Origin of the sequence: Paralcaligenes sp. KSB-10 (genome assembly GCF_021266465.1) — a bacterium.
Lineage (GTDB): Bacteria > Pseudomonadota > Gammaproteobacteria > Burkholderiales > Burkholderiaceae_B.
In genome coordinates this window covers 3,424,823-3,655,508 of record NZ_CP089848.1, presented here as the reverse complement: position 1 = coordinate 3,655,508, position 230,686 = coordinate 3,424,823, and the positions used below count along the sequence as shown (strand labels likewise).

General features: G+C 58.4%; 199 protein-coding genes, 4 tRNA genes and 2 pseudogenes (2 of these 205 cut by a window edge). 63 read left to right on the top strand and 142 right to left on the bottom strand.

Annotated features, from left to right (window positions below):
• Positions 1-170 carry the 3' end of an MFS transporter gene (locus LSG25_RS16760; RefSeq protein WP_232742024.1) on the top strand. It extends 1,201 nt beyond the left edge of the window, so only the last 170 of its 1,371 coding nucleotides appear in the window; its start codon lies off the left edge, out of view; it ends in the stop codon at positions 168-170.
• A gap of 39 nt (positions 171-209) precedes the next feature.
• On the opposite strand, the gene LSG25_RS16755 is transcribed toward LSG25_RS16760, so the two are convergent.
• Genes LSG25_RS16755 through LSG25_RS16745 form a run of 3 tightly spaced genes read right to left on the bottom strand, consistent with a single transcriptional unit; the run spans position 210 to position 3,037 of the window.
• The gene (locus LSG25_RS16755) at positions 210-1,334 is read right to left on the bottom strand and encodes a deoxyguanosinetriphosphate triphosphohydrolase (protein ID WP_232742023.1); all 1,125 of its coding nucleotides are present in this window, start codon (positions 1,332-1,334) and stop codon (positions 210-212) included.
• A gap of 9 nt (positions 1,335-1,343) precedes the next feature.
• A complete protein-coding gene (gene aroB / locus LSG25_RS16750; protein WP_232742022.1) occupies positions 1,344-2,429 on the bottom strand; it encodes a 3-dehydroquinate synthase in 1,086 nt (361 codons plus the stop codon).
• Positions 2,426-3,037 (bottom strand): shikimate kinase, encoded by a 612-nt coding sequence (locus tag LSG25_RS16745; RefSeq protein ID WP_255696595.1) that lies wholly within the window; start codon positions 3,035-3,037, stop codon positions 2,426-2,428. Before LSG25_RS16745 ends, aroB begins: the two co-directional genes overlap by 4 nt.
• Before the next feature lie 115 nt (positions 3,038-3,152).
• On the opposite strand from LSG25_RS16745, the gene LSG25_RS16740 reads away from it, so the two are divergent.
• On the top strand, positions 3,153-5,600 hold the full coding sequence (locus tag LSG25_RS16740; protein WP_232742021.1) for a penicillin-binding protein 1A: 2,448 nt from the start codon (positions 3,153-3,155) through the stop codon (positions 5,598-5,600).
• Positions 5,601-5,639: 39 nt separating this feature from the next.
• Here LSG25_RS16740 and cyaY read toward each other — a convergent pair whose 3' ends face one another.
• Positions 5,640-5,969, bottom strand: a complete 330-nt coding sequence (gene cyaY / locus LSG25_RS16735; RefSeq protein ID WP_232742020.1) for an iron donor protein CyaY — start codon at positions 5,967-5,969, stop codon at positions 5,640-5,642.
• A 31-nt stretch (positions 5,970-6,000) separates the two neighbouring features.
• On the opposite strand from cyaY, the gene LSG25_RS16730 reads away from it, so the two are divergent.
• The 3 genes from LSG25_RS16730 (at position 6,001) to LSG25_RS16720 (ending at position 10,792) form a co-directional block, all read left to right on the top strand.
• Entirely contained in the window at positions 6,001-6,222 is a 222-nt protein-coding gene (locus LSG25_RS16730) for a lipoprotein (protein ID WP_232742019.1), read from the top strand.
• An 84-nt stretch (positions 6,223-6,306) separates the two neighbouring features.
• Complete coding sequence (gene lysA / locus LSG25_RS16725) at positions 6,307-7,578, top strand: diaminopimelate decarboxylase (RefSeq protein WP_232742018.1); 1,272 nt, start codon at positions 6,307-6,309, stop codon at positions 7,576-7,578.
• Positions 7,579-7,810: 232 nt separating this feature from the next.
• Positions 7,811-10,792 carry a bifunctional diguanylate cyclase/phosphodiesterase gene (locus LSG25_RS16720; protein WP_232742017.1) on the top strand — a complete coding sequence of 994 codons (2,982 nt, stop codon included), beginning with the start codon at positions 7,811-7,813 and terminating at the stop codon, positions 10,790-10,792.
• 48 nt (positions 10,793-10,840) lie between these two features.
• Here LSG25_RS16720 and galE read toward each other — a convergent pair whose 3' ends face one another.
• From galE to LSG25_RS16655, 13 genes are all read right to left on the bottom strand, one after another.
• Positions 10,841-11,851, bottom strand: coding sequence for a UDP-glucose 4-epimerase GalE (gene galE / locus LSG25_RS16715; RefSeq protein ID WP_232742016.1), 1,011 nt, complete (start codon positions 11,849-11,851; stop codon positions 10,841-10,843).
• Positions 11,852-11,890: 39 nt separating this feature from the next.
• Positions 11,891-12,892, bottom strand: coding sequence for a GGDEF domain-containing protein (locus LSG25_RS16710; RefSeq protein ID WP_232742015.1), 1,002 nt, complete (start codon positions 12,890-12,892; stop codon positions 11,891-11,893).
• Between the two features lie 68 nt (positions 12,893-12,960).
• On the bottom strand, positions 12,961-13,839 hold the full coding sequence (locus tag LSG25_RS16705; protein ID WP_232742014.1) for an endo alpha-1,4 polygalactosaminidase: 879 nt from the start codon (positions 13,837-13,839) through the stop codon (positions 12,961-12,963).
• Positions 13,840-13,843: 4 nt separating this feature from the next.
• The gene (pelG, locus tag LSG25_RS16700) at positions 13,844-15,220 is read right to left on the bottom strand and encodes an exopolysaccharide Pel transporter PelG (protein ID WP_232742013.1); all 1,377 of its coding nucleotides are present in this window, start codon (positions 15,218-15,220) and stop codon (positions 13,844-13,846) included.
• Positions 15,220-16,773, bottom strand: coding sequence for a GT4 family glycosyltransferase PelF (pelF, locus tag LSG25_RS16695; protein ID WP_232742012.1), 1,554 nt, complete (start codon positions 16,771-16,773; stop codon positions 15,220-15,222). The genes pelG and pelF overlap by 1 nt, the downstream gene beginning before the upstream one ends.
• Positions 16,770-17,774 carry a hypothetical protein gene (locus LSG25_RS16690; protein WP_232742011.1) on the bottom strand — a complete coding sequence of 335 codons (1,005 nt, stop codon included), beginning with the start codon at positions 17,772-17,774 and terminating at the stop codon, positions 16,770-16,772. Before LSG25_RS16690 ends, pelF begins: the two co-directional genes overlap by 4 nt.
• Positions 17,767-19,137 (bottom strand): PelD GGDEF domain-containing protein, encoded by a 1,371-nt coding sequence (locus tag LSG25_RS16685; RefSeq protein WP_232742010.1) that lies wholly within the window; start codon positions 19,135-19,137, stop codon positions 17,767-17,769. Before LSG25_RS16685 ends, LSG25_RS16690 begins: the two co-directional genes overlap by 8 nt.
• A 12-nt stretch (positions 19,138-19,149) precedes the next feature.
• Positions 19,150-19,689, bottom strand: coding sequence for a penicillin-binding protein activator LpoB (locus LSG25_RS16680; protein ID WP_232742009.1), 540 nt, complete (start codon positions 19,687-19,689; stop codon positions 19,150-19,152).
• Positions 19,690-19,755: 66 nt separating this feature from the next.
• Positions 19,756-24,918 carry a tetratricopeptide repeat protein gene (locus tag LSG25_RS16675; RefSeq protein ID WP_232742008.1) on the bottom strand — a complete coding sequence of 1,721 codons (5,163 nt, stop codon included), beginning with the start codon at positions 24,916-24,918 and terminating at the stop codon, positions 19,756-19,758.
• Positions 24,911-27,622 (bottom strand): sugar ABC transporter, encoded by a 2,712-nt coding sequence (locus tag LSG25_RS16670; protein ID WP_232742007.1) that lies wholly within the window; start codon positions 27,620-27,622, stop codon positions 24,911-24,913. Before LSG25_RS16670 ends, LSG25_RS16675 begins: the two co-directional genes overlap by 8 nt.
• A gap of 669 nt (positions 27,623-28,291) precedes the next feature.
• Positions 28,292-29,650 carry a c-type cytochrome biogenesis protein CcsB gene (gene ccsB, locus LSG25_RS16665; RefSeq protein WP_232742006.1) on the bottom strand — a complete coding sequence of 453 codons (1,359 nt, stop codon included), beginning with the start codon at positions 29,648-29,650 and terminating at the stop codon, positions 28,292-28,294.
• 11 nt (positions 29,651-29,661) lie between these two features.
• On the bottom strand, positions 29,662-31,704 hold the full coding sequence (locus LSG25_RS16660; RefSeq protein ID WP_232742005.1) for a cytochrome c biogenesis protein ResB: 2,043 nt from the start codon (positions 31,702-31,704) through the stop codon (positions 29,662-29,664).
• 89 nt (positions 31,705-31,793) lie between these two features.
• On the bottom strand, positions 31,794-32,498 hold the full coding sequence (locus LSG25_RS16655) for a c-type cytochrome (protein ID WP_232742004.1): 705 nt from the start codon (positions 32,496-32,498) through the stop codon (positions 31,794-31,796).
• 153 nt (positions 32,499-32,651) lie between these two features.
• Here LSG25_RS16655 and yihA point away from each other — a divergent pair, with 153 nt between their 5' ends.
• The 3 genes from yihA (at position 32,652) to LSG25_RS16640 (ending at position 35,749) form a co-directional block, all read left to right on the top strand.
• Positions 32,652-33,275 (top strand): ribosome biogenesis GTP-binding protein YihA/YsxC, encoded by a 624-nt coding sequence (gene yihA, locus LSG25_RS16650; protein WP_232742003.1) that lies wholly within the window; start codon positions 32,652-32,654, stop codon positions 33,273-33,275.
• Complete coding sequence (gene hemB / locus LSG25_RS16645) at positions 33,272-34,288, top strand: porphobilinogen synthase (protein ID WP_232742002.1); 1,017 nt, start codon at positions 33,272-33,274, stop codon at positions 34,286-34,288. The genes yihA and hemB overlap by 4 nt, the downstream gene beginning before the upstream one ends.
• A 66-nt stretch (positions 34,289-34,354) precedes the next feature.
• Positions 34,355-35,749, top strand: a complete 1,395-nt coding sequence (locus LSG25_RS16640; RefSeq protein ID WP_232742001.1) for an HdeD family acid-resistance protein — start codon at positions 34,355-34,357, stop codon at positions 35,747-35,749.
• A gap of 75 nt (positions 35,750-35,824) precedes the next feature.
• Here the strand turns inward: LSG25_RS16640 and dsbD are convergent, their stop codons facing one another.
• From dsbD to rplN, 20 genes are all read right to left on the bottom strand, one after another.
• The gene (gene dsbD, locus LSG25_RS16635; protein ID WP_232742000.1) at positions 35,825-37,855 is read right to left on the bottom strand and encodes a protein-disulfide reductase DsbD; all 2,031 of its coding nucleotides are present in this window, start codon (positions 37,853-37,855) and stop codon (positions 35,825-35,827) included.
• A 120-nt stretch (positions 37,856-37,975) separates the two neighbouring features.
• Complete coding sequence (gene cutA / locus LSG25_RS16630) at positions 37,976-38,347, bottom strand: divalent-cation tolerance protein CutA (protein WP_232744737.1); 372 nt, start codon at positions 38,345-38,347, stop codon at positions 37,976-37,978.
• A gap of 238 nt (positions 38,348-38,585) precedes the next feature.
• Complete coding sequence (rplQ, locus tag LSG25_RS16625) at positions 38,586-38,972, bottom strand: 50S ribosomal protein L17 (protein WP_232741999.1); 387 nt, start codon at positions 38,970-38,972, stop codon at positions 38,586-38,588.
• 186 nt (positions 38,973-39,158) lie between these two features.
• Positions 39,159-40,145 carry a DNA-directed RNA polymerase subunit alpha gene (gene rpoA, locus LSG25_RS16620; RefSeq protein ID WP_232741998.1) on the bottom strand — a complete coding sequence of 329 codons (987 nt, stop codon included), beginning with the start codon at positions 40,143-40,145 and terminating at the stop codon, positions 39,159-39,161.
• Positions 40,146-40,300: 155 nt separating this feature from the next.
• Positions 40,301-40,924 (bottom strand): 30S ribosomal protein S4, encoded by a 624-nt coding sequence (gene rpsD / locus LSG25_RS16615; RefSeq protein ID WP_232741997.1) that lies wholly within the window; start codon positions 40,922-40,924, stop codon positions 40,301-40,303.
• Between the two features lie 11 nt (positions 40,925-40,935).
• Complete coding sequence (gene rpsK, locus LSG25_RS16610) at positions 40,936-41,337, bottom strand: 30S ribosomal protein S11 (protein ID WP_232741996.1); 402 nt, start codon at positions 41,335-41,337, stop codon at positions 40,936-40,938.
• A gap of 14 nt (positions 41,338-41,351) precedes the next feature.
• Positions 41,352-41,717, bottom strand: a complete 366-nt coding sequence (gene rpsM / locus LSG25_RS16605; RefSeq protein ID WP_073104496.1) for a 30S ribosomal protein S13 — start codon at positions 41,715-41,717, stop codon at positions 41,352-41,354.
• Positions 41,718-41,751: 34 nt separating this feature from the next.
• A complete protein-coding gene (gene rpmJ, locus LSG25_RS16600) occupies positions 41,752-41,865 on the bottom strand; it encodes a 50S ribosomal protein L36 (protein ID WP_003805360.1) in 114 nt (37 codons plus the stop codon).
• Positions 41,866-41,896: 31 nt separating this feature from the next.
• Positions 41,897-42,115, bottom strand: coding sequence for a translation initiation factor IF-1 (infA, locus tag LSG25_RS16595; protein WP_068375372.1), 219 nt, complete (start codon positions 42,113-42,115; stop codon positions 41,897-41,899).
• A 9-nt stretch (positions 42,116-42,124) separates the two neighbouring features.
• Complete coding sequence (gene secY, locus LSG25_RS16590) at positions 42,125-43,450, bottom strand: preprotein translocase subunit SecY (RefSeq protein ID WP_232741995.1); 1,326 nt, start codon at positions 43,448-43,450, stop codon at positions 42,125-42,127.
• Between the two features lie 11 nt (positions 43,451-43,461).
• Positions 43,462-43,902: a 50S ribosomal protein L15 gene (rplO, locus tag LSG25_RS16585; RefSeq protein WP_232741994.1), complete on the bottom strand. Its 441-nt coding sequence runs from the start codon at positions 43,900-43,902 to the stop codon at positions 43,462-43,464.
• An 11-nt stretch (positions 43,903-43,913) separates the two neighbouring features.
• Entirely contained in the window at positions 43,914-44,099 is a 186-nt protein-coding gene (gene rpmD / locus LSG25_RS16580) for a 50S ribosomal protein L30 (protein WP_232741993.1), read from the bottom strand.
• 3 nt (positions 44,100-44,102) lie between these two features.
• Positions 44,103-44,624, bottom strand: a complete 522-nt coding sequence (rpsE, locus tag LSG25_RS16575; RefSeq protein ID WP_232741992.1) for a 30S ribosomal protein S5 — start codon at positions 44,622-44,624, stop codon at positions 44,103-44,105.
• A 9-nt stretch (positions 44,625-44,633) separates the two neighbouring features.
• The gene (rplR, locus tag LSG25_RS16570) at positions 44,634-44,999 is read right to left on the bottom strand and encodes a 50S ribosomal protein L18 (RefSeq protein WP_232741991.1); all 366 of its coding nucleotides are present in this window, start codon (positions 44,997-44,999) and stop codon (positions 44,634-44,636) included.
• Positions 45,000-45,020: 21 nt separating this feature from the next.
• Positions 45,021-45,554 carry a 50S ribosomal protein L6 gene (gene rplF / locus LSG25_RS16565; RefSeq protein ID WP_232741990.1) on the bottom strand — a complete coding sequence of 178 codons (534 nt, stop codon included), beginning with the start codon at positions 45,552-45,554 and terminating at the stop codon, positions 45,021-45,023.
• Positions 45,555-45,564: 10 nt separating this feature from the next.
• Positions 45,565-45,960 (bottom strand): 30S ribosomal protein S8, encoded by a 396-nt coding sequence (rpsH, locus tag LSG25_RS16560; protein WP_232741989.1) that lies wholly within the window; start codon positions 45,958-45,960, stop codon positions 45,565-45,567.
• A gap of 11 nt (positions 45,961-45,971) precedes the next feature.
• Positions 45,972-46,277: a 30S ribosomal protein S14 gene (gene rpsN, locus LSG25_RS16555; protein ID WP_232741988.1), complete on the bottom strand. Its 306-nt coding sequence runs from the start codon at positions 46,275-46,277 to the stop codon at positions 45,972-45,974.
• Between the two features lie 11 nt (positions 46,278-46,288).
• Positions 46,289-46,828 carry a 50S ribosomal protein L5 gene (gene rplE / locus LSG25_RS16550; RefSeq protein ID WP_232741987.1) on the bottom strand — a complete coding sequence of 180 codons (540 nt, stop codon included), beginning with the start codon at positions 46,826-46,828 and terminating at the stop codon, positions 46,289-46,291.
• A gap of 12 nt (positions 46,829-46,840) precedes the next feature.
• Entirely contained in the window at positions 46,841-47,161 is a 321-nt protein-coding gene (gene rplX, locus LSG25_RS16545) for a 50S ribosomal protein L24 (RefSeq protein WP_232741986.1), read from the bottom strand.
• A 10-nt stretch (positions 47,162-47,171) separates the two neighbouring features.
• The gene (gene rplN, locus LSG25_RS16540) at positions 47,172-47,540 is read right to left on the bottom strand and encodes a 50S ribosomal protein L14 (RefSeq protein ID WP_232741985.1); all 369 of its coding nucleotides are present in this window, start codon (positions 47,538-47,540) and stop codon (positions 47,172-47,174) included.
• A gap of 409 nt (positions 47,541-47,949) precedes the next feature.
• Here rplN and LSG25_RS16535 point away from each other — a divergent pair, with 409 nt between their 5' ends.
• On the top strand, positions 47,950-49,377 hold the full coding sequence (locus tag LSG25_RS16535; RefSeq protein ID WP_232741984.1) for an NAD-dependent succinate-semialdehyde dehydrogenase: 1,428 nt from the start codon (positions 47,950-47,952) through the stop codon (positions 49,375-49,377).
• Between the two features lie 586 nt (positions 49,378-49,963).
• Positions 49,964-50,830, top strand: a complete 867-nt coding sequence (locus LSG25_RS16530; protein WP_232741983.1) for a crotonase/enoyl-CoA hydratase family protein — start codon at positions 49,964-49,966, stop codon at positions 50,828-50,830.
• A 69-nt stretch (positions 50,831-50,899) separates the two neighbouring features.
• On the opposite strand, the gene pdeR is transcribed toward LSG25_RS16530, so the two are convergent.
• Positions 50,900-52,891, bottom strand: a complete 1,992-nt coding sequence (pdeR, locus tag LSG25_RS16525) for a cyclic di-GMP phosphodiesterase (protein ID WP_232744736.1) — start codon at positions 52,889-52,891, stop codon at positions 50,900-50,902.
• A 617-nt stretch (positions 52,892-53,508) separates the two neighbouring features.
• Between pdeR and LSG25_RS16520 the strand changes: the two genes are divergently transcribed.
• From LSG25_RS16520 to LSG25_RS16490, 7 genes are all read left to right on the top strand, one after another.
• Positions 53,509-54,720: an ABC transporter substrate-binding protein gene (locus LSG25_RS16520; protein ID WP_232741982.1), complete on the top strand. Its 1,212-nt coding sequence runs from the start codon at positions 53,509-53,511 to the stop codon at positions 54,718-54,720.
• 135 nt (positions 54,721-54,855) lie between these two features.
• Positions 54,856-55,713: a branched-chain amino acid ABC transporter permease gene (locus LSG25_RS16515; RefSeq protein ID WP_232741981.1), complete on the top strand. Its 858-nt coding sequence runs from the start codon at positions 54,856-54,858 to the stop codon at positions 55,711-55,713.
• Positions 55,714-56,697, top strand: coding sequence for a branched-chain amino acid ABC transporter permease (locus LSG25_RS16510; protein WP_232741980.1), 984 nt, complete (start codon positions 55,714-55,716; stop codon positions 56,695-56,697).
• Complete coding sequence (locus tag LSG25_RS16505) at positions 56,694-57,458, top strand: ABC transporter ATP-binding protein (RefSeq protein WP_232741979.1); 765 nt, start codon at positions 56,694-56,696, stop codon at positions 57,456-57,458. Before LSG25_RS16510 ends, LSG25_RS16505 begins: the two co-directional genes overlap by 4 nt.
• Entirely contained in the window at positions 57,455-58,159 is a 705-nt protein-coding gene (locus LSG25_RS16500) for an ABC transporter ATP-binding protein (RefSeq protein ID WP_232744735.1), read from the top strand. The genes LSG25_RS16505 and LSG25_RS16500 overlap by 4 nt, the downstream gene beginning before the upstream one ends.
• 32 nt (positions 58,160-58,191) lie before the next feature.
• Complete coding sequence (locus LSG25_RS16495) at positions 58,192-59,460, top strand: Zn-dependent hydrolase (RefSeq protein ID WP_232741978.1); 1,269 nt, start codon at positions 58,192-58,194, stop codon at positions 59,458-59,460.
• Positions 59,461-59,557: 97 nt separating this feature from the next.
• Entirely contained in the window at positions 59,558-61,072 is a 1,515-nt protein-coding gene (locus LSG25_RS16490; RefSeq protein WP_232741977.1) for a M81 family metallopeptidase, read from the top strand.
• A 415-nt stretch (positions 61,073-61,487) separates the two neighbouring features.
• Here LSG25_RS16490 and LSG25_RS16485 read toward each other — a convergent pair whose 3' ends face one another.
• Entirely contained in the window at positions 61,488-62,960 is a 1,473-nt protein-coding gene (locus tag LSG25_RS16485) for a M81 family metallopeptidase (RefSeq protein WP_232741976.1), read from the bottom strand.
• Positions 62,961-63,089: 129 nt separating this feature from the next.
• Here LSG25_RS16485 and LSG25_RS16480 point away from each other — a divergent pair, with 129 nt between their 5' ends.
• Positions 63,090-64,232 (top strand): serine hydrolase, encoded by a 1,143-nt coding sequence (locus LSG25_RS16480; protein WP_232741975.1) that lies wholly within the window; start codon positions 63,090-63,092, stop codon positions 64,230-64,232.
• Between the two features lie 7 nt (positions 64,233-64,239).
• Here LSG25_RS16480 and LSG25_RS16475 read toward each other — a convergent pair whose 3' ends face one another.
• Positions 64,240-65,157, bottom strand: coding sequence for a LysR substrate-binding domain-containing protein (locus LSG25_RS16475; protein ID WP_232741974.1), 918 nt, complete (start codon positions 65,155-65,157; stop codon positions 64,240-64,242).
• A gap of 139 nt (positions 65,158-65,296) precedes the next feature.
• Here LSG25_RS16475 and LSG25_RS16470 point away from each other — a divergent pair, with 139 nt between their 5' ends.
• Together LSG25_RS16470 and LSG25_RS16465 are read left to right on the top strand one after the other, a co-directional pair.
• Positions 65,297-66,880 (top strand): sulfatase, encoded by a 1,584-nt coding sequence (locus LSG25_RS16470; protein WP_232741973.1) that lies wholly within the window; start codon positions 65,297-65,299, stop codon positions 66,878-66,880.
• Positions 66,881-66,935: 55 nt separating this feature from the next.
• A complete protein-coding gene (locus tag LSG25_RS16465) occupies positions 66,936-67,919 on the top strand; it encodes a tripartite tricarboxylate transporter substrate binding protein (RefSeq protein WP_232741972.1) in 984 nt (327 codons plus the stop codon).
• A 27-nt stretch (positions 67,920-67,946) separates the two neighbouring features.
• On the opposite strand, the gene LSG25_RS16460 is transcribed toward LSG25_RS16465, so the two are convergent.
• Positions 67,947-68,846, bottom strand: coding sequence for a LysR family transcriptional regulator (locus LSG25_RS16460; protein WP_232741971.1), 900 nt, complete (start codon positions 68,844-68,846; stop codon positions 67,947-67,949).
• 154 nt (positions 68,847-69,000) lie between these two features.
• Between LSG25_RS16460 and LSG25_RS16455 the strand changes: the two genes are divergently transcribed.
• Genes LSG25_RS16455 through LSG25_RS16440 form a run of 4 tightly spaced genes read left to right on the top strand, consistent with a single transcriptional unit; the run spans position 69,001 to position 73,235 of the window.
• A complete protein-coding gene (locus tag LSG25_RS16455; RefSeq protein ID WP_232741970.1) occupies positions 69,001-69,201 on the top strand; it encodes a DUF3311 domain-containing protein in 201 nt (66 codons plus the stop codon).
• Positions 69,202-69,234: 33 nt separating this feature from the next.
• On the top strand, positions 69,235-70,638 hold the full coding sequence (locus LSG25_RS16450) for a sodium:solute symporter (RefSeq protein ID WP_232741969.1): 1,404 nt from the start codon (positions 69,235-69,237) through the stop codon (positions 70,636-70,638).
• 9 nt (positions 70,639-70,647) lie between these two features.
• The gene (locus LSG25_RS16445; RefSeq protein WP_232741968.1) at positions 70,648-72,300 is read left to right on the top strand and encodes an amidohydrolase; all 1,653 of its coding nucleotides are present in this window, start codon (positions 70,648-70,650) and stop codon (positions 72,298-72,300) included.
• Positions 72,297-73,235 (top strand): GTP-binding protein, encoded by a 939-nt coding sequence (locus LSG25_RS16440; RefSeq protein WP_232741967.1) that lies wholly within the window; start codon positions 72,297-72,299, stop codon positions 73,233-73,235. Before LSG25_RS16445 ends, LSG25_RS16440 begins: the two co-directional genes overlap by 4 nt.
• 26 nt (positions 73,236-73,261) lie before the next feature.
• Here LSG25_RS16440 and LSG25_RS16435 read toward each other — a convergent pair whose 3' ends face one another.
• The 10 genes from LSG25_RS16435 to gtdA form a co-directional block, all read right to left on the bottom strand.
• The gene (locus tag LSG25_RS16435) at positions 73,262-74,185 is read right to left on the bottom strand and encodes a LysR substrate-binding domain-containing protein (protein WP_232741966.1); all 924 of its coding nucleotides are present in this window, start codon (positions 74,183-74,185) and stop codon (positions 73,262-73,264) included.
• A gap of 155 nt (positions 74,186-74,340) precedes the next feature.
• The gene (locus LSG25_RS16430) at positions 74,341-75,537 is read right to left on the bottom strand and encodes a 3-hydroxybenzoate 6-monooxygenase (protein WP_232741965.1); all 1,197 of its coding nucleotides are present in this window, start codon (positions 75,535-75,537) and stop codon (positions 74,341-74,343) included.
• Between the two features lie 45 nt (positions 75,538-75,582).
• Positions 75,583-76,926: an FAD-dependent oxidoreductase gene (locus tag LSG25_RS16425; RefSeq protein ID WP_232741964.1), complete on the bottom strand. Its 1,344-nt coding sequence runs from the start codon at positions 76,924-76,926 to the stop codon at positions 75,583-75,585.
• 68 nt (positions 76,927-76,994) lie between these two features.
• Positions 76,995-77,990, bottom strand: coding sequence for a tripartite tricarboxylate transporter substrate binding protein (locus LSG25_RS16420; RefSeq protein WP_232741963.1), 996 nt, complete (start codon positions 77,988-77,990; stop codon positions 76,995-76,997).
• Positions 77,971-78,366, bottom strand: a complete 396-nt coding sequence (locus LSG25_RS16415; protein WP_232741962.1) for a chorismate mutase — start codon at positions 78,364-78,366, stop codon at positions 77,971-77,973. The genes LSG25_RS16420 and LSG25_RS16415 overlap by 20 nt, the downstream gene beginning before the upstream one ends.
• Positions 78,367-78,397: 31 nt before the next feature.
• Positions 78,398-79,036 carry a maleylacetoacetate isomerase gene (gene maiA / locus LSG25_RS16410; protein ID WP_232741961.1) on the bottom strand — a complete coding sequence of 213 codons (639 nt, stop codon included), beginning with the start codon at positions 79,034-79,036 and terminating at the stop codon, positions 78,398-78,400.
• Between the two features lie 23 nt (positions 79,037-79,059).
• Complete coding sequence (locus LSG25_RS16405; protein ID WP_232741960.1) at positions 79,060-80,022, bottom strand: tripartite tricarboxylate transporter substrate binding protein; 963 nt, start codon at positions 80,020-80,022, stop codon at positions 79,060-79,062.
• A 39-nt stretch (positions 80,023-80,061) separates the two neighbouring features.
• Complete coding sequence (locus LSG25_RS16400) at positions 80,062-81,324, bottom strand: flavin-dependent oxidoreductase (RefSeq protein WP_232741959.1); 1,263 nt, start codon at positions 81,322-81,324, stop codon at positions 80,062-80,064.
• Positions 81,325-82,023, bottom strand: a complete 699-nt coding sequence (locus LSG25_RS16395; RefSeq protein WP_232741958.1) for a fumarylacetoacetate hydrolase family protein — start codon at positions 82,021-82,023, stop codon at positions 81,325-81,327.
• A gap of 59 nt (positions 82,024-82,082) precedes the next feature.
• Positions 82,083-83,135: a gentisate 1,2-dioxygenase gene (gene gtdA, locus LSG25_RS16390; RefSeq protein ID WP_232741957.1), complete on the bottom strand. Its 1,053-nt coding sequence runs from the start codon at positions 83,133-83,135 to the stop codon at positions 82,083-82,085.
• A gap of 353 nt (positions 83,136-83,488) precedes the next feature.
• On the opposite strand from gtdA, the gene LSG25_RS16385 reads away from it, so the two are divergent.
• A complete protein-coding gene (locus tag LSG25_RS16385; protein ID WP_232741956.1) occupies positions 83,489-84,823 on the top strand; it encodes an OmpP1/FadL family transporter in 1,335 nt (444 codons plus the stop codon).
• 781 nt (positions 84,824-85,604) lie between these two features.
• Here LSG25_RS16385 and rpsQ read toward each other — a convergent pair.
• From rpsQ to LSG25_RS16275, 23 genes and pseudogenes are all read right to left on the bottom strand, one after another.
• A complete protein-coding gene (rpsQ, locus tag LSG25_RS16380) occupies positions 85,605-85,886 on the bottom strand; it encodes a 30S ribosomal protein S17 (protein WP_232741955.1) in 282 nt (93 codons plus the stop codon).
• A gap of 1 nt (position 85,887) precedes the next feature.
• Positions 85,888-86,079 (bottom strand): 50S ribosomal protein L29, encoded by a 192-nt coding sequence (gene rpmC, locus LSG25_RS16375; protein ID WP_232741954.1) that lies wholly within the window; start codon positions 86,077-86,079, stop codon positions 85,888-85,890.
• A gap of 9 nt (positions 86,080-86,088) precedes the next feature.
• Positions 86,089-86,505 carry a 50S ribosomal protein L16 gene (gene rplP / locus LSG25_RS16370; protein ID WP_232741953.1) on the bottom strand — a complete coding sequence of 139 codons (417 nt, stop codon included), beginning with the start codon at positions 86,503-86,505 and terminating at the stop codon, positions 86,089-86,091.
• A gap of 2 nt (positions 86,506-86,507) precedes the next feature.
• Complete coding sequence (gene rpsC / locus LSG25_RS16365) at positions 86,508-87,311, bottom strand: 30S ribosomal protein S3 (protein WP_232741952.1); 804 nt, start codon at positions 87,309-87,311, stop codon at positions 86,508-86,510.
• Positions 87,312-87,320: 9 nt separating this feature from the next.
• Positions 87,321-87,650 carry a 50S ribosomal protein L22 gene (gene rplV / locus LSG25_RS16360; RefSeq protein WP_232741951.1) on the bottom strand — a complete coding sequence of 110 codons (330 nt, stop codon included), beginning with the start codon at positions 87,648-87,650 and terminating at the stop codon, positions 87,321-87,323.
• A 3-nt stretch (positions 87,651-87,653) separates the two neighbouring features.
• Positions 87,654-87,929 carry a 30S ribosomal protein S19 gene (gene rpsS, locus LSG25_RS16355; protein ID WP_232741950.1) on the bottom strand — a complete coding sequence of 92 codons (276 nt, stop codon included), beginning with the start codon at positions 87,927-87,929 and terminating at the stop codon, positions 87,654-87,656.
• Positions 87,930-87,941: 12 nt separating this feature from the next.
• A complete protein-coding gene (gene rplB, locus LSG25_RS16350) occupies positions 87,942-88,769 on the bottom strand; it encodes a 50S ribosomal protein L2 (RefSeq protein ID WP_232741949.1) in 828 nt (275 codons plus the stop codon).
• Positions 88,770-89,066, bottom strand: coding sequence for a 50S ribosomal protein L23 (gene rplW / locus LSG25_RS16345; RefSeq protein WP_232741948.1), 297 nt, complete (start codon positions 89,064-89,066; stop codon positions 88,770-88,772).
• Complete coding sequence (gene rplD, locus LSG25_RS16340) at positions 89,063-89,683, bottom strand: 50S ribosomal protein L4 (protein ID WP_232741947.1); 621 nt, start codon at positions 89,681-89,683, stop codon at positions 89,063-89,065. The genes rplW and rplD overlap by 4 nt, the downstream gene beginning before the upstream one ends.
• A gap of 2 nt (positions 89,684-89,685) precedes the next feature.
• Positions 89,686-90,375 carry a 50S ribosomal protein L3 gene (rplC, locus tag LSG25_RS16335; protein ID WP_232741946.1) on the bottom strand — a complete coding sequence of 230 codons (690 nt, stop codon included), beginning with the start codon at positions 90,373-90,375 and terminating at the stop codon, positions 89,686-89,688.
• A 227-nt stretch (positions 90,376-90,602) separates the two neighbouring features.
• On the bottom strand, positions 90,603-91,574 hold the full coding sequence (locus tag LSG25_RS16330) for a tripartite tricarboxylate transporter substrate binding protein (protein WP_232741945.1): 972 nt from the start codon (positions 91,572-91,574) through the stop codon (positions 90,603-90,605).
• A 100-nt stretch (positions 91,575-91,674) separates the two neighbouring features.
• Positions 91,675-92,568, bottom strand: a complete 894-nt coding sequence (locus LSG25_RS16325; protein ID WP_232741944.1) for an MBL fold metallo-hydrolase — start codon at positions 92,566-92,568, stop codon at positions 91,675-91,677.
• 166 nt (positions 92,569-92,734) lie between these two features.
• Entirely contained in the window at positions 92,735-93,490 is a 756-nt protein-coding gene (locus LSG25_RS16320; protein WP_232741943.1) for a GntR family transcriptional regulator, read from the bottom strand.
• Between the two features lie 128 nt (positions 93,491-93,618).
• On the bottom strand, positions 93,619-94,434 hold the full coding sequence (locus tag LSG25_RS16315; protein ID WP_232741942.1) for an ATP-binding cassette domain-containing protein: 816 nt from the start codon (positions 94,432-94,434) through the stop codon (positions 93,619-93,621).
• A complete protein-coding gene (locus LSG25_RS20530) occupies positions 94,431-95,300 on the bottom strand; it encodes an ABC transporter permease (protein WP_370636014.1) in 870 nt (289 codons plus the stop codon). The genes LSG25_RS16315 and LSG25_RS20530 overlap by 4 nt, the downstream gene beginning before the upstream one ends.
• Before the next feature lie 111 nt (positions 95,301-95,411).
• Positions 95,412-96,293 (bottom strand): annotated as a pseudogene (locus LSG25_RS20525) (glycine betaine ABC transporter substrate-binding protein); the annotation flags it as partial.
• Positions 96,294-96,451: 158 nt separating this feature from the next.
• Entirely contained in the window at positions 96,452-96,763 is a 312-nt protein-coding gene (gene rpsJ / locus LSG25_RS16305; protein WP_013743964.1) for a 30S ribosomal protein S10, read from the bottom strand.
• A gap of 59 nt (positions 96,764-96,822) precedes the next feature.
• Positions 96,823-98,013: an elongation factor Tu gene (gene tuf / locus LSG25_RS16300; protein ID WP_232741924.1), complete on the bottom strand. Its 1,191-nt coding sequence runs from the start codon at positions 98,011-98,013 to the stop codon at positions 96,823-96,825.
• Between the two features lie 69 nt (positions 98,014-98,082).
• Entirely contained in the window at positions 98,083-100,185 is a 2,103-nt protein-coding gene (gene fusA / locus LSG25_RS16295) for an elongation factor G (protein ID WP_232741940.1), read from the bottom strand.
• Positions 100,186-100,202: 17 nt separating this feature from the next.
• Complete coding sequence (rpsG, locus tag LSG25_RS16290; RefSeq protein WP_232741939.1) at positions 100,203-100,673, bottom strand: 30S ribosomal protein S7; 471 nt, start codon at positions 100,671-100,673, stop codon at positions 100,203-100,205.
• 131 nt (positions 100,674-100,804) lie between these two features.
• A complete protein-coding gene (gene rpsL / locus LSG25_RS16285) occupies positions 100,805-101,182 on the bottom strand; it encodes a 30S ribosomal protein S12 (RefSeq protein ID WP_113932179.1) in 378 nt (125 codons plus the stop codon).
• Between the two features lie 353 nt (positions 101,183-101,535).
• On the bottom strand, positions 101,536-101,910 hold the full coding sequence (locus LSG25_RS16280; RefSeq protein ID WP_232741938.1) for a cytochrome c: 375 nt from the start codon (positions 101,908-101,910) through the stop codon (positions 101,536-101,538).
• A 9-nt stretch (positions 101,911-101,919) separates the two neighbouring features.
• Positions 101,920-103,197, bottom strand: coding sequence for a molybdopterin-dependent oxidoreductase (locus tag LSG25_RS16275; protein WP_232741937.1), 1,278 nt, complete (start codon positions 103,195-103,197; stop codon positions 101,920-101,922).
• Between the two features lie 341 nt (positions 103,198-103,538).
• Between LSG25_RS16275 and LSG25_RS16270 the strand changes: the two genes are divergently transcribed.
• From LSG25_RS16270 to LSG25_RS16255, 4 genes are all read left to right on the top strand, one after another.
• Positions 103,539-104,240 (top strand): response regulator transcription factor, encoded by a 702-nt coding sequence (locus LSG25_RS16270; RefSeq protein ID WP_232741936.1) that lies wholly within the window; start codon positions 103,539-103,541, stop codon positions 104,238-104,240.
• A 12-nt stretch (positions 104,241-104,252) separates the two neighbouring features.
• A complete protein-coding gene (locus LSG25_RS16265) occupies positions 104,253-105,350 on the top strand; it encodes a FecR domain-containing protein (protein WP_232741935.1) in 1,098 nt (365 codons plus the stop codon).
• A gap of 1 nt (position 105,351) precedes the next feature.
• Complete coding sequence (locus LSG25_RS16260) at positions 105,352-107,733, top strand: CHASE2 domain-containing protein (protein WP_232741934.1); 2,382 nt, start codon at positions 105,352-105,354, stop codon at positions 107,731-107,733.
• 251 nt (positions 107,734-107,984) lie between these two features.
• Positions 107,985-109,177, top strand: a protein-coding gene (locus LSG25_RS16255; RefSeq protein ID WP_232741933.1) for an IS3 family transposase whose coding sequence is annotated in 2 segments (ribosomal slippage) — positions 107,985-108,264 and positions 108,264-109,177 — 1,194 coding nt in all. Because the reading frame shifts where the segments join, the coding sequence is not laid out codon by codon here.
• A 208-nt stretch (positions 109,178-109,385) separates the two neighbouring features.
• On the opposite strand, the gene rpoC is transcribed toward LSG25_RS16255, so the two are convergent.
• From rpoC to LSG25_RS16165, 18 genes are all read right to left on the bottom strand, one after another.
• Positions 109,386-113,630, bottom strand: coding sequence for a DNA-directed RNA polymerase subunit beta' (gene rpoC, locus LSG25_RS16250; protein ID WP_232741932.1), 4,245 nt, complete (start codon positions 113,628-113,630; stop codon positions 109,386-109,388).
• Entirely contained in the window at positions 113,630-117,742 is a 4,113-nt protein-coding gene (rpoB, locus tag LSG25_RS16245; protein ID WP_232741931.1) for a DNA-directed RNA polymerase subunit beta, read from the bottom strand. Before rpoB ends, rpoC begins: the two co-directional genes overlap by 1 nt.
• A gap of 156 nt (positions 117,743-117,898) precedes the next feature.
• Complete coding sequence (gene rplL / locus LSG25_RS16240) at positions 117,899-118,276, bottom strand: 50S ribosomal protein L7/L12 (protein WP_232741930.1); 378 nt, start codon at positions 118,274-118,276, stop codon at positions 117,899-117,901.
• A 76-nt stretch (positions 118,277-118,352) separates the two neighbouring features.
• Positions 118,353-118,877 carry a 50S ribosomal protein L10 gene (rplJ, locus tag LSG25_RS16235; protein ID WP_232741929.1) on the bottom strand — a complete coding sequence of 175 codons (525 nt, stop codon included), beginning with the start codon at positions 118,875-118,877 and terminating at the stop codon, positions 118,353-118,355.
• 253 nt (positions 118,878-119,130) lie between these two features.
• The gene (rplA, locus tag LSG25_RS16230) at positions 119,131-119,826 is read right to left on the bottom strand and encodes a 50S ribosomal protein L1 (RefSeq protein ID WP_232741928.1); all 696 of its coding nucleotides are present in this window, start codon (positions 119,824-119,826) and stop codon (positions 119,131-119,133) included.
• A 2-nt stretch (positions 119,827-119,828) separates the two neighbouring features.
• Positions 119,829-120,260: a 50S ribosomal protein L11 gene (rplK, locus tag LSG25_RS16225; protein ID WP_232741927.1), complete on the bottom strand. Its 432-nt coding sequence runs from the start codon at positions 120,258-120,260 to the stop codon at positions 119,829-119,831.
• A gap of 64 nt (positions 120,261-120,324) precedes the next feature.
• A complete protein-coding gene (gene nusG / locus LSG25_RS16220) occupies positions 120,325-120,858 on the bottom strand; it encodes a transcription termination/antitermination protein NusG (protein ID WP_232741926.1) in 534 nt (177 codons plus the stop codon).
• Between the two features lie 9 nt (positions 120,859-120,867).
• On the bottom strand, positions 120,868-121,248 hold the full coding sequence (gene secE / locus LSG25_RS16215; protein WP_232741925.1) for a preprotein translocase subunit SecE: 381 nt from the start codon (positions 121,246-121,248) through the stop codon (positions 120,868-120,870).
• A gap of 54 nt (positions 121,249-121,302) precedes the next feature.
• Positions 121,303-121,378 (bottom strand) — tRNA-Trp (locus LSG25_RS16210).
• Between the two features lie 126 nt (positions 121,379-121,504).
• Positions 121,505-122,695, bottom strand: a complete 1,191-nt coding sequence (gene tuf / locus LSG25_RS16205) for an elongation factor Tu (RefSeq protein ID WP_232741924.1) — start codon at positions 122,693-122,695, stop codon at positions 121,505-121,507.
• Positions 122,696-122,744: 49 nt separating this feature from the next.
• Positions 122,745-122,819, bottom strand: a tRNA-Thr gene (locus tag LSG25_RS16200).
• Between the two features lie 46 nt (positions 122,820-122,865).
• Positions 122,866-122,939: transfer RNA gene (locus tag LSG25_RS16195), tRNA-Gly, on the bottom strand.
• Positions 122,940-123,117: 178 nt separating this feature from the next.
• Positions 123,118-123,204: transfer RNA gene (locus LSG25_RS16190), tRNA-Tyr, on the bottom strand.
• A gap of 96 nt (positions 123,205-123,300) precedes the next feature.
• Positions 123,301-124,224, bottom strand: coding sequence for a ParB/RepB/Spo0J family partition protein (locus LSG25_RS16185; RefSeq protein ID WP_232741923.1), 924 nt, complete (start codon positions 124,222-124,224; stop codon positions 123,301-123,303).
• 11 nt (positions 124,225-124,235) lie between these two features.
• The gene (locus LSG25_RS16180; protein ID WP_232741922.1) at positions 124,236-125,069 is read right to left on the bottom strand and encodes a ParA family protein; all 834 of its coding nucleotides are present in this window, start codon (positions 125,067-125,069) and stop codon (positions 124,236-124,238) included.
• On the bottom strand, positions 125,066-125,737 hold the full coding sequence (rsmG, locus tag LSG25_RS16175) for a 16S rRNA (guanine(527)-N(7))-methyltransferase RsmG (protein WP_232741921.1): 672 nt from the start codon (positions 125,735-125,737) through the stop codon (positions 125,066-125,068). The genes LSG25_RS16180 and rsmG overlap by 4 nt, the downstream gene beginning before the upstream one ends.
• On the bottom strand, positions 125,737-127,647 hold the full coding sequence (mnmG, locus tag LSG25_RS16170; RefSeq protein WP_232741920.1) for a tRNA uridine-5-carboxymethylaminomethyl(34) synthesis enzyme MnmG: 1,911 nt from the start codon (positions 127,645-127,647) through the stop codon (positions 125,737-125,739). The genes rsmG and mnmG overlap by 1 nt, the downstream gene beginning before the upstream one ends.
• 1,612 nt (positions 127,648-129,259) lie before the next feature.
• Positions 129,260-129,466, bottom strand: coding sequence for a cold-shock protein (locus LSG25_RS16165; RefSeq protein ID WP_232744734.1), 207 nt, complete (start codon positions 129,464-129,466; stop codon positions 129,260-129,262).
• A gap of 322 nt (positions 129,467-129,788) precedes the next feature.
• On the opposite strand from LSG25_RS16165, the gene LSG25_RS16160 reads away from it, so the two are divergent.
• Positions 129,789-130,958, top strand: coding sequence for a methionine aminotransferase (locus tag LSG25_RS16160; protein ID WP_232741919.1), 1,170 nt, complete (start codon positions 129,789-129,791; stop codon positions 130,956-130,958).
• Positions 130,959-131,094: 136 nt separating this feature from the next.
• On the opposite strand, the gene LSG25_RS16155 is transcribed toward LSG25_RS16160, so the two are convergent.
• From LSG25_RS16155 to LSG25_RS16045, 23 genes are all read right to left on the bottom strand, one after another.
• Positions 131,095-132,621: a tripartite tricarboxylate transporter permease gene (locus LSG25_RS16155; RefSeq protein ID WP_232741918.1), complete on the bottom strand. Its 1,527-nt coding sequence runs from the start codon at positions 132,619-132,621 to the stop codon at positions 131,095-131,097.
• Positions 132,618-133,055, bottom strand: coding sequence for a tripartite tricarboxylate transporter TctB family protein (locus tag LSG25_RS16150; RefSeq protein ID WP_232741917.1), 438 nt, complete (start codon positions 133,053-133,055; stop codon positions 132,618-132,620). Before LSG25_RS16150 ends, LSG25_RS16155 begins: the two co-directional genes overlap by 4 nt.
• Positions 133,056-133,198: 143 nt before the next feature.
• Positions 133,199-134,176, bottom strand: a complete 978-nt coding sequence (locus LSG25_RS16145) for a tripartite tricarboxylate transporter substrate binding protein (RefSeq protein ID WP_232744733.1) — start codon at positions 134,174-134,176, stop codon at positions 133,199-133,201.
• Between the two features lie 123 nt (positions 134,177-134,299).
• Positions 134,300-135,679, bottom strand: coding sequence for a sensor histidine kinase (locus LSG25_RS16140; protein ID WP_232744732.1), 1,380 nt, complete (start codon positions 135,677-135,679; stop codon positions 134,300-134,302).
• Positions 135,680-135,752: 73 nt separating this feature from the next.
• Positions 135,753-136,430 carry a response regulator gene (locus LSG25_RS16135; protein WP_232741916.1) on the bottom strand — a complete coding sequence of 226 codons (678 nt, stop codon included), beginning with the start codon at positions 136,428-136,430 and terminating at the stop codon, positions 135,753-135,755.
• Between the two features lie 314 nt (positions 136,431-136,744).
• Entirely contained in the window at positions 136,745-137,806 is a 1,062-nt protein-coding gene (locus tag LSG25_RS16130; protein WP_232741915.1) for a metallophosphoesterase, read from the bottom strand.
• Positions 137,807-137,811: 5 nt separating this feature from the next.
• Entirely contained in the window at positions 137,812-138,474 is a 663-nt protein-coding gene (gene ureG, locus LSG25_RS16125) for an urease accessory protein UreG (RefSeq protein ID WP_232741914.1), read from the bottom strand.
• Positions 138,475-138,483: 9 nt separating this feature from the next.
• Positions 138,484-139,173: an urease accessory protein UreF gene (locus LSG25_RS16120; RefSeq protein WP_232741913.1), complete on the bottom strand. Its 690-nt coding sequence runs from the start codon at positions 139,171-139,173 to the stop codon at positions 138,484-138,486.
• A 9-nt stretch (positions 139,174-139,182) separates the two neighbouring features.
• Complete coding sequence (gene ureE, locus LSG25_RS16115) at positions 139,183-139,758, bottom strand: urease accessory protein UreE (protein WP_232741912.1); 576 nt, start codon at positions 139,756-139,758, stop codon at positions 139,183-139,185.
• A 2-nt stretch (positions 139,759-139,760) separates the two neighbouring features.
• Positions 139,761-141,476, bottom strand: a complete 1,716-nt coding sequence (gene ureC, locus LSG25_RS16110) for an urease subunit alpha (RefSeq protein ID WP_232741911.1) — start codon at positions 141,474-141,476, stop codon at positions 139,761-139,763.
• Positions 141,476-141,781 carry an urease subunit beta gene (locus tag LSG25_RS16105; protein ID WP_232741910.1) on the bottom strand — a complete coding sequence of 102 codons (306 nt, stop codon included), beginning with the start codon at positions 141,779-141,781 and terminating at the stop codon, positions 141,476-141,478. The genes ureC and LSG25_RS16105 overlap by 1 nt, the downstream gene beginning before the upstream one ends.
• Before the next feature lie 27 nt (positions 141,782-141,808).
• A complete protein-coding gene (locus tag LSG25_RS16100) occupies positions 141,809-142,423 on the bottom strand; it encodes a HupE/UreJ family protein (RefSeq protein ID WP_232741909.1) in 615 nt (204 codons plus the stop codon).
• A 35-nt stretch (positions 142,424-142,458) separates the two neighbouring features.
• On the bottom strand, positions 142,459-142,761 hold the full coding sequence (locus tag LSG25_RS16095) for an urease subunit gamma (protein ID WP_232741908.1): 303 nt from the start codon (positions 142,759-142,761) through the stop codon (positions 142,459-142,461).
• Between the two features lie 83 nt (positions 142,762-142,844).
• On the bottom strand, positions 142,845-143,591 hold the full coding sequence (locus LSG25_RS16090; protein ID WP_232744731.1) for an urease accessory protein UreD: 747 nt from the start codon (positions 143,589-143,591) through the stop codon (positions 142,845-142,847).
• A gap of 135 nt (positions 143,592-143,726) precedes the next feature.
• Positions 143,727-144,491 carry an IclR family transcriptional regulator gene (locus tag LSG25_RS16085; protein ID WP_232741907.1) on the bottom strand — a complete coding sequence of 255 codons (765 nt, stop codon included), beginning with the start codon at positions 144,489-144,491 and terminating at the stop codon, positions 143,727-143,729.
• 73 nt (positions 144,492-144,564) lie between these two features.
• A complete protein-coding gene (locus LSG25_RS16080; protein ID WP_305072049.1) occupies positions 144,565-145,173 on the bottom strand; it encodes a cysteine dioxygenase in 609 nt (202 codons plus the stop codon).
• A gap of 12 nt (positions 145,174-145,185) precedes the next feature.
• Positions 145,186-146,178: an MDR family oxidoreductase gene (locus LSG25_RS16075; RefSeq protein ID WP_232741906.1), complete on the bottom strand. Its 993-nt coding sequence runs from the start codon at positions 146,176-146,178 to the stop codon at positions 145,186-145,188.
• A gap of 32 nt (positions 146,179-146,210) precedes the next feature.
• Positions 146,211-146,957, bottom strand: coding sequence for an enoyl-CoA hydratase/isomerase family protein (locus tag LSG25_RS16070; protein ID WP_232741905.1), 747 nt, complete (start codon positions 146,955-146,957; stop codon positions 146,211-146,213).
• Positions 146,954-148,453: a class I adenylate-forming enzyme family protein gene (locus LSG25_RS16065; protein ID WP_232741904.1), complete on the bottom strand. Its 1,500-nt coding sequence runs from the start codon at positions 148,451-148,453 to the stop codon at positions 146,954-146,956. Before LSG25_RS16065 ends, LSG25_RS16070 begins: the two co-directional genes overlap by 4 nt.
• 18 nt (positions 148,454-148,471) lie before the next feature.
• Positions 148,472-149,452 carry a tripartite tricarboxylate transporter substrate binding protein gene (locus LSG25_RS16060; protein ID WP_232741903.1) on the bottom strand — a complete coding sequence of 327 codons (981 nt, stop codon included), beginning with the start codon at positions 149,450-149,452 and terminating at the stop codon, positions 148,472-148,474.
• A gap of 73 nt (positions 149,453-149,525) precedes the next feature.
• On the bottom strand, positions 149,526-149,867 hold the full coding sequence (locus tag LSG25_RS16055) for a carboxymuconolactone decarboxylase family protein (protein WP_232741902.1): 342 nt from the start codon (positions 149,865-149,867) through the stop codon (positions 149,526-149,528).
• A gap of 57 nt (positions 149,868-149,924) precedes the next feature.
• Positions 149,925-151,127 (bottom strand): mandelate racemase/muconate lactonizing enzyme family protein, encoded by a 1,203-nt coding sequence (locus tag LSG25_RS16050; RefSeq protein WP_232741901.1) that lies wholly within the window; start codon positions 151,125-151,127, stop codon positions 149,925-149,927.
• Positions 151,128-151,186: 59 nt separating this feature from the next.
• On the bottom strand, positions 151,187-152,143 hold the full coding sequence (locus tag LSG25_RS16045; protein WP_232741900.1) for a D-2-hydroxyacid dehydrogenase: 957 nt from the start codon (positions 152,141-152,143) through the stop codon (positions 151,187-151,189).
• 204 nt (positions 152,144-152,347) lie between these two features.
• On the opposite strand from LSG25_RS16045, the gene LSG25_RS16040 reads away from it, so the two are divergent.
• Positions 152,348-152,518, top strand: coding sequence for a hypothetical protein (locus LSG25_RS16040; protein WP_232741899.1), 171 nt, complete (start codon positions 152,348-152,350; stop codon positions 152,516-152,518).
• 972 nt (positions 152,519-153,490) lie between these two features.
• Positions 153,491-157,072: pseudogene (locus LSG25_RS16035) on the top strand (ATP-binding cassette domain-containing protein).
• A gap of 19 nt (positions 157,073-157,091) precedes the next feature.
• On the opposite strand, the gene LSG25_RS16030 reads toward LSG25_RS16035, so the two are convergent.
• The gene (locus LSG25_RS16030) at positions 157,092-157,952 is read right to left on the bottom strand and encodes a LysR family transcriptional regulator (RefSeq protein WP_232741898.1); all 861 of its coding nucleotides are present in this window, start codon (positions 157,950-157,952) and stop codon (positions 157,092-157,094) included.
• Positions 157,953-158,065: 113 nt separating this feature from the next.
• Between LSG25_RS16030 and LSG25_RS16025 the strand changes: the two genes are divergently transcribed.
• On the top strand, positions 158,066-159,433 hold the full coding sequence (locus LSG25_RS16025) for an MFS transporter (protein ID WP_232741897.1): 1,368 nt from the start codon (positions 158,066-158,068) through the stop codon (positions 159,431-159,433).
• A gap of 64 nt (positions 159,434-159,497) precedes the next feature.
• A complete protein-coding gene (locus LSG25_RS16020; protein WP_232741896.1) occupies positions 159,498-160,478 on the top strand; it encodes a zinc-binding dehydrogenase in 981 nt (326 codons plus the stop codon).
• A 393-nt stretch (positions 160,479-160,871) separates the two neighbouring features.
• Here the strand turns inward: LSG25_RS16020 and mnmE are convergent, their stop codons facing one another.
• Positions 160,872-162,314 (bottom strand): tRNA uridine-5-carboxymethylaminomethyl(34) synthesis GTPase MnmE, encoded by a 1,443-nt coding sequence (gene mnmE / locus LSG25_RS16015; RefSeq protein WP_232741895.1) that lies wholly within the window; start codon positions 162,312-162,314, stop codon positions 160,872-160,874.
• Between the two features lie 125 nt (positions 162,315-162,439).
• Between mnmE and LSG25_RS16010 the strand changes: the two genes are divergently transcribed.
• On the top strand, positions 162,440-162,736 hold the full coding sequence (locus LSG25_RS16010) for a YciI family protein (protein ID WP_232741894.1): 297 nt from the start codon (positions 162,440-162,442) through the stop codon (positions 162,734-162,736).
• 167 nt (positions 162,737-162,903) lie between these two features.
• On the opposite strand, the gene LSG25_RS16005 is transcribed toward LSG25_RS16010, so the two are convergent.
• The 4 genes from LSG25_RS16005 to LSG25_RS15990 all read right to left on the bottom strand — a co-directional run bounded on the left by LSG25_RS16005 (position 162,904) and on the right by LSG25_RS15990 (position 167,225).
• Complete coding sequence (locus LSG25_RS16005; protein ID WP_232741893.1) at positions 162,904-164,331, bottom strand: catalase; 1,428 nt, start codon at positions 164,329-164,331, stop codon at positions 162,904-162,906.
• Positions 164,332-164,600: 269 nt separating this feature from the next.
• Positions 164,601-165,359: an SDR family oxidoreductase gene (locus tag LSG25_RS16000; protein WP_232741892.1), complete on the bottom strand. Its 759-nt coding sequence runs from the start codon at positions 165,357-165,359 to the stop codon at positions 164,601-164,603.
• Entirely contained in the window at positions 165,356-166,102 is a 747-nt protein-coding gene (locus LSG25_RS15995) for a FadR/GntR family transcriptional regulator (RefSeq protein WP_232741891.1), read from the bottom strand. Before LSG25_RS15995 ends, LSG25_RS16000 begins: the two co-directional genes overlap by 4 nt.
• A 46-nt stretch (positions 166,103-166,148) precedes the next feature.
• Positions 166,149-167,225: an Ldh family oxidoreductase gene (locus LSG25_RS15990; protein ID WP_370635893.1), complete on the bottom strand. Its 1,077-nt coding sequence runs from the start codon at positions 167,223-167,225 to the stop codon at positions 166,149-166,151.
• Positions 167,226-167,640: 415 nt separating this feature from the next.
• Here LSG25_RS15990 and LSG25_RS15985 point away from each other — a divergent pair, with 415 nt between their 5' ends.
• The 7 genes from LSG25_RS15985 (at position 167,641) to LSG25_RS15955 (ending at position 176,353) form a co-directional block, all read left to right on the top strand.
• Positions 167,641-169,206, top strand: a complete 1,566-nt coding sequence (locus LSG25_RS15985) for a UxaA family hydrolase (protein WP_232741890.1) — start codon at positions 167,641-167,643, stop codon at positions 169,204-169,206.
• Between the two features lie 63 nt (positions 169,207-169,269).
• Positions 169,270-170,997 carry an IlvD/Edd family dehydratase gene (locus LSG25_RS15980; RefSeq protein WP_232741889.1) on the top strand — a complete coding sequence of 576 codons (1,728 nt, stop codon included), beginning with the start codon at positions 169,270-169,272 and terminating at the stop codon, positions 170,995-170,997.
• Positions 170,998-171,009: 12 nt separating this feature from the next.
• Positions 171,010-171,966: a C-terminal binding protein gene (locus tag LSG25_RS15975; protein ID WP_232741888.1), complete on the top strand. Its 957-nt coding sequence runs from the start codon at positions 171,010-171,012 to the stop codon at positions 171,964-171,966.
• Between the two features lie 40 nt (positions 171,967-172,006).
• Positions 172,007-173,095, top strand: coding sequence for an ABC transporter ATP-binding protein (locus LSG25_RS15970; protein WP_232741887.1), 1,089 nt, complete (start codon positions 172,007-172,009; stop codon positions 173,093-173,095).
• Between the two features lie 74 nt (positions 173,096-173,169).
• Complete coding sequence (locus tag LSG25_RS15965; protein WP_232741886.1) at positions 173,170-174,489, top strand: ABC transporter substrate-binding protein; 1,320 nt, start codon at positions 173,170-173,172, stop codon at positions 174,487-174,489.
• A gap of 89 nt (positions 174,490-174,578) precedes the next feature.
• A complete protein-coding gene (locus tag LSG25_RS15960) occupies positions 174,579-175,478 on the top strand; it encodes a carbohydrate ABC transporter permease (RefSeq protein ID WP_232741885.1) in 900 nt (299 codons plus the stop codon).
• Positions 175,475-176,353: a carbohydrate ABC transporter permease gene (locus tag LSG25_RS15955; RefSeq protein WP_232741884.1), complete on the top strand. Its 879-nt coding sequence runs from the start codon at positions 175,475-175,477 to the stop codon at positions 176,351-176,353. The genes LSG25_RS15960 and LSG25_RS15955 overlap by 4 nt, the downstream gene beginning before the upstream one ends.
• Positions 176,354-176,718: 365 nt before the next feature.
• Here the strand turns inward: LSG25_RS15955 and denD are convergent, their stop codons facing one another.
• On the bottom strand, positions 176,719-177,702 hold the full coding sequence (denD, locus tag LSG25_RS15950; RefSeq protein ID WP_232741883.1) for a D-erythronate dehydrogenase: 984 nt from the start codon (positions 177,700-177,702) through the stop codon (positions 176,719-176,721).
• Positions 177,703-177,886: 184 nt separating this feature from the next.
• On the opposite strand from denD, the gene ltnD reads away from it, so the two are divergent.
• Positions 177,887-178,771, top strand: coding sequence for an L-threonate dehydrogenase (ltnD, locus tag LSG25_RS15945; RefSeq protein WP_232744728.1), 885 nt, complete (start codon positions 177,887-177,889; stop codon positions 178,769-178,771).
• Positions 178,772-178,773: 2 nt separating this feature from the next.
• Here ltnD and LSG25_RS15940 read toward each other — a convergent pair whose 3' ends face one another.
• The 9 genes from LSG25_RS15940 to rpmH form a co-directional block, all read right to left on the bottom strand.
• Positions 178,774-179,487, bottom strand: a complete 714-nt coding sequence (locus LSG25_RS15940) for an ABC transporter ATP-binding protein (protein ID WP_232741882.1) — start codon at positions 179,485-179,487, stop codon at positions 178,774-178,776.
• Complete coding sequence (locus LSG25_RS15935) at positions 179,484-180,233, bottom strand: ABC transporter ATP-binding protein (RefSeq protein WP_232741881.1); 750 nt, start codon at positions 180,231-180,233, stop codon at positions 179,484-179,486. The genes LSG25_RS15940 and LSG25_RS15935 overlap by 4 nt, the downstream gene beginning before the upstream one ends.
• Entirely contained in the window at positions 180,230-181,243 is a 1,014-nt protein-coding gene (locus LSG25_RS15930; RefSeq protein ID WP_232741880.1) for a branched-chain amino acid ABC transporter permease, read from the bottom strand. Before LSG25_RS15930 ends, LSG25_RS15935 begins: the two co-directional genes overlap by 4 nt.
• A 59-nt stretch (positions 181,244-181,302) precedes the next feature.
• Positions 181,303-182,223 (bottom strand): branched-chain amino acid ABC transporter permease, encoded by a 921-nt coding sequence (locus LSG25_RS15925; RefSeq protein WP_232741879.1) that lies wholly within the window; start codon positions 182,221-182,223, stop codon positions 181,303-181,305.
• A gap of 153 nt (positions 182,224-182,376) precedes the next feature.
• On the bottom strand, positions 182,377-183,579 hold the full coding sequence (locus tag LSG25_RS15920) for an ABC transporter substrate-binding protein (protein WP_232741878.1): 1,203 nt from the start codon (positions 183,577-183,579) through the stop codon (positions 182,377-182,379).
• Between the two features lie 266 nt (positions 183,580-183,845).
• Positions 183,846-185,543, bottom strand: a complete 1,698-nt coding sequence (gene yidC / locus LSG25_RS15915; RefSeq protein ID WP_232741877.1) for a membrane protein insertase YidC — start codon at positions 185,541-185,543, stop codon at positions 183,846-183,848.
• Between the two features lie 123 nt (positions 185,544-185,666).
• Positions 185,667-185,900, bottom strand: a complete 234-nt coding sequence (gene yidD, locus LSG25_RS15910) for a membrane protein insertion efficiency factor YidD (protein WP_232741876.1) — start codon at positions 185,898-185,900, stop codon at positions 185,667-185,669.
• A complete protein-coding gene (gene rnpA, locus LSG25_RS15905; RefSeq protein WP_232741875.1) occupies positions 185,897-186,259 on the bottom strand; it encodes a ribonuclease P protein component in 363 nt (120 codons plus the stop codon). Before rnpA ends, yidD begins: the two co-directional genes overlap by 4 nt.
• A 45-nt stretch (positions 186,260-186,304) precedes the next feature.
• A complete protein-coding gene (gene rpmH, locus LSG25_RS15900; protein ID WP_232741874.1) occupies positions 186,305-186,439 on the bottom strand; it encodes a 50S ribosomal protein L34 in 135 nt (44 codons plus the stop codon).
• Positions 186,440-186,840: 401 nt separating this feature from the next.
• Here rpmH and dnaA point away from each other — a divergent pair, with 401 nt between their 5' ends.
• The 5 genes from dnaA to LSG25_RS15875 all read left to right on the top strand — a co-directional run bounded on the left by dnaA (position 186,841) and on the right by LSG25_RS15875 (position 194,386).
• On the top strand, positions 186,841-188,268 hold the full coding sequence (dnaA, locus tag LSG25_RS15895; RefSeq protein WP_232741873.1) for a chromosomal replication initiator protein DnaA: 1,428 nt from the start codon (positions 186,841-186,843) through the stop codon (positions 188,266-188,268).
• 2 nt (positions 188,269-188,270) lie between these two features.
• The gene (gene dnaN / locus LSG25_RS15890) at positions 188,271-189,380 is read left to right on the top strand and encodes a DNA polymerase III subunit beta (RefSeq protein ID WP_232741872.1); all 1,110 of its coding nucleotides are present in this window, start codon (positions 188,271-188,273) and stop codon (positions 189,378-189,380) included.
• Between the two features lie 92 nt (positions 189,381-189,472).
• Positions 189,473-191,923, top strand: a complete 2,451-nt coding sequence (gene gyrB, locus LSG25_RS15885) for a DNA topoisomerase (ATP-hydrolyzing) subunit B (protein WP_232741871.1) — start codon at positions 189,473-189,475, stop codon at positions 191,921-191,923.
• A 186-nt stretch (positions 191,924-192,109) separates the two neighbouring features.
• Complete coding sequence (locus LSG25_RS15880) at positions 192,110-193,930, top strand: ATP-dependent endonuclease (RefSeq protein ID WP_232741870.1); 1,821 nt, start codon at positions 192,110-192,112, stop codon at positions 193,928-193,930.
• A gap of 84 nt (positions 193,931-194,014) precedes the next feature.
• Positions 194,015-194,386: a helix-turn-helix domain-containing protein gene (locus LSG25_RS15875; protein ID WP_370635892.1), complete on the top strand. Its 372-nt coding sequence runs from the start codon at positions 194,015-194,017 to the stop codon at positions 194,384-194,386.
• Between the two features lie 507 nt (positions 194,387-194,893).
• On the opposite strand, the gene LSG25_RS15870 is transcribed toward LSG25_RS15875, so the two are convergent.
• The gene (locus LSG25_RS15870) at positions 194,894-195,337 is read right to left on the bottom strand and encodes an antitoxin Xre/MbcA/ParS toxin-binding domain-containing protein (RefSeq protein WP_232741868.1); all 444 of its coding nucleotides are present in this window, start codon (positions 195,335-195,337) and stop codon (positions 194,894-194,896) included.
• 774 nt (positions 195,338-196,111) lie between these two features.
• Here LSG25_RS15870 and LSG25_RS15865 point away from each other — a divergent pair.
• Positions 196,112-196,966 carry an MT-A70 family methyltransferase gene (locus LSG25_RS15865; protein ID WP_370635891.1) on the top strand — a complete coding sequence of 285 codons (855 nt, stop codon included), beginning with the start codon at positions 196,112-196,114 and terminating at the stop codon, positions 196,964-196,966.
• On the opposite strand, the gene LSG25_RS15860 is transcribed toward LSG25_RS15865, so the two are convergent.
• Entirely contained in the window at positions 196,951-197,658 is a 708-nt protein-coding gene (locus LSG25_RS15860; RefSeq protein ID WP_232741867.1) for a BglII/BstYI family type II restriction endonuclease, read from the bottom strand. The two genes, LSG25_RS15865 and LSG25_RS15860, sit on opposite strands and share 16 nt — an antisense overlap.
• Positions 197,659-198,131: 473 nt before the next feature.
• Complete coding sequence (locus LSG25_RS15855; protein WP_232741866.1) at positions 198,132-198,407, bottom strand: DUF6471 domain-containing protein; 276 nt, start codon at positions 198,405-198,407, stop codon at positions 198,132-198,134.
• Positions 198,408-198,639: 232 nt separating this feature from the next.
• Between LSG25_RS15855 and LSG25_RS15850 the strand changes: the two genes are divergently transcribed.
• From LSG25_RS15850 to LSG25_RS15810, 9 genes are all read left to right on the top strand, one after another.
• Positions 198,640-199,494: a hypothetical protein gene (locus LSG25_RS15850; RefSeq protein WP_232741865.1), complete on the top strand. Its 855-nt coding sequence runs from the start codon at positions 198,640-198,642 to the stop codon at positions 199,492-199,494.
• Positions 199,487-201,511, top strand: coding sequence for a Mu transposase C-terminal domain-containing protein (locus LSG25_RS15845; protein ID WP_232741864.1), 2,025 nt, complete (start codon positions 199,487-199,489; stop codon positions 201,509-201,511). Before LSG25_RS15850 ends, LSG25_RS15845 begins: the two co-directional genes overlap by 8 nt.
• The gene (locus tag LSG25_RS15840; RefSeq protein WP_232741863.1) at positions 201,508-202,527 is read left to right on the top strand and encodes a TniB family NTP-binding protein; all 1,020 of its coding nucleotides are present in this window, start codon (positions 201,508-201,510) and stop codon (positions 202,525-202,527) included. The genes LSG25_RS15845 and LSG25_RS15840 overlap by 4 nt, the downstream gene beginning before the upstream one ends.
• On the top strand, positions 202,524-204,401 hold the full coding sequence (locus LSG25_RS15835; RefSeq protein ID WP_232741862.1) for a TniQ family protein: 1,878 nt from the start codon (positions 202,524-202,526) through the stop codon (positions 204,399-204,401). The genes LSG25_RS15840 and LSG25_RS15835 overlap by 4 nt, the downstream gene beginning before the upstream one ends.
• A gap of 31 nt (positions 204,402-204,432) precedes the next feature.
• The gene (locus tag LSG25_RS15830; protein WP_232741861.1) at positions 204,433-205,323 is read left to right on the top strand and encodes a hypothetical protein; all 891 of its coding nucleotides are present in this window, start codon (positions 204,433-204,435) and stop codon (positions 205,321-205,323) included.
• Between the two features lie 21 nt (positions 205,324-205,344).
• Positions 205,345-206,124 (top strand): abortive infection family protein, encoded by a 780-nt coding sequence (locus LSG25_RS15825; RefSeq protein WP_232741860.1) that lies wholly within the window; start codon positions 205,345-205,347, stop codon positions 206,122-206,124.
• Between the two features lie 580 nt (positions 206,125-206,704).
• The gene (locus tag LSG25_RS15820; RefSeq protein ID WP_232744726.1) at positions 206,705-207,319 is read left to right on the top strand and encodes an ATP-binding cassette domain-containing protein; all 615 of its coding nucleotides are present in this window, start codon (positions 206,705-206,707) and stop codon (positions 207,317-207,319) included.
• A 58-nt stretch (positions 207,320-207,377) separates the two neighbouring features.
• Positions 207,378-208,787: a DUF2130 domain-containing protein gene (locus LSG25_RS15815; protein ID WP_232741859.1), complete on the top strand. Its 1,410-nt coding sequence runs from the start codon at positions 207,378-207,380 to the stop codon at positions 208,785-208,787.
• Positions 208,784-210,199 (top strand): diguanylate cyclase, encoded by a 1,416-nt coding sequence (locus LSG25_RS15810; protein WP_232741858.1) that lies wholly within the window; start codon positions 208,784-208,786, stop codon positions 210,197-210,199. The genes LSG25_RS15815 and LSG25_RS15810 overlap by 4 nt, the downstream gene beginning before the upstream one ends.
• Positions 210,200-210,396: 197 nt before the next feature.
• Here LSG25_RS15810 and LSG25_RS15805 read toward each other — a convergent pair whose 3' ends face one another.
• Both LSG25_RS15805 and LSG25_RS15800 read right to left on the bottom strand, forming a co-directional pair.
• Positions 210,397-211,032 (bottom strand): carbonic anhydrase, encoded by a 636-nt coding sequence (locus LSG25_RS15805; protein WP_232741857.1) that lies wholly within the window; start codon positions 211,030-211,032, stop codon positions 210,397-210,399.
• 37 nt (positions 211,033-211,069) lie between these two features.
• Positions 211,070-211,612: a DUF2799 domain-containing protein gene (locus tag LSG25_RS15800; RefSeq protein ID WP_232741856.1), complete on the bottom strand. Its 543-nt coding sequence runs from the start codon at positions 211,610-211,612 to the stop codon at positions 211,070-211,072.
• 203 nt (positions 211,613-211,815) lie between these two features.
• Between LSG25_RS15800 and LSG25_RS15795 the strand changes: the two genes are divergently transcribed.
• The gene (locus LSG25_RS15795) at positions 211,816-213,279 is read left to right on the top strand and encodes an NAD(P)/FAD-dependent oxidoreductase (RefSeq protein WP_232741855.1); all 1,464 of its coding nucleotides are present in this window, start codon (positions 211,816-211,818) and stop codon (positions 213,277-213,279) included.
• Between the two features lie 18 nt (positions 213,280-213,297).
• On the opposite strand, the gene LSG25_RS15790 is transcribed toward LSG25_RS15795, so the two are convergent.
• Together LSG25_RS15790 and LSG25_RS15785 are read right to left on the bottom strand one after the other, a co-directional pair.
• Positions 213,298-213,786 carry a GNAT family N-acetyltransferase gene (locus tag LSG25_RS15790; protein ID WP_232741854.1) on the bottom strand — a complete coding sequence of 163 codons (489 nt, stop codon included), beginning with the start codon at positions 213,784-213,786 and terminating at the stop codon, positions 213,298-213,300.
• Between the two features lie 42 nt (positions 213,787-213,828).
• On the bottom strand, positions 213,829-214,407 hold the full coding sequence (locus tag LSG25_RS15785) for a GNAT family N-acetyltransferase (RefSeq protein WP_232741853.1): 579 nt from the start codon (positions 214,405-214,407) through the stop codon (positions 213,829-213,831).
• 161 nt (positions 214,408-214,568) lie between these two features.
• Here LSG25_RS15785 and LSG25_RS15780 point away from each other — a divergent pair, with 161 nt between their 5' ends.
• The gene (locus LSG25_RS15780; RefSeq protein ID WP_232741852.1) at positions 214,569-214,940 is read left to right on the top strand and encodes a hypothetical protein; all 372 of its coding nucleotides are present in this window, start codon (positions 214,569-214,571) and stop codon (positions 214,938-214,940) included.
• A gap of 9 nt (positions 214,941-214,949) precedes the next feature.
• On the opposite strand, the gene LSG25_RS15775 is transcribed toward LSG25_RS15780, so the two are convergent.
• The gene (locus LSG25_RS15775; protein WP_232741851.1) at positions 214,950-215,675 is read right to left on the bottom strand and encodes a hypothetical protein; all 726 of its coding nucleotides are present in this window, start codon (positions 215,673-215,675) and stop codon (positions 214,950-214,952) included.
• A 165-nt stretch (positions 215,676-215,840) separates the two neighbouring features.
• Positions 215,841-216,374, bottom strand: coding sequence for a hypothetical protein (locus LSG25_RS15770; protein ID WP_232741850.1), 534 nt, complete (start codon positions 216,372-216,374; stop codon positions 215,841-215,843).
• Between the two features lie 83 nt (positions 216,375-216,457).
• Here LSG25_RS15770 and LSG25_RS15765 point away from each other — a divergent pair, with 83 nt between their 5' ends.
• The 3 genes from LSG25_RS15765 (at position 216,458) to LSG25_RS15755 (ending at position 221,418) form a co-directional block, all read left to right on the top strand.
• Positions 216,458-217,438 carry an aldo/keto reductase gene (locus LSG25_RS15765; RefSeq protein WP_232741849.1) on the top strand — a complete coding sequence of 327 codons (981 nt, stop codon included), beginning with the start codon at positions 216,458-216,460 and terminating at the stop codon, positions 217,436-217,438.
• 275 nt (positions 217,439-217,713) lie between these two features.
• Positions 217,714-219,576 carry a diguanylate cyclase gene (locus LSG25_RS15760; RefSeq protein WP_232741848.1) on the top strand — a complete coding sequence of 621 codons (1,863 nt, stop codon included), beginning with the start codon at positions 217,714-217,716 and terminating at the stop codon, positions 219,574-219,576.
• 102 nt (positions 219,577-219,678) lie between these two features.
• Complete coding sequence (locus LSG25_RS15755) at positions 219,679-221,418, top strand: diguanylate cyclase (protein WP_232741847.1); 1,740 nt, start codon at positions 219,679-219,681, stop codon at positions 221,416-221,418.
• A gap of 12 nt (positions 221,419-221,430) precedes the next feature.
• Here LSG25_RS15755 and LSG25_RS15750 read toward each other — a convergent pair whose 3' ends face one another.
• Positions 221,431-222,600 (bottom strand): YbfB/YjiJ family MFS transporter, encoded by a 1,170-nt coding sequence (locus LSG25_RS15750; protein WP_232741846.1) that lies wholly within the window; start codon positions 222,598-222,600, stop codon positions 221,431-221,433.
• A 237-nt stretch (positions 222,601-222,837) separates the two neighbouring features.
• On the bottom strand, positions 222,838-230,686 hold the 3' portion of the coding sequence (locus tag LSG25_RS15745) for a GH36-type glycosyl hydrolase domain-containing protein (RefSeq protein WP_232741845.1). It continues 665 nt past the right edge of the window; 7,849 of the gene's 8,514 nt are visible here — the last part of the coding sequence; the start codon falls outside the window, past its right edge; it ends in the stop codon at positions 222,838-222,840.

The window sequence follows — 230,686 nt, the reverse complement described above, 5'->3', positions numbered from 1 at the left end:
GGCATATCGTGCTGTATGTAATCTTTTCCGGAGTTGTATCGGCCTACAGCGCATGGCTGATCGGCAGATCGGCAAATCGCGCAGGTGATGTATCGGCCCATAGGACAATCGATGCGTCTATCCAGCGAGCAGGTACAAGGCCTGCCTCCACGGATGCGGTATCCCGATGATTACCCCAAGGGGCGGCCGCCTGGGCCGCCCCTTGGCATTCACATATTGAACAGCTGCTCGTGTTCACGGATCGCAAAGCGATCGGTCATGCCGGCGATGTAGTCGGCAATGGCGCGGGCCTGCGAAAGCGGATCGGAACGCTGGTGGTCGGGGGGCAGCAGGCGCGGCTCGTTCAAAAAAGCCACGAACAGATCGCGCACGATGGTGCGCGCTTTGTTCGTCATGCGCATGACGCGATAATGACGGTACAGATTTTCAAGCAGGAAACTTTTCAGGGCATCGGCCTGGCGCCGCATCGACACCGAAAACGCGGCCAACGCGGGTGCGCGGCGCACTGCGTCGACGCCATCGGGCTGATGCTGACGTATATTGGCCAGGGTCGTGTCGGTCAGGTCGAGCACCAGGGTATTGATCATTGCGCGTATCGTTTCCGCAATCGCGCGGCGCCGTTCCAGGTTCGGATACTGCCGCATCACCTGGGCATAATGCGTGGCAAAAATCTCCAGCATTTGCAGTTGCTCTATAGAGATCAGCCCTGAACGCAGCCCATCGTCGATATCGTGATTGTTATAGGCGATTTCGTCGGCCAGATTGGCGATCTGGGCTTCGAGCGAAGGCCTGGTCTTGTTCACGAAGCGTTCGCCGACCTCGCCCAGCAGACGCGCATGGCGCAAGGAACAATGCTTGAGTATGCCTTCGCGTGTTTCAAAGCACAGATTCAAACCATTGAAGGCGGCATAGCGCTCTTCCAGTTCATCGACCACACGCAGGCTCTGCAAATTATGCTCAAACCCGCCCACCCCGGGAGCCAGCTCGCGCAGGCAGGCATTGAGCTCGTCCTGGCCGGCATGACCGAACGGCGTATGCCCCAGATCGTGCGCCAGGGAGATCGCTTCGGTCAGGTCTTCGTGCAAGCCCAGATTGCGGGCCAGGGAGCGGGCAATCTGGGCCACTTCGATGCTATGGGTCAGGCGTGTGCGGAACAGGTCGCCTTCGTGATTGATGAAAACCTGCGTCTTGTATTCAAGCAGGCGAAAGGCCGTGCAATGAATGATGCGATCGCGATCACGCTGGAATTGGCTGCGATTGCTGGGCGCAGCCTCGGGATGAATGCGGCCGTGCGACTGCTCGGGGCGACAGGCGTACAGTGCGAGTTCCGGCATGGCCGCCACTCAGAGGCTGGCAACGGCGGTTCTTTCAAGAACCGTCCGCAATGCATCGACGGGCGCCGGCTGGAATACCGCCTGGCCTATTTGCGGCAACAGGATGAATCGCAGTTGGCCCGCTTCGGTTTTCTTGTCGACCTGCATCAGGTCGATCCAGCGCTCGGCGCCCAGATCGGGTGCCTGCACCGGACATCCTGTAGCCTGGACCAATGCCCGCACGCGTTCGACACTCGCCGTCGGCAAGCCCAGAGCAAGCGCCGAAAGCTCAGCCGCTTGGACCATGCCGCAACCTACCGCCTCACCGTGCAGCCATGTGCCGAAACCCAGGCCCGATTCGATGGCGTGGCCAAATGTATGGCCAAAATTCAGTATGGCCCGCAGACCCGATTCGCGCTCGTCCTGCGAAACGACCAAGGCCTTGAGCTCACACGAGCGCTGAATGGCATAGGTAAGCGCGGCGGGATCCAGCGCCCTCAAGGCGGCTACATTCTGTTCACACCAGGAAAAAAAATCGGCGTCGATAATCATCCCGTATTTGATGACTTCGGCCAGACCCGCCGTTACTTCGCGCGGGGGTAGAGTATTGAGGACATCGGTATCGACCTCGACCGCAATCGGCTGGTAGAACGCGCCGATCATATTCTTGCCCATCGGATGATTGACGGCGGTCTTGCCGCCCACCGAAGAATCGACCTGGGCCAGCAAGGTGGTAGGCACCTGGACAAAACGTATGCCGCGCATATACGTGGCCGCCGCAAAACCGCAGATATCGCCGATGACGCCGCCGCCCAAAGCCACCAGCACGGCACGGCGATCCAGACGATTTTGTAACAAAGCGTCGAAAATCAGGTTCAGGGTTTGCCAGTCTTTATAGGCTTCGCCGTCGGGCAGTTCGATGCGCACCAGGCGCTTGCCGGTTTGGGCCAGGGCCTGCTCCGCGCGCTTGCCGTAATAGCCCGCCACCGTTGAATTGGTGACGATGGTGATTGCCGTGGCGTCGGCCGGAATGCTGTCGGCCAGGCGATCCAGACGGCCCGCTGCAATATGAATGGGATAGCACCCGCCGGGCGTGTTCACTTGAACCGTGCTCATGAATGAATCTCGTGATTTTGCAATAAAGGAATCAGGGATTGAACCACCTGGGCAATAGGCATGACGCCGGTTTCGAAGGTAAGGCTCGCCACCTCCCTGTACAGCGGTTCGCGCTGCTCGAGCAAGACCTGGATGCGCGCTCGTGGATCGGCCGTTTGCAACAGAGGCCGGTTGCGGTCGCGCGCCACCCGGCGATAGAGCTCGTCGCCGCTGGCATGCAAATAAATCACCACGCCTCGTTCGCCCAGATAGCGGCGGTTCTCGGCCGACAGCACCGCTCCGCCTCCGGTTGCCAGTACAATGCCGGGCCGGCGTGAACATTCATCGAGCAGGGCGGTTTCGCGGCGACGGAACCCCGCCTCGCCTTCAATGTCGAAAATTAACGACACCCGAACTCCGCAACGTGCTTCAAGCTCATGATCCAGATCGAGAAACTCGCGATTCAACAATCGCGCCAGATTGCGGCCAATAGTCGTTTTGCCGGCACCCATCATGCCGACAAGGAAAATGGGCCGATCGTACGGCAGCGTCACTCCCTCGGAGCGACAGGCATCGATAGTGCCTTTAGGGTCGGTCGGCGCGGCGCCGCAACATAAAGAGTCGTTCATTTGTGTATTATCTCACTTGCAATCCCTCGATAGACGGATACACTGCATTATTCGGTTACAGAAACCTAATGCGTAAATCATAGTCTGACCCTGGTTAGACTTAAAATCGCCCGTAATGAGTTCTCCTACCTCCTCCAAATCCGATTCCGGCTCCGCATCCCATTCCTGGGTTGGGCGTTTTTTCCTCAAAACGGCGATTTTCATCGCAGGCCTGGGGCTATGCGGTGCGCTGCTGGGCGCCCTTGCCCTCGCGCTGGCCTGGCCTAATTTACCCGATCTTTCCGCCATGACGGACTACCGGCCGCGGGTACCGCTGCGAATTTATACCGCCGACAAGGTATTGATCGGCGAATTCGGCGAGGAACGGCGCAACGTGCTGCGGTTCAATGAAATCCCCGACGTCATGAAATCGGCCATTCTATCGGCCGAAGACGACCGCTTCTACCAGCATGGCGGAATCGACTGGTCGGGTGTGGCGCGCGCCATGATCGCCAACATCGTGCACATGTCCAAATCCCAGGGCGCCAGCACCATTACCATGCAGGTAGCGCGCAATTTTTACCTGTCGTCGGAAAAAACCTATACCCGCAAGTTTTACGAGCTGCTGCTCACCTTTAAAATCGAAGCCAATTTAAGCAAAGACCAGATCCTCGATCTGTACATGAACCAGATCTACCTGGGTCATCGCGCATATGGCTTTGCCGCCGCATCGCGCACCTACTTTGGCAAGCCCCTGTCCGAAATCACACCGGCCGAAGCGGCCATGCTGGCCGGCATCCCCAAGGCACCTTCGCGCTTCAATCCCATTGCCAATTTCCAGCGCGCCAAGGTGCGCCAAGGCTATGTGCTGGGCCGTATGAAGGCCCTGGGCTACCTCACCGACGCCGAATACAAACAGGCGATGGCGCAGCCCATTCAAATCAAGTCGGCCGCCGGCACGCCGTCGGGCGGCTACACCATTCATGGCGACTATGTCGCCGAACTGGCGCGCCAATTGCTTTTCGATGTCTACCACGACGACATCTATTCGCGCGGATTCAATATCTATACCACGGTCAACTCCAAAGACCAGGAACAGGCTTATAAATCAGTGCGCTCGGGCATACTCGACTACACGCGCCGCTCGGCCTATCCCGGCCCCGAAGAAACCATCGACCTTCCCGCCGGCATCGAAAAAGACCCGGCCAAGCTCGACAGCATCATCGATGACCTCCAGGAAAAATACTCCGACAGCGGCGACCTGCTGACTGGCCTGGTGCTGTCGGCCGATCCCAACAAGATCACGGTGGCACGCAGCTCACAGGAAATCATCGACATCACCGACAAGCGGGCTTTGCGCGTCGTGGCGCGAGGCCTGGCAAAAAACGCCAAGGCCGGAGTCAAGATCGAGCGTGGTTCGGTCGTGTACATCCATAAAAACGGCGATTATTGGGAAGTCATCAACATGCCGTCGGTGCAGGCGGCTTTTGTGGCCTTGAACCCGCAAGACGGCGCCATTCAGGCCATGGTGGGCGGTTTCGATTTCGACCAGGGCAAGTTCAACCGCGTCACGCAGGCGTGGCGCCAGCCGGGCTCCAGCTTCAAGCCGTTTCTGTACGCTTCGTCGCTTGAGCGCGGCCTGACGCCGGCCACGCAAATTTCCAACGAGCCATTCTCGCTCACGGCGGCGCAAACCGGTTCCAAGGCCTGGACGCCAAAGAATTACGGCAACGAATACAACCCCATGCTTACCATGCGCCAGGCGCTGTACAAGTCCATGAACATGGTGTCCATCCGCATCATGCAGGCGGTCGGCCCCAAATACGTGCAAGACTACATCACCCGCTTCGGTTTCGACCGTGCCCGCCAGCCCGCCGTGCTGCCCCTTGCATTGGGCGCGGGCAGTGTCACTCCCTTGCAAATGGCCGGTGCGTATTCCGTGTTCGCCAACGGCGGCTACCGCGTCCCCCCCTATCTCATCGATCACGTTACCGACAGCAGCGGCAAGGTCATCATGCAGGCCAAGCCCACCATTGCCGGTGACGCGGCGGCACGCGCCATTGATCCGCGCACCGTTTATGTCATGGACGACCTGTTGCGCGGTGTGGCCACGTACGGTACCGGAGCCCGTGTGCACCGTGAACTCAAACGCGACGATATCGGCGGTAAAACCGGTACCACCAACGACTCGCGCGATGCCTGGTTTGCCGGCTTTACTCCCAAGCTGGTTGGGATAGCCTGGATGGGCTACGACCAGCCGCGCTCGCTGGGTGATCGCGAAACCGGCGGCGGCGCGGCTCTGCCGATCTGGCTCGACTTCATGCGCTTTGCTCTAAAAGACCAGCCGCAAACACCGCCCGGGCCTATGCCCCCAGGATTAAGCAAAATCGACGGCGATTATTATTTCTCGGAATTCCCGCCCGGCCAAGCCGTGGCGCGAGTCGGGCTGCCTACCGGCGACAGCCTCGACAGCAATGGCGCCGCCGTCGGCAGTAACGACGGCATAGGAAATCTGCTCAATCAATTGAGCGGTGGGAATACCACTCGCAACGGCGCCGCCCAGCCCGACAAGGTGCCCTTCTAGGGCCATGCCGGATTACGCCGCTTTCGGCCCCTGATCCGGCTACACGCTGACCTTGAGCGGCACGCCGGCCGCCTCGGAAAAAATTTGCGACAAGGCCTCGGCCAGATTGGGGCCGCCCCGGGTATCATTCCAATTATGTCCATCATAGCGATAATGAAAACCGCCGCTGGGCGCGGCAACCCACATTTCCTTCATGGGAGCCTGGCTGTTGACCACGACATGGACGGCGTCGTTGAATATCAGGGTCAGCACATTGCCGCTGCGATTGGCCTCGATATCGAGGTCGTGCAGAGCGACCCAGTCGTCTGACTGACTCTCCAGACTGTCAAGCATGGCCTCGCTTCGAGCAAGAAATTCAGTTTCGTTCATAATCACACACTACCGCACTTGGAATTTTGTCATGCAAGCGTCCCGAACCTCGACACCCACCCGTTCTATGCCCCGTATTGTAGCCAGCTTCGCCATGCTGGCGGCATTGGCAGGATGCGGCTACAAGGGCCCCCTGTACATGCCCCCGCCTCCGCCGCCCGATGCGTCCCTGACCAAACCACCCACCAGCGTTCCGCTGCCGGCCACACAGGCGCCCGACCAAACCGGCGCGCAGACCTCCCCCATTAAATAAGCCCGCTGGCCAACGCCGTTTCACCGGAACGGCCCAGCCCGCACACACTTGTCTTGCTCACTTTATCCATCCGAAACACCGCTCATGACCGTTGCTCCCGATTTCCAGTTCCAGAATGGGGTTCTACACGCTGAAAGCGTCCCTCTGACAAAACTGGCCCAAGAATTTGGCACCCCGCTCTATGTCTATTCGCGCAAAGCGCTGAACGATGCCTGGGAGTCCTACCGCCAAGCCGCGGGCCAACGCAATGTGTTGATCTGCTATGGCATGAAAGCCAACTCGAACCTGGCGGTCCTGAACGAATTCAAAAACCTGGGTGCCGGCTTCGATATCGTATCGGGCGGCGAACTTGCCCGGGTACTTGCCATAGGCGGCGACCCCTCCAAAATCGTTTTTTCGGGAGTCGGCAAACAAGTATGGGAAATGCGGGCCGCCCTGAAGGCCGGCGTGAAATGCTTTAACGTCGAGTCCGAGGCCGAACTGGTACGGCTCGCCGAGGTGGCCGGCCAAGCGGGTGTCGTTGCCGATGTCTCGCTGCGCGTCAACCCCGACGTCGACGCGCTGACGCACCCCTATATTTCAACAGGCCTGAAAGAAAACAAATTCGGCATAGCGATTGAAGCCGCGCTGGCCACGTACCAGCGGGCGGCCTCGCTGCCGAGCCTGCGCGTGGTAGGGGTGGACTGTCACATAGGTTCGCAAATTACAGAAGTCGGTCCGTATCTGGATGCGCTTGAAAAATTGCTGGCGCTGATCGAAACGCTGGCGCAACAAGGCGTGCACATCAGGCATCTGGACCTGGGAGGCGGCATCGGCATACGCTACACCGACGAAACGCCGCTGTCGCCCAAGGTATTGCTGGATCAGGTGTTCGAGCGCCTGCAGGCACGCGACCTGGGCCATCTGCAAATCGTACTGGAGCCCGGACGTTCCCTGGTCGGCAATGCCGGCGTGCTCCTGACGACGGTCGAGTATCTGAAACACAGTACAGCCAAGAACTTCGCTGTCGTCGATGCCGCGATGAACGACCTGATCCGCCCGACACTCTACGACGCCTGGCATAGCATTGAAGCCGTCGAGCCGCGCGGTCAGTCGGCCCGGAAATACGATATTGTCGGCCCCATTTGCGAGAGCGGGGACTGGCTGGCGCGCGACCGCATGCTCGCCCTGCAACAGGGCGACCTGCTCGCCATCATGTCGGCCGGGGCCTATGCCTTTACCATGGCAAGCCAATACAACACGCGCCCACGCGCTGCCGAAGTCATGGTCGACGGCGAACACTATCATGTAGTGCGTCCGCGCGAGCCGCTCCACAGCCTGTTCGCCAGCGAAACCCTGTTGCCGGAAACGAAATAATGCCGCCAACGATCGCAATCCACAGCGAATAGACCTAAACTCAAGCACTTGCAAATTGACCTGCCCGATTCCGTTACAAACCAAAACCACTATTCGGAATCAACCAATGCCAACTCTCATAAATAAAGCTATAAATGCCATATCATCAATACCATTGAGTTTAAAAGATATAAACAACAAGGGACAAAGGAATCTGGATGAGCGGACCAAGCGAATTCCGACAAGGTGAATCATGGCATGGCTGACAATTCTTCACCGGAATTTCACTAAAAAGTACCTTACCGCTCTGGATCAACTGCTCTATTATTTTTCATTTCGAGCGGTACCCCTCGGTATTGTCGTTATTTCCATCCTGACTCTGCTCACCCTGAATAATCAGTACGATTTCACGCCGGGCACTCCGCTTGCCATGCGTATGGCCAGCCAAGGACCTAACATCCAAAGCCCTGCCCAGGCGCTCACCGAACTTCAAGAGCAGCCGCTTGCCGCTTCGCATCCAATACGGGCGCAGGAGTCGCCTGTATGGTTTTCGTTTGTCATACCCGCCTCAAGCCAGGGAAAGGGCATGAGCGTAGAGGTGCCATCGGAACATGCGCAAACTCTGGCCTGCTGGTATGCCGCGACACAGGCCCTGCTGGGCAAGGCGGATCGCAGCAAGGCGATGGGTAGCGTCCAGCACGTCAAATCGGGCTTTGTCATCGGGATCCCGAACAATGCCTTGCCCGTATCGATTCTGTGCAAGGCCGATTTCCTGGGCAAAGCGCGCCTGTCGGCTACCTTGTGGTCGAACATCGAAATGGAGAAATCGGTTACGGAATACGACCGCAGCGCAGGCATACTCGAAGGCGGCTTGCTCACACTGACGCTGATAGTCCTGATATTCGCGGTGATCAATCGTGAATGGATGTATCTATTGTTTGCCGCCTGGCTGCTGGGCAACCTGCGCCTCAGTGCACTTTCCATGGGCTGGGATACGCAGTGGCTGGGGCATGCAATTCCTTACGCCTGGCTGCCGTTTCTCAGAAAAACGACCATTGCAATTTATTACCTGCTGACATATTCGCTATTCACCCAGCTGTTTACAAACGACCTGGCACACATTAACTTCCCACGTATGCAGCGGGCCATTTTGTGGGCGGGTCTGGCTTTGCTGGTGGCCGCCGGCATCTTGCCATACACCCAGTTTCTTCCCGTAATGTGGCTGCTCACCACGTTTGGCATTGCCATAGCCATTTTTCTTTTAAGCCGCATTCTGATCGCGACGCGATCCCGGGTTGCGCTCTGGTACAGCATCTCTCTGGGTATCGTATTAACTACCGGTATTGCCCACGCTCTGGCGGAATCCCGGAATATCGCTTTTTTAAGCAGCAGCCTGATCAATGTTGCGGCCGCCTTGCTGTCGAGCACGATCGTTGCCCTGGCCATTGCCGAGCACATGCGGATCGAACGTCTGGAAAGAATACAGGCGCAGGCAGAGCTGCAAGGCACTTATGAGGTTACGCCAATAGGACTATTTACCCTCGAAGACGACGGCACTATCGTACGAACTAATCTGGCACTGGAGCAGATGTTGGCCTTTATCCCAGGCGCGGACACGATACGGCAATGGGCCGATTACTTCGGCACAGAAAACTGGCACAAGCTCAAGGCGGCGGCCCTGCAGGGCGTCGATACCGAAATAGAAATACAGAGCCTGGCGGGCCAGCACACCAGGCAACGGCATTTCCTGGCCAAGGCAGTACGCGCCAGCTCCAGGATCGAAGGCTCCCTGCAAGACATCACAGAACAGGCACACACCATCGCTCAATTGCGCATTCTGGCCAATCACGATCCACTGACCAACACACTCAATCAGCGGGGGATTGAAGAAAAGCTGAACGAATCTTTAAAGTCGTTGATTACCGGCAAGCCCTTTGCCCTGGCCTACATGGACTTGAGCCCGCTCAAGATCATCAACGATCTATACGGCCATACGGCGGGCGACGATGTGCTCAAACAGGTATGCCTGAGAGTCGGATCCATACTCCTCCCTGGACAGTACCTGGGACGCGTCGGTGGCGACGAGTTTGTTATCGTGTTTCAGAATTGCCCGATCGATCGGGCGAAAGAGATTTCTCAAAAAATCATAGACGATCTTCGGGCTACCCCATGCCAGATCGGAACACGAGCATTCCAGACCAGGGCATCCGTCGGCCTCGTCGAAGTTACTACGCAAACATCAACGCAAGATGCTATATCCACGGCAGCCCGAGCTTGCAGGGCTGCTCAAAAAGCCAATCAAGGTCAAGTCATGGTTTACGAACGCAATGCGCAGGCATTCCAGGAGCACCTCCAGGATCTGCACCTGATCAAGGAACTGGGCAGCGGATTCTCGCCGCAGCGGCTATTTCTCGAAATGCAGCCCATCATGTCGCTGCGCGAGCCCTATGAAACCCTGAACTTCGAAGTCCTGCTCAGAATGCACGATTCGAACGGCGCGCTCATTCCGGCCTCAAGAATCATTGCCGCGGCCGAAGAAAGCGGCACCATCTCGGTCATCGATAAATGGGTATTCGCCACAACACTGCAATGGCTGGATACCCACCAGGAGCAATTGCCGAAAACCCAGTTCGTGTGCGTCAATCTGAGCGGCATGTCGCTGAACGACGAGAAATTCGTTGACGATTTTTTTGCCATACTGGCCAGATTCGAACATCTGGCCCAGATGCTTTGCATGGAAATTACAGAAAGCGTCGCCCTGCACGATATGGAAAACACGCGGCGATTCATCAAACGCCTGCAGGCGCTGGGAGTGCGCATCGCCCTTGACGATTTCGGCGCAGGGTATACCTCGTTTTCCTATCTTAGCGAGCTGCCCGCCGACGCAATCAAGATCGACGGATCCTTCATCAGAAATATGAATGAACGCCCAGTCAATGTGGCGATTGTCGGAGCGATAGTCGCCATGGCCCGCAATCTTGGCATGCAAAGCATTGCCGAATGGGTTGAAAACGGTGAGACCCTGGAAGCGCTGGCAAAAATGGGAGTTGATTACGTTCAGGGCTATGCCATTGCCCGGCCACTATCCCCGGATACCCTCCTCGCGGCCGAGAACATAGACAGCGTTATTCTGGACGAACACATGAGAGACCTGGTGCGTAGTATATCGTCGCCGCAAACCGCGACCGACTTCTGGGATCAACATCACAATCTGCCCCCGACCGACTGGCACTGATGCGGCTTGAAGCAGGCTTCAAGCCGCTCCGGAGCCGCAGCCTCGGACTTAGCCTGCCGATGCCGCCTGCCAGCGCCATGCGTCTTCGCACATGTCCTTGATGTTCTTTCCGGCGCGCCAGCCAAGCTTCTGCTCCGCCAGCGACGTATCGGCCCAGCACGCCGCGATATCGCCAGGACGGCGGGCCACGATATCGTAGGCCACGGTTTTCCGGCTCGCCTGCTCGAAGGCACGCACCATGTCGAGCACCGAGTATCCTTTCCCAGTACCAAGATTGACAGTCAGCAGATCCTGCCGGGCCTGCTCGCAATAGCGCAGCGCCGCCACGTGACCTTGCGCAAGATCCATGACATGAATATAGTCGCGCACTCCGGTGCCGTCGGGCGTATCGTAATCGCTGCCGAATACCTGAAGCCTGTCGCGTTGGCCCGCGGCCACCTGGGCGACATAGGGCATCAGATTATTGGGAACGCCTTGCGGGGCTTCGCCAATCAGGGCGCTGGGGTGGGCGCCCACCGGGTTGAAATAACGCAAGCGCGCAATGCGCCAGCCTGCTTGTGCGTTATACAAACTCTCGAGAATATCTTCCACCACCAGCTTGGTATGGCCATAAGGATTGGTGGCCGAACGGGGGTGATCTTCGGTTAGCGGCAGTTTTTGCGGATCGCCATACACAGTGGCCGACGATGAAAACACAAATGTATTCACATTGGCCCGCTGCATGGCGCTCAACAACTGCACACTGCCATTTACATTGTTGTCGTAATAAGCCAGCGGCAGCCGGGTCGACTCGCCTACCGCTTTCAAGCCCGCAAAATGCATGACAGCGGTAATTTGATGGGCCTGGAACAATGCATCGAGGGCTCCACCGTCGCGGATATCGGCTTGAACGAACTCCGGCTCGACGCCGGTAATTTGTTCGATGCGCCGCAGTACCGTAGGGCTGCTATTACACAAGTTATCCAGAATCAATACACGATAGCCCGCTTCCTGCAAGGCGACTGTAGTGTGGCTGCCGATGAAGCCGGCGCCTCCGGTAACTAATATCGTTGGAATCATGGGATATAAGCCTGCAGTTTATGTAAAAACAAACCCGGCTCAGACTTGGCCGAAGTTCAGAACATGGCTGTTATTGGCCAGCGGGCGCTGCTTTGTGCGCTTTTCTTCATACATGCGGGAATCGGCCAATTGTAAGGCTTTTTGCAGCGAACCCGCCTCGGATTTGAGTGCAACACCAATCGATGCCTTGATATCGGCTTCGCTCAGCGCCAATTGAAGCCGCTTTTTCAGCTCACTGGCATCCGTAGTGGCCACATTCCGGAGCATTACCGCAAATTCGTCGCCACCCAGGCGGGCGATGCAGTCATTGTTGCGAAGTTCCGCCTTGATTGTTTGCGCGGTGCGCCTCAGCAAATCGTCGCCGGCCAAATGGCCGTGGGAGTCGTTGACCAGCTTTAAAAAATCCAGATCGAGAAAACCGATGGCGACTTCTTCCTCGATGCTCGCCACACTTCGCAACTTCTTGTTCCAGCCTGCCCGGTTGAGAACCTTGGTCAAGGAATCGATCTGGGCATCCTGCTGCGTTTCGAGCACCAGTTTCTCGGCCGCAGCCAGCTCGACGTGCATGCTCAAGGTTTGCGCTATGGCGCTCAGGCAAAGCGCTATTTCCCTGGTACGCGAAGGCGGGTAAACGCCTGGCAGCAATTGCTGCGACAAAAACCCCGCCACCATCCCGGATATTCTTCCGTCGCCACGCCGCAAATCAGCCTTGAAAACGTGCCTGGGATGAAGCGCGGAAACCTGGGCGGAAGCAAGTGCCTTCAATTCCATTTCACTGACCGGCCGGTGGCTGAACCCTTTGGCAGCGCCCTGATCGTTTCCATCGCTGGCCAGCAGGCTGGCCAGATGGCTGGCCGCAATGGCATCGACGCCCCCAAAAGTGGCCACGACCTCGACATGCGCCTCTTCCTGCCTGCCCACAAACCAGCAGTCCATCGGCATGAACACCTGCAAAATGTTCAATTGAACCGATAGCACTTCCATCGCAAGAAAATCTGCCCTGTGCCCAAAAACCTCGTTCTCATTTGCTATAAATGACATTTGATCTGTTTTTAGTCCTAACATGCGGGGGCCAAGACGTGCGCGAAACCGCCGACCGAACTGGCCTGCTAATGCCTGGAGGCAAGGTTTACCGTTTGCAAGCGGCCGTCGCCGACATAAGGCACCAGGCCCAGCGCCCTGATGCGCCGCACGGTGTCGCGCGAGCACTGCAGGTTCGTCGGCAGACAGTAATCAATGGCAATGACCGGCAAGCCATACTGCTGCTTTACCGTGCTGGCCTGTGCCAGCAGCCACTCGCGATCCGTATCAGATACATCAATATATTCGCCGCGCGATTCGCTCCAGCCCTTGAAAAGCGACTCGAAGGCGACCGCGTAAACATCGTTATGTACCTCCGGCAACAGCTCGAAACCTCGATTGAGTATCAGGGCGGCGCGCGGGAAACGTTTATGTATGGCGCGAATCACGGCAACTAGCCCTTCCTGGTTCTGTTGCCGCTGGGCAGCATCCTTCACGACCAGTTGGTACGAATCGAGCGTATCAAGAAAAAAGCCGCTATACCCTTGCCGCCATAGCGGCGCAATGACATGTTCGACGAAGAACTCCGGCCAGCCCGGCGCGGTTTGGTCGATGATGTCGGAACTCCATTCCGCGTTATGGCCAATTATCCAGGACTTGGGAATGGCAGAGTAATAGTCGCGCGAACTGTTGACCTCGCCGACACTGACATACGCGATCCAGCGGGTTTTATGGCTCGTGTGGACGGGCACAAATCCGTGGCCAGGTTCGACCACGGCAAATTCAAACTGCGCCAATTGTTTCAGTATGGGCGTCTTGCCATAATAAAAAGCAATGCTGCGCGGTGCCGCCATCGTGTTGGCAGACGCGCCGCCAAAACAAAGCGACGCCACCAACCCCGCCAGCAGGCCAAGACCATAACGTATTTTGCGGGACAGCGAGGAACGCAATAGGAACGGCAACCGCATGTATTCAGGAACTCCGTTGCAGCATATAGGTTTCGTATTCCAGCGTTTCGAAACGCCGGTCAAGCAGGTAAGTACCCAACAATACAACCAGCAGCAGGGCGCCCGCAAATCCGTACCCATATACATCGGGGCCTAAATCCAGGGTAATCCACGTAAACACGCCATTGAGCAACACGAACGTGGCTGTCAGACCCAGCACGATGCGGCGCCTGTCCAGGTAGAAAAAGACGTTGAGAATCCCCAGGAACAATACTTGCAGGCTTGCGGCAATCACGTCGATATGCAGCAAAGGCAGGTAAAGAGTTGAAATGCCGATCAGGCGCAACAATTTGTCGCCGAACGCGAAAATCAGCAAAATCACCACCGCCTGGATTTTAAGAATCTCGTACAGGCCTGTCCTGGCGCTGCGCACCATCATGTTACGCATATCGCGTATCTGATTTAGCGTGCCGCCCGAGCGAACGGCCCGATAAAAGCCGTCGTAGTATTCGACAAAATCGGTTTCGAGGCGCAGCAGGAAAACCGCCATCCCCGGAATAATGCACAGATACGAAATGAATACGGGAATATCGTAGATGACGGAAGCACGCAGCGGTCCGATGACGTCCTGGCCGGTGGCCGAGAACCAGAACATGAACTTGTCGAGCCAGATGCCCAGATTGAACAGAAGGCCGACAAAGATCAGACTGGGATACGCAAAACGCCGGTCGAATACCTCCCAGGAAATGTAGTCGTCGGACTCGTAATTGCGATGAATCAGGCTGGCCAGGCCAATCAGCAAAATCAGGTGGCCGAAAACAAATCCCCCCAGCAGACCTTCCAGGCCAAACCGGTTGAGCATGACCGCGAAGATGACAGTCACGGAATAGCCCACAAAAAACGTGGCGAGGATGGCCTTGTACTGTTTGATACTGGTTAAAAAGATAACACCGATCCAGATATTGCTGACGATGACAAAGCCCATCAGCATCAGCATGCGGTAGGCCAGAGACTCGTGCTTGAATACGGTGACCGCCAGAATAAGCCCCATCAAACCGGTAACAAGCGTGGCTACCAACGTCACTGCGTTGTAGCTGGGCAGGACCCGATCGGGCCGGCGCTCGAAGAGCCTGTCGGAAATAAAGCGCGTAAACGAAAGCTGGAGCGCGCCCGTAACAATCAGGCTGGCGGCTATCAGATAAGTGACCGATACCTGGAACTGCACGATACGTGTGGGCGGCTCTACGACCGACAGGCTCATCAGGCCGATCAGCAGAATACCGACTATCGATAAAATCAGCGGGCCCGCGCTGATAATGCCTGCGTACGCGTACGCCGACAAGGTGCTTGTCAGGCTGTCGCGCCGCAGGATCTTGCGTAATTCAAAACCTATGCCGGCCATTACTGGTCTCCTTTGGGGCTGCCGTCCGCACGGCTTGCCGTCAGCTTCTGATAGAGCCCGCGATAGCTGTCTTCCATAAGGGTATCGGTATAGTAGCGTTCGACGCGTGCAATACCGGCCTGTTGGGCGGCTCGCCACACCGAAGGCTGTTCAAGCAAGCCGAGTATCGACTGCGAAAAAAGCTCGGGGTTGGCAATCTGCACGACCGATCCGGCGCAACCCAGCGCACGATCGGCATCGTCCATGCCTTCAACCAGTTCCCGGCAAGACCCCACATCGGTGGTCACTACCGGAATGCCCGCGGCAAATGCTTCAAGCACGACCAGCGGAAGCGCCTCGCTGATCGAGCTGAGTGCAACCAGGCCAATTTCGGGCAATAAGTCATCGACTTTCCTGAACCCGAGAAACTTCAGATTGTCCTGCAGGCCCAGGCTGCCGACCAGTTCGCGGCATTCGCGAACATACTCCGGATCTTCGGTTTCGGGACCGACGATCCAGCCTTGCAGGGCCGGCAGCTTGCGGCTGGCAATAAAAATTGCCCGGATAAATGTCTTGATATCCTTGATCGGCACCACACGTCCGATAAGCGCCACAACCAGCGGCACATCGGCCGGCCGTCGATCCCGCAATGCAGCAAAGCGGCCGACGGCTATACCGTTGGGAATGCTGCGTGTCTTGGTTTCGGGAGCGCCATCGCGAATCTGGCGCAGGCGATTGCCTTCGTACAGGGAAACGATGTCGTTGGCGGCTTCGTAGCAAACGCGCCCCATCGCTTCGAAAAAACGCACCCACAGGTCCTGGAAATACCCGACCTGCGAGATATCTTTTTCAAAAATGCCACGATTGTCGCGGATCCATTGGCTCTGCAAAAGATCGATCTTGCGTTCTTTGGTATAAATGCCGTGTTCGGAAACCAGCAGGGGCCGCTCTGTACGGAAGTGCAGCAAAGCGCCGAGAAATCCGGCATAGCCCGTGGAGACCGTATGGTAAACCTTGGCCGGGATCAAATTCTCGGCAATGCGCGCCAGTTGCCATAGCGGCTTGTGCATGATGCGTATTGTCCAGAAATAGTCGGTGAACGAAGGGTCAGTGCAGTACTTTTCGTAATGGTCGGTAATGAAATCCCAGGAACGCTTGCTATGCAGGAACTGCTGTTCACTAATGTCGCCGCCGTCGGCCAGCATGGGAATCACTTCACGCATCAGCCTGCCGATTGCGCCCAGATTCTTGTTCTTGCGCAGTTCGTCATGCATATGCGCGACCCGCTCGAAAGCATGCTTGTTGCCCGCGCTGGTTTGCACCGGTTCAGACGATGTGGCCTCATGAATGTAGTGCTCTTCAAAGTGAACCACGTTGTCGGGCAACTCATAGCGCGGCTTGCCGTAATCCTGGCGACGGCTCCCGATAAATACGATGGCAAAGGTAAATTCGGGAAACGCCCGAATCATTTGATTGACCCACGCCGACACTCCGCCCGAGACATAAGGAAACGTCCCTTCAAGCAATAAAGCAATATCGGCCGATTGCGCCCGACGATTCAGGTTTGTATTCATTTAGACCAATAGCGTACAGTGGGCTGTAATAAAGGAGACGCAGTGCTGTTGCCTAGGGGGCCAAGCAACTTTCCGACTCGACCATAATCACGCTGAAGAAAAGCCGCTTCGGCCTGCCAGGGTAACAGACGGTCGGCAGGGAAGTAATAAAACTGCGCGCTCTGCAGGAATTCCTGCGCCTCGCGCGGCTTATTGCTTAACAGCGCGCACCGTCCAAGCAAATACCACATGGACGCATTTTCGTTATTCTGTTCCAGGGCTTCGTGAGCATATTGCTCGACGCGCTCCAAAGTGTAGCGGTGGACTTCGCCATGCACCAGGTTTTGATAAATCAATTCCCAGTGCAGTTCGGCCAGGCGGCTGTTGACGTCGCTTTTCTCGGCTGTGGTCACCGCGTCCGCCAGATGCTCCTGGGCCAGGAAGATCTCTTGCATGATGGATTTCTCGGCACCATCGACGATGCCGTAGGCCAGCAGGCGAATTTCTTCGGAGGGATCGGACAGAAGATCGCGCAGCATGCCGCCAGTGATGTGCGACGGCAGCGTCTGCACGGCCACCATGGCGGCCATGCGGTCTTCAGTCGACCCATTGCGATTTTCGAGCCGCGCGCGCAATCGTGCGCCGCCGCCATGTGTCACCCGCGACACCAGATAGGTAACGAACTCGGGGTTTTCGACAAGTGCGGAATCCGCCTGTTTGTCTGCCGCGGGAAGCAGCACGGCCACCAGTATCACGCTCAGGAAAAGTACTTGACCGGCCACTGGCAAAAACAGACAAATGGCGAAAATATGGGCAAATGCCCCGACGCGCCCCCCATGATAATGCCGGGGCAGAGCACTAAGCATGAACAGCCCCATCATGAACGCCGCCAGAACCTGCCAGCCAAAAAACACCAGCACAGGGTCGAACGAACCGACAGGCTGCCAGAATGTACGTAGCGCCAGCGCCTGCGTTACGAGCGCCAGCAGGCCCAGCACGCACGAACATAATATCCTAAGCATGATGACCGCACCGTGCCAGTAATTTTTCGAGCCCAGAGCCAGGAGCCTCGGCGTCGACGGCGGCGCTGTGCACCGCCACATGAGCCTGGGCCAGGTCGGTGTCGAACTGGGTCTTCAGATTGCTTTCAATGCGCAGCAAATAGCCGTCGATGCCGTTTTCATCGGTCAATGGCATGAGCACGACCACCACTTGCGTCTGCTCCGTGCTGAACGCCCACAGCAGGTCAAGCGTACGGCGCTGGCGCACAACCTGGTCAAACAGCGAATCGCCAATCGTACCGCGTGGAAACACCAAGGCAACCAGCGACGAATGAACACCGCTTACCTGGCGCATGTGAGCCAGGCGCCCCAGTTCCAGGGCAAAATCGTAAGGGCATTCAGCCACGACTTTCTGTACCTGAGTCACGACCGCCTGCTGCTCGATGCCGTCGGCATAATAATTAAGCAAAACCAGCAGCAATTGCAGGTTATCGAAATTCAGCGACAGGAACGGCATGCGGCGCACCACCAGCACACCTGTCATCTGATCCGACGCGGCAATGATCGGAACGCACGCCAGATACGCGCTTTCCTGGGCATCGATATGGCGCAAATGCGACAGCGCACGCTTTTCGACGCATTCGCGCAGCAAGGGGTCATCGGCATTTAGTTCGAAGCGCTCGCCCACCGATGCAATGGCCTGTTGCGCGAGGCCATTGCGCGCAACCGGGAAGATCGATGCCACGCCAATCTGGCAGCTCAAAGCCGCAAACTCGAGCATGGCCTGGGCATTGGGCAGCGGGTCGCTTTGCACATTCGATGCGGACAGGCTTCGCAGGTAGCCCACTGCATCGCGCAAAGTGGAAGGCTTGGAAAGCAAATCCCTTTCGAGACGCTCGTGGGAAACACGCAATAAATAATGATTATTGGTGATAGACACCAAACGATCATTGAGATAGTTATTGACGCCCTGCAAACGATTGGCGCGATTGGCCCAGACATCGCAGAAATGCCCTGTGATGACCAACTGCGTCAATCCACCCACGAAAAACATGGTGGGAAAAGCGCCGCCGTCGCCGTAAAACACGGCCCAGGCGAGCGCCACGCACAAGCCCGCCACCACGCCCAGAAGCGCGCCATAGCGCAACGCGAAAACGGTGGCGGCCAGCCAGATCCACGGAAAGTCGATACCCAACAACAGGGGATCGCCAGGCCGGATTAAATAGCAGACCCCGATAACCAGGATCATGCCGACAATAACCTCGATAATGGAAGCGGGCCGGGTAGCCGCTGGCGCAAACAAACGGCCATACAGTCCGACATTGCCCTTGGAGTCGGATTTACGCGCTTTTGACGGCTGTTGCTGTAACGTAGCGGATTGCACGGCGGCTTGTCCTTATCGTGGTGTTAAGGGAGACAACAATTGCCGAATCAGGGTTTGCCCAACTCCGGCCACACTGGAACGGCTCCAGCCGCTGCGGCTGCCGGTGGCGCTCCAGACAATCGCACCGGATTTCAGGTCGATGAGATTGAAGGTCAGGCCAACCACAGGCTCGCCGTCCACCCCAACCTTGTAGCGCCATTCCTGGACAGAGCCGCTCAGGGCGTAATGTGCGCCAGTGTTGCGGGCCCAGTCAAGCGCCTGTGTCCGTGTTTGATCAGAGTTGCCGCCGACCAGGGAATCCGCGCCGTCGCTATTGGGGTAAGCCTGTAGGCCGGAGAACCCTTTCTGGTGCAATATGCTTTGTGCAATGCTCTGGGCGCGCTGGCCCGCATCGGGCGTTTCGGTGTAGTTGGCAATAGGCAGCACAGCCAGCCCATCGGCTTTGGTCAGGGCAGGCGAGTTGCTGGCGTCGATTGTCGAGCAACCTGCCAACACAGCCAGCAGCATTACGCTGCCCCATTTCAGAAATTTGCTAATACCAAGGGTTTTCATGCTCTTGCTCCGGTTTTCATTAAATGACAATCAATGTGGGCGCCGTGTCTTGTGCGCTGCCACGGCTTAATAAAACAATCGATACGACAAACCTACTTGCGTCACGCGCTGGCCGCTCCCCTTTGCCGCGGCTTCATGTACATAGAAAATCCGCAAATGATCGTTGCCGAACAGCGCGCCGCCTATACCCAGATTGACCTGCGGTCCCCAGCCCTGATTGCTGTCGTGCACATAGCCGACATCGACGAAGGGGCGCCAGGCGCGCGAATAGGCGTTCTTGTCGTCGGTACCCAGACCGACCATCAGCCCATATTGGGTAAAGTTTTGCGGCATGAATTGAAAGGCCGAAGGAACGGTCCCATCAGGCAGAAGAACTCCCAAAGACGAAATCACATTGTCGCTTGCCGAGTAAATGCCCCGTGCTCCCACCAGACGAATATTCCAATCGGGGTAGGTCGTGCGGAACCGGTATCCGATGCTGGCCGCCAGATCGAAGCCATGACCCATATAGGTGCGATCCTGGGCATGGAAGCGATTGGCTTCGGCCGTGCCTTGTGCAAACCAGCGCGATTCGGGATTCCATTGCAGGCCCAGTTGGAAGGTATCTTTGGTCGCTCCCACCTGCATTTCCGGAGACAAATTGGTGAACTGATTGATGCCCAGGGTGAAGCTGGTCGTCAAGGGGCCGGTGCGATTGAAGTCACCGTGTATATTCCCGGTATAAAACGAATTTACCGCATTGCGATGCCCGACCGTCAGCGACAGGTCGCGATCGATGGTGCTGTCGCGCAAGGTCAGATTAAGCTCGCGATCATGCGCCGGCACCCATGCCAGCTGATCGGTATCGGTGGTGCGCTGATTGCGCTGTATGGCCTCGATGTTCAAGCCCAGGCGGCTGGTCAGCTTGAGGCCGCCCACCACTGAGCTTTGAACATAGCGCAAGGGGTCGGAAATCGAGTTCATGACATCGGCGCCAACCGAAGGCCGGTCGCGCAACAGCGTCTCGGTCATGGTGTCATGCACGTCGCTGTTGTCGGGCGCGCCTTCGGCCGCCGCAAACGCCACGCTTTCCGCTTCACTGGCTCTTCCCGTCTGAACCAACGCGGCAATGCGACTGTCGATCGGAATACGTCCCTGGCGGGTATCCAGTACACGCGCCAGCGTTTCCCGATCGTGGTCGGCCAATGCCAGTGTCACTTCGGCATCGGCGGGCCGCAGCAGGCGATTGGTGTATTCGCGAGCCAGCCAGGCACGAGCCAGATCGTTATGCTCACCGCTGATGGCCCAGGCCACAGCCACCTCTTTGGCGGTTGCGCTGATAAGGCGGCGATGTGCATTGCCCTTGCCCGCGGCAGGCCCTGACGATTGTTTTCCGCCACCTGCCACAACGTCCTTCAGTTTTGGCAGGCCGGCATTGTCGGCCAACAGAGAGTTCGCCACCGCACGCTCTTCAGGCTTGCGGCCATCCTGCTTGAGCAGATCGATCAGCAGGCTGCGTGAAATATCGCCATTGGTAAATGTCTGGCTCAAAGTCACGCGCGCCATACGCAGGTCGTGGCGCTCGTTGGGATCCAAGGCGGACAATTTATCGCCGCCTTTCGCCTTGCCGCTCGAGCCGGCAGCGTCGACAAGCTGGCCGGAAGCCGTTTTGGACTGCAATATACGCCAGGCCTGGCGACGAATACCCCAGGCCGCGCTGGCATGGCCTGATGATTCCTCGGCGTCCGCCAGGGACATCAGCCATAAAGGGTCATCGCCGGATTGCACACGCTGCTGGCGCAGATATGTCACGGCTCGGGCCGCATTGCCCAGACGCAGTTCGCCCGCGGCAAACGCCCCCCAGTAAGCCGAATTGACTTTCGCGGCAGAACGCCATTTGCTCAGAGCGGCTTGCAGTTCGTCGTCTTTTCCGAAATCAACCAACGCCCACAAATATGCCGTTTTGATTTCATCGTCGGCGTCGGGCAATTGCGCAGCACGCCGGTAATCGGCCAAGGCGGCATCCCAACGCTGGGTTTGAAGATAGTACTGGCCGCGAGCGGCTAAAAGCGGCGCCGATTGGTTGAACTCCGCACGCTGTTCAGGCGTCAGGCTATTGAGCAAGAGCTGGATACGAGGCCAGGCGCCCGCCGCCGCATAAAACTGCAAGGCCGATTTCAACGCCACTTCGGACTCGTTCTTGCGAAATTCCATCTCGGCCGTACGGCCCGCATCGATTGGATGGCCTTCATAAAAATAGGTCATGGAGTTCAGGTCGGAAGCATCCGATTGCCCCGTCGCCAGCAGATGCTTGTAAGCGAAATTAGCGTCTTCCTTATTTTCCATCTGGCGCGCAAGTTCGCCATACAAGCGCCAGTATGGGGCGGATTCGAGACGATCATTCGCCTTGTCGCGGACTTTGTGCAGAGTCGCCAGAGCATCAGCCGGACTCCCCTGCTGATATTCAATGGTGGCAACATGCGTCGCATAGGCCAGGTTTTCAGGATACGCGGACATCAAGCTGCGGTAGGCCTGCAGGGCAGCCTTGTCATCGCCGGAACGTTCGGCAAGGGCCGCATAACGCTCAAGCGAAGGCTGGCGCGCGGCACCCTTGGCCCGGCTTTTAAGATAGGCCATGCCGGCCTGAGGCTGGCCCAGGCGCTCGTACGTGGCAACCACTTTGTCGCGCAAGGCCAGATCGCGCGGCGATCGGTCCGATGCATGTATCAGCGCGGCCAGATAGGCCTGGTCGTTGTCGAGTTGCGGCGCAAGCTTCAGTACATTGGCCCAGGCCTCGTCATTGCCCGAGTCCTGCGCAAACTGCAACCAGTATTTCAGCGCAAGCGCCGGATGATTGTTCCATTGGGCCACCTGGGCCAGACGGCGTGTCCATACCAGAGGATCGAGGTGACGCTCGAGCGCTTTCTGAGCCAGCTTTTCGGCTTCGCCCAACTGCTTGCTCTCGACAAAGGCCTGGAATGCAAGATCGAAGTCGCTGTTTTCCACGGCAGACCCGGATTCGGGCTTGGTGCCTGAGGCGGTAGCGACCAATTGCACATGGGCACTCGCAGTCTGGCCATCGAAATATCCAGCCACGGCCCGGTCTGTCGGCCGAAAATCAGCGTGACGAATCAGGCCGTCCAAATCGGCAGGCGTGAAATTCACATAGCCCACGGCATCGGCGTAATCGGAATAATAGGCGCCGCGCTGGCTTTGAGTGGAATATTTGATCAGATCGCGCGCATAGCGCGCCATCAAGTCGGTGCGGCTTGCCTGCCGCGCCAGATTGATCAGGTAGCGCAGCGTTTCAGGATCCTCGGCCAGGCTGCCCGCCCGCTTCTCTGCTTCGGTGCATGCGCGGCCAACCTCGCCATCCGACACAAACGCTTTTAGCGCGGCCAGGAAATAACGCCGTTTGTCATCAAGCGCAGGCGCCGCTTCCTGAGCCGCAAAGTACGCACGCGCGGCTTCGCCGTAGGCTTGTCGGCTGAGCGCGGCATCGCCGATCCGCTCTTGCCATTTCGACGCATTGGCCGCATCGGCCACGGCCAGCATCTGGTAGTAGCGCATCATGACCGAATCGGCGCCCGCTTCGCGTGCTTTTTCCGCGAGCCCGCTCATGACTGACACATCCCATTGATATTGGGTGGTTTGTTTCAACACTTTGGTAAAGCGGGCCAGGCCTTCGGCGCGGCGCGCATCGTTGGGCGGAAATTGATAGGCCAACTGTTCGGTCACGGCCGCTTCCAACAGCAAAGCGCCTTGCTGCGCCTTGGCATCGCCCTGGCCTTTGAGGTTTTCAACGACACGCAGGGCCGATTCCCAATGGCCAAGCTTCATGTACTGGGCAAGCAAGGCACTCTGACCCGCCAGCGCATCCGACTGGGTCTTCGACGCCTCGGGCTGAACATGCTGCCACGCGGCCAGATAGGCCTTGTCATCGTCGAGCTGCGGAGCAAGCTTCAGCACATTGCCCCAGGCTTCCTCATTGCCCGACGCCTGCGCAAACAACAACCAGTACTTCAATGCCACTTTGGGGTGATTATTCCATTGAGCCACCTGGGCCAGGCGGCGTGTCCACACCAAAGGATCCAGATGAGCGTCGAGCGCCTTCTGCGCCACCTTTTCGGCATCATCGAGCGAGTTGCTTTCAACGAACGCCTTGTAGACCAGTTCGTATTCGGCGGATTTTTTTGCATCCTGAACGCTCGCGCCAGGAGCCGCATCCGCGGCCGCCAGATAACTGCGTGCACCGGTCATTTGCGGCAGATAGCTGGCACGGCGGACACTTCCGCGATACAAAGGAATCGCCATGGCGCCGATCGTGGACGCACCCGCTTCGTACCGAACAGCCGCTTCGTAGGGGCGGGCCTCACGCCCGCCCGCGGCAGGCACCGCACTCAGGGGGGAAAGTTTTATCAGATCGCGCGCATAGCGAGTCACCAGATCGCTGCGGTTCACTTGCCGTGCCAAATCAAGCAGATAGCGCAAGGTTTGAGGATCCTGGGCCAGGTCGCCAAGGCGTCGCGCGCCTTCGTCGCAGGCACGGGCAACCTGATCACCCGATTCCAGTACCTTCAGCGCTTCAATAAAATAACGCCGCTTGGTGTCGATCGTATCGGCCGCATCGTAGGCCGCAAAATAAGCCTGAGCCGCATCGTTGTAATTCTGATGAGACAGGGCGGCGTCGCCCAGCTTTTCCTGCCACTGCGCCGCATGAGTGCTGTCGGCGGCGGCCAGTTTTCGATAATAGCTGGTCATGATCGCATCGGCGCCGGCGTCGCGCGCCTTTTCGGCGAACGAACGCATCATGGGGATATCCCACTGGTATTGGGAGGTTTGTTCCAGCACTTTGGTAAAACGGGCCACACCTTCCGCCCGGCGCGGATCTGCCGGCGGGTATTCGTATGCCATCTGTTCGGTGGCCGAGACCTTCAACAACAAAGCCTGCTGGCGCGCCTTGTCGTCCTTGCCCAAGCTCGCGAGCCTATCGGCAACGCGCAGAGCCGGCCCCCATTGACCCAGCTTTATGTACTGGGTGGCAAGCAGATTCAAATACTGAGGCGAGTCGGGCTTGAGGCGCAGCCAGGCTTCCAGATAAGCGGTGGACAACTCGGAAGGCGGCTGCGACGCAAGGCTTCGAGCCTGCTCGCCATCGCGCGGGTAAGCCGTAGCCAGCGCCGCGACAACGCCCGCCCCGATCACGGCGGAAAGCCACAGCGGGCATAATTGTTCGCGACCCTTATTCACAGTTCACCTTGATTGAATGATAAGAAACGGGTTTGGCCGCGTTGCCGCTTACGCTCAATTGCAAGGCCCCCCCCTTGCCAGCCGCGCCCGCCGGCCTGCCATCGATGGTTGCGCGGCAACTCCCGGCATCGGCCAACTGCACAAATGGCTTGTAATACCCGCCGAACTCGAACTGCATCCCTCTGCCCGTACGCTCGAAATTGCGTACAAAGCCCGAGGCCTGGGCGATATAAGGTATGTTCCCCGAGGATTTCGGCGAAATTGCAAACGACGCCTGGTCGCCTCCCATATGAATATATAAACCGCCTGGACCGGGTAGATAGCCCGAGACATCCGAGGCCGTCGACAGATCGGGAACCCCACTGCCGGGCCAGCGCAACTCACGCAGATACTGGCCCGACCGCACGACCCAGCGATTCCCTTCACGCGCAACCGCCACACGGCGCCAATCAAGAGCCCGCTCGAGATACTCAGTCGTAAAGACCGGGAAAATCGGCTGCTTGAGCACGGCATTGAACACGGTATGCAGCGCTTTCAACGAGGCCGTCTTGGTCCCCGAATAAAAGTGATAGTAAATATCGATAGGTTTGAAGCGTATGGGTTTGTCGGTCAATGCAAACGTTTCAAGTACGCGATCATAGCCATAGTATGGCCCCAGCCAATCGTTGGTATAGACGTTTTCATTCATTACCCCGGCATAGACCTGGTAATCACCTGGGCGATCGCCCTTAGCAAGACCATAGGGCGCGATATTGGTCCAGCTATTATTGTTCTTGGTTATTATCGTATCGCCGCCATTGATATTAAGCACGCCTGCCTTGGCAGCCAAGCGCAGGGCGATTGGCGGCGCCGCGGCGTCCCCCGGCCACAAGACTGCGACAACAGATTTCCCGGGCGGCGCAAGACGATGATTAATGTAATCGATAGAGCCCTGAATTTCACGCTCCATACTGAAGTCGTAATGGGGAATGTCCAGGGAAAATGGAGTGTCTCCTCGCCACTCCGGCCTGAGCTTGCCGTTATTGAATCGCCTGCCCGTGCTGTCGACCTGTTCTAGATAGAAAGGGTGAGAGTATGTATGGCTGCCAATCTCGACATTGGGCAAGGCGAATATTTTGCGCGCGATGGGCTCAAGCACCGGCGTGAGCTTGGGATACATGCCTGAAGAACCAACCTCTCCTTCAATTACCGACACAGTCATGGGCAGCCGGTACTTGGTAAAGATCTGGTTATACAGAATCTGACCGCTGTATTCATTTGTGGCGCCGGCAAACTCGCCCCGTGATGCAAAACCGTCACCATCCACATGGGTAAACATCAGACGCCGGCCATTTTCGGTCGTTAAGTCGGGCACCGGCATGTCGGGTAGCGCCAAGGCCTGCCTGAGGAAATCGATCGGCTGAATAGCCCAGCGATCCTGCCCGATGGCATTTCGGCTGACCACTGTATACGGGTCCAGCACATAGCCTCCCCATGAGGTCAGGCCCGCCGCATCGTATATGTAGTTATTGGCATTCAAACGCAGCAAAGACCGCCCCCCGGCTCCGACGCGTATTCCCAACGCGCTGCGAATATCGGGCTTGGGCATAATCTCGAAGCCCATCATGGGTGCCTTGCTTACCACCTGGGGCGAACTATTTGCAGGAGCCGTGCCCGGCACCACCTCGAGGCCCAGGGCGCGGCCGGCCTGGACATCGATGGGAAAGCCGAATTGATTGAAAACGGCAACGCGCATCCCTTCGTGTATGCGCGCCAGCAACCATTGGCGCCAGGCGCCCGAGTTATTGACGGCCCGATCGATGGCGACCACGATCCCGGCGTAACGATCGTTTGTAATATGGCCAGGCAGGGGGGCATTGATATCGGCGTACTGGATATCGTAGCCAAGATAATTGAGCGGCATTGCGATACTGTATGCGCCGACCGACTTGTCCAGCGGCTGATAGCGGCCAACAGTCTGCACCAGCAGGATCTTGCGCGGCATTACTTCGATGCGGCCGACACCAACAGTGGCCATGCCCGGGGCCGTGACAAAAGGTGTGACGCCATCGGCGGTGAGCCGACGCGCCGTATTGCGGCGGCATGTCTGGTCGCCCACCGCGCAGTAGTCTATGGCGACCACCGGCAGCGGCGCATGGGCCTGGATGCTCTTGATCTGCTTCAGCGCATTGGCGCGCAGCGCCTGTGGAACTTCCGCAAGAAAGCTGCCATAGCCATTCTGCTTCTGATAAAGCGAATCGACCACTGCGGCATATAAATCGGCCGCATTGGCCTGGACCAGGCCCAAATGGTTGCGCAGCATCAGGCGAGCCTGGGGATATTTGGCGTGTATTGCTTTCATGAGCTGGCCAAGCCACGCGTCGGATTGAGCCGCGTTTTCGTCGAGCCCCGCCCCGTCATCCAATAAAAACCCGCGGTACCCTTTTTCCCACAATGGGCCGACCGTCTGGCTGACAAAAGCATTTACATCGTGTGATTTCCCCGCAAGCCCGCTCAAATCGAGGCGCGCAAACCAGGCCGTATGCGGCGCCAGATTGGCCTGAGGCAAAACGGCACGGGCCGGATCGATAACCACCGTATCGAACGCTTGCAGTTCGTCGACAGGCAAGTCGCTCTGGTAGTAGAACGCAATATTCGGGGCTTGCACAGAGCCAGCGGCAACCGTTGCAGCGCGAGCCACGCCATGCCCGGGCAAAGAAACCAATACGCTCCCAATACCGACCACAAACAGGCGGAGCGCCAGTAGGCAAAGACCGTGCATTCGGCCTTGATTTGGCGATGGGCGTAACCCGCGCGCTAAACCCATCTTGCCGTCTTTGTTGGAGCTTTGACGCCACATCATATCTTGATTGCTCTTGTTACGATGGGTGTGCCCTTGCTACATTACCTATGCCTTTTTCCTGGCCTTTTTCTTTGCCGCAATGCCAAACACCACATCATTGTTGTTTTCTTTTATTTCGGGCGACTGTACCGTTGCCTCGGACCATTATGTTACATACGAGGACGTCAAGATGCCCGTCTTGGGATTCTAATCGACGAGATCTGCGAAACTCGAGAAATTTAGCGGGGGTTTAGACAATTTTTCGTAGCTGGGCTACGTACCGAGATGTGAATTGTGTCACAAGATACGCCATTTGTATATCTTTTAACCGATACCCTCATGGCCTATTGACATATTGAAAATAGTAAATTCGTTACATTCAATGCGGGAATAGATGATAATTTACTACGTTTTGTATCGAATAGCTGATAATAGTTACCGAAACGATTGAATGTTCCATGCAGGTGCCGGCCTGGCGTAACGCAAAAGTGCCGGGCTGATGAAATATCAGCCCGGCACTTTTAGCCCGCCACAAGGAGGATGCAGCGCAGCCTAAAGCTCGCCGTATGAGTGCAGGCCCGACAAAAACATATTCACACCCAGGAAGGCAAAACTGGTTACCAGCAAACCACCCAATGCCCAGTAGGCGGCCATGCTGCCGCGCAAGCCCTTCATCAGGCGCATGTGCAGCCACGCCGCATAATTGAGCCAGACGATAAGCGCCCAGGTTTCCTTGGGATCCCACTGCCAGTATGTGCCCCAGGCGTCGGCGGCCCACAGTGCACCCAGGATCGTGGCGACCGTAAAGAAGGCGAAACCGACCGCAATGGCGCGGTACATGATGTCGTCGAGGATTTCGAGCGACGGCAGCTTATTGGCGATCTGCCGGCGAAACGCCAGTATTGCTCCCACGATAATCGCCCCAAGCCCGAAATACAGCATCCAGGTCAGCGACAGCTCTTTGGAGCCGAACACCATGGGTTCGGCGCACAATACCGCCCCAAGTATGAACAAGGGAATCAACTGGGCGCGCGACGTAGTCTGTCCGTGCTCTTTGATCAGATAGGCAAAACCCACCATGGCCGCCAGCGAAAATGTGCCATACCCAATGAAGTTGGCCGGCACATGCAGCTTCATCCACCAGCTTTTAAGAGCGGGAGTCAGCGGCTGAATGGCAAACGCATCGCGCGTAAAGGAATACCACAGCAGGAAAATAACCGCCGAGCTGATGACCAGCATCACGAAACCGCCCAACGCGCGCGTTGCATAGCGTCGTTCGTAGTACAGGTAGAACAGCGCCGTGATCAGTGAGAACAGCACGAACACTTCATACAGGTTGCTGACCGGAACATGGCCGATATCGGGACCCAGCAAATGCCCTTCGCGCCAGCGCACCAGCAAGCCGGTCACGCCGGCATAAACGGCACCCCAGGCGAACACGGTGCCAAGCCAGGCTGCCGTGTTGCTGAAAATACCGATCCAATAACAGATCGTGGCCAGCACGAACAGGGAGCACATCCATAAAATAGCCGACTGCGACGAGAACAAGTATTTCAGGAAAAACACATGCTCGGCCCGCGTGATGTCGCCCTGGCCAAGACCGCCGCCATTGCTGTATAACCAGATGGCGAACAGGGCGCTGAGCCCGCTGGCGATCATCAGGGTACGCAAGGGACGCCACAACCAGCCCATCCAGCTGAACACGGCGACCGCGCCGCACAGAATCAGCTTCTCGTAATAGTCCATGCTATTACTGAAATTCATGAGCGTATACGCCGCCCCGCCGGCCAGAACCAGGAAAAAGACAATATCGGACCAGTTCGGCAAGCCGCGCCGACCGCGCGAATCGCCGCTCGCCGTCATGGCGTCCTGCCACATCGGCAGGCCCGGCTTGATGATTGTATCGGTCATAGGAAACCTCTTTACGTAGACAGGCGCTTGATCGCGTCTTTGAAGCGCTCGAACTCGTGTTGAAAGTCGAGGGTGCGCCGTTGCGAAGTCATGGCAGCCAGCAGTTCGCTGCCCTGTCCATGCGGCTTGACCCAGACCCAAATCCGTCGATCCCGAATATAGAACATCGAGAATACGCCTAATATCAAAAATAAACAGCCCAGATAAACCGCATTCTTGCCAGGGCTGCGAGCCACCTGGAACACGCTGGCCTGCACATGATCGAAGCTCTTGAGCGACATGAATACGGGCGCCGGGTAATCGGGCAGGTTCGCCAGCGCCAGCAGGGAGAGCTGAATCCATTTGCTGGCCTTCTCGCCAGCCGGACCTTCGTGATCAATAGGTTTGGCACCTGTCTTCTCGCGCTCGAGGTCGCGCAATTCAACCAGGCACAATTGCACCATGGGCACCGCAAACCCCAGGATCTTTTCGCGTTCCGGCTCTGGCACTTTCTCGACAATGGCGTTGAAACCGCCCTTGGCAAAGGTTTCCAGAGCGCCGGCAGCCGCCTTTTCCAGCAATGGCCGCTGTGCCTCGGAACTGGCATTCTTGGCGGCGAAACGGCCCGCCGCCTCAGCACGCATGAATGGATCGTGCAAGGCCGCGCGCAGACTCATGAATTCGGCCACAGAGTTATTGGCGTCGGCCGGGATGCGCATATACCGGTAGTTGGCGCCCGGGTTATCACGCTCGCCCGCCAGGAATACATAACTGCCGTCGAGCTTCATGGGCAGCATGTAGTTATTGAATTCGTGCGACTGGCCATCCCGGCCAACCACGCGATACTGCACGCTGGGCCCCACGTTATGCAGGTTTTCGTTTTTTGCCCCGGCGGCGCTGCCTGTGACAGCCGCCACTTGCGCCAGCATGGGCTTGGGTTGCGGATTGACGTTACCCGACAGGTTTTCGACATTGATTACGCGTAAACCCGACAGATCCAGCTCGACGCGCCCCGCCTTGGGATCGCTGCCCATGGTGATTTCGGTCGATTTACCTACCGTACCCGACACATCGAACGGCTGGCTTTTTGATCCGACCAGAGGGTAACCCACCAGTTGGAGCTTGCTGCCGCCATCATCGAAACTGGATTGGTAAACGGTGACTCCCTTGTAGCGCAAGGGTTCGTTGACTTCGATGGTCCGGTCGAATTTCTTGCCGGTTGCCGGGTCGGTGACTTCGACATCGCTTTTAAAGCTGCTGGGCATCCCCGTCGAATAATAATCGACCACGAATTTCTTGAGCTTGAGCACGAAGGGCAGCGGCTGGACCAGCACGCCATCGTCGACCCCAACAATGCCGGTACTGCTCTCGCTGCCTTCAGGCACCAGCATATTGGCGCGAAAGCTGGGGTTGCCCGCCGGCAGGCGCCCGGATTCCGGCACCTGGGAAATCAGCATGTTTTGCGTAATGGGCTTCTTGCCCAACCACACTTGCAGCCTGACAGCCAGCTCACTGTCGAGCAGGCCGCCAATACAGATGATGACAATCGCCGCATGGGCAAAAATATAGCCGAAGCGATTGGCGCTGCCTTTCTTGGCGGCAATCAGCACGCCTTCGCCATCCTGGCGGGTCTTGAACTTGTAGCCCTGCTCGGACAACCATTGCTGCACGCGGTTCTGGTTTTCGTTCGGAGCAAGTACCGAACCGCATTCGATCCGGTGATGAAACGAACGCAGGCTGCTTTCGCGTATGTATTCGCGAAACGAACGGGCATCGTTCACCATTTTGGGTGCATTGCGGATCAGGCAGATGCCGGTCGAGACCACCAGAAAGGTCATGATCAGCAAAAACCACCAGCTATTGTAGATATGCCAGATGGAGAACTTGTCGAATACGGCAAACCAAAAGGGGCCGAACTGGTCGATGTATTTACTGGGGGGCTGATTCTGCTGCAGCACAGTGCCGATAAGGCTTGCCACACAAATGAACATTAACAGACTGACGGCAAAACGCATGGAGCCGAGCAATTCGAGGACATCGATGCTCCAGCGGCGTACAGATAAAGTTCGGTTCATTTCAATTCGCAAAAAAGGGAGGACGCCGGCTACAGCTTCCCCCCCATTTGATCTGGCTGCACGGAAATAGTTCCCGCACAACCACAGGTTTAACGCAAACCCGCGGCGTAGTCGGCAACGGCCGCGATATCGGCGTCGGACATGCGATCGGCGATATCATGCATCATGGGGCCATTGGCGCGATCGCCGCTACGGAACAGCTTGAGCTGCTCTTCAATATAGGCAGGGTGCTGGCCGGACAGGCGGGGGAATTCGCCAGGCAGGCCGGCGCCATTTGCCGAGTGGCAACTGGCGCACGCCGCGACATTGCGGTCGGGCAAGCCGCCACGCCAGATGCTCTGGCCAAGTTCCACGGTGGCTTTTTTGCTAGCCGTGCCGGCCTTTGCAAGATCGAGCGGTTGCTGTGCCAGGTAATACGCGATATTTTGCATATCGGCGGGTGTAAGCGCGGCGGCAAAGTTGGTCATGACCGTGTTGGCGCCATTTGCGCCGCGGCGCAAGGGTGTCGATTTGGCGTCTTTCGGACGAAAATCAGCCAATTGCTTGGCCAGATACTCGTGCGGCTGGGCGGCCAGATTCGGATTGGACGGAATCGTGCTGTTGCCAGCCGCCCCGTGGCAGGAAGCACAGGCAATAATGCCGCGCGCCGAATCGCCGTTGACATAGAGCTGCTCGCCCTTGGCGGCGTCGGGCTTGGGAACCCCGACCGCTTCGGCGGCAAAGCTGGCGGACAAAAAAGACGAACCCAGCAGCAAGCCGCTGGCAACCAACATACTGGAAAGCACACGCTTCATGAAGACCTCGACGATCGGGTTTCGATCCGGGCGATATACGCCGCTAAGATTAGGCCGTTTTCGCCGGAAGAACCTTCCAACCACAACGACCGCAACAGTTTCAAACCTGCGATTATACAATAGCAGTTAAATTAAACCGACCTAGGTAACCCCGTGTCTATTTTGCATCGCGCCCGTTTCACAGTTTCCGCGGCCCGCCTGGATCAATTGCCGGCCCCGACCACCGCCGAAGTCTGCTTCGTCGGCAGGTCCAATTCCGGCAAATCTTCAGCCATCAATGTGCTCACCAATCAAAGGCGCCTGGCGTTCTCCAGTAAAACGCCGGGGCGTACCCGATTGATCAACCTGTTTGGCATTCCCGACCCCCTGGATCCCGAGCAGTCCCTGGGATTCCTGGTGGATTTGCCCGGCTACGGCTATGCCTCAGTGGCAAAAAATGCTCGCGAAGAATGGGCCGAGGTATTGGGCGGCTACCTGCGCGAACGCGAATCGCTGGCGGGTATCGTGCTGCTGATCGATATCCGGCGCGGCGTCACCGAGATGGACCGCCGGCTGGCCGACTGGGTTGCCCCTACGCAGCGCCCGGTTCTGGCGCTACTGACCAAGGCCGACAAGCTGCCTTATGGCCAGCGTGTCAAGGCCGTATTCGCCGTCAGAAAAGAATTGGCCGATATCGGCGCCCTGAACACCGTGCCATTTTCCGCTACCCATCGCATCGGGCTGGAAGAAGCGGCCGCCCATATTGAAAACTGGATTTCTCCAAAGGTTGTTCCATGACTTCTTTTATCGTTTCAGCCGATTTTCCGGCCGCCCGTCCCCGCCGCAACCGCCGTGACGAATTTTCGCGCCGTCTGGTGCGCGAAAACGTGCTGACGGCCAGCGATCTGATTTACCCGGTATTTGTCATGGAAGGCCAGGGCATACAGGAGCCCGTGCCCTCCATGCCCGGCGTGGTGCGCTATTCGCCCGACACCTTGCTGAAGGTCGCCGAAGAATGCCTTGCGCTTGGCATTCCGGTGCTGGCCCTGTTCCCGGTCATCGACCCCAGCCTGAAAACCCCCGATGGCATCGAGGCCACCAATCCCAAAGGTCTGATTCCACGCACGGTTGCCATGCTCAAGAAGCATTTCCCCGAGCTGGGGATATTGACCGATGTCGCGCTGGACCCCTACACCAGCCATGGGCAAGACGGCGTGATCGATGCCGACGGCTATGTGCTGAATGAACCCACCGTGGAAATATTGACGAGCCAGGCGCTGGTCCAGGCCGCGGCCGGTGTCGATATCGTGGCGCCCAGCGACATGATGGACGGCCGCATCGGCGCGATCCGCCAGGCGCTCGAAGCCCAAAAGCATATCTATACCCGCATCATGGCGTATTCCGCCAAATATGCCAGCGCGTTTTACGGACCATTCCGCGATGCGGTGGGCTCGGCCACCAACCTGGGGAAATCCAATAAATTCACCTACCAGATGGACCCGGCCAACCGTAACGAAGCCCTGCGGGAGGTGGCAGCCGACATCCGCGAAGGCGCCGACATGGTCATGGTGAAACCGGGGCTGCCTTATCTGGATATTCTGCGCGATGTGAAAAATGCCTTCGGCATGCCCACATATGCCTACCAGGTCAGCGGCGAGTACGCCATGATCAAGGCGGCGGCCGCCAACGGCTGGCTCGATCACGATAAAGTCATGATGGAGTCCCTGGTCGCTTTCAAGCGCGCCGGCGGCGACGGAATTCTGACATACTTCGCCATTGCGGCGGCCAAACTGCTCAAACAACAGGGCTAGATGCTTTTGCACTCTTGCCGGCCGAAGCGGTAAATACAGAAATGTAAAGCATTAAAAAAGGCTGCCATGTTCCGGCTTGTACTGTTGCTGCTGGGCGTCGATTATTTGCGCGATCGCTGGCGCGGTTTGCTGGTGATCGGCTGCTTATGGCTGATCGCAGGCGTTTTCATCTTCATCGACGCCCTGGATGGCGCCTTGTATTTCCCGATAGCTTTTTTCGCCTATGCTTTTCTTGCGGAAGGGCTGGCCACGCTCGCGGTCGCCTGGACGGGGATTGGCGGGCAACGCGTTTTGCGTTACGTGAAGGGTACCGCGGTGATCATCGCGGGGGTGCTGATCCTGCTGGGCCCCCGGCACGGCCATTTCATTCTGTCGATGATTTTCGGCACCCTGTTTCTGATCGACGGAATCGTGCAATCCGCCTCTGCCTATGTAGTGCGTTACCGGCGCTGGGGTTATGCTCTGGCGGGAGGCATCGCTGAAATATTGCTGGCGATTTTTTTCTACCAGCCCTATCCGACGCATTACGCCGGCACCTTGCCCTACTGCCTGGGCCTGTTCCTGGCTTTCGGCGGCATACACCTGATCATACTTGCAACGCGTGTCAGGCACCTGGTCGCGAATCCGGCTTTCGCGCACGCCAAGCACCCGGCCATTGCGCCGGAAATCCCCGCCGACGCGGCCTTGCACGCCTCCAGGCCGAGCAAATGGGACGGGCCGCCCGCCGACCATGAACACGCTTTGACGGTTCATATATGGACGCCGGCCGGCTCATCCAAAGCGCCGGTTCAACGCCAGCCCATTATCGATCGCTACATTGCCGCGGTGGACGTCAACGGAGCCATATCGACCGGGCACGCGGCGCTCGAATCACCGGAAGGCATATACATCAGCCTGTACCCCAGTGTCGAAATCGATCGATCGCCGGACGATCTCACCAGAGTATTGCGCGCTACCCCCGAGAACAACCTGCCCGGAATATTCCAACCCGACTATGCGACGGAATCAAAAGCATGGCGCCCCTCCACCAGACGGGTGCGCATCAGGAACTACGACCCGGAAAAACTCCGCAGGTACTGGGAACAGTCCCGAAGCGACGCAACCTATAACCTGACTCATCGCAATTGTTCGAGCACCGTCTCGCAAGCGCTGGAAGCGGCGCTCGACGGTGCAGTGGGCCGATTGCAGGAGAAAAAAAAGGGTTCCAGCGCTTTTGTACGAATGCTGACCACACCCGAGTTATGGGTTGCCGCACAAATCCGCAAGCGTGCCGTCACCATGGCGTGGACGCCGGGGCTGATGCTGGACTATGCCAGAGCTCTCAGCATGCTGGCCGATCCACGGCCATCCGGGTGGTGGAAAATGGCGCGATTCGCGCTAGCCAAGATTCTTCGTTTCCGGCGCGTATGGCGCAAGCAGGACAATGAGGCAAACGCAGTCAAACCGCCAGGCGCTGCCTGAATGGGCGGGCACGGTGCGACGCAAGATAAATCCCCACAACGAATTTGCCATGTCCGGGCAGCGCGATCGAAAGGCCTATTTCCCCGCGGCCAGCACCCGATCCAGTACAGCACTGAATTGCCCGGCATTTTTAAAACCTATGACTCGGGCATCGGCCAGCAAGCGGCCATGGAGGTCGAAAAACATGATGCCGGGGGGGCCAAACAAGTGGAAACGCTTCAACAAGGCACGGTCGTCGGCGGTGTTCTTCGTGACATCGGCCTGCACCAGCACGAAATGCGATAGTTTTTCCGCGACAGCCGGATCGCTGAAAGTGAATTTCTCCATTTCGATGCACGATACGCACCAATCCGCATAGAAATCCAGCATGACCGGCCGGCTGGTGTTGGCGAGCAGATTATCGAGTTCGGCCACCGAAGCGACCTGAGTGAACTTGGCCCGCAAGGCCTTGGCGCCGACGGCATCAGCCCCCGCTCCAGACCCTGCCTGCGCCCTGGCCGTGCCGCCCTCTCCGGGTGGGCCGCCGACGGCCTGCCAAACCGCAAGCGGCTGCAATATATCTCGCCCGCCCGCAGCCGTGCCAATCAGCAACAGCGCCGCCCACAGGGCCAGCAAAAGGCCCACCGCTTTGCCCAGATAATGCGCCAACCGCGCTTCGCTCGGCAGAGGCTCGAAAGCATGCAGCATGACGGCGCTCCAACCGGCCAGGAATGCCCAGCCCAGCATGGTCAGCCAGGCCGGCAGAATCGAGTTGACCATCCACCAGGCAGTCGCCAGCAGCAATATGCCAAACAGACGCTTGACGCCTTCCATCCAGGCTCCAGCTCGCGGCAGCAGGGCTCCGGAGGACGCGCCCACCAGCAGGAGCAGCAAGCCTTCCCCCCAAGTCAGCGCAAACAACGCCAGCCCGCCCAACACCAGGCTGCCGGTTTGCGAAATGAACAGCAGCACACCCGCCAGCGGCGCGGCCACGCACGGCCCCACGATCAGCGCGGACACCATGCCCATCACGAAGGCGCCGCCAAAGCGCCCGCCAGGGATTCGCGACAAAGTATTGTTGAGCGCCGTCTGCATGCCGCTGGGCACCTGCAGGGTAAAGACATCGAACATGGCCAGCGCCAACAAACCCAGCAACAAGGCAAAGAGCCCCAGCACCCAAGGCGTCTGCAGCCAGGCAGCCAGGCCGGCCCCGATCAGACCAGCGGCAACGCCCAGCGCGGTATAAACCAGTGACATACCCAGTACATAGGCCGCCGCCAGCGCCAGGCCGCGCCAACGGGATGCCTTGCCCTGTTTGCCGGCATCGCCGGCCACAATGGCAAGCAGAATGGGCACCATGGGCAGCACACAGGGCGTAAACGACAGCAACAGGCCCAGCAGCAGGCACAAGGCCACGATCTGGATCCAGCCCGCGCTTGCCAGGTACGAGGCAAAGCCCATGTCTCCCAGATTCAGGACCGAGCCCAGGCCGGGAGCCTTGCTGGCCGAATCCGCCGCCCGGGAGCCTTGCGCTTGCGGCGCGGGCACGCTGGCCACGAGACCTGGGCCGCTGGCCCGATAGCCCCCGGCAGTCGGAGTCAACATCAGTTCTGTGGTCATGGGGGCATAGCACAACCCTGCTTCGGCGCAGCCCTGGCCGGTGACGGCCAATTTGAGCACCTGCGCGGCACCCGGTTTGAGCGGCACGCGAATGGTGACCTGGTCGTGATAGATCTCGAGCTTCTTGTCGAAGGTGGGGTCGTACTCAACGATGCCGGCGGGAAGCACGGGCGTGCCCAGGCGGCTGCCGTCGGGCGTCAGGGCAAATTCGAAGCGCTCTCGATACATGTAGTATTTGGGCGCGATCTTGAAGTGCACGTCGAGCTCGGTAGGGCTGGCCATGGCCGCGGAAAAGGCAAAAGCCTGCTCCGGTTCGAGATAATCTTCGTCGGCGCGCGCCGCGCCACTACCCAGCAAGGCGAGAATAAACAGGGCAACGGCCAGCAGAACCGCAAAACTGCGCCCTGGATAAAACGCACCTCTGCGCAACTCGCACCCTGATTGCGCAAGCAACAGCCCGCTTTTCCGATAACGCGATTCCTGAACCGCGCGGGTCGAATACATCATTGAAAATTCCCTAATTCCTTTTGCCCTGAACACGCCGGGCGCGGCAGGTCGAAATACCGGCCATCGCAGCGTTGCATGAGCCTTTCACGATGGTAGCCTATTTGTCGCGCTGTCAGCGTACTATGCGGGCGAAGTCTGCTTCTGCACCCAGGCCAGATAGCTTGCCGAACCACCGACAACCGGCACCACGAGGATTTCCGGAACCTCGTCGGGGTGCAGGTCCTGGAAACGCGCAATAAGCTCCTGAAGGCGCATACGCGTGGTTTTCATGGTCAACGGAATTTCTTCAGCCCCCACGAGTTCGCCCTGCCACATATACATGGACAGGCCCGCCGCTCCAAGGTTCACGCATGCGGCCAGGCCTTCTTCTACCAGGATGTGTGCAATGCGCTTGGCCAGCAGCAGATCGGGCGCATTGCCGAGAACCAGTACCACGTCGCCTCCCTGTTCCGGGCCACGGGCTTGCGATGCGCCATGCGACGCCGCCGGGATGGGTACCACCGCGGGATCGACATCGCGTCTGGAAACGCCGGCACTGACGGATTTGATGAATTTCGACATAGGGGTTCCAGACAGATTCAATATCCGGCCATTTTATCGAACTACCGGCTGCGCCAAATAAAAATCCCTACGGGCAAGATCTGCCGATAGGGATTCTGCTTTCACGACGCCTGGCACTCAAAACGCGAACCATTGTGCCTGTGAACACAGGCCATTGGCCCGCGGCGACTTATTCGGCGTCTTCGGCCTCAACAACTTCAGGACGGTCAACCAGCTCCATGAACGCCATCGGTGCGTTGTCGCCTTGGCGGAAGCCCATTTTCAGAACACGGGTGTAACCGCCATTGCGCTCTTTGTAGCGCGGGCCGATTTCGGCAAACAGCTTGACGACCGCATCGCGATCGCGCAGGCGGGCAAACGCCAGACGCTTGTTGGCCAGGGTAGGCTCTTTGCCCAAAGTGATGAGAGGCTCGACCACGCGGCGCAATTCCTTGGCCTTGGGCAAGGTGGTTTTGATTGCTTCGTGAGTCAACAGCGAAACAGCCATATTGCGGAACATAGCCAGGCGATGGCTGCTGGTGCGATTTAATTTACGTAGACCACTGCGATGACGCATGATGTTTTCCTTTGAATCTGTTTGGCGGTTCGATCCGCCGAGTTATCCGGCTCTTCTATCAGCGTACGTGCTGCGGGCCGGGAGAAAGGGCGGGACTTCAACACACCGTGCTGCTGTCCCGGTTTACTGCAAGCAACGGCGCGATAAAGCCACCGTCTGGTTTACTGCGAATATCTTCCGAGCGCCTTAAGGGCGTTCGAGGCCAAGCGGAGGCCAGTTTTCGAGCTTCATGCCCAGAGTCAAGCCGCGCGCGGCAAGCACTTCCTTGATTTCGTTCAAGGACTTGCGGCCCAGGTTCGGCGTTTTGAGCAATTCGTTTTCGGTACGCTGGATCAGGTCGCCGATGTAGTAAATGTTTTCGGCCTTCAGGCAGTTGGCGGAACGAACCGTCAACTCCAGGTCGTCGACCGGACGCAACAATACAGGATCGATCTGCGGCGTGCCGCGGGTTGGAGCTTCGTAGGAATCGCCAGCACCCTCGAGCGCCGCGAAAACCGAAATCTGATCCATCAGGATGCGGGCCGATTGACGCACGGCTTCTTCGGGCGATACCACACCGTTGGTCTCGATATCGAGCACCAGCTTGTCCAGGTCGGTACGCTGCTCTACACGCGCGCTTTCAACAGCGTAACTGACGCGGCGAACCGGGCTGTACGAAGCATCGAGCACAATCCGGCCAATGGTATGGGTACGGTCGTCGGCCAGTGCGCGCACATTGCCCGGAACGTAGCCACGGCCCTGCTCGACCTTGATTTGCATTTCGAGTTTGCCGGCATCGGTCAGTGTGGCGATGACGTGATCGGGGTTGATGATTTCAACGTCGTGAGGCAACTCGATATCGCTTGCCAGAACCACGCCCTGCCCTTGTTTGCGCAAAACCAAGGCGACTTCTTCACGATTATGCAGCTTGAAGACCACGCCTTTCAGATTCAGGAGAATATCGACGACATCTTCCCGCACACCGGCCAGGGTGGAGTATTCGTGAACCACGCCCGTCATCTGGACTTCGGTGGGCGCATAGCCCGCCATCGACGACAGCAGAATGCGGCGCAGCGCGTTGCCCAGCGTGTGGCCATAACCGCGTTCGAACGGCTCCATCACGACTTTCGCGTGATTCTTGCCTACGGGGACCACTTCAATAGAGCGGGGCTTCAAAAAACCTTGAGACGACATGTGTGTTCCTTTTCAATACCCTCGGCTCGTTACACCGATAAGGCTGACGGACAAGCCGGACGAACCGGCAGATAACATCGCAAAGCCCACTTCTTCGACGATTGCAAAAAAGTGGGCCTGTTGCGAGACAGCGCCACGCGGCACTATCCCGGCAATTAACGTGAATACAGCTCGACAACCATCGATTCGTTAACGTCGCGGGCGACATCAGCGCGATCGGGCGCTTGCTTGAACGTACCGGTCAGTTTGCTGGCATCGACTTCTACCCACTGGGGCAGGCCATTGCCCGTTGCCAGATCGAGCGATTCGCGGATGCGGGCCTGAGCCTTGGCTTTTTCGCGGACGGCAACCACATCGCCGGACTTGACGATAATGGAAGCGATGTCGGCGGCCTTGCCGTTCAGTTCGATAGCGCGATGGTTGACCAACTGGCGCGCTTCTGCGCGAGTCGAGCCAAAGCCCATGCGATATACGACGTTGTCGAGGCGCGATTCCAGCAATTGAATCAGGGTCTCGCCAGTGTTGCCACGGCGACGCTCAGCTTCTTGAAAATACTTGCGGAATTGCTTTTCGAGCACGCCGTACATACGTTTCAGCTTTTGCTTTTCACGCAGTTGCAAACCGAAGTCGGAAGTACGGGCACCGGAGGTGCGGCCGTGCTGGCCCGGTTTGGACTCGAGCTTGCACTTCGAGTCGAGCGAGCGGCGAGCGCTCTTCAAAAATAAATCGGTACCCTCGCGGCGCGAGAGCTTGCATTTAGGTCCAATATAACGTGCCAAGATGCTTCCCCTTAGATGCGACGGCGCTTGGGCGGACGGCAGCCGTTATGCGGCACCGGCGTAATGTCGGAAATGCTGGAAATCTTGATTCCCAGGGCATTCAGAGCACGCACGGACGATTCGCGGCCAGGACCGGGGCCCTTGATGCGGACTTCAAGTGTTTTGATGCCATATTCCAGGGCAACGCGGCCTGCCGACTCGGCTGCGACCTGAGCAGCGAAGGGCGTGGATTTGCGTGAGCCTTTGAAACCGGCACCACCCGATGTAGCCCAGGACAACGCATTGCCCTGGCGATCGGTAATGGTGATGATCGTGTTGTTGAAGGACGCATGAACGTGCGCGATGCCGTCCGAGACGCTCTTCTTGATTTTTTTGCGTACGCGGGTTGCGCCGCTGGTGGAAGCTTTCGCCATCTTCTAATCCTCGATTATTTCTTCAGGGAAGCAGCAGCGCGACGCGGCCCTTTACGGGTGCGGGCGTTGGTACGGGTACGCTGACCACGTACAGGCAGGCCACGTTTGTGACGCATACCCCGGTAAGTTCCCAAGTCGATCAAGCGTTTGATCGATAGTTGCACTTCGCGACGCAAATCACCTTCGACCGTGAACACGCCAACGTGTTCGCGGATACGCTCGAGTTCGGCATCGGTCAGATCCTTCACTTTCTTGGAAAGCTCGATACCCGAAGCTTCGCAAATTTTGCGAGCGCGAGTACGACCAATACCAAAAATGGCGGTAAGTCCGATTTCGGCGTGTTGATGCGGCGGAATGTTGATGCCAGCAATACGGGCCATGACTTTTCCTTGTTAATTCCGTTACGTTTCGGCGTTAGCCTTGACGCTGCTTGTGACGTGGGTCGGTGCAAATGACACGCACCACGCCGTGACGTTTAATGATCTTGCAGTTGCGGCAAATCCGCTTTACCGATGCCATTACCTTCATGGTTGACTCCTAGTTTCCTGTAGCCGACCGCTTATTTAGAGCGGAATACGATTCGGGCGCGCGACAGGTCATAGGGCGTGAGTTCCACTGTAACCTTGTCACCCGGCAGAATCCGGATGTAATGCATACGCATCTTGCCTGAAATATGGCCCAGTACCACATGGCCGTTTTCGAGCTTGACACGGAAAGTTGCGTTGGGGAGGTTCTCGATAACCTCACCTTGCATTTGTATAACGTCGTCTTTCGCCATTGTGCCTTCTTACCGCATTGGCAGTCCCGCACCCTTGAAGTTGGCCTTCTTGAGCAGCGAGTCATACTGATGAGACATCATGTAGGCCTGTGCCTGCGCCATGAAGTCCATGGTTACCACCACAATAATTAACAGAGAAGTACCACCGAAATAAAACGGCACATTCCAGCGAGCCTGCATGAGTTCGGGCAGCAAACACACCAGAGTGATGTAGATGGCACCGGCAAGAGTCAATCGCATCAATATCTTGTCGATGTAACGCGAAGTTTGCTCACCAGGACGAATACCCGGAACGAACGCACCGCTTTTCTTCAGGTTATCTGCTGTTTCACGACTATTGAACACCAGTGCCGTATAGAAGAAGCAAAAGAAAATAATAAGAACTGCATACAACGTGACATACAAGGGCTGGCCCGGCGACAGCGCCGCCGCCAGATCACCCAGCCAGCGCATGCTCGGGTTGCTGGAGAACCAGCTGGTTACCGTTGCGGGCAGCAGGATGATGGACGACGCGAAGATGGGAGGGATTACCCCCGACATGTTCAGCTTGAGCGGCAGATGCGAGCTTTGACCACCGTAAATCTTGTTGCCTACCTGGCGCTTGGCATAATTGACCGTAATCCGGCGTTGGCCGCGTTCAACATACACCACGAAATAGGTCACGGCAACAACCAGCGCCGCGATGAACAACGCCGACAGAACCGACATGGCATCCGTGCGCACCAGATCGAGCAAGCCGGTCAGTGCACTGGGCAAGCCCGCCACGATACCCGCGAAAATGAGGATCGAAATGCCGTTGCCCAGGCCGCGTTCGGTGATCTGCTCGCCCAGCCACATGACGAACATGGTGCCGGTTACCAGCGTAATGATGGTAGTGAAGCGGAACATCATGCCCGGGTCAATGACCAGGCCAGGCTGCGATTCGAGCGCCACGGAAATGCCTACCGCCTGGATCAGGGCCAGAAACACCGTGCCATAGCGCGTGTACTGGGTGATTTTGCGCTGCCCCGACTGCCCTTCTTTCTTGATCGCTTCGAGCGTGGGCACCACCACCGCCATCAACTGCATAATGATGGAAGCGGAAATATAGGGCATGATCCCCAGTGCAAACACCGAGAAACGCGCCAGCGCCCCGCCCGAGAACATGTTGAACAAGCCCAGAATGCCGCCCTGGTTGTGCTGGAACAACTCGGCCAGTGCGTCGGGATTGATGCCCGGCACCGGAATATGAGTTCCCAACCGATAGACGACCAGGGCGAGCACCAGGAATACGACGCGACGCTTGAGATCGGCGTATCGTGAACCCGGCTTGCTCTGTGCCTGCGCTTTAGCCACTGTAGCCTCTCTTAAGCCAGGGAGCCGCCAGCGGCTTCGATGGCTGCGCGAGCGCCTGCCGTTGCAGTCAGGCCTTTAAGGACGACTTTACGGGACAGCTCGCCAGACTTGATGACCTTGGCGTAACGCACGCCCTGGCCAACCACGCCCGATTGCTTGAGAACCTGGACATCGATTTCGTCGACGGGCAGGCGCTGCAGATCGGACAGGCGCACTTCGGCATACAGGTGCCGGCCCAGCGGTGTGAAGCCGCGTTTGGGCAGACGGCGCTGCAAGGGCATTTGACCGCCTTCGAAGCCGACTTTATGGAAGCCGCCCGAACGCGATTTCTGGCCTTTGTGACCACGGCCGGCGGTTTTACCCAGGCCGGAGCCAATACCACGGCCTACACGGCGCTTGGCATGCTTGCTGCCTTCGGCAGGTTGCAGCGTATTAAGTTGAGTTTCTGACATCCCGATTCCTTTCAGGCTTCCGAGACAGTGACGAGATAATCCACCTTGCGGATCATCCCACGCACCTCGGGCGTATCGATCAACACGCGGCTGCTATTGAGTTTTCCAAGACCCAGGCCACGAACGGTGTCGCGGTGGGACTGCTTGGTACCAATAACAGAACGCACGAGGGTTACTTTGATTTGCTTCTGTGCCATGACTTACCCCAGTATCTCTTCGACCGATTTGCCGCGCTTGGCAGCAATTTCGGCCGGAGTCGAGCAAGCACGCAAGCCATTCAGCGTTGCGCGGACCAAGTTGTAAGGATTGCTGGAGCCGAGGCTCTTGGCAACCACGTTACGCACACCCATCACATCGAAAATTGCGCGCATTGGGCCGCCGGCAATAACGCCAGTACCTTCAGCTGCGGGCTGGATGAGAACGGTCGAAGCGCCATGCTTACCTACAACGGTATGATGCAAAGTGCCGTTTTTAAGGGCCACCTTGACCAAACCACGGCGTGCCTGTTCCATTGCCTTCTGAACGGCGACGGGCACTTCACGGGCCTTACCTTTGCCCATGCCGATGCGGCCATCGCCATCACCGACCACGGTCAACGCAGCAAAGCTCATGGTGCGGCCACCTTTCACTACTTTGCTGACGCGGTTGACCGCAATCATTTTTTCACGTAAGCCGTCGTCGCGCTCTTGCTCGGGGGCGTGCTTGCCTTGTGCTTTAGCCATTTGAATTCCTTAGAACTTCAAGCCGGCTTCACGCGCGGCATCGGCCAGCGCTTTCACGCGGCCATGATAACGGAAGCCCGACCGGTCGAAGGCGACCAGCTCGATACCGGCCGCTTTTGCTTTCTCGGCCACGCGCTTGCCTACCAGACCTGCAGCGGCAATGTTGCCGCCGTTGGCTTTCTGGCCAGCAAGTTCTTTGCGAACTTCGGGCTCGAGCGTCGAGGCGCTGACGAGCACGCGATCGCCTTCCGGCGAAATGATGTTGGCGTATATGTGCAGGTTCGAGCGGAAAATCGAGAGGCGATGCATACGCAACTCGTGGATTTTCCGGCGGGTCGATACTGCACGACGCAAACGGGAGATTTTCTTGTCCATGATTCGTCCTTGCCTGCGCGCTTATTTCTTCTTGGTTTCTTTGATGACGACATGTTCATCCGCATACCGTACGCCTTTGCCTTTATAGGGCTCCGGTTCACGATAAGCGCGGATTTCAGCCGCTACCTGACCGACAACCTGCTTGTTGGCGCCCTTGACGACGATTTCCGTCTGGGTAGGGCACTCGATTTTGATGCCGGCAGGCATCTTGTGCAGAATGTCGTGCGAAAAACCAAGTTGCAGCTTGAGCGCATCGCCTTGAACCTGGGCACGAAAACCCACGCCCACAAGACTCAGCTTACGCTCGAAGCCTTTGCTGACGCCGGCAACCATATTGGCCACCAGTGCGCGCACAGTTCCCGACATGGCTTTGGCATGGCGGGTATCGTTAGCAACTGCAAATGTCAGTTGACCATCTTCTTGACGGACGACCACATCGCCAGTCAAGTCTTGGGTCAGCGTACCCAGAGGGCCTTTAACGGCAATCTGGCCGGCGCTGATTGTCGCTTCCACGCCCTTGGGCATAGCGACTGGATATTTAGCAATACGTGACATGTGATTCTCCTTATGCCACGTAGCACAGCACTTCGCCGCCCACGCCATTGGCGCGAGCCTTGCGATCGGTCATGACACCGCGCGAAGTCGACACGATAGCCACACCCAAACCATTCATAACCTGAGGAATGGTCTTGCTGCCCTTATAGATACGCAGCCCGGGGCGCGAAACGCGGTCGATACGCTCGATGACCGGACGGCCAGCGTAGTATTTCAAGGTGATCTCGAGGACAGGCTTGGCCTTGTCGCCGACGATCTGGTAACTGTCGATATAGCCTTCGTCTTTCAGCACAGCGGCAATAGCCACTTTAAGCTTCGAGGAGGGCATGCTGACCGACGTCTTGTTAACTTGTTGCGCATTGCGCAAGCGGGTCAACATGTCGGCGATGGGATCGCTCATGCTCATGTGTAATTCTCCTACCAGCTGGCTTTGGTCATACCCGGCACTTCGCCGCGCATAGCCATTTCGCGCAGCTTGTGACGAGTTAAACCGAATTTGCTATAGACGCCACGCGAACGGCCCGTTACGACGCAGCGATTGCGCTGGCGAGTCGGGTTGGAATTGCGCGGCAGTTGTTGCAGTTGCAAACGAGCCTGATAGCGCTCTTCGTCGGATTTCGACTGGTCGTCGATGGCGGCCTTGAGCGCGGCACGTTTGGCAGCAAACTTCTCTGCCAGCTTGGCGCGTTTGATGTCGCGATTGATGAGTGAAAGTTTAGCCACGTCATCGCCCCTTAATTGCGAAACGGGAAGCTGAAGGCCGTCAACAGCGCCTTGGCTTCTTCGTCGGTCTTGGCGGAGGTGGTGATGCTGATATTCATCCCACGCAGCGCGTCGATTTTGTCGTATTCGATTTCGGGGAAAATGATCTGCTCTTTAACCCCGACGTTGTAATTGCCACGCCCATCGAAAGCACGGCCCGAGATACCACGGAAGTCGCGTACACGCGGCAGAGCCACGGCGACCAGGCGGTCCAGGAATTCGTACATGCGTCGGCCACGCAAAGTGACCATGCAGCCAATGGGGTAGTCTTCACGGATCTTGAAACCCGCGATAGCCTTCTTGGTTTTGGTAACCACAGGCTTTTGACCTGAGATCTTGGTCAAGTCAGAGACAGCATGCTCAATGACTTTCTTGTCCGCAACCGCTTCGGATACGCCCATGTTCAGGGTGATCTTGGTGATGCGCGGCACTTCCATTACGCTTTTGTAGCCAAATTTGGCTTGCAGGTCAGCGGCGACCTTGCTGCGATAAAACTCTTGTAAACGAGCCATGTTGTTCGCCCCTTAAGCCTTGGCGCCAACGACAGCGCCGCTGGAACGGAATACACGAACTTTGCGACCGTCTACTTCCTGAACCCCGACGCGATCGGCCTTGCCGGTTTCGGGGTTGAAAAGCGCCACATTGGAAATGTGGATGGGCAAAGTCTTGTCGACGATACCACCCTGGCTGCCCGCCATGGGGTTGGCTTTGACGTGCTTCTTGACGACATTGATACCTTCGACCAGCACATGGTCGGCATCGACGCGCTGCAACACGGTGCCACGACGTTTTTTATCGCGGCCGGTCAACACGACGACTTCGTCGCCTTTACGGATTTTTTCCATGGTTCGCTCCTTACAGCACTTCTGGGGCCAAGGACACGATCTTCATGAACTTCTCTGTACGCAGTTCGCGCGTTACAGGTCCGAAGATGCGGGTACCGATGGGTTCCAGCTTGGCATTGAGCAACACGGCGGCATTGCCACCGAAACGAATCAGCGAACCGTCTTTACGACGCACGCCCTTAGCGGTACGAACCACTACTGCGTTGTATATTTCGCCTTTTTTGACGCGCCCGCGAGGAGCCGCATCTTTGACACTTACCTTGATAATGTCACCGATGCCGGCATAACGGCGCTTCGAGCCGCCCAACACTTTTATGCACATAATTCGACGTGCACCGGTGTTGTCGGCCACGTCTAGCGTGGTCTGCATTTGGATCATGATTTTTCCTGTTCCAACTTAGCCGCCTTGCCCTGTAACCATTTACAGGGCCACGCAACCAGTTTTGGTCCCGTCAGATTCGCCTTGGCCGCTCGCAGCCGGATCGTTTCATTTTGTGTTTTGGGCCTATGATTCCGGGCCTGTTATGCCCAAAACCCCCACAACCAAAACTCGAACCGCCTACCTGCAACCCCGCCGAACCCTGGGTTGAAATCTTGCTTAAACTGCTTAGGGTTTACTGCCTTTTGGTGTCACTAGCAATGGTATTTTAGCTAGCAAGTCCTCTATGGTATTCTATTTTGTATTGGATTGCAAGCCAAAGGCAGCTTAAAGCGGCACATGTCGCGTTCAGGCCTCATGTCGCGAAGCCGCGCCCTCATTTTTCAACATTTACCCGAGGAAGTACAGCATGTATGAAACGTTAGCTCTATATATAGATGGCGAGTTTATCGGCGGCGACGGCCGCAAGACCCAGGAGGTAAGCAACCCCTCTACGCTGGAAGTGCTGGGCCAGCTTCCTCACGCCACCACGGCCGACCTCGACCGCGCCCTTGATTCAGCCCAGCGCGCCTTCGAATCCTGGCGCCACAGCTCGCCCATGCAGCGCTCGGAAATCCTGCGCAAGGTCGGACAGCTTTCGCGCGAACGGGCGCAGGAAATCGGCCGCAACATGACGCTGGACCAAGGCAAGCCGCTGGCCGAATCCGTGGGCGAAATCATGGCCTGCTCGGATCACGCCGACTGGCACGCCGAAGAATGCCGCCGCATTTACGGGCGTGTCATTACACCACGCAGCCCCGAGGTGCGGCAAATGGTGCTGCGCGAGCCAATCGGCGTATGCGCCGCGTTTACCCCCTGGAATTTCCCTTACAACCAGGCCATACGCAAGGTTTGCGCCGCCATCGGCGCCGGCTGCACCATTATTCTCAAAGGTCCCGAAGACTCGCCCAGCGCAGTCATGGCCATCGCCCGCATCTTCCACGATGCCGGCTTGCCGGCGGGTGTGCTGAATATAGTCTGGGGCGTACCGTCCGAGGTTTCCGACTACCTGATCCGCTCGCCCATCGTGCGCAAGGTATCTTTCACCGGCTCGGTACCGGTAGGCAAACACCTGGCGGCGCTGGCCGGCGCGCACATGAAGCGCGTCACCATGGAACTGGGCGGGCACTCTCCGGTCCTGGTGTTCGACGACGCCAATATCGAGCGCGCCGCCAAACAGCTGGCTCGCTTCAAAGTGCGCAATGCTGGCCAGGTATGCGTATCCCCGACCCGTTTTTACGTGCACGAAAAGGTCTACGATCAATTCCTGGAAGTTTTCGTCAATACGCTTAAAACCGTCAAAGTGGGCGACGGACTGGATCCCGACACACAAATGGGCCCGCTGGCGCATGAGCGGCGCGTTCCCACCATGTCGAAATTCGTCGAGAATGCCCTCGAGCTGGGCGGCAAGGTTGTATTGGGCGGCGAGCCATTGAACCGTATCGGGCACTTTTTTGCGCCCACAGTGGTTACCGACCTGCCCGAGCACTCCATGCTCATGACGGAAGAGCCATTTGGGCCTATCGCGCCGATTACCCGTTTCTCGGATACCGATGACGTCATCAAGCGAGCCAATTCGCTGCCCTTTGGCCTGTCTTCCTACGTATTCACCAATTCGCTGCAGACAGCCACCAAAGCCGCCAACGGTATCGAAGCCGGCATGGTCAATATCAACCACTTCGGCAGCGCCTTGCCCGAAACGCCGTTCGGCGGCATCAAGGACAGCGGAATCGGCAGCGAAGGCGGCGCGGAAACTTTCGATGGCTACCTGGTCACCAAGTTCGTCACGCACGTTTAAGCGTTAAAGGGGTTTTTATCGGGAAAGGGCCATGCGGCTCTTTTCCCCCTTGGCCGATTTTTCTTGTTTTCGATAGTGCCGGCTCGCACATCGGGGGCCGGCACGACCTCGCGCAGCAAGGTCTGCAAGCGGAAGACGCCTGAAACATCTCAAAACCACCTCGCCATAGGGAAAAACCAGTCTGCAGAACGGTGCTTCTCTGTTAGTATACTGCTTACCATTAGCAACAGTAATTTTACTTGAACCACCCGTCAGGCAAACCAGTATGCGGTGCACACGAAGGGTAAGCCCATCTCCGCATGGATGTTTTCAGTACAGGAAACCATGACCGCCCCTCGACCTATCGCGTACATTGCGCAAGCACACAGAAAACACGCATCCTGCCTGCGGCACCGCCCCGGCACCAGCCGCTTACACACACACTCCCCTCCGGCCTACCATCATTCGGGTATTTCTCTACTCGCTACATATTTGTAAGCTCGCTTGCCGTTTATAAATATAATGACGCCCATCATTTCAGACTCACGCTTCAAACGCATTGCGGTCATTGCCTTGATTGCAAAAAACGGTACTTGTCGGGCCAACCATGAACTTAATTGATCATCCGGCTTGCCGACCGTTCACTGAAGCCCAAGACCTGACCCAGATAACGCCTTTCTATGAGGAAGGCCGCAATATTCTGTGGATGATGCTGCATGCCCAGCCCCGCCCCTGTTTCAATCCGGCTCTCCTGCAAGACATCGCCCGCCTGGGGCGCGCCGCACGCGATTCGGGGCTGCCGATCGACTTCTGGATAACCGGCTCTACCGTGCCCCAGGTCTATAACGTGGGCGGCGATCTGCAGCTTTTTGCATCGCATATCCGTGCCGGCGAGCGAGAGCTTTTACTTTCCTATGCGCGCGCATGCATCGACGCTGTGTACGAAGCCATGACCGGTTTCGGAACCGGCGCCATTTCCATTGCGATGGTCGAAGGGAGCGCATTGGGCGGAGGCTTTGAAGCCGCCCTGGCGCATCATTATGTGCTGGCCCAGAAAGACGTGAAAATGGGATTTCCGGAAATTGCCTTCAATCTTTTTCCGGGCATGGGGGCTTACTCCCTGGTAGCACGAAAATCGCATATGCGGCTGGCGGAAGAGCTGATCAGCACAGGCGAGTCACATACCGCCGAATGGTATTTCGACAAAGGCCTGGTCGACGGAGTGTTCGAAAAAGACAATGCGTACATTTCGACCCGCACATTTATCGACGTTATTCGGCCCAAGCTCAACGGCATACGCGCCATGCTGCGCACTCGCCAGCGGGTACTGCCCATCGACAGGGCCGAGCTGATGGAAATTACCGAAGACTGGGCCGCATCGGCCTTTCTGCTGGAAGAGAAGGATCTTGCTTATATGGAACGGCTGGTCATGCTGCAAAACCGGCACGCAAGCAAATCGCAGAACTCAACATAAGCCAGCGTTGCAACTCAAAAGCGTGTTCCCCAGGCCTGGGGAACATGGCCGGGGCGCGTTCCGGCAAGCTCAGGCTACGAGCCGTAGCTTCTTGCCCTTGTTGTTGAGCCATTCCTCGAACTCTTTTGCCGGCATAGGCCGCCCATACAGGTAACCCTGGGCGTCATCGACATCGATGCTCTTGAGGAATTCGGCTTCCGCTTCGGTTTCAACGCCTTCCGCAACAACCTTGAACTTCAGTTGCTGTGCGACCGCGACCATTGACCGGACCAGCGCCTGCGAGGTGGCATTTTCGTTGATGGAGCTAATGAAACTGCGATCCAGCTTGATCACATCGAGCGGCAGGCGGGCCAATTGGGATAGGGAAGAGTAGCCGGTTCCGAAATCGTCGAGGTGAACTTGAGCCCCGAGGTCGCGGAACTGGCGAATCACGGCATGGGCCAGGGCTTCGTCATCAACCAGGCAGCTTTCGGTCAGTTCGAGGTCGAGCAGGCATTGAGTCTGGCCGGCCTGCCGCAGCGCTTCGGCAAAATCCTGAACAACCGTCGAGCTGCACAACTGGCGCGCGGATACGTTTATCGCAACGCGAATATCCAAACCGCGAGCTTTCCAGGCCGCGGCCTGTTTTGCCGCCGTTCTCATGACCCAGCGACCCAGCGGAACGATCAGGCCAGAGTCTTCGGCGTACGAGATGAAATCCAGAGGCTGTATGCGCCCGCGGTCAGGCGAGTCCCACCGCAGCAAGGCCTCGACGCTGCGAACCACACCAGTTTTCAGGCACAGCTTGGGCTGGTAATAAAGCACCAGTTGGTCGTCGGCATCGAGGGCTTTGCGCAAGTTGACGTCCAGCCAGACGAACTCGGAAACCCTGTTGTCCATATCGGGCGAGAACACGCGATACGTGCGTTTGCCGGCGTCTTTGGCTACGTACATGGCCGTATCCGCACAGCGAATGAGGTGATCCAGCGTATCGCCATGTTCGGGGCAGAGCGCAATGCCGATCGAGCAACCGGTATAGACTTCGATCAACCCCAGGCTGATCGGGTTCTTGAGACGATCGGTAATTCGCTGCGCGACACTTTCCATCAGGGCGAACGAGGCATTCTGGACCAAGACCAGGAATTCGTCGCCGCCAAGGCGGGCAACGCTGTCGCCCTCGCGCATGCAGGCCTTGATATTCAGGGCCACGGCCTGGATGAGACTGTCGCCGACCAGATGGCCATAGTGATCGTTGACCTGCTTGAAGTTATCGAGGTCGAGGAAAAGAATGCCGAAGCGATCGCCGCTTTGCAGGGATGCCGTGATTTTCTCGTAGATGGCGTGCCGGTTCGGCAAGCCGGTCAGCGTATCGACAGTGGCAAGCTCGAGCAATTTGGCCTGGGCCTTGCGCTCTTCGGTAACATCGGTACCCGAGCAGACCAGGTAGCGTTCGTCGGGACCGCTGCCGCTTTGCACGAATTTGTTGCGCCACAGGATCGTACGCGGGCCGTTGAGCGTGTTGATATGGCGCTCGACTTCGTACGACGAGGAATTTTTAAAGAAATCGCTGATGTTGGCGCGCGAAGCCGCCTGTTCGTCGGATCGCATGAAAGCATGCGCATTTTTGCCGATTACGTCTTTTTCGCGCAAGCCGGTCACTTCTTCGCACAGGCGGTTGAATCGCAGGATATTGCTGTTGTGGTCGATGATGACCACCAGGGAATTCACTTCGGATATGACTTGCTCGGCGAACTCGAGTCCGTGCGCGAGATCTTTGGCAACGGTGGGCGTGTCCATGTAGTCGGACGCGGTTCCCGACCAGGAATTGGCGCCATTCTTCTTGCCAACCAGGCTCAGTTTCTGGGATTCGCCAAAAAGCTTGATGTCTATTTCTGCATGCGAGGTCACCCCCGAGAAGGCCCGGATTTCACGTGCCTGCTCGGGCACCAGCGCAACAGCCAGGTTTGGGATGCCCTTGACGCCAGCCAGCTGCAAAGCATCGCTGTCAGCCGAAAGCTGCCAGAAAGGGCTTCTAGTACCAAAATAGGTAAACAGCAGTGATTCGGTTACGTCGTCATCCAGCATGGCAAGCCTCTTACTTTTATCGTCGGCAACGCTGATCTCTTCATTACCTACTTGATAAAACATCGTATGTCCCGGCAAAATTAGGTGCAGCAACCACTAGGCTATAGTCACTTAGTTGTCAAGTATAGTTGGGCTCATCATTATTCGCCAACTGTTTATTTTTGTGACAATAGCAAATTTTTCGAGCCAGGGGTTGCTTCAGCGGCCATTGTGCAACAGCTTTATTAAATTTACGATATAAATTGTTGTATTAAAAGAGTAAAGAACGCTGCCATGCGCCTGGTCCACCTGTTAATTGCACCTCTCGGCCAGCCCCGTTTGCGGCGCCACCGTGTCGCGGCACCCCGCCATGGTCAACGCCCATTCCATTTCGGCGCCACACGCTGTTTAATACATACGCCGGATCACGCCTTTCGGTATAGTGCAGCTCATAAATCAGTACAGAAATTTGATTTTTACCTATACAGTTTGATTTATTTGGGCTAACCGTATATTTCCATGATGCCATACAGCACTCAGAATCGATCCGGATACAGAATAAAGGACACCGCGCACGCCACTTCCTTCATCCTGATCTCATGAGCTTGAACATAATCACACCACGGAGACAACTTATGAACAGACGAGAACTACTCAAGATCGGTGCCATGGCGGCCATGTCAACCCCATTGCTTGGTTTGAAAACAGCATTTGCCGCAAGCGATTCCGGCCCCATTCTGTTTGGCTGCCCAAACTCCATGTCGGGCCCATTTGCCGCTAACGGAAAATACGCTGCCCTGGGCATGCAGCTCATCATCGAAGAAACCGGCAAGGCACTGAACCGTCCGCTGCAATACAAGATCCTGGACTCCCAGGGCAAGCCGGCCGTCGGCATCCGCCAGGTGCAAGACTTGTTCCAGCAATCCAACGCCCATTTCTTTGCCGGCGGGGTGCTGTCATCGGTGGGACTGGCCATGGGCAAGGCCATCGACAAGCTGGGAGGCGTTTTCGTCACCACCGTGGGGGCCGATGAAGTCACTGGAGTCGATTGCAACCGCGCCACCTTCCGCTGGTCGGTGCCCACCTATGGCGCAATACAGGAAACCGTTGGCCCGCTCATCAAAATGATGCCCAAGGCCAAGCGCTGGTACACGATTACACCCAAATACGTGTTCGGCGAAGGCCTGCTCACCGCAACCAAAAACCTGCTCAGCAAGAACGGGCTCGAGCACGTCGGCAATAGCTATCATGCCCTGGACGAACGGGAATTCAGCGGCTATCTCACCAATGCCATGGCAGCCAAGCCCGATGTCCTGCTGCTTCTGAATTTCGGTTCGCAAAGCTCGGAAACCTTGCGCCAGGCCGTCAGCTTCGGCATGAAAACCAAGACCACCATCCTGATTGCCTGGGCTTCGGGCCTGGAACAATTCGAATCGCTCGGCGCCGATCTGTGCGAAGGCGTTTATTTCGGCGTGCAGTATTGGCACGGCATCGATAGCCCGCTGAACCATACCCTGGTAAAACAGACCCAGGCCAAGTTCAAGATGAACCCCAACTACAGTCTGGCAGGTTCCTATATTTGCACCAAGCTGATGATAGACGGCATCAACAAGGCGGGCTCCACCGATCCGGCCAAAGTCATTGCGGCCATGGAAGGCGCCCGCTACGACGGCCTGACAGGCCCTGAACAAATACGCAAAGAAGACCACCAGGTCATCAAGAATTATTACCTGCTGAAAGGAAAGGCCAAAAACAAAATGAAAGACAAGGACGATTACTGCGAGATCCTGCACTCGGGCCAGTCTTTCCTGTCAGTCGCGGAAGCGGGCTGCAAAATGTCTACCTGAGGCGTCGCCCCGCCATCCCGCGCCGCCGGCCCTGAAACAGGGTAGCGGTGGCGCGGTACGGCGCCGACAGCATTTTCCGCTTGCAGGGTTGAACCTGTCGAAAAGCCGCACTTCCTCCTAGGGTCGAACCCGCCTATGAATGTTTATCTCCTGCAAGTCATTAATGGCATCGGCATCGGCATGCTTTATTTTTTGCTTGCCGTGGGCCTGTCCATCGTTTTCGGCCTGCTGCGGTTTGTCAACTTCGCGCACGGCGCCTTTTATGTGCTGGGCGCTTACGCGTGCTACCAGGCCCTGCAGTGGGGGGTGAACTTCTGGTGGACATTGCTGATCGGCCCGTGCATCGTCGGTGCGCTTGCGTGGCTGACGGAAAAACTCATCCTGCGCAAGGTCTATAACCTGCCTCACGAATTCCACATCCTGTTCACGGTTGGCCTGGCACTCGCCATACAGGAACTGGTCATACTTGTATGGGGGCCGGTCGGTGTGAATGTTCCGCCCCCTGATCTATTGAAAGGGGTAATCATCTGGGGCGGCTTCATCTATCCCAAATACCGCCTTTTTGTCATCGTCTTCACTGCGGTCCTGGCTACACTGATATGGCTGCTGCTTGAGCGCACCCGCCTGGGCAGCATCGTGCGGGCCGGCAGCGAATCTCCCGAGATGGTGACGCTGCTCAGCATCAATGTGCATCGAATTTTTGGCCTGGTATTTGCCCTCGGCGCCGCTACCGCCGGCCTGGCGGGGACGCTTGCCGCGCCGCTGCGCGGCGTGGAACCCTTCATGGGCATTGAAGCCCTCGCCGTCGCGTTTGTCGTCGTCGTGGTGGGCGGCATGGGCAGTTTTTCCGGAGCTCTTCTGGGCGGATTGCTGGTGGGCATCGTGCAAAGCATCATGAGTACCTTGTGGCCCCAGGGCGCCAGCCTGATGATCTATGTCTCAATGGCGCTGGTCCTGCTATTGCGCCCCAACGGCCTGATGGGGAGAGCCTGAATGGAACTGCTGCACAAACACCGATTCCTGCTCCTGGCCCTGGCCGCCGTCCTGCTCCTGCCCTTGCTCCTGAAGTCGGGCTCACTGGCCACCGAGGTGCTGATTTACGCCCTGGCGGCGCTCGCATGCAATGTTTTGCTGGGATACACGGGCCTGCTGTCCTTCGGCCAGGGGATCTTCTTCGGCGCAGGCAGCTACGCCCTGGGCATTGCCTTGACGCGCACCAGCCTGTCCATGCCGCTGACCCTGCTTCTGGCCATGCTGGTCGGAGCGCTTGTCGCCGCGGCGGTCGGCTGGCTCAGCATACGGCAAAAAGGCGTTTACTTCGTCATGCTCACGCTCGCGCTGGCGCAGATGTTTTATTTCCTGGCGTACTCGCTGCCGGACTGGACCGGCGGCGACAATGGCTTGTTGAACATTCCCACGCTGCCGCTCACCGCATTCGGCCACACGCTGCTGCCCAATAAAACCAGTTGGGAATACTACAGCTTCGTCGCGATTATTTTTCTGATCGTGTTTTATCTGCTCCAACGCATCGTCGAATCGATTTTCGGCCGCACGCTGCTCGCCATACGCGACAATCCGGCGCGCGCCACGGCAATCGGCTACAACATCAGGCTTTTCAAGCTGGTCGCCTTTATGGTGTCGGGTGCCACGACGGCCCTGGCCGGGGCCCTGTACGCCATGATGACCGGCATTGCGCCCCTGACCAGCATCAACTATCACATCAGCGAAACGATCCTGGTCATCACGGTAATCGGCGGGACCGGTAATCTGTTCGCTTCGGTGCTGGGCGCGGCGCTGTATGTCATCGCGTCCGACTGGCTATCCGACCTGTGGCCGCGCTGGCTGCTGCTGTTCGGCTTGCTGCTGATGGTCGTCAGCCTGTATTTGCAAGGAGGGCTATGGGGCTTGTGTGAACTGGTCTTCAAACGCGCCCGCGGCAATCGGGCGGATAGCCCGGCCAAGGAGCACAAACCATGACCCAGCCCATTCTGGAAGCCCGCAACATTGTCAAACGCTACGGGAAATTCGTGGCGCTGGCCGGCGTCGATTTATGCGTGCAGGCCAAAACCATACACTCGGTAATCGGCCCCAATGGGGCGGGAAAAACCACACTTTTCCATTCGCTCACCGGTACCGTGCCTCTTACGGAAGGGTCGATTATTTTCGACGGCCACGATGTCAGCCAGCGGGCGGATTATCAGCGGGTGCAGGCCGGCATGGCGCGATCATTCCAGGTCACTTCGCTGTTTCCCACTCTGTCGGTCCATGAAAACCTCAGGCTGGCCACGCAAGGCATACGCCCTTTGCAGGCACTGCGATTATGGTCGCTCATCAAAATGCGCCGCGAACAAGCCGACATGATCGAGGCCATACTTGAGAAAGTCGGCCTGACCCAGGTCAGGCACAAGCTGAGCAGCGCGCTGTCGCACGGCCAGCAGAGGCGCCTCGAAGTCGGCATGGCGCTGGCGGCCAGGCCCAGGGCCATCTTTCTGGACGAGCCGACATCCGGCATGGGTATCGACGACATCGACTCCATGAAGAAACTGATTTACAGCCTGCGCGATGAACTCACGGTCATCCTGATTGAACACAATATGGGCATAGTCATGGATATCTCCGACACAATTACCGTCATGCAGCAGGGCAAGGTATTGGTGGAGGGCGAACCGCAGGCCATCAAGTCGGACGACCGGGTAAGAAGCGCCTACCTGGGCAATATGATTACCGGAGGCCGATAATGTTGAAGGTACAGGAGATACACAGCTACTACGGCAAAAGCCACGTCATCCAGGGCGTTTCCATCGAAGTCGGACAGGGAGAGCTGGTTACGCTGCTGGGCCGCAATGGGGCGGGCAAATCCACGACGCTGAAAAGCATTGCCGGCCTGATCGCGCCGGCAAGCGGAACCGTTCTGTTCAAAGGGCAGGACATCACCCACTTGCCCGCCTATCGGATTGCCGGCCGGGGGGTTTGCCTGGTGCCCGAACATCGCGGCATCTTCCGTTTGCTGACAGTGGAAGAAAACCTGAATCTGGGTAGAAAAAAGGGCTCCCCCTGGTCACTGCAAGATATATACAAAATCTTCCCACGGCTATACGAGCGGCGGCGCAACGGCGGCGCGCAGCTCTCCGGAGGCGAACAGCAAATGCTGGCCATAGGCCGCGCATTGATGAATCATCCCCAACTGCTCATGCTTGACGAACCCGTTGAAGGCCTGGCGCCGATCATCGTGGAAGAAATCGTCGCGCAGCTGAAGCTGCTCAAGGCCCAGGGAATTTCCATACTGCTGGTCGAACAAAACCTGGAAGTCTGCACTCAACTGGCTGAACGCCACTACATCATCGAAGGCGGCAAGATCGTCTACAGCAACGACAACGCGTCGTTCATGCACGACACGTACGCCAAAGATCAATACCTGGGCGTCGGGGCAGTCCAGTAAGCATCGCCCTGAAATTTCGATTCGAGAACACCATGAATTCATCCCTCTCTGCAAGCGCGACTCTGCACATCAATGGCGATCGCCTCTGGCAATCGCTCATGTCGCTGGCGAAAATCGGCGCCACCCCAAAAGGGGGTGTCTGCCGCCTGGCCCTGACCGAACTCGACCGCCAGGGGCGCGACCAGTTCGTGCAATGGGCCAAGGACATTGGCTGCTCGATCCGCATCGATGAAATCGGCAATATTTTCGCCCGCCGCCCGGGTCGCAATAATGATTTGCCGCCGGTACTCACCGGCAGCCATATCGATACCCAGCCCACCGGGGGGAAATTCGACGGCAATTACGGCGTCCTGGCGGGGCTGGAAGTGCTGCGCACCCTCAACGATCGCCAAATCCGCACCGAGGCGCCCATCGAAGTGGTGGTGTGGACCAATGAAGAAGGTTCGCGCTTCGTACCCGTCATGATGGGCTCGGGCGTTTTCGTGGATGCCTTCCCATTGGCCGAGACGCTTGCGCAAACCGATGCGCAGAACATCAGTGTCGCCAGCGCCCTGAACAGCATAGGCTATGCCGGCAATACACGCAGCCAACACTTTCCCATCAAGGCCTACTTCGAAGCGCACATCGAACAGGGCCCCATACTCGAAGCCAGGCAAGACACCATAGGCGTCGTGACCGGGGCCCTGGGCCAGCGCTGGTATGACATCACCATCACCGGCATGGAAGCCCATGCCGGCCCCACGCCCATGGAGTTGCGCAAGGATGCCCTGCTGGCCGCCGCCGGTTTGATCCAGTCGGTCAACCGGATCGCGCTCACCCACGCTCCCCACGGGCGCGGTACCGTCGGATGGATCGACAACTTTCCCAACTCGCGCAATGTCATTCCTGGGCGCGTGAAACTCAGTGTCGATCTGCGCGCCGCCTCGGACGAGGTATTGAGTTCCATGGACGCCGCGCTGCACGCCGCATGCCGCGAACTGCGGGCGGACAGCACTCTCGCGATCGACATTGAGCAAGTGGTTTACTTCCCGCCGCAACCTTTCCACCAGGAACAGATCCAGGCCGTGCGCAATGCCGCCGACCAATTGGGCTTCACGCATACCGATATCGTCAGCGGTGCCGGCCATGACGCCGTTTACCTGGCCCGCGTGGCACCCACGGCCATGATCTTCATTCCCTGCAAAGACGGCATCAGCCATAATGAAATCGAAGACGCCAAGCCGGAACACATTCAAGCCGGCGGCAACGTGCTGCTGCTGGCCATACTGGAGCAGGCGGGAATCGCCTCGGCCGGCTCCTGAACCGCGGCACCCTGGCGGCAAGCCGCAGGCTCATGCGGCGCACACGGCCCGCGCGCTCACGAGCGACTCAGAAATGACATTACACGGATAGACAGTCATGAAACTACTCATAGCCAGAATGAATCACGAAACCAATACATTCTCGCCAGTCCCCACCCCGCTTGCCTCATTCGGCATCGATGGCCCCACCTACGGAGCCGATGCCTATGCCGAAAACCTGGGCGGCCGCACGGCAATGAGCGCATTTATCGATCTGGCAAAGGCGGCCGGCGCCGACCTCATCACGCCGATCTCCGCCACGGCCAATCCCAGCGGCCCGGTCGAAAAAACGGCCTATGACACCCTATGCCGCCACATACTCGATGCCTCCGATCATTGCGACGCCATGATGCTGGACCTGCACGGCGCCATGGTGGCCGAAAACAGCCACGACGGCGAAGGCGATCTACTGGAGCGCCTGAAGGCCCGCCATCCTGAAAAAGCCATTGCCGTCGCGCTCGACCTGCATGGCAACGTCACGCAAAAAATGATGGACAACGCCGATATCATCGTGAGCTTCAAAACCTATCCCCACATCGATATGTACGAAACCGGCGAACATGCAGGCAGGCTGCTGCTGGCCAGGCTCAAAGGTGAAATCAGCCCGGCGCTTGCCTGGGAACGCCTGCCCCTGATGACCCATACACTGAAAAGCGCCAGCAATTCGCCCGCCATGTGCGCCGCCATCCAGGCCGCCAGGGAAGCGGAGCAAAGCAGCGTCCTGGCCGCCTCCGTGCTGGCCGGCTTCGCCCTGGCCGATATTCCCGCCCCCTGCATCAGCGTCGTGACCGTAGGCAAGGACGCGGCCTCCGCGCGCCAGGCCGCCCGCCAGATCGCATTGAAAATCTGGGCTTCAAGAGAAGGATTCGTATACCATAGCCCCCCATTGGCCGAATCGATAGGCAGCGCCAAAGCGCTGGCGGCAAAAGCCGGCCCGCAGGCCGGCTGCGGAAATCCGCAAGGCCCGATACTGTTGCTGGATCACAGCGACAACTGCATGTCCGGTGGCACCTGCGACACCATGGACGTGCTGCAAGAAGCCCTGACTCAAGGTCTGGGCAATATCGGCGTCGGCCCGCTGTGCGATCCTCAAGCCGTCGAACAACTGGTACATGCGGGAGAGGGCGCAACGGTCACTCTTCAGCTGGGCAACAAGCGGCCTCTGACAAGCCTGGGCATTGTGAAGGAACCGGTCACGCTCACCGGCCAGGTCAAACACCTGGGCAACGGCGAATACATCATTTCCGGGCCTACCTACACCGGCATGAAATGCAGCATGGGCAGAACCGCCTTGTTTGCATGCGGCGATCTGGAAATTGTGATCACCGAACGCACCCACGAGCCCTGGGATCTGGGGGTGTTCACTTGCGTAGGGCTGGATCCGGCACGCAAGAGTTTCCTGCTGCTGAAATCACGCATGTATTGCCGCCCGGTATTTTTTCCCATCGCCAAGGGGTTTGTGGAATGCGACAGCAGCGGCGTCACCAGTTCGAACTACGCCCTGTTCCCGTTCAAGAATGTGCACCATCCCGTCTACCCGCTCGATCCCAATACCCACTGGCCGAATCGATAATTTCATTTTTCAACCGCCCCTGAGCATGAACGCAAAGAAATCCCCACCAACTACTCCAATGCAAGCTGGGGTGGCGGCCCAGGCAGGGTGAGCGAGCTTGAGTCCGCCGCGGCCGGCGCCTGGATCGGGAGGCAAGGGAGCGGTTGTTTGAGCGTCACGGGTGTCCACAGCCCGGGGGGCTGTGGACGACGCGAGTTCCGCGACCGCCCGATCCAGGCGCCGGCCGCGGGCAGTCCTGGCGCAGCCAGGACCGGACGATGCGAGCTCCACCCTGCCTGGGCCGCCACCCCAGCGTCTCAAGAACGCATATCGTGCAGGCATTTGTCCTGGCCATTGACCCGCCATGCTCGCGCCTAAAGAGAACACCGAAGACGAGCCAAAACAGAGTACGCAAGCCCCACGCACACCACCACAATCAAAAAGGATCCAACGGATAAATAGGCCGGCGCACGTGTTCGAACTTCAATTTGGAATAGTCCGAAGTCGTCACCCCTATTCCATTGCACTCAATCACATGCCTGGCCACACCCGTAAATCCCGCACGCCAATGCACCCGGCTCTTCATGATCACGTAATGCATATTGCGCACATCGATTCCCAGCGAATAAAAACAATTCAAGTCGAAGGGCTCCATATGCCCCGATGCAACCACGATCAGAATATTGCCGGTGTCCAGCACCACCGTCGGGCCAGTGGAAATCTCGACCCCCGCGCTCATCGGCCCCCACAGCTTGAAGCGCCCATCGCTGATCGTGCGCACCGTCACCGTCAATTCAAGAGACGGATTTTCCTCGTTTGTGGCCAACAGCCGGGCCTTGCCGCCCAGCGACAACGTCACCTTATTGCCAACCCCGGCCTGTATCGCCTGCGCCACCGCCGCCGGATCATAAATAGCGTAAAACACCGCATTGCTCAAACCCTGCGCAAGGGCTTCCTTCAGGACCACAGTGGTGTCCATGGTCCCGCCCGAAGCCACATTGTCGCAGTGATCCAGCAGGATAACCGGGTACTCGGTCTGCCGCGTCGCCGATCCGACCGCCTCGGTCAAAGGCACAGACTCGAACAGAAACTCCGCGCGCCGGTCCCAGGCTTCGTCAAGCAGGGAATCGCGAACCGCAGTCGCCGCATCGGGATTTGCGTCAGTGCACACCACGACACTCAGACCCGCATTGGCAATATCGGCATGGGGAAACCCGACAAACAGCGAAGCAGCCAGAGTGCCTGCCTGCTCAAGCGACTTGCAGCGCTCCTGCAGATCGCGATTCGGGCCGCTGTGGGTGCCCTGCCGCATGACATGCGGCAGCATGGGGCGATTGCCCCATGTCATCACCGGCCTGAGCTCCCCCTGGATGGTCTTGCAGATGATTTCCGCCGCACGCACTCCGGCCTCGTAAATATCCACATGCGGATACGTGTGATAACCCGTAATCACCGTCGAATTCGACACCATGTCGGGATACAGATTGGCATGCATGTCCAGCGTGACGCCTATCGGAACAGAAGGCTGGATGCGCCGCAGGCGGCGCAGCAATTCTCCTTCGCCGTCATCGAAACCCTCGACCACCATGGCGCCATGCAGATCCAGCAAAATTCCGTCGTAGGCGCCTTCGGCCGCGCTTAGTATGGCGGCGACAATTCTTTCGTAAGCGTCGCGATCCACAGGGCCGCTGGGCCATGCGTCGGCGACAATCGGCACCACGATTTCCGCCCCGTAGCGGGAAGCCACATCGATAAAGCCTCCTATGCCTGTGCCGGTCCCCGTACGGGCAGCAATCGCCTGTGCGCCGCTCAGAACCCCATTGGACCCCTTGAAAAATCGTTCAAACCTGGTCTCCACCGGAGAAAACGTGTTTGTTTCATGCTTGAACGTTGCCAACAAAAGTCTCATCCTCGGCCTCTTTATATATGAATGCATCCAGATCCTGCACAGCACCTGTTTTACCATTTGACAGCCCAGGGCGCATCCACTACGTTGGCAGGCATCGATGGTCCCTCATTGCGGCAGGCTCAACAAATCATGCAAATCGAAGAATCTTTTGGAACCGTCAGGCAAATCTATGACGGCGCCTTGTTGCCCGATACCCAGGTTCGCACATTCCGCCATATCGACCGACTCTTCCCAAGCAGGACGATTGCCCGCGGCCCCCGGATCCGCCCCCTGCCTGGCCGAGCAACACATCTACAAAACTTTGCATTCGCTTCGCAAGGCAAAAGCTACGATCTCTACGATTTTCTCTCGATCAACCGTGTCGGCGGCCTGCTCGTCATCAAGAACGGCGGGGTCTGCTACGAAACTTACCAGCTGGGCAACACAGAAAGCACGCGCTGGGTATCGATGTCGATCGCCAAAACAGTCACGGCCACCCTGGCAGGAGTCGCGATCCAGGACGGCTGCATAAAAAGCCTGGCCGATCCCATAACCCGCTACCTGCCAGCCTTGAACCACAGCGCCTACGATGGCGTCACCGTTGAACAATTGCTCACCATGACCTCGGGCGTCCAATGGGACGAAACCTACACCAACCCGCTGTCGGACCGGCGCCGCATACTTGATCTGCAGATTGCGCAGCAGCCGGGCGCAATTCTCGACATGATGGCCAGCCTGCCGCGCGCCGCCGCGCCGGGCAGCCGCTGGAACTACAGCACCGGCGAAACCCATATCGCCGGTGCTCTGGTGCGGGCGGCAACGCAATGTTCCCTGGCCGATTATTTCTCGGAGCGAATCTGGTCGAAGCTGGGCACCGAGTCGGATGCCACCTGGTGGCTGGAGTCGCCCGACGGACTCGAGGTCGGCGGCAGCGGCATCTCTGCCGGCCTGCGCGACTACGGCCGGTTCGGCCTGTTTCTGCTGAATCGCGGCATCATCGATGGGGTTGAAATCTTGCCCGCCGGCTGGATGCGGGCCGCCAGCCGGCCGTTCCTGGCTGCGGGAGTAAAAATCGACTACGGCTATATGGTATGGCCCCTGCCCGACACCCGACACCCCGTACACCACGGTGCCTTCCAGGCCATAGGCATTTTCGGCCAGCACCTGTACGTCAACCCCGCGCAGAATCTCGTGGCCATGGTCTGGGGCGCTCTGCCCAAGCCCATGTTCAAAGACCAGACCCAAATCCAGGTGGAGGATTTCTTCGCCGGACTCTGCCTGGCCCTGCAGTAGCGCAGGGCTAAACCACCATATTCACGGACTGTCGGCGTGCGCAGTCCATGAAATCCTGGATCAGCCGCTCGCCCTGATCCTCGAGACGCCAGAGCAGGCTTACCGACCCCTGGTAGGGAATAAACAGGTCCAGCACTTCAAGCGCAGCGCCTTGTATACACCAGGCTGTAGCGCGGGACATGGGTGCAATCAGGTCGGTGCCCTCCAGCAGCACCGCGTTGGTGTGTATATAGGCCGACTCGACCAGGACATTGGGTTTGCCCAGATTCATGGACTCCAGTGTCAATTCCATGAGATTGCGAAACGGGCTGCCGGGCGGCGGGGCCATCCACGGGTAGCTCAAGGCCTGGGCCCAGGTCACGTTCTTGGTCCCAGCCAAAGGATGCGAACGGCACACTGCCAGGCAAAGCGGAGTGTCGCACAGTTTTTCATGCGTCAGGTCCGGCGGAGCCTGGCCTTCCTCGATCCGCCCGATAACGAGATCAAGCTCGCCCGACAGCAATTTCGAATTCAGGTGATCCAGCGTGTCTTCACGTATGTGCACAAACACCTTGGGATGCAGACGGTGGAAATCGCGCAGCACACCCGGCAACAAGGCTATGGCCACCATGGGCGACACCCCCACTGCCACCTGCCCCTCCGTCGGCCCCTTCATGTAATCGACCACGGCACGCGCCCGGTCCAGACGCCCCACAATTCCCTTGGCCTGCCGCGCCAGTTCCAACGCCAGGGGCAAGGGCGTCAGGCCCCGCGCATGACGCTGGAACAAAGGGGCTCCGACATTCCCCTCGAATTCCTTTACCCACTTGGACAGCGCCGGCTGCGTCACATTGAACTCCTGCGCCACCTGGCTCATGTTTCCAAGCTCGCACAAGCGAACCAGCATTTGCAGATTCCTGAGTCGGATTTTGTAGCTCCAGTCCATCAGAGTGCCTTTTTACATACAAGATATAACCAAATCATATGGAAATAAAACTTATTTTCATTTTTCATTTATACATCAGTTGCCGATAATCAACCATCCCCCGGTTTTATCGCACTTGCGGCACACGGCACCCCCAATAATGAGTCAACCTAATTTCATCCTGTTCATCACCGATCAGCAAAAGGCGCAGCATCTCGGCGCGTACGGCAACACCGTCATCAAGACCCCGAATCTGGATGCCCTGGCGAAACGGGGATGGAAGGCCGAGCGCTTTTATGTCGCCACCCCGATTTGCATGCCCAACCGCTCATCGCTCATGACCGGGCGCATGCCCTCCGTCCACGGCGCGCGCCACAACGGCATTCCCTTGCCGCTCGAGTCTGTGACCTTTGCCGACAAACTCAAAGAGGCCGGATACGAAACCGCGCTGGTGGGTAAATCCCATTTGCAGAACATGACCGGCAAAGGTCCGCAATGGCCCCGGCCCACCGATCCCGAAACCCTCGGGGAAGCGCGCCGCTCGTACGGAGGCAATTACGATCAGGAATGGGGCCCATACTGGCGCAACAATCCCGACCATGACCTGGCAACCCCCTTCTATGGCTTTTCACGCGTCGCCCTGACCGTGGACCATGGCGACCAGGTCTGGGGGCACTACTGGCGCTGGCTGCAGGAGCAGCATCCCGAAGCGGCACGACAAGCCGGGCCGGAACAGGCCATACCCACGCCCGACTACGAACTGAGCCGCTTCCGGCAAGCATGGCGCACCCGCGTACCCGAGGAGCTTTCCACCAACGCCTACATCGGCGGGAAAACCTGCGAACTGATCCGCGAATACGCGCAAGGCGACAAGCCTTTCTTCATCAAATGCTCATTCCCCGATCCGCATCACCCCTTTACACCCCACGGCAAATACTGGGACATGTACGATCCCGACAAGGTGGATCTGCCGGAATCCTTCCACGCCAGCCAGGCGCATACACCGCCGCCGCACGTGGCGTGGCTCTACAAGCAGCGCGAACTATCAAAGGCCGTCAAGCATACCCCCGCCCTGTTTTCATGCACCGAACGCGAAGCGCGGGAAGCGATCGCACTGAACTACGGCTCGATTTCCCATATCGATCACGTCGTCGGCCAAGTCATGGCCGAATTGCAGGCACAGGGCGTCGCCGATAACACCATCGTTATTTTCATGAGCGACCACGGCGACTACCTGGGAGATCATCAATTGCTGTGGAAGGGCCCCATCCATTACCAGAGCCTGATTCGCACGCCCTTTATATGGATGGACCCGAGCCGCCCGCAAGCCCGGCACAACGAAGGGGCGCTCGCCTCGACCATCGATATCGCGCCCTCGATTCTGGAGCGCACCGGCCTTGTGCCCTACAACGGCATGCAAGGCAAATCCCTGCTGCAGCTCATGGACAACAGCACCCCGGGCCTGCGCAATCATGTGTTGATCGAAGAAGAAGGCCAGCGCGTCATGTTCGGCATGGATACCCGCGTGAGAATGCGCACCCTATTGGACAAAGAGTACCGGCTTAGTCTTTACGACGCCGCCGATTTCGGAGAGCTCTACGATCTGAAGCGCGACCCGATGGAACTCGAAAACCTGTGGGATTCGCCCACGCATGCGTCCCGCAAATCGGCATTGCTCGAAGCCCTGGCCCTGTCCATGCTCTCGCATACCGACACCAGTCCGAACCCCAGCGCCATTGCCTGAGTCGAGCCGCCATTTTTTTCCAAAAACCATTATCAAATAACTATCGGAGACAACCATGTCAACCACGCAATTAAAACATCGCTTGATCGGCGGCCTTGGCGCCCTGTTTCTATGCCTGGGCGGTACGGCGCAAGCCGCCTATCCGGAACGGCCTGTTTCCATCGTCGTGAATTTCAGTGCAGGCGGCCCGCTGGATTTCGTTGCCCGTCTCTTCGCGGCCAAAACCAGCAAAGAACTTCATCAATCGGTAATCGTCGAGAACAAGGCCGGCGCCTCCGGCTCAATCGGCGGGGAATATGCGGCGCGCGCCAAGCCCGACGGCTACACCTTACTGCTGAGCGTCGACACGCTGGCCACCGTCAACCCTTTCGTCTATAAAAACAACCATTTCGATGCCAACAAAGACCTCGCCGTCGTCGGCAGGGCCGGCGCATTCAACCTGGGCCTGGTCACCCGGGCAGGCCTGGGGCCCACGACGCTCAAGCAGTTTGTCGATATGGCAGGTAAAACCGCACTCACCTACGCCTCGGCGGGGGCCGCGTCACCGGGACATCTGGCCATGGAAGCCTTCAAACTCGGCAGCCATGTGGAAATGACGCATGTTCCTTACAAAGGCAATGCGCCCGCGGTCAATGCCTTGCTGTCCGGTCAGGTCGACAGCGGATTCCTGGCCGTTGCGAACATGCTCCCGCACATCAATGCCCACAAGCTGGTGGCGCTCGCTGTGTCGGGCACACAGCGCGATCCGCTGTTGCCCAACACCCCCACAATTGCCGAATCCGGCATCCCCGGAATGGAAAATTTCAACATGGGCTTTGGCTTTGTATTGATGGCGCCCAGGAATACCCCCAAGGACATCGTGATGAAGTGGAACACGCTGCTCAACCAGTTCCTCAAAGAACCCGATGTACTGGAAAAACTGAAAATCATGGATATCAATCCCACCTACGGCACACCGGCCGAGGCTGAAAAAGAAATACAGGCAGCGGCCCGGCAATGGAAGGTGGTGATAGAAAAAGCGCACGTTACCGTGAACTGAAGATGGGCCTATATGGCGCCTGCCGCCTCAAGCGGAAAAACGCCGGCAGATAAAGCGCAGTTCGCGCACAAAATTATTTGCGCTTGGGGTCAGCAGTTTGGCATCGTGGCAAACCAGCCCGACATTCAGCTCCGGCAATAACTCCCGGATGGACAGAGGATGGAGCGAATGGCCGAAGACCGTGAAGTCGTATGCCGTGTCCGCCAGGCAGCCAACCATGTCGGTGCTGGAAATCAGCATCGCATACAGGCTTGCCGAGGTGCAGCGTATGACTCGCCGCGGTTGCGGCAAGCGATGCTGGGCGAATATTTCATACAGCATGTTGCCGGGCTCTTCGTTGGAATCCCAGACCAGCCACGGCAGATCCGCCAAATCGGCCAGACCGCATGCCGTTTGCACCGGATGCCCTTTTCTTACCCCGACCGTGAGGCCGACTTTGTACATCGTTTCCCAATAGTAGGCGGGCGCCTCGGGCAGACCCACCCGTGAAACCAGCCCGACATCAATGGTGCCGTCGGTCAGCCCTTCGATGATCTGCGCAGGGCGCAGCTCCAGGACCTTCAGATTGACATCCGGACTCTGCCGCTGAAAGTCGATGATCGCGTTGGCCAGAGGGCCGATACAGGCTACCGGTGTCGCGCCTATCACCAGGCTGCCGCTTCTTACCCCTACAAGCGCATTGATTTCTTCTTTGGCATGGCGCAATTGCTGCTCGATCGCCCTGGCATGCTTGAGCAGGCCCAGGCCGTACGCGGTCAAATGCGCCCCCTTCGGGGTACGAACCACCATGGGCACTGCCATTTCCTGCTCAAGATCCTGCAAGGCCTTGGTAATGGCGGGTTGGCTCAGATGCAAAGCCAGTGCCGCACCCTGGATGCTGCCGCAATCGGCAATCGCAATCAAGGCCCTCAGATGATGGCTTTTCATGATTTCTACCTTTTGCGCAGGCGGGTAAGGGCATCAATATAACTGTCATTTATACCCATCAATATAAATCATTTGATCTTCATTGTGAGACAAAGCATTCTAAAAAAAACAATAATTCATCGATATGCAGTAATCACACCGCAAGGAGACAAGCATGTTGCGTTTTTTTATCGGAGTAGTGATTCCCTATCTGGGCGTCATCGGTCTGCTGCCATGGGCCAATACAGTCAGCTACACCCTGCTGGGTGTGCCATTCCTGTATCTGTGGATTTTCGCCTGGTTCGCACTGACCTCCTTGTGCCTGGCCATTTGCTGGTATTGCTTCGACCGGCACCGTACGCCTACTGCCCTTTAACTCGCGATACCTATTCCATAAACGAGACCCAACATGGCTACAACCGTCTTTTTAGGCATCATCCTGTTTTCCGTGTGGCTGGCATTGCGAGCCGGACGAACCGTTCGAGACAAAAGCTCTCATGATTATTTTGTGGCTTCGCGTCAATTTGGCGGTCTGCTGGTGTTTTTCCTGACGGCCGGCGAGATCTACAGCATAGGCACCATGATTGGCTTTCCCGGCGGAATCTACGCCAAGGGCCCGACCTACGGCATCTGGTTCCTCGGCTATATTTTGCTGGCTTATCCTCTCATTTATTTTATCGGGCCGCATATCTGGCGCGCTGGCAAAAAATACAATGCGGTGACCCTGCCCGATTTATTCAAAGGGCATTTTCAAAGCCGGTTCCTCGAACTGGTCGTCACCATAACCGCCGTGCTGTTCCTGATACCGTGGGGCCAACTGCAATTTACCGGCCTGATCGTTGCACTGCATGGCCTGGGCTGGAAATTCGCGCCTGTGGTCCTGGTTATTATTTCCGCCGCACTGGCCTTCTTATATATTGTCATTTCAGGCGTGCGCAGCACCGCGGCCATTGCGGTACTGAAAGACATCATTATGGTGCTGGCCATTGTGGTGACCGGCGTGGCGGTATCCTGGCATTTCGATGTAAAAGAAGTGTTCGACGCGGCCAGCAAACAAGTCAGCAACACCATGAACACCGCGCAGATGCAGTTTTCGATCAGCACGATTTTCTTTCAGGCAATGGGCTTTTTGTGCATACCGATGCTGACGCAATTCCTGTTTACCGCCAAAAGCGACCAAACCATACGGCGCGCGCAAATCCCCATGCCGCTCTATATGTTCATGTATCCGTTTCTGGTTCTGGCCTCTTACTACGCCATCAGCGCAAACCTGAAGCTGGCTTCGCCCAACGATGCGTTCATTATTGCCGCCGTGCATCTGCTGCCTGGCTGGCTGATCGGTGTTGTGGCGGCCGGAGCGGCCTTGTCGGGGCTGCTGGTGCTGGCCGGGCTGTGCCTGTCGATCGGACCCCTGGTCAGCCGCAACCTGATGCCGCACACCCCGGAGGCCAAACAAAAGAAAGTCGCTCGCATTGTGGTGGTGATCTACCTGCTGGCATCCATGGTGCTGACGCTCGTCACCCCTAACCTGATGCTCACCCTGATCAATACGGCGTACTACGGATTCACGCAGTTCTTTCCCGCCATCATTGCTGTCCTGTTCCTGAAAAACATCAATCCCGTGGCGCTCGGCGTTGGCATTCTGGTCGGGCAGGGCGCCGCCATCTATGCCGATACCGCAGGCATCCATTTCGGCGGCATCAATATCGGGCTGGTATGCCTGTGCCTCAACGTCCTGATCGCGGGCGCGGGCACCGTGCTGTTCAAGCCAAGACACGCCAGCATGCCTATCTATCAACACGTCATCGACTAGGAACTCATCATGAGCAAGCCCGTGGTCAAGGTTTTTCTTGCCAGGAAAATCATCACCATCAATCCCGCGCAGCCTTGCGCCACACATATCGCTGTAAGGGACGGCAAGATTCTGTCGCTGGGCACCGCCGACGACGTCAAACAATGGGGCAGCGTCGAGATCGACACTCGTTTTGCCGACAAGACGCTGATGCCCGGCTTTGTGGAAGGCCATTGCCACCTGATGGAAGGATCGATGTGGAGCGCCGTCTATGTCGGCTACTACGATCGCCGCGGCCCCGATGGCAAATTGTGGAGCGGGCTGAAAACCATAGAAAGCGTGATCGGGCGCCTGGCCGAGGCCCAGGCCCTGATGGGCGATTCAGGCAAACCTTTGCTGGCCTGGGGATTCGACCCCATTTTCTTTGGCGATGCACGGTTGAGCGCCGGCGAACTGGATCGCGTTTCCGCCACCCGCCCGATTGTCGTGCTGCATGCCAGCGTGCACCTCATGAATGTGAATTCGGCCATGCTGGATCTGGCCGAAATTACGGGCGGCGACGAAATAGAAGGAGTACCGCTTGGCGCCGATGGCAAACCCACCGGAGAACTGCAAGAGTTTGCCGCCATGCTGCCGGTGTACCGGGTGATAGGCCAGGGCCTGTCGATCGCCGCCAGCGAGAATCTCGATTCAATCTGGAACTTCGGCCGCGTCGCACAACTGGCCGGCGTCACTACCGCCACCGATCTGGTCAACGATTTGTCGGAGGCTGGCAATAAAAATCTGCAGCAAGTCGCGGCCGATCCGGATTATCCGGTCAGGCTGGTTCCGGCCTATGCTCCCCAGCGCAGCGGAGAAAACAACGCACAGCGTGTCCTGGATGCCATCGGCGCCAGCACGGACAAGCTGCGGTTCGGACTCGTCAAGCTTATTGTCGATGGCTCCATCCAGGGCTTTACGGCACGCTTGCGCTGGCCCGGATACTTCAACGGCAGTCCGAATGGATTGTGGCTGGTCCCGCCGGCCCAGCTCGAAGATCTGATCAAGACCTTCCACTGCGCCGGCCTGCAGTTGCACATCCATACCAATGGCGACGAGGCCACCGAAGTGACGCTCGATGCCCTTGAACGCGTGCTGGATCAATACCCGCGGCACGATCACCGCCATACCCTGCAGCACTGTCAAATGGCGGACGCGGCCCAGTTCCGCCGCATGGCCAAGCTAGGCCTGTGCGTCAATCTGTTCGCCAACCATATTTATTACTGGGGCGACGCGCACTACACAAAGACTATGGGGCCCGATCGGGCCAATCGCATGGATGCGGGCGGCAGCGCGATACGCCATGGCGTGCCGGTGGCCTTTCATTCCGATGCGCCCATCACACCGCTCAACCCTCTGTTCACAGCCTGGTGCGCCATGCAGCGCGAAACGGCAGGCGGGCGCATACTGGGCGAATCGGAGCGCATTACCCTGGACCAGGCCTTGCACGCCATCACACTGGGCGCCGCTTATACGCTGAAGCTGGACCACCAGATAGGCAGCCTCGAAATCGGGAAATTCGCCGATTTCGCCGTGCTGGAAGAAGACCCCCTGTCAATCGACCCGGCCCGCCTTAAAGACATACGCGTGTGGGGCACCGTGGTGGCCGGACGGATGTTTGAAGCGCCGGGAAAAAACGGATGATCAGCTCGGCCCAGCCCATCAAGCTGATTGTGATCGGCGGCTACCTGGGTTCGGGCAAAACCTCACTCCTGAACCATATACTGACTCACTCTCGGGGCAAGAGAATTACTGTGCTGGTCAACGACTTCGGCCAGATCAATATCGATGCCGCCCTGATCGCCCGCCGCACTCAAGAGGTCATCGCACTGGCCAACGGCTGCATATGCTGCACCATCGGCGGCGAGCTTGCCACCGCACTGATTCGCCTGGGAACGGCCACTGCGCGCCCCGAGTATCTGATTATCGAAAGCAGCGGAGTATCCAACCCGGGGAAAATCGCGCAAATCGGCCTGCTGGACAAAACCTACGAACTTGACAGCATTGTCGTTACAGTCGACGCCGAGCGTATCGACCAGCATCTGCAAGACCCCTACGTCGGAGACATGGTGGCGCAGCAGATCCGCGCCGCACACTTGCTGTTGATCAACAAGATCGACCTGATCGACTCCGCCACCAAACAGAAACGTATCGGCCTTTTAAAAACCGTCAGCGGCCGGCAAAGACTTATCGAAACCGTCAACGGCGCCATCGCTCCGGAATTGTTTTTCTCGCCCGATTTCGCACCGGGCGCCAGGCCGGAGCCCTTTTCCAGGCTGGCGGACAAGCCGTTGAGCCGCGTGGCCAGCTTTTCCGTCACGACGGGCGACTTCCCGGACAAGGCACAACTGGAGCGAAACTTGAAATCCTTGCCCAACGAGGTGCTGCGCGCCAAGGGCATCGTTTATTTTGCCGCCGACCCGCGCGCATTCAGCGTCCAGGTGGTCGGCCATCGCGTCGCGATCAAGCCTGTAGCCGTCGGCGCCGACATGGCGCGCGTATCGGTCCTGGTCTTCATTGGCCTGCAGGAAACCATGGATCAGTCCGGCATCGAAAGCCTGATCAGGCACTGCGACTGAGTGTTCGCGTTTCGGCCGCTGGCCTCTCAGCTCTCGTAGTCACGCGAAATGCGGCGGATGCATGCCAGCCCCGCCTCGACGGATTGCGGATGAAGTTCATCCTTGCGCCAGTACATGGATACCGATCCGTATCCGGGAAGCTCGAGCGGCAAAATGCGCAACAGCTGCAATCTGGCAAGCATCAGCGTTGCCCGGTGCGAGGCGGTGCCGATCATATCGCTGTTGTTCAGCATGGTGATATTGGCTGTCACCGAATTGGACTCGACATGATCGACCGGCAACTCCTGGCCGACGGCCGCCAGCCCCTCGTCCATGGCATTGCGTATGGGGGTGCCGCGCGGCCAAACCACCCAGCGATAAGAGCGCACATCGCTCCAGCCGATCTCGGACAACTCGAACAAGGGGTGGCCGGGCCGCGCCACCAGATCGATAGGTTCCACGTACAGCACTTCGGTCGCCACGCTCGATTCGTCGTAACGTTCGGTGGTGGTGCGCCCTATGACAATATCCAGATCGCCCTGTCCAAGCAGCGTCAGCAGGCGATCCATTGTGCCCTCGACAAAGCTGACCCGCAATTGCGGCATTTGCGCCAACAGCTCCAGCACGGCGCGCGGTGCGGTTTCCGAAGCGGCGGCCCCCGAGGCGCCTATTACCACGCGCCCGCCACCGCCTTCGCGCAGCACCTGCATATCGGTGGCGGCACGATCCAGCTGGGCATCGATGCGCTGGGCATGAGCCACCAGTGCCTCGCCATGCGACGTCAGCCTCAGGCCGCGGGCATGGCGTTCGAAAAGCGGCAGGCCTATGTCTTCTTCCAGATCTTTTAACCATTTGGACAGGCCCGGCTGCGTGGTGTTGAGCATGGCCGCCGAGTGGCTCAGGTTCCGCGTCTGAGCCAGACTGAGTATGATTTTCAGGTTCCGCAAGCGGATGCGATGGGTCCAATCCATAGATGTGCTTTGCCTTGCAGGGCTTTGATGAGGCGCAGCCATTAGCTTACGCTATTCTCTGGCCAGACCCAGGACCTTGCACTATAGCTGTCGGCACGCCTTGCCGGCAAAATTCGATACGCCGGCGATCCACGAAGCAAATTTGCGGATGGAAATTACAGTGCGGCCAGGCAGTTCTCCTGTCGCCAGCCATACAACCATTCGAGCGCGTTATAAAAATGCTCTTGCGGCTTGCCCTTCCATAGCTGATTGCGCACCAGCCGCTCGACTCCCTGCGCATGGTAGATGCGCCCCATCTCGCGGGTCGACCACACGACACGCGCCGTTCGCGGGATGCGTATCGATTCGTAGAGCCTGAATGCCGCCGCGAAATCGCCCTCGGCAAGGCGCAGGGCCTCGCCGAGCGTCACAGCATCTTCCAGTGCCATGCATGCGCCCTGCGCCATATATTGCGTCATGGGATGAGCCGAGTCGCCGGCCAGGGTGCTCAAACCGCGCCCCCACTCGCCAACGGGATCGCGATCCGCTGTCGCCCAGCGTTTCCAGGATGTAGGGCGATCCAGCATCTGATGCGGCCGCTCATGTATGCCCGCAAAGTAAGACAGCACTTCTTCCTTGCTGCCGTCGCGCACACCCCATTCTTCCTGCTCGCGGCTGTGAAAGGTGACAACCAGGTTGTATTGCTGGCCGCCGCGCAAGGGGTAGTGCACCAGATGGCAGCGCGGCCCCGCCCACAGCATGGGGGCATTGACGCAAAGGTCTTCGGGCATATTGGCGCGCTCGACGACCGCCCGGTAGACCACATGGCCCGTCACACGGTGCTCGCCGCCTATGGTTTTCTGCCGGATCACCGATTTGACCCCATCGCAGCCGATTACCGCGTCAGCCTTGTAGGACACGCCCTGGGTATCGATGACCTCAACCCCGGCCGGCCCCACTTTGACATCGACAATATGCGTCGATGTCTTGAACTGGATCAGCGGATTTTCGCGCACCGCCTCGAGTATCGACAAATGGATATCGGCTCGGTGTATGACGGCATACGGCCCGCCAAAACGCTGCCGGAATGCCGCGCCGGTTTCGATGCGCACGACTTCCTGGGCGTCGATGGCGTCCATCATGATGATGTGGTCGGTAAATACCGCCCGTTTGCGCGCTATCTCGCCTACGCCCAGGGCATCGAGCGCCGCAAACGCGTTGGGGCCCAGCTGAATTCCTGCGCCGATTTCGCCTATATGGGCGGCCTGCTCCAGCAACAGTACCTCTATGTTCTGGCGGGCCAGCGCCAGCGCCGTCGCCAGGCCGCCGATTCCGCCCCCGACAATAAGAACTTTCTGTTTCGTATCTTTCATGACTTCCCTGCCTGCAATGACTTCCATTGCGCCACGCTGCGGCGCCTACCCCAGAAATACTCCGTTTTCCCGCAGAACGTCCTGCAATTCCCCGATGGGGAAATCGCGCAGGGCCATTCCCCGCCCAAGGCTTAGCGCCGCCAATGTGCCGGCCGCTTCGCCCATCACGAAACAGCTGCCGCTGACGCGGGCAGCGGATTGCCCTTCGTGCGTCATGGACGCGCAACGACCGGCAACCAGAACATTGTTCACTCCTGCGTCGCCGCGCGGCACGATCATGCGCAAGGGCAACTGGTTATAGCCGCGTGACTCGGGAATCGGCGGCCACATCCACTTCACATCGCCGGCCACGTGCAATTCCAGCGGCCAGCCATTGACCCCTATCGTGTCCTCGAAATCGGCGCAATTCAATACATCGTCCTGCGTCAGGCTGTACTCGCCCTGTATCCGCCGCGTTTCGCGTATACCCAGCTGGGGGGCGATATCCAGAACATAGGCGTTTTCGAATCCCGGCACTTTGGCGCGCAGAAAGCGCAGGTAGTCGACAATCTGACGGCGTCCTTCCTGCTCTCCTCTGGAGAGGGAACCGGCATCCGTGCCGTCGGCGGCGGAGCCGTCGGGCTGGCTAAGCTGTGTGACATTGACACGCCATTCGTAGGCATGCCGTTGCGGCCGGACGATGGCGCCGCGCCGTGGAAACTTGAACTCCCGGCTGGCCTCGGCCTCGTCCATCAAGGCGGGAATCTGTTTCCAGGCCTCTCCCGCCCGGGCCGCATCAACATTGCCGACCTTGAACATCAATGTGGGGTAGAGCATTTGCCCCGCCCCGGTTCCTTTTTCGTAGGGAATGCCTGCCCAGTGAGCAAGGTCGCCATCGCCGGAACAATCGATGAAGCACCGGGCGCGAACCGCCCTCCGGCCGGACTTGGTTTCCAGAAAAAGCGTATCGACCTGGCCCTGTTGATTCTTGACCAGACCTGTCGCCAGCGCATGGAACAGTACGTCCGCGCCACAAGCGCCAAGCAGCTCGTCCGCGGCGCACTTGAACGCCGAGATATCGTAAGCCTGGGCATGAATCTTGCCGAAAATCAGATGCGGCTCATTCAGCCCATCGAGCCGGCGCATGCGATCCAGCAATTCGTCCGCCGTGCCATGCACGACTTGCCTGATTTCACCGTGCACATTGGCGTGCAGGCCGCAAAAATTGGAGACTCCGGCCGCCGTACCCATCCCCCCCAGAAAACCGTAGCGCTCCAGCAGCAAGACCCGCGCACCATGACGACCGGCAGTGGCCGCCGCCAGGATTCCAGCAGGGCCTCCACCCAGAACAACCACATCGTATTCGCCGTACAGCGGCACCTGACGCGCGGGTTCTTGTATATAGTCCATCACGACTCCTCAACTACGCATGAACCCAGCGGCCGGCTCACGATCCGCGAGCGGCCGCCAGGCCCCGTTCAATTCACCTGCAGATGCAATTGCTCGATCAAGGGCTTCCAGCGCGCCAGTTCCTCATCCATGTAACGACGGAATTCGGCGGGCGTGCTGGCCACGGGATCCATGTACTGCGCCTTGAGCCGTTTGGTGACTTCAGGGCTCTTGATGGCCTGGATCAGGGCATCGGACAGCTTTTTCTGTACATCGGCCGGCGTCTTGGCTGGAGCGACGAACCCTATCCAGGCCGATCCCACAATGCCTGGCACACCGACCTCGCTCATGGTGGGGATAGAGGGCAGGGCGCCGGAGCGCCGCTCCGACGTGACCGCCAAGGCACGCAAGCGGCCATCGTTGACCATGGCCATCACGGAAATGGGGGGCAGGGCGGCGAACTGCGTGTCTCCCGTCAACATGGAAGTAAGCGCCTTGGGCGAAGAAGGGTAAGGGACATGAGTCGCCTTTGCCTTGATTTTCTGCAGCAGCAGCTCGACGGCCAATTGGGACACGGTACCCGTGCCGGGCGTTGCAAAATTCAGTTTGCCGGGATTGTCCTTGATCGATTTCATCAAGTCCTGAATCGTCTTGATCCCCGACTTGCTGGGCACTACCAGCACATCGGGCTGGTCCACGGCCAGCGTCAAGGGGGCAAGCTCGGTTTTCGGGTCGTAGGGCAGGTCTTTGTACAACACGGTATTGTTGACCAGAGGCCCTGTAATCGATGCGCCGAACGTGTAGCCGTCGGGCTTGGCATGGGCAATCGCCGCGGTACCCAGGTCGCCACCCGCGCCCGGCTTGTTCTGGACAATAATGGTTTGACCCAATATTTTGCTGGCCTGGTCGGCCACGATACGGGACATTTGATCGGGGCTGGAACCCGGCCCGAAAGGCACGATCAAGGTCAGCGTATGATCCGGCCACGCCGCCGCGTGGCTCGCCGCCAGCGGCGACAGGGCCAGCCCGCAAGCAAGCGCCGCCGCATTAAAGCCATTCTTCCATTTACCTGGAATTCTGATCATTCCTGTCTCCTGTTGGTACCATAAAATTGAAGTACAGCTGCTCGTTCTCTATGAACGCGGCCACCATGGCCCTATAGGTTTTCTCGACGACCTGCTCAAGATTTTCAAAGCCGCGGTTATGTTCACGAGCCAGTCCAATTGCCTTTTCAAACACCTCGGCCTGCCGGGCCGGCGCCCTGACCTGAAACGCATCCCGCTTGAAGCGCGCGGCATCTTTTACGTACATGGCGCGCTCGGCAATCAGGCGCACAATGTCGCCATCAAGGCGATCGATGCTGGCGCGCACCTGCGACAGCGATGCGCACAAAGGCATATAGGCGGGATCGGTAAACTCGCGCAAGGGCGCGCCATCCACTGCAGGTTCTCGTTCTGTCATTGTTCATCCATCGATGGGCAACGCCTCGCGGCTACTTGATGAAATCGGGCTGCAGCCCGGGAGCCGCCTGCTGGAAGGCCGGCAGGGCATTGCAATGTTCATATACGGCCATGACGCGCTTGAACTCGTCCAGCTTGCAGCCCATGCGCAGTGCATTGGCCACCTGCGGCACCAGGCAACAATCGGCCAAGGTAGGCCCATCGCCCACACAATAGCGGCCGGCCCCTGATTGCCGCAGCAAAGCCTCCAGCGAACGCAATCCCTCATCGATCCAGTGGCGATACCACGCTGTTTTTTGCTCGTCGCTGGCGCCAAGCACCTCGACCAGGTAGCGCAAGACCTTGAGGTTGTTGACCGGATGCATATCGCAAGCGATCAGGTTGGCAATTTCAAGCACTCGCGCACGCTGCGGCGGCTCCCGTGGAATCAGACGGGGTTCGGGATGCGTGGCATCCAGGTAGTCGATGATGGCCAGCGACTGGCCCAGATTGAAGTCGCCATCCACCAGCAGGGGCACGCCTTCGCCGGGATTTTTCGCCACGTAGTCGGCCGCCCTGTGCTGCAATGTGCGGATATTCACCGGCAGGTAATCGTACCGCACCTGCTTCAAGGCCAGCACAATACGGACGCGATACGAAGTGGAGCTGTTGAAGAAACTATAAAGCTGCATGGTTGACGATCCGGAACATTATTTCAATTGGCAGTAATCTTGGCGCGCTTGATGACATCGGCCCAGCGCGCATCGTCCTTGGCAATCAAGGCGCCAAATTGTTCAGGCGTCGATGCGGCGGGTACCATGCCTTGCGACTCGAACGCCACGGCCGTTGCCGGAGATGCCAGGACCTCATTGACCGCCTTGTTCATTTTGCCGATGATCGCGGCGGGAGTGCCTTTGGGTGCCAGAACGCCGTACCACATATCGACATTCGCGCCCTTTAAGCCAGCCTCGCCCAGTGTGGGAATTTCAGGAAGCTGTGGAACCCGGTTCGGGCTTCCAACCGCAATGGCTTTGAGCTTCCCGGCCTTTATCTGCGGCAGGGCGACATGGATGGGCAGGAACATGTAGTCCAGGCGGCCGCCCAGCATATCCTGCACGGCGCCCGCCGTGCCCTTGTAGGGTACGTGCAGCATCTGAATCCCGGTCAGGCCGTCAAGCAGGGCCATGGCCAGGTGATGCGGCGTTCCCACACCCGGCGAGCCGTACGTCAGCTTGCCGGGCTCGGCCTTGGCCGCGGCGACGAGCCCGGCGACGGTATGTATCGGATTGGCGGGGCCCGTCACCAGGACCAGCGTACCCCACGAGGTCTGGCCAACCGGCGCAAAATCCTTGACCGGATCGTAGGGAAGCTTGTAGAGCGTGCGATTCATCACCAAGGTGCTCACCGTCACCAGGAAGGTATAGCCATCCGGTTTGGCACGCGCCGCTTTTTCCGTACCGATATTGCCGCTGGCCCCCGCCAGGTTCTCGACCACGACCGGCTGGCCCAGTTTCTTGGGCAGCGCCGCAGACAGTTGCCGGGCGATCAGATCGATCCCCGTGGCGGGCGTAAACGGCACGATGAGCGTGATGGGCTGGCTGGGCCAATCGGCGGCGTAGCTCAGCGAACATGCGGCGGCCAGCAAGGCCGCCAGTGCGATACGAATCGAGTTGAACATAATGTCTCCCTGTTTTATTTCTTAGGAATCAATCGGCGCTTACAAAAAGGACTGCCTGGACTTCAAGGTGCCGGGATCGAACCCGGCAATCTGCTTATAGCGATTCGAGATGGCCTCCAGCTCGCCGCGGCTGATGATGTCTTCGATACGATCGAAGGGCTTGTCGCCCGACTTCTCATAAACTTCTCTGAGTATGGTATCGGGCGGGTTTTGACGATTGGTAAGGACGACACGCGTGGTGGCCTCGACCCGCGCCCGGTCGTAATTCATCAAGGCCTCATGGGTCAAGCCCAAGCGCTTCAGCTGGCCCGCCAGATACCGTGCATCGATGATGGCCTGGCCGGCACCGTTGGATCCTCTGGGCACCATGGGATGCGCCGCATCGCCCAAGAGGGTCATGCGCCCCTGGGTCCAGGTGGGAAGCGGGTCCTGATCCACCATCGGATATTCAAATATGGCCTGCGCGTCCTGTATCAGCCTGGCTACGTCCAGCCAGTCAAAATGCCAGTCGGCAAACGCCGGGAAAAAATCATCGAGGCGGCCCTGCCGAGTCCAGTCCCGCTGCACCCGCGCAGGCGATTCGATCTCGGCCACCCAGTTGATCAACTGGTTTCCCTGCGCATCGATATTGTTGCGAATCGGATAGATCACCATCTTGCCATGCGCCAGCCAGCCCGCCCGCACCATGCTGGCGCCCGTCAGAAACGGCTTGCAGGATGTCACGCCGCGCCACATGTTTATGCCGGAATAACGCGGCGCCCCTTCATGCGGATAAAGCTGCCTGCGCAGCGCGGAATGAATCCCGTCGCACCCGACAACGATGGCCGCGGTGACGGGCGCAAGTCCATTCCCGTCGCCGTCCTCGAAACTGGCCACGGCATGATCGCCCTCCTGGCTGACTCCCGTACAACGGCATCCGGTCACCACACTCTCCGCGCCGAGACACTCCAGCACGGCAGCCAGCAAGGCCATCTGCAGATCACCGCGATGAACGGAATACTGAGGCCAGTCATAGCCCGCAGCCTGTCCTGCCGGCTCGTTATACACAAACTGCCCATGGCGGGTAAAGAATATGGATTCTTTGGTTCTGACTCCGACAGCGTCCAGCCTGGGCAGCAGGCCCAGCTCGTCCAATTCTTTGGTGGCATGCGGCAGCAGATTTATGCCTACTCCGAGCGGTCTGATCTCATCGACGGCCTCGTACACGCGGCAGGAAATACCCGCCTGGTGCAGGCTCAGAGCGAGCACCAGTCCCCCTACGCCCGCGCCGATGATGGCGACTTCGGTGTCGAACCTGGCCATTCAAACCACCTTCACCGAAAGCGTACCCAGGCCGGCTATGGTGCCTGTCATCAGATCTCCCACCACGACCGGCCCCACACCTTCAGGCGTACCGGTATAGATCAGATCGCCGGGCTCAAGCCGGAAATAACGGGACAGGTAGCTTACCGTCTCGGCCACCGACCAGATCAGCTTGGCTGTCGTACTGTGCTGTCTGACCTCGCCGTTTACCGTCAATGAAATCGAAGCGTCCTCGGCATGGCTGAACTGGCTGGCGGGATACAGGGGGCCGATGGGCGCGCTGCCGTCGAAAGCCTTGCCCAGTTCCCAGGGCCGGCCGGCCTGCCGCATTTTCATCTGCAGATCACGGCGCGTCATATCCAGCCCTACCGCATAACCCCAGACGTGGCCCAGCGCGTCTTCGACACGAATCCCGGCCCCGCCCTTGCCGATTGCCGCAACCAGCTCGATTTCATAATGTAAATTTTCGGTCTCGGCCGGATACGCAAAATCCAGCGTCCGGCCTTCGGCAACGGGCTGCACGGCATCGGCCGGCTTGCAAAAAAAGAAGGGAGGTTCACGGTCGGGATCAAAGCCCATTTCACGAGCATGCGCGGCATAATTGCGCCCCACGCAATACACCCGGCGCACGGGGAACCGATCGGCCGACCCCACAACCGGAATCGACACCACTTCTGGAGGATTGATTACAAATGACATTCCATGACCTTTATATCTAATAATTCGATACGACCCACTGCAATACGGCGCACCGCGCCTCAGTCCATCCGTTCTTCGCGCAACAGGCCCAGCACGGCCTGAATCGGGCGATCCGAATAACTGAACAGCACGGCATCATCATCGGCAAAAAGCCGGACCGCCAGCCACGAAGGCGCCACAAACACATCGCGTGGCCCGAACTCGAAGCGTTCTTCGCCTATGCATACCGAGCCTGTGCCTTCGACCACCGAGAATACGGTGGCATCGGTGGAGCGGTAGGCCTTGCCCTGGAATCCCGCCGGCAGCAATTGCATGAACGTCGCCATGGTGGGCATCGCATAACCGCCGGTCGTCGGATCCGTATAGCGTAGTTTCACGCCATCCCAGGCATCCACTTCGCCATGGCGGTACAAATGATCGAGCGCCTCGCGGCTACGCTCGTAGGGATAATTGAAAATCGGGGAAGTCTTGCCGGCGTGTTCATGGCGCACCGGCGCCATGTTGTAGCCGAAACGCGCAAAGCTATTGCCTTCCGGGCGCACCACGGGCTGCTCGGCCTTGGGATAGTTTTCGGCAAAGCCCGCATCCATGAAGCGAATAAATGGAATATCGAGGCCATCCAGCCAGACCACAGGCTCGCCGCCCTCGGCCACCTGCACATTACCGTGGTCATGCCAGGTCCAGGACGGCGTGATGATGAAATCGCCCGGCCGCATGGTGGTACGCTCGCCATTGACCGAGGTATACGCCCCTTTGCCCTCGACGATAAAGCGCAGTGCCGACTGCACATGGCGATGGCTGGGTGCGATTTCGCCCGGCAGAATGAGCTGCAAACCCGCGTACAACGTTTGCGTTATGCTGGCCAGGCCCTTCAGTCCGGGATTTTCCAGGACCAGAACACGGCGCACAGCCTCCGCGGCGCTGATCAAGCCGCCGGACTCCATGATTTCGGCGCGCACGGCGGCGTATTTCCAGATTGCGGGAACACAAGGCGAACTGGGTGATTTCGGCACCAGATTGTGCAGCGACTCCCATAAAGGGGTCATATTCTTGTCGCCGATACGTCGGTAGTAATCGTCGCGCTCGGCCTGATTGGCCGCCACTTTTTTCATTTTGTCTCTCCTGGGCAAGCTCATGCCCGCGATGGCGGGCTGCTGCCTGTCACACGCATTATCGTCACACGACCACACCGTGCAGGCCGTGCAGCGCCATGAATTTTGTTTATTGTGTCCTGTCCGGTATATGTTTAAAAATGAAATATTATTATTGATCATACGAAAACTTATATACCTGGTCGAGTATTTCAATACCAATAATGGCAACGTGTATGAAATCTTTTCTCCAAAGCCCTCATTCTGTATAGACGACGTATCGGACTACCTATATATTCAAGACATATAGTTAAACCACAGCGGCTTTAACCCGCTTTGCTATGCATAAAACCAATTCAATCAGAGGCAGTGTCATGAGGAAAAGCATTTCGCCGTTACATTTTGTTTCGGCGATTATTTTGAGCATAGGGGCAAGCAACGCACACGCGTCGGCATTTCAGCTCATCGAGCAAAACGCGAGCGGCCTGGGCAATGGGTATGCAGGGTCGGCAGCCATTGCCGATAACGCCAGCACCATATTTTTCAACCCCGCCGGCATGACGCGCCTGCCGGGCGTGAATATCTCGGCGGGTGCCACGGCCATCTCAACGTCGTTCAAGTTTTCAAACAATGGCAGCACCGGTCCGGGAGGCTTGCCGCTGGGCTCGAATACAGGCGGCGATGCGGGCTCGCTGGGCGTCATCCCCAATGCCTACATTTCATGGCAGCTCAATCCCGACTGGTTCGTGGGCCTGGGGGTAAACGCCCCGTTCGGTCTTGCGACCAGCTACAACAAAAGCTGGATCGGCCGCTATCAGTCCACCAGCTTCAGTATCGAAACCATCAATGTCAACCCCTCGATCGCCTACAAGGTCAATGACCGGCTTTCCTTGGGCGCGGGCGTCAACTGGCAGCATCTCGATGCCGACTACCGGCGCAACCTGCCCGCGGCGGGGCTGATTGCACAGCTGCCCAATGGCTTGCCCCCCAATCTTTTCCAGCAATATGCCGGGCAATTGGCCGCCTCGCCCGACATGAATGCCCGGGCCGAACTGAAGGGCGATGCCTGGGGCTGGAATCTGGGCCTGCTCTACCAGGTTACGGACGATACCCGTATCGGCGTCTCGTACCGTTCCAAAATGAAATACAACCTCTCCGGCACCACGACGCTCTCGACGATTCCCGGCTTGTTTGCAGGAAAACTGCCCGGCAAAGTCGACAACAGTGCCGACGTTACCTTGCCGGATACCGCCATTTTCAGCATCGTGCACGACCTGAACAGCAAATGGCAGTTATTGGGCGATGTATCCTGGACTGGCTGGAGCAGCATACCGTCGCTGGACATCAACAACGGCGCACTGGGCGAGGACAGCCTGAAACTGAAATTCCGCGACACCTGGCGCGTGGCATTGGGTGTCAACTATCAGTTCAATCAGCGCTGGCAATTCAAGACCGGCATCGCCTACGACCAGACACCGATACCCAACAGCTCATTGCGCCCCACTTCATTGCCCGATTCCGACCGGATCATCGCATCGATTGGCGCCCAGTATCGCTTCAATGAACGCACCACGATCGATGTGGGCTACGCGCACCTGTTCTTCCACTCCTCGATCAACAACAGCACCGATCCTAAAAAGGGTACTGTGAGCGGTGATCTACAGACCAGCGCCGATATGCTGGGGGTGCAGATGTCATACCGTTTCTAGGCAGGCGCCGCCGCGTCCAGGACGGCCGACAGCGCGAGTCCCAGACGCTCCCCAAGCCCCAATAGACGGCTCGCGTAATGGCATGCCTGGAATTACTTTACGGGATGTCTGGAATTAACGTGCACGCACCCATGCCTCCATCACGTGGTCACGTATACCTCGATGTACGACTCGATCGACTAAACACGGACTCCCCAACGTATACCTCGATGCATGACCTCAACGCAAGCCGCAGGGTGGGCGGTGCTGTGTAGTCCGGCGGTAGTCCAGCGCCGGGTGCTGACGAAGGGAAGGCGGGGGCCTTCGGCGGGCGCTGTCTGAGTGGCGCCCCGCACCGCGGGGCGACGCGAGTTCGCCCGACGCCCGCCTGGACGAGGCAGACCCGGGCAGTCGGGGCGCGTAGCGCCACGACCGCTGGACGTGCCGGACTGCACAGCACCGCCCACCCTGTGGCGTCTTTATAGAATTAACCGCCGCCTACACAGCAACGCACCGTCCAACCTCATCGTTCAAGCCTGTACAAGCAGCTCAAACCTAAAAACGGCTCAAAAAAAATCGACTGAAACACGCCCAGTGCCATAAAACACTTAAGCCAAAAAATGTTCCAATCAGCGCTTTCACAATTGTCTTCCCACCAAACGCCGGGCATGCCTGGAATGATCGCATCGAAGATGGTGTGCCCCACCTGAGGCGGATGGCGCAAGCGCTGCCCACGCGCCGATAAATGAAAAAAGCCCGAAGATCGCTCTTCGGGCCCTTTTCTGAAGCGTCCGCATCGTTTTTAGATGATGCGAGCAGCCTCGATCAGACGTACAACTGTCCACGACTTATCGCGGCTGATAGGGCGGCCTTCTGCAATTTCTACAGTGTCGCCTTCGTTGTACTGATTCGTCTCGTCGTGCGCCTTGTACTTGTTGGAGCGCATGACAATCTTGCCGTAGACGGGGTGCTTGACGCGGCGTTCGACTTGAACCACGACTGTCTTTTCCATCTTGTTGCTGACGACCTGGCCGATCAACGTACGTTGACGCTTGGTTTCTTGAGTATTTTGAGTTTCGCTCATCTTACTTTCCTGCCTTCTCAGTCACCAGGGTACGGACACGCGCGATATCGCGACGGACCTTGCCAAGCTGACTGGTATTGGAAAGCTGCTGGGTGGCACGCTGCATGCGCAGGCTGAATTGTGCTCTCAGCAGGCTCTCGAGCTCTTTACTAAGCTCGGTTGCATCTTTGGAACGGAGTTCGCTGGCTTTCATAGGGTCTCCTTAAGCTCCAATATGACGCGACACGAATGTCGTCGAGATTGGCAACTTAGCGGCGGCCAGGCGGAACGCTTCACGTGCAAGCTCTTCGCTTACACCTTCCATTTCGTAGAGCACCTTGCCGGGTTGAATTTCTGCGACCCAGTATTCGGGATTGCCTTTACCGTTACCCATACGCACTTCTGCTGGCTTTTGGGAAATAGGCTTATCGGGAAAGATACGAATCCAGATACGGCCGCCACGTTTAACGTGACGGTTGATCGCACGACGTGCGGCTTCGATTTGGCGAGCGGTCAGACGGCCACGACCGGTGGCTTTCAGACCATATTCGCCAAACGACACTTGAGCACCGCGCGTAGCCAGGCCGGTATTGCGGCCTTTTTGCTCTTTGCGGTATTTTCTGCGTGACGGTTGCAGCATGTTTATTCTCCTTCAGGCGCCGGCGCGGCAGCCGCAGCTGGCGCAGCGTCTTTGCGAGGGCCACCGCGACCACGGCCGGCAGCCGGACGACGGCCATCCGGACGCTCACCGCGAGGTGCGCGACGAGGACGACGCTCTTCATCGCGAGGAGCCGCGGTCTCGGGGGGCATTTCGCCGTTAGGCAGCATGTCGCCCTTGTAGACCCAGACTTTGATACCGATAATGCCGTAGGTCGTTTGTGCTTCGGCTGTGCCGTAGTCGATATTGGCGCGCAATGTATGAAGAGGTACGCGACCTTCGCGATACCACTCGGTGCGAGCAATTTCGATACCGTTCAGACGGCCCGCACTCATGATCTTGACGCCCTGGGCACCGAGACGCATGGCATTTTGCATCGCGCGTTTCATGGCGCGACGGAACATGATGCGTTTTTCGAGCTGCTGGGCAATCGAGTCGGCAATAAGCTGAGCATCGGTTTCAGGCTTGCGAATCTCTTCGATGTTGACATGCACGGGCACGCCCATCAAACGCTGCAGATCGGCCTTCAGGCTTTCGATGTCTTCGCCGCGCTTGCCGATCACGACACCCGGACGAGCCGAGTAAACCGTAATGCGGGCATTCTTGGCAGGACGCTCGATAATCACGCGACCGACGGAAGCGCTCTTGAGTTTTTTCTTCAGATATTCGCGTACACGAATGTCTTCGGCGAGCATGCCGCCAAAGGCTTTATCGTCGGCATACCAGCGCGAACTCCAGTTGCGGTTAACCGCGAGGCGGAACCCAATCGGGTGTATTTTCTGTCCCATTGTCGCTCCTTAAGCGCCGACTTTGACCACAATGTGGCAAGTCTGCTTCTCGATACGGTTACCGCGGCCTTTGGCACGGGCGGAGAAACGCTTCATCGATTGAGCCTTGTCCACATAAATAGTGGTGACTTTAAGCTCGTCGATATCGGCGCCGTCGTTGTGCTCGGCGTTGGCGATCGCGGACTCAAGTGCTTTCTTGAGTATGCCCGCGGCTTTTTTGGGTGTGAAAGTCAGGATATTCAGGGCCTGAGACACCGATTTGCCACGGACGGTGTCCGCAACAAGGCGCGTCTTTTGCGCTGAAATATGGACTCCACGAATGATAGCTGTAGTTTCCATCGCTTACCTCTTGGCCTTCTTGTCCGCAGCATGGCCCTTGAACGTACGGGTCAGGGCGAACTCGCCGAGCTTGTGGCCGACCATGTTCTCGTTGATGTAAACGGGAACGTGCTGGCGACCATTGTGCACAGCAATCGTCAGCCCAATGAACTCGGGCAGTATGGTGGAACGGCGCGACCAGGTTTTGATCGGCTTTTTGTCCTTGCCTCCGACGGCAGCATCGACCTTTTTGATCAGATGCGCGTCGACGAATGGACCTTTCTTGATCGAACGTGACATGTTGTTCGCCCCTTACTTGCGCTTGCGACGCGAGACAATCATATTGTCTGTGCGCTTGTTACGACGGGTTCTGAAGCCCTTGGCCGGCGTGCCCCATGGGCTGACCGGTTCCCGACCTTCACCAGTACGTCCTTCACCACCACCGTGCGGGTGATCGACCGGGTTCATGGCAACGCCACGCACCGTAGGACGGACACCGCGCCAGCGCATGGCACCGGCTTTGCCGATTTGACGCAAGCTATGTTCTTCGTTGCCGACTTCGCCAATCGTTGCGCGGCAGTCGATGTGTACGCGACGCACTTCACCCGAACGCAGGCGCACTTGGGCATAGGTGCCTTCGCGAGCCAGCAGGACGGCCGATGCGCCGGCCGAACGCGCCATTTGCGCGCCTTTGCCAGGCAGCATCTCGATGCAGTGTATCGTCGTACCCACGGGAATATTGCGGATAGGCAGGGTATTGCCGGCGCGGATCGGAGCTTCCACCCCGGACACCAGCGTTGCGCCTACCGCCAGACCACGAGGGGCGATGATGTAGCTGCGTTCACCGTCTGCATAGCAAAGCAGCGCAATGTGCGCAGTGCGGTTGGGATCGTATTCGAGGCGTTCAACCTTGGCAGGAATGCCGTCTTTGCTGCGACGAAAGTCGACCAGACGATAATGCTGCTTGTGACCGCCGCCACGATGGCGAACCGTGATGTGGCCGTTGTTGTTACGGCCCGAACCACGCGTTTTCTTTTCGAGCAGAGCTGCGAATGGCGCGCCTTTGTGCAGATCAGGGCTGACGACCTTGATCATGCCGCGGCGGCCAGCCGAAGTCGGCTTGACTTTTACGAGTGCCATTTAGTTCACCTCCGTAAAGTCGAGTTCCTGACCGTCTTTGAGCGAGACATATGCCTTGCGCTCATTGCGACGGCGACCCATGTAACGACCAAAGCGTTTTTCCTTGCCCTTGCGGTTCAGGACCTGCACGGACTCGACTTCCACCTTGAACAGGAGTTCGACGGCGGCCTTGATTTCGGGCTTGGTAGCATCGGCGACGACACGGAAAGCGACTTGCTGATTTTTTTCGGCAACGAAGGTAGCTTTTTCAGTCACGATCGGAGCCAGGATAATTTGCATTAAACGTTCGGCGTTCATCCCAACATCTCCTCGAATTGAGCGATGGCCGGCTTGGTGATCAGCACTTTTTTATAGTGGATCAACGACAGCGGATCGGCATAACGCGGTTCGACCACGGCAACGTGCGGCAAATTGCGCGTTGCGAGATAAACGTTTTCGTCGAGCACATCGGTAATGATGAGAACCGACTCGAGACCCATGCCTTTGAGCTTGGCAGCGGCCAGCTTGGTCTTGGGAGATTCGAGAGCAAAGGTGTCCACCACGGCGATACGATCTTCGCGGGCCAACTGGGAAAGGATCGCACGGATACCGGCGCGATACATTTTCTTGTTGACCTTCTGGCTGAAGTTTTCTTCAGGTGAGTTCGGGAATGCACGACCACCCCCACGCCAGATGGGCGAGGATGTCATACCCGAACGGGCACGACCGGTGCCTTTTTGGCGCCAGGGTTTTTTGGTGCTGTGCTTGACTTCTGCACGATCTTTTTGCGCACGATTGCCGCTGCGCGCATTGGCTTGAAACGCCACGACGATCTGGTGTACGAGCGCCTCGTTGAAATCGCGGCCGAACACTGTGTCGGGCGCGGCGAAGGTCGAAGCAGAGTGACCCTGGTCATTCAGGAGCTTGAGTTCCATGATTAAGCTCCTTTCTTGGCCGACATCTTGATGGCCGGACGCACGATGACATCGGAATTCTTGTGGCCGGGGACAGCGCCCTTGACCAACAACAAACCGCGTTCTGCGTCGACACGAACGATGTCGAGATTTTGAACAGTACGAGTCGCATCACCCAAATGGCCGGACATGCGCTTACCCGGGAAAATACGACCCGGATCCTGTGCCTGACCAATCGAACCCGGAACGCGATGCGAACGCGAGTTACCGTGCGAAGCACGTTGCGATTTGAAATGGTGACGCTTGATCGTGCCGGCAAAGCCTTTACCGATCGTCGTGCCTGTTACATCAACTTTCTGGCCTGCTTCGAATACGCTTTCAACGGCCACGACGGCACCGGCTGAAAACTCAGCGGCTTTGGCGGGGTCTAGACGGAATTCTTTGAGGATGCTACCGGCTTCGGTGCCGGCTTTGGCATAATGCCCTGCCACCGGCTTGGTCACGCGCGAGGCGCGACGGCTACCATAGGCAACTTGCACGGCTGCATAACCATCGACTTCTGGCGACTTGACTTGGGTAACGCGGTTGTTCGACACGTCCAGTACTGTAACCGGGATGGACTCGCCTTCCTCGGTAAAAATACGGGTCATGCCGACTTTGCGCCCCACGAGTCCCAGCCGATAGGCGGCAGGCGTAGGTGTCGGATTCGACATCGTTTTCTCCATTCCCAACTACGATTGGTCGGGGCTAATTAGGCGCGGCGCAAGGTTACTTCCCCCGCCACGCAAATGTAATATGTGCTTGCGCACGCAATCACATAACCAAGAACTTTGGCTAAGCTAACAACTTTAACACGGATTTTGCCCACTTGGCAAGCTGCTGCCTGCCAAGAATGCCTGTTTGCCGATGCCGTATTGCCTGCGCGCCACAAGCACCCGGATCAATTGATCTTCACGCCCGAACGCTTGATGACATCCTGCCAGTAGGGCGCCTCTTTTTGCAGATCGGCCTTGAACGCGGCTGCGCTGCCCAGATTGACCAAAAAGCCCTGGGCTTGCAGCTTTTGCTGGATTGCCGGATCGGCCAGTACCTTATGCAGGGCCTGCTCGATGCGCGCCACCACCGCGGCCGGAGTGCCTTTGGGCGCCGCCAGTCCCCACCAGTTGCTGACCACGGCATCGCCTATGCCCACTTCTTTGGTAGTAGGGACATCCGGCAATTCGGCGAACCTTTTGGGCAGGGCAACCGCCAAAACGCGCAGCTTGCCGGAAGGCAGATAAGCGGAAGCCACTCCGTAGCCGCCGATATAGACCTGGATCTGATTGGATAGCAACGCCTGCACGCCCGGGGCCGACCCGCGATACGTAATGGCCGTCATGTCGCCATGCACGGCCTCGGACAACATCCAGCCCGACAGGGCCGGAGTGGTGCCGGCGCCCGGCGTGCCATAGTTCAGGACGCCTGGATGTTGTGCGGCATAAGCCTTGAATTCGGCAAAATCATGCGCCGGCACATTGGCGTTCAGATAAATGAATGCGGGAACCTCGGCCACCTTGGCGATGGGCTCCAAAGCTTTCAGGGGATCGAAGTTCATCTTGTAGAGGAACTGGTTGATGACGAAATTATTGGTTGCGCCAAATACCAGGGTATAGCCGTCTGGGGCCGCGCGCACCACCTCTTGCGTGCCGATGTTTCCGCCCGCTCCCGATTTGTAGTCCAGTACGACCGACTGGCCCAATTCTTTGTTCAATCCGGGCTGCAGCATCCTGAACACGATATCCCCGGCCGCTCCCGCGGCATACGGCAATACCACCCGTATCGGATGATCTGGATAAGCCGCGGCGGCGGCCGCACTGAAGCTCAGGCCTAAAACGGCCAGCCATTTACCTAATCCATAACGCCTTGCAAACATAATCTATCTCCCGGACAACGGCATAAGGGCAAAGGCCGGCACCTCTTTTTCATAAAGCTTCTAACTCAGTGCCCTGGCCAGATTTCCACGCACCGCCTTACTATAAATCGATCCGCATCAAATCATGGGCCAGCCGTATCGATCCCTTGTAGTTCTTGCGCAAGTCCCGCACAACTTCATCAAGCATGTCCGGGCCCATCAAGTCCACGGGCAGGTGATTCGCTGCCGCCCGCTTGATCACCGGGCTGGTGGAGTCGTAATGCCCGAAATGGGTGGCAACGAGTGCCTGCACATTGGCTTGCGTGGCAATTTTCCCTAATTCCAAAGGGCTCGTGTGTGCGTAGGTGCCGACCCCGGATTTAGCCCGATGCGCCAGGAACGACTCGGGAAAGGTGCATTCGTGGATCAGCAGGTCGGCATCCTTGGCCAGCCGTATCATGGACTCGCACGGCTTGGTGTCGCCGCTGAAAGCCACGACCTTGCCCTCGGCTTCCAGGCGAATGCCGAAGCAATCGGTAATTTCCGTGGGGATATGGTCAACGAGATCGACGTAAATCTTGACGTCTTCGTCCTGGTAGATCAGGCCAGGACTGACCTCGGTTACCAGCGGACGCACCGCCTCGATATTCTTCTGTCGCACGCCATAAGAGGCACGAGCCTGGATATCGACCTTGAAGGCGCCGTTTTCAAACGAATGGTCGACGAAGTCCTGTGTACCGCGCGGCCCGTACACTTTAAGCCGGCCTTCGCGGTTGAACACCCAGCTGGACAAGACAAAAAAGGGCAGGCCGCAGACATGATCGTAATGCAAGTGGCTGATGAATACCCAGCCCACGTCGGCGGGATTGATATTGGCCCGCACCATCTGGCGCGTTGAACCTTCGCCGCAGTCGAACAGATAATTCCGGCCATTATCCAGGGTGACCAGAATCGACGATTGCGCCCTATCGGGATCGGGTAGCGCCGCACCCGTGCCAAGCATAGTGATTTTCAAGTGTGTCTCCTAAAGCCCAAGAACTCTCAAGCCCACGGCAGGCCGATCCGCAGCCAAATTTCATGGACAAGAGTCTTTTAAAGTATCAAAGTCCGTTTTTTGTGACTTTATCATTTTTTTTGAAGAAGTCAATCAGTAAAATTCAAATTTTCCGCAAAATGCGGCATCAATCCGCTTCGTCGCGCGGATGGAATTGCGTCTCGACGCACAGGTGCTTGGCCGGATACAGGACTCGCGCAACATATACGATCTCTTGCTGCTCGTTGCGCGCGACCCGCAGCGCCTGCGCTACCGCCGTGCCGATCTCGATATGCAATTGCTTGGCGACCAGGGCGTCGGCGGACCGGATCGTCAATATTTGCGTAGCCGTATGCAGTTCGTCTTTGAAATACCGGTTGATCACAGGCAGTACCGGCTCGGACTTGAAGGCCGATTTTTTCAGATCCACCAAGCGCTTGATGACATAGACGGTATTGATGCTATAGGGCATATCGTCGGTCCAGTTTACCCGCATGGTCCACCAATAAAGCCCACTGCCAGCCTGCCCCTGCACTTCGGCAGGAAGCGTACCGTAGCCGCTATCGAGCACCACAAAGCGAACCCGCAGGTTCTCGATATGCCGTACCAGTGAATGCCAGTCTCCGGGCAACATCAGCCAACGCTCTTTGGTGGCATCGCCAATCACGAACGTACCTTTGCCTCGCGTGCGCTCGATCAGGCCTTCACGCTCGAGTTCGTCAAGCGCCGCGCGTACCGTCGCCCGGGACACTCCGTATTCGGCGACGAAATCCAGCAAGGTGGGAATGCGCGAACCGACCGGCCATTCGCCGTTCTCCAACCTCTCTCGCAAGATGTACTTGACCCTGAGCGACAGAGGCAAGCGCGACTGCTTTCTAAGCGCCGAGTTGATGTTTTCGATCATTCATGTGATTCTTTTCATAGAATGGAGTGTCATATTACAACCATCGGCGCAAGAGATACACGTCTATATTCAGCCCGATAAAGGCCCAATTCCGTAAATTACAGACGCGCGTCACAAGCTGCGCGAAACTATGCCGTGCGCCGCACCACAAAACGTTCGACGTAATCATTGGCGGGCCGGTTCCTGATTTCGTCGGGCGGGCCGGCCTGCTCGACCCTGCCGTCCCGCAGGATGGCGATATGCTGGCCCAACCGCAAGGCTTCGTCGATATCGTGGGTAATAAAAACAATGGTTTTTTGCAGCCGCTGCTGCAAAACCAGAAGCTGATCCTGCATGTCGTAGCGTATCAGCGGATCCAGGGCTGAAAACGGCTCGTCCATCAACAAAATCTCGGTGTCCATTGCCAGGGCGCGCGCCAGGCCCACTCGTTGACGCATGCCGCCGGAAAGTTCGTCGGGGTAGCTTTGGCCGTAATCGCTCAGGCCCACACGCTGCAGCCAGGCCAGCGCGGCCTCTCGGGCCCGTTTCTTGTCGTCGCCGCGCACATGCAGGCCGAAAGCCACGTTATCGAGCACATTGATATGCGGCAGCAAGCCGAAGTTCTGAAATACCATGCTGATGGTGCGGCGCCGCAACTGGCGCAGGCCCGGCATATCGAGCAGCAATATATTCCGGCCGTCGATCAGGATTTCACCGGCCGATGGATCGATCAAGCGATTGAGATGGCGCACGAGAGTGGATTTTCCAGAACCCGACAAGCCCATGATGCACGATATTTTGCCTGCGGGGAGTGCCAGGCTGACGCCAGCAAGGCCCACATTGCACTGCGTTCGGGCCTGCACCGACTGCTTGTCGCCGCCCTGGCGCAAAAGCTCCAGCGCATGACGCTGATTGGAGCCGAATACTTTGTACACATTGCGAACTTCGATTTTGGTTTCGTTCATTTCGCACCACCCACCCTGTTGCGCCGTTTGGTGCTGCGCTGCGACTTGCCGTATGCCTGCGTAATGCGGTCGATCACGATAGCCAGGATCACAATGGCCAGGCCGGCCTGCAAGCCCAGCCCCACATTCAGGGTCTGTATGCCTGCCAGCACGTCTTCGCCCAACCCGCGCGCACCGATCATGGACGCCACCACGACCATCGACAGCGACATCATCGTGGTCTGATTGACCCCCGCCATAATGCTGGGACGAGCCAAGGGCAGAGTCACCCGCGTCAGCATCTGCCAGCGAGTCACTCCAAACGACTGAGCCGCCTCGACCATATTGCGATCAACCTGGCGCAATCCCAGGGTGGTCAGGCGTATGAGCGGCGGCACGGCATAAATAATGGTCGCAAACAAGGCCGGCACCTTGCCCAGCCCGAAGAACATCAGCACCGGAATCAGATACACGAAGCTGGGCAGGGTCTGCATGACATCGAGTACGGGCGTCAGGACGCGGCGCAGCCAGCGATGACGAGCCGCGAGTATGCCGACGGGAATGCCCAGGACAATCGCGAATACGGTGGACACCAGCACCAGCGCAAAGGTTTGCATCAGCTTGTCCCACAAACCTACGCTGCCTATGGCGTACAGGCCGGCCACATAGCAAATGGCCAGGAATTTTTTTCGGGTGGCATGCCACGCCAGCAGGCCGACGAGAAAAAGCAGGATGGCCGGATGGATGGCCTGCAGGCTGCGTTCCACCGGCAACAGAATGGCATCCAGAATAAGATCGCTGAGTCTGTGGAGGCTGGCGCCGTACTGTTTTACCGCGGCCAGCAACTGATGATTCACGTAGTCGCTCATGGAGAGCGTGGGGAATATCGAATAGCCGGCTGACTTGGCGCCGGCCCGCAGGCCCAGGGCTTGCTCCAGGCGTGTTATTTTGTCGGCGGGCAGCCAGGCCTGCCAGACCTCGGGGTTCTTGCGCAAAAAACGCTGAGCAGCGATATCCCCCCGGATATGCTGGCTCGTCATGGTGTAGATCACCCGATCGAGCAGAGTGGGCTCGAACTGCACGCGCTGGAATAACTGGATAAGCTCGGGGTTTTGCGCGGCAAAAGGCGACGACACCGCAATCCCCAGATGGGCAACCAGAAAATCGCTGGGGCAGGGCTGGCCCTTGCCGCTGACCATGGCGTCCCAACAGGCCTGGTTGAAGGGCGGCATACCGATCTTCTGAAATTTGTACTTGGCCATCAACCCGGTCGGCTGCCAGTAGTAGAACAATATCGGCTTGCCCTGATCGTAGGCGGAGCTGATGGCGGCGTCCAGTGCGGCGCCCGTTCCGGCGCGGAAATTCGTGTAGTCCTTGCCCAGGCCGAACAGCGTCAAATAACGCGTATTGAACTGCTCGCAGGCCCATCCGCTGGGGCAATTCAGAAAGCGGCCCTTCCCGGGCTCCTCGGGGTCGGTGAATAAATTCTTGTATCCGGGCAAATCCTGCCAGGATTTCAAATTGGGGGCGGCTGCCTTGATGCCTCGTTCGGGGTCGCCATGGACCAGATAATAAGGCACGTACCAACCCTGCTCGGCGCCCCCTTTCAGCGTATTGCCCACCACCCGAACCGCACCGGATTTGATCCCCTGTTCGATGATCGCCGAGCGGCCCGTCCACTCTTCGGCGACCACCTGCAAATCATTTTGCACCAACGCGGTTTCGGTGGCGGCCGGCGTACCCGGCACAGTCTCGGTCTTGCAGTCGTAGGCCTTTTGCAGAATCTGCTGCAAGACATTCATGGTGAACTCGGCGCTTTCCCAGTTCTGGCTCGCAAACCGTATGGGGGCCCCGCCATTGCATGGCGGCGTTTGTGCCATGCCAACCGGAGCATACAGTGCGCTGCCGACCCACACCAATAATGTCAGGACTAACCCCATGACCCACCTCTCCTGTTGTTTCCTGGCCATAAAGCAAAAGCGCCATGCTTTTCAAGCATGGCGCTTTTTTAAACCGGCTAGGCTTATGCAAGCATAGATTACTGCAACGCAATTTCCACGTCTACACCAGCGGGCAGATCGAGGCGCATCAGTGCATCGACGGTTTTGTCGGTTGGATCGACAATGTCCATCAGGCGCTGATGAGTGCGCATTTCGAATTGATCACGCGACGTTTTGTTGACGTGCGGCGAACGCAGCACATCGTAACGGCGGATGCGTGTGGGCAGTGGCACGGGGCCACGCACAACAGCACCCGTACGCTTGGCTGTTTCAACAATTTCAGCGGCCGATTGATCGATCAGCTTGTAGTCGAACGCTTTCAGGCGGATGCGGATTTTCTGGTTTTTCATGGTGTTTCCTAAAGAACGAAATGGGCGGGAACCTTGATTCCCGCCTGGAGATATGCTGCTTACTTGATGATTTTGGCAACGACGCCGGCGCCCACGGTACGGCCGCCTTCGCGGATCGCAAAGCGCAGCCCCTCTTCCATGGCGATCGGCGCTATCAGCTTGACCGTCATCGACACGTTGTCGCCCGGCAACACCATCTCTTTGTCTTTCGGCAAATCGATCGTCCCCGTCACGTCCGTCGTGCGGAAGTAAAACTGCGGGCGATACCCGTTAAAGAACGGCGTGTGACGCCCACCCTCTTCCTTGGACAGAATGTACACCTCCGAGGTGAACTCCGTGTGCGGATTGATCGAACCCGGTTTGGACAACACCTGGCCGCGCTCGACGTCCTCGCGCTTGGTGCCGCGCAACAAAATACCCACGTTGTCGCCCGCCTGGCCCTGGTCCAGCAGCTTGCGGAACATCTCCACGCCCGTGCACGTCGTCTTGACCGTGTCCTTGATGCCCACAATCTCGATTTCCTCGCCCACCTTCACCACGCCGCGCTCGATCCGGCCCGTCACCACCGTGCCACGACCCGAGATCGAGAACACATCTTCCACCGGCATCAGGAACGCCCCATCCACCGCCCGCTCGGGCATCGGGATGTACGTGTCCAGCGCCTCGGCCAACGCCAAAATCGCCTGCTCGCCCAACGGACCCTTGTCGCCTTCCAGCGCCAGCTTGGCCGATCCCTTGATGATCGGCGTGTCGTCGCCCGGAAAGTCGTACTTCGAGAGCAACTCGCGCACTTCCATTTCCACCAGCTCGAGCAACTCCTCGTCGTCGACCATGTCGGCCTTGTTCAAAAACACAATAATGTACGGCACGCCCACCTGGCGGCTCAGCAATATGTGCTCGCGCGTCTGCGGCATCGGGCCGTCCGCGGCCGATACCACCAAAATCGCTCCGTCCATCTGCGCCGCGCCCGTGATCATGTTCTTCACATAGTCCGCGTGACCCGGGCAGTCCACGTGCGCGTAGTGACGGTTCTTCGTCTCGTATTCCACGTGCGAGGTGTTGATCGTGATGCCGCGCGCCTTCTCTTCGGGCGCCGCGTCAATCTGATCGTACCCTTTCGCCTCGCCACCAAACGCCGCCGACAGCACCGTCGTGATCGCCGCCGTTAACGTCGTTTTGCCGTGGTCCACGTGACCTATCGTACCTACGTTGACGTGCGGTTTGGTCCGTTCAAACTTACCTTTTGCCATGATTTATCCCATCAATATTTTCAAGGAAACAAAAAATTTACCCGCCCATCCGAAAATGGGCGGACCTTATTACTTACCGCGTGCGCTGATGACTTCGTCAGCGACGTTCTTGGGTGCTTCTGAGTAGTGCTTGAACTCCATGGTGTAGGTTGCGCGACCTTGCGTTTGCGAACGCAGGCTGGTCGAATAACCAAACATTTCGGCCAAGGGCACTTCTGCCTTGATAACCTTGCCGCCGCCCACCATGTCGTCCATGCCCTGAACCATACCGCGACGCGAGGACAGATCGCCCATCACCGTACCGGCATAATCTTCGGGGGTCTCGACTTCAACCGCCATCATGGGTTCAAGCAAGACCGGGCTGGCTTTGCGCATACCGTCTTTGAAAGCGATGGAAGCGGCCATGCGGAAGGCGTTTTCGTTCGAGTCCACGTCGTGGTACGAACCAAAGAACAGCGTCGCCTTGACATCGACCACCGGGTAACCCGCCACCACGCCGGCTGGCAGAGTTTCGCGTATGCCCTTGTCGACCGCGGGAATATATTCGCGAGGAACCACACCGCCCTTGATGGCGTCGACGAACTCGAAGCCACCGCCGGGAGGCAAAGGCTCAAGCTTGAGCACAACGTGGCCGTACTGGCCGCGACCGCCCGACTGCTTGACGAACTTGCCTTCGATTTCTTCGCAGGTCTTGCGTATCGTTTCGCGGTAGGCCACTTGCGGCTTGCCGACGTTGGCTTCAACGCCGAATTCGCGCCTCATGCGATCGACCAGCACTTCGAGGTGCAGTTCGCCCATACCGGAAATAATGGTTTGGCCGGACTCTTCATCGCTGCGTACGCGGAACGAAGGATCTTCCTGGGCAAGGCGCGACAGCGCGATGCCCATTTTTTCCTGGTCGGCCTTGGTCTTGGGTTCGACGGCCTGCGAAATCACGGGCTCGGGGAACTCCATGCGCTCGAGCAACACGTGCGAATCGAGATCGCAAAGCGTTTCGCCGGTCGTGACGTCTTTCAGGCCCACCACAGCGGCGATGTCGCCCGCCAGAACTTCCTTGATTTCGGCGCGGTTGTTCGCGTGCATCTGCAGAATACGACCGATACGCTCTTTCTTGCCCTTGATGGGGTTATAGACCGTATCGCCGGATTTCAAGACACCCGAATAAACGCGCACGAAGGTCAGCTGACCCACAAACGGATCGCTCATCAGCTTGAATGCCAATGCCGAGAACTTCGCGTCGTCGTTGGCTTCGCGAGTAATGGCGTTGCCTTCGTCATCGACGCCATCGACAGGCGGGATATCGACAGGCGACGGCAGATAATCGATGACGGCGTCGAGCATGCGTTGCACGCCCTTGTTCTTGAACGCGGTGCCGCACAGCATAGGCTGGATTTCGCCGGCGATGGTGCGCGTGCGAATGCCCAGATTGATCTCGTCTTCGGTCAGTACACCGGTTTCAAGATACTTATCCATGAGTTCTTCGGAGGACTCCGCAGCCGACTCGACCAGCTTCTCGTGCCATTCCTTGGCTTGATCGGCAAGCTCGGCAGGGATCTCGCTGTATTCGAACTTCATGCCCTGGCTGGCTTCGTCCCAGATAATGGCTTTCATCTTGACGAGATCAACCACACCGGTGAAGCTTTCCTCGGCGCCGATAGGAATCACGATCGGCACGGGGCTGGCCTTGAGGCGCAGCTTGAGCTGATCGTAAACCTTGAAGAAATTGGCGCCGGTACGGTCCATTTTGTTGACGAATGCCAAACGCGGCACGCCATACTTATTGGCCTGGCGCCATACCGTTTCGGATTGAGGCTGAACGCCGCCCACAGCGCAATACACCATGCAGGCGCCGTCGAGCACACGCATCGAACGCTCTACCTCGATGGTAAAGTCGACGTGTCCCGGGGTGTCGATGATGTTGATGCGATGCTCGGGGTAATTACCCGCCATGCCACGCCAGAATGCCGTCGTGGCAGCCGAAGTGATGGTGATGCCGCGCTCTTGCTCTTGTTCCATCCAATCCATGGTGGCAGCGCCGTCATGAACTTCGCCAATTTTGTGATTGACGCCGGTGTAGAACAGAATGCGTTCGGTGGTTGTGGTTTTCCCTGCATCAATGTGCGCAGAAATGCCTATGTTGCGGTAGCGCTCAATGGGGGTTTTGCGGGCCATTTTTTTGTATCCTTAGATTACCAACGGAAATGGCTGAAAGCTTTGTTGGCTTCGGCCATTTTGTGCGTGTCTTCGCGTTTCTTCATTGCGGCACCACGGCCTTCGGAAGCATCCAGCAACTCGCCGGCCAGACGCAAATCCATCGATTTTTCGCCGCGCTTCTTGGCTGCTTCACGCAACCAGCGCATGGCGAGGGCCAGGCGGCGCACAGGGCGCACTTCAACCGGCACTTGATAGTTTGCGCCACCGACACGGCGGCTTTTTACTTCAACGATAGGCTTGATATTGGTGATTGCAAGATTGAAAATCTCGATAGGCTCTTTGCCAGTTTTAGCCTGTACCTGATCCAGGGCGCCATAAACAATGCGCTCGGCAACTGCTTTCTTGCCGGACAACATGACGACGTTCATGAATTTGGCAAGGTCAACGCTGCCAAATTTGGGATCGGGGAGAATATCACGCTTGGGAACTTCGCGACGACGGGGCATTTTTTACTTCCTTGTGACTGTTCAGTTGAACCGTGCTTGCACGGCCACGACCATTTACATTAATGGTCACTTACATGCGATGGACACCGTGTCCATGGCTGCACTTTGACTGGATGAACCAGCCGGGAACTTCAGGCTTTTTTCGGGCGTTTCGCACCGTACTTGGAGCGCGATTGCTTGCGGTCTTTAACGCCTTGCAAATCGAGCGAGCCGCGTACGATGTGGTAACGCACACCAGGCAAGTCTTTTACACGACCACCGCGCACAAGAACCACCGAGTGTTCCTGCAAGTTGTGGCCTTCACCGCCGATGTACGAAATGACTTCGAAACCGTTGGTAAGACGAACCTTGGCGACTTTACGCAGCGCCGAGTTAGGTTTTTTAGGGGTTGTGGTGTACACGCGAGTGCAAACACCACGGCGCTGAGGGCAGTTTTCGAGCGCGGGGCTCTTACTGTTCGCGCGACTGACTTCGCGCGGCTTGCGCACGAGTTGGCTAATGGTTGGCATGACCTTTACGCATCCTTTGATCTGTACGCATTTGTACTGGCGCACTGATTTACGTATTTGAATGAGTCGCCCGGTTTTTTTGCAGCAATTGATTGCCGGAAACAAAACGACCTGGGCGGTTTACGCAAAACCGCCCAGCACGAATAACGTAAAAGAGCGGGTCTTGCATTTTGCGGCCGGTTTTGCTGGCCGCATCTAAATAGAAAATTCGGCAATGAAATTTTCAGTTAGCTCGCAATCGTAGCATACAGGCATAAAGGCGGTCAACATGCCAGGCATGCGCGCCTGGATGAAAGACAACAGTGCGGCTGATTTGCAACCAAATCAGCCGCAACCGTGCCGTTTCAAGACCGCTACTTCGGTTTCGCTGCGGTTTTGGGGGCGTTGGCCTCGTCGGAGCCCTTGCCCGAGCCATAGGTCGCATACAGGTATTCCGCCATGGCCGGCATGTCGGCATCGGGAATCTGCGCGCCGTAGGTCGCTTTCATTTTCTTGACCTCGCCTTCCCACCACGCGTGCGAGGAAGCGGGCTGGGTCTGGATATACTGCGCCGAATGGCAAGCCGTGCAATTGCGCAACACCAGTGTGTACCCGGGCATCGTGCTGGGCTTGAACGCGGTGGAGTCGGGCGGCAGCTGAATTTCCAGGGCCTGCGTCGGCAGCGCCACCAGGCTCAGCAGCACGGCCGCCACGCCGCCAGCCATGAAAAGAGTCATTTGCTTTTTCATAGTCTTTCCCTAGATAGCGGTGACGCGAGTTATTTCGACGGCGTTGCGCATATAGCCCGACGGATTCCACAAGCCCTCCATTGGCTGGCTCTGCCCTATGCGATTGACGGCCCGCACCTTCAGCTCAAGCGCGCCTTTTTTGGCCGGCTTGAAGGGCAGGGTCCATTCGCGGAAGGAGTATTTGCCATGGTCTTTACCCAGTTTGGCCTGATGCCAGGTGCGGCCACCGTCGGCGGACACCTCGACGCCGGTCACGCCGTACCCGCCATCGAAGGCGATACCTCGCAACAGAGTCGACCTGGCGGCGGGGATTTTATCGCCATCGAGCACGCTGGTAATAAAGGAACGGATGGAAAACCGGCCTATGGGCCGCGATTTTTCCATTTTTCCCCCGGGCGCCACACAGGCGCATTCATTGTCGGGAATACGGTAGGCCTTGGCCATCCAGAAATTATCGAGCGTTTTATCGACGACCTCGATATCGGACAAATGCTTGACCCAATACGTGCCGTAATATCCCGGCACAATCAAGCGCAGCGGGTACCCGTTGAGCATAGGCAGATCAGCGCCATTCATGGCCCAGGCAAGCATGACTTCGCCGTCCATGGCGTGGTCGAGATCGAGCGCCTTGATGAAATCGGGGCCGTCTCCCACAGGAGGATGATCCAGGCCATTGAAGGTGACTTGCACGGCACCGGCCTGCACGCCGGCCTTTTCCAGTATTTTCTTCAGAGGCACGCCCGTCCAGATCGCGTTGCCCATGGCGCCGTTGGCCGATTCCCCGCCATTGACGCGCGGATTGGAGAAACCACGGCTATTTCCGGAACATTGGTGCACCGCAGCAATTTCGGCGGCCCCCATGCTCTTGATTTCATCGAGGGAAAGAGTCAATGGGCTGTTTACCTTGCCCTTGATATTCAGGCGATAAGTCTTCGGATCGATATTGGTTGGAATGCCACTCCAGTGATAGCGCACGAAAAAGGCATCGTTGGGAGTAAAAATACCATCGTTGAAAACCTTGAAGGGGGTTTCAAGCTGCGGCGGACGGCTGGTCAGCAGAATCAGCGGGCGTTTTTGAGGGAAAGTCGCCATTTGCCGCAAGCCATTCGCAAAAGGCAGATCGACCGTAGCGGGCGACCCGGCCGTCGCGGCAAGCGCATCCAGCGACAGCGCGCCCAGTGCGGAGCCCGCACCCACCGCGCCTGCCATCTGCAGGAATTTTCGGCGCGAGCCGACTATTGCGTCCTGATTCTTAAAGTGCTTGGACATCATTGCTCCTGGAATCATGAAATTATCGCTGCCGAACTCATTTCATCGGAGAAGAGCCACTGCGCGCCGCCAGGCCGCTCAAAGCCTGTGGAACAATGTTCACCCTCGCCCAATGCCCGCGCACTGTTTTTAATTGATCGCGTGTTCTCGTATGGTAGTTTTGTAAACTGACTAACAGCTGAACATTTCCGTTGCGGGCCGGCCCGGTGCCACGAGCGCTCGACACTGTAGTATGGTTAACGTACCATTGCTTACATAAAATGTGTCGGCTTGGTGCTTACACGAATCGGATTTCATGCCGAAACCCGCAATTGCCAAGCTATGTATCACGCGCGTTTAAAGGATTCATCAACAACTTTATGAATATCGCCTCCCTTGAAGATGACCCGGCTCAAGCGCAATTAATACAACACACTCTTGCCGAAGCTGGCCACCAGTGCACGATCTTCACCAAAGGCAAAGAACTGCTTGCCGTACTGCAAAAGTCGCAGCCCTTCGATCTTTTGCTGATCGACTGGGAGGTTCCCGATGTTTCCGGAATCGACGTCGTCCGCTGGATACGCTCGCACCTGGGTTTTAATGTGCCCCTGATGTTCCTGACCAGTCGCACTCTTGAAGAAGACCTGGTGGTAGGCCTGCAGGCCGGTGCCGACGACTATATGGCCAAACCCATACGCCACGCCGAGCTGCTGGCGCGCATCGCGGCGCTGTCGCGGCGCAACAACGCCCTGTCCTCGAATACACAGGCTTTCGATGTCGGCGTCTACGCCATCGACCCTGCCAGAGGAACCATCCACGTGCGCGGCCAGGCAGTGGCTCTTGCCCCCAAAGAATACGAACTGGCGCTGTTGTTTCTACGCAATCCGGGCCGTCTTTTCTCCAGGGATGTCTTAAGCGCCGCCGTCTGGAACCGCGAGGTTCCCGCCACTTCGCGCACACTCGACACGCACCTTTCCAATATCCGGCAAAAGCTTCAGCTGCGACCCGAAAACGGCGTCCGCCTGAACTCGTCGTACGCATTGGGCTATCGTCTCGAATTTGTCCTGAATACCACCGCTTAACTCAAGGATGCCATGTCCGGCCGACACTTGTTTCTATCGCTATTTATTACCGGGATGCTCGGGTCGGCCTCAACCGCGGCATTTGCCCAGGCCTCCGGAGCGCGCGGCGACGACTTCCTGTACCGGGTCATGCCCAACGACACCCTGATCGCCCTGGCCTCGCGGTTTACGACCGGGCCTGGCAACTGGAACACGCTGCAATCCATCAATGCCGTCCAGGATCCCGCCAAGCTGCCGATCGGGCTTGAGCTGAAAATTCCATTTGCAATGATCCCGGAACTGCCCGCCAGCGCCACGGTTACCCACGTCAGCGGGCAAGCCAGCGCCGATGGCCAGAATCTGCGGGCCCAAGACCGGATTGCAGAGGGCAAAACCATTGCCACCGGCAGCGATGGCTTTGTCACCTTGCTGCTCAGCGACGGCAGCGTGCTTTCCATACCCTCCTCCTCCACGCTGGCGCTCGAACGCATGCGGGCCTTCAAAGGCACAGGCCTGATCGACTCGATCACCCGCATGAAGCAGGGCTCGCTCGAGTCCAGCGTCGCACCCAAGGGGACGGGGGTCGGGCGCTTCGAAGTTCGCACTCCGGTCAGCATTACCGGCGTGCGCGGCACTCGCCTGCGTGTGCATGCTTCGACGCGAGGCGCACAAAGCGAAGTCGTCAAAGGTACGGCCCAGATCACGTCGCAACAGTCGCAAAACGCCACGCTGCACCAGGATCAAGGCACGGCCATCGACCCGCAGGGCAAGCTCCTGGGGGTACGCACGCTCTTGCCCGCCGCCGCCCTCTCCGCTCCGAAACGAGCCGGAGGCGGCAGCTGGTCTCTGAGTTTTCCTCCGGTGCCGGGAGCCAGCGAATACCTGGTTCGAGTGTCATCGGACAAGGACGGCGCCGACTTGGTATCCAGTCGGCGATTCGCCGCACCGGACGTCAAGTTCAGCGCTCCGGGTCCGGGCACGTATTATGTTGCGGTGCGCGCCATCGACGCTTTGGGAATCGGCGGCAATGATGCCCGACAGGCTTTCTTGGGCACCAGTGTCTTGAATTCCTCGAACGGAACCCCGGTCTTGTCAGGCTCCGGCACCTACATATTGCTCACGGACTACTGACATGGCGCGTCTGAACGGACGAGCACACGCAGGTTTTCAGGGGCACTTGGCGCGACGCATACACCGCGAATGGCTAATGGTAGCGGTGGCTCTGACACTGCTCACGTTTGCGATGAGCTATTTCGGCAGCGGTACCGGCCTGTCGCGCCTGGACCATACCTTTTATGACCTGGGCCTGTCGGTATCGACCCAACGGCCGGCAGATCAAGACATTATCATTATTGCCGTCGACGACGGCAGCCTCGAGCGGATCGGGCACTGGCCCTGGCGGCGCACCGTACACGCCCAGCTGCTGAACCGGCTGCACGAAGCGAAAGCGGTTGGTCTGGATATTGTTTTTGGCGAAGCGAACCCGGCTTTCCTTTCGGACGACCAGGAACTCGCCAACGCGATCGGCGCCCAAGGCAGGGTCATACTGCCCCTGCTGCTGGAGCCTTCCGGCATAGTGCAAAGGCCTTTGGCTTCCATGGCCAATGCCGCCCGCGGCCTGGGCTATATAAACATCCATCCGGATTCCGACGGCGCCATACGCTCGATTACCCTGCAGCACGCGCTGCCTTCGGGCTCATACGTCGACCATTTCATTCTCGCAATGCTGCAGGCGTCCGGCACGGACCCGCGGCTTGCCCGCCCAGCCACATCGCCTCGCCTGATTCCGTATGCCGGGCCGCCAGGCCATTTCACCATGTACCCATACTGGGCGGTTCTCGACGGCGATGTGCCCGCGTCGCGCTTCAAAGATAAATACGTGCTGGTCGGCACCTGGGGCACCGGCCTGGGTGACGCCTTCCCGACTCCTCTTGCGCACAACGGCCAGGCCATGTCCGGCGTGGAAATCCTGGCCAATGCCCTGCAAAGCACGCTTCAGAATGAATGGATCCGCACCCCGAACCGGTGGCAAGGCGCACTGCTCGCCACCCTGCCGGTGTTACTGGTCTGCCTGATATTGCGACGGCTTTCGCCACGGCGTTCGTTCTTTATCGCCGCGTCTCTGCTATTGTTGATTTTTATCCTTGATGGGCTGCTGATGCGCTATGCCCTCCTGTGGATACCGCCCACCGCCAGCCTGATCGGCGTGGCACTGGTCTACCCGGTCTGGAGCTGGCGCAGCCAGGAAGCCGCGCTGAAGCAAATCGATCATCAACTCTCGAAGCTGCAGCGCGAACACGCTCCATTCAAGGAAGAAGCGCTCATTCGCGATACCGGGCGCGGCGACGCATCGCTGCCCGGACGCATCATCAAACTGCATCGGGCCATCGATCACACGCGGCATCTGCGGCGTTTCTTTACCGACAGCCTGGACGCCACGCCCGATCCAACCATTATTTTCGACACCAATGGGCAGTTGCGGTTCGCGAGCATCGCGGCCATGGACTATGCCGTTCGCCTGGACGGCCCCCGTACCGTGGATGGCCAGCAGGCGGAGGACTATTTAAAAAACATCATTACCGACACAGCCTTGCGACAAAATATCGCCGCCACGCTGAAGGCCGTGGCAAACCCCGGCTTCGACGTCCGGGCGACGGGGCAAACCCTGTGGCAGCAAGGCCTGGAACTGCGCGACAGCAAGGGCAACGACATACTGCTCAAGTGCGTACCCATACGCACAGCCGACGGCACATGCGCGGGAACCATCCTTACCCTCGTGGATATTTCACCCATCCGGCTGGCCGAGCGCCGGCGTGAAGAAACCCTGCGTTTTGTTTCACACGATATGCGTTCGCCGCAAAATTCCATACTGGCGCTCGTCGAACTGCAGGCCAATTCCGGAACCGCCCTGCCCGAGCCTGAACTGCTGGCGCGCATCCGTCAGTATTCACATAAAACCCTGACCCTGGTCGACGGTTTCGTGCAGCTCGCCCGTGCCGAATCCAGGCGGATCGTTTATCGGCCGCTGGACCTTGCAGGCCTGCTCGCCCAGGTTTGCGACGAATACTGGACCCTGGCCCACAAACGCGACATTGTCATCGAATACATCCACGATGCCCCGTGTGCGTATGTGGAAGGCGACCGAGACCTGCTGGGCCGTGCGCTGGGCAACCTTGTCGACAATGCCATCAAATACAGCCCCGACGGGAGCCAAATACATTGCCATCTTGAAGCACAGGAAAATGACTGGGCAATTTGCCTGAGCGATCAGGGGCGCGGCATGAGCCAGGCGCAGCTCGGCTTGCTGTTCACGCCCTTCCAGCGCCTGGGCGAGGACACCCCCGGCAATCCCGCGGGAATCGGCCTGGGCCTGGCGTTCGTCAAGACCATTGTCAATCGTCATCACGGCACAATCAGCGTGCGTAGCGAGGAAGGGACGGGAACCACTTTTACGGTACGGCTGCCCAGGGCCGAGGCCGAGCCTCAAACGGTAAACGACGCATCGGATTCGTGAGGAGGGCCTTGTGGCCACTCGTCATCCGCGTTCTTGAGACGCGGGGGTGGCGGCCCAGGCGGGGTGGGCTCGCCTCGTCCGGTCCTGGCGTTGCCAGGACTGCCCGCGGCCGGCGCCTGGATCGGGCGGTCGCGGAACTCGCGTCGTCCACAGCCCCCCGGGCTGTGGACACCCTTGACGCTCAAACTGTTGTGGTCTAATTTTGGTGGACACTTTTGAAGCGAATCATTATTACTTAATAAGGTGATTCCATGACAAAGAAACAAGAGCCCGGCCATCCTCGCAAGATTGATGCAGCCTTCAAACACGAAGTGGTTCGTTTGGTGCTGGATAAAGATATGTCCCCGCGTGAAGCGGCCATCGCTATGGGAGTAGGTGACACGGCGGTGCGTCGCTGGGTACAACAGCATAAGAGCGCCAATGGGTTACCTCGGCCCAGCGAGCCGTTAACGGTCGAACAACTGCGCATCCGTGAGCTGGAAATCGAGAATCGCCAACTACGCGAGGATAACGATATTCTAAAAAAAGCGTCGGCCTTCTTTGCACGAACCCTCAGATAGGGTTTGATGTCGTTAAGCATTTGCAAACGAAGGCCGTCGTGGTGTCGCGCGCATGTCGATTATTAGGGGTAAGTCGCTCTGGGTATTACAAGTCCCGCCGGGCACCGACACGCTCGATTCGAGATGTACGCGAAGAGGTCTACGTACGGGCTGCTTTTAACGCCAGCCATGAAACCTACGGCAGTCGCCGTATCGTCTTGGCCGTACGCAGCCAGGGACTGAGCATTGGGCGCTATCGAGTCCGTAAGCTCATGAGGCAGGCACAGTTAACACCTCGCTGGAAGCGTCGGTTTGTCACCTCCCCTAACAGCCACCCGAATGTACGAGTGGGCCAGAACCTCCTTAATCGGCAGTTCTCAGTACAACAACCCAATCAATCATGGGTCTGTGACATTACGCATGTGGGCACCGGACGAGGATGGCTTTATCTGGCGGCGGTACTCGATCTGTACTCACGCAAAGTCGTCGGATGGGCCAGCTCCACCAAGCTGGGCGGCAGCCTGGTCATACAGGCCTTGGATATGGCCATGGTTCAGCGCCATCCTCCTCGTGGCCTGGTACTGCATTCTGATCGAGGCTCACAGTTCACCGGTGATGCTTACCAACAGTATTTGCACCGATACGGCATCCAATGCAGTATGAGCCGAGCCGGAAACTGTTGGGATAACGCCGTAATGGAACGGTTCTTTTTAAGTCTGAAGCGTGAATGGCTCTGGCCGCAACGCTATGCCAATCAAAGTGAGGCCGCTAAAGATATCGCTCGGTATATCCATCTGTTCTATAACCCCATTCGTATGCATTCCACATTGGGTTACTTGGCGCCCGATGTTTATGAGAAAGTAGAAGCCAGAAAAACTCGCCTGAAACTGTCCACTAAAACTTGACCACTACAAACAACCGCTCCCTTGCATCCCGATCCAGGCGCCGGCCGCGGCGGACTCAAGCTCGCTCACCCCACCTGGGCCGCCACCCCCGCTTGCATCGGAGTTTTTTGCGAGAGCGCACCAAATAAAAAAACGCCGGGGATGAACCCGGCGTTCTGAACAGCGCCCGACCCGCCAGCCGCACAAATGCGGGCGGGCGGAATCAAGCTTACTCGGCGGACTCCGACGTGTCGCCCGCATCGGCCGAAGCCAACGGAACTTCTTCCGTTGCAGCCGGTGCATCTTCAAACGGATTGGCCAGCGCACGAGCGGCTTGACGTTCAGCCGCTTCAAGCAGCTCTTTGTCTTTGCGCGCCAGGTGATAGGCCATGCCTGTACCGGCTGGAATCAGGCGGCCGACAATCACGTTTTCTTTCAAGCCACGCAAATCGTCGCGCTTGCCCATGATGGCCGCTTCCGTCAGCACCCGGGTCGTTTCCTGGAACGATGCCGCCGAAATGAACGAATCGGTCGACAGCGAGGCCTTGGTAATGCCCAGCAAGACGTTATCGTAGGTAGCCGGCAATTTGCCGTCGGCCTCCATGCGATCGTTTTCGTTGAGCAACTCGGAACGCTCGACCTGTTCGCCAGGAATGAAGCTGGTATCGCCGGCATCGACAATGTTCACGCGACGCAGCATCTGGCGCACGATCACTTCGATGTGCTTGTCGTTGATTTTCACGCCCTGCAAGCGATACACATCCTGCACTTCGTTAACCACATAGCTGGCCAGGCGCTCGATGCCCTGCAAACGCAGAATATCGTGCGGATCGGCCGGGCCATCGACAATCATTTCGCCCTTGTTGACGACCTGGCCATCGTGAACCAGGACCTGCTTCTCTTTCGGAATCAGGAACTCATGGCCCACGCCATCAAGGTCGGTAATGACCAGGCGCTGCTTGCCCTTGGTATCCTTGCCGAACGAAACCGTGCCTGTAATGTCGGCCAGCATGCCGGCATCTTTGGGCGAACGGGCTTCGAACAGCTCGGCCACACGTGGCAGACCCCCGGTGATATCGCGAGTTTTCTGCGACTCTTGGGGAATACGCGCCAGAACTTCACCCACCGTGACCTGCTGGCCATCGCGCACGGTAATCAGGGCCCCAACCGGGAACGAGATATTGACCGAGTGATCGGTGCCGGCGATTTTCACTTCTTCGCCGGCTTCGTTGATCAGCTTGATTTGCGGACGCAGCATGGTTTTGCCGCTACGCGTTTTGGGCGTAATGACAACCAGCGTGGACAAACCGGTGACTTCATCGACCTGCTTGGCAACCGTCCCGCCTTCTTCGATATTCTCGAAGCGTACCTGACCTGCGTATTCCGACACAATCGGACGGGTCAGCGGATCCCAGGAAGCCAAACGCTGGCCGGCCTTGACCGCTTCGCTGTCGCCCACCAGGACGGTCGCGCCATAAGGAACCTTATGGCGTTCGCGCTCGCGGCGATTGTCGTCGAAAATCACGATTTCGCCTGAACGGGAAATGGCAATGCGTTCGCCTTTGGCGTTAGTCACGTAACGCATGGTGATGGCGAAACCAATGCTGCCGGTCGACTTGGTTTCGATCGAGCTGGCCATCGCCGCGCGGGATGCCGCACCACCGATGTGGAAGGTACGCATGGTCAGCTGCGTGCCCGGTTCGCCAATCGACTGGGCGGCGATCACACCGATGGCCTCGCCCTTGTTCACCATGGAACCACGGCCCAGATCGCGGCCGTAGCAATGCGCGCACAAACCATGGCGCGTTTCGCAAGTCAGGGGCGTACGCACCTTGACTTCATCCACACCCAGCAGATCGATCTGTTCGACCAGATCTTCGTCGAGCAGAGTGCCTGCCGTAATGGCCGTTTCCTGGGTTTCAGGATTGACAATATCAACTGCCGCTACACGCCCCAGAATACGATCGCGCAAAGGCTCGATGATTTCGCCACCCTCGACCAGGGCTTTCATGGAATAGCCGCGTGTCGTGCCGCAATCGGGCTCGGTAATGACCAGATCCTGAGTCACATCGACCAGGCGGCGCGTCAGGTAGCCCGAGTTTGCCGTCTTCAGCGCGGTATCGGCCAGGCCTTTACGCGCACCGTGCGTCGAGATGAAATACTGCAATACATTCAAACCTTCACGGAAATTTGCCGTGATCGGCGTCTCGATGATGGAGCCATCGGGCTTGGCCATCAGGCCTCGCATACCGGCCAGCTGGCGAATCTGCGCAGCGGAACCCCGAGCGCCCGAGTCGGCCATCATGTAGATCGAGTTGAACGATTCCTGGCGCACTTCTTCGCCATGACGATTGGTCACGGGTTCGGTTGCCAGTTGTTCCATCATGGCCTTGCCGACTTTATCGCCGGCCTTGCCCCAGATATCGACCACATTGTTATAGCGTTCCTGCGACGTCACCAGACCCGACGAGTACTGCTTGTCGATCTCTTTGACCTCTTTGCTGGCCTGCGCCAGGATATCTTCCTTGACACGGGGAATCAGCATATCGCCCATGGCAATCGAGATGCCGCCGCGCGTGGCCAGGCGGAAACCCGACTGCATCAGCTTGTCGGCAAAAATAACCGTGGCCCGCAAGCCGCAGCGACGAAACGATTGATTGATGAGACGGGAGATCTCTTTTTTCTTCAGCGCGCGATTCAGCACCGAGAACGGCAAGCCCTTGGGCAGAATCTCGGAAAGCAGGGCACGTCCAACCGTGGTTTCGAAGCGTCGCAGCACCGGCTGCCATTCGCCATCGGCGTCTTTTTCAAACTCGTTCAGACGCACGGTGACGCGGCTTTGCAGCTCGACTTCGCGATTGTCGTAAGCGCGCTGGACTTCGGACACGTCCATGAAGAACAGGCCTTCGCCCTTGCCGTTGATGCGTTCGCGCGTCGTGTAATACAGACCCAGAACGATATCCTGCGAAGGCACGATCGACGGTTCGCCGTTGGCCGGGAACAGAATGTTGTTCGAAGCCAGCATCAGCGTGCGCGCTTCGATCTGCGCTTCAAGCGACAGGGGTACGTGTACCGCCATCTGATCGCCGTCGAAGTCGGCGTTGAATGCCGCGCAAACCAGCGGATGCAGCTGAATGGCCTTGCCTTCGATCAGGACCGGTTCGAAGGCCTGGATGCCCAGGCGGTGCAGCGTGGGCGCACGGTTGAGCATGACAGGGTGTTCGCGAATGACCTCTTCGAGAATATCCCACACCACCGGCTCCTGGCTTTCCACCAGCTTCTTGGCAGCCTTGATGGTCGTGGCCAGGCCCATCATTTCGAGGCGGTTGAAAATGAACGGCTTGAACAATTCCAAAGCCATCAGCTTGGGCAAGCCGCACTGATGCAGCTTGAGCTGCGGACCCACCACAATCACCGAACGGCCGGAGTAGTCGACACGCTTGCCCAGCAGGTTCTGGCGGAAACGGCCGCTCTTGCCCTTGATCATGTCGGCCAGCGATTTGAGCTGGCGCTTGTTGGCACCAGTCATGGCTTTGCCGCGACGACCGTTATCGAGCAGGGAGTCGACCGATTCCTGCAGCATGCGTTTCTCGTTGCGCAGAATGATATCGGGCGCCTTCAGTTCCAGCAGGCGTTTCAGTCGGTTGTTGCGGTTGATGACGCGGCGATACAGGTCGTTCAGATCCGAGGTAGCGAAGCGGCCGCCATCGAGCGGCACCAGCGGACGCAAGTCGGGCGGCAGAACCGGCAGGACTTCCATGACCATCCACTCGGGCTTGATGCCCGATTTCTGGAAGCCTTCCAGCACTTTGAGGCGCTTGGAAATCTTTTTGATCTTGGCGTCGGACGACGTGGCCTTGAGCTCGGCGCGCAGGGTTTCGACGTCGCGATCGATATCGATCGTACGCAGCAACTCGCGGACCGCCTCGGCGCCCATGAGCGCATGGAAGTCGTCGCCGTATTCTTCGGTCTTGGCCAGGAAATCGTCATCGGACATGATCTGACCGCGCTTGAGCGGGGTCATGCCAGGCTCGATTACGCACCATGCTTCGAAATAAAGCACGCGCTCGATGTCGCGCAGGGTCATGTCCAGCACCATGCCCAGGCGGGATGGCAGGCTTTTCAGGAACCAGATGTGAGCCACCGGACTGGCCAGCTCGATATGGCCCATGCGCTCGCGACGCACCTTGGCCACCGTGACTTCGACGCCGCATTTCTCGCAAATGACGCCGCGGTGTTTCAGGCGTTTGTATTTGCCGCACAAGCACTCGTAGTCCTTGATCGGGCCAAAAATCTTGGCGCAGAACAGGCCGTCACGCTCGGGCTTGAAGGTACGATAGTTGATAGTCTCGGGCTTGCGGACTTCGCCGTAAGACCAGGACCGCACTTTTTCGGGCGACGCGATGCCGATCTTGATGGCATCGAATTGCTCGTCTTGCGAGACTTGTTTGAAAAGGTCGAGTAGCGCTTTCATTATTTACGCTCCAGATCCATGTCGAGAGACAGGGATCGAATTTCTTTAACCAACACGTTGAACGACTCTGGCATACCGGCATCGATGACGTGGTCGCCCTTGACGATGTTCTCGTAGACCTTGGTACGGCCGGAGATGTCGTCGGACTTGACCGTGAGCATTTCCTGCAAGGTATACGAAGCACCGTAGGCTTCCAGCGCCCAGACTTCCATCTCGCCGAAACGCTGGCCGCCGAACTGGGCTTTGCCGCCCAGCGGTTGCTGCGTAACCAGCGAGTAAGGACCGGTAGAGCGAGCATGCATCTTGTCGTCGACCAGGTGATGCAGCTTGAGATAGTGCATATAGCCGATCGTGACAGGACGTTCGAATTGTTCGCCGGTACGGCCATCGAACAGCCAGGCCTGAGTGCGCGATTCCGTCAGCTTGAGGCGTTCGGCCACATCGTCAGGATAGGCCAGCTCGAGCATCTGGGTGATTTCCGCTTCGGTCGCGCCGTCGAAAACCGGCGTCGCAAACGGCACGCCGTTTTTGAGATTGCGGGCCAGTTCGATGACTTCGTCGTCTGTAAGGTCCGATATGCGCGCGCCGGTGCCGGTATTGTTGTATACCTGCTCCAGATAAGAACGTATACCCTTGACCTGCACCACCTTTTCTTCGCCGATCATGTCGGCGATGCGCTGACCCACGCCTTTGGCGGCCCAGCCCAGGTGCACTTCAAGCACCTGGCCGATATTCATCCGCGAAGGCACGCCCAGGGGATTGAGCACGATGTCGGCGGGAGTGCCGTCGGCCATATGAGGCATGTCTTCGACAGGCGTAATACGGGAGACCACACCCTTGTTGCCGTGACGGCCGGCCATCTTGTCGCCAGGCTGCAGGCGGCGCTTGACGGCCAGATACACCTTGATCATCTTGAGCACGCCCGGAGGCAGCTCGTCGCCCTGGGTGAGTTTCTTGCGCTTTTCTTCGAACGCCAGATCGAACTGGTGGCGCTTCTGCTCCAGCGATTCCTTGGCCTGTTCCAGCACCACGGCATGCGCTTCGTCGGCCAGGCGGATATCGAACCACTGCCAGCGATCCAGGTCGGCCAGGTAATCCTTGGCCAGCACGGCGCCCTTGGCGAGCTTGCGAGGGCCGCCATTGACGGTTTTGCCGACCAGGAATTTCTCGATACGATCGAAGGTATCGTCTTCCACGATACGCAGCTGATCGTTGAGATCCTGGCGATAGCGACGCAGCTCGTCGTCGATGATCGACTGGGCGCGCTTGTCGCGTTCTATGCCTTCGCGAGTAAAGACCTGGACGTCGATAACCGTACCGATCATGCCCGAAGGCACGCGCAGCGAAGTATCTTTGACGTCGGAGGCTTTTTCGCCAAAAATGGCGCGCAGCAACTTTTCTTCCGGAGTCAGCTGGGTTTCGCCTTTGGGCGTCACTTTGCCGACCAGCACATCATCGGCACGCACTTCGGCACCAATGTACACAATGCCCGAGTCGTCCAGGCGATTGAGTTGCGTCTCGGCCAGATTGCTGATGTCGCGGGTGATTTCTTCCTGACCCAGCTTGGTATCGCGCGCCACGACCGTCAGTTCTTCGATGTGGATCGAAGTATAGCGATCGTCGGCCACGACCTTTTCGGAAATCAGGATCGAATCCTCGAAGTTATAGCCGTTCCAGGGCATGAACGCGATCAGCATGTTCTGGCCCAATGCCAGTTCGCCCAGATCGGTCGACGCGCCGTCGGCCAGAACGTCGCCGCGGGCAACCTTGTCGCCACGCTTGACGATAGGGCGCTGGTTGATGTTGGTGTTCTGGTTGGAGCGTGTGTACTTGATGAGGTTGTAGATATCGACACCCACCTCGCCGGCGACATTCTCGTCGTCGTTGACGCGGATCACGACACGCTCGGCATCGACGTGATCGACCAGACCGCCACGCAAGGCCTGCACCGTAGTACCCGAGTCGACCGCCACTGTGCGTTCGATTCCGGTGCCTACCAGGGGCTTTTCAGGGCGCAGGCAAGGTACGGCCTGGCGTTGCATGTTGGCGCCCATGAGCGCGCGGTTGGCATCGTCGTGCTCGAGGAAGGGAATCAGCGAGGCAGCCACCGATACGATCTGCGAAGGCGCCACGTCCATGTAGTGCACGTTGGCCGGAGCCGTCAGCATGGTTTCGCCGGCTTCGCGGCAGGCAACCAGGTCGTCGGTGAAACGGCCTTCTTCGTCGAGCTCGGCGTTAGCCTGGGCAATCACGTAGTGGCTTTCTTCGATAGCCGACAGGTAGTCGATTTGTTCGCTGACTTTGCCGTCGACGATTTTGCGGTAGGGCGTTTCAAGAAAGCCGTATTCGTTCAAACGCGCGTACAGGGCCATCGAATTGATCAGGCCGATGTTCGGGCCTTCAGGCGTTTCGATAGGGCAAACCCGGCCATAATGAGTCGGGTGCACGTCGCGCACTTCAAAGCCCGCACGCTCGCGCGTCAAGCCGCCAGGTCCCAAAGCCGATACACGGCGTTTGTGCGTGATCTCGGACAAGGGGTTGGTCTGATCCATGAACTGCGACAGCTGGCTCGAACCGAAGAATTCCTTGATCGCCGCCGAAATCGGCTTGGAGTTGATCAAGTCGTGCGGCATCAGATTTTCGGTTTCAGCCTGACCGAGGCGCTCTTTGACCGCGCGTTCGACACGTACCAGGCCGGCCCGGAACTGGTTCTCGGCCAGTTCGCCGACACAGCGCACGCGACGATTGCCAAGGTGATCGATATCATCGATCTGGCCGCGGCCGTTACGCAACTCGACCAGCACCTTGATGGTTTCGAGTATGTCTTCGTTGGTCAGGGTCATGGCGCCCGTGATGTCGTCGCCACGGCCCAGACGGCTGTTGACCTTCATGCGGCCGACGCGCGACAGATCGTAGGCGTCTTCGCTGTAGAACAGGCGCTGGAACAAGGCTTCGACGGCATCCTCGGTAGGAGGTTCGCCGGGACGCATCATGCGATAGATGGCAACGCGAGCCGCCATTTGATCGGCCGTTTCATCGGTGCGCAGGGTTTGCGAAATATAGGGACCGCGATCCAGATCATTGGTGTACAAGGTCTGGGTTTCGCGAATATTGGCCGCGCGGAATTCGCCCAGCACGGACTCGGTGATTTCGTCGTTGGCATTGGCAATGATTTCGCCGGTTTCGGCGTTGATCACGTTTTTGGCCAATACCCGGCCCAGCAGGAAGTCTTCCGGAACCGAAACGTATTCGACGTTGGCGGCCGACAGATCGCGCAAATGCTTGGCATTGATACGCTTGTCTTTTTCGACGATGACCTTGCCGGAGCGATCGAGAATATCGAAACGGGCCACTTCACCCTTCCAGCGTTCAGGCACGAACTCAAGCATGCCGCCTTCGTTCTTGATTTCGAAATTATCGAAATCGAAGAAGTGCGCCAGGATCGATTCGGGAGTCATGCCGATCGCCTTGAGCAGAATCGTGACCGGCATCTTGCGGCGGCGATCGACCCGGAAAAACAACACGTCCTTGGGATCGAACTCGAAGTCGAGCCACGAACCGCGGTAAGGAATCACACGCGCCGAAAACAGCAATTTGCCCGAACTGTGGGTCTTGCCCCGATCGTGCTCGAAGAACACCCCGGGCGAACGATGCAGCTGCGACACGATGACGCGCTCGGTGCCGTTGATTACGAACGAGCCCGTATCGGTCATGAGCGGAATTTCGCCCATATAGACTTCTTGCTCTTTTACTTCTTTGACGGTAGGCTTACTGACTTCGCGATCCATCAGCACCAGGCGCACCTTGGCGCGCAGGGGCGAAGCGTAGGTCAGGCCACGCAGCTGGCATTCTTTGACGTCGAACACGGGCTCGCCGAGCACGTAGCTTACGAACTCGAGGCGTGCCATCTGATTATGGCTAACGATAGGAAATATGGAAGTGAAAGCCGCTTGCAGGCCTTCATCTTTACGTTTAGAAGGTGTAGTATCCGCCTGCAAAAAGGTTAAAAACGATTGCAGTTGAGTCGCCAGCAAGTAAGGAACGTCTTGAACGTCCTCACGTTTGGCGAAGCTCTTACGTATGCGCTTTTTTTCGGTATACGAATAAGGCATGAGCACTCCGACTCGAGGGTTACATGGGCCGTCAACCACGGCCCCGGTTTACGACTCCAGAAAATCCAACTTGATGGCAACACTCAAATCATGGATTTTCTGGAAACGCAAAAGCCCGGGAAGGCTTCAGCGCTTCCCGGGCGGGTACAGCAAGCTTTATTTAAGCTCGGCTTTTGCGCCAGCTTCTTCAAGCTTTTTCTTGGCGGCTTCGGCATCTGCCTTGGCCAGGCCTTCTTTAACGGGCTTGGGAGCACCGTCAACCAGGTCCTTGGCTTCTTTCAAGCCCAAACCGGTCAGTTCGCGAACTGCTTTAATGACGCTAACTTTGTTTGCGCCGATTTCGGTCAGTACAACGGTGAACTCGGTTTGCTCTTCAGCGGCGGCAGCGCCACCAGCGGCGGGAGCAGCCACAGCCACAGCGGCGGCAGCAGCCGACACGCCAAATTTTTCTTCCATTTCCTTGATCAGCTCGGACAATTCGAGCACGGTCATGCTAGCGACAGCGTCAAGGATTTCAGCTTTGCTTAATGCCATTTTTTAGAACTCCAAATATTGATAAATGCCAGGGTTGGGTGTCGCTCGGTCGTTCGACGATTTCCGATTCCACTGCTTACGCAGCTTCTTTCTGGTCGCGCACAGCCGCGAGGCCGCGTACGAACTTGGTCGGAACTTCGTTGAGCGTACGCACAAATTGCGCAATCGGGGCTTGCATGGTACCCAGCAGTTTCGACAGCAACTCTTCACGCGAGGGCATGGTGGCCAAAGCCTTCACACCTTCTTGGCTCAAGACGTTATTGGGCAATGCCCCGCCTTTGATAACCAGCTTTTCGTTGCTTTTCGCGAAACCGGCAAGTACTTTTGCCGCCGACACTGGATCGGTGCTAATCCCGTAGATTAGCGGACCAGTGAGCTGATCCGACAAACCCTCGAAAGGGGTTCCGGAAACAGCACGGCGAACCAGCGTGTTTTTGAGAACACGCAGATACACGCCCGACTCACGCGCAGTTTTGCGCAGTACGGTGACAGAGGCGACGTCCAGACCACGGTACTCGGCGATAACAATCGATTGTGCCTTTGCAACTTCTACAGAGACTTCTTCGATTACTACCGCTTTCTCTTGGCGATTGAGACTCACGGTTTGAACACTCCATCAAAAGACGTCCGGGAGGGTCCCCGACGTCAACCGAATGCGGCGCACCTGGTCGAGTTCTTTAGAAAAGAATTCTTCCATGGGCGCCGTCTGCGCTGGATTCAGGCCAGAAACAGCCTGGGATTAAGCTTGGACTTGCGGATACATGCGTTCTGCAGGTCGTTCGCTCCAGCGGTCTTTGACAGCGGCGTCCGAGAAACCGGACGCAGCCCAAAGTTCTTTTTGCCTAGGGCTTGAATCAAGCCGTCAGCGAAGCAATTTCTACGCGAGCCCCGCCACCCATCGTGGACGACACAGCGAGCTTGCGCAGATAAATACCTTTTGCAGCAGCGGGACGAGCCTTGTTCAGGGCATCGACCAGGGCGGCCAGGTTGGTTTGCAACTGTTCCACGCCAAATGAAGCGCGGCCAATCGTGGCATGGATGATGCCGGCCTTGTCGGTACGGTACTGCACCTGACCCGCCTTGGCATTCTTGACTGCCGTGACGACATCGGGGGTAACCGTGCCTACTTTGGGGTTAGGCATCAGGCCGCGAGGGCCCAGTATCTGACCCAGGGCGCCAACCACGCGCATGGTGTCGGGCGAAGCGATCACGACGTCGAAGTCGAGCTGACCGGCCTTGATGCTTTCGGCCAGGTCGTCAAGACCAACGATATCGGCGCCGGCAGCCTTGGCGGCCTCGGCTTTTTCGCCCTGAGCGAACACAGCCACACGTACCGTTTTACCGGTACCGGCGGGCAGAACCACCGAGCCACGCACGAGTTGATCCGATTTCTTGGGGTCGATACCCAATTGAACGGCAACGTCGATGGACTCGTCGAACTTGGCGGTGGCGGTTTCTTTAACCAGGGCCAGCGCTTCGGTAACCGGATAAAACTTGCTGCGATCGATTTTTGCCTGGATTGCGACAACGCGTTTGCTTAATTTCGACATGCTTACACCCCTTCAACCGTAATGCCCATGCTACGAGCGCTGCCAGCGATCGTACGTACGGCTGCATCCAGATCGGCGGCCGTCAGGTCGGGCGATTTGGCTTTGGCGATCTCTTCGGCTTGCGCACGAGTCAGAGTGCCCACTTTGTCGAGGTTGGGACGAGCCGAACCTTTTTGCACACCCGAGGCCTTCTTGATCAGGACAGTCGCCGGCGGCGTCTTCATGATGAAGGTGAAGCTCTTGTCGGCGTAGGCGGTGATGACCACAGGAATTGGCAAACCCGGCTCCATGCCTTGGGTTTTGGCATTGAATGCCTTGCAGAATTCCATGATGTTCAGACCACGCTGACCCAGCGCCGGACCGATAGGGGGTGAGGGATTAGCCTTACCAGCTGGCACTTGCAGCTTGATAAAGCCGACGATTTTCTTCGCCATGCTTTGCTCCTTGCGGGTTCAAACACGAGCATTGCGCGGCAACACTCGCTCCCCGGGGTTGAAATCAGGTCTTTTCGACCTGGCCAAAATCGAGTTCCACAGGGGTGGCGCGGCCAAAAATCGTAACCGACACACGCACCTTGCTTTTCTCGTAATTCACTTCTTCGACGTTGCCGTTGAAATCGGCAAACGGACCTTCCTTGACGCGGACCATTTCGCCCACCTCAAAGAGAACTTTGGGTTTGGGCTTCTCGGTGCCTTCTTCCATCTGGGACAGGATCTTCTCGACTTCGCGGTCGGAGATCGGCGCCGGACGATTGCCGGACCCACCCAGAAAGCCGGTAACCCGGTTCGTATTCTTTACCAAATGCCAGGTTTCGTCGGTGAGATCCATCTCGACCAGAACGTAACCGGGAAAAATGCGTCGCTCGCTAATGGACTTTTTACCGCCCTTGACCTCGACGACTTCTTCGGAGGGAACCAGGATACGGCCGAAAGACGTTTGCAATGCGGCCCGCTCGATACGCTCGAGCAGCGCCTTATGCACACTTTTTTCCATTCCGGAATAGACATGGACGACATACCAACGCTTGCTCATGTGTGCCCTTTATTTCCAGCCCAGCAGCAAGCCATAAATGACCCACTCCAGACCTTTGTCGACAACCCACAGCAAGATACCCATCACGGCGACGAAAGCAAAGACGATCCCGGTCATCTGGGTCGTTTCCTTGCGCGTTGGCCACGTCACGCGCTTGACTTCGTTATACGAATCCCGCCCGAAACTCAGCGTGCGGCGGCCCGGTTCGCTAAACCATGCGATCAACGCGGCCACGGCCAAGCTGCCGAGAAATACGCCGACTCGAAGAACAGAGGACTGATTTTCGAGTACCGAATACGCGACTATGCCAGCAATAATGACCAAAACTGCCAAACCGAGCTTGAGGCGGTCTACAGTACTGGTAACGGTTTCAACATTGGTATTCGACATATTCCGGCGCGTGAAAGGCCACGCTATACGCAACCTGCGATGTGATACTGATTGTGGCAGGGGCAGAAGGAATCGAACCTTCAACCTTCGGTTTTGGAGACCGACGCTCTGCCAATTGAGCTATGCCCCTAAACCCGAAGAGCGACAAGTCTGCCTGATAGCCCGCCGCTCTTTACAACCGCTATGCTATACATCAATTCGAACGAACTAGCCTGGGTTTTAAACTAATTCGCAAGACAACATTGGAGTATAACGCTTACTTGATGATTTTGGCAACGACGCCGGCGCCCACGGTACGGCCGCCTTCGCGGATCGCAAAGCGCAGCCCCTCTTCCATGGCGATCGGCGCTATCAGCTTGACCGTCATCGACACGTTGTCGCCCGGCAACACCATCTCTTTGTCTTTCGGCAAATCGATCGTCCCCGTCACGTCCGTCGTGCGGAAGTAAAACTGCGGGCGATACCCGTTAAAGAACGGCGTGTGACGCCCACCCTCTTCCTTGGACAGAATGTACACCTCCGAGGTGAACTCCGTGTGCGGATTGATCGAACCCGGTTTGGACAACACCTGGCCGCGCTCGACGTCTTCGCGCTTGGTGCCGCGCAACAATATACCCACGTTGTCGCCCGCCTGGCCCTGGTCCAGCAGCTTGCGGAACATCTCCACGCCCGTGCACGTCGTCTTGACCGTGTCCTTGATGCCCACAATCTCGATTTCCTCGCCCACCTTCACCACGCCGCGCTCGATCCGGCCCGTCACCACCGTGCCACGACCCGAGATCGAGAACACATCTTCCACCGGCATCAGGAACGCCCCATCCACCGCCCGCTCGGGCATCGGGATGTACGTGTCCAGCGCCTCGGCCAACGCCAGAATCGCCTGCTCGCCCAACGGACCCTTGTCGCCTTCCAGCGCCAGCTTGGCCGATCCCTTGATGATCGGCGTGTCGTCGCCCGGAAAGTCGTACTTCGAGAGCAACTCGCGCACTTCCATTTCCACCAGCTCGAGCAACTCCTCGTCGTCGACCATGTCGGCCTTGTTCAAAAACACAATAATGTACGGCACGCCCACCTGGCGGCTCAGCAATATGTGCTCGCGCGTCTGCGGCATCGGGCCGTCCGCGGCCGATACCACCAAAATCGCTCCGTCCATCTGCGCCGCGCCCGTGATCATGTTCTTCACATAGTCCGCGTGACCCGGGCAGTCCACGTGCGCGTAGTGACGGTTCTTCGTCTCGTATTCCACGTGCGAGGTGTTGATCGTGATGCCGCGCGCCTTCTCTTCGGGCGCCGCGTCAATCTGATCGTACCCTTTCGCCTCGCCACCAAACGCCGCCGACAGCACCGTCGTGATCGCCGCCGTTAACGTCGTTTTGCCGTGGTCCACGTGACCTATCGTACCTACGTTGACGTGCGGTTTGGTCCGTTCAAACTTACCTTTTGCCATGGCTGACTCCTGACTATGGAATAAAGCTATAAATAATAATGAAAATGGTTGGTGCCCATGACGCGGATCGAACGCGTGACCTCTCCCTTACCAAGGGAGTGCTCTACCACTGAGCCACATGGGCAACTTCTTTTTGTTGCACCCACCCTGCCGGGCGAGAATCAAAAAACTGGAGCGGGTGAAGGGAATCGAACCCTCGTCGTAAGCTTGGAAGGCTTCTGCTCTACCATTGAGCTACACCCGCAGGGGATTCTGTTCATACCTGTTTTACATGTGGCCGGCGCTGTGGCTGCCCCGCACTACCGTAACCGCCCGGTGCGAACACGTATTAATTACCTGCCATTAATCGCCCGCATCACGGCGCCGGTTCCAGCGCGTCGTTGCCTACAACAGCCCGCATATTCTCTACGGCCATAAAACTCTGGTGGTGGGGGTTGGATTCGAACCAACGTAGACGCAAGGTCAACAGATTTACAGTCTGCCCCCTTTAACCACTCGGGCACCCCACCAAAAGAGAACTGCGAATTATGCAGAGTTTTTAAAAACTTGTCAAATTGGGCGAAGGCGCCAAACCGTGCCGGCAAGCCTCGCCGCGGCCCCGAATTTCAGGCCTCGACCACGCCCGACAAGCCCTGGCGTTCAAGCAGGGAATTCAGATGCTCCCAGCCATGAAAATCGATCATGAGCTGGCCGCGGCTTTTGGCACCGACCTTGAGCGTAACCCGGGTCCCGAGATGATCGGACAGCGCCTGCTCAAGCCGCTTGACATCGCCCGACTGGGCCACGGATTTGCGCGGCGCCCTGGTCTGGGCTTCCTCCGCTTCGCGTATGCTGCGCGCCACCAGCTTTTCAGTTTCACGCACCGACAGGCGTTTGGCGATGATTTCGTTGGCCAGCAGAATCTGCGAGGCGGAGTCCGTTGCCAACAGCGCCCGCGCGTGGCCCATGTCGATGTCGCCGGCCAGCAGCATGGTCTGCACCGGGTTGGTCAAGTTGAGCAGGCGCAGCAAGTTGCTGGTGGCCGAACGCGAGCGTCCAATTGCCTGAGCCGCCTGTTCATGGGTCAGGCCGAACTCATCGAGCAGACGCCGCACGCCGTGGGCTTCTTCAAGCGGGTTCAGATCTTCGCGTTGGATATTTTCGATCAGCGCCATCACCGCCGCGCTTTCGTCGGGAACCTCGCGCACCAGCACCGGCACCTCGGCCAGGCCAGCCAATTGAGCCGCGCGGAAACGTCGTTCACCCGCGATGATTTCGTAATGTCCGTCTTCTTTGCCACCCAAAGGCCGCACCAGAATAGGCTGCATGATGCCCTGTGTACGGATGGATTCCGCGAGTTCGTTCAAGGCGCCTTCATCCATGCGGGTGCGCGGCTGGTATTTGCCGGCGCGCATTTTTCGCACATCCAGGACCGATGGCGGCGCGCTCTTTTTTTCAACCGCCTTGCCCAGATCGCCGATCGCGCTTGCATCCTCGCCCAGCAAGGCTTCCAGGCCGCGGCCCAGGCCCTTTGGTTTCTTTGTTGCCATAGTGTTTTCCTTTAATTCCCTGTGCCCGTCTGTTGGGCGCCAAGCAGCTTGGCCTCTTGTTTGACACGCTTGATAAGCTCGTTGCCGAATTCGATATAGGCTTTGGCGCCGCGCGAATTCTTGTCATACACCGTACCCGGCAAACCGTGGCTGGGCGCCTCTGCCAGCCGTACATTGCGCGGCACGATGGCCTTGAACACCTTGTCGCCAAAATGCGTTTCGATCTGCGCCGAGACCTGTTGCTGCAGCGTGACTCGCGGATCGAACATGACTCTTAACAAACCGATCAAATGCAGTTCGGGGTTGATATTGCGATGCACGCGCTTGACGGTGTTGACCAGGTCGGACAGGCCTTCGAGCGCAAAATATTCACACTGCATCGGGATAATCACGCCATGGGCCGATGCCAGCCCGTTCAATGTCAGCAAAGAGAGTGTCGGCGGACAGTCGATAAGTATGAAATCGTATTCGCCAATGATCAGGGCAATGGCCTGCTTGAGCTGCTGCTCGCGATCATCCATCTGGATCAGGTCGATTTCAGCGCCGGACAGCTCGCGATTGGCGGGCAACACATCGTATCCGCCGGCATCCGATCGAACCCGCGCGCCCGCGATGGTGGCCTCGCCGATCAACACCTGATACAGGTTTTTCTCGATGGAATTCTTGTCGATGCCGCTACCCATGGTGGCATTGCCCTGCGGGTCCAGGTCGATCAGCAGGACCCGCTTGTTATGCGCCGCCAGGGCCGCGGCAAGATTGATGGCGGTCGTGGTCTTGCCGACCCCTCCTTTCTGGTTGGCAATACAAAATACATGGGCCCTGTTGTTTGAAGCATTTTGACTCATAGATTTCCTTGGCGGCGATTCATCCAGACCAGACAACGCTGGGCATTCAATTCGGGTACGACTAAAGGTTCGATATGCGCCACGCACCAGTCGGTTTCCTGCTGCAGCGCCTGCACTTCCTCCTGCGGGTCGCGGCCTTTCATGGCCAGCAGCCACCCCTGGCGGGCAGCGTGTCCGCCCGCCAGTGTCGCAAAATCGGCCAGCGAAGCAAAGGCCCGCGACACGACAATGTCTGCATTCAAGCTATCGAGCGCCTCCGCCCGCGCATGTACCGCGTGCAAATTGGGCAAATGCAAGGCTCCGGACATTTGCCGCACGAATGCCGTTTTTTTTTCCACCGCGTCGACGCAGTGAACCTGCCACTCAGGACGCATCACAGCGATTACAACGCCCGGCAGGCCTCCCCCCGAACCGATATCGGCAATCGTCCCATTGACGCGGCCATCGGCGCTTAGCGCCGCCCGCATGGGCTCCACCACCGAAAGGCTGTCAAAAACATGCTGGACCAGCATTTGCCCGCCATCGCGCACCGCCGTCAGATTGTAGGTGCGGTTCCAGCGCTGCATCTGGGCAATGTAGTTCAGCAGGGTCCCGTTCTGTGCACGATTCAGTTCGATGCCCAATGACCGGGCGGCCTCGTCCAGCCGATGAGCCTGATCCGTGGCCATTACGCCGCTTTCTTGCCATATTGCAGGCGTTTGAGGTGGATCATCAGCAAAGAGATGGCGGCGGGCGTCACGCCCGATATACGGCCGGCCTGGCCTATCGTTTCCGGGCGGCTCGCCTTGAGCCGCTGGCGCACTTCTATCGACAGACTGGTCACCACGTCGTAATCGATGTCCGCGGGGATGGCCTGCTGTTCATGAGCGGACTGCTTATCGACTTCCTCCTGCTGGCGTGTCACATAACCCGCGTATTTCACCTGGATTTCAACCTGCTCGGCTGCCACTTTATCACTCAGTCCGGGCCCAGCGAGGCTTTCCCCATCGATCTTGCGAACCTCCATCAGCGCCCGATAACTGACCTGAGGGCGTTTCAATAAGTCAGTTAGTGAGTACTCACGCTCTATTTGCTTGCCCAGCAAGGCTTCAGCGGTATGTACCGCCAGAGTTTTCGGGTTGATCCAGATCGATTTCAAACGTTCGACTTCCGAGGCCACGGCGTCGCGTTTACGATTGAATAAATCCCAACGAGCGTCGTCGACCAAGCCCAGGCGACGGCCTTCTTCGGTCAGCCGCATATCCGCGTTGTCTTCCCTCAAGCTGAGCCTATATTCGGCACGCGAAGTAAACATGCGATAAGGTTCCGTCACGCCCCGGGTAACCAGGTCATCGACCAAAACCCCTAGATAGGCCTCATTACGCTTCGGCGTCCAGGAATCCAGGCCCTGCGCCTGGCGAGCCGCATTCAGGCCAGCCAGCAGGCCTTGGGCGGCGGCTTCCTCGTACCCGGTGGTGCCATTGATCTGCCCGGCAAAAAACAAGCCCTTGATTGCGCGGGTTTCCAGGCTTGCGCTTAATTCACGTGGATCGAAATAGTCATACTCGATGGCATACCCTGGACGCATGATGACTGCGCTTTCCAAGCCGGGCAAGGTTCTTAGCAAGGCCAACTGCACATCAAAAGGAAGGCTGGTCGACACCCCGTTGGGATAAATTTCATTTGTCGCCAGCCCCTCTGGCTCCAGAAAAATCTGATGGCTGTTCTTGTCGGCAAACCGTTGAATCTTGTCTTCGATCGACGGACAGTAGCGCGGCCCTATTCCCTCGATGACACCGCTATACAAGGGCGAGCGATCCAGGCCTGCACGGATAATGTCATGAGTACGCTCGCTGGTATGGGTAATCCAGCATGGCAATTGCCGTGGGTGCATGGTGCTCGAACCCATGTACGAGAAAACAGGCACCGGGTCGGTGTCGCCAGGCTGCACCTCAGTACGGCTGAAATCGATAGTCCGGGAATCGACCCGCGGCGGCGTGCCAGTCTTCAGGCGCCCTTGCGGCAGTTTAAGCTCTTTAAGCCTCTGGCCCAGCGTTATAGCAGGAGGATCTCCGGCACGGCCTGCCGAATAATGATTGAGCCCCACGTGAATCAACCCATTGAGAAATGTGCCGGCAGTCAACACGACCGTTCGCGCCTTGAACGTCAGGCCGATCTGTGTGACCGCACCAACAACTCTATCCCCATCAAGCATCAAATCTTCAACGGCCTGCTGGAAGATCGTCAGATTGGGCTGATTTTGCAGAATAGTCCGAATTGCCTTGCGGTACAGAGATCGGTCGGCTTGAGCACGGGTCGCACGAACAGCGGGGCCTTTTGAGCGATTCAATATCCGAAACTGTATCCCCGCCTGATCAGTAGCATAGGCCATGGCACCACCCAGAGCATCTACCTCTTTGACGAGATGCCCCTTACCGATTCCTCCTATGGAAGGATTGCAGGACATTTGGCCCAGCGTTTCCATATTGTGGGTCAATAGAAGGGTGCTCGCGCCTGTTCGAGCCGCGGCCAGCGCCGCTTCGGTTCCGGCGTGCCCGCCGCCGATGACGATTACGTCAAACTCATCTGGATAAATCATTTTGATTGGGGTTTCATAAGAACAACGAACGTCATTATACCGCCCGCGTTTCCGATGTTCCACGTGAAACATAGATCATCTTGTAAGAATTTCAATGTCATTTGCATGTTCCACGTGAAACATCTATGTTTAACAAACAGCACACTTAGTAAGGTTCAATGAAATGCTTGGCGAACGAGGTAGATATCATGGCTATTTGTAAGGCCAAGGTGCGCCTATAGGCCCGTAATGGGAGATCAAAACAACAGGCTGAGCGGTGATTTCTGCCACGGGGAAAGCAAAACCCGAATGGGCTTCGAGAGGAGTGAAACTTGGCAGGACGAAGCACTTAGTGTCGCGATGTGTGTGTCGACTAAAGCATTTTTTGGTCAAAGTGGTTACGGCACTCGATGGATTGGTCGCTTTGGTATTTGAAGACGCCGTCTATCGGGGCTTGGGATCAGGACCGGCACGGCGTGCTTGATCCGGATCTACCTCGTCCAGGCGGGCGTCGGGCGAACTCGCCCAGCCTCGCGAGGCTGGGCTCAGACAGCGCCCGCCGAAAGCCCCCGCCTTCCCTACGGTAGCATCCGGCGCACGCCTTACGCCGGCCCTGACCCCAAGCCCCGATAGACGGCTCGCGTTGTGGCATGCCTGGAATTGCATCACGGGATGCCCGGAATTTACGTGCTTGCACCTACCGTTAATGGGCCAGCACCCCTAGAACCGTTAACGTGCCCGCACTCATGCCTCCATCACGTGGCCGTATCTACTTCGATTGACTTCTTGATGGATTGACGACTCGATTGACTAAACGCCCACCGCCTCAACGTATCCCGTGATTGGCTAAACGCCGCTTCCCCAACATATACCTCGATGCATTACCTCAACGCGAGCCGCAGGGTGGGCGGTGCTGTGTAGTCCGGCGGTAGTCCAGCGGCGGGTGCTGACGAAGGGAAGGCGGGGGCCTTCGGCGGGCGCTGTCTGAGTGTCGCCCCGCACCGCGGGGCGACGCGAGTTCGCCCGACGCCCGCCTGGACGAGGCAGACCCGGGTAGTCGGCTAGCGCAGCTAGCCGACCGCTGGACGTGCCGGACTACACAGCACCGCCCACCCTGCGGCGTCTTTATAGAATCAACCGCCGCCTACACAGCCAACACAGCAACGCACCGTCCAAAACCATCGCCCCAGCCAATACAGGCAGCTCAAAGTCACTACCCAAGCCTAAATGCTACTAAAACGAAAGCCACTAAAATGAATTGGCATCCAAATCAGCAAAAGCATGTTCGACGTGAAACATACGAAACAAAGCAAGCATCATTCCGCCACGAACCAGCTTATTAAGAGCACTCACAATAATCCAAGCGGGCACTTGACAAGATGATGAGCCAACGGAAAACGCAGATATCGATCGATTCGAATCAAGAAACAACCCGCAACTTAGCCAAACGATAAAGCAGACAAAACACGATTGGACAACTCTGTGGATAAGTCGGTGAATAGCCTGGGGATTAGCGGTGCATAAGCAGGGAAAAGTCCAGGATAAAACCGCCCTCAAATGCAAAAACGCCCCGGCCGAAACAAGCCAGGGCGTTCAAAAAGCCGTGCAGTGAACTGCACAAACTCAGCGGAGATTACAAAGGGCGAATCTCGGCTGCTTGCGGGCCTTTAGGGCCGTCTTTAACTTCGAATTCGACTTCCTGGCCTTCATTCAGGCTGCGGTAGCCGCGACCTTCGATTGCTGAGAAGTGAGCAAACACATCGGTGCCGCCCGAATCTGGAGTAATGAAACCGAAGCCTTTATCGGCGTTGAACCACTTGACTTTGCCCTTTTGAGCCATGATGTTGTAGCGTCCTAAAAATAAACAAAAATGCAATAAACCAAGAACGCCGACACGAACTAGACTGGATCCTGCTATAGACACCTGGCACTAATGCTTGAAGCCTAAAGCATATTGATCAACTATAAACGAGACCCGCGCACTGCTTGATTTCCACTGCAGGTGTGAGCATACCCACGCCGCTTCTCTTAATCAAATACTTGTTTACCCCAGTGTGGTATTTTTCCGTCAGGCACGCGCTATAGTTGTGTGAAGGGCTGCTTTTTTAACATTACTCGTCCAGACGGCTCAAAATCTCTCTTTTCCTTTGCCATCAATCGCCATGAAGTTCGAATCCAAACTACCCGATATCGGTACAACCATTTTTACGGTCATGAGCCAGCTCGCCACCGAGCATCGGGCAATCAACCTGGGCCAGGGATTTCCCGACTTTAATCCAGATCCAAAGCTACTGGCCCAAGTGACTCAGGCCATGTCGGACGGACACAATCAATATCCGCCCATGCCAGGCATCCTGCCGCTGCGCCAAGAGGTCGCCGGCAAGGTCCAGACCCTGTACGGCAGGGCCTACGATCCCATCACAGAAATAACCATCACCAGCGGCGCCACCGAGGCGCTGATGGCCAGCATACAGGCCTTCGTGAAGCCCGGCGACGAAGTCATCGTGATCGAGCCGTTCTACGACCTCTACATACCCACCATTGAACTCGCCGGCGGCGTTCCGGTGGTCGTGCCCATGCAGGCGCCGACCGCCGACCAACCGCTGTATCGCGTCGACTGGCAGCGTGTGCGGGACGCCGTCAGCCCCCGCACACGCATGCTGATGCTGAATTTCCCGCACAACCCGACTGGCATCATCCTGGGCGAAAGCGATCTGGACGCGCTCGAAGCTCTTGTCCGCGACACCGGCATCATGTTGCTGGCCGACGAAGTTTATGAACACATCGTATTCGATGGCAACACGCATCAAAGCGTGGCGCGCCGCGAATCCCTTGCAGCCAACGCCATCGTCATCTCCTCATTTGGGAAAACGTATCACGCCACCGGCTGGAAAATCGGTTATTGCTGCGCCCCCAAAGCCCTCACCGCCGAAATCCGCAAAGTGCATCAATTCATGGTGTTCACGGTAAGCTCGCCCATGCAATTCGCGCTGGCTCATTACATGCAAGATCCGGCGCCATACCTGGGCTTGTCCGACTTCTATCAAAAAAAGCGCGACCGACTCCATGCCGGCCTGAGCACCACGCGCTTCAACCCTCTGCCCAGTCAAGGCACCTTCTTTTTGTTGGCGGACTACCAGCAGGTTTCCGATCTGCCGGAAGCTGAATTTGCGCACTGGCTGACCACCCGGCATGGCGTTACCGTCATTCCCGTCTCGGCGTTTTACCAGGATCCCGGCGCTCCCGGATCCAACCATCAACTGATCCGCTTTTGCTTCGCCAAACAGGACCATACACTGGACGCCGCCGTGGCAAAACTGGCCCGCATCTGAAACACAAAGCCCGCCGGCGTCTTCACAGCGTTTTTCCGTAGGACCCACAAAAAATAACCCCCACTGCCAGAAGCAGGGGGGACCGAAAACTAGCTGAAAACCCTCAATCCATGGGGGTTTTCATTGAACAGCCTCGTCAGGCAGGGGTTTGAACCGCACGCGCTCTTTTCTTGATGTAGCGCATCAGCTGCGGCATAACGACCACCAGTATCGACACAATCCACAAACCCTTTGATACATTGCTGTCGAACAACACATGCACGGCTCCGTCGGTCATGGACAGGGCGCGCCGCAAGTTCTGTTCCATCATATTGCCGAGCACCACACCCAGCACCAAGGGCGCCATGGGAATGCCGCCCTTGCGCAGGAAATAGCCAAGAGCGCCTATGCCCGCCACCATCAGCAGATCGAAGGTCCCCGCATTAATGGCATAAACACCGATATAGCTGATGCACAAAATACCAGGCACCATCAGCCAGCCCGGAACGGCAAGCACTTTGGAAAAAATGCGCACCATGGGCACGTTCATGACAAACAGCATGACATTGGCAATAAACAGCGAAGCGATCAAACCCCACACCAGTTCGGGCTTGGTGTCGAACAGCACCGGACCCGGAGTGATGTTGTACAAGGTCAAGGCACCCATCATCACGGCCGTGGTACCCGAACCGGGCACGCCCAACGTAAGCATGGGAACAAAGGAACCGATTGCCGAGGAAGTGGCCGCCGCTTCAGGAGCCACCAGGCCGCGCAAATCGCCCCGGCCAAACTTGGCATTGGGGTCCTTTTCTTCGCAAATCCGTTTTTCGTTCGAATAGGCAACGGCAGCCGCCACGCTGGCGCCTGCACCGGGCAGTACCCCCACGCCGAAACCCAGCAGCGCGCTGCGCACTACGCTCCACCATGTGAAAGCCATTTCCTTCAGATTGAAGATCTTGCGGCCGCTGGACTTGACTTCAACCGTGTGGCCAGCCATGACTTTCTCAAGCATTTCAAGCATTTCGGACACCGCAAACAAGGCGATGACCACCACAACGAATTCGATCCCGTCAAACAGATGCACAGATTCGAACGTATAGCGATAAACGCCCGAGTTGGAGTCTACCCCCACGGTCGCTATCGCAAGGCCTATCATGGCCGCCAAAACGCCTTTGACGGGCTGTTTACCCAGCAGGCTGGTCAGACAGCAGAAGGCGAAGATCATCAGGACGAAATACTCGGCCGGTCCGAATGCCAACGCCCACTTCGCCAGCAACGGCGCCAGCAGAATGATCCCGAAAACCGAGACGATCGAGCCGAAAAACGCCGACCAGGCCGACAAGGACAAGGCCACATTGGCCAAACCCTGGCGCGCCAGCGGATAGCCGTCGAGCGTCGTCATGATGGCACTGGCTTCGCCCGGCACATTGATGAGAATAGAGGTAATCCGGCCGCCGTACTCGGCCCCTACATAAACCGCCGCCAGCAGGATCAGCGCCGTTTCCGGCGGCAGATTCATGGCAAAGGCGATGGGAATCAACATGGCGACGCCGTTGATGGGCCCCAGGCCCGGCAATACACCAACCAGCGTTCCAAAAAACGAGCCTATGGCCGCAACCAGCAGATTATTCCAGGAAAAGGCAACATGGAAGCCTATTGCGAGATGATCCAAAATGCCATTCATAGCAAACCTCCCAAAATACCTGTGGGCAGCACCACATCCAGGCCCCGATCAAACAAAAAGAAGAACAGCCCGCTCATGATCAAGCCGCCGCTGATCACTTTTAACCAGGAACCGCTGAACAGGCGGCCAACCAGAACCGTCATGCAGGTGGTGGCCACGATAAAACCCAATAACTGGAAAAAATAGGCATAAGCGGCGCAATACGCCACCATTAGCGTGATGCGACTGTTGGCGCCCGCCGGATTGGCTTCCGCCTGGTTGCCGCCCTTGACGACCATCCACACACCGCACAAGGCGATAATGAAGGCGACCAACAGGGGGAACGCACGCGGCCCGACGGGTTCATAGGAAAAGGGGGCTTCAATATCCCAGCCGAACCAAGTCATCAGCGCGGCAAAAACAAGGGCGGCAATGCCCAGAATTCGATCATTCATAATTAAAAGATTCCACGGTCTGTCCCGGGTAGGAGCTACGCCTGGCCTACGCTTGGAAACAAGCATCCTTGGTCGAGGCGAGCAAGCGGGCTGGCACCCTGTCGCCTGCGCGACTTGGACAGCCAGCCCTATTTCGATACTGCCTATTTTTTGATCAGGCCAAAGGAATCGGCCAATTCGGCATACGCCTTGACGCGCTGTTTAACGTAGGCATCAAGCTCGGCACCGGTTTTGTTGAATGGAAATAGGCCCTGTTTTTGCTGTAATGCCGCAAAGTCGGGGTTCTCCTGGGTCTTCTTGAAGGCGTCAACCCACCAGTTGTATTGCGCGTCGGAAACCTTGGGCCCTACATAGAAGCCGCGAATGATGGGCCATTCAATGTCAAACCCTTGCTCTTTGGCGGTGGGAACGCTGGACAGCTTGCCGGGCAAACGGACATCGTTGAACACCGCCAGCACCCGGATGGGAGCGCCACCTTCAAGCATGGTGAAGGCTTCGGCCGCATCACCCATATAGGCCTGGATATGGCCGCCGCGCAGTGCGGTCAGCGCCTCGCCGCCCCCTTCGAATGCCACAAAACGCATTTTCTTGTAATCGACACCCGCCGCTTTGGCGGTCAGGGCCGCTTTCATCCAGTCCTGGCTGCCCACGGTGCCGCCGGCACCCAGCACAATCTTGCTGGGATCGGTTTTGAAGGCCTCCATCAGCTCCTTCAGGTTTTTATAGGGCGAGTCGTCGCGCACCACCGCTACGCCATAATCGGAACCAATAGCCGCCAGCCAGCGCACATCGTTGACATTGTATTTGCCGAATTTGCCTTGAGCGAGGTTCAGCAGGGAGCCGCCGGAAAAAGCAATGATGGTGCTGCCGTTATCGGGCTTTTGCGCCACTACGTGATTGTAGGCAACCGCACCGATGCCGCCAGGCATATAGACGATGCGCATGGGTTCTTTAAGTTGTCCAGCCACCTTCAAACCCTCCTGGGCCAGGCGACAGGTCAGGTCAAACCCGCCTCCGGGCTGAGCCGGCGCAATACACTCGGGGCGGCGGGGTTCATCGGCAGCCGAAGCCGCCGTCATGGCCAGCAGGGAACTTGTACCAAGCAGCAAGCCCGCCATCATTGTGGACAAAAACGTTTTTTTCACTCTTATCTCCTGGTAAGAATCATTTACAGGTCAGGTACCAAAACCCTTTTCTATTGTCTGGTTCGACAAAGGTACGTAACCGTACAAAACGCTTGCTTTCTAAAGGCTTTCAACTTGATTGTTTTTTTCCAAAAGACGTCTTTGGTAGGGGAAACCTAGGGTAAACACTAGCTTGGCGCGGCATCCTTGCCGCAACGATTCCAACATAAACCGGCCGCGATGCTGCACCATGATGGTGTGGACAATAGCCAGCCCCAGGCCGGCGCCGCTGGTATTTTTACCGGCCGCGCCGCGCCGAAACCGGATGCCGGCTTTTTCGATATCATCGCTGGACATGCCCGGCCCGTTGTCTTCCACGATCAGGCAGGCACTGGGACCTTCCACTCTTATGCGCAGCGTCAGCACTCCGCCATTGGGTGTATAGCGGATGGCGTTATCAAGCAGGTTGACCGCGGCTTCACGCAATAGCCATTCCAGCCCCCAGACCTGAACAGGCACTTCAGGACATTCCAGACCGAAATCCAGGCGCTTGGCGCGCGCCACCGGATACATATCCTTGAATATTGCCTGAGCCATTTGCACAAGATCTATTTTCTCCAGTCCCTCACCGGTTTCAAATGGCGATCCCTCCTTGGCCTTGGCCAGCGACAGCATCTGGTTGGTCGTACGCACGGCGCGATCCAGTCCTTCACGCATGGCTTGCAAAGCCGAATGTATTTCCTGAGGATCCTTTTCGCGCAATGCATAGCCCAGTTGCGCCCGCAACACGGATAACGGGGTGCGCAACTGATGCGAGGCATCATCGAGAAACTGACGCTGCAGTCGTGCTTGCTGCGCATAACGGGCCATATGCAAATTGACCGCGGTAACCAGAGGCTGTACTTCGGCGGGCACGTCATCGGCCTCGACTGGCCGCAAATCGTCAAAACGACGCTTTTCCAGATTTTGACGCAAACGAGTCAAGGGACGCACCGCGAACAGTACGCCAAGCACCACGATCAACACAACCAGCGCAACAACGGCCAGATCGCGTTCAATCGAACGCAGCAGCATGGAATGAATGAATTGCTCGCGCGAATCGATGTCTTCGGCAACCTGGACAATCACCCGCCCACCACGATCGTTATACAAGGGCGGATTCATGGGCCGCGCCAGCGCCGCAACACGTATGGCCTGCCCCAGATAATTGGCCGTGTAGAACTGGGGCACACCCGAAACCAGAGGAGTCGGCGGCAGAGGCAGTTCCTGGTTGCCTATTTCCGCCAGACCATCTTCGGTCATGACTCGGTAATACACCCGTTCGTTCGCAGTGAGCTCGAAGAACTCCAGCAGCAAATAAGGCTGCTCCAGCGACAGACCGCCGCTGGCCGTGGAAATGTTGTAGTCCATGGAGCGCAAAGCCCCTGCCAGGGAACGGTCGTAGGCAATATCGATCTGCGCGCGCAGTTGGTGATTGGACGCCCATAGCGCCGCTACCATGATAAGAATAAGAGCAGGCACCAGCGACCAGAGCAACACCGACTTCAGTCCGCCGGTCCAGGGGTAAATCTGCTTAAGTTGCACCAAGGGGCTCCAGGCTATACCCCATGCCTCGCAACGTCACTATTTGCGTACCGGTGTCGACCAATTTTTTGCGTAGCCGGTGAACCAGTACCTCGACCGCTTCCAGATTCACTTCCTTTTCGTCGGAATTGATGCGATCCAGGATCTGTTGCTTGGCAACGGGCTCGCCGCTTTTTTGGATCAACACCTTCAGCACAGCATATTCTTTGGGCGACAAGGCCAGAACCTGGCCATTGATCAAAAATCGCTGTGCCGCCGTATCGAGACTCAAGGCCCCCAGAGCCAAACGGGGATGTTCGCGCCCCCGACTGCGGCGAATCAAGGCAACAAGCCGGGCTTCAAGTTCTTCAACTACAAACGGCTTGGGTAAAAAATCATCGGCACCCTCGTGCAAAGTATCAATCCGCTCAACCAGGGAGTCCCGGGCAGTCAGCACCAGGACGGGAGTTCTGTCGTCTCGGGCGCGCAACCGGGTCAAAAAAGTGTGGCCATCCATTCCGGGCAAGCCCAGGTCAAGAATTACAGCATCGAATTCTTCCACTGCCAAACGCCGTTCGGCCAGCTCGGCATCGTCGGCCCAATCGACTGTGAATCCACCGTGTCTGGCCAGACTGCGTGAAAGCCAGTGAGCCAATTCTATTTCATCTTCAACGAGGAGTATACGCATTTGCTTTTTGGGCGATGCCTAGGGGTGGAAAGGAAAGTGTTTTAGTTTTTCCTTATTTTTTATATATATAAAGATTAATAATAATGGGTGTTTGTGGATAAGTGGAACATCACGAAATTGTTCAATTGTTTCAGTTGCTTGGAAGCCATTTTTGGCGGGAATAAGTTCTGTTCTGGGGGTGGACTGAAGTCGAACAACTTTTGGCTTTTGGAAAAAAGGGTGGCTTATCCCTATCTCGTCCACAGCCTGTGCACAATTCGTTTGCTTAGGAGTTATCCACAGGCTAAAAAATGGTAAATAAATGTAATTTTTGGCTAATCGGCCTTTACTGTATCGACGATTTCGCCTGAATCGAATACCAGGCGGTTTTCGGGCCATTGAAGGGCGGCCAGCTTGAAGCGCGAGGTATCGATGGACCGATTGGCCCGGCGGTCGCGCCATCGGGCGCCCACCGAAAAGTCCACGCAAAATACATTGCGGTGTTTACCGTGCCAGGCAGCGGGCGGAATACTTTTGAAAAGCTGGCTATAGCGAGGGCTGTTTTCTTCCTGGTGGCTTCGAAACAGCCGCCAGTAATGACCGATCACGACCGGCGTAAGTTCGTCGTAGTCGTCCCACCAGTTGACCCGGTCTGAAAAGCGCCACCGGTTGCCGGCAAAGAAAGGGCTGCTTGCCATGCGTTCCACGCCTGAAGTCAGCACCTTGAGCGGATTGACCATCTGCTGGGCGGCTTCGTATTCGGCGATTGCGTGCAAAAAGGGCGGCGGCGAGTGTTCGTCTTCGAGTTCTTTGATCCATTGCTGTTTTTCAGCGAGGTAGCGCTGATACAAACCGGAAGCTTGTGCTGTGCTTTGCGCGAGATAGTCCCAGATCTTGAATTGTTCCGTCACGCTGCCCAGGGGCAGGGAGCTGACGGCCTCGATGGCCGGGTTGCTCCAGGCGGCATGCACCACTCTGATGTCTTTGCGGACCAGGGCGACCGGCAGGCCACCTAGAAATTTTTTCAGCGCCTGGCGTTGTTCTGGAGGAGTGCGTCGGAAAGGCGCGTAATTTTTCTGGTCGCGTTCGTGGCGTTCGTCGAAGAACCAGCCCGACCCGTCTTTGATATCGTCGACCAGCAGATTCATTTCGTGATTGCCCAGGATGGCGTGGGCGTTGCCCTGTTCGACCAGGTGCTGTACGAACTGGATGACGCCGTAACTGTCGGGACCGCGATCGCACAGATCGCCGACAAACACCAGTTTGCGCTGGTCCGGGTGCTCTCCCTGGGCGTTGTAGCCCAGATGCACCAGCAGGGTCAGCAGGGCGGTGAGTTCGCCGTGGATATCGCCGACAATATCCAGGGCATTTTCGGGCAGGCGCTGTACCAGAGACATGGCGGTCAGGCGGCTGAGGCCGAGGTTGACAGCAGCCCTTCGCGCTCGATGAAGGAAATGATGTCTGCAAGGCCGATATGGTGTTTCAGATCGCACATGACAAAGGGGCGGTCGCCGCGCATGCGTCCGGCGTCTTCCTCCATGACCTTGAGAGAAGCGCCGACATAGGGCGCCAGGTCGATTTTATTGATGATGAGCAAGTCGGATTTGGTAATGCCGGGGCCACCTTTGCGGGGGATTTTCTCGCCGCCGGCGACGTCGATCACGTAAAGGGTCAGGTCGGAAAGTTCGGGACTGAAAGTTGCTGCGAGATTATCGCCGCCCGACTCCACGAAAACGATGTCGGCGTTGGGAAACTTGGCAAGCATGCGGTCTATGGCCTCAAGATTGATCGACGCATCTTCACGAATGGCGGTGTGGGGGCAGCCGCCCGTTTCAACCCCCATGATGCGTTCCGCGGGCAAGGCGCCCGAAATGGTCAGGAGGCGTTGATCTTCCTTGGTGTAGATATCGTTGGTGATGGCGATAAGATCGTATTTGCGGGACATGCCTTTGCACAAGGCTTCCAGCAAAGTGGTTTTGCCTGAACCAACCGGACCGCCAACGCCGACCCGCAGCGGAGGAAGTGTTTTGGTCCGTGCCGCGGAAGAAATGAGGGGCTTGGACATGGATATCCTTTACGAACGAAACAAGCGGGAGTATTGAGTCTCGTGGCGGGATGACAGAATTGCCAGTTGGGGACCCATGGAACATATATGCGGAGGGCTATCGGCGGCGCGAATTTCCGCCTGCTGGATAACGTCGGGAATAAGCTGGCGCAATTGATTCAGAATGCGCTGGCCTGCCGCCTGCCCCAGGGGAATGGTTTTGATGGCGGCCATGACCTGGTTTTCAAGCCAGGAAAACAGGCAGGCCGTCAGGCCGTCCTGCCGGTTCAAAGTCAGCGCGTGGGCGGAAAAGGCATGGGCGGCGAGCAAGGTGATGGGGTCATGTTGGAGCAGATGCGACAGGGCGGCCTTTTCACCCCAGTTCAGATCAGAAGCCAGCTTGGCCAGCGACCAGCCCATTTGTTCGGTTTCCCTGCGCATTTCATTTGTTTCGCGTGAAGCGTGGAACCAGTCGTTCCAATAGCTGGCCTGAACGAAGTCCCGGGTAGACCAGGCATCGAATAAAAGCATCCAGACGGGGGCGTCGCACTGAGCCATGACCACCGTGAGCTGGTCTTCGATCCAGCGGCTGGCGCTGGATTCGTCGCTGACGAGCTGCTGGTCGACCGCGGCTTCAAAACCCTGCGAATAGCTGAACCCGCCAATGGGAAGTGCAGGAGAAGACAGTTGCAGCAGCGCGGCCAGTTGGCTCGTATTCATGGTTCGAGCCTATTCGTGCTTGTGGTGATGATGCGAATGGCTGTGCGAGTGCCCGTGATCGTTCGTAGCTTCGCGAGCCGTGTAGGCGGCTTGCGCCAGTGCGTAATCTTCTTCGAAGGTTTCGTCATGCCCGTGCTTGTGGCCGCCGCCGTAGGCACCGGCATCCGGCTCGAACACGTGTTCGATGGTTTCGACGCTTATATCGCCCAGGTGCCGCAGCATATCTACCAGGACTGGATCGTGTTCAAGCTGCAAATAACCCGGCCCGATTTCGACCAGGATGTGGCGATTGCCCAGATGGTAGGCGGCGCGTGTGAGTTGGGTTGGTGTTTTGGCCGTAACTCGCAAGACGGTTTCTTGAGCGGCTTGCACCAGAATGAATTTTCCATCGTCGGCAACGAGCATATCGCCATTGCGCAAGACTGTGCCGCGTTCGAGCAGGAGTCCGACTTCTTCTCCCGTATCGAGGGTGATTTTCTGGCGGCTGCGGCGTCGTGCCTCGAAGGGTAGGATCACTGTGGGGGCATGGCGGGTCAGGGCCTTGGCGACCGTGACTCCGCGCAGGTATTTTTTGATGAGTCGCATGTTTAGAATAAAAAATAGCGCTGCGCCATGGGCAGTATTTTGGCGGGCTCGCAACTGAGCAACTGGCCGTCGGCCATGACCTGGTACGTTTGCGGGTCGACCGTAATATGGGGCAGCCAGTCGTTGTGCACCATGTCTTTCTTGGAGACGGTGCGGCAGCCGTGCACGGCTTCCAGGGTTTTGACCAACCCCAGGGCGTGGACGGCGGGATTTTCCATGCCGGCTTGTGAGAGGAAGGTCAGGGAAGTTTTCAAGCCCTTGCCGAATGAACCGAACATGGGGCGCGAGTGTACCGGCTGCGGGGTGGAAATGGAGGCACCCGGATCGCCCACGGTGGCTGAAGCGATCATGCCGCCTTTCAGCACCAGATTGGCTTTCACGCCAAAAAAGGCCGGGCGCCAGAGCACGATATCGGCCAGCTTGCCCACCTCGATGGATCCGACCTTGTGCGAAATGCCGTGGGCGATGGCCGGATTAATGGTGTATTTGGCAATGTAGCGCTTGATGCGCTGGTTGTCGGAGCGAGCGCTGTCGCCCTGCAGTGCGCCACGCTGGATTTTCATTTTGTCGGCGCTTTGCCAGGTACGCAAAACCACTTCGCCCACGCGTCCCATGGCCTGCGAGTCGGAGCTCATGATGGAAAAGGCGCCCAAATCGTGCAGCACGTCTTCGGCGGCGATGGTTTCGCGGCGAATGCGGCTTTCGGCAAAGGCCAGGTCTTCGGCGATAGAGGGGTTCAGGTGATGGCAGACCATCAGCATGTCCAGATGCTCGTCGATGGTATTGGCCGTGAACGGCATGGTCGGATTGGTGGAAGCCGGCAGGACATTGGGCAATCCCGCCGCGCGGATGATATCGGGAGCATGGCCGCCACCCGCACCTTCGGTATGGAATGAGTGAATGGTACGGCCCTTGAACGCTTTGAAGGTGGCTTCGACGAAGCCGGATTCGTTCAGCGTGTCGCTATGTATGGCGACCTGGATATCGGTCCGCTCGGCAACCGACAGGCAGCAGTCGATGGCAGCAGGCGTGCTGCCCCAGTCTTCGTGCAGTTTGAGGCCGATTGCGCCAGCGCTGACCTGCTCGAACAAAGGACCCGGCAGGCTGGCATTGCCTTTCCCCAGCAAGCCGATATTGACCGGAAAGGCATCCAGCGCCGACAGCATGGAATGAATATGCCAGGGGCCGGGCGTGCATGTCGTGGCCAGCGTGCCGGTAGCGGGACCCGTGCCGCCCCCGATCAGGGTGGTGGTCCCGGTCGCCAGGGCTTCTTCGATCTGCTGCGGGCAAATGAAATGGATATGGCTATCGATGGCGCCCGCCGTCACTATCATGCCTTCGCCGGCGATGGCCTCGGTGCCCGGGCCGACCACAATGGTGACTCCCGGCTGGATATCGGGATTGCCGGCCTTGCCTATACCTGATATGTGGCCGTTCTTGATGCCGATATCGGCCTTGATGATGCCGCTTACCGCATCGATGATCAGCGCGTTGGTGATCACGGTATCGACGCAGTCGGCGCTCATGCGCTGGCTTTGCCCCATGCCGTCGCGGATGACCTTGCCGCCGCCGAATTTAACCTCCTCGCCGAAAATGGTGTAGTCTTTTTCGACTTCGGCGAGCAACTGGGTATCGGCCAGGCGTACGCGGTCGCCCTTGCCGTTGACGGTGGTGGGGCCGAATATTTCGGCATAAGCGCTGCGCGATATGGTTACCATCAGAGCGCTCCCATGACGTCGCCATTGAACCCGTAGATTTTGCGTTCGCCGGCGACGGCAACCAGTTCCACCGTGCGTTTCTGTCCCGGTTCGAAGCGCACCGCCGTGCCCGCGGCAATATTCAGGCGAAAACCGCGCGCGGCCCTGCGGTCGAATTTCAGCGCGGCATTGGCTTCGGCAAAATGATAGTGCGAGCCTATCTGTACCGGGCGATCGCCCGTATTGACCACATCGACCACACACGTTTTGCGGCCGGCGTTAAGTTCTATTTGGCCGGGTTCGGCAAGGATTTCACCTGGAATCATGTCGCTATCCTAAAAAAACGGGTCGCTTCAGGCCAGTGCCGATGCCAGCGACACCCCATACAAGGCAATGGCGCCGCCCGCCAGGCGCGTCAACCATACATTGTGCTGTTTCAGGCTGAAACCCGCCGCCAGGCCCGCCACGTGCAGCGAGAAAGTCGTCAGCATGAACCCTGCCACAAAGGCCAGCGCGCTACCGCTTTCGGGCAGCTCGGAGCCGTGCGCCATACCGTGGAAAATGGCGAAAAACCCCACCAGCGCCGCGCCGGCCCAGGTTGGCAGAGATAGACGGCTGGCCACGAGCAGGCCCAGGACCAGCACCGAGGCCGTGATGATGGGTTCGACGGCCGGCAGACGCAGGCCGGCAATTCCCATGAAAGCCCCAGCCAGCAGCAGGCAGAGAAAGCTGACGGGTGTCCAGGCGGCCTGCCGCAGGTTTTTGTGCGCGAGCGCGCTCCATAGTCCGACGGCCAGCATGGCGAACAGGTGATCGAAACCGGTCAGGGGATGTATCAGGCCGGACAGAAACATATTGCTGGACACTTCGTGTCCGGGATGCGCTGAAGCGACCCCTGTCACAAGAGCCAGGCCAAGGGCGCGGGCGGAAAAAATGCCGACGGAGCGCAAGGTAGTATGAGTTGACATAGGGAGTTCCATAAAAGAGTAAGAACGGGCAGGTCTTAAATAATGGGGTTGTGCACGGTAACCAGCTTGGTTCCGTCGGGAAAGGTTGCTTCAACCTGAATATCGGGAATCATTTCGGGTACGCCTTCCATGACATCGGCGCGCGACAGTACCTGGGTACCTTCATGCATGAGTTCGGCTACGGTACGGCCGTCGCGGGCACCTTCGAGCAGGGCAGCGGTAATCAGGGCAATCGATTCGGGATAGTTGAGTTTTACGCCGCGGGCCTTGCGTCTTTCGGCCAGAAGGGCAGCGGTAAAAATCAGTAATTTGTCCTTTTCGCGCGGGGTCAATTCCATGGAGGGATTCCTGTTGGGTATCGGTACAGTGTAGTATTTCAGCGTGGCCAAACACAGCTTATTATGGCGCAATAAAGCGTTGTTCATGTACTCCAGAGACGCAAATATTGCCCCGGTGTTTCAAGCAACGCAGGGCGCAGCGCCATCCACAATTCGATGAGCAAGGCCTTGATATCGGCCACATGCCGGCCCAATACCCGTACCAGGCACAGGCCTTGTTCGTTTTTTTGCGGCAGACAGGTGATGCCGGCACGCAACGCGTCACTCCAGGGCAGGGTTTGAGCCAGGCGGTCGATTTGCCCGGATTCCAGGCTCGGTCCAAAGGCCCATAGCGTTCCCATCGCCGGAAAGCCCGCCAGCCCATTGGCCGTGGTTCGAAGCAGGCCGTCGGCATGAATTTCACCGGCATCCAGCCAGATAAGACGTTCGTCCAGCAGAATGCGGGTATTAAGCTGCACCGCGCCTGCCGCCCATGCTGGCTGCGCGGCAACGCTGCCCAGTTGGGTGATTTCCCAACCTATCGCGCGGGAACCGTTTTGCAGGTGCAACTGGGTCGAGGAAGTGGCCTGCGCCTGCTCGAAAAAGATATTTTCCTGCGGCAACCAGTCCAGCCGCGCTTCGGCGCCCAAATGGAGGTCGACCGTCTGCGAGGCATGTCGGCCATTGGACTTGTACCAGCGCGTGGCTCCCGGGGTGGTCAGCAGGGCGTGGGCGCCCTGGTCCGCGTGAATATCGATTGCCAGGGCATCGCCGCCGGCGATGCCGGAGGGCGGATGCAATATCGCAACGTGGCAGACGTTCGGCCCTTCAGGATAGAGGGCTTTCTGCACCAACAAAGGGCCCTCGTGCCGGTTCCCGGAAAGTACGGTTTTATTTGAATCGTGACGCGAGAAGGAAAGCGATAATCTGGCGTGCCATTCGGTCAAAGGGGTCGGCATTTGGGCAAATATCAGAATGTGTGCCGGCTATTCGTCAAGAAAGCCGTGCTGGTATCCCATGCTGCGCGAAATCGATTTGGCGCACGCCACGACGTCCGGCACGAACTGCTTCATGCGTGCGGGAGTAAGCCGGTCGAGCGGGCCGGAAATCCCGACCGCCGCCACGGGCTGGTCAAGACTGTTGAAGGTCGCGACGGCCAGGCCGCCCACGCCGTCCCGCCATTCGCCGCGATTCACCGCGTATCCGGTGCGGACGATCTTGCGCAGTTCTTCTTTGAGCACAGGCAGCGATGTCAGGGTAACCTTGGTGTGCGTCGCCAGTGCGCTGGCGAAGCGCTCCAGATACCCTTCCGGCTGATAAGCCAGCAAGGCCTTGCCCGTTGCCACCGCGTAGGCGGGCGCGCGGCCGCCCACCATGGAATAGGCGCGTATGGGCTGAGGGCAGTCGATCTTGTCGATGTAGACCACATCGATGCCATCGAGCACCGACAGGTGCACCGTTTCGCCTGTTTTGTCCGCAAGTATGCGCATGGCGGGTGAAGCCAGTTTGCGGACGTCGAGTTGCGCCAGTTGCCGCGCACCCAGTTCGAACAGACGAATCGTGCCGCGGTAGGCACCGCCTTCTTCGTCCTTGATCACGTAGCCGGCATGCACCAGCGTCTGCAGGGTTCGATGTGTGTTGCTGCGGGTAAGGCCGACACGGGCTGCGAGTTCGTCTATGGTTTTAGGCTGGTTTTCGACGTCGGTAACTGCTTCGAGAACCATCAAGCCTTTTAGCAGCGTCTTGTCCATCTACCAGGCTCCTAGAATTCAGAATAAAGAAGATACCATGAATGCCCGCTGATTCCGGAGGTATGCGGCGCTGTCACGCCGCCGTGCGGATCGAGGCCGAGCGGTCCCATAAATTGGGAAGGGTTGCCGACGAGTAGCCCGATATGAAGTTCTTGGCCTCGCCGGTGGCCGGATCAAACACACTTCGGGTGATTGCACCGATATTTCCGCCATACAAGTGTATGCTGATCGAAGCGGCATCGGCATGCGCATTCCATACTTTATGGATGTCGCCGTCAATAGGCGACAGCTCTTCCACCTTGCCTGGCTCAAGGCGCCGTGCAGCGCCGCATTCACTGTACCCGCCCCTCGCGTTGCGGCGGAAGCGCTGGCTTATTTCCGCGCCGCGCAGCATGCCGATATACCCCCAGACAGTGTGATCGTGCACCGGCGTGGACTGTCCGGGACCCCAGACGAAGCTGACCAGCGAGAAACGCTCGAGAGGGTCGCAATGCAAAAGGTATTGCTGGTAGTGCAGGGGATGCGGCGCGCAGCACGTGTCGGGAAGCCAGTCGTCGAATGCGATCAGTTCCCGGAACGCCGCCAGCAGGTCCGGGTGAGGCACATGCTCCGGCGAAGCCTGATCGGCCATGAGCGTGGCCGTGGCCACGAAATTTCGTAAACGGTGGATATTGCCCTGCATAGGAACGCGCTCCTATTTTGCATCCTGGACTCGCACCAGGACCCGGCCCTTGGACAGTTGACCTGCCAGAAGCGGGATGGCAAGATCCGCGGCGCGCTCCAGAGGCACTTCTTCGATCATGCTTTCCAGTTGATCCAGCGGGATTGTCCTGGCCAGATCGCTCCAGGCCGAACGGCGCCGTTCCATCGGGGCGTGAACGCTGTCGACCCCCGCCAACGTGATGCCGCGCAAGATGAAGGGGGCTACGGTTGCGGGAAAGTCCATGCCCTGTGCAAGGCCGCAGGCGGCGACAATACCGTCATAGCGGATGGCGGCGCAGATGTTGGCCAGGGTCTGGCTGCCGACGCTATCGATGGCACCGGCCCAATTTTCCTTTTGCAAAGGCTTGCCCGGCTGGCTGAGCGTTTGGCGGTCGATGATACGGTTGGCGCCCAGGGACGTCAGACGGTCATGCGCGTCCGGGCGGCCGGTGGAAGCGACCACCTCGAAGCCGCGCCGAGCCAGAATTGCAATTGCGGTGCTGCCGACGCCACCGTTGGCGCCTGTCACCAGTATGGGACCGCTTGCGGGAGTCAGGCCGTGTTGCTCGAGCTTGTGCACGCAAAGCATGGCGGTATATCCGGCGGTGCCCAATGCCATGCATTGCCGGGCCGTCAGCCCCGCGGGAACTGGCAGCAGCCATTTTCCGGGAACGCGTGCGATCTCGGCCAGACCGCCCCAGTGCGTTTCGCCCACGCCCCAGCCGTTGAGCAAGACGCTGGTGCCGGCCGCAAAGGCTGGATCGCCGGAATGTTCGACAACGCCGGCGAAGTCTATGCCAGGCACCATCGGGAAGCTGCGCACGACCGGGCCGCGTCCGGTGATCGCCAGGGCGTCTTTGTAGTTGAGCGTCGAGTATTGAATACGCACGGTGACGTCGCCCGCGGGCAACTGATCTTCACTTACTTGAGTGATTGCCGCCTTGGTGGCTTTTTCTTCCTGTGTAAGCAGTAATGCCTTGAACATCGGGCTCTCCTAAACGGTTTGGGTGAATGGGTTCAACGGCCATTGAATTTCGGGGGGCGATTTTCCTTGAAGCTGTTCAGGCCCTCTTGAAAATCCGCGCTTTGGAACACACGTTCGTTTTCCCGCCATGCGTGGCCGGCAGTTTCCACGGGGCTGCGGGGAATGGTGGCGGCAGCGAAGCGTTTGAGCATGCTCATGACCAGGGGCGCATTGTCGGCAAGCCGGCGAGCCAGTTTCATGGCTTCTTCCATATGCTGTCCCGGCGGCACAAGCCGGTTCACCAGCCCTACTTGATAGGCTCGCTCGGCGCTGAGGGGTTCGCCCAGCAGCATCAATTCCATGGCGATCTTGTGCGGTATGCGGGCCGCCAACGATGCAATCATGCCGCCGGCAAATCCCATTTTTGCCTCTGGGTACATAAACCGCGAGTCTTCCGTGGCCACGCACAAATCGCACATTTGCACGAGCACGATTGCGCCGCCGATGCACCACCCGCTTACCGAGGCAATAAGTGGTTTCTCAAGAATGACGCCAACGCCTGGGGTAAAACTGCGGTAGTCGGGCGGAGCTTCGGAGTGCATGTCCTTGCCTGCGGAAAAGGCCTTGTTGCCTACGCCTGTGAGGATACCCACGCGGTCTTCGCTGCTGTCGTTCAGGCGCTGCCAGGCCTGTGCCAGGCCGGCCTCGACTTCGGGGCCGATCGCATTCATGCGGTCGGGGCGGTTTATGGAAATGACGGCAATTCCGTCCTTCGATTCATAGGTGACCGCGTTGTTCACAGCATTTCTCCCAGTTTTTTCCGTAGTTGGTGTTTAAGTACTTTGCCGTTCGGGGCAACAGGCAGCGTTTGCATGAAAAGGATACGCGTCGGCCGTTTGTAAGGGGACAGGCGCGGTGCCAGAAACCGCCGCAAATCGTCCTCGGCAAGCGAGCTGTTGGCGATGGGCTCGACGATGGCGATGATCTCTTCATTGCCGTCGATCATGTAGCCCAGTACGGCCGAATACTGTACCGATGCGTGGGCATTCAAAGCTGTTTCCACCTCCAGCGGAGAGACGTTGAAGCCCGAGTGAATGATCAGGTCTTTGGTTCGGCCTTCGATGTGTATGCGCCCGTCAGGCCTTTGGCTGGCCAAGTCCTGGGTGTTGAACCAGCCGTCGGGCGTCAAGGCCTTGGCGGTCAGGTCGGGCGCGCGGTAGTAGCCTTTCATGACGCAGGGACCGCGTACCCAGAGTTCTCCGACTTCACCGTCGGCCACCTGTTTGCCGGCGGCATTCCATATCCGTACTTCCATGCCGGGGTTGGGCGGCCCCACCGCGCTGTCGGGATTGTCGAGGTCTATTCGTGTCCAGCAAGAGGCCGAGGCTTCCGTCAGCCCGTAGCCGTTATGCAGGGGCAGGCCGAATACCGTTTCGACTTCGGTTTTCAACGCCGGATCAAGGGGCGCGCCGCCTACGGCGATAAAGCGTAGCGATGCATCGATCCGGTGTCCGGGTTCGGCCGATTTGGCCAACTTGGCGAACATTGCCGGCGCGCCTTGCAGAATGGTGATGCCGTCGCGTTGCAGTGCCTGCAGACAGGGCTGAACCGAAAAGCGCGGAATGAGCGTGATGCGCGCGCCCGCCGACAGCGTGCCGATAAGGCCCGAAGACAAACCCATGACATGGGTAATGGGCAGCACGCCATAAACATGGTCGGCTGGAGTCACGCGGCGCAGATCCCTCATCAGCGCACCGATATGCAGCAGGTTGGCATGCGTGAGCATCACTCCTTTGGGTGTGCCGGTGCTGCCTGTGGTGTAGATCAGCGCCGCGACCTGGCGATGGGGCTCCTCATGCACCGGCTCGCGCTCGCAATCGTCATTCAGGGCGCCGAGAGCGATACGGCCGAAAGGCGTTGCCTGGGCTATGGCCCCATGCCGGTCGGCGTGTTCTTGCGCGCTTGAAGAATTGTCGACGACGTAGATGATGCGCCGCGCCTGGGCGTGTTCGCAAACCGCGTCCACCTCGGCGGGAGCCTGCCGGGCGTTCTCGAGCACGGCCCAGGCATTGACCCGTCCGGCGGCCAGGATCAGTACCGCCAGGGCGGCACTGTTTTCACCAATCATGACAACGCGGTCGCCTGGACGAATATTGCTTGCCAGGAGATATCGCCCGGCCTCGTCCACCATTTGCTCCAGCACGCGGTAGTTCCAGCAGACATGCGCATCGGCGATGGCGGTGTTTTCGGGCGTGCTGCGAGCCCAATGTGTGATGCAGTCCGCTAATCGTTGCATGACGGGTTCCTTGCGAAATTACTGCGGGATGACTTTCATTTGCTGGGTGATTTTTTGCCACCGGTCGAGTTCGGCATTGATGTATTGTTTGAAGGCCTGGGGGTTGCTATCGACAGGCGTGGCGCCCAACGATGCAAATACCTGGCGCAGACTCGGGTCTTTCAGCACCACCGCGATTTCGCTGCTCAGCTTGTTGACGATTTCCGGCGGGGTCTTTGCCGGTGCCCATACACCGTACCACGCGGTGACATCGTACGTGGGCAGGGTTTCCGAAATCGCCGGTACGTCGGGCAGGTATGGTGTGCGTTTGGCAGTGGTTACTCCCAGGGCACGGACCTGGCCGGCCTGGATGTAGGGCATCGCTTCATTGGCGAAGAACATGGTGGTCTGGCCGCCGATGGTCGATTGAATGGCCGGCGCACCGCCCTTGAACGGAACATTGATGATCTTCACGTCCGCCAGTATTTTGAACAGCTCGCAGGACAGATAAGGCGATGATCCAATACCCGAGACGGCGCAGCTAAGCGAATTTGGCTTGTCCTTGGCCAGCTTGATCAACTCGGCGATCGATTTTGCGGGTACGGACTTGTTGACGCCGAGATAGTTGGGAACGGAAACGATCTGGGTGACGGGTTCCAGATCGGTGCGGATGTTGTAGATTGGATCTTTGTAAAAGTAGGCATTGAGGACATTGGAAATGCTGCCAAGCAGGAGGGTGTAGCCGTCGGGCTGCGAGCGGCTGACGTGTTGCGAGCCCAGCATGCTGCCTGCGCCTGGCCTGTTCTCGACGACGATGTTCTGGCCCAGCCGGGTCGCCAGTTTGGCGGAAACCGCCCGTCCGAGAATATCGGTTGCTCCGCCGGGCGCATACGGGATGATCATGCGGATGGGTTTGTCGGCAGGCCAGGCTGCCGACGCGCTTGCAGGCCAAAGGATGGATGCGGCGGTAATTGCCGATGCCAGGCCGGCGCTGATGCGGAACACTCTGTTTTTTTTCATGGCTTGTCTCCTCGCCGCCCTGTCAGTGTGGCGGTTTCAGGTTGTTTGAAATGGAGTTGTGTTGCTGCCTGCTTTATTTGTCGAACTGGCCGAACGCTTCGATGGCCCGTACCGAATATACGTATGCGGCGCCGGCATTCAAGGCTACCGCGGTTCCCAGGGCCTCGCTGACTTCCTCGATGGTTGCGCCGGCCTTTTGGGCGGCGGCCGCGTGCGACGAAATGCAGCCGTCGCAACGGGTGGTGACGGCCACGGCCAATGCAATCAGTTCGCGGGTCTTGGCATCCAGGGCCTTGCCCTGGCCGAGCGCTTCGTTCAGCCCCCGGTATGCCGTTACGACGGCGGGATTGCTTTCCGCAAAGGCACTGCCGGCCTTGCGCATATTGGTCAGCGTGTCTACCCAATTGTTCATCATGAGAATCTCCTAGTGCGAGGGAATAATGGTTTGGTGAAAAGAGGCCGGAATGTGTGGCTATAGACGCGGCCGGGGTTGAATCAGGCCGCCGCCGGTTTTGGGAGGATGGGCGCGAATGGCGTCTTCGATGGGGTCGGTTCCCCAGCCCGGACGATCGGGAACGATAAGGTGGCCATTCTTGTATTCGGGTGCGTGGGTAAACAAGTCGTCGTCCCATTCCAGGCGATCGATGTCGGTCTCCATGATGCGAAAGTTCGGTGTCGCGCAAGCGAAGTGCGCGTTCATCAGGGTGCAGAGGTGGCCGTAGAAATTGTGTGGCGCGATGTTTACCTCGTGGATTTCGGCCAGGTTGGCGATTTTCATCGATTGCCATACGCCGTTCCATACAGCATCCACAATAGCGACATCCACCGCGTTTTTTTGGAAGAAGGGCAGGAATTCGCGCCCGCCGAAAAGGGTTTCGCATGAGCTGATCGGATGCGGGCTATGGTTGCGGATGTAGGCCAGGGCATCGGCGCTGTAGCTGTCGATTTCGACCCAGAAGATGTCCTGGTCGGCAATCGCGCGCAACAGCTTCAGGTACCCTTCCGTTTTGGCGTTGAAATTCAGGTCCAGCAAAATGTCCATGTCGGGCCCCGCTCCATCGCGCAGGGCCTCGATGTTGTCGCGCAGATTGCGGATCACGCGCTTGTCGACATTGAGTTCGGGATAGAAGGGGGCGGCAAAGCCGGGGCGCCAGGCGTGGGCCGGGCCGTCGTCGAACAGGAAGAGATTGGTCTTCAGTGCCGTGAGCCCGCGCTGCCTGGCTTCCGCGCCCATAGCCTGGACGCCGTCGAGATCGGTGACGGGCGGCTTGAAATATTTGGGGTGATTGATGCGCCAGGCGGGGCAGTGCGACCAGTACACGCGCAGCGAATCGCGGATCTTGCCGCCCAGCAATTCGTAGCACGGAACACCCAAGGCCTTGGCCTTGGCGTCCAGCAGCGCATTTTCCAGTGCGCCTATGCCTTCGGCCACCACGCCGCCGGCGGCCGGGCGGGTGCGGCAATATACGTCGGCGTAGAAGGCCTCTTGCCCGGGGAAAGGCTGGTCGATCAGTGTCTTGGACAGCTGCTCGATAACGGCGGTGACGCCCGGAGAGCCGAAGCCTTCGTCATATTCACTCCAGCCGGTCACTCCGGTATCGGTACTGATTTTGACGAAATAGTAATTCCGCCAACCGGCGTCGCAGCAGAGCGTTTCTACTTGGGTAACCTTCACCTGGCCTCTCCTTGATTTGGCAAAGTGCCGCCGGCGCCACGGGATTGGCGCCGCGGCTTTTAAATGACCTGGTTGCGCAGCGGCATCTCTCCGGATTCCAGGCGGTGCATGTTCTCGATCAGCAAATCGACCACACGGCGTTCGTACAGGCGCATGTTTCCCGCTGTATGCGGCGTGATGACGACGTTTTCCATATCCCACAACGGACTTTCGTGGCTTAGCGGCTCGGCGGCAAAGCAATCGAGGCCTGCGCCGGCGATCTGTCCGTCGGCCAATGCGGTGATGAGCGCCGATTCATTTACGACCAGGCCGCGGCTGGTGTTGATCAGATAGGCTGTGCGCGGCAACAGGGCCAGCCGTTCCGCGTTGATCATGCCGCGTGTTTCTTCCGTCAGAGGACATGTCAGGGCGAGCACATCCGCCTGCGGCAGCAGGGTATCCAGGCGCTCCGGGGGAATCACGAGATCCACATCGGGCATTGGCGCGTCGATTTGCCTGCGCACGCCGATTACGCGCATGCCGAAAGCCTTGGCCAGCGTGGCCAGCCGCGCCCCGATGGCTCCCAGGCCGATTATGAGCATGGTTTTGCCATGCAGCTCCTGCTCACGGGCATCTATCGGCAGGGCCCGCATTTGCCAACTGTGCCGGGCTTGATTGCGATGCGCCAGATTCAGATTGCGTGTCAATGTCAGCAGCAGGCCCATGGCGTGCTCCGATACGGCATGCACATTGATGCCTTGCGCGCTGGCGAGCCGTACGCCGTGACGGCCGATACGCGCGGTGTCGAATTGTTCGGTTCCCGATGATGAGGCCTGGATGAATCGCAGCTTCGGAGCGAGGTCCAGGAGGGCGTCAGTCCAGATCCGGGCGGTAACGAGGATGTTCACGCTTGCTATGCGCGCTTGCAGTTCCGCAAGGGTTCCGGCCTGGAAGCAGTCATGCCCTGTGCCGCGCGCTGCGAACTCTTCGGCAAAGCGGAATGCCGGGTGAGCGAAGCCTATGGTCAGCGCAGGCATTTTTAACCTGGCTGACTGGCGCTGCCGCAGGGTATTGCTACCGCCGTGGCATCGCCGCGATAGGGGACAAGAGTCGACGAAAGTTCATCCATCCAATTTCCTTTCCGATGCGACCGGGTGCAGGCTCGCTGATAGATTATTAAATCCTAAATATTAGGATTTAATAATCTTAATTTGGGAATTGAAATATATTAACGGAATGAAATGAAGAAAGAAAGCAGATTCTTCGGCTTGTATCGATTACTTTGTGCTTACCTTATATCTGCAAGGAATGAAGGTGGTACGCAAAAAAAGAGTGATGAAATCATCGAGCCGCGGATTGATGTGTTCATCCTGGCGATGATTTCAGCGTCTGGCGGGGGTATGATTTACTGAATCGTGGCTTCCCGTATTTTGATTTTTTAAATTCATATTATGGGACTTTCACCGAAGTCGGCTGACTATTCGAGCCTGTGCTCTAAATTCACCGAGGGGCGCTTGCAAGGCATTGCGGTGTCCGCTTGGATAATGGTGCTAGAGAACTTTCGGTTCAAGTGCTTACGGCATTGAGTGTGTTTCAGTCACTTTCGTTTTGAGTCGTTTTAGGCTTATGCGGCTTTGGACTGTGTTGTCTGTGTGCGCGATCGTATCTCTATCAAGACGCCACAGGGTGGGCGGTGCTGTGCAGTCCGGCACGTCCAGCGGTCGTGGTGCTGCGCACCCCGACTGCCCGGGTCTGCCTCGTCCAGGCGGGCGTCGGGCCAACTCGCAGTGCCTCGCACGCGAGGCACTGCTCAAACAGGGCCCGCCGAAAGCCCCCGCCTTCCCTTCGTCAGCACCCGGCGCTGGACTACCGCCGGACTGCACAGCACCGCCCACCCTGCGGCTGCGTGACGGGCTTGCATAGAGAGAGATGCATTGGGGTCATGCACCGAGAGAAACGTTGAGGTCATGCATCGAGGTATACGCTGAGTCGGCAAGTTCATTCCAGGCATGCCACTACGTGAGCCGTCTATCGGGGCTTGGGGTCAGGACCGGCGTAAGGCGTGCGCCGGATGCTACCGTAGGGAAGGCGGGGGCTTTCGGCGGGCGCTGTCTGAGCCCAGCCTCGCGAGGCTGGGCGAGTTCGCCCGACGCCCGCCTGGACGAGGTAGATCCGGATCAAGCACGCCGTGCCGGCCCTGACCCCAAGCCCCGATAGACGGCGTCTTTATATACCAAACCGTAAATACCAAAGCAACCAAAACATCGAATGCCATAAACACTCGAACAAAAAATGCTCTAACTCGGCTATTCTAGGTGCGTTTAGCTGGGTGTAGAGATAAGGCCCGCGCGGTCGCCCGCCCAGCGTGTTTCAATTGGGCCATCATGTATTTCGACGCCAAACTCTGGGCCATGACGCAGGGCATACGGCTGCGCATTATGCTTTGCGCGTTGCTGGGAGTGCTGGGACTCGCCGCCGGGATTGCCCGGTTTGCACTGCTGGGGCAGTTCCTGGCACGGCTGTTTGCCGGTGCCGGCATCCAGGGCCTCTGGCCGCCGCTGGCCGGCGCGGTTGCTGCCATCCTGTTGCGCGGCGCATTCGAACACGCGCTGAATACCTTGGCCAACCGCAATGCCGCCCGTATTCAGGAAACCTTGCGCGCCCGGCTCCACGACAAGATCGTGGAACTGGGGCCGGCCTGGTTTGGCGGCCAACGTACGGGCGGAGTGATGCTGGCTGTCGTGGACGGTGTGGAGCAACTGCAGGTATTTTTTGGGCGCTACCTGCCGCAGTTGTTTGTGGCCGCCTGCGCGCCGGTCATGATTTTTGCCTTTATCGCGTGGTGGGACTGGCCTGTGGCGACGGTGCTGCTGGTAGCGGCCTTGATTACGCTCGTCCTGCCTCTGTTGTCGCATCGCGGCAACCGTGACGCCGCGCAAGGCCGCCAGCAAGCCTTCAAGGTGTTTGGCGAAGAGTTCCTGGATGCCATGCAGGGTCTGCCCACGCTGAAATCGTTCGGGCAAAGCCGCGCCTGGGGCGAGCGCCTGGCCACGCGAGCTCGGGCCCTGTCCGACAATACATTCAAAGTGCTGGGCCGCGAGGTGTCCACGCGTTTCGTGACTGATCTGGGCATTACGCTGGGCGCCGCCGCCGCATTGGCGACTGGAGCGTGGCGTGTGTCTCAGGGCGAGATGACGCTGGCCGCGCTATTGGTCGTGCTGATGGCCGGCACAGAAATTTTCCGTCCGCTGCGCGACTTGAGGTCCGTGATACATAGCGGCATGGTTGGACAGTCGGCGGCAGCCAGCGTGCATGAGCTATTGGAAGCTACCAGCTCGGCGCCTCAATGTGCCGCGGCGGCGCCCGGCCCGCGGCATGTCGACGGCGGATTGTCGATCGACTTCAAGGATGTGAAGTTCTCGTACCCGGGCGGCCGCCTGGCCACGCATGCTGGCCTGAGCTTTTCGGTGGCGCCCGGCGAGCGAGTCGGCATTGTCGGCCCCAGCGGCGCCGGCAAGTCGTCGCTTGTGCGCTTGCTGCTGCGCCTGCACGACCCGCAAGGCGGCGTGGTCGAATTGAATGGCGCCGACCTGCGCACACTGGACCCTAATGCGGTACGGGCGCAGATTTCGGTGGTGGCGCAAGACAGTATGTTGTTCCATGGGACGGTGGAGGAAAACCTGCTTCTGGCAAGGCCCGGCGCAACGCGCGCGCAAATGGAGGAGGCGGCCCGCGCCGCCAACGCCCACGATTTCATCCAGGCCCTGCCGCAAGGCTATGACACTGTGCTTGGCGAGCGCGGGACCCAGTTGTCGGGCGGCCAGCGCCAGCGCCTGACGATTGCCCGTGCTTTGTTGCGCGATACGCCTGTGTTGATTCTTGACGAGGCCTTATCTTCGGTGGATGCCGAGAACGAGGCCGAGATCCAGGAGGCATTGGAGCGCCTCAGTCGTGGGCGCACCACGCTGGTCCTGGCGCACAGGCTGTCCAGTGTTATCAATGCCGATCGTATTCTGGTGCTGGAGGGTGGCCGTATCGTCGAAACCGGTACGCATGCCTTGCTGATGGCCGGCGACACCCTGTACCGGCGTCTGATGGGTGCGCAGGACGGCGGCATGCTGGAGTCGAACGGGCCGCGAGAGCGCTCCTCTACGGCCGAGCCCGGACCCGCCGCCGTCGACGGCGAGCGCCCTGTCGCAACACCGTTGGATGCGGAGGCCCGGCAGATCGGCATGCGCAAAGTGTTAGGCACGCTTCTGGATATTATCCGCCCGTGGCGCCGGGACTTTGCCATTACGGTGGTCTGCGGCATTGGTCGCGTGGCGGCTTTCATTGGCGTGTCGGTCCTGAGCGCGGCGATTATTGTCCAGCTCAAGAACGGCATGCCTTACGGCGCGCTGCTGGCGGCACTGTTTGCCGCGGCTGTTGCGGCCGCCCTGCTGCACTGGATCGAGTCGTGGCTGACGCATGCCATTGCCTACCGCCTGTTGGCGGAATTGCGCATTGCTCTCTATGACAAGTTGGAGGCGCTGGCGCCGTCATATCTGTTGCGGCGCCGCTCCGGCGATTTGGTTGGCTTGGCCACGCAGGATGTGGAAACGGTCGAGTATTTTTTTGCCCATACGGTTGCACCGGCGTTTGTGGCGGTACTGGTGCCCACGGTGGTGCTGCTCATTCTGGGGGTTGTCGGGTGGCCCCTGCTGCTGGCGCTATTGCCTTTTCTGGCATGGGCCGCGGCATCGCCCATCCTTAGCCGGGCGCGTATCGATGCCATGGGGAGCCAGGCGAGGCAGGCGCTGGGGTTATTGAGCGCCAACCTGGCGGAAACCATTCAGGGCCTGCCCGATCTGCTGGCCTTTTCGGCTACGAACCGGCGCCGGGAGAGGTTTTTGCTCATGGTCGGCGATTACCAGAAGGTGCGATTGGCGCTGCTTGCGGACTTATCGCGCCAGGGCGCACTGCTGGAGATCGCAACAGGCCTGGGTGGCTTGTCGGTGGCCGCGGTCGGCGCGTGGTGGGTGACGCAAGGCCAGTTGGCCGCCGGCGTATTGCCGCTATTGATTCTGCTGTCCGGCGCGGCCTTTCTGCCCGTATCGGAAATCGCCCAGGTCAGCCGCCAATTGGCCGACACGCTGGCTTCCACGCGCCGGCTGCGTGCTGTGCACGACGAGCCTCTTGCCATTGTAGGTGGTGCCAAAGCGCCGCCCGTGCAGGTCGGCGGCCTGCCGCTGTCGTTCGAACGCGTCTCCTTTACCTATCCCGGCCGCCATGATCCTGCCTTGGACAATGTAAGCCTCGACCTTGCGGCGGGTGCCACGCTGGCCGTGGTTGGCCCGTCGGGCGCCGGAAAAAGCACCTTGGCCAGCCTGCTGCTGCGCTTTTGGGATCCGGCCAGCGGCGCGCTGCGCATCGATGGAGTGGACTTGCGCGAATTGACGCTGGAAGCGCTCTACGCCCGCATCGCCCTGGTGGCGTAAGATACATGGCTGCTGAACGGCACCCTGGAAGACAATATCCGCCTGGCCCGTCCAGATGCCAGCGGCACCGATGTGGCGCTGGCAGTGGAGCGCGCGGTATTGGCCGACTTTGTCGCTGCGCAGCCCGAGGGTTTGGCAACCCGGGTCGGCGAACGCGGCGTGGCCTTGTCTGGGGGGCAGCGCCAGCGTATTGCCATCGCCCGGGCGTTCTTGCGCGATGCGCCCATACTCATCCTCGACGAAGCCACCTCGCATCTGGACGCCATCAGCGAAACTCAGGTGCACGAAGCGCTGACCCGCCTCATGCGCCATCGCACCACGCTGATCATCGCACATCGCCTGTCCACCATCCGCCAGGCTGACGCCATTGCCGTTGTCGACCGCGGCCGCATCGTGGAATGCGGCACGCATGCGCAGTTGTTGGCGCGGAATGGCGCATACGCTCATCTGGTGGGGCGGCAGTTGGCGGCTGCGCGGCGAGTGGCGTAACGGACGGAAGGTCGCGCGATTATCCGTCGCTCCACTCGCCGCGCAATTCGCTGTCCCGAAGCAGGCGCAGCAGGGTTTCGGCGGGCAGGCTCAAGTGCTTGGCGCCCAGGGCGATGAATTCGACTTCCGGTAGGGCCGGCAACGCTGAACTGTTCAGTGGCGGCGCCAGGCCCCGTCCCGTCAGGAAATGCGGACGCACGGTAAGGCCGAGTCCAGCGCGCGCCGCCGCGATGCAGCCGGCATGCGAACTGCTCGTGCAGACGATTTGCCATCTTGCTCCGGCTTTGGCCAGCACGTCGAGCACGATGGCTCGCGTCACGCTGGGCTCGGCTGCCAGCACCAGCGGTAGCGCTTGTTCCATGTCCACCTCGGTGTCCGGTTTGGCCAACCACTCGAGCTGGCTGTTGAACAATGCGATCCCACGCGGCATGCCCGCGCGCCGCTTGCCGATCAGCAGGTCGATGGTACCGGCGTTGAGCAGCCCGTAAAGCTGTCCCGCCATGCCGATGGTGATTTGCAGCTCCACGTCGGGATGCGCGTTGCGGAAGGCGGCCAGCAGGCTGGGCAGCGGCCCTAGCGCGATGTCGTCCGATGAGCCCAGCCGCACCCGGCCGCGCAGCCTGGGCGAGCGGAACTGCGATTCGGCATGGGCCATGGCTTTCAGAATCATGCGTGCATGGATGAGCATCGCTTCGCCGTCGGGTGTGAGCGCGAGCGAATGGGTATCGCGGATCAGCAGCCGCCGGCTTATGCTGTCTTCGAGCCGGCGTACATGTTCACTGACACTCGATTGCGTTATGCCGAGCTGGCGGCCGGCGTCGGTGAAACTCTGCGAGGTGGCCACGGTCGCGAAGGTGCGGAGCCAGATGGGATTGAGCATGGGATATTGTTATCGGAAATGCCAATGATAGTCAATGCAATAAACGGGCTTCCCGATAAGCATGGCCTTGTTTAAAATTGATTTCCCAAGCACCCTCGCAGCATTTTCCTGCAATGTCCAAAACTTCTCCTCACAGGGCGCTTCTGTGGATAGCCGCCGGCGGCTTCTTCATGCAGACGCTGGACACAACCATCGTCAATACCGCTTTGCCCTCGATCGCCCACAGCCTGGGAGTCCAGCCGCTGGCGACGCAATCCATCATCATTGCCTACACGCTGACAATGGCGCTCTTGACGCCGGCCTCCGGTTGGCTCGCCGACCGCTACGGCTCGCGGCGTGTTTATTTCGTGTCCATCCTGTTGTTCGTCATAGGTTCGCTATGTTGTGCGGGGGCGCATTCCCTGGCGCAACTGGTGGCGGCACGGGTTGTCCAGGGCGCCGGCGGAGCGATGCTGGTGCCGATCGGCCGGCTCGTCGTGCTGCGCGCCATCAGGGGCGAGGCCTATGTGGCGGCCCTCGCCATGATTTCCGTGGCCGGCCAGGTGGGGCCTATTCTGGGCCCCACCATGGGCGGCTGGTTCGTCCAGTCCTTTTCCTGGCATCTGATCTTCCTTATCAATGTGCCTATCGGCCTGGCCGGCATGATGGCCGTGCGCCGCTTCCTGCCCAGCGACGCGGTATCCGGCGCTCCATCGTTCGATTTTATCGGCTGCGGCTTGCTGTCCCTGTGCATGGTGGCGTTTTCGCTCGCGGTTGAAAGTCCTGTGCACGACCACAGGCTGCTCATCTCGGGAGTCTTGCTCGCGCTCAGCGCGGCCGCCGCGCTGGCGTACATTCCCCATGCGCGGCACCGGAAAAATCCGCTCTTCCGGCTGAGTCTGTTCCGCGAACCCAATTTCAGTGTCGGACTGATGGGCAATCTGGTGTGCCGGGTTGGCTCCAGCGCGGTACCCTTTCTGCTGCCCCTGTTGCTGCAGTTGCATCTGGGCTATAGCCCCCTGCATTCCGGCCTGATGCTGCTGCCGGCGGCGATCGCGGGAACCATCGCAAAAAGCTGGATCGCTCCGCTGATCAGGCGCTATGGCTACGACGCGTTCCTGATCTGGAATACGGTGCTTGTCGGAGTCTCGATAGCTGGTTTCGCGTCCTTCTCGGCAAGTACGCCGCTGGCGCTGGAAGTTTCGATCCTGGTCCTTTTCGGGGCCTGCAATTCCATGCAATATGCGGCCATGAACGGAGTTACGCTCAAGGGCTTGTCCAGCCAGGATGCGGGTGCAGGCAACAGCCTGTTCTCGATGGTGCAGATGCTGGCCATGGGCCTGGGCGTGTCGATGGGGGGCGGCCTGGTTTCGATATTTTCCGGCATGGGCCTGGAGACGGCATTCCGGATCACATTCATCAGTGTGGGCCTTGTCACGCTGGCCTCGGCCCTGGTGTTCCGGCATCTCGAGGCGCCACAGTTGGAGCCGCAAGCGGCCTAGGCCCTCGCGCCAGCAGCTATGCAAGTAGTTTGGATCGTAGTATTGCCTCGGAAAAGGAAACACAATGCAGTCGTATGGAATCAAAACGATAGACACGCATACATCGCTGGAATTGCGTGAATTGGCTATACCGGAGCCAGGGCCGAACCAGGTGCTGATTCGCGTGCGCGCGGCAGGTCTGAACCGTGGCGAATTGATGGCTGGCCATGGTCAGCATGACAAGTCGGACACAATCAAGGCAGCCGGCCATGAAGGCGCCGGCGATATCGTGAAGCTTGGCCCGGCTGTGGAGGGTCTGAAGGTGGGCGACCGGGTCATGGGCCGCTGCCGTGGCGCCTTTTCTGAATACTCCCTGGTGGAAACGGCCGACACCATGAGAGTGCCCGACAATCTGTCATGGGAAGAGGCTGCGGCCATCCCGCTGGCATTCATGGTGGTTTACGACATGCTCGTCGTGCAGGGACGTTTGGCTGCCGGTCAGTGGCTGCTGGTAACCGGTGTGTCGTCGGGCGTGGGCGTGGCGGCGCTGCAAACCGCCAAGGCGCTGGGGGCCAGGGTGATCGGCACTTCAGGATCGGCCGACAAAATCGGCCGGCTACAGGAACTTGGCCTGGACCTTGGCTTGTGCACCCGGCGCGCCGATTTTCATGATGCCGTGATGGAGGCCACCCAGGGCAGGGGAGCCAATCTTGCCGTGAACACCGTGGGAGGCACGATGTTCGCGGAATGCATTGGTACGCTGGCCTTCGAGGGGCGCCTGGCCATAGTGGGGCATGTCGACGGAGTATTGACAAGCGAAATCGATATCGCCGCCCTGCATTCGAAACGCTTGACCCTTTTCGGCGTTTCCAACAGGCTGCGCGGGCCGGCACAGCGCCTGCCTCTCGTCGAGGGTTTTGTCGCCGATATCCTGCCGATGTTCGCCGACGGCCGCATTCGGCCAATGATCGACAAGACCTATCCATTCGATCAGCTAGAGGCGGCGAAGGCCTATATGGAAGCGAATCTGCATGTGGGAAAGATTGTCGTGTCGGTTTCCGCTTGATCCGTAGTGCGCAGCCTTTATTCCTGCAGGAGCGGAACAGTGGATGGGGATGCCTGCTTGCTGCGAACCATTATTTTGGACTGGCGTTTATGGCCTTGGCGGCGACCGTTTTGTTCGGTAGCAAGATTTTCCAGTGGAAAGAAGGATAGAAATCGTTTGAGGCTGCCTGGAGGCGACCTCATAAACAGGTGTAAATGGGTCAAGAAATGGTGGCCAATGAAGAATTGGGTGGAAATGGGTGTGTTATTGGATGCATGATCCATCCAGATTCGGCCCGGATCACCCCGGATATCCTGGGCCTGGTCGCCGGGATCGATGAGTTCAAGGGCGCCAGGAGCCGATGTGCTTGAGCGAGGCGACAGTCGAGAAGCCCGCCGGTTTCTCGACGCTGATTCACTTCCCAATACAAAAACTGGAGAAAATCTCGCCCAGCAGATCGTCGCTGGTGAATTGGCCGGTAATTGAACACAGGGCATCGTGCGTCAGCCGCAGTTCTTCGGCGAACAGGTCCAGCACCTGGTCGTTGTGGCTGGCGTATTCGGCGGCCGCGGCAAGATGTTCGTCGGCCCGCTGCAGTGCGTGCAAATGACGTTCGCGGGCCAGCCAGGGCGATTCGGTGCCGGGGTTCCAGCCGGCGATATCAAGCAGTTTCTGTCGCAGCACATCGAGGCCGGCGCCGGTTTTGGCCGATATCGCGATGGCTGGCTGGCTGGACGCGCGATGCGTGCCGTGGTCGCCGGGTGTGTCGGAGTCCTGGCTGCCGACTTGTCCGGACCCCACGCTTGAAAGATCGTTGGCGCCTGGAAGCCGGTCCAGCAGATCGGTTTTATTCAGCACTTCCAGAACGGGCGTGCGTGCCGGCAGGCGGCTGGTAATGGCAACGTCCAGCGCGTCGCTGCGGCTGCGCGCGTCCTGCAAATGAATGATGACGTCGGCTTTTTCGATTTCCGCCCAGCTGCGGGCTATGCCTATGCTTTCAACCGTGTCGTCGGTGTCGCGCAGTCCGGCGGTGTCCACGATATGGATGGGGACTCCCTGGATGTGAATTTGCTGAATGACTTTGTCGCGGGTGGTGCCGGCGATGGGGGTCACGATGGCGATATCGTCGCCGGCCAGTGCATTGAGCAGGCTGGATTTGCCGACATTGGGTTGCCCGGCCAATACAACGTGCAAGCCTTCGCGCAATATCATGCCTTGCCGCGCCTGCCGGGTGAGGGCACGAAGGTCATCCTGGATGCCCGTCAGCGTTTCGCGCGCCTGGTATTTTTCGAGGAAGTCGATTTCTTCTTCGGGAAAGTCCAGGGTGGCCTCAACAAGCATGCGCAAATGCACGATGCGGTCGCCCAGCGCATTCACGTGGGCAGAAAAGGCGCCGCTCAGCGAGGCCATGGCACTGCGGGCGGCGGCTTCGGACGAAGCATCGATCAGATCGGCCACGGCCTCGGCCTGGGCCAGATCGAGCCTGTCGTTCAAAAAAGCGCGCTGGGTAAATTCACCCGGCTCGGCATGGCGCAGGCCAAGGTCGTGGCCCAGCTCGATGCAGCGTTCCTGCAGGCGCCGCAGCACGGCGGGGCCGCCATGCCCCTGCAGTTCGAGGACATCTTCGCCGGTGTAGGAGTTGGGCCCTTTGAAGAACAGCGCTATGCCCGCGTCGATGGCGTTGCCCGCTGCGTCGTTGAATGGCAGGTAATGGGCATGACGCGGCGTCAGCGGCGAGCTGAACAGCCGGCCGATCAGCGCGCCCAGGTCGCGTCCCGAAATGCGCACGACGCCGATGCCGCCGCGTCCGGGGGCGGTGGCAATGGCAACGATAGGGTCGGTGGAATGGGTTGTCATGGTGATCGGGAACGGGAATGGCAAGTCTGAATAGGCATTTTAGTATGGCCGTTTCGGAAAAGTCATACTCGTACTACTATTGACTGGCCAGGCTATTTTCTCAAACACCTTATTGAGGATCAGTCATGCCGTATCTTATAGAAACCTTCGATAAACCCCATGCGTCGGCCTTGCGCCAGGCCTTGCGCGATAATCATCTGGATTTCCTGGAGGATCACAAGGAGTTGCTGGTAGCCTGCGGCGCCAAGCTGGATGATGACGGTATCGCGGCTTCAGGAAGCGTTTACATCGTCGATGTCGATACGCGAGAACAAGCCGAACAGTTCATTGCCGAAGATCCGTATTCAAAGGGCCATTTGTCTGAGCGCACCGTGATTACACGCTGGCGCAAGGCGTATCTGGATGGCAAGAGCTATCTGTGATGCGACGATGCCGTTGGCAATAACCCAGCCAATGTCAACGCCCATATGAAGTGTAGGGGCGGCCCTTGTGGCCGCCCGTCGTGAGTCTTCGGAAAACGGGTGCCCACAAGGGGCACCCATACACTACCGCCTATTGACTTTCAAGACGGTATCTACAACCAGCTGTTTTAAATCCCCAGCGCCGCCTTTACACCGGCTCCATAGGCCGGGTCGGCCTTTGTGCAATGCTCGATATGGCGCAGCTGTACGTCCTTCGACACCCCGGCAATGGCTCGCGCCGTATTTTCGAAAAGCGCTTTTTTCTGTTTGGCGCTCATCAAGCGAAAGAGCGCGCCCGGCTGCGAGAAGTAGTCTTCATCGACCCGGTGATTCCAGTGATCCGCCGCTCCTTCGAGCGACAGCGGCGGTTCGCGGAAATCGGGCTGCTCTTGCCATTCGCCCTGGTTGTTTGGCTCGTTTCCTGTGATACCGCCGTAATTGCCGTCGACGCGCATGGCGCCATCGCGGTGATAGCTGTGGAAGGGGCATTTCGGCGCGTTGACCGGAATTTGATGATGATTCACCCCAAGGCGATAACGTTGTGCGTCGCCGTACGAAAACAGGCGGGCCTGCAGCATTTTGTCGGGCGAGAAACTGATGCCGGGCACCACGTTGGCCGGGTTGAAGGCCGCCTGCTCGATTTCGGCAAAGAAGTTCTCGGGGTTGCGATTCAGTTCCAGTACGCCAACCTCGATAAGCGGGTAGTCTTTATGCGGCCAGACTTTGGTCAGGTCGAAGGGGTTGAGGTGATAGGTGCCGGCCTCTTTTTCGGGCATGATCTGTACGTATAGGGTCCAGCGGGGAAAGTCTTTTTTCTCGATGCTTTCGTACAGATCGCGTTGCGAGCTTTCGCGGTCGCGCCCCACCAGCTCGCCCGCTTGCGCATCGCTAAGATTCTTGATGCCCTGCTGCGTCTTGAAGGTGAACTTGACCCAGGTCCGCTCGTTCCTGGCATTGAGAAAACTGAAAGTATGGCTTCCAAACAGATGCATGTTGCGGAATCCGGTGGGGATTCCGCGATCGCTCATGACGATGGTGATTTGGTGAAGGGCTTCGGGCAGGCCGGTCCAGAATTCCCAGTTGTTCTGGGCGCTGCGCATGCCGGTCCTGGGGTCGCGCTTGACCGCGTGGTTCAGGTCGGGAAACTTTAGCGGATCGCGCATGAAGAAAACCGGCGTGTTGTTGCCGACCAGGTCCCAGTTGCCTTCTTCCGTGTAGAACTTCATGGCGACGCCGCGAATATCGCGCTCCGCATCCGCCGCGCCGCGCTCGCCCGCCACAGTGGAGAATCGCATGAGCACGGGGGTTTCTTTTCCGACCGCCGAGAAAATCCTGGCCTTGGTGTACTTGGTGATGTCGTGGGTGACCTTGAATGTGCCGAACGCGCCCGCGCCCTTGGCGTGCATGCGTCGTTCGGGAATGACTTCCCGGTCGAAATGGGCAAGCTTTTCGATTAGCCACACGTCTTGCAATAAAGCCGGCCCCCGGGGCCCGGCAGTCTGGATGTTCTGGTTGTCGGCAACCGGCGCGCCAGCGGCAGTAGTAAGCTTTTTCATGGAGCTACCTCCTTGGGGTCAAGATCTGATGGGATCGGATTCGCGGACTGTCCGCGGATCGGGTCAGGTTACGCGGTAAAGGTTGCACGGTAAAGATAGCGAGCTTACCCGTGCACCTTTGCTTGTAAGCATATCGTCAACGTTCAAAAATACAAAGTCAATTAACTTAAATCAATTAATAGATAATTGCTATTACAAATTTGCGCAGGCTTCCATGATTGTGCGGATGGCCTGGTTTCGTGCGATGCAAGCGTTGCGGGGTGGATTGCTCAGCCGCGTCCGATGAAAGGCATTTTGGTGGCCATGACAGTCATGAACTGGACATTGGCATCGAGCGGCAGGCTGGCCATATACAGAACCGCGCGAGCCACATGCTGCACATCCATGGTCGGTTCCGCGGCAACCGTGCCGTTGGCCTGCAGGACACCCTTGCCGATTTTTTCGGTCAGGTTGGTGGCCGCATTGCCGATATCTATCTGGCCGCAGGCAATATCGTATTTGCGTCCATCGAGCGATGTTGCCTTGGTCAGGCCGGTAATGGCGTGTTTGGTGGCGGTGTAGGAAACCGCATGAGGCCGCGGGCAGTGTGCCGAGATGGAGCCGTTATTGATGATGCGCCCGCCGCGCGGCTGCTGATCTTTCATCAGCTTGAAGGCTTCCTGCGTGCACAGGAATGAGCCGGTCAGATTGATGTCGACCGCGGACTTCCATTGCTCGTAGCTGAGATCTTCGAGCGAGGCCTCGGGCGCGAAAATTCCCGCATTATTGAACAGCAGATCGAGCCGGCCAAATGTTTCTTTGGTGCGTGCAAACAGCGCCCGGACCGAAGCCGGGTCGCTGACGTCGGCGCTGACAACCAGGGATTGCGCGCCGGATGCCCGCCCTTCCTGCGCCACGGTCTCGAGCGGCGCTGTGCGGCGTCCGGCCAGGACCAGCGAATAGCCGTCGCCCATCAGGGCCAGGGCAATGCATTTTCCTATTCCTGAACCGGCACCCGTAACGAGTGCGACCTTCGTGGTGGGATTCATGTTTTGTTTCCTTTGCCGTTGCGCGATGCCGCCGGGCGCTTTTGCGCGCGCGTCAGGCTGGAGCTGAGCCGCTTGAAAGCGATTCCCATATGTTCCTGCATGGCCCCGCGGGCGAGATCCGAGTTCCTGGAGCGCAGCGCTTTCAGGATCTTGCGGTGCTCCGCAATGGCTTCGGACCAGACCTCGGCGGTTTCGAAATGGCTGTGCAATTGGTCGAACAAGGGGCCCAGGCGAAAGTCGAAAAGGCGCTTGACGACGTCGACCAGCACGCTGTTGCCGGTTGCTTCGGCAATACGCACATGAAACAGCCGGTCTGCCTCGATGGGCGTGGCGCCTGCCTCGGCTTCGGCAACCATCATGTCGATGGCCTCGGCTATGGCATCGAACTGTGGCTTGCGCCCTGTCTTGGCGGCTGTGGCGGCAACCTCGCCTTCAAGCAGCGCCCGGGCGCGTATCAGTTCCAGGGGGCCTTCCTCGCTGGACAGGTCGAACTGTTCCGTGGAGGGCGACGGCGGCTCGCAAACATAGATGCCGGAACCCATGTGAACCTGGATATATCCCTGAACCTCGAGCGCAATCAGGGCTTCGCGCAAGGAGGGGCGGCTGACGCCCAATTGCACGGATAAATCGCGCTCGGCCGGCAGGCGCGAGCCTACCGGAAACTCACCGGCAAGGATCAGCGACCGAAGCTGGTCGCTGATCTGGCGATAGAGCCGTTGCGTTTCAATGGCTTTGATGGGCATGGAAAATTCCGTTCTTGGCTGCGTAGAACAAACAGGAGCATTTTGTTCAAGACTTCATTTCCGGGTTGTCGAGCGGTGCTGGAAACTCCAGACCGTAGGGCTTTGCGCACTCGGCGAGCGCGGGAGGGATGCCGGGATGCAGTGCGATACCTGCGCGTGTTTGTTCGGCCTTACGGGCAATGCCGCGGTCGCCGGGCATGCGTACGGCATCGACCCCGGGCCGCGGCGGATTGTTTCTGCAGGCTTCGCCAAGCCAGTCGGTCTGGCGTGCGAAATCGGCCGCCCCGCCAAATGCCTCGGGGTCGTAGAGGGTCAGGAATACCGTGGCACCCCATCCCTCGGCGGGATCGGCCCTGCCGTGGCCGGCCAGGCCGCCGGTAAGTGCTTCGATCAGCAGTGCCAGCCCAAAGCCCTTATGTCCGGACTCAAGGCCTCCCAAAGGCAGTATGGTGCCGGGTGGATCGCTGGCAAGCACGCCCGGATCGCGGCTGGGATTGCCGTTTGCGTCGAGCATGCATTCCTGGTCGAAAAGCCGGCCTGCCTTGTGCAGGCGCGCGCTAAGCCCATTGGTGACGATTGAAGACGAAATGTCGATCAAAAAGGGCGTGCCCGAGGTGGGAATACCGGCGGCAATCGGGTTGGGTGTGAAGGCGGCGCGCGTACCGCCGTACGGAGCAACGCTGGCGACCGCGGGGTCGGAGCTGGCAAGCAGCATGACAAAACCGCGCTCGGTGGCGCGCAACAGGTAGGCGGCAAGGCAGGCGATATGGTGGCTGCGCCGTATTACCAATGTGGCGCTGCCGAATTCGCGCGCCCGCGGCTCGAGGGCCTGCATTCCTTGTCTGACCAGCCACGGCCCGGGCAAACGGCGGCCGTCCCAGCACAGCGATGCGCCGCGATCGGACACTACGCTTGCCTGGCCCGAGGTGGTCATGGTGCCGTTGCGGATTTCCTTGATGTATGGGGCGAGCAGGGCCAGGCCGTGCGTATCGTGGCCCAGCAGATCGCCCTCGATCAGGGTTTCGGCCACGGCGCGGGCGGGTTCGGGCGCCATGCCGGCGGCTTGCAGCAGGTTTGTTGAAAAGCCCTGTAGCTGGTCGACGGAAAAACGTTTGGTATTCATCAGTAACTTGCCCGTCCGCTGGTCGTGACGGCGTGCCGTCTTGAAAAACCATAATGATTGCGCTGTGCCACAGTGTTTTCTCCCTTGTGCCGGCGTTGCGGCATCGCCGTTTTTGTATGTTTGCCCACAGGCGCATGCCGGGCGATTTTCGGCAACTTCAATAGGTAAATTGGCCTTACCAGTATCCGCAGAATTCCATATGACAATACGCTTGTCAAGATCTAAAGTTTGTACCGGAGTCTATATTCGAATTGCCTGGTATTCAGGCCAGGCAAAGACCGTTTGGCGATTTTGGTAATACCACTTTACCTATATTTGTTTGTGTACTAGACTGGGCGTCGAATTAAGGTTTGCCTTGGCGACCGAGCAGTGGCACGAGTCGGCGGCGCTTGAATTCAGTTTATGAGCGGAGGTTATGGTGGCACAAGAAATTTCGGTACCGGTCGAATCGATCGGCCGGCTGGATCAGGCGCCTGCGGCAATACGCCTGAACCAAAACGACGACGTGTTGATTGCAACGCGGGAAATCAAGCCAGGCACGGCCTTTGACGACGAGCACATCGCGGCGTCCGAAGCCATTCCCGCCGGCCACAAGATTGCTGCCCGGGCAATTGCCACGGGCCAGCCGGTGCGTCGCTATAACCAGATCATCGGCTTTGCCACGCGCGATATCGCCGCGGGCCAGCACGTGCATTTGCACAACCTTTCCATGCACGACTTCGAGCGCGATTATGCCTTTTGTGCCGATGTGCGCCCCGACAGCAAGCCGGCGACGGCGCTGACTTTCAATGGCATCGTCCGGGCCGATGGCCGGGTTGCCACGCGCAACTATATCGGTGTGGTCAGCAGCGTCAATTGTTCCGCCGGGGTCTGTCGCCAGATTGCCGATGCGTTTCGCGGCAACGCGCTCGATGCCTTTCCGAATGTCGACGGCATTGTTCCGATTACGCATAAAACCGGTTGCGGCATGGCCTCCAACGGCGAGGGCATCGACGTGCTGCGCCGCGTGATCGCCGGCTATATAAGGCATCCGAATTTTGCCGCGGTCCTGTTCATCGGGCTGGGCTGCGAATCGAACCAGATTTCATCGCTGCTGGGTGCCGAGCACCTGGCCGAATCCGCCACCCTGCATACCATGACCATCCAGGACACGGGCGGCACGCGCAAAACCATAGAACGCGGCATCGAGCTGTTGCGCGAGATGCTGCCCGCGGCCAATCAGGTGTCGCGCCAGCCTGTGCCGATCAGCCACATTACCGTGGGCCTGCAGTGCGGCGGCTCCGATGGCTATTCGGGCATTACCGCCAATCCGGCGCTGGGCGCGGCCATGGATCTGCTGGTGGCCCACGGCGGCACGGCAATCCTCAGTGAAACCCCCGAAATTTACGGGGCCGAACATTTGCTGACGCGCCGGGCGGTATCGCGCGAGGTCGGAGAAAAGCTGGTCGACCGTATCCACTGGTGGGAAAGGTACACCGAGCGCATGGGCGGCGAAATGAACAACAATCCCTCGCCCGGCAACAAGGCGGGGGGGCTTACCACCATACTTGAAAAATCGCTGGGAGCGGTTGCGAAGGCCGGCACCAGCAACTTGTCCGATGTGGTCGAGTACGCTCAACCGGTTCGCAGCCACGGCCTGGTGTTCATGGATACTCCGGGCTACGACCCGGTGTCGGCGACAGGCCAGGTAGCGGGCGGCGCCAACGTCATTTGTTTTACCACGGGGCGTGGCTCGGTGTACGGCTGCAAGCCCACGCCTTCGCTGAAGCTGGCAACCAACACCTCCATGTACCGTCGCATGAGCGAAGACATGGACATCAATTGCGGCGAAATTCTGGAAGGCGGCGCCACAGTGCAGCAAGTGGGCGAGCAGATTTTCCGCCGTGTCATCGAGATTGCCTCCGGAGACCGCAGCAAGAGCGAGCTTCACGGATTCGGCGAAGATGAATTCGCGCCATGGGTGTTGGGCGCCACCATGTAGTGGTGGCCTGCGGAAATCCGCAAGTTTGAAAAAAAATAGTCATACCCCACACAGGAGATCGGAGTGAGCGATAAACAGAAGCCTTTGCGCCGCAGTCAGGCATGGTTCGGTCGGCTAGACCGCGATGGATTTCTTTATCGCTCATGGATGAAGAATCGCGGCATCCCCCACGATCAGTTCGACGGCCGGCCGGTGATCGGCATCTGCAATACCTATTCCGAACTCACACCATGCAATTCGCACTTCCGCACGCTGGCCGAACAGGTCAAGATCGGGGTTTGGGAATCGGGCGGATTTCCACTTGAATTTCCGGTCATGTCGCTGGGCGAGACCATGCTGCGGCCCACGGCCATGCTGTTTCGCAATCTCGCCAGCATGGATGTCGAGGAATCGATACGCGGCAATCCGCTCGACGGCGTCGTGCTGCTGATGGGCTGCGACAAAACCACGCCCGCCCTGATGATGGGCGCGGCTTCCTGTGACCTGCCCACTATTGGTGTATCGGGGGGGCCCATGCTTAGCGGCAAGTATCGCGGGGGCGAGCTGGGTTCGGGCACCGACGTATGGAGAATGTCCGAGGAAGTGCGCGCCGGGCAAATGTCGCAAGAGGATTTTTTCGAGGCCGAAAGCTGCATGCATCGTTCGCACGGCCATTGCATGACCATGGGTACGGCTTCAACCATGGCCAGCATGGTCGAAGCCCTGGGCATAAGCCTGCCGGGCAATGCGGCCATTCCCGCCGTCGACGCGCGCCGCAATGTGTTGGCGCGCGCATCGGGGCGGCGCATCGTCGAGATGGTCAAGCAGGATCTGGTCATGTCGAAGATCCTCACGCGCGCCGCGTTCGAGAACGCCATTCGCGTCAACGCCGCGATTGGCGGCTCGACCAATGCGGTCATCCATCTGCTGGCGATTGCGGGACGCATGGGCGTCAAGCTGAACCTCGACGACTGGGACGAACTGGGCCACAAGCTGCCATGCCTGGTCGATCTGCAGCCTTCCGGGCGCCACTTGATGGAAGATTTTTATTACGCCGGTGGCTTGCCCGCCGTGATTCGCGAATTGGGCGAGGTCATCGATCGCACCACCCTGACGGTCAACGGCAACACCTTGTGGGATAACTGCAAAGACGCGCCCAACTGGAACCGCGAAGTCATACACGCCTACTCCGATCCGTTCAAGGCCGATGCCGGCATTGCCATACTGCGCGGCAATCTGTGCCCCGACGGAGCCGTCATCAAGCCGTCGGCGGCCACACCTGCCTTGCTCAAGCACAAAGGCCGTGCCGTTGTATTCGAAAATAGCGAGCACATGCACGAGCGCATGGACGACGAAAACCTGGACGTCGACGAGAATTGCGTGCTGGTGCTGAAGAACTGCGGGCCCAAAGGTTATCCGGGTATGGCCGAAGCGGGCAATATGCCTTTGCCGCCCAAGATTCTGCGCAAGGGAATCACCGACATGGTCCGGATTTCCGACGCGCGCATGAGCGGCACCGCCTATGGCACGGTGGTCTTGCACGTTGCGCCCGAAGCCGCCGCCGGCGGCCCGCTGGCGCTGGTTCAAGATGGCGATATCGTCGAGCTCGATGTGGCGGCGCGCAAACTGCATCTGCATGTCTCGGATGCCGAGCTTGCGAAGCGGCGCGCTGCATGGAAGCCGGCGCCCGCGCCGATGGCACGCGGCTGGGTCAAGCTTTACGTCGAGCATGTGCAGCAGGCCAATCTGGGAGCGGATCTTGATTTCCTGGTCGGCAAGAGCGGCGCGGGCATACCCAAAGACAATCACTGAGGTCGATGCGGCATGAAGATTCTGATCACCGATTATGATTTTCCCGATCTCGAACTGGAGCAGGCCCTGTATCGCGCGGCGGGCGTCGAGGTCGTTGTTGCACAATGCCGCAGCGAAGATGAGGTCATCGCCGCTTCGGCGGGTTGCCAGGGCCTGCTGGTTCAGTATGCGCCGGTGAATGCCAAGGTGTTTGCCGCCCGCCCGGAAATACGCATTGTCAGCCGTTATGGCGCGGGCTTCGATACGGTTAATGTTGCCGATGCCAAGGCCCATGGCGTATGGGTGGGAAACTCGCCCGATTATGGTGTGGGCGAGGTCGCCACGCATGCCCTGGCAATGATGCTTTCGCTGCTGCGCCACATCGCTTTCTACGATCGCGATATAAAGGCCGGAACCTGGCACTTTACTTCGACCGGGAAAATGCAACGCGTTTCCGACATGACCGTTGGAATCCTTGGCCTCGGTCGCATTGGCAAGCGCATGGCGCATATCAGCCGCAACAGCTTCAAGCGAGTCATCGCCTGCGACCCTTATATTATTGACGGAGACTTCCCCGCTTACGTGGAACGCGTTAGTATTGAAGACTTGTTTACGCAGGCCGATGCCATATCATTGCATGTCCCGCTCAATGACCAGACGCGCGGTATTGTGAATGCCAGGCTGCTTGGCCTGATGAAGCCCGGCAGCGTCCTGGTCAATACGGCTCGCGGTCCGGTCATCGATGTCCAGGCCTTGCTTGCCGCGCTCAATGCGGGCAAACTCGATGGCGCCGCACTCGATGTCCTGCCGGTCGAACCGCCGGAAATCGATGCGCGTATCGTGCAGCATCCGCGGGTATTGCTGTCGCCCCATGCGGCGTTTTACTCGGTAGTGGCCGAAAAGGAGTTGCGGCGCAAGGCGGCCCAGAATCTCGTCGATTGGGCGAACAATGACCGCCCGTCTTATGTCGTTGTGGAAGGCAAGCAGTAAATGACCATAAATAAAATTATCAGAGACAAAGGAACATCGCATGGCATCAGTGCAAATTCGAGGAATACAAAAGTACTTTGGCGGCACGCAAGTCATACGCGGCGTTGACATCGATATCGAAGATGGCCAGTTTGCGGTGCTGGTGGGGCCGTCCGGCTGCGGCAAGTCGACCCTGCTGCGCATGCTGGCCGGGCTCGAGCAAATTACCGAGGGCGAAATCCTGATCAATGGCAAGGTGGTCAACAATATGCCGCCCAAGGAACGCGACATTGCCATGGTGTTCCAGAATTATGCGCTGTACCCGCACATGACTGTCTACGACAACATGGCCTTTTCACTGATGCTGGCCAAGGCCGACAAGGCCACGGTCAAGCAGCGCGTCGACAAAGCGTCCGAAATCCTCGGCCTGGCCCAGCTTCTCGATCGCTATCCTCGCCAGCTTTCCGGTGGCCAGCGCCAGCGGGTTGCCATGGGGCGTGCCATTGTCCGAGACCCTCAGGTGTTTCTATTCGACGAGCCGCTGTCCAATCTCGATGCCAAGCTGCGCGTGCAGATGCGCGCCGAAATCAAAGAGCTGCACCAGCGTTTGCGCACCACATCCGTATATGTCACGCACGACCAGATCGAAGCCATGACCATGGCCGACCAGATCGTCGTCATGCGCGATGGCGTGGTCGAGCAGCGCGGCAGGCCGCTCGATATCTACGATAACCCGAGCAATCTGTTCGTTGCCGGTTTCATCGGATCGCCCGCCATGAATTTCATTCCCGGCGTATTGCGCCGCAGCGGTTTCGGCACACAGGTTGAATTTTCCGATGGCACTTGCCTGCCGGCACCGCTGGGCGCCGATGGCGCCGCCGGGGTCGATGGCCAGCGCGTCATTTATGGCGTGAGGCCCGAGCACCTGACCATAGCCACGGGCGACCAGGGCATCAAAACCGGCGTTACCGTGATCGAACCCACTGGCGCCAATACCGAAGTCTATTCAAGGTTCTGCAACACCGATCTTATTTCGATTTTTCGTGAACGGCACGATTTCAAGGCGGGTGATGCGTTGCACCTGATGCCCGATCACGAACGCACGCATTTATTCGATGCCGAGTCCGGCAAGGCTTTAAGGCAACACTGATTTCAGGAGGCATGCAAGAGCGCAAGACCAATTTGCACGGGGGCATAACCCCCTTAACCAAAGGAGTGGAAGACATGACAAAATTTACAAGACGTGATTTTCTGGTGTCTACGGCAGCCGCCGCTGCGGCATCGACCGTGAGCGGCAGTACCTTCGCCGCCGACGCGGGTACCAAACTGAATTACACGCCGGAAAAAGGCGCCAGCGTGCGCGTACTCAGATGGAAACGGTTCGTACAGGGCGACGAAGATCTCTGGACCGCCAATACTAAAAAATTCACCGAGCAAACGGGCATACCCGTTCGAGTCGACAACGAAGGCTGGGAAGATGTGCGTCCCAAGGCCGCCGTGGCAGCCCGGGTCGGCAGCGGCCCCGATATCATCATTGGCTGGTTCGATGACCCGGAGCAATATCCCGAAAAGCTGGTCGATGTATCGGACCTGGCCAATTACCTGGACAAGAAATACGGTGGCTGGTACGACGTATGCAGAAAGTACGGTACCAAGGACGGCAAATGGATTGCCCTGCCGCTGGGCGTGGTCGGCAATGCCCTGGTGTATCGCCAAAGCATGATCAAGGCGGCCGGCTTCGACACCATGCCCAGCGATCTCCCGGGCTTTCTCAAGCTGTGCCAGGCGCTCAAGGCCAAAGGCACGCCGGCGGGCTTTGCGTTCGGCCATGCCGTGGGCGACGGCAACAACTTCGCGCACTGGCTGTTGTGGTCGCATGGCGGCATGATGGTCGATACCAAGGGCAAGGTTGTTATCGAGTCGCCCGAAACGATCGCCGCGCTCGAGTACGCCAAGGAGCTGTATAAAACCTTCATACCCGGCACATTGGCATGGCAGGATCCTTCCAACAACAAGGCCTTTCTCGACGGACAGATCAGCCTTACGGCCAATGGTATTTCCGTGTACTACGCGGCAAAGAATTCGACCGACCCGAAAATGCAGGCAATGGCCAAAGACATTGAACATGCGCACCTGCCTGTGGGATCCACGGGCAAGCACACCGAGCTGATGCAAATCACGCAGATGATGCTGTTCAAGTATTCGAAGTATCCGAATGCGGCCAAGGCCTACTTGCAGTTCATGATGGAAGCCAACCAGTACAACCCCTGGATGAAAGCCGCCATCGGCTATGTCAGCCAGCCGCTCAAGGCTTACGAGGCTAATCCGGTCTGGACCGACGATCCCAAGGCGACGGTTTTCCGCGATTCGGCCGCGATCATGATCGACAACGGCCATGCCGGTCCTTTAGGACCCGCATCGGCCGCCGTCATGGCTGACTACGTGGTGGTCGATATGTTCGCCGCAGCGGCAAGCGGATCCAAGACCCCGAAAGAGGCCGCGGCACAAGCAGCAGAGCGCGCCAAGCGGTACTACAAGGCTTAGGCCTGTTCGTTCGGCGACTGTCTGTTTTGCCCCCTGGCAGCGTCCGGCTTTATGCCGGCGCTGTCGGGCGGTTTCCATGAAGGATCATTATGCTATCTCGCGCATTAAACAACAGCAATGTGCTGGGCCTGCTTTTCATGCTGCCTACCGCCCTGTTGCTGCTGGTTTTCCTGACATATCCGCTGGGGCTGGGCGTCTGGCTTGGGTTCACCGATACAAAAATCGGCGGTATCGGGCATTGGGTCGGGCTGGATAACTACCGCTATCTGATCGGCGATTCCATTGCGCAGCTGGCCTTGTTCAATACGGTGCTTTATACCGTGGTCGCCAGCATCCTGAAATTCATGCTGGGCCTGTGGCTGGCGATTTTGCTCAACAGAAACCTGCCGTTCAAGTCCCTTTTCAGGTCCATGATTCTATTGCCCTGGATCGTACCCACGGCGCTGTCGGCGCTGGCGTTCTGGTGGATTTACGATCCGCAGTTTTCGATCATCAGCTGGACGCTCGTCAAAATGGGGCTGATCCACCACTACATCAATTTTCTTGGCGATCCCTGGATGGCCAGGTTTTCCGTGATTGTCGCCAACGTGTGGCGCGGCATTCCCTTTGTGGCGATTACGCTGCTTGCCGGCTTGCAGACAATTTCACCCGCACTGTACGAAGCGGCGTCCATAGACGGGGTTACTCCCTGGCAGCAGTTTCGCTATGTCACGTTGCCGTTGCTGACGCCCATTATCGCTGTGGTCATGACATTCTCGGTGCTGTTCACCTTCACCGACTTCCAGCTGATTTACGTGCTGACTCGCGGAGGGCCGCTCAATGCCACGCACCTGATGACCACATTGTCGTTCCAGCGCGCTATTCCGGGAGGATCGCTGGGTGAAGGATCGGCTCTGGCCATACTGATGATACCGTTCCTGCTGGCCGCTATCATGTTCTCGTATTTCGGCTTGCAACGCCGCGCCTGGCAACAAGGGGGTGACAAATGAGCAAGAAGCAAAAACCCGATGAGCAGCAAGGCATGGACTACCTGCAGTCCCTGCCGCGACGCTGGGTCACTACGTATATCCCGCTAGGCATCTTTGTGTTCGTGCTGCTTTTCCCGTTCTACTGGATGGTCATCACGGCGTTCAAGTCTGACGCCGAACTGGCCCTGCACACCAGCAATCCGTTCTGGGTGGTTGCTCCGACCCTGGAGCATTTCAGGCGGCTGCTGTTCAATACGCCCTTCAATGGCTGGATGGTGAATACCGTTATTGTGTCGACGGTGGCTACCTTCATATCCCTGGCGGCCAGCGTGTTTGCCGCCTATGCGATCGAACGCCTGCGTTTCCAGGGGTCCAAGCAGGTCGGCCTGGGGATTTTCTTTGCCTACCTGATCCCGCCGTCCATTCTGTTTATTCCGCTGGCCTCCATCGTGTTCGAGCTGGGTCTGTTCGACACGCGCTGGGCGCTGATCCTGACCTATCCCACGTTCCTGATCCCGTTTTGTACCTGGCTTTTGATGGGCTATTTCCGTTCGATTCCCTACGAGCTGGAAGAGTGCGCGCTGATCGACGGCGCTACGCGCTGGCAGATCCTGGTGAAGATCATTTTGCCGCTGGCCGTGCCAGGGCTGATTTCGGCAGGTATTTTCGCTTTCACGCTTTCCTGGAATGAGTTCATCTATGCGTTGACTTTCATTTCGTCGACCGAGGTAAAGACAGTGCCTGTGGGTATCGTGACTGAACTCATCGAGGGCGATGTGTACCACTGGGGCGAGCTGATGGCCGGGGCGCTGCTGGGTTCCTTGCCGGTGGCTGTGGTGTATTCCTTCTTTGTGGAGTATTACGTGTCCGGCATGACAGGCGCGGTGAAGGAGTAGATCAGTTTCGCGGCCCAGAGCTGGCGACGTAGGGGCGGCTCTTGTGGCCGCTCTTCATCCGCGTTTTTAAGACGCGGGGGTGGCGGCCCAGGCGGGGTGGAGCTCGCATCGTCCGGTCCTGGCGTTGCCAGGACTGCCCGCGGCCGCAGCCTGGATCGGGCGGTCGCGGAACTCGCGTCGTCCACAGCCCCCCGGGCTGTGGACACCCTTGACGCTCGGACAACCGCGCCCTTGCATCCCGATCCAGGCTGCGGCCGCGGCGGACTCAAGCTCGCTCACCCCGCCTGGGCCGCCACCCCCGCTCGCATCTGAGTTTTTTGTGCGATCGCAGGCTCAGACGGCAAAGAAGGGATTGTACGGACACTTCAGGCGATGCGCCCCTGCAGTTCTTCATTGATGTAGTTTTTCACGATGGCGTCGAAGCTGGCATCGCGCTTGAACCCCATGGCATCGGCGCGTGTGGTGATGAAGCTGCCGGGCCACGAATTGACGATGCGTTCGATTGCGGCGTCGGCCTGCCAGCGTATAAGGTGCGCGGTCTTGGCGCCGGCGGCGCGTTCCAGCGCGGCGGCCATTTCACCCACGGTGACAGAAAGGCCTGGCAAATTCAGGGCGCGGCTGGCGCCGAGAAGCTGGCTGTCTATTTCGTGTCCGTGGATAAGGTTTTCGATAGCCTTGGACGGTGAAACCAGCCATAGCGATGTTTCCCGCGATACCGGGCAGATTGCTTCAAGGCCATTGAGCGGCTCGCGTATGATGCCGCTGGCAAAACTGGAGGCGGCTTTGTTGGGGGCGCCGGGGCGCACGCAAACGGTGGGCATGCGCAGCGCGCGGCCATCGATGTAGCCTTTGCGGCTGTAGTCGCTGATCATGAGTTCGCCCATGACCTTTTGCGTGCCGTAGGAGCTTTGCGGCGTGGTTGGCGTGGTGTCGAGCACTTGGGCAGGCAGCAGGCCACCAAAGGCCGCTACCGAGCTTGTAAACACGATACGCGGGCAATTGCCGTTTTGGCGTGCGCGTTCCAGAATCAACCGGCTTGCATCCAGATTGATGCGCATGCCCAGATCGAAATTGGCCTCGGCCTCGCCGCTGACCACGGCGGCAAGATGGAAAACCGACTGGGTGTCTTTGCCAAGGTTTGCCTTGACGACTTCGGGGTCGGAGATGTCGCCTGCAACCGTCTTGATGCGTGGATCGTCGAACCCTTGTGCGGGAATGACGTCGAGCAGAGTGATGCGCGATATCGCTTGCTGATTGCCTTGCGCGTCGGCCAGCGTTGCCTGTGCAAGAAGCGCCTTGGCGAGCCGGGCACCCAGCAGGCCGGCACCGCCGGTAATCAATATTTGCATGACCTTGTCCCAATGAGCAATTATGGTTGAAGCATAGCGTAGCTGCTCGTATCATGACAATATAAAAAGCAGCGGGACTGATTGCGGCGCATGTGCGGCAGCAGATAAACGGCAACAGATTGCACAGACGATTCGATTCATCTTTTTCTGGAGGCAAGGGTAAATGGGCCAGTCACAAGGGCAGTTGACGCAGGCCGTGGGCGTCATTGGTTTGGGTTCTATGGGTTTCGGCGTGGCGCATGCCTTGCTCAATGCGGGGTTCCAGGTCTACGCCTGCGATGTGCGCACCGAGGTGCTGGATCGGTTTGCCGCCCTGGGCGGGCTGGTCGCACGAACCCCCGCGCAGCTTGCCGAAAAAGTCGAGGCTGTGATCGTGCTGGTGGTCGATGCCAGCCAAATGGACACTGTTTTATTTGGCGAGCATGGCGCGGCGGCGGCGATGCGCAAGGGTGGAGTAATCATCAGCAGCGCAACGGTGGCGCCCGCTTACGCGGTTCAGCTGGGCGAACGCTTGAAAGCCATGGACTTGCTCAATATCGATGCACCCGTTTCAGGCGGCTCGATCAAGGCTGCCGAAGGCCAGTTGTCGGTCATGGCAGCGGGCAGCGCGCAGGCCTTTGAGAAATGCCAGGCCATCTTCGATGCGATCGCCGCAAAGCTTTATCGGCTGGGCGATGCGCCCGGCCAGGGCTCCACGGTGAAAATGATCAATCAATTGCTGGCCGGGGTACACATAGCGGCCTCGGCCGAGGCCATGGCGCTGGGTATCAAGGCGGGTGCCGATCCCGACATGCTTTACGAAGTCATCTGCAATAGCGCCGGTTCGTCGTGGATGTTCCAGAATCGTGTCCCGCATATTCTTGCGGGCGACTACACGCCTCATTCGGCGGTGAATATATTCATCAAGGATCTCGGCATCGTGCTGGATACGGCTCGACGCGAGGCCTTTCCGCTGCCGCTGTCTTCAGCGGCGCATCAAATGTTCCTGATGGCCGCCGCCGCGGGCCATGGCGCGGAAGACGACGCGGCGGTGGTCAAGATCTTCCCCGGCGTGGACTTGCCGGGCTGATTTCAGATCCCCATATAGCTTTGCAGCTTTTCGCGTTCGGCGCTTAATGCATTCGAGCTGCCCGACCAGACGACGTGCCCTTTCTCGACGATGTAGTGCTGGTCGGCCAGCGGCAACAGGGAGTTCAGGTTTTTGTCGATGCAGATGATCGACAGGCCGGTGTCTTTCAGTGCGCCCAGGCAATGCCAGATTTCCGTGCGTATCAAGGGCGCCAGGCCTTCGGTGGCTTCGTCGAGGATCAGCAGCCGCGGGTTGGTCATGAGGGCGCGGCCTATGGCCAGCATTTGCTGTTCGCCGCCGGACAAATTGCAGCCCAGGTTGCCGGCCCGTTCCTGCAGCCGCGGAAACAGTGCATAGATTTTTTCCAGCGACCAGGGCGATGACGATTTCTGGCGGTTGTGCGCGGTGGCGATCAGGTTTTCGGTGACGCTCAGGTTGGGGAAGATCTGGCGCCCCTCCGGTACCAGGCCTATGCCGGCGCGGGCTACCTTGTAGGACGGAACGCCGGCGATTTCCTGCCCGCCAAACTGGATGGATCCCTGCGTAGGCGCCATCAGGCCGACGATGGATTTGACCGTGGTCGACTTGCCCATGCCGTTGCGTCCCAGCAGCGTGACGAACTGGCCCAGCCGGACTTGAAAGCTCATGCCGAACAATACCTGGCTGGCGCCGTAGGAAGACTCTATGCGGTTGACGTCAAGCAGCAGGGAACTCATGGCATGGCCTCGTCGCCCAGATAGGCGGTGCGGACTTCGGGGTTGGCGCGAATCTCGGCGATCGAGCCGCAGGCGATATTGCGCCCGTACACCAGTACGGTGATCCGGTCCGCCAGTTTGAAAACGGCATCCATATCGTGCTCGACCAGCACAATGCTGTATCGCCCTTTGAGGCTGAGCAGCAGATCGGTCATTTGCGCCGATTCGGCCTGGCTCATGCCGGCCATGGGTTCATCGAGCAGCAACAGGCGAGGTTGTCCGGCCAGTACCATCGCGAGTTCGAGCTGGCGCTGTTCGCCGTGCGCCATATCGGCCACCGGCACATGCAGGCGTGCGCCCAGGCCCACGCTTTCCAGCGCCTGCTGCGCGGGCTTGACCAGCGCGGACTGGTCGAGGGCCGGCGTCCAGAAACGGAAGCTGTGCCCTTGATGCGCCTGCACTGTGAGCATGACATTCTGGAGCGCCGTGAAGGCGGAAAAAACCGATGTGATCTGGTAAGAACGGGCCAGGCCCATCAGGGCGCGCTGTTCCACTTTTACACGGGTGATGTCCTGGCCATTGAAATGAATCTGGCCGCTGTCCGGCCTGATTTCGCCGGCCAGTTGGGTGATCAGGGTGCTTTTGCCGGCGCCGTTGGGCCCGATGATGGCATGCAGTTCCCCGGGCCGCACGTCGAAATCGAAATGATCGGTGGCAACCAGGCCTCCGTAGCGCTTGACCAGTTTCTGAACAGAGAGCAAGCTCATTGCGGCTCCTTGCCGGGGAGGGAACGGGGCGCCCCCGGCCCGGGGGAAAAGCGCCGTTCGGCCTGTAGCAGCAGGCCGACCAGGCCTTGCCGGCTTAGCGTTACGATGAGGACGATCAGCGGGCCGAAAATAATCATCCAGTGCTCGGTCAGGGATTTGAGCCACTCTTCGGCCAGAATCATGCCGACGGCTCCGAACAGGGGGCCCACGAGCGTACCCATGCCGCCCAGGACCACCATGGCGATAAGGTCGCCCGAGGTGGTCCACGACATATAGGAAGGCGAGGCAAATTGCGTCAGGTTGGCGTACAGCAGGCCGGCGATGCCGCACAGCGCCGCCGATATCACATAGATGGCCAGGCGGTAGCGGAAGGTCGGGTATCCCAGTGCTTTCATGCGCCGCTCATTCAGCTTGCTGCCGCATACCGCCATGCCGAAGCGCGAGTGCACCAGGCGGTGGCAGGCATACAGGCTGAGGCACAGCAGAACGAAGGCGGAAAAATACAATATGCCCGGCTGCGTCAGCAACAGCCCGCCGAACCGGCTGCCGCTGGCGAGGGTCAGGCCATCGTCGCCGCCGTAACGGCTGAGGCTGACGATCAGAAAGAAGAACATCTGGGCGAATGCCAGGGTAATCATGATGAATGAAATTCCGCTGGTGCGCAGGGCGATGCTGCCGGTTACGAAGCCCACGCCGGCGCAGACCAGCAAGGTAAGCAGCAATTGCAGCCAGCCGTTGTCTACTCCATGAAAACTCATGATGCCCGCGGTGTAGACGCCCAGTCCCAGGAACAAGGCATGGCCAAAGCTGATCAAGCCGCCGTAGCCCAGGATCAGGTTCAGGGAGACGGCGGCGATTGCGAAGATCAGGATACGGGTGCTCAGGGTGATCAGGAAAGGATCGGAGGTCGCCGCGGCATACAGCGGCACCAGGGCCAGCAGCACCAGCAGCACGATGGCCAGCAGGGCGCTGGCGGACCATTTGCGGCGGACGAGGGAAGAGGGCGTCATCGGGAATCGCTTTTTGTAGCTGGGCGGGCGGAGGAAGTGTGAAGACTCATGTCGCGGGCTCAGGTATTTTTTACCGGGAACAGACCCTGGGGCTTGATGGCCAGCACAAAGGCCATGAGGAGGTAAATCATCATGGAAGCCAGGGCCGGGCCGGCCACGTCGGCGGTGCTGCGTTCGAGAAAGCCGCGCAACAGGGAGGGAAGGACAGTACGCCCCAGCGTGTCGACGACCCCCACGATCAAGGATGCATAAAACGCCCCGCGGATCGACCCGATGCCGCCGATGACAATGACCACCATGGTCAGGATCAGTATGGGTTCGCCCATGCCGGCCTGAACCGACAGTATCGGTCCGGCCAGCAGGCCGGCGATGCCCGCCAGCACCGCGCCCAGCGCAAACAGCATGGAATTGAGCAGGACAATATTGACGCCGAGCACGCCCACCATGGTCCGGTTGGTGGATCCGGCGCGGATCAGCATGCCGATGCGGGTTTTATGCACCAGCAGGTAACAGCCCAGGGCGACGAGCAGGCCGGCGGTAATGATGACGAACCGATAGGCCGGATAGGAAATGCCAAACAGATTGATGGCGCCGCTCAGAAATTCGGGCACTTCCATGTAATAGGGCGAAGGCCCCCAGATCATGCGGGCCAGCTCATTGAAAAACAGGATCAGCCCGAACGTGGCCAGTACCTGGTCGAGGTGATCGCGCTGATAGAGCTTCTTGAGCGCCACCCATTCAACGAGCAGCCCCAGTGCCAGCATGGCCGGAATCAGCAAGAGCGCCGCCAGCAGGAATGAGCCAGTGTAATTGTAGATGGAGGCGGCAAAGAAGGCGCCCATCATGTACAAAGAGCCATGGGCGAGGTTGACGAAATTCATGATGCCGAAAACCAGGGTCAGGCCTGCCGCCATGAGAAACAGCAGGACCCCGAGTTGCAGGCCGTTCAGGGCCTGGATGATAAAAAGAGCTAGGCTCAAAAAATACTCCTGGGGCGCTTCGGCCTGCTTATGCCTTGGGCGCTGGCTCGCGCTGCGCGTGCCGACACCGGGGGTTCAAGAAGCGCCCATGCGCGCAAGCCGGATCGGCGGAACCGATTGCGGCTGCCCGCACGGGCCACCGTGCCTGCCTTGCTATTTCAGCGGGCAGGCGGCGGCGAAGTTGGCCCGTTTCTGGATGTGAATGGGGCTGACTGCCTTGAGCTCGGCGCCATTGGCGCCATCGATAACGTCGACCCGGTAAAAGCCCGCTTCCGGAAACTGGTTCGAGGCGAACTTGAATGCCCCGCGCACGGACTTGAAGTCGGCCGCCTTGAGTGCGCTGCGGAAGGCGTCGGCGTTGGACACATTGCCCTTGACCTTGGCCAGCGCCGAGTCGAGCAGATTGGCCGCATCATAGGATTGCGCTGCGTACATGGACGGTTGGCGCTTATAGGCCTTGACGAAGGCTTCGACAAATTGCTTGTTTTGCGGATTGTCGAGATTCGGGGCATAGGGTGCGCTGGTAATGGCACCCGCTGCCAGCGATTTGAGCGCGGGCAGTGTGCTGCCGTCGATGGTCGAGACCGACACCAGGGGCAGCTTGCCCAGCAAACCGGCCTGACGGTATTGCTTGACGAAGTTCACGCCCATGCCGCCGGGGTAGAAGACATAGACGGCGTCGGGTTTGGCCGCTTGCAACTGGGCGATTTCGGCCGAGTAATCGGGCTGGTTCACCTGGGTGTAGACCTCGTCGATGATCTTGCCGGTGTAGTCGCGCTTGAAGCCCGAGACCGCGTCGCGGCCCGCCTGGTAGTTCGGGGCCATGACATAGACGTTCTTGTAGCCCAGGTCGGACGTGAGCTGGCCGCCCGCTTCGTGCAGCTGGTCGTTGTCCCAGGAGGTAGAGAAAAAGTAGGGCGAGCAGGATTTGCCGGCGATCGGCGCCGGGCCGGCATTGGAGCCGATCAGGAATACCTTGCCTTCGGTAATGGGCTTGTGTATGGCCATCATGACGTTGGAGAACGTGACGCCGGTAATGATAGGTACGTGGTCGCTTTTGATCAGCTTGGAGACAGCCTGTACGCCGACATCGGGCTTGAGTTGGTCGTCTTCGCGGATGACGGTAACCGGAACGCCCCCCAGCTTGCCGCCCTTTTGCTTGATGGCCAGCATGAAGGCATCGTACTGGTCTTGGCCGAGTGCTCCGGCTGGCCCGGACAGGGTTCCGATAAAGCCGATTTTCAGGGGTTCCTGCGCGAGGCTGGCCGTGCTGGCGAGTGTGCCGCAGAGCAGCGCCGCCGAGAGGCTTCCGAGTAGAAAACTGCGTCGTTTGACGGACTTGCGAGCTGGTTTCATAGTGTCTCCTGACCGGGGATTTTATAGGTAAAACGCCTAAATTACATTAAGCTTAAAACATTTGCTATCGGGAATAACCCAATGCCCGATAATGCCTGCGTCACAGTATGCGGCAAGCGCGCTCAGCCTGGGAGATTTGCCGAATTCCGGAACAATGAAGTTTTTGGATTCAGATATGGCAATCTGGAATAGAAAGGCCCCATGCGCCTTCCGACGCATGGGGCCTTTCCTTCTTCCTATGTATGACGCCGAAACCGCCCGCGTCGCTAACGGTGCGCGGCGGCGTTTTCCTTATCGAGCTTGTGCATGATGTAGCGCTGCTGTGCAATCGACACGGCATTGTTGATGCAGTAATACAGCGCCAGGCCGGCGGGGAAGAAGAACATCATTCCACCGAACACCAGGGGCATGACCAGCATGAGCTTGGCCTGCATGGGGTCTGGCGGCGCCGGGTTGAGCTTGATCTGGAGGAACATCGTCGCCGTCATGATGGCGGGCAGGATGAACCAGGGGTCGCGCACCGACAGATCGTGAATCCAGAGTATCCACGGAGCGCCGCGCATTTCCACGCTGCCCAGCAAGACCCAGTACAACGAGATGAAGACCGGTATCTGTATGACCATGGGCAGGCACCCGCCGAGAGGATTGATTTTCTCGGTGCGGTACATTTCCATCATGGCCGCGTTCATTTTGGCCTTGTCGTCGCCGAATTTGTCTTTCAGCAATTTCAGCCGCGGGGCGACCAGTTTCATCTTGGCCATGGAGCGGTAGCTGGCGGCCGAAAGCGGGTAAAACACGGCTTTGATCAGCAGGGTCAGCGCCACGATCGTCCAGCCCCAGTTGCCCAGCAGGGCGTGCAGCCAGGTCATGATCTTGAACAGCGGCTTGGCAATAATGGTGAGCCAACCGTAGTCGACCACCAGCTCGAGGCCCGGTGCCAGGGCGCTCATGGCCTTTTGATCTTGCGGTCCAACCCAGAGGCGCGAATCGACAACATGATGCTGGCCTGGATCGATCGTGCCGACCGGCTCGATGGAGCGCACGGCAAACAGATTGTTCGACAAGTGCAGCATTTCGTTTTGTCGGAGGGTGCCTTGCGGTGGCACCCAGGCGGTGGCAAAGTAGTGCTGCACAATGCCTATCCAGCCATTGTTGGCCTTTTTGATGTAGCTGGCCTTGCCCTTTTCGATATCGGAAAAGCTGGCTTTCTGGAACTTGTCTTCGCTGGAATAGATCGCCGGGCCGGTAAACGTGTGATAGAACTTCGAGGTATTGGGGGGGTCGTTGCCGTCGCGCGTGAGCTGCAGGTACAGCGAAGGATTGATGGGCGTGTTGCCCAGGTTATAGATATCGCTTTGTACATCGATATCGTAGCGATCCTTGTACAACGTATAGGTCTTGACAACCTTGACGCCATCGCTTTCGGCCTGGAACACCACCTTGATCGAGTCGCCGGTGGAACTGGCTCCCGAGGACACGAGGTGGAATGGGGTCAGGTGCGTGGGGTAGCTTTGGCCCTGGGGAGCGCCGACTACGCCGCTTTGAACAAGATAGGTCGAGTTCGGGCCGGAATCGTCCAGCAAGACCATGGGCTGGTCGGGATGCTCGGGCGAGTTGAACTTGAGCAGTTCCGCCCTGACCAGTTGTGCGCCCAAGGTATCGAAAGTCAGCTTGTAGACGTCGGTCTTGATGGTGACTTTTTCAGAGGTGCTGGCAGGAGCCGGGGCATTGCCGGGCACAGTCGCCGCCTGGGGCTCGGTCTTCGCGGCTGGAATTCCGGAGGGGATGCTGGCGTTCACGGACGCGTTGGCAGCCGGCGCCGGCTTGGGGGCCTCGGCGGTCTGAGTTGCGAACGGGTTGCCTCCAAATAGCGAGGGCTTGCCGTTATGAGTCTGCCAGTTGTTCCAGAGGAGCAACAGCGAGAAAGAGAAAATCATCCAGAGGACGGTGCGTCGGATATCCATAGCGCCTGTATTAGGTTAAAGCTGAGCAAAAAGCCCATCAGTTTAACGTAGCTCAGCTGAATCGCAGATGAGCGGAAGAACGTCTAAAAAACGGCGGCGTGTCAAGGGCTTGAACCGCCGGACCTACCGGTGTTTGTGCTTCGGGTCCGGCACCGGGTCGAATCCACCCGGACACCAGGGATGGCAACGGCCAATGCGTCTGGCCGCCAGCCACAAACCGCGCAGCGGCCCGTGCACTTCGATGGCTTCGATGGCGTAGGCCGAGCACGTTGGGGTAAAACGACAACTTCTTCCCAGCCAGGGGCTGAGAAAATACCGATAAAACCGGATCGGTGCGATCAACACTGCTTTCATCATCGCAGGGCTCGATCCAGAAGGCCATCCACTTCCTGGCGCACGATTTGCTTCAGCCCTGTCAGCGAGACGGCATCGACCCGGGAATGGAGCCGAAACACAAAGTCGTGCAAGGGCAATTCATGGCGCCGGTGGCGAAACGCCTCGCGGATGACGCGCTTGATGGCATTGCGGGTCACGGCGCGGGCGGCAAAACGCTTGGCAATAATCAGCCCCAGGCGTGCGCAGCTTGCATCGACCTGGGCTTCGCGAGGCGTTGTTACAACAAACAACGCCCCTCTGGCGATACGCTTGCCTTTAAGGGCAGAGGCGTATTCCGAGGGGCGGTGCAAGCGCGCCGCTGAAGGAAGCGTCGCACGCATGGGCGTTTGCGCCAACAGGCTAGCTGCGAGTGCCAGCAGGCCTTATTAAACGGCCAGGCGTTTACGGCCTTTGGCACGGCGCGCGTTAAGCACGGCACGGCCACCGCGGGTTTTCATGCGTACTCGAAAGCCATGGGTACGCTTGCGGCGGGTGACGGAGGGTTGGTAAGTGCGTTGCATGGATAATCCAAATAAAAGAGCTGCCAGGAGCCTGTAAAATGTTTACCGTATTCAGTGTTGCATCAACAATTGCCGCCGATACGCGTCAGGCGCATGCCTTCTACAGCATGCCCTGTACATACAGTACGTAAGGGAGAAATGCCTGCAACGCCTTCCGGCATTGCGTTTCAGCACTTATGCGGGTGCCGTGAATGGGTGCCAAAGCGCCACCATACGTGCCGCCACACAAGTGCCAATATAAGCGCCTGGGTGTTAAAAATTCTTGAAAAGCCCATCATTTCATCAAATTATTCGCGTTTAGTCAAACCCTTAGCACAAATACTAGGGCTCGAACCGAGCCCGCCTTGTGGATAACTACCCCCTCAACAGGGTAGAATCGAGGTTTACAGAAGCGGCAGACAATGAAAGATTTTTGGCAGACCTGTGTTCAACGTTTGGAGCAGGACCTTCCCCCACAGCAGATTAGTGCATGGATTCGCCCATTGGTTCCCCTTGCGTTCGATACGGCGCAGGCGGTACTGCGGGTTTCTGCGCCCAATCGATTCAAGCTGGACTGGGTGCGCAAAAATTTTTCCCGCCAAATCGAAGTCCTGGCCTCCGAGTGGTACGAGCGTCCTGTGCAGGTAGTGTTCGAACTCGCCTCGTCTTCGTCCTCGCAGTCTTCGTCGGCCGCTGCCCCTCGTGCCCCAGCGGCCGTTTCCGCTCCCGAATCCCCAGGGGCTGGCGCGGCGCCCGCCCGGGCCGACGCCGCGCCGGCCGCGACAGTCAATGTTGCGGCCAATGTCGCCGCCGAGGCCATGCACGATCGGTCGCGCCTGAATACCGACCTGACTTTCGACAACTTCGTTACCGGCAAGGCCAACCAGCTGGCACGCGCGGCGGCGCTGCAGGTCGCGGAAAATCCGGGGGTGTCGTATAACCCCCTGTTTTTATATGGCGGCGTCGGCCTGGGCAAAACCCACCTTATCCATGCCATAGGCAATGCCTTGCTGCTGGGCGGCGCCGGTACTCGCGTGCGCTATGTGCATGCCGACCAATACGTGTCCGATGTAGTCAAAGCCTATCAGCGCAAGGCTTTCGATGAGTTCAAACGTTATTATCATTCGCTCGATTTGTTGCTGATCGACGACATTCAGTTTTTTGCCGGCAAGAATCGCACCCAGGAAGAGTTTTTCTACGCTTTCGAAGCCATGGTGGCGCAGCGCAAGCAAATCATCATTACCTCCGATACCTACCCCAAAGAGCTGGCCAATATCGACAGCCGCCTGATTTCCCGCTTCGATTCGGGCCTGACCGTGGCAATTGAACCTCCCGAGCTGGAAATGCGGGTGGCCATTCTGCTGCGCAAAGCCGAGTCCGAGGGTGTCACCATGCCCGAGGAAGTCGCCTTTTTTATTGCCAAGCATCTGCGCAGCAATGTGCGCGAGCTTGAGGGGGCATTGCGCAAGGTATCGGCATATGCCCGTTTCCATGGCCGCGAAGTCCTGACCGTCGAGGTGTGCAAAGACGCGCTCAAAGACCTGTTGTCGGTGTCCAATGGCCAGATCACCGTCGAAAATATACAAAAGACCGTTGCCGATTTTTATAAAATCAAGGTGGCCGACATGTATTCGAAACGCCGGCCTGCCAATATTGCCATGCCGCGCCAGGTGGCCATGTATCTGGCAAAAGAATTGACCCAGAAAAGCCTGCCTGAAATCGGCGATTTGTTCGGCGGGCGCGATCACACCACGGTGCTGCATGCCGTGCGAAAAATTTCGGATGCTCGCTCCAAGCAATCCGAGCTTAACCATGCTCTACACGTATTAGAACAAACCTTAAAAGGATAACCATGCAACTCGTACAAACGACTCGCGATGCATTGTTGAAACCGTTGTCGACGGTGGCGGGAATAGTCGAAAGAAGAAATACGTTGCCGATTCTGGCCAACATACTGTTGCGTAAAGAGGGCAACAAGATCGCCTTTATCGCCACCGACCTTGAAGTTCAGATCACCACCCACGCCGAGTTCGGCGTGGGTCCCGAAAACGAATCGACGACCGTGGCGGCGCGCAAGCTGCTCGACATATTGCGGGCTTTGCCCGAGTCGGGCGATGTGAAGCTGGGCCTGGCCAGCGCCAAGTTGTCGGTACAGTCGGGCAAAAGCCGTTTTGCCTTGCAAACCCTGGGCGCCGCCGAATTTCCGACCCTGTCGCAGCCCGAGAAGTGGGACGTGTCGTTTTCCCTGCCGCAAAAAACGCTCAAGCACCTCTTCAATATGGTGCACTTTGCGATGGCCCAGCAAGACATCCGCTATTACCTGAACGGCCTGTTGTTCGTGTTCGAACCGGGTTACGTGCGTGCCGTCGCCACCGATGGCCACCGCCTGGCGCATAGCGGCACAGCGGTCGAGGGTATCGAGGTCAAGCAGGATGTCATCGTGCCGCGCAAAACCGTGCTCGAAATGCAGCGCCTGCTGGGCGATACCGACGAGCCCGTGGCCATCGACGTGGCGCCTGGCCAGATTCGTTTTCGTTTTGGCGAAGTCGAACTGGTGTCCAAACTGGTCGAAGGCAAGTTTCCCGACTTTACGCGCGTCATTCCCAGCAATTACACGCGGCATTTTTCGGTCAGCCGCGAAACCTTGCAGGGGTGCCTGCAGCGGGCCGCCATTCTTACCACCGACAAGCTCAAGGGCGTACGTCTGCAGCTGTCGGATAACCAGCTCAAGATTTCCTCCACCAATGCCGAGCAGGAAGAGGCCCAGGAAGAAATCGATATCGATTACAGCCACGAGTCGCTGGACGTGGGCTTTAACGTCAGCTACCTGCTCGACGTGCTGGCCAATGTCAAGACCGAGGCCATCCAGTGGTCGGTCCAGCCCGATGTCAACGCGTCGGCATTGATCACACTGCCCGACGACGATCAGTTCAAGTATGTCGTGATGCCCATGCGCATTTAAGCGACGTTCAATCAATGTCGTATCAGCCGGCCTGGCCTTGCGGGCCAGACCGGAGTGCAGCCGCAAGGCTTTTATAAGGTTTTAAACACGCTATGTCAGATCTAACCACGAATTCCGCCGTTGCAGGATACGGTGCCGACTCGATCAAAATGCTGAAAGGGCTCGAGGCTGTGCGCAAGCGTCCCGGCATGTATATTGGCGATACGTCCGATGGCACCGGCTTGCACCATATGGTTTTCGAGGTTGTCGATAACGCCATTGACGAAGCGCTGGCCGGCTATTGCGACGATATCGTCGTCACCATCCATTCCGATAACAGCATCTCGGTCAGCGACAATGGGCGCGGCATCCCCACCGGTATTCATAAAGACGACGAATTCCATCGCAGCGCGGCCGAAATCGTCATGACCGAACTGCATGCCGGCGGCAAGTTCGACCACAACTCCTACAAGGTTTCCGGCGGCCTGCACGGCGTGGGTGTGTCCTGCGTCAACGCCTTGTCCGAATGGCTGCGCCTGACCATCTGGCGCAACGGTGAAACGCACGAAATGGAGTTTCATCGTGGCGCTCGGGTAGAGCCTCTGGCCATAACGGGCACGACCGACAAAAAGGGAACCCGGGTCCAGTTTCTGGCGGACGATCAGATTTTCGAGAATATCGAATATCACTACGAGATCCTTGCCAAGCGCCTGCGCGAGCTTTCATTCCTGAACAACGGCGTCAAGATCCGCCTGGTCGACGAGCGCCAGGACAAAGAAGAAAACTTTGCTTTCCTGGGGGGCGTGAAGGGCTTTGTCGAGTTCATCAACCGCAGCAAAACCGTATTGCACAGCAATGTGTTCTCGGTCAGCACCGAGTCCACCATTGGCGACACCACCGTCGGCGTCGATGTTGCCATGCAATGGAACGACAGCTACACCGAAACGGTATTGTGCTTTACCAACAACATTCCCCAGCGCGACGGCGGCACCCACCTGACGGGCCTGCGCGCGGCCATGACGCGTGTGTTGAACAAATACATCGCCGATAACGAAATGGCCAAGAAGGCCAAGGTCGACACCACCGGCGACGATATGCGCGAGGGCCTGGCCTGCGTCCTGTCGGTCAAGGTGCCCGAGCCCAAGTTCAGCAGCCAGACCAAAGACAAGCTGGTTTCCAGCGAAGTGCGGCCGGCTGTCGAAGAGGCGGTGGCGCGTACGCTGGAAACCTGGCTGCTGGAAAATCCCAACGACGCCAAGGCGCTGTGCAACAAGATCATCGACGCCGCGCGTGCGCGCGACGCGGCCCGCAAGGCGCGTGAAATGACACGCCGCAAAAGCGTGCTGGAAGGCGCGGGCTTGCCCGGCAAGCTGGCCGACTGCCAGGAAAAAGATCCCGCCCTGTGCGAAATCTATATTGTCGAGGGCGACTCCGCCGGCGGATCCGCCAAACAGGGCCGTGACCGCAAGTTCCAGGCCATTCTGCCTTTACGCGGCAAGGTCCTTAATGTGGAAAAGGCCCGCTTCGACCGCTTGATTTCCAGCGAGCAGATCACCACGCTGATTACCGCGCTGGGCACCAGCATCGGCCCCGATTTCAATATCGACAAGCTGCGCTACCACCGCATCATTATCATGACCGATGCCGACGTCGACGGCGCGCACATCCGCACCTTGCTGCTGACGCTGCTGTATCGTCAAATGCCTGTGCTGGTCGAACGCGGGCACATCTATATTGCCCAGCCGCCGCTTTACAAGGTCAAGGTAGGCCGCGAAGAGCGCTATCTGAAAGACGATGCCGAAGAAGCGCAATTCATGCTGCAGGTGGCGTTGAAAGACGCTTCGTTGATCCCCGCGGATGGCGCAACGCCCATTACCGGCGATGCATTGGCCGAACTGGCACGTCAATACATTCTGGCCGACACGGTCATCAATCGTTTATCGCGCTACACCGATATGGCGTCCCTGTCGGCCATGGCCGAAGGCGTGGAGATCAGCCTGATCGATGCCGAACAGGCCGCCGCGTCCGCCAAGCGCCTGCAAGACGCGATCGACGACCCATCCGTTCCAAACGGTGTCACGGTTACCGCCGAGCACAACGAAGAAGCCGATTCATGGCGCCTGGTGGTGCATCGCATGCACCATGGCAATGTGCGCGTCAGCGTCTTTGATCGCAGCTTTGTGCGCGGAGCCGACTACGCCATTCTTGCCAAGGCCGCCAAAACCTTCCTGGGCCTCATGGGCATAGGCGCCTTGGTGGTGCGCGGCGAGGGCGAAAAGCGCAAGGAAAAGTACATTTCCGACTTCCGCGAGGCCATGCAATGGCTGCGCGGCGAGGCCGACCGCAGCATCAGCAAGCAACGCTACAAAGGCCTGGGCGAAATGAATCCCTCGCAGCTCTGGGAAACCACCATGGACCCCACCGTGCGCCGCTTGCTGCGCGTACAAATCGAAGACGTGATTGCCGCCGATGAGGTGTTTACGACCTTGATGGGAGATAACGTGGAGCCGCGCCGGGCGTTTATTGAAGCGCACGCGCTGCAGGCGGGCAATATTGATGTTTGAGGGTTTGTTGGATTTCGGAAAAGTTGGCCAAGTGTTGCAGAAAAAGTTGGCCATTCATAGGAGCAAAGGGAATGACCGCCTGATTTGGCGGTCATTTTTTTGACCGGAAAGGCCCCATCCATTGCGTGGTGAGCCTCTGCAACTCTCAGTCGAGCGTGTAACATTGGCTCACAATAGGAGGGTGAAATGCATAAGATCGGCTTTATTGACATCGTGGGCCTTCGGGCATGCCAGCATGTAAGCTTGCCAGTGGAGTCCTTCACCCCACTTGTCGGGCAGAACAATGCTGGAAAATCGACAATTCTGTTTGCCCTCGCCTGGGTGCTGAAACCAAGCGCTCTAACGGAATCTGACTTTTCAAAGACCGACCAGCCCGTGGTTGTCACCGCACGAATCGATGGCATTACCGACGAGATCCTGGAACTAATTCCGGAGCCAAAGCACCGGGCGGCTATCGCGCCCTACTGCGCATCCGGTTCCATATGGATTCGCGTTGTCGCCAACGAGCCCGGAACCAAGAAGGTCGCATGTGAAGTCTTCGATTTTGAAACGTATCAGGGCAACGATCTCCCCCTAGCATGGAGGCCCTATCCAACGGGGTTACCGCAGGCAGTTTCGGCTTTACTGCCGGACGCCCTCTGCATCGATGCAATGGAGGACCTCGGAGAAGATCTCGGTAAGGCGAAGGCGGGCAGCACAATGAAGTCGTTGCTGGACCTAATCATGAACCCCATTGTCGAAGCACACGCTGACCTAACCGCAGCCATGCAGACCGTTCGGAGCATCCTCAGTGTGGGAGGGGAGTCGCGATCCGGGCTCCTGAAGGCCTTTGACGAGGGAGCAACAGAGGCTCTCGGAAATTTCTTCCCGGGACTTACGATTGAGTTGGGCCTGCAAACGATTGAGATCAAGGAGTTCTTCAAAGCGGGCAGTCTGAATATCACCGACATGAGCACAGGTGACCGCAGGACATTCGACCAGCTCGGTACCGGTGCACAGCGGGCCATTCAGATGGCATTGATACGGCATCTTGCTGATCTACGCATCGGAGAGAAACCTGGTGCTGCCCGCCGCCTTCTCCTCATCGACGAACCTGAGCTATATCTTCATCCACAGGGAGTCAGGCGGCTTCGGCAGGCGCTTGCTGCTCTGTCACAGAGGGGCTTTCAAGTCGTCTATGCGACGCACTCGCCGCTCATGTTGAGCAGGGAGAACGCTGCTGATGCAGTGATCGTGCACAAGGACACGGCAGAGGGGACGTTGGCTCGTGTCCCTCTACGGCACGCCGTTACTGCTGCGTTGGAGGAAGCACAGGCTCAATCACGAACATTGTTCGAATTGGGGAACCTGGCTGAAATCTACTTTTCGGATCTCGTAGTTCTGTGCGAGGGGAAGACGGAGAGGCGCCTGCTCCCGCTACTCTACGAACGACTGCGCGGTCGGCATCCTGAACTTGACCAGATTGCCTTCGTCGCCGTTGGGGCATGTTCAGACATCCCCAAGGCGTTACCGGTGCTGGCAGCCATGGGTATCCGGGCTTGCGCCATTGCGGATCTCGACTTTGCCTTCACAGAAGCACGCAAAGGGCAGAAATCTATGCTCCCGAAGGACGATGCTACTCTTGTACGCAGCAAGGCCGCACTGCAGCGCCTGCAAGCTCAGCACGGATTTCCGCTGGGCGGCAATGGTCTCCCGACGAAAGACAAGACCGGATGGCAGGCAGCAGATACCTGGGCAATTTTTGCTGCGGACCCAGAAGGAGCTGAGATCTCAACCAACTTGCACGATACGCTGCGCGCGCGAAACCTGTGGCTCTGGAAGGTCGGCTGCATCGAGAACGTTACCAACCACCTGGAGAAAGGCGAAGAAGCAATCTTGGCGCAAGAGCTTGCCATTGAATCCATGGACGCGCAGGCCCTCGAGGCCGCCATGCCGGAAATTGGACGCTGTTTTGATTGGCTTGATGGGCTGCATGGCAGTCCCGCTTCGGAGCGGAGCGTTGTCTAATCTCCGGCAGTGGGCCATTAGGAGAATTTGCAACTCTCGTCCCCCATTGCGCTTCCCTGCTTTTCGGGTCAGCCAGACGGTAAGATGAACGGCTCGTCGGGCATCACGCCCGGAGCCTCACATCACCCTACGAGGTTCCTCATGCACTCATTACTTGCCAGCTTGGTTACTATGCGAAAGGCCAGCGACCTGACTCAGGACGAGCTAGCAAGACGCACCGGGTTGAGTCGGACTACCATTCAGCAGACGGAGTCTGGGACAACGGACCCGCATTTCTCAACGTTGTTCGAAATAGCTCGGGCTCTTGGCATGGACATCATGGTTGTCCCTCGGCCTCTACGCAAAGAGCTGGAGTGGTTCATTCAAGCGGAAGGCAAGTGCCTAGGCCACCCCCCTGGTATCAGCGCGCCTCTCTCTATCGTTGACGAAATCGTACGGGGGAACAACTCCAGATAATAAATAGGGCCATGATGATCCCTGGCAAACGAGCCACTGCGCCATCTACCGTCGTGCTCAGAGAACGGGCGTCAAAAAACGCGCGCACCTACAGCAGGCTCTCTGGACGAACCTGCACATCGGCAACCTCCGGGAACTCATCGTCTGGCCCTAGTGGGCCCTCAGCTCGCCACTGAACCAACAACTCCAGCATGTTGCTCGGCGCAACGATAGGTTCAACGATGATGCGTTCCCCTTCACGCCAGATCCGTACACGCTCACCTGGTAGCTCATACTCAGCTGGGATGCGCACAGCTTGACCACCATGATGGCGAAATAATCTGGCCTCACATGGTTTGGAAGACGGGTTGGATGTGTTCAGAACAGTACTCCCGGTTGCACCTACGCTATCGTAGACTCGCGAGAGCGAGGGGGGAAGCCATGTTAACTCGGAACAAAAAGCAATTGCTATCAATGACCTGCAAGGGGTAGGGTTACCACTAGGCGTACAGATAGAGGAACCGCGCCTCAAGCAAAAATTCCCTCAACCGCTCGGATGATCCGCTCCTCCACCAGATACATCCCGGGCGTAGTCATGATCATCTCGAAGGGCGTTTGTCCATCAAATATATCTGGCCGACTCAGCCAACGTCTTGCCGCCTCGCCCTCACCAAACAGAGATTCTGCTACTAAAGTGATATGCACCACGCGAAATAGTCGCTCACTTTCCTCTCCAGTGAGCCGCTGCCCGGCGACTGCCCGCCGCCGGAGGGCGCGCAGAGGGACGATGCGGTCCCGTTCGATTGGGGTAATTTCGCCTCGTTCGCACAGATCCACGAGACCCTGAGCAGGGAACCCGGCAACAATAAGATCATGAATCCGCAACCAGGAGGCATCCTCCCGAACCCCAAGGAGGGCGTGCAGCCGACTGTGGTAGATCTGCTGCTCTTCTCCTCGTAGCGCTGCGAACATGGCTGCTCTCCACCGAACCTGCGCCGAATAGGGCCTTCCATCAAATTATCACGCAAACTCGGCCCACGGGGCTAGCAGCCGCACAGAGAAGCAGGCGACCTCAAGCTTAGGCACCACGCTGCAGCGAGTACCCCCAATGCCGCTCCCAGATCTCCTTCTATACTTCTGTCGGAACGGTCGGTGTGACGCTCGCGACAGGTTCTCAGGGAATCACGCGTACGCGCCATCTTCCTCTCACGGCCTCAAGCCATACCACTGAGGCAGGCTTTCAGCCCTCGGCGCTGCGCCTCAAACCACCCTCGATCACGCACACCTGCTGCACCGCATCCGGGTGCGAGAGCTCGCCCCTGCAGTAGTACTTGCTTTCTTGCAGGCCACCTGAATTGCACGCAGCGCCGCTTCGGCATGGCCGGAGGAACCTGCGGCAAGACCCAGTACTGCGCAGATGGAGACAGCGCACCGCATATTCGAACTCATCAAGGACGGCAAGCAGAAGCACAGGGGTACCTCACGGCGGCTTGGCAGACCGCAGTGCGCCTGGGCCGGGCGGGGCACACTGGCCCAGCCCTCGCATGAGGCTACCCGTTACGTCCAACAAACGTTAGTTATGCGAGTAGCTTAGATAAATAACTGGATTTATATACAGTAAAATATTAAAGTACCGATGACTTGGCAAGCCTGCTGCTCTCTGTTGTGTAACTGCACTTGCGATCTTCTTGCAGTAAATGGATAATTGGATCTGTCATTAGATCTCACTTTCAAGAAGGCCATAGGATGGAAAAGGACTCGAATAACACGGACAATCGCTACGCTCCTCTTCCCATGGTGGCAGGGGGGTTTTCAACAGTTCTAGCCGATCCTCCCTGGCGTTTCACGAATCGCACCGGCAAGGTTGCACCCGAGCACCACAGGCTGGGGCGCTATGGCACTATGTCTCTGGATGAGATCAAGTCATTGCCGATATCTCGCGTCCTTGCGAAAAACGCACACTTGTACCTCTGGGTACCTAATGCTTTGCTACCCGAAGGCCTGGATGTTATGAGGGCGTGGGGTTTTCGGTACGTCAGTAATATTGTCTGGGCTAAGCGGCGCAAGGATGGCGGTCCAGACGGGCGCGGCGTGGGGTTCTACTTCCGAAACGTAACAGAATTGTTGTTATTCGGTGTCAGAGGCTCGATGCGAACACTTGACCCCGGTCGATCTCAGGTCAACATGATAGAGACGCGCAAACGCGAACATTCTCGTAAACCTGACGAGCAGTATGAGCTGATCGAGGCCTGTTCACCTGGCGCATACCTTGAGATGTTCGCTCGGTACCCACAACCAGGCTGGGCTTCCTGGGGTGACGAGTCAGCCGAGAGCGTAACCCCGCGCGGTATCGTGCACAAAGGCTACGCTGGTGGTCCCATGATGCCAGATTTACTGCCTCATGAGCGAGTCACTGGCGAGCGGGCCGCAGACATGGGCAGTCAGCTGCGAGCTCTCTACGAAGACGGCCAAAGCGTGCGAGACCTTGCTGTAATGACTGGGTATCCCATTCAGCGGGTACGAGCGTTGCTCGCTGCAGCAGGTACGGTATTACGGTCACAGGGCCATCACCACTCGAATGTTGATCACGCTCTAGTGTAAGGTTCTCCATTCCAGGTAGCATGACAAGCAGCCACAACCAAAAGCGGACAAGTCCCCATCACCCCTCGTCGCACTCTCAGTTGAACCTTTTCGAAATTTGTCGTGGTAGACGTATTCAGGTCAATTGGAAGGCGTGGATCTCTTTCGCCTTCGGAGAGCGTTTGTTGATATTCCGCCCATATCCGTTCCGCTAGAGCTTTTAGTGGTTCACGGTCTTGGGTGATCAGAACAGCCGCAGATATGACACCAGCTTCATGCCAAGCACGGTATGCAGAAAGGTCGCGATCGATATTCCCGTCTTTTGCATTCCATTCCACATCAACGACGACCCGGCCTTTGAAATTATCTACAAGGTAGCCTTCCTGATGGATAGGTTCTAGGCGAGCACGTTCGCTGCCCCCCTTGTTGATCAGTATCCCCTGGGTTTCCAAGTCAATTCGCGTCTCAATCCAGCCCCGGCTCTGGAGCATACCGTCAAGGATCTTGGGTACCATCCCCCTATTTCCACCTCTCCGCAACCATGTAGAAGGGGCCAAAGCGAAGGTCTGCAGCACATACACAATGTCCGCCCACTCATCAGGACACACCGATTTCATGATGGCGCAGGCTGAATTGGTTTCCATCATTTTCCAACGGTCCCTGAACGCAGGGATCAAGATGGAAGCATCGTTAAACGTATCTGTTTCGTACATGCTTTAGCTCATTGTGACGATAGCTAAGTCTAGCCCATATTTAACTCGCCTCGGTACAACACGGGAGCTAACTTTCATGAATTAGGGCCTCGTCGGTTCTAGCTCTTGATTGCTACGTCCTCTTTTGCACGGAGCCGACGACGCTGCAACGCACAACTTCAGAGCTCAATCCGTATACCAAACTCACGGCGGGGCGGCCATGTGCTCGCTGTTTGGTAAACGGTTCAGCCACCTACTGTCGCTCATCTCCCGCGAGCTCTTCATCACATGAGCCTTTCTCGCATTACCCACACACGCGACACACCACAACTGTTGCAAGCCGCCATTGATTTCAGTAGAGTAGGAGCCCTACAGCAGTAACTATTTGATTTTACTGATTATTTGTACAGCCTTCTACCTCCGTCAACCCGGATGCCCCCTTTTTGTGAGAGGGTACCTATTCGGGTGGATGGGGATAAATGCTTGAAAATCAACTATTTGCGGGACTCCAGGTCTTCGATCACTTCCTGGACGGCAAAAAGGTAAGCTGCGGAGAAGGTGCCTTTCCTGCGCTTGGCCGACAGGCCCTTTTCCGATTCGCGAATCCCCCGCTTAACCAGTTCATCGCTGATGGTCTTCAGGCGCAGATCCTTCTCCGCGATCAGTGCCCTCAGAAATCCAGCCACTTCCCTCTCGTACTTCTCCAGGCCCGCACTCTTCGGCTTGGCTCGGGGCGCCTTCATTGGGGCGGGGGTCTGGCTGTCCGTCATGTGCTACTCCAGGGTCAATTACAGGCGTTTCGCGAAAATATTACCAATCATAATGCGGCTCCCCCAATCATAATTGGTATCACAGAAATCTTGTGGATTCGGCTGCCTATACGAAAAACCAGCAGCAAACTCAATGAGTTTTTCGTGAATCCACATCGCAAAGCACCACATCATCAGGCGTACCCACCGCCCACATCACACACGCCGCAGGGCCTGTTCGACGGAGCGGCCCATGGCTTATAGAACCCGAATCAATCCGCTGGGCGCCCCTCGCCAAGTGGGACGCCGCGGCGCCCTACGGCAAACCACCTTCCTGCGCCTGGAGAAAAACGACGCCCTGCTGACTGTAGAGAGCGCCCTGGAGGTACTCCTTGCGAAGCTCTTGGATCTCTCCAACGATGTGACGGAGATCCAATACCAGCCTTGCACCATTGATATCGCGCACGAACGATTGCTCCTCACACATGAGGCGCTTCAGGAGCATCGCACCGAGTTGAAACGTGCAGGTCTGAAGGGTGTGTTTTACACGCCGGATCTGCGCGTGACATGGAAGGTGGCGGTTGGCACCACCATCGAGCTCATCGAGGCGAAGGATGCTCAATGGGTGCCTGATCACCAGGATGAGTACGCCCACAAGCTGCGCTGCACGCAGCAGCTCCTCGAATCGGTCGGCGCGCGCTTCGGCCTGTATGAGGCAAATGTCCGCAATCTCTACCGCTCGCCCTTTGCTTCGAACATCTACAAGCTGCACGCGACAAAGCTGCGCCGCCAGGATGCCATGGGCACGGTCAGCCCCGATTATCTCGACTACCTGCATCACCGTGAGCACTGGCTCACCCATCTGAGCGATCGGGGCGAGAGCACCATCCTCGAGCTCGCCGAGTCGGTCGGCACCACCGCCTGGGCGGTCTGGCACCTGCTCATCGATGAACTCGCAAGCTGCGATCTCACGACTGCGGCACTTGGCCCGAACTCTACCATCTGCGCCGTCCCGCCGCCTGGCCACGCCGAGGCGGCCACCGTCACGCCCTTTCGCGCTGCGCTCCTTGGCATGAGAAATCGCACATGGGAGCAGGCCCATGTATGACCTCACAGAACTAAAGGCGGGCCATGTCTTCGAGGGTCGCGATCAAAAATTCTTCGTTGCCGACATCAACCGCGCCATCAACCAGATCGTCCTGCAGAATACGAAGACCGGCGAGCGCACATATGTTGAGCTCAACCATCTGTACGGTCAGGTGCGGAAGGGCGAACTGACCTATTCCGGCTTCAATGGCCATAGTCCAGAGGCCCACGTTCGGCTGCTCTCCGACGCCGTGCTCTCCGAACACTCCAAGGCGGAATACCGTTACCGCCTGCAGGTTGTGACCGAAGTCGAGCGGCTGCTGGGCTGCGGACATGATGCCGCTGAAGCCTATGCGATGTCAGCCCAGGCCATCCCGGTACCCGAAGCGCTACGGGGTAAAGTCTTCAGCGCCCGCACGGTTCGCCGCTGGTACAGCGCGTACTGCAAAGGGAGCGAGAAGGCGCTCGCGCCAGCGCACGCACGCAAGGGCCGCACCCGCGCCGAATACAGCACGGCCCATGACGAGCTGATCCGCAAGGTCATCTACGACAACAGCGAAAAATCACGGCTCACGATCAAGGACCTGTGCACCAAGGCCAATCTGCGACTCTCGCACAAGCCAAACGCCCAGCCCGGTGAGCACATCGGGTACCACCAAGTGCGCAGGCTTCTCCTGGAGACGCCCTGGGTCATCCGCCACGCCAACAAATTTGAACCTAAGTTACGGCGCGCCATCGTGAGCTTCGGCGTGGAGAGCTACATCGTCGAGCAGCCGTTTGAGCGCGTGGAGATGGACTACGCCAAGCTCCCGATTTTGCCCATCCTAAGCGAGAGCAACCGTACAGAGGTGGAGGCCTGGGCAGCGCTCGCGATCGATATCGCCACAGGCCACTTGCTTGCCGCCGAAGTCTTCACCGCACCGCCCAACGGCATGGACGCTCTGCAGACAGTCCAGCGGGCCTGCTATGGCCTGGATGACGCGCAGTTCGAGCGCGCGGGAATCCAGAACCGCATGCAGGTGTGCGGTGCCATCACCGAAGTTGTGGTCGATAACGGCAGCGAATTCCGCAACGCATCTTTCACCCAGCTTGCCGATCTGGGCGTAAAAGTCACCTTTGCGCCCTCGTACTCCCCATACAGAAAGCCGTTCGTGGAGCGCGCTGTCGGCGCCCTGAAGGCTTTCGTTGGAAGTTTGCCTGGATCCACCGTGAACCGCGCCTCGCCTGGCGAACCAGATCTCAAGCAAGCCTCGCGCGACGCCTGCATCACCGTCGATCAGTTGCGCGATTTCGTGAACGCCTTCATTTTCGATGATTACGCACTGCGCGAGCTCAGCCGCCACGAGCTCACAACCTGCCTGCTGGGCGAGACCTCGGGCCTCACGCCCGCACAGCGAATGCAGACCAAGCTTCAGCAGTTCACCCCCGCTCCCCCCATCGCTGAGGAGTCCTTCCGGCTCGCGCGTATGGTGCGCTACGAGCGCACGCTCCAAAAATACGGCATCGAGTTCGAGACCCTGCACTACTCCAGTCCCGAGTTAAGGCTCCTGCACCAGCAGATCGGCATCAGTACCCAGTCTCTGGTCGTGCCAGACAAACTCACCATTTTTGTGGATCCACTGGATGTGCGCACCATCCACGTCGTGCACCCACTCACCAAACATCGCTTCCCGGCAGACCTGAAATATTCGCTGCCACACGCCATGACTTTTGCGCACTTCAAGGAGGCGCGCGATTTCGCACGCGCAGAATTCAAGTCGGAAACGTCGGCCGCCATCGTACGCGCCTTCCGCATCCGCGTGATGGGGGTGGTTGAAGACCTGGAGCGCAAAGCCAAAGCCGTGAGTCGGCGCGACAAGAAGGCCAAGCGCGTGAGCACAACCTTTATCTCACAGGCCAAGACGTCAGCCAAGCAGCCCGCATTGAAGGAAACAGAGCTCATGGCCACCCCGCAACTCGAGCACGCACAGCCCGCGCCAGGCGAGCTGGACATGACCAAGCTCAAGTCCGTGCGCCGAATCGGGAGGCCCGCCAAATGATGATTTCACGCGACAAGGCGGCACGGGTACGGTCGCTTCGGGCCTGTGTACAGGAGGACTTCTTCCACCACAGCTACGAACACCACTACAACTGGCTGCGATCCCTGGTGATCAGCAAATTGCACTCCGATGCGAGCACACGGGAAGTCCTGATGTTCCTTGGGCCTGCACGGATTGGCAAAACGCGCATCTTGGAGGCACTCGACTTGGAATTCGGCAAGACGCGACAAGAGGCAGACGGTCGGCGCAAGGACCTTCTGTATGTGCGCATCCCCGAAGGCGGCACCGCCGGTTCCATCCTGGGCACAATCCTGCGCACGATGGGCGAACCATACCCTGTCTCGGTCAAGATCGACGAGCTCAGAAACCGTGTGCGTCAGCGGCTACTCAGCACCGGGGTGAAGGTCGCGATCTTTGACGAGACCCAGCACATGGTGGATGAAGGCCGCAAAACCGCTGTGCGGGCCGCGTCGGACTTCGTCAAAGGCCTGATCGAGGAAAACGCGGAGGTGAGCTTTGTCTTCAGCGGGATCCCCATCAGTGCCTACCTGCGCGAACAGAATCCGCAACTGCGGGGGCGCTGCGACAAGCCGGTGTACTTCCTGCCGTACAACTGGTCAGTCACCGCACAACGTGAGCAGTTTGCCTGTGCGGTACTTGCCGTCCACGAGGCGGTCACAGCCGCAATGCCAGAGGGCTATGCCCCCGATCTCATGCGTTTTATCCAGGCTGCGTACCTTCTTGGCGGTGGGTGTTTTGGCTTTGTAATCCATTTCATGCGGGGCATGGCCAATGCGCTCGAGCAGGATGCGCAGTCCCAGTACCTGACCCATCAGCACCTGGTCACCGCCTTCGAGCGCAGCTCCCGTGACGCCGAATATCCCTTCAATCCCTTCACGTCCGATGCCGACATCACGCCCGCCATGCTGAGCCAAGCCTGGCAGCTCGTCATGACCGAGCACGGTCTGCAGCGCTTCATCGGCGCCCAAGCCCTCGTTGTAACCACCCCATCATGAACACCGTTTTCAACATCCTGCCCATCTACCCCGACGAATCCCTCGCCTGCTACCTGTTGCGGCTTGCCACCTCGGAGTCCGTCCCCGGCATCGCGGGGCTCATCGGTCATCTGAAAATCGGTTCGAACAATGCGGCGCTCAACAAAAGCGTCGAATTGCTCGCATCCTTCACGATGCAGCCCGCCAATGTGCTTCGCGGCGCAATGGTGAGCCCGACGCCGGCCCACCGCTCCCTGCGCGAAAAATTCGCACGTCTGGCGAGTAACCCCCTCTGCCCCCACTGCCTGCGCGAGGATGGCCACTTCAAACGCGGCTGGCGCCACGGCCTGGTGACTGCCTGTGCAAAGCACCGCTGCAAGCTGGTTGACACCTGCCCAAGCTGCGACCAGACCATCGACCATGGGCGCACCAACGCATTCTTCTGCAGTTGCGGCCAGGAGCTCGCCTCGATCAAACCACGGCTGGCGCAACCGTCGGAGATCTGGGTCTCGGCACATATCTCGGGCGAGAGCCACGAAGAGCCAGGCTGGCCCACTCTCGGCAACACCAAGGACACCGACTGGAAATCCTTCGATGATCTGATCTTCATGTTCGGCAACTACAGCAGCCAGGATACCGGGCCGACGTACCAATCCCGGAAAACCGGCAAATTCCATTCCGTTGAGCAGGGTGCTACGTTCCTGAAGGACGCCTGCACTTGCCTCGCTGGCTTTCCGCGGGCCTTTCACGAGGATGTGAAGCGCAGACTCGAGACGGCGGACAAGACCAAGGCCGGGCTGGCAAGCCGCCTGGGCCCCTGGTTTCGAGCCTTTCGGGCACTTACCGAAGGGGCATACCCAGAGCTGCGGGCCGTATTCGCCCAGTGCGTGGCTGAAAATTTTGATGGGCACGACTCAAAAAACCCCTGGATCTACGAGTTGGCGCCTGCGCACCACCTGAGCATCACCGAAGCGGCAAAGACTCTGGGCGTAAAGTCTGAGCGCCTGCGGGCCATGCTCTCAAACATGCCTGGCGCCAGCGGCCTGAAGGCCAACACCTTCAACACTGTGACACAGGAGCAATGTGCCTCATTCAGGCAATACCTAGGGACGGCACTCAATCAATTGGAGGTACTCAAGCGCACTGGGCTCAACGAATCGGTTCTCAAACAATTCACCCGCGTGGGTCTGCTACCCCGGCGATCGAGGCCAGACTGGGATCTGAACGTCCACAGGCCGTATGACGTGGCGGACGTGCAGGCGGTGGAATCGTTCCTGCTCGGCCTGACCGAACCAGATAAAACAGCCACGCAGACGATTTCGTTGAATGACATCAATCGACGCATCTCCACGAGCAGGCCTGCCATTGATGAGATCTTTGAGCACATTGCTCAAGGGACCCTGCAACCCATCAATGCCGGCGCAGTCACCCACCTTGGTCAACTCCAGTTCGATCGGGAGGATCTCGCCCATATCATCGGGAATTCCCAGGCCGTCACGCTCATGACCGCAGAGCAGCTGGCGCGCATCACGGGCTGGAAGCCGGAGACCATCCGCCACTGGGTGAAATCGGGCCATCTTGCGGGAGAACCCAAGGAGACCCGGGGCCGAGTGGTTTATTGGATCGGCATGCAGGCCGTCCACGAATTCATGAGGCGCTACAAAGTCGTAAGCGAACTCGCCCGTCAGCTGGAGACATCCCCAAAAGCGCTAAGCGACAAGCTACACAGGCTCGGCGTCCCGATCATCGGTGCGCAGGTCGTGTCCCCTGGCGTGACACGAGGAGGCCTGGTCGAACTCACACAAATCTTGGTGCGCAGACTGTACCAGCCGCAGCTGAACCTGCTTGACGGTGAGCTACCTGTACACCAGTTCGAAGAATTGGCCCTCTCATAACCATGTAGAATCTCTGTAACAATTGCAAAGGATGAACATCCCACAAATGGTTAGCCTCAAGTACGAAAAGCCGGAGCGCATCTTTCTGAAAGACCACCCCGAGTACAGCGAAAAGTGGGTCCAGGAGCGGATTGCCGAAGACCCTCCCATTCTCGGACTCGGCGACCTCGTCCTCAAAGACAAGGAACGCATCCACCCGAAGGCAGGCCGCCTGGACATCCTTTGCCAGGACGCCGAATCAAACCGGCGGTACGAAATCGAGGTCCAGCTTGGCAAGTCAGACGAGTCCCATATCATCCGGACGATCGAGTACTGGGACATCGAGCGCAAGCGCTATCCGCAGTACGACCACATCGCCGTCATCGTCGCAGAGGACATCACGAGCCGCTTTCTGAACGTTGTCAGTCTGTTCAATGGCTTCATCCCGATAGTCGCGATCCAAATGCGGGCCTTCCGTTTTGGGGGAAACATTTCCCTAGTATTCACGACCGTCCTCAACGAGATGCGTCTCGGGCTCGTCGAGGAAGACGAAGCGGTCGCCGATGTGACCGATCGGTCGTACTGGGAGAAGCGTGCCACCAAGCAGACCCTTTTGATCACCGACAACTTATTTGGCATTGTCTCTGCCCTCGGACCGGATCTTTCCCTCAAGTACAACAAGTTCTACATCGGCTTGGCGAAGGACGGACAGCCCAAGAACTTCGTCACCTTCCGGCCGTTGAAGGACTGGGTGTGGTTCCAGCCCAAGCTCGATAAGGACGAAGCCACTCAGGCGCAATTGGAAGAGGCCGGACTCGACTTCGAATACGACGCGAAGCACGGACGCTACCGGATCCGCATAGTCAACAAGAACGACGTCTCGAAGCATGAGGCCCTCATCCGCAGCCTCATCCAGGAAGCGTACGGGGAGCCTGGCGAATAAGCCACCGACGGATCAGTGACAATGAATTCAAATCGGCACGCGATGGACGAGCTCCGGACTGATCTCGAGAAGGCACAGTACCTCCAGAACCTGCTCATCGCTCACGCGACAGGCGACACTGCCGATGAGCGGGAATACCAGATCGTGCGCCGGGCGCTTTTAGACAACCGAGAAGCTGCTGAGCTGTTGCCCGTTTTTGTACGGACTTGCCGAGACCTCGCTCAGTTCTGGGGTTACATCAAGTATGAGAAGGGTACATACCACGAACGTCGCGAGCTCATCTGGAACTCGTTCGCTCCTTTACTTGATCGGCTCGAAGGCAAGACGTCAAAGCCTTCAGACGCGCCGATCTCCGACGGGCTAAAGAGCTTCGACACAGGCAGCGTGCAAGCGGTTTGGGCGAAGGCCCTCGAACGGCGGGAATCAGATCCGGAGGGCGCGATCACATCAGCCAGGACTCTGCTCGAGACCGTTTGCAAGCACGTCCTGGATGAAGCTGGCGTGAAATATGAGAAAGGAAGGACAGACCTTCCGGATCTCTACAAACTAGTTGCAAAGGAACTGAACCTCGCACCGGACCAGCATACCGAGGACGTCTTCAAACAGATCCTCGGCGGCGTGACTTCAGTCGTTCACGGCCTAGGCGCAATGCGGAATCGCCTCGGAGACGCCCATGGGCAAGGAAAGAAGCCTGTACGACCGGCGCCGCGGCATGCACAGCTCGCCGTAAACCTCGCAGGAACAGTCGCCTTGTTCATCATTGAGACCTGGCTCGCAAAGTCCAAGGTCGGAAACCCATAGTCCCAAGCAGTCGGATCGTTCCGGCTTATCAGTATGATTCCCCTGCCTTGAAAACGCGGTTATCAGACTTGGCGTTTCAGGCACCGTGACGGCTGAACACCTGCCACGTTCAGGTACACTAAACCTCAATCGCCCCACATCACGCAAAGCCAACAACCGCTCCCTTGAGAGCGGCACCTTGTTGCGACGCTCAATTTTCCGAGGCCTGATGTAAGAGAAAGAATTGGCCAACTATTCCTGTACATTTGGCCAGGTTTTCCGCAAAGACATGGCGGAAAATCCTTGGAAATCAATAGGGTCGATGGCCAACTTTTCTGGAAACCAACAGGTTGTGTGGAACATCGCCTTTTAAGCCTGGCCGCATTGCAGTCGTTTTGCGGGTAATAGGTGCGAGTTTCCGCGAGGCCGCCACCAGCGCCTTTCTTTGCGGTTATCATGTCGCGCTTGTGGCCTGGATTGCCGATGCTCCGGTTACATCCGTTACTCAGAAACGTCAGCGATAGTTCCCCTTGATGCTGTAACTAGCTTCGTCTGGTACGAGCTCTGGTCACGCGCCGCATTCTTGCGTACACTTCCCGACATGCTACGCATCGACAATCTCAGCAAGCGCTATGACGACCATCTCATATTCCAGGGGCTGACTCATACATTCCCCCCTGGATGTGTGGCGCTATGCGAAGAAGACAGCACCGGCAAATCCAGCTTGCTGGGCATCATAGCGGGCGTTGTCGCGCCGGATGCCGGGGACGTCTGGATCGACGGGTATTCGCTAACCCAGTCGCCGCTGCAAGCCAAGGCCCGCATAGCCTATGTGCCCGACAATTGCTTGACGTTTCCCATGCAGACGGGGCGTGGATTGCTCGAGAAAGTCGCCTTGGAAAAGAACACAACACTCGATGATGCCGTGCTCGATCTGGCCTACGAACTGGGGCTGGAGCCGCATCTGGACAAGCGCTTCGAACAGATGTCGACGGGTACGCGCCGTAAGGTTTTCCTGACGGCCGCCGCCTTGGGCGAACCGGCCGTCGTCATCGCGGATGGCCCCAGCAATGGGTTGGACGTGCGGGCTTGCTCCGTATTGGCCGAACAGTTCAAAACCTGGTCCCGGGATCGTGTTGTGCTGTTTGCCAGTCACGATCCAGGACTGGTGCGGACTTGTGGGGCAAGTGCAATCAATATTGCCGCACTATGTTAGGCGACGGCGCTGCTACTATCGTTGCTCTGGTCTCGGCGAATACGGAGAGTAAGTAGTCATGCATGAAATCATCTGCCCGCACTGCAGGAAGGCCTTCAAGATTGACGAGGCCGGGTACGCAGACATTCTGAAGCAGGTTCACGACAGCGAATTCGAGCGGCAGTTGCACGAACGGCTTGAGCTTGCCGAGCAGGACAAGCGGAGTGCCGTCCAACTCGCCCAGGCCAAGGTCACCAGCGAACTGCAGATGGTTGCTTCGGCCAAGGATGCCGAGATCCGGGAACTCAAGGCCGCACTCGATGCCGGTGAGGTCGCGCGGAAGCTCGCGGTGACCCAGGCTTTGAGCGCTATAGAAAAGGAGCGCGACGCGCTCGCGAACGAACTTGAGCAAGCGAAGCGTGATGGGCAAGCCGCTTCCAGGCTGGCTGAAGTGATGCTCGTGAACGAACTGCAGAAGGCCGCGGCTGCAAAGGACGCGGAGATCCAGGGTCTGAATGCCAAGCTCGACGCCATCGGGGTTGCCCAGAAGCTCGCGATCACCGAGGCGGTCAGTGCGGTCGAGAAGGAGCGCAACGAACTGAAGAGCGGCCTTGAGCGTGTGGAGCTTGAGAAGCAGCTCGCCGAGAAGTCGCTCAAAGACAAGTACGAGACGCAGATCAAGGATCGCGAGGACACGATCGAGCGTCTCCGGGACATGAAGGCTCGCCTGTCGACCAAGATGGTCGGCGAAACTCTAGAGCAGCACTGCGAGACCGAGTTCAACCGAATTCGAGCGACAGCCTTTCCTAGGGCCTATTTCGAAAAGGACAACGACGCGCGGACTGGAAGCAAGGGCGATTACATCTTTCGCGACTCCGATGAGGCTGGCACAGAGATCGTCTCGATCATGTTCGAAATGAAGAACGAGAGCGATCGCACCGCGACGAAGAACAAGAACGAGGACTTCCTGAAGGAGCTCGACAAGGATCGCACCGAAAAGGGCTGCGAGTATGCGGTGCTGGTCTCCCTGCTCGAGCCTGACAGTGAGCTCTACAATACCGGGATCGTCGACGTATTCCACCGCTATCCGAAGATGTACATTGTCCGCCCGCAATTCTTTCTTCCGATCATCACACTGTTGCGAAATGCGGCGATGAACTCGCTCAAGTACAAGTCGGAGCTGGCGGTCGTCAAGGCGCAGAACATTGACATCACGGATTTTGAAACTCAGCTCGAGACATTCAAGAGCGCATTCTCGAAGAACTACGACCTTGCCTCCAGGCGCTTTCAAATAGCAATTGAGGAGATCGACAAGTCGATCGACCATCTGCAGAAGACGAAGGATGCTCTGCTCGGCACCGATCGAAACCTTCGTCTTGCAAACGATAAAGCGCAGGACGTGACGATCAAGAAACTGACTCGGGGCAACCCGACGATGGCGGCCAAGTTTGCCGACCTAAAGGATCATGGCCCTTCCGATAAGGAATGAGTCCGGCCATCGGTGCCGATTTGTGTACCCGTAATCTCGACCGCCCGAGTTTTGCGTCGAAAATTGTCCCTGATAGCATTGTTGCTACAATTCGTACGGCGTGCAATTGGATCATGGGGGTCCTGATGGGGAAAAGCCTCGAAATGCTATTGCGCAGGCTTTCGGTACGGCAACGGATGATGGCGGTCATGGCGGTGCTCTTGCTGCCGCTGGCGGTGCTCAGCGCGGTGAGCGTGATGGTTCTGAACGAACAGGAGATGGCCTTTCGCGATTCCGTCGAGGAGTCGGTACACGGCCTGATCCCGCTAACCACGCTGGAGTATTACCTTCAGCAAGCTCTGGTGGATGAACTGCTGGCCGAGTCGAATGACTCCGTACCGGGCTTCGCCGGACTCACCCAGAATATCGATAACAGCTTTTCCAGCATTGGTGTCGGCATGGACAGCAAGGATGTGCCGGAGGATGCTCTGGAAGACGCGCAGAAGTCCTGGTTGCAGGCGCGCCCTTCGGTTCGTCGCCTGGTGCAGCAGGTGCACACCCAGCATGGGAGTGATGCCGCGACCAACCTCCATACGCGCGCGGAACTGGAGCAGGCGGCCCGGGATATCTCAAGTGCTCGCGTGAGTCTGTCCAATGTGCTCAGGGTTCGATATGAAAAGGCGGTCGCGCGGCGCAAGGACCAGTTGCACTGGTTGATGTGGAGCTGGGTGCTCACCCTGACGGCAGCCGCCTTGCTGGCCATGGTTTTCTTGCGCTCGCTGCTGCGACCTTTGCAGGCATTGACGCAGGCTGCACGCTCCGTCAACGACGGCCAGGCCGGTGTGCGAGTGGATGTCGGCGGGCGAGACGAATTGGCGGTGTTGGCCGATTGCTTCAACCGGATGACGGCCAACTGGGAGACCACCCACGCCAACCTCAAGACAGAAGCCATCAAGGATCCGCTTACCGGCGTGCTCAATCGTCGAGGCATTCTCTCCCGGCTGGACGCCGAACTGGAGCGGCATAGACTGCGCGGGCAACCGTTGAGCGTGCTGGCGATGGATCTGGATCGTTTCAAGTTCATCAATGACCACTATGGCCATAGCATGGGCGATCGCGCCTTGACGTGGGTCGCCGAAACTTTGCGCAGCATTTTGCGTGAGAATGATCACCTGGGGCGGCACGGCGGCGATGAATTCATCGCGGTGCTGCCGCTGACGAGCCACTCCAAGGCGCTGGAGATCGCTCATCGCATTGGCGCGGTGATCCGGGAGGGCGCCGCCCGTGCAGCGATCTATCCGGAGATCACGATCGGTGTGGCCACCATGCCTGAAGATGGCGATCAGGCCAAATCATTGCTGGAAGCGGCGGACGCCAGGCTTTATGCGCAGAAGCATCACCGCGCCAAAGATGATGCAAGCAAAAAAGAGTGAGGCTCTATGAGGGCACCGCGAACCCCCCCCCCCTCATAGCCGGCGTTTCTTCTTTCCTACAGCCGTGAGGGCTCGCAATCATTTCGGGCGATGGAGGGTTTGCGTCCAGCCTGGCCGGCGATGCCGCAAGCAGGTAAAGCGACTTTGTGCCGGATCGAGCCTCGATTTATTCCGTAGAGCTATCTGGCGCGTTTCGATCACACTTCCGAATACGGCTCGAACTTTCCGCTGACAGGGTCGCGTACGAACAGGACCCCCGTGGCGATACCGAAATAAGCCCCGTGCAGAGTCAATTCGCCTTGTTCGACCCTCTCTCGCACGGCGGGGAAGGTCATGAGATTTTCCAGGCTGTATTCGACGACAGCCCATTCCAGGTCGCGTATCCAACTCTTGCGGTCTTCGGTAGGCGGGCCGAGCCGGTCGGCCACCGGCGCAATCTGCGACATCCACTTGCCGATGAAATCGCGTTTGGTCAGCGGGGTGGCCTGGTTGGCGAAAGCGCCTACGCCCCCGCAACTGGCATGGCCAAGCACGACGATATGTTTCACCTGAAGGGCATTGACGCCAAACTCGATCGCCGCGCTGGTTCCGTGAAACGAGTCTTCCTTATCGGACTCGCAGGGAGGCACCAGGTTGGCAATATTGCGTATCACGAAGATCTCGCCCGGGCCGGCGTCGAAAATGGTTTCGGGCGCCACCCTGGAATCGCCGCAGCCTATGACCATTACTTCTGGGTGCTGGCCTTCGGCCAATTCTTCATATCGATCCCGCTCGTGTGAGAGCCTTCTTTGAAGAAATGATACATAGCCATCGGTAAGTCTTTGCGGGAACATGTAGGTACACCTGAGTTGAGTTGCGACGACTCAGATTTTAGCGCGCCGAACGCTCTGCGTAGTACACATCGTTGCGCGCGTCCCGCAGGCGGCGGTCGAGGTCGCGCAGGTCTTGGCGCAGGCGTGCGCGCTTGTTGTCATCGCGGGCCTTGTCCAGCTCGCGCTGCTTGCGGTTGACTTCGCTGTCAAGCTGGTTCACCCGCTGTTGCGCCTGATATACGCGGTATCCGGCGCGGTACCGGTCAAGGAACTTGGCTTCAAGGAGCGGCGGGCAGGAATTCCTGTAGCTTCGCCCCTGGAGCCCTTCTTGCATGCCTACGTCGGGGGTGCAATACTGCCGGATCCCTATGTCGCGTCCGGCCATGTATTTTTTCACGTCCGGCTGGATGCCAAGCTTGGCACAGGCTTCGCGGTGGTCTTCGACTCGCGACCTGGGTTCGCCGTGTATTCCATCGCGCATGCCCTGTTCATACCAATTGGCGGTCTGGCATTCCTGCGGCGACATGCTTGCGCAGCCGCTCAATAATGCGGTTGCACTGATTGCTGCAAGAATAATCGTTCTTTTTATTTGCGCTTTCATGGTCAAGCCTGTTTTTGCGGCCCCGGCTTGTCCGGCGACTGGGTGGATCGGCTGAACGTATAGTATCAAATTATTAATTTTTCATACAAAATAAAAATGGGATGGCATGACCGCATGAATTCACTGACCGGATTGGGCACGATAAGCCTCGATCCGACGCGATGAGGTATCTACAGAGAAGGGACTTCCGGGGAGTCTGAACCATGAGTCAGGATCGTGTCACCATTATTGGGGCCGGGGTTTCCGGCCTGGCCGCGGGGATCCATTTGGCTCGCCAGGGCTTTGAGGTCAGCCTGTTCGAGGCACGCAGCACGCTGGGCGGTTGCTGCTCAACGACGAATATCGACGGCTTTACGTTCAACAACGGAGCCATGTTTCTGGCGGTTCCGCGCCTGCTGGATCATGCCTTCGGCCGGCTTGGCCTGGACCGCGAGCCCCTGTTGCCATTGCGCCGCATCAATGCGCCCCAGGCGACATTCCTGCCAGGCGGCACGTCAGTCACCTTTGGTACGGGGCGCAATGCGCTCGTCGAAGGTCCGAACGGCCTAGCCCGAACGGCTGTGCTGCAGGACGAGATCGAGAGGTGCATGGCCAAATGGAGCCCGGTGCTTGAGGTTTTTACGGATGACTTGTTGACGCAGCCCTTGTCCGTCTTGCGCGTGATGTCCAGGACGTGGCGCCACTTGCCCAAGCTCAGGGGCAGTCTTGCCGCCGAACTGTGCCGCCAGTTCAGCGATCCGGAGGTGCGTGCCGCCATCGCCGCCGTGACTTTGTATACGGGTTTGCCGCCAGAACGCACTCCCGTCTTCCAGATTTTCGGATTTATCTCCATGCTGCAAGACGGGCTGTACCTGCCTGAGGGTGGAATGGGTGCAATCAGCGGTGTCATGCACAAGGCTTTTTGCGACCTTGGAGGCAAAGTTATTGCCGGTACGCGGGTCGAGAAAATCCGGACCGAGGGCGGGCGGGTGCGGGCGCTCGTCATTGAGGGCAAAGAAGAAGTATTGACCGACGCGGTCATTTCGACGGCCGGCGGCATGGCAACTTTCACCGATCTGATGGATCCGTCGACTGTTCCGTCGTCAATGAAGCGCCGCGTGCTGCATGCTCCGCTTTCACACCAGACGCTGTGCATCCAACTGGGGCTGGCAAATCAGCTGCAGGCGCCCGCCCACTCGGTGAATCGTGTGCCCCTGCTCGAAGAGCAGTACCGGCTGCTGGCGCCGCAGCCCGCGGGTATTGAATGGTTGAGCTATGCCGTTCCGACCTTGACCATGCCCGAACTGGCATCGGCGGGCGGCAGCATTGTCGAAATGTTTACGGCCGTTGATCAGACGCTGGCGCTGGGCGCGTGGGATGCCGAGGCAAAAGAGGCCGCCGCCGACGAGGCCATTGCGGCGCTTGCACGCCACCACCCGCTTGATGTCGCCGTCAGGCGAATCACCAGTCCGAAGGATTATGCGACCCGCATGAATTTGTTCGAAGGCGCTGTATACGGCTTGTCGCCGGCGGCAAAGCCCAGCCAGCAGTTTCCGCAAGCGCCGCCAGTGACAGGCTTGTTCCTGGCGGGTCAGACCACGTATCCGGGCTTTGGCGTGGCACCCGCGATGTTCTCGGGGATATTTGCCGCGGACGCCTTGATTGGGAGCTTGTCTCGGGCGCGATGAATGCGGCGGGCTTGCGGTTTATTGCGGCGGCTGGAGCTCTTGAAGCAGCAGTTCCATATAGCGTGTGCCCTCCACCGGGTTGAAGCGGTACGGGGCGATTTCATGAAAACCGAGAGAGCCGTAGAGGCGCTGCGCCGCGAGCATGGATGGCAGGGTATCGAGCCTGACACGCTCATAACCGAGTTGCTTCGCCCGTGCTATGGCCGCCTGGGAAAGGCGGCTCCCGACCGCCCGGCCTCGGCCGGCGGGCCGGACGTAAAGGCGTTTAAGTTCGGCAATGGCTGGCGGTTCGAACGGTCGAAGCGCGACGCATCCAAGCGTTATGTCGCCGTCCCAGGCCAGAAGCAAGGCACCGGAAGGCGGCGCATAAGCGCCGGGGAGCAGGGCGACTTCGGCGGCAAAATCCTGGAACGCCAGGTCGATATCGAGCGATGCCGCGTATTCCTCGAACAGCACCGCGGCCGCTCGTATTTCCTCCGGGGTGTTTGCCTCGCGTATTTCCATCATGCCGTGGTCTCTTGGGTGTTGCTGGTTGGTCGCTGGAGGTGGTCAGGGGCTGCCAAAGAGCTTTTTCTCCAGGTTTCTGCAAACATCGGGCCATTCTTCATCGATGATGCTAAAGCGTACGGAATTTCTCTGTCGACCGTCGGGCATGATGCGTTCTTTGCGAATGGTGCCCTCCTGTTTTGCCCCGAGCCTAAGAATGGCTCTGCGGGATTTTTGGTTGATTTCATCGGTGGTGAATTGCACCCGCAGGCAAGCGAGCGTTTCAAACGCGTAGCGCAGCATGATGAATTTGGTTTCGGTATTGACATATGTCCTCTGCCACGAAGCGGATAGCCAGGTGCTGCCGATTTCCAGTTTCCGGTTTTGACGGTCGATCTTCCAGAAGCGGGTGGAGCCTATTACCCGATTGGCTTCCCGGATCTCGATGGCAAAGGGCATGACCGTTCCTGCCGCCTGGCCTTCCAGCGCGATACGGATGTAGTTATCGACGGTTTTGGACGACGGCACGACTGTGAACGGCAAGTTCCAGAGCTTTCCATCGGAGGCCGCCGCAACGAGGGCCGCTGCGTCGGAAGCGAGAAGCGGGCGCAGGCATATTCTTTGACCTACGAGTGGTTCCATGTGTGTGATGGGACTTTAAATATCAATAGACATTGGGGCTGAAGGCCGGCCAGGGATTACTGTACACCAGGGTGGAAAAAGGTTTCCAGCCGGCTGCTTGATTGATACGATGATGAGGCGTAGCCGCGGATAACGCAGTGATGAGAATGGCAGGGAAGATAATGAACGATATCGAAAAGCAGGATGCGCCCGGGAAAAGATCGCCTCTTTATCTTCGTTTTTATCTGGCGGGGGTCGTGATCCTGGCGGTGGGCCTGATCAGTGCCGCCCTGATATATATATTGGCGGCGGATAACCAGGTTGACGAGATCGGAAGCGGCAAACAGTATGATTTCGCCGTGGAGCGCATTGGCGGAAAGGCGGCGGTTTGGGCCGTTCACTTCAATCAATGGTTTGGCGGCCTTTGGCACGGAAAACAGCTGGCATTCACGTTGGCATTCATTTCCATAGGGGCCGCCCTGGTGTGCTTTCTAATCGCCCGCAGCCTGTCGTTTGATTTGTCGTTCAAGCGAGCCAAAAGCCGCAATCACTGACCAGGCGGCTCAGCGCACAGGCAGGAAATTGAAGAAGAGCAGGCCCTGCATATAGTTGATGCCGACCCGTCGAAGGTTTTCATCGAGCAGGTTGGCCACCAGGTCGAGCCGGCCTATCAGTTCGCCGAATTCCCGCTCAAAGCTTAGGTTGGCGACATCGCCGGAAATTTCGTTGGAAAGCAGCAAAGGGTGGCCCGACGCATCGCGCCGGCTGGCCAGCAGCCAGGCGGCGACCTCGACGTTGCGGGCCGCATTGTAGACGTGCTGGGCGTTGAGTACATCGGAGACATAAAAACGCGTCTTGCCATTGTGGGCCTGGATGATCATATCGGCCAGGCCAAAGATGAAGGCGCCCACCCGGTCGCCCTGGTAGGCGGGGTCCAGCGCAACGGAAAGAATCTGGATATCGCGCAATCCGCGCAGATCGGGAGGCGCTTGGCCCGTCTGGATGGCCTGGCGTCCGGCGGCTATGGCGCTTGCCAGGTCGGGTGCGCCGGTCTTGCGCCATTGCGCCGGGTTTCGGCGATAAAGCTTCCCGAGCAGGCGAGTCAGGCTGTCCAGGTTGTCGCGCATGGCAATTGTGACGGTGCGGTTGAAGTCGGTCTGCGCAAGCTGGTCGAATGACATTTTCTCGTTGCGAGGGCCGGGCGACCCAGGCGCCGCGCCTGGTCCGGCGCACCCCGTCAGCCCCACTCCAATCGCCAAGACTACGCATGCGACACAGCCTTTATTCATGCCATTTTTGTCCGTTTCGTGTGTCCGAAGTCATGACGCCGGAATTGCCGGGCGCCTGCTTGACAGAGACTTTATCAGAAAACCGTTTCCACTTCGGCCTGGTGACTCTGGATACGCCTGACGCTTGCGTGACACATGGCCTGATTCAATAGGGTATGTGAGGGATCAAGCAGGTTTCTTGAAATCGTTCTCGATCCATGCCGTGGCGCTTTGCATAGTGAGCTTGAAGCCTGTGCCCACGCGGACCTGCGCAAGCTGCTCGCCGAACTCGTCGCAAGCGCTTAACAGGGCGTAGGGGTTGTCTTCGTCGGGAACGATGTCCAGCTTGATGTCCAGCAAGCCTGAAGCCGAGGTGACTTTGATGTTTTTGTGCAGCAAGGCATGCAACTGTTGCTCGTGGCGGCGCAAGACTTCGGAAGCGGTCTTGACCAGCGTGAAAAATGCGGCGGAATCGAGCGGTTTGGGGTTCTTCTTGTCGCGCCCCATGGTCCAGGGGCCAACCAGCGCGGGCTCTGCTTCACCGTCTTTGATCATTTCCACTGCCCAGCCGTCGTCGTCGCCGTTTTTTATGACACGAGCGGTCCAACCGTCATCGCGCCATAGCCGCGGTTCCTGGGTCCTGGTTTCGTGGTCGTCGGCGCCGTCGTGCGCATCGGTGTCGGGGAAATTCAAGTCGTTCACTATTTTATTGCCCTGCATGATTCGTCTGTAAGGGACCCAAGCTTAGCAGTAATATGGCATGCATTCGAATCCGCAGTGCAGCGGCACCTTTGGAGAACACAATGGAATATATCAAGCTCGGCAATACCGGCGTGGATATCTCGCGTATCTGCCTTGGCTGCATGACCTATGGCGTCCCCGAGCGCGGCAACCATCCCTGGACGTTGCCCGAAGATGCGAGCCGCGAGCTCATCCGGCACGCCCTTGACGCGGGTATTAATTTCTTCGATACGGCCAACAGCTACTCCGATGGCACAAGCGAGGAAATCGTCGGGCGCGCGCTGCGTGAGTTCGCGCCTCGCGATCAACTGGTTGTCGCCACCAAGGTGTTCTTCCCGACGCGAAAGGGCCCAAACGGCATGGGTCTGTCCAGGAAAGCCATCATGCAATCGATCGATGCGAGCCTGACCCGGCTTGGCATGGATTACGTCGATCTGTATCAGATTCACCGTTGGGACTATCGCACTCCGATTGAAGAAACCCTGGAGGCGCTGCACGATGTGGTGAAAGCGGGCAAGGTGCGCTATATCGGCGCGTCGTCGATGTTCGCCTGGCAATTCGCAAAGGCGTTGCATACCTCGGAGCAGCACGGCTGGACTCGCTTCGCAACGATGCAGGATCACTACAACCTGCTTTACCGCGAGGAAGAGCGTGAAATGCATCCGCTCTGCGCGGATCAGAAGATCGGCGTGCTGCCGTGGAGTCCGCTTGCCCGCGGACGCCTGACGCGCGACTGGAACGAATCCACCGAACGCACCAAGACCGATGACTATGGCGCATCCTTATATGGGTCGACGGCCGATTCCGATCGCGCCGTAATAGAACGTGTTGCGCAAGTCGCGAAGAGCCGCGGCGTACCCCGCGCGCAAGTCGCCCTCGCCTGGATGTTGAGCAAATCGGTCATTAGCGCGCCGATTGTCGGCGCATCGAAGGCGAGCCACATAGACGATGCCGTTGCCGCGCTGTCCCTGGTCCTCACGGATGAGGAAATCACACAACTGGAAGCGCCTTACGTGCCCCACGCCGTGGCTGGTTTTAAATAATCACGGAGCGGCCTCGGCATGCTGTTTGCGATCCGGAACCGGTTGTCGTAAGGCATCGGAGGTATTCGCGGATTCTTGTTTAATGAAAGAAATGCATAAAAAACGATTTACCAGACATTTTTCTTATTAGACGGCTGCGGAAATCTTGTATATTTGTCAGGATGTTAACAAAATGTTTTGATGTAATAATAAAACAATAGCGCGCTTAAAGCGTGCCCTATGGTTACACCTGTCCATCCTGCCGGTGAGATCACAAGTATGTTGACGACATGATAATGTTGGACACTTCTCACAACAATGCGGATTTCGGCCTGTATAGAAGAATGCTGGCGGAAAATAATCTGATATTGACCAATATCGCGCAGGGTGCGCCTCTGGCCCAGACGCTGGCTGATATTGCAACGAGCATCGAGATCCAGAATCCGGAAATTTGGGCCGTCATTTTCCTGCTGGACGAAAGCGGCAAGCACCTGCGCCTTGCTGCCGCGCCCAGCCTGCATCCGGACTGCAGCTGTGCAATCGATGGTATCGGCGTCGAAACCGGAACCTGGCCGCAGTGTGCAGCGAGCGATACCCTTGTCGATACCGCCACCGAGGATCTCGAGGCCAGCCAATTCTGGCGCCGTTTTTCCGGCGTGGTCCAGGAGCATGGCTTGTATGCTTGCGTGGCAGTCCCGATCCGCTCCATGCACAAAGGCATACTTGGAATTGTGGCCGCTTGCCTGCAACAACCTGATCGGGGCGGCGACAAGCATAGGCAAGCCCTGGCCGATGTTACGGCCCTGGCCACCATAGCGATTGAGCGTCATATCGATCAAACGGAGATACGCAGGGCGGAAAATGCTGCCCTGGAGAGGGAAACGCGAATAGCGCTGGCCATCGAAGGGAGCGGAACGGGCGTCTGGGATCGAAATGTCGCAACAGGCGAGATTCACTATTCGACAGGCTGGAAGGCGATCCTAGGCTACACCGATTCGGAAATTGGTAATCGCATCGAGGAAAGCTATACCCGCGTGCATCCCGACGACCTGGCGTATGTCAAGGCGACGATACAGGCGCATTTCGATCGAAAGACGGATAGCTATTCGGTGGAGCACAGAATCCGCTGTAAGGATGGCAGCTACAAATGGATATCGAGCCGGGGCAAGGTCGTTAGCCGCGATGCCGAGGGCAATCCGCTGCGCATGATAGGCACGACTACCGATATAACGGCTATGCGGGCCTTGTCCGAGCGCCTGCAGCAAAGCGTGGATTTGATCACCAGCCTGACGAACGAAGTTCCGGGCCTGGTATTCCAGTATTGCCAGATGCCGGACGGCGCCGCGTTTTTCTCTTATGCAAGCGAAGGGATCAGGGATATCTACGAGATCGCGCCAGAGCAGGTTGCCACCGATGTCTCGGTCATGCGTGAGATCATTCATCCCGACGATTATCAGAATTACAGCGCTTCGATCGCCGCCTCGGCCGCCAGCCTGATGCCTTGGCACCTCGAGTACCGTGTCATATTGCCCACGCAAGGCCTGCGCTGGCGGCAAGGAGACGCGCGCCCCCGTCGCCTGCCGGACGGCCGCACATTGTGGCATGGCTTTATCAGCGATGTGACCGAGCGCAAACGCATAGAGACTGAATTGCAGGAATTCGCCACCATTGATTTTCTGACGCAGTTGCCGAATCGGCGATGTTTCATGGCGCGCATGGAAGAAGAGCTGGCGCGGATTCAGCGCAGCAATGGCATGAGTGCCGCTGTTCTGATGTGCGATCTTGATTATTTCAAGGCGATCAACGACGGCTACGGCCATGCCATAGGCGATCAGGTGCTGAAGCACTTCGCCACAATCCTGCGCGAGGCGCTGCGCAAGAACGATACGGTGGGCCGCGTAGGCGGCGAGGAGTTTGCTGTTATCCTGGCCGACACGGGGTTCGCAGAGGCGGCTCTTTTTGCCAGGCGGGTGCAGAAGCAAATAGCCGACGCGCCTTTCGTCGGGGGCGGTGAAATAATCCCGGTGACGGTAAGTATCGGTATTTCCGCGATGAAGCCAAGCGATGCGAACGTCGCTGCCTCGCTTTCCCGTAGCGATACGGCACTCTATCGCGCTAAAGGCAGCGGTCGCAACTGTGTTGAAATTGCGTTCGACTAGCATTCGTACCCCGCGGGCATCTGGCACGGGCACGGTTTCGGCGCAGGCCCGCCGATCTCTTGCTTGCTGTTCGGAGTTTAATTTTTGGCCCATAGATGTTCTATGAAATATTTTTTTAGTGTTTTTGTTGTCCTTATAGGATTATTTTCTGTTTCACCGGCCGCGGCGGGCGATTTGATCGTCTCAAGCGCCATACTGGAAGATAGTGGCGGGAACCTGACGATCGCCGATATCGTGGGGCGCAAATTCATTCCATTCAATCGCAAGGTGTCCAAGGGCTATACGGATTCCGTGCATTGGGTGCGCTTGCGGGTCCGTGCGCCCGCCCAAGGCAGCGAGGTGGTGCTGCATATCGGTTCGAGCTTTCTGGACGACGTTCGCCTTTATGAGGCCAGCGACAGCAATCCCCTGGAGTGGGTCACCCGAGTGACGGGCGATAAATACGCCTATAACCAGCGCGATCGCGTAGCCATTGCCCTGGGTTTTGTGGTGAATGTCACGGCTCCTGAACAAACCTTCTATCTTCGAATACAAACTACCAGCGAATCTTTGTTGAACATAGAAGCTCTTGAACCGCACGAGGCCTTGCGCAAAGAGCAGAAGTCCGGTTTCCTGCGAGATATTTTCATGGGGCTCATGCTGTGGGCTTTGGTATGGGCGATTGACCATTACATTGTGGATCGTCAGCCGACCGTAGGCCTGTTTGGCTTGTATCAGGCCGTTTATATTCTTTATGGATTGAGTATTACCGGGTATTTCGCGCCTTTTGTCCCCGACGGTTCTCCGCAAATGGCCGACTGGCTGACCAATATTCTGACCTGCGGCGTGCCATTCATGTTTATCCTGTTCAGCCGAGCGCTGTTCAGGCTTTATGTGCCGGCACCGATGCTGATGCGGGGCCTCAATCTGTTCCTGCTGATTTTCCCTGTTCAGCTCGCCGCGATGGCCACGGGCCATACCTTGGCGGCGATCGGCATCAGTGCCCTGTTGTCCCTGGCAGCTGTCTGGTATTGCGTTATCGTCGCCTTTTCCGCCCGAAAAGAACAGGCTCCGAGCCTGCGATTCTTGCGGGCCACGTATATCGTGCTTGCTCTTTTCGCAACAGATTCGATTCTTGCCAGTTTCGGATGGTGGGCCACCTGGGAGGTAAGTTCCAGCGAAGAATGGGAACTCATCACGCAGGGCGTTGTAAGCAGTGTCCTGATCTGTTCGATGCTGTATATGCGCTTGCGCCAGCTGCGGCGCGATGCGCAAGAATCCGCGGTAGCCTTGGTTTTGTCGCAGAAAACCCTTGAACTCGAACGCGCGTACAAAGAAGAGGCCGAGATTCACGCCCGTACGGATTATCTGACAGGGGTGTTCAACCGGCGCTACTTTGTCGAGCTTGTCGGCCGCGAACTTGCGCGTGCCTTACGCAGCAAAGAACCCTTGTCATTGCTGATGATAGATATCGATCATTTCAAAGCGGTCAACGACATGTGGGGCCACAGCGGCGGCGACACGGTCCTTCGGAAAGTGGCGCAGGTGATTCGAGGTGTGTTGCGTGAAGTGGATGTATTCGGCCGCATAGGTGGAGAAGAGTTTGCGGCGGTACTGATAGGCGCCGATATTGAACACGCGCTGGAGATAGCGCAGCGGCTTCGGACGGAAGTCGCCGATGCCGTGATCGCCCTGGCGCAAGGCGGGCAGGTGCGGGTTACGGTGTCGTTGGGACTGACGGAATTGATGGGTCGGGATATTGATCTGGATGGCTTGCTGCATGAAGCCGACGAGGCGCTTTACAAGGCAAAGCGATCGGGACGCAATTGCGTTGTGGTGGCCGACGAAGGGGTTGGCACCTGAGGGTGCGGGTCGTCAGTTGAGGGTAGGTTCGCGCTGGAATATGGCGACGATGGCTCCGATGAGCAGTATGCCGGCCGACAGCAGCAACCCGGTCTGCACGCCATGCGGGCCGTCCGAGATGGCACCGCTGAGCACAGGGCCAATACATTGGCCGAGTCCGAACGAGACCGTCAGCGCCGCGATGACCGCGGTCAGGGCATGTGGCTTTACCGCCTTGCCGGCAAAGCTCGTGACGGCGGCAACCACCGCGAGAAAAGACCCGCCGAACAGCCACGCCGAGAAAAACGCTGCCGTTTTTCCGTCGAAGACGACCGGCAGCAACGCCCCGGTTGTCACGATGCCCAGCGCGGCCACCAGGCCCCAACCTGCCTTGAATCGCGCAAGCAGAGGGCTCCAGAGAAAGGCTGCGATGAGCGACGCGGTGCCGAGGCAAGCCCAGAAGACCGATATGTCGAATGCATCCAAGCCCCGGCTTCGCAAATAGGCCACGATGAATGTCATGTAGGCGATATAGCCCGCGCCGAAGAGTCCGTAGCTGACGACAACGGGTAGCAGAAAGCGCAGTGACCATCCTTTTTGGCCGTCGCCTTGGGGTCGCGGCGCCGGTGCCTGAATACGTCGCAGCGCGGGCAGTGCAACGACGGCGCCCAGGAAGGACACCGCGCCCAGAATGATCCATCCGCCACGCCAGCCGGCGAGAGCCAGCAAGGGGGGCACGACAAGCGCGGAAATCACGATTCCGAGCCCGCCGCCGCCCAGATAAACGCCCATCGCCAGCGGTATCGACGCTGGCTTGTTCCGAGGCACGGCGGCAACCGTGAAAGCGGCGCCGATGACGAAGGCGACGGCCCCGGTGATGCCGGCAATCACGCGAAGAATGATCAGCCAGGTAAACGAGGCTGTCAGGCCGGAGGCAAGCAGCGTGGCGGCGGTCAGCAGCAAGCCGGCCAGGAACGCGCGTTTTGCTCCAAACCGCGTCGCCGCCTGGGATGCGATGAGCGCGCCCACGAGGTAGCCCAGGGCATTGGCCGTATTCATCGCCCCGGCATCGGTATAGCTCCAGGCAAGATCGGTCCGCATGCTCGGCAGCAGCAGCGCGTAGGCAAACCTGGCCAAGCCCAGCGCTATCGCCGGAGCCATCGCCAAGCCGGCGGCTATCCACAGTGAAGTTCTGATCGACATCGCGGACGAATTGTTTGCAGCGACATTTGAATGTCCTGGTAGATCCTTCGTGATCGGCACGGCTTGTCTCGCTGGAATGGGTGGCTGCTTTGAACCCCTTCCCGGGGGCCTTGGATCGATCTTAAGGCTTCCTGCGGTGGGAAGGTCAATACCTTCAGGCAGCCCATGTCGCATTATGAGGCATGGATTGCCTTGTCGAATATCCGGTGCGGCGATAAATCCGAAGGCGTGGTGGATCTAGATGGATATCATCAGCTCGTGCGTCCCTCCGTCCAGAGGAACGTGCACGCGGCCATCGGGACAGTCGACAGGCGCGCCGTCAAGAAGGGCCTGCAGGATACCGTGGCAACGCCTCGACGGATTGTCTATATGGATATGGTAGCTGCTTGATTTTATTTTTACCGTGGCCTCAAACCCCGGCCATGCGGCCGGAATACACGGGTCGACGATAAGGAAAGCCCCCTCGCGGCGGATACCCAGAATGCCTTCGGTGCCGGCGCGGTACATCCAGGCTGCGGAGCCTGTGTACCAGGTCCATCCCCCACGTCCGACATGCGGCGGGACGGAATAGACGTCGGCTGCGACTGCGTACGGTTCAACCTTGTAGCGTTCAACCTCCTCGGGCGTACGCGCATGGTTGATCGGGTTGAGCAGTGCGAACAGCTCGCCGGCCTTGTCGCCCGATCCCAGCTTTGCAAACGCGAGAATGGCCCATGTGGCGGCATGGGTGTACTGGCCGCCATTTTCCCGGAGTCCTGGTGGATAACCCTTGATATAGCCGGGATCGAGCGCCCCTTTGTCGAAGGGCGGCGAAAACAGTAGCGCCAGGCCGTCGTCGCGGCGAATCAGATGTTTGTCCAGCGACGCCATCGCCGCGGCGGCGCGCACCGGATCGGCCCCGCCCGACAGCACGGACCACGATTGAGCAATGGAATCGATCCGGCACTCCTGGCTGTCTTTCGAACCGAGCCAGGTTCCGTTATCGAAGGTTGCCCGGCGGTACCAGTCGCCGTCCCAGGCTTCTTTCTCCAGCGCGTCGCGCACCGAAGCGGCGTGGGCACGCCAGCGTTGGGCGCGGGCCGCGTCCCGGTCCGAGGCCAGCGGCGCGAAAATCTCGATGGTTCGCACCAGCAGCCAGCCGAGCCACACGCTTTCGCCCCTGCCTTCTTCTCCGACCCGGTTCATGCCGTCGTTCCAGTCGCCGGTGCCGATAAGCGGCAGGCCGTGTTCGCCAGTGAGTTCGAGGCATTGGTCGAGACCGCGGGCGCAGTGCTCGAAGAGCGATGCCGATTCGTTTGCGATCGTCGGCTGGAAGAAGGAGTCGTGCTCTCCAGGCCCCAGAGTCGGGCCCTCGAGGAATGGAACAATTTCATCCAGGACAGCCGTGTCATCCGAACTTGAGATATACGTTGCGGTCGCGAATGCGAGCCAGACCCGGTCGTCTGAAATGCGCGTTCTTACTCCTTGTCCGGAAAGCGGCAGCCACCAATGCTGGACATCGCCTTCGACAAATTGTCGCGCCGCGGCACGCAGCAGATGGTGTCGTGTTGCGCCCGGCTCGGCGTTTGCCAAGGCCATGCCATCCTGGAGCTGGTCGCGGAAACCATAGGCGCCGCTTGCTTGATAGAAGGCTGAGCGCGCCCAGATGCGGCAGGCAAGCGTCTGGTAAAGCAGCCAGCCATTGAGCATGATGTCCATCGCCCGGTCGGGTGTCTTGGCCTGGATCGTTCCGAGCACGCGCGTCCAGTAATCGCTTACTTCTTGAAGAAGGGCGTCGAGGTTGGCTTCGCGGTAGTGGGCAATCAGCGCCGCGGCCTTCTCGGCGGAGCTGCATTGTCCGAGGAAGGATACGATCTCGATGGTTTCGCCCGCGTCCAGATCCACCACGCATTGCAGGGCCGCGCAAGGATCGAGGCCGGCGCCGATTGCGCCGGATAAAGGTGTGATTTCGGCGAGCGCGGCTGGAGCGGCCGGTCCGCCGGTGCGGCCCAGAAACTCGGTACGGTCCGCGGTCCAGGATGTTTGTCGGCCGCCGAGGTCGGCAAAAGCCACGCGATCCGAAAAAACGATGTTCCAGGGGTTGCGGGCCAGCAGAGCGCCGGAGGTTTCATCGATCTGGGTCACGATAAATGGCGCCGCGGCGCCTCGGGAGGTGCCAAGCACCCACTCCGCATAGGTCGTAACTGAAAGGCGGCGTGGTTTTCCCGAGAGGTTTCGAAGGGTAAGCCGCGAAATCTTGATCGGATCCGCAAGAGGGACGTATTGCAGCAAATCAAGCTCAATGCCGTTCGCCTGGTGTTCGAAGCGGCTGTAGCCATAGCCGTGGCGGGCAATGTAGGTTCCATCGTCCCGAATCGGTTGCGCTGTTGCGGTCCAGAGGTCGCCGGTCATGTCATCGCGAACATAGATCGCTTCTCCCGCGGGATCGCCAACCGGGTCGTTCGACCAGGGAGTGAGCTGGTTCTCGCGGCTGTTTTCGGACCAGCTGTAGCCGCTTCCCTCGGCGGCCACCTGGAAGCCGAAGCCGGCATTGGCGATAACGTTGATCCAAGGTGCGGGAGTTGTCCGACCTGCATCGAGGATGGTCACGTATTCGCGGCCATTCTTGTCAAAGCCGCCCAGGCCATTGAAGAACTCGAGGCCTTCGGGCGCGGGAGACGGTTGCGGTGCCAGCATGGAATACTGCAGATTGCGGGCCGGGATTGGCTGGACCGGTGTCTTGGGCAGGCGGGCGAACTGGTCGGCAATAGGCCCGCGGCGCGCAATCAGCATGACGCGCGCGACCGATTGCAGCAAGGCCCGGGCATCGGCACTCATGAGGTCGGCGCGTAGCGCGTAGACCGCGCCTCGCGCAAGCTCCACGTCGAAGCGCGGCCTTGACTGGCTGCTGCGTACGGCGGTATCGATTTCGATTTGCAGATCCTGCACATAAGAGGAAGCGCGCTCGTTGATGATGACAAGATCGACGGCGAGGTGCTTCATGCGCCAATATTCGTGCGCACGCAGCAGTTGGCGAACCTGTGCAATGTCATCGATGTCGTCGATACGCAGCAGGATGATCGGCAAGTCGCCCGAGATCGCGTGCGGCCACAGGCCCGACTGGCAACCCGCTCCGCGGATGATTGCCTCGGAAGGAGCCCTGAATCTTGAATCGGCATACAGGATTGGCGCGGCCAGGCGTTGAAAATCCGCCGCTTCATCGGTCTCGACGCTCAAATGGTGAAGTTGGACCTGGGCTTGGGTCCACGCAAGGGTCTTTGCCCTGTCGAATGCATTTCGATCAAAGTGCTTGTCGACGAGGTCCAGGAGTTCTGCTCGCGACGATGCGACAATGGTCCAGAAGGAAACCCGCGCGACATCGCCGGGTGGGATCAGGACGCGCTGCCTCAGTGAAAAGATCGGGTCGAGCACGGTTCCTACTGTATTCGAGAGCGCTTGCCCGTCTTCGATGGCAAGGGCTGTGGCAACCGTGCGTCCTCGGCCCATGAAGCGGGCTCGGTCGGATTCGTATTGCGGGTCTGCAACGATCTCGCCTTCCACCACGGCGAAGTGGGCGGCCCATATCGAGGGTTCGTCATGCGCGCGCGGACGGCGCGTTGCGATGAGCGCATCGAATTCGGCAAGATGCTCGGTGACGACGAACATCTTCGCAAAAGCCGGATGCGCACTATCGGCCGCTACCGTCGTCAATACCACTTCGGCGTAGGAGGTAAGTTCGATTTCACGCGGGCGGCGCCCTCGGTTGGTCAGCGACACGCGGCGGACTTCGCCGTCGTCCTCGCCGGAAACCAGGACGTCCATGACGGTAGTCAGGGAGCCGTCGCGGCGGATGAATTCAGCGTGATCCTCGCCGAAGACAACTTCCCCGTAATCGGCGGCGCTTGCGACCGGCTGCGTGCTGGCGGACCAGACTTTCCCGCTTTGCGTGTCTTTCAGGAAAATAAAAGAACCCGAGTTGTCACGCGTTGAGTCCTCGTTCCATCGGGTTATAGCGATGTCGCGCCAGCGGCTGTAGCCCGCGCCCGTTGCGGTCAGCATCACCGCGTAGCGCCCGTTCGACAGCAAATGAGTTATGGGGGCGCTTCCGGATGCCGCGGTGAGGCGGCGCACCGTGGGTGCCACGGCGCCGGCGTCGATCGAAGCCTTTACTTCTTCGGCTCGAGGATGAGCCACGGCGACGTCCCGGGGCATGCGTTCCTGGAGCAGGAGTTCGCAGGCCTTGATCATGGGCTCGCGATGGAAACGGGTACGCATCTGACTATCGTGCAACGCATTGGCCAGGGCAACGATGGTCATTCCCTGGTGATGGGCCATGAAGTTGCGCACGATTGCGACATCTTCATCGTCGGGAAGCCGGGAACGGGTAAAGTCGAGAGCCTCGTAGAAGCCGTAGCGGCCAAGTGCCCCGAGTTCGGCCAGACGGTCGTAGTTGCGTCGAGCGCCCTGCGGATCCACCATGGCCGCCAGGCCCGTTGCGTAGGGCGCAATGACCAGGTTTTCGGCCAGGCCGCGCTTCAAGCCCAGGCCTGGAACGCCGAAATTGGAATACTGATAAGTGAATTCCATGTCGCGGGCGTTGTAGGCAGATTCCGAGATCCCCCAGGGGATGCCGAGCGATCGCCCATAAAGCTCCTGGCGTTGCACCACCAACCGATTGGTCTGCTGAAGCAGGCTGCCAGCCGGTGCGCGCATCACCAGCGATGGCATCAGGTATTCGAACATGGACCCCGACCAGGAGATCAGCGCCGACCCGGCTCCAAGCGGGGTCGCTGCCCGGCCCAGACGCAGCCAGTGCCGCGTTGCAACGTCTCCCTTGGCTATGGCGAACAGGCTGGCAAGCCGCGCTTCCGAAGCAAGCAGATCGTAGCAATTGGAGTCGAGGCTATTGTCGACCAGGGAATAGCCGATCGACAGCAATTTTCGATCAGGATCGAGGAGAAACGCAAAATCCATTGCAAGAGCCATCTCGCGTGCCAAGGCGGCGAGCGCATTCAGGCGGTCTTTCAGAATATGCGGTTCGGCGGCGATCTGCAGCCTGTCGCGATTATGTTCGGCCGCTGCTTTTCCGAGCGCCTCGATCCAGAAGATCAGATCAGGAGAGGGGTCGTCCTCGGCCATCGGCAATATATTGCGAGCGGCCTTGGCGCCCTTGTCGGCAAGCCGCTTGAGTGTCGGAAACAAGGTTTCGATTCCTTGCCCGTCGTTGCTCAGCTTTGTTCCGATCTCGTCAAGTATGGAAGTCAGTTGCTGTCCTGGCTCGCCGCTCGCCGACGGCAGAGCATGGGCGGCTTCGCGCGCCAGTTGCAGATTGTCCCTCATGCCCTGTCTGGCGTCCTGGACCGACGAGGCTTGCGCCCATTCTTCACAGGCGTTGGCGAGGGCAATCAGATGGCCGGCAAGATTTCCGCTGTCGACGGATGAAATGTAAACAGGATCAAGTGCGCGCAGATCCTGTGTTGCGTACCAGTTGAAAAAATGCCCTCTGAACCGATGCAGCTTCTGCAATGTGTCGAACGTCGCTTCCAGCCGTTCGACGGTTTCGGCGGTTCCCGCCCAGCCAAAGTCGCGGGCGGCGACGGTGGAGAGCAAATACAGCCCTATGTTGGTCGGCGAAGTCCGGTGTGCAATGACCGGCTTGGGAGTTTCCTGGAAGTTGTCCGGCGGCAGCATGTTGTCTGATGGCGTCACCAGCGTTTCGAAGAAACGCCAGGTGCGGCGCGCGATAAGACGCAAGTCGCGCGCATCGGAGCTTGACATGGCGAGTTGCCGCGCAACCGTCTCTGATCTGCTGGCCCACAAGGCGAGCGCCGGTGCCGCCAGCCACAGCAAGGCGAAGGGCAGCGCCAGCGGCCACGACAACGGCGCAATGGCGATTGCGGCGATAGCCATGAAGAGGCCGAGCAATGTGCCTCCCGCCATTTGCCGGTAAAAGCCAAAGAGATCGGGGCGCGGGCGTCCCTTGGATTGCGCGGCTGTGGTCCATTCGAGAAGGTGGCGGCGAGTCCGGAATAACCGGATCAGCGTTCTTGCGATCGCATCCCCCATGCGCCAGGCCTGATCGGGCAGGAAAACGATGGAAAGAATCGTTTGCTGGGCCGCTAGCCGCAGGTCGGTAGTCAGGCTGCGAAAGTGATTGCGCAGGCGAATGCCGCTCTGACGCGGAAGTATGGAAAACAGGGTGGGCAGGAATGCGGGAATAGCGATGGCGGCGAGCACTAGCATGACCGCTTCCACGCCCGCGGGAGCCGGCAGCAGCCAGCACAGGCACAGGGCCAGCAGGGTGAACGGCGCAAACAGAGATCGCCTGAGGTTGTCCAGCATTTTCCAGCGGCCGATCAAGGGTACGGCGTTGGCCCCTGTGCGGCGTTTGAAAATCCAGGGTAGGAGTTGCCAGTCGCCGCGGGTCCAGCGATGCTGGCGCTTTGCCGCGACATCGTAGCGGGATGGAAATTCCTCGACGACTTCGACATCGGAGGCCAGGCCGGCGCGTGCGAAAATACCTTCGAAGAGATCATGGCTGAGCATCGTGCTCTGGGGAACACGGCCGCTCAAAGCCGCCTCGAACGCATCGATATCGTAGATGCCCTTGCCTGTATAGGAGCCTTCCCCGAAGAGATCCTGGTAGACGTCGGAGACCGCCGCTGCATAGGGATCCATACCGCCAGGGCTGGAGAAGACTCTTTGGTAGAGAGAGCCTTCGCGGCCGATCGGCAGCGAAGGAGTGACGCGCGGCTGAAGAATGGCATAACCGTCGACGACGCGCTGTTGGGCATCGCTGAATTTTGGACGGTTCAGTGGATGGGCCATTTTGCCGATTAGCCGCAATGCGGCATCCCGGGGCAGTCTGGTGTCGGCATCCAGAGTGATGACGTAGCGCACATCGGGAGGTACCTGCGGCGGGCGCCCCGCGATGGGCATGAATGTCGTGTCGGTAGCCCCGCGCAGGAGCCGGTTGAGTTCATGCAGCTTGCCTCTTTTGCGCTCCCATCCCATCCATTTGTTTTCGCCGGCATTGAAGACGCGATGCCGATGCAGCAGAAGAAAGCGGTCGCCGGCGGGCCCCGGTCCGTAATGGCGGTTGAGTTGTTCGATCGCTTCGATCGCTACGGTCAGCAGATGTGCGTCGCTTTCGAGAACTTCCTGATCGGCGTCAAGTCCGTCCGTCAGGAGAGCGAAGCTCAGGTCGCCGCTGGCGCCGGCCAGGTGATGGACTTCGAGCCGTTCGATTTGTTCCCGTAGATCGGCTTCGCCGGTCAGTAATGTAGGTACAGCGACGAGAGTCCGAAGCGATTGCGGGACGCCTGCCGCGAGCTCCAGACCCGGCAGGGTTGTTGCGCCGAAACTCCACGTAATTGCGCGGTTGACGAGTGCCGTCGCTATTTCGGTTGCCGGAAGAAAGCCAATCAGCGCAAACAGTGCAAGCCAGCCGGGCCCAATGCCGGAAGCGGCAAGCGTCCAGAGCCCAAGAACCAGCAAAGCCGTTGTGGCAGACAGGACCCCGGCGACATAGCCGCCAATACCCAGGTGAATGTTGAAACGGCTGATCCGCAGCCGCGCGGAGGGGCGGAATTTGATCGTCTGCTCGAATGCCCGGCGGCCTTCGGCAATCAGATGGTAGCCGGGATCGCCAACGCGTTCGGTCGCAACGCTACTGGCCGCGTTCTCGGCCGCTGCGTGCGAGACCTGTAGTACCCGATCGGCAATGTCGAGTTCCGAGAATGACGAGCCACGAGCCAGTTGTTCGATGGCGCTCCGATACAGATTGCGTGTCGAAAAATCCATCGCCGCAAAGGTGCTGGCTGTGCGCAACCGTTCGTCAACAAGGCTCACGCTTTCGAACAATTCGGCCCAGTCGATATTGGAAATAAGCCGCATGCTGGTGATAACGTTGCGCACCGTGACGTTGGAGGCTCCTTGTCTTTGCTGGGAGTGGAGCACTACGTCTTCGATGGATGCGCCTTGAAGCCCAAGCCGCTTCTCCAGCCATCCTAGTGCCGGGGTGGTTCTTGGATCCTGGTCCCTCAGCCGTTTTGCGAGTTGAGCGGCGAAGAGTTCCGACAAATGCCCGGAGGAGCGCGTGGAGATG

Excerpts from the sequence above, each read along its gene's own strand:
- LSG25_RS16755 (WP_232742023.1), bottom strand. The coding sequence starts at position 1,334 with ATGCCGGAACTCGCACTGTACGCCTGTCGCCCCGAGCAGTCGCACGGC.
- aroB (WP_232742022.1), bottom strand. The coding sequence starts at position 2,429 with ATGAGCACGGTTCAAGTGAACACGCCCGGCGGGTGCTATCCCATTCAT.
- LSG25_RS16745 (WP_255696595.1), bottom strand. The coding sequence starts at position 3,037 with ATGAACGACTCTTTATGTTGCGGCGCCGCGCCGACCGACCCTAAAGGC.
- LSG25_RS16740 (WP_232742021.1), top strand. The coding sequence starts at position 3,153 with ATGAGTTCTCCTACCTCCTCCAAATCCGATTCCGGCTCCGCATCCCAT.
- cyaY (WP_232742020.1), bottom strand. The coding sequence starts at position 5,969 with ATGAACGAAACTGAATTTCTTGCTCGAAGCGAGGCCATGCTTGACAGT.
- LSG25_RS16730 (WP_232742019.1), top strand. The coding sequence starts at position 6,001 with ATGCAAGCGTCCCGAACCTCGACACCCACCCGTTCTATGCCCCGTATT.
- lysA (WP_232742018.1), top strand. The coding sequence starts at position 6,307 with ATGACCGTTGCTCCCGATTTCCAGTTCCAGAATGGGGTTCTACACGCT.
- LSG25_RS16720 (WP_232742017.1), top strand. The coding sequence starts at position 7,811 with ATGGCATGGCTGACAATTCTTCACCGGAATTTCACTAAAAAGTACCTT.
- galE (WP_232742016.1), bottom strand. The coding sequence starts at position 11,851 with ATGATTCCAACGATATTAGTTACCGGAGGCGCCGGCTTCATCGGCAGC.
- LSG25_RS16710 (WP_232742015.1), bottom strand. The coding sequence starts at position 12,892 with ATGTCATTTATAGCAAATGAGAACGAGGTTTTTGGGCACAGGGCAGAT.
- LSG25_RS16705 (WP_232742014.1), bottom strand. The coding sequence starts at position 13,839 with ATGCGGTTGCCGTTCCTATTGCGTTCCTCGCTGTCCCGCAAAATACGT.
- pelG (WP_232742013.1), bottom strand. The coding sequence starts at position 15,220 with ATGGCCGGCATAGGTTTTGAATTACGCAAGATCCTGCGGCGCGACAGC.
- pelF (WP_232742012.1), bottom strand. The coding sequence starts at position 16,773 with ATGAATACAAACCTGAATCGTCGGGCGCAATCGGCCGATATTGCTTTA.
- LSG25_RS16690 (WP_232742011.1), bottom strand. The coding sequence starts at position 17,774 with ATGCTTAGGATATTATGTTCGTGCGTGCTGGGCCTGCTGGCGCTCGTA.
- LSG25_RS16680 (WP_232742009.1), bottom strand. The coding sequence starts at position 19,689 with ATGAAAACCCTTGGTATTAGCAAATTTCTGAAATGGGGCAGCGTAATG.
- ccsB (WP_232742006.1), bottom strand. The coding sequence starts at position 29,650 with ATGACCGATACAATCATCAAGCCGGGCCTGCCGATGTGGCAGGACGCC.
- LSG25_RS16660 (WP_232742005.1), bottom strand. The coding sequence starts at position 31,704 with ATGAACCGAACTTTATCTGTACGCCGCTGGAGCATCGATGTCCTCGAA.
- LSG25_RS16655 (WP_232742004.1), bottom strand. The coding sequence starts at position 32,498 with ATGAAGCGTGTGCTTTCCAGTATGTTGGTTGCCAGCGGCTTGCTGCTG.
- hemB (WP_232742002.1), top strand. The coding sequence starts at position 33,272 with ATGACTTCTTTTATCGTTTCAGCCGATTTTCCGGCCGCCCGTCCCCGC.
- LSG25_RS16640 (WP_232742001.1), top strand. The coding sequence starts at position 34,355 with ATGTTCCGGCTTGTACTGTTGCTGCTGGGCGTCGATTATTTGCGCGAT.
- dsbD (WP_232742000.1), bottom strand. The coding sequence starts at position 37,855 with ATGATGTATTCGACCCGCGCGGTTCAGGAATCGCGTTATCGGAAAAGC.
- rplQ (WP_232741999.1), bottom strand. The coding sequence starts at position 38,972 with ATGCGTCATCGCAGTGGTCTACGTAAATTAAATCGCACCAGCAGCCAT.
- rpoA (WP_232741998.1), bottom strand. The coding sequence starts at position 40,145 with ATGTCGTCTCAAGGTTTTTTGAAGCCCCGCTCTATTGAAGTGGTCCCC.
- rpsK (WP_232741996.1), bottom strand. The coding sequence starts at position 41,337 with ATGGCGAAAGCTTCCACCAGCGGCGCAACCCGCGTACGCAAAAAAATC.
- rpsM (WP_073104496.1), bottom strand. The coding sequence starts at position 41,717 with ATGGCCCGTATTGCTGGCATCAACATTCCGCCGCATCAACACGCCGAA.
- rpmJ (WP_003805360.1), bottom strand. The coding sequence starts at position 41,865 with ATGAAGGTAATGGCATCGGTAAAGCGGATTTGCCGCAACTGCAAGATC.
- infA (WP_068375372.1), bottom strand. The coding sequence starts at position 42,115 with ATGGCGAAAGACGACGTTATACAAATGCAAGGTGAGGTTATCGAGAAC.
- rplO (WP_232741994.1), bottom strand. The coding sequence starts at position 43,902 with ATGTCAGAAACTCAACTTAATACGCTGCAACCTGCCGAAGGCAGCAAG.
- rpmD (WP_232741993.1), bottom strand. The coding sequence starts at position 44,099 with ATGGCACAGAAGCAAATCAAAGTAACCCTCGTGCGTTCTGTTATTGGT.
- rpsE (WP_232741992.1), bottom strand. The coding sequence starts at position 44,624 with ATGGCTAAAGCACAAGGCAAGCACGCCCCCGAGCAAGAGCGCGACGAC.
- rplR (WP_232741991.1), bottom strand. The coding sequence starts at position 44,999 with ATGGACAAGAAAATCTCCCGTTTGCGTCGTGCAGTATCGACCCGCCGG.
- rplF (WP_232741990.1), bottom strand. The coding sequence starts at position 45,554 with ATGTCACGTATTGCTAAATATCCAGTCGCTATGCCCAAGGGCGTGGAA.
- rpsH (WP_232741989.1), bottom strand. The coding sequence starts at position 45,960 with ATGAGCATGAGCGATCCCATCGCCGACATGTTGACCCGCTTGCGCAAT.
- rplE (WP_232741987.1), bottom strand. The coding sequence starts at position 46,828 with ATGGCTCGTTTACAAGAGTTTTATCGCAGCAAGGTCGCCGCTGACCTG.
- rplX (WP_232741986.1), bottom strand. The coding sequence starts at position 47,161 with ATGGAAAAAATCCGTAAAGGCGACGAAGTCGTCGTGTTGACCGGCCGC.
- rplN (WP_232741985.1), bottom strand. The coding sequence starts at position 47,540 with ATGATCCAAATGCAGACCACGCTAGACGTGGCCGACAACACCGGTGCA.
- LSG25_RS16535 (WP_232741984.1), top strand. The coding sequence starts at position 47,950 with ATGTATGAAACGTTAGCTCTATATATAGATGGCGAGTTTATCGGCGGC.
- LSG25_RS16530 (WP_232741983.1), top strand. The coding sequence starts at position 49,964 with ATGAACTTAATTGATCATCCGGCTTGCCGACCGTTCACTGAAGCCCAA.
- LSG25_RS16520 (WP_232741982.1), top strand. The coding sequence starts at position 53,509 with ATGAACAGACGAGAACTACTCAAGATCGGTGCCATGGCGGCCATGTCA.
- LSG25_RS16515 (WP_232741981.1), top strand. The coding sequence starts at position 54,856 with ATGAATGTTTATCTCCTGCAAGTCATTAATGGCATCGGCATCGGCATG.
- LSG25_RS16510 (WP_232741980.1), top strand. The coding sequence starts at position 55,714 with ATGGAACTGCTGCACAAACACCGATTCCTGCTCCTGGCCCTGGCCGCC.
- LSG25_RS16505 (WP_232741979.1), top strand. The coding sequence starts at position 56,694 with ATGACCCAGCCCATTCTGGAAGCCCGCAACATTGTCAAACGCTACGGG.
- LSG25_RS16495 (WP_232741978.1), top strand. The coding sequence starts at position 58,192 with ATGAATTCATCCCTCTCTGCAAGCGCGACTCTGCACATCAATGGCGAT.
- LSG25_RS16490 (WP_232741977.1), top strand. The coding sequence starts at position 59,558 with ATGAAACTACTCATAGCCAGAATGAATCACGAAACCAATACATTCTCG.
- LSG25_RS16485 (WP_232741976.1), bottom strand. The coding sequence starts at position 62,960 with ATGAGACTTTTGTTGGCAACGTTCAAGCATGAAACAAACACGTTTTCT.
- LSG25_RS16480 (WP_232741975.1), top strand. The coding sequence starts at position 63,090 with ATGCAAATCGAAGAATCTTTTGGAACCGTCAGGCAAATCTATGACGGC.
- LSG25_RS16475 (WP_232741974.1), bottom strand. The coding sequence starts at position 65,157 with ATGGACTGGAGCTACAAAATCCGACTCAGGAATCTGCAAATGCTGGTT.
- LSG25_RS16470 (WP_232741973.1), top strand. The coding sequence starts at position 65,297 with ATGAGTCAACCTAATTTCATCCTGTTCATCACCGATCAGCAAAAGGCG.
- LSG25_RS16465 (WP_232741972.1), top strand. The coding sequence starts at position 66,936 with ATGTCAACCACGCAATTAAAACATCGCTTGATCGGCGGCCTTGGCGCC.
- LSG25_RS16460 (WP_232741971.1), bottom strand. The coding sequence starts at position 68,846 with ATGAAAAGCCATCATCTGAGGGCCTTGATTGCGATTGCCGATTGCGGC.
- LSG25_RS16455 (WP_232741970.1), top strand. The coding sequence starts at position 69,001 with ATGTTGCGTTTTTTTATCGGAGTAGTGATTCCCTATCTGGGCGTCATC.
- LSG25_RS16450 (WP_232741969.1), top strand. The coding sequence starts at position 69,235 with ATGGCTACAACCGTCTTTTTAGGCATCATCCTGTTTTCCGTGTGGCTG.
- LSG25_RS16445 (WP_232741968.1), top strand. The coding sequence starts at position 70,648 with ATGAGCAAGCCCGTGGTCAAGGTTTTTCTTGCCAGGAAAATCATCACC.
- LSG25_RS16440 (WP_232741967.1), top strand. The coding sequence starts at position 72,297 with ATGATCAGCTCGGCCCAGCCCATCAAGCTGATTGTGATCGGCGGCTAC.
- LSG25_RS16435 (WP_232741966.1), bottom strand. The coding sequence starts at position 74,185 with ATGGATTGGACCCATCGCATCCGCTTGCGGAACCTGAAAATCATACTC.
- LSG25_RS16430 (WP_232741965.1), bottom strand. The coding sequence starts at position 75,537 with ATGAAAGATACGAAACAGAAAGTTCTTATTGTCGGGGGCGGAATCGGC.
- LSG25_RS16425 (WP_232741964.1), bottom strand. The coding sequence starts at position 76,926 with ATGGACTATATACAAGAACCCGCGCGTCAGGTGCCGCTGTACGGCGAA.
- LSG25_RS16420 (WP_232741963.1), bottom strand. The coding sequence starts at position 77,990 with ATGATCAGAATTCCAGGTAAATGGAAGAATGGCTTTAATGCGGCGGCG.
- LSG25_RS16415 (WP_232741962.1), bottom strand. The coding sequence starts at position 78,366 with ATGACAGAACGAGAACCTGCAGTGGATGGCGCGCCCTTGCGCGAGTTT.
- maiA (WP_232741961.1), bottom strand. The coding sequence starts at position 79,036 with ATGCAGCTTTATAGTTTCTTCAACAGCTCCACTTCGTATCGCGTCCGT.
- LSG25_RS16405 (WP_232741960.1), bottom strand. The coding sequence starts at position 80,022 with ATGTTCAACTCGATTCGTATCGCACTGGCGGCCTTGCTGGCCGCCGCA.
- LSG25_RS16400 (WP_232741959.1), bottom strand. The coding sequence starts at position 81,324 with ATGGCCAGGTTCGACACCGAAGTCGCCATCATCGGCGCGGGCGTAGGG.
- LSG25_RS16395 (WP_232741958.1), bottom strand. The coding sequence starts at position 82,023 with ATGTCATTTGTAATCAATCCTCCAGAAGTGGTGTCGATTCCGGTTGTG.
- gtdA (WP_232741957.1), bottom strand. The coding sequence starts at position 83,135 with ATGAAAAAAGTGGCGGCCAATCAGGCCGAGCGCGACGATTACTACCGA.
- LSG25_RS16385 (WP_232741956.1), top strand. The coding sequence starts at position 83,489 with ATGAGGAAAAGCATTTCGCCGTTACATTTTGTTTCGGCGATTATTTTG.
- rpsQ (WP_232741955.1), bottom strand. The coding sequence starts at position 85,886 with ATGAGCGAAACTCAAAATACTCAAGAAACCAAGCGTCAACGTACGTTG.
- rpmC (WP_232741954.1), bottom strand. The coding sequence starts at position 86,079 with ATGAAAGCCAGCGAACTCCGTTCCAAAGATGCAACCGAGCTTAGTAAA.
- rplP (WP_232741953.1), bottom strand. The coding sequence starts at position 86,505 with ATGCTGCAACCGTCACGCAGAAAATACCGCAAAGAGCAAAAAGGCCGC.
- rpsC (WP_232741952.1), bottom strand. The coding sequence starts at position 87,311 with ATGGGACAGAAAATACACCCGATTGGGTTCCGCCTCGCGGTTAACCGC.
- rplV (WP_232741951.1), bottom strand. The coding sequence starts at position 87,650 with ATGGAAACTACAGCTATCATTCGTGGAGTCCATATTTCAGCGCAAAAG.
- rpsS (WP_232741950.1), bottom strand. The coding sequence starts at position 87,929 with ATGTCACGTTCGATCAAGAAAGGTCCATTCGTCGACGCGCATCTGATC.
- rplB (WP_232741949.1), bottom strand. The coding sequence starts at position 88,769 with ATGGCACTCGTAAAAGTCAAGCCGACTTCGGCTGGCCGCCGCGGCATG.
- rplW (WP_232741948.1), bottom strand. The coding sequence starts at position 89,066 with ATGAACGCCGAACGTTTAATGCAAATTATCCTGGCTCCGATCGTGACT.
- rplD (WP_232741947.1), bottom strand. The coding sequence starts at position 89,683 with ATGGAACTCAAGCTCCTGAATGACCAGGGTCACTCTGCTTCGACCTTC.
- rplC (WP_232741946.1), bottom strand. The coding sequence starts at position 90,375 with ATGTCGAATCCGACACCTACGCCTGCCGCCTATCGGCTGGGACTCGTG.
- LSG25_RS16330 (WP_232741945.1), bottom strand. The coding sequence starts at position 91,574 with ATGTTTGCAAGGCGTTATGGATTAGGTAAATGGCTGGCCGTTTTAGGC.
- LSG25_RS16320 (WP_232741943.1), bottom strand. The coding sequence starts at position 93,490 with ATGATCGAAAACATCAACTCGGCGCTTAGAAAGCAGTCGCGCTTGCCT.
- LSG25_RS16315 (WP_232741942.1), bottom strand. The coding sequence starts at position 94,434 with ATGAACGAAACCAAAATCGAAGTTCGCAATGTGTACAAAGTATTCGGC.
- rpsJ (WP_013743964.1), bottom strand. The coding sequence starts at position 96,763 with ATGAAAAACCAGAAAATCCGCATCCGCCTGAAAGCGTTCGACTACAAG.
- tuf (WP_232741924.1), bottom strand. The coding sequence starts at position 98,013 with ATGGCAAAAGGTAAGTTTGAACGGACCAAACCGCACGTCAACGTAGGT.
- fusA (WP_232741940.1), bottom strand. The coding sequence starts at position 100,185 with ATGGCCCGCAAAACCCCCATTGAGCGCTACCGCAACATAGGCATTTCT.
- rpsG (WP_232741939.1), bottom strand. The coding sequence starts at position 100,673 with ATGCCCCGTCGTCGCGAAGTTCCCAAGCGTGATATTCTCCCCGATCCC.
- rpsL (WP_113932179.1), bottom strand. The coding sequence starts at position 101,182 with ATGCCAACCATTAGCCAACTCGTGCGCAAGCCGCGCGAAGTCAGTCGC.
- LSG25_RS16280 (WP_232741938.1), bottom strand. The coding sequence starts at position 101,910 with ATGAAAAAGCAAATGACTCTTTTCATGGCTGGCGGCGTGGCGGCCGTG.
- LSG25_RS16275 (WP_232741937.1), bottom strand. The coding sequence starts at position 103,197 with ATGATTCCAGGAGCAATGATGTCCAAGCACTTTAAGAATCAGGACGCA.
- LSG25_RS16270 (WP_232741936.1), top strand. The coding sequence starts at position 103,539 with ATGAATATCGCCTCCCTTGAAGATGACCCGGCTCAAGCGCAATTAATA.
- LSG25_RS16265 (WP_232741935.1), top strand. The coding sequence starts at position 104,253 with ATGTCCGGCCGACACTTGTTTCTATCGCTATTTATTACCGGGATGCTC.
- LSG25_RS16260 (WP_232741934.1), top strand. The coding sequence starts at position 105,352 with ATGGCGCGTCTGAACGGACGAGCACACGCAGGTTTTCAGGGGCACTTG.
- rpoC (WP_232741932.1), bottom strand. The coding sequence starts at position 113,630 with ATGAAAGCGCTACTCGACCTTTTCAAACAAGTCTCGCAAGACGAGCAA.
- rpoB (WP_232741931.1), bottom strand. The coding sequence starts at position 117,742 with ATGCCTTATTCGTATACCGAAAAAAAGCGCATACGTAAGAGCTTCGCC.
- rplL (WP_232741930.1), bottom strand. The coding sequence starts at position 118,276 with ATGGCATTAAGCAAAGCTGAAATCCTTGACGCTGTCGCTAGCATGACC.
- rplA (WP_232741928.1), bottom strand. The coding sequence starts at position 119,826 with ATGTCGAAATTAAGCAAACGCGTTGTCGCAATCCAGGCAAAAATCGAT.
- rplK (WP_232741927.1), bottom strand. The coding sequence starts at position 120,260 with ATGGCGAAGAAAATCGTCGGCTTTATCAAGCTGCAAGTGCCAGCTGGT.
- nusG (WP_232741926.1), bottom strand. The coding sequence starts at position 120,858 with ATGAGCAAGCGTTGGTATGTCGTCCATGTCTATTCCGGAATGGAAAAA.
- secE (WP_232741925.1), bottom strand. The coding sequence starts at position 121,248 with ATGTCGAATACCAATGTTGAAACCGTTACCAGTACTGTAGACCGCCTC.
- tuf (WP_232741924.1), bottom strand. The coding sequence starts at position 122,695 with ATGGCAAAAGGTAAGTTTGAACGGACCAAACCGCACGTCAACGTAGGT.
- LSG25_RS16185 (WP_232741923.1), bottom strand. The coding sequence starts at position 124,224 with ATGGCAACAAAGAAACCAAAGGGCCTGGGCCGCGGCCTGGAAGCCTTG.
- LSG25_RS16180 (WP_232741922.1), bottom strand. The coding sequence starts at position 125,069 with ATGAGTCAAAATGCTTCAAACAACAGGGCCCATGTATTTTGTATTGCC.
- rsmG (WP_232741921.1), bottom strand. The coding sequence starts at position 125,737 with ATGGCCACGGATCAGGCTCATCGGCTGGACGAGGCCGCCCGGTCATTG.
- mnmG (WP_232741920.1), bottom strand. The coding sequence starts at position 127,647 with ATGATTTATCCAGATGAGTTTGACGTAATCGTCATCGGCGGCGGGCAC.
- LSG25_RS16165 (WP_232744734.1), bottom strand. The coding sequence starts at position 129,466 with ATGGCTCAAAAGGGCAAAGTCAAGTGGTTCAACGCCGATAAAGGCTTC.
- LSG25_RS16160 (WP_232741919.1), top strand. The coding sequence starts at position 129,789 with ATGAAGTTCGAATCCAAACTACCCGATATCGGTACAACCATTTTTACG.
- LSG25_RS16155 (WP_232741918.1), bottom strand. The coding sequence starts at position 132,621 with ATGAATGGCATTTTGGATCATCTCGCAATAGGCTTCCATGTTGCCTTT.
- LSG25_RS16150 (WP_232741917.1), bottom strand. The coding sequence starts at position 133,055 with ATGAATGATCGAATTCTGGGCATTGCCGCCCTTGTTTTTGCCGCGCTG.
- LSG25_RS16145 (WP_232744733.1), bottom strand. The coding sequence starts at position 134,176 with ATGATGGCGGGCTTGCTGCTTGGTACAAGTTCCCTGCTGGCCATGACG.
- LSG25_RS16140 (WP_232744732.1), bottom strand. The coding sequence starts at position 135,679 with ATGGTAGCGGCGCTATGGGCGTCCAATCACCAACTGCGCGCGCAGATC.
- LSG25_RS16135 (WP_232741916.1), bottom strand. The coding sequence starts at position 136,430 with ATGCGTATACTCCTCGTTGAAGATGAAATAGAATTGGCTCACTGGCTT.
- LSG25_RS16130 (WP_232741915.1), bottom strand. The coding sequence starts at position 137,806 with ATGTCTCTGGTACAGCGCCTGCCCGAAAATGCCCTGGATATTGTCGGC.
- ureG (WP_232741914.1), bottom strand. The coding sequence starts at position 138,474 with ATGTCCAAGCCCCTCATTTCTTCCGCGGCACGGACCAAAACACTTCCT.
- LSG25_RS16120 (WP_232741913.1), bottom strand. The coding sequence starts at position 139,173 with ATGAATACGAGCCAACTGGCCGCGCTGCTGCAACTGTCTTCTCCTGCA.
- ureE (WP_232741912.1), bottom strand. The coding sequence starts at position 139,758 with ATGCGACTCATCAAAAAATACCTGCGCGGAGTCACGGTCGCCAAGGCC.
- ureC (WP_232741911.1), bottom strand. The coding sequence starts at position 141,476 with ATGGTAACCATATCGCGCAGCGCTTATGCCGAAATATTCGGCCCCACC.
- LSG25_RS16105 (WP_232741910.1), bottom strand. The coding sequence starts at position 141,781 with ATGATTCCAGGTGAAATCCTTGCCGAACCCGGCCAAATAGAACTTAAC.
- LSG25_RS16100 (WP_232741909.1), bottom strand. The coding sequence starts at position 142,423 with ATGTCAACTCATACTACCTTGCGCTCCGTCGGCATTTTTTCCGCCCGC.
- LSG25_RS16095 (WP_232741908.1), bottom strand. The coding sequence starts at position 142,761 with ATGGAATTGACCCCGCGCGAAAAGGACAAATTACTGATTTTTACCGCT.
- LSG25_RS16085 (WP_232741907.1), bottom strand. The coding sequence starts at position 144,491 with ATGGACAAGACGCTGCTAAAAGGCTTGATGGTTCTCGAAGCAGTTACC.
- LSG25_RS16080 (WP_305072049.1), bottom strand. The coding sequence starts at position 145,173 with ATGCAGGGCAATATCCACCGTTTACGAAATTTCGTGGCCACGGCCACG.
- LSG25_RS16075 (WP_232741906.1), bottom strand. The coding sequence starts at position 146,178 with ATGTTCAAGGCATTACTGCTTACACAGGAAGAAAAAGCCACCAAGGCG.
- LSG25_RS16065 (WP_232741904.1), bottom strand. The coding sequence starts at position 148,453 with ATGCAACGATTAGCGGACTGCATCACACATTGGGCTCGCAGCACGCCC.
- LSG25_RS16060 (WP_232741903.1), bottom strand. The coding sequence starts at position 149,452 with ATGAAAAAAAACAGAGTGTTCCGCATCAGCGCCGGCCTGGCATCGGCA.
- LSG25_RS16055 (WP_232741902.1), bottom strand. The coding sequence starts at position 149,867 with ATGATGAACAATTGGGTAGACACGCTGACCAATATGCGCAAGGCCGGC.
- LSG25_RS16045 (WP_232741900.1), bottom strand. The coding sequence starts at position 152,143 with ATGCCTGCGCTGACCATAGGCTTCGCTCACCCGGCATTCCGCTTTGCC.
- LSG25_RS16040 (WP_232741899.1), top strand. The coding sequence starts at position 152,348 with ATGAAGAAAGAAAGCAGATTCTTCGGCTTGTATCGATTACTTTGTGCT.
- LSG25_RS16030 (WP_232741898.1), bottom strand. The coding sequence starts at position 157,952 with ATGCTCAATCCCATCTGGCTCCGCACCTTCGCGACCGTGGCCACCTCG.
- LSG25_RS16025 (WP_232741897.1), top strand. The coding sequence starts at position 158,066 with ATGTCCAAAACTTCTCCTCACAGGGCGCTTCTGTGGATAGCCGCCGGC.
- LSG25_RS16020 (WP_232741896.1), top strand. The coding sequence starts at position 159,498 with ATGCAGTCGTATGGAATCAAAACGATAGACACGCATACATCGCTGGAA.
- mnmE (WP_232741895.1), bottom strand. The coding sequence starts at position 162,314 with ATGACAACCCATTCCACCGACCCTATCGTTGCCATTGCCACCGCCCCC.
- LSG25_RS16010 (WP_232741894.1), top strand. The coding sequence starts at position 162,440 with ATGCCGTATCTTATAGAAACCTTCGATAAACCCCATGCGTCGGCCTTG.
- LSG25_RS16005 (WP_232741893.1), bottom strand. The coding sequence starts at position 164,331 with ATGAAAAAGCTTACTACTGCCGCTGGCGCGCCGGTTGCCGACAACCAG.
- LSG25_RS16000 (WP_232741892.1), bottom strand. The coding sequence starts at position 165,359 with ATGAATCCCACCACGAAGGTCGCACTCGTTACGGGTGCCGGTTCAGGA.
- LSG25_RS15995 (WP_232741891.1), bottom strand. The coding sequence starts at position 166,102 with ATGCCCATCAAAGCCATTGAAACGCAACGGCTCTATCGCCAGATCAGC.
- LSG25_RS15990 (WP_370635893.1), bottom strand. The coding sequence starts at position 167,225 with ATGAATACCAAACGTTTTTCCGTCGACCAGCTACAGGGCTTTTCAACA.
- LSG25_RS15985 (WP_232741890.1), top strand. The coding sequence starts at position 167,641 with ATGGTGGCACAAGAAATTTCGGTACCGGTCGAATCGATCGGCCGGCTG.
- LSG25_RS15975 (WP_232741888.1), top strand. The coding sequence starts at position 171,010 with ATGAAGATTCTGATCACCGATTATGATTTTCCCGATCTCGAACTGGAG.
- LSG25_RS15970 (WP_232741887.1), top strand. The coding sequence starts at position 172,007 with ATGGCATCAGTGCAAATTCGAGGAATACAAAAGTACTTTGGCGGCACG.
- LSG25_RS15965 (WP_232741886.1), top strand. The coding sequence starts at position 173,170 with ATGACAAAATTTACAAGACGTGATTTTCTGGTGTCTACGGCAGCCGCC.
- LSG25_RS15960 (WP_232741885.1), top strand. The coding sequence starts at position 174,579 with ATGCTATCTCGCGCATTAAACAACAGCAATGTGCTGGGCCTGCTTTTC.
- LSG25_RS15955 (WP_232741884.1), top strand. The coding sequence starts at position 175,475 with ATGAGCAAGAAGCAAAAACCCGATGAGCAGCAAGGCATGGACTACCTG.
- denD (WP_232741883.1), bottom strand. The coding sequence starts at position 177,702 with ATGCAAATATTGATTACCGGCGGTGCCGGCCTGCTGGGTGCCCGGCTC.
- LSG25_RS15940 (WP_232741882.1), bottom strand. The coding sequence starts at position 179,487 with ATGAGTTCCCTGCTGCTTGACGTCAACCGCATAGAGTCTTCCTACGGC.
- LSG25_RS15935 (WP_232741881.1), bottom strand. The coding sequence starts at position 180,233 with ATGAGCTTGCTCTCTGTTCAGAAACTGGTCAAGCGCTACGGAGGCCTG.
- LSG25_RS15930 (WP_232741880.1), bottom strand. The coding sequence starts at position 181,243 with ATGACGCCCTCTTCCCTCGTCCGCCGCAAATGGTCCGCCAGCGCCCTG.
- LSG25_RS15920 (WP_232741878.1), bottom strand. The coding sequence starts at position 183,579 with ATGAAACCAGCTCGCAAGTCCGTCAAACGACGCAGTTTTCTACTCGGA.
- yidC (WP_232741877.1), bottom strand. The coding sequence starts at position 185,543 with ATGGATATCCGACGCACCGTCCTCTGGATGATTTTCTCTTTCTCGCTG.
- yidD (WP_232741876.1), bottom strand. The coding sequence starts at position 185,900 with ATGATGAAAGCAGTGTTGATCGCACCGATCCGGTTTTATCGGTATTTT.
- rnpA (WP_232741875.1), bottom strand. The coding sequence starts at position 186,259 with ATGCGTGCGACGCTTCCTTCAGCGGCGCGCTTGCACCGCCCCTCGGAA.
- rpmH (WP_232741874.1), bottom strand. The coding sequence starts at position 186,439 with ATGCAACGCACTTACCAACCCTCCGTCACCCGCCGCAAGCGTACCCAT.
- dnaA (WP_232741873.1), top strand. The coding sequence starts at position 186,841 with ATGAAAGATTTTTGGCAGACCTGTGTTCAACGTTTGGAGCAGGACCTT.
- dnaN (WP_232741872.1), top strand. The coding sequence starts at position 188,271 with ATGCAACTCGTACAAACGACTCGCGATGCATTGTTGAAACCGTTGTCG.
- gyrB (WP_232741871.1), top strand. The coding sequence starts at position 189,473 with ATGTCAGATCTAACCACGAATTCCGCCGTTGCAGGATACGGTGCCGAC.
- LSG25_RS15880 (WP_232741870.1), top strand. The coding sequence starts at position 192,110 with ATGCATAAGATCGGCTTTATTGACATCGTGGGCCTTCGGGCATGCCAG.
- LSG25_RS15875 (WP_370635892.1), top strand. The coding sequence starts at position 194,015 with ATGAACGGCTCGTCGGGCATCACGCCCGGAGCCTCACATCACCCTACG.
- LSG25_RS15870 (WP_232741868.1), bottom strand. The coding sequence starts at position 195,337 with ATGTTCGCAGCGCTACGAGGAGAAGAGCAGCAGATCTACCACAGTCGG.
- LSG25_RS15865 (WP_370635891.1), top strand. The coding sequence starts at position 196,112 with ATGGAAAAGGACTCGAATAACACGGACAATCGCTACGCTCCTCTTCCC.
- LSG25_RS15860 (WP_232741867.1), bottom strand. The coding sequence starts at position 197,658 with ATGTACGAAACAGATACGTTTAACGATGCTTCCATCTTGATCCCTGCG.
- LSG25_RS15855 (WP_232741866.1), bottom strand. The coding sequence starts at position 198,407 with ATGACGGACAGCCAGACCCCCGCCCCAATGAAGGCGCCCCGAGCCAAG.
- LSG25_RS15850 (WP_232741865.1), top strand. The coding sequence starts at position 198,640 with ATGGCTTATAGAACCCGAATCAATCCGCTGGGCGCCCCTCGCCAAGTG.
- LSG25_RS15845 (WP_232741864.1), top strand. The coding sequence starts at position 199,487 with ATGTATGACCTCACAGAACTAAAGGCGGGCCATGTCTTCGAGGGTCGC.
- LSG25_RS15840 (WP_232741863.1), top strand. The coding sequence starts at position 201,508 with ATGATGATTTCACGCGACAAGGCGGCACGGGTACGGTCGCTTCGGGCC.
- LSG25_RS15835 (WP_232741862.1), top strand. The coding sequence starts at position 202,524 with ATGAACACCGTTTTCAACATCCTGCCCATCTACCCCGACGAATCCCTC.
- LSG25_RS15830 (WP_232741861.1), top strand. The coding sequence starts at position 204,433 with ATGAACATCCCACAAATGGTTAGCCTCAAGTACGAAAAGCCGGAGCGC.
- LSG25_RS15825 (WP_232741860.1), top strand. The coding sequence starts at position 205,345 with ATGAATTCAAATCGGCACGCGATGGACGAGCTCCGGACTGATCTCGAG.
- LSG25_RS15820 (WP_232744726.1), top strand. The coding sequence starts at position 206,705 with ATGCTACGCATCGACAATCTCAGCAAGCGCTATGACGACCATCTCATA.
- LSG25_RS15815 (WP_232741859.1), top strand. The coding sequence starts at position 207,378 with ATGCATGAAATCATCTGCCCGCACTGCAGGAAGGCCTTCAAGATTGAC.
- LSG25_RS15810 (WP_232741858.1), top strand. The coding sequence starts at position 208,784 with ATGAGTCCGGCCATCGGTGCCGATTTGTGTACCCGTAATCTCGACCGC.
- LSG25_RS15805 (WP_232741857.1), bottom strand. The coding sequence starts at position 211,032 with ATGTTCCCGCAAAGACTTACCGATGGCTATGTATCATTTCTTCAAAGA.
- LSG25_RS15800 (WP_232741856.1), bottom strand. The coding sequence starts at position 211,612 with ATGAAAGCGCAAATAAAAAGAACGATTATTCTTGCAGCAATCAGTGCA.
- LSG25_RS15795 (WP_232741855.1), top strand. The coding sequence starts at position 211,816 with ATGAGTCAGGATCGTGTCACCATTATTGGGGCCGGGGTTTCCGGCCTG.
- LSG25_RS15790 (WP_232741854.1), bottom strand. The coding sequence starts at position 213,786 with ATGATGGAAATACGCGAGGCAAACACCCCGGAGGAAATACGAGCGGCC.
- LSG25_RS15785 (WP_232741853.1), bottom strand. The coding sequence starts at position 214,407 with ATGGAACCACTCGTAGGTCAAAGAATATGCCTGCGCCCGCTTCTCGCT.
- LSG25_RS15780 (WP_232741852.1), top strand. The coding sequence starts at position 214,569 with ATGAACGATATCGAAAAGCAGGATGCGCCCGGGAAAAGATCGCCTCTT.
- LSG25_RS15775 (WP_232741851.1), bottom strand. The coding sequence starts at position 215,675 with ATGAATAAAGGCTGTGTCGCATGCGTAGTCTTGGCGATTGGAGTGGGG.
- LSG25_RS15770 (WP_232741850.1), bottom strand. The coding sequence starts at position 216,374 with ATGCAGGGCAATAAAATAGTGAACGACTTGAATTTCCCCGACACCGAT.
- LSG25_RS15765 (WP_232741849.1), top strand. The coding sequence starts at position 216,458 with ATGGAATATATCAAGCTCGGCAATACCGGCGTGGATATCTCGCGTATC.
- LSG25_RS15760 (WP_232741848.1), top strand. The coding sequence starts at position 217,714 with ATGTTGGACACTTCTCACAACAATGCGGATTTCGGCCTGTATAGAAGA.
- LSG25_RS15755 (WP_232741847.1), top strand. The coding sequence starts at position 219,679 with ATGAAATATTTTTTTAGTGTTTTTGTTGTCCTTATAGGATTATTTTCT.
- LSG25_RS15750 (WP_232741846.1), bottom strand. The coding sequence starts at position 222,600 with ATGTCGATCAGAACTTCACTGTGGATAGCCGCCGGCTTGGCGATGGCT.